226 protein-coding genes, 4 tRNA genes, 2 pseudogenes and 1 riboswitch (2 of these 233 running past the window's edge) are annotated in these 224364 nt (G+C 70.3%); of the genes and pseudogenes, 130 read left to right on the forward strand and 102 right to left on the reverse strand.

Annotated elements, in window-relative coordinates; translation table 11 throughout:
• A protein-coding gene (locus tag T9R20_RS04590; protein ID WP_322411370.1) for an alpha/beta hydrolase crosses the window boundary here: on the reverse strand, window positions 1-412 show its beginning. Its footprint begins 506 nt before the window's first position; the window shows 412 of its 918 coding nt (coding positions 1-412); its start codon is at window positions 410-412; its stop codon lies off the left edge, out of view.
• 95 nt (window positions 413-507) lie between these two features.
• Between T9R20_RS04590 and T9R20_RS04595 the strand changes: the two genes are divergently transcribed.
• Complete coding sequence (locus T9R20_RS04595) at window positions 508-936, forward strand: MarR family winged helix-turn-helix transcriptional regulator (RefSeq protein WP_322411371.1); 429 nt, start codon at window positions 508-510, stop codon at window positions 934-936.
• Here T9R20_RS04595 and T9R20_RS04600 read toward each other — a convergent pair.
• Both T9R20_RS04600 and T9R20_RS04605 read right to left on the reverse strand, forming a co-directional pair.
• Window positions 933-3020, reverse strand: a complete 2088-nt coding sequence (locus T9R20_RS04600) for an NAD(+) synthase (protein ID WP_322411372.1) — start codon at window positions 3018-3020, stop codon at window positions 933-935. The two genes, T9R20_RS04595 and T9R20_RS04600, sit on opposite strands and share 4 nt — an antisense overlap.
• A gap of 42 nt (window positions 3021-3062) precedes the next feature.
• Window positions 3063-3668: a hypothetical protein gene (locus T9R20_RS04605; RefSeq protein ID WP_322411373.1), complete on the reverse strand. Its 606-nt coding sequence runs from the start codon at window positions 3666-3668 to the stop codon at window positions 3063-3065.
• 216 nt (window positions 3669-3884) lie between these two features.
• On the opposite strand from T9R20_RS04605, the gene T9R20_RS04610 reads away from it, so the two are divergent.
• Genes T9R20_RS04610 through T9R20_RS04620 form a run of 3 tightly spaced genes read left to right on the forward strand, consistent with a single transcriptional unit; the run spans window position 3885 to window position 5315 of the window.
• A complete protein-coding gene (locus T9R20_RS04610) occupies window positions 3885-4556 on the forward strand; it encodes a DUF998 domain-containing protein (RefSeq protein ID WP_322411374.1) in 672 nt (223 codons plus the stop codon).
• Window positions 4510-4845, forward strand: a complete 336-nt coding sequence (locus T9R20_RS04615; RefSeq protein ID WP_322411375.1) for a metalloregulator ArsR/SmtB family transcription factor — start codon at window positions 4510-4512, stop codon at window positions 4843-4845. The genes T9R20_RS04610 and T9R20_RS04615 overlap by 47 nt, the downstream gene beginning before the upstream one ends.
• Complete coding sequence (locus tag T9R20_RS04620; protein WP_322411376.1) at window positions 4842-5315, forward strand: SRPBCC domain-containing protein; 474 nt, start codon at window positions 4842-4844, stop codon at window positions 5313-5315. Before T9R20_RS04615 ends, T9R20_RS04620 begins: the two co-directional genes overlap by 4 nt.
• 30 nt (window positions 5316-5345) lie before the next feature.
• Here T9R20_RS04620 and T9R20_RS04625 read toward each other — a convergent pair whose 3' ends face one another.
• From T9R20_RS04625 to T9R20_RS04640, 4 genes are all read right to left on the reverse strand, one after another.
• Complete coding sequence (locus tag T9R20_RS04625; RefSeq protein ID WP_322411377.1) at window positions 5346-5657, reverse strand: hypothetical protein; 312 nt, start codon at window positions 5655-5657, stop codon at window positions 5346-5348.
• Window positions 5658-5662: 5 nt separating this feature from the next.
• A complete protein-coding gene (locus tag T9R20_RS04630; protein WP_322411378.1) occupies window positions 5663-6109 on the reverse strand; it encodes a GNAT family N-acetyltransferase in 447 nt (148 codons plus the stop codon).
• A 75-nt stretch (window positions 6110-6184) separates the two neighbouring features.
• Entirely contained in the window at window positions 6185-6394 is a 210-nt protein-coding gene (locus T9R20_RS04635; RefSeq protein ID WP_322411379.1) for a hypothetical protein, read from the reverse strand.
• 143 nt (window positions 6395-6537) lie between these two features.
• Entirely contained in the window at window positions 6538-6894 is a 357-nt protein-coding gene (locus T9R20_RS04640; RefSeq protein ID WP_322411380.1) for a hypothetical protein, read from the reverse strand.
• Window positions 6895-6973: 79 nt separating this feature from the next.
• Here T9R20_RS04640 and T9R20_RS04645 point away from each other — a divergent pair, with 79 nt between their 5' ends.
• Together T9R20_RS04645 and T9R20_RS04650 are read left to right on the forward strand one after the other, a co-directional pair.
• Entirely contained in the window at window positions 6974-7252 is a 279-nt protein-coding gene (locus T9R20_RS04645; protein WP_322411381.1) for a DUF6412 domain-containing protein, read from the forward strand.
• Window positions 7253-7409: 157 nt separating this feature from the next.
• Window positions 7410-8117 (forward strand): YidC/Oxa1 family membrane protein insertase, encoded by a 708-nt coding sequence (locus tag T9R20_RS04650; RefSeq protein WP_322411382.1) that lies wholly within the window; start codon window positions 7410-7412, stop codon window positions 8115-8117.
• A gap of 67 nt (window positions 8118-8184) precedes the next feature.
• On the opposite strand, the gene T9R20_RS04655 is transcribed toward T9R20_RS04650, so the two are convergent.
• The gene (locus T9R20_RS04655; protein WP_322411383.1) at window positions 8185-8760 is read right to left on the reverse strand and encodes a TetR/AcrR family transcriptional regulator; all 576 of its coding nucleotides are present in this window, start codon (window positions 8758-8760) and stop codon (window positions 8185-8187) included.
• A 91-nt stretch (window positions 8761-8851) separates the two neighbouring features.
• Between T9R20_RS04655 and T9R20_RS04660 the strand changes: the two genes are divergently transcribed.
• The 4 genes from T9R20_RS04660 (at window position 8852) to T9R20_RS04675 (ending at window position 14171) form a co-directional block, all read left to right on the forward strand.
• On the forward strand, window positions 8852-11440 hold the full coding sequence (locus T9R20_RS04660) for an MMPL family transporter (protein ID WP_322411384.1): 2589 nt from the start codon (window positions 8852-8854) through the stop codon (window positions 11438-11440).
• 28 nt (window positions 11441-11468) lie between these two features.
• Complete coding sequence (locus T9R20_RS04665; protein ID WP_322411385.1) at window positions 11469-11963, forward strand: DUF1990 domain-containing protein; 495 nt, start codon at window positions 11469-11471, stop codon at window positions 11961-11963.
• A gap of 92 nt (window positions 11964-12055) precedes the next feature.
• Window positions 12056-13708 (forward strand): serine hydrolase domain-containing protein, encoded by a 1653-nt coding sequence (locus tag T9R20_RS04670; RefSeq protein ID WP_322411386.1) that lies wholly within the window; start codon window positions 12056-12058, stop codon window positions 13706-13708.
• 46 nt (window positions 13709-13754) lie between these two features.
• Window positions 13755-14171 carry a GNAT family N-acetyltransferase gene (locus T9R20_RS04675; RefSeq protein ID WP_322411387.1) on the forward strand — a complete coding sequence of 139 codons (417 nt, stop codon included), beginning with the start codon at window positions 13755-13757 and terminating at the stop codon, window positions 14169-14171.
• A 92-nt stretch (window positions 14172-14263) separates the two neighbouring features.
• Here T9R20_RS04675 and glsA read toward each other — a convergent pair whose 3' ends face one another.
• Window positions 14264-15193 (reverse strand): glutaminase A, encoded by a 930-nt coding sequence (glsA, locus tag T9R20_RS04680; protein WP_322411388.1) that lies wholly within the window; start codon window positions 15191-15193, stop codon window positions 14264-14266.
• A 12-nt stretch (window positions 15194-15205) separates the two neighbouring features.
• Entirely contained in the window at window positions 15206-15859 is a 654-nt protein-coding gene (locus T9R20_RS04685) for a class I SAM-dependent methyltransferase (protein WP_322411389.1), read from the reverse strand.
• A 123-nt stretch (window positions 15860-15982) separates the two neighbouring features.
• Between T9R20_RS04685 and T9R20_RS04690 the strand changes: the two genes are divergently transcribed.
• Both T9R20_RS04690 and T9R20_RS04695 read left to right on the forward strand, forming a co-directional pair.
• Window positions 15983-16255, forward strand: coding sequence for a hypothetical protein (locus T9R20_RS04690; RefSeq protein ID WP_322411390.1), 273 nt, complete (start codon window positions 15983-15985; stop codon window positions 16253-16255).
• Window positions 16256-16360: 105 nt separating this feature from the next.
• A pseudogene (locus tag T9R20_RS04695) lies at window positions 16361-17119 on the forward strand (alpha/beta hydrolase fold domain-containing protein); the annotation flags it as partial.
• Between the two features lie 120 nt (window positions 17120-17239).
• On the opposite strand, the gene T9R20_RS04700 reads toward T9R20_RS04695, so the two are convergent.
• From T9R20_RS04700 to T9R20_RS04710, 3 genes are all read right to left on the reverse strand, one after another.
• Window positions 17240-18508, reverse strand: coding sequence for an RNA polymerase sigma factor (locus T9R20_RS04700; protein WP_322412101.1), 1269 nt, complete (start codon window positions 18506-18508; stop codon window positions 17240-17242).
• A 14-nt stretch (window positions 18509-18522) separates the two neighbouring features.
• Window positions 18523-18873, reverse strand: a complete 351-nt coding sequence (locus T9R20_RS04705) for a YciI family protein (RefSeq protein ID WP_322411391.1) — start codon at window positions 18871-18873, stop codon at window positions 18523-18525.
• Between the two features lie 83 nt (window positions 18874-18956).
• Window positions 18957-19316, reverse strand: coding sequence for a YciI family protein (locus tag T9R20_RS04710; protein WP_322411392.1), 360 nt, complete (start codon window positions 19314-19316; stop codon window positions 18957-18959).
• Window positions 19317-19502: 186 nt separating this feature from the next.
• Between T9R20_RS04710 and T9R20_RS04715 the strand changes: the two genes are divergently transcribed.
• The gene (locus tag T9R20_RS04715) at window positions 19503-20696 is read left to right on the forward strand and encodes a low temperature requirement protein A (RefSeq protein ID WP_322411393.1); all 1194 of its coding nucleotides are present in this window, start codon (window positions 19503-19505) and stop codon (window positions 20694-20696) included.
• Between the two features lie 392 nt (window positions 20697-21088).
• On the opposite strand, the gene T9R20_RS04720 is transcribed toward T9R20_RS04715, so the two are convergent.
• From T9R20_RS04720 to T9R20_RS04730, 3 genes are all read right to left on the reverse strand, one after another.
• The gene (locus tag T9R20_RS04720; RefSeq protein WP_179435555.1) at window positions 21089-21490 is read right to left on the reverse strand and encodes an SRPBCC family protein; all 402 of its coding nucleotides are present in this window, start codon (window positions 21488-21490) and stop codon (window positions 21089-21091) included.
• A 68-nt stretch (window positions 21491-21558) separates the two neighbouring features.
• Window positions 21559-22017 carry a hypothetical protein gene (locus T9R20_RS04725; RefSeq protein WP_322411394.1) on the reverse strand — a complete coding sequence of 153 codons (459 nt, stop codon included), beginning with the start codon at window positions 22015-22017 and terminating at the stop codon, window positions 21559-21561.
• A complete protein-coding gene (locus T9R20_RS04730) occupies window positions 22017-22580 on the reverse strand; it encodes a hypothetical protein (RefSeq protein WP_322411395.1) in 564 nt (187 codons plus the stop codon). Before T9R20_RS04730 ends, T9R20_RS04725 begins: the two co-directional genes overlap by 1 nt.
• A gap of 355 nt (window positions 22581-22935) precedes the next feature.
• Between T9R20_RS04730 and T9R20_RS04735 the strand changes: the two genes are divergently transcribed.
• The gene (locus T9R20_RS04735; protein ID WP_322411396.1) at window positions 22936-26487 is read left to right on the forward strand and encodes a TM0106 family RecB-like putative nuclease; all 3552 of its coding nucleotides are present in this window, start codon (window positions 22936-22938) and stop codon (window positions 26485-26487) included.
• 46 nt (window positions 26488-26533) lie between these two features.
• Window positions 26534-26854, forward strand: coding sequence for a DUF3467 domain-containing protein (locus tag T9R20_RS04740; protein ID WP_289265005.1), 321 nt, complete (start codon window positions 26534-26536; stop codon window positions 26852-26854).
• A gap of 184 nt (window positions 26855-27038) precedes the next feature.
• Here the strand turns inward: T9R20_RS04740 and upp are convergent, their stop codons facing one another.
• Window positions 27039-27671 (reverse strand): uracil phosphoribosyltransferase, encoded by a 633-nt coding sequence (gene upp / locus T9R20_RS04745; RefSeq protein WP_322411397.1) that lies wholly within the window; start codon window positions 27669-27671, stop codon window positions 27039-27041.
• A 78-nt stretch (window positions 27672-27749) separates the two neighbouring features.
• Here upp and T9R20_RS04750 point away from each other — a divergent pair, with 78 nt between their 5' ends.
• Window positions 27750-28181 (forward strand): nucleoside deaminase, encoded by a 432-nt coding sequence (locus T9R20_RS04750; RefSeq protein WP_322412102.1) that lies wholly within the window; start codon window positions 27750-27752, stop codon window positions 28179-28181.
• Between the two features lie 17 nt (window positions 28182-28198).
• On the opposite strand, the gene T9R20_RS04755 is transcribed toward T9R20_RS04750, so the two are convergent.
• Window positions 28199-29125: an LLM class F420-dependent oxidoreductase gene (locus tag T9R20_RS04755; RefSeq protein WP_322411398.1), complete on the reverse strand. Its 927-nt coding sequence runs from the start codon at window positions 29123-29125 to the stop codon at window positions 28199-28201.
• Window positions 29126-29147: 22 nt separating this feature from the next.
• Window positions 29148-30272, reverse strand: coding sequence for an alpha/beta hydrolase (locus T9R20_RS04760; protein ID WP_322411399.1), 1125 nt, complete (start codon window positions 30270-30272; stop codon window positions 29148-29150).
• Between the two features lie 97 nt (window positions 30273-30369).
• Here T9R20_RS04760 and proC point away from each other — a divergent pair, with 97 nt between their 5' ends.
• The gene (gene proC, locus T9R20_RS04765) at window positions 30370-31212 is read left to right on the forward strand and encodes a pyrroline-5-carboxylate reductase (protein ID WP_322411400.1); all 843 of its coding nucleotides are present in this window, start codon (window positions 30370-30372) and stop codon (window positions 31210-31212) included.
• Between the two features lie 27 nt (window positions 31213-31239).
• Here proC and T9R20_RS04770 read toward each other — a convergent pair whose 3' ends face one another.
• The 3 genes from T9R20_RS04770 to T9R20_RS04780 form a co-directional block, all read right to left on the reverse strand.
• Window positions 31240-31617 carry a nuclear transport factor 2 family protein gene (locus tag T9R20_RS04770; protein ID WP_322411401.1) on the reverse strand — a complete coding sequence of 126 codons (378 nt, stop codon included), beginning with the start codon at window positions 31615-31617 and terminating at the stop codon, window positions 31240-31242.
• Window positions 31618-31756: 139 nt separating this feature from the next.
• Entirely contained in the window at window positions 31757-32428 is a 672-nt protein-coding gene (locus T9R20_RS04775; protein ID WP_124294084.1) for a potassium channel family protein, read from the reverse strand.
• Window positions 32421-33857 (reverse strand): TrkH family potassium uptake protein, encoded by a 1437-nt coding sequence (locus tag T9R20_RS04780; RefSeq protein WP_322411402.1) that lies wholly within the window; start codon window positions 33855-33857, stop codon window positions 32421-32423. Before T9R20_RS04780 ends, T9R20_RS04775 begins: the two co-directional genes overlap by 8 nt.
• A gap of 69 nt (window positions 33858-33926) precedes the next feature.
• Here T9R20_RS04780 and T9R20_RS04785 point away from each other — a divergent pair, with 69 nt between their 5' ends.
• The 5 genes from T9R20_RS04785 (at window position 33927) to T9R20_RS04805 (ending at window position 35574) form a co-directional block, all read left to right on the forward strand.
• Entirely contained in the window at window positions 33927-34337 is a 411-nt protein-coding gene (locus T9R20_RS04785) for a metalloregulator ArsR/SmtB family transcription factor (RefSeq protein WP_322411403.1), read from the forward strand.
• Between the two features lie 135 nt (window positions 34338-34472).
• Window positions 34473-34664, forward strand: a complete 192-nt coding sequence (locus T9R20_RS04790) for a helix-turn-helix domain-containing protein (protein WP_124294081.1) — start codon at window positions 34473-34475, stop codon at window positions 34662-34664.
• 83 nt (window positions 34665-34747) lie between these two features.
• On the forward strand, window positions 34748-34846 hold the full coding sequence (locus T9R20_RS04795) for a 30S ribosomal protein bS22 (RefSeq protein WP_003792170.1): 99 nt from the start codon (window positions 34748-34750) through the stop codon (window positions 34844-34846).
• Between the two features lie 76 nt (window positions 34847-34922).
• A complete protein-coding gene (locus tag T9R20_RS04800; protein WP_322411409.1) occupies window positions 34923-35216 on the forward strand; it encodes a rhodanese-like domain-containing protein in 294 nt (97 codons plus the stop codon).
• Window positions 35217-35316: 100 nt separating this feature from the next.
• A complete protein-coding gene (locus tag T9R20_RS04805; protein WP_322411410.1) occupies window positions 35317-35574 on the forward strand; it encodes a glutaredoxin family protein in 258 nt (85 codons plus the stop codon).
• Between the two features lie 3 nt (window positions 35575-35577).
• Here the strand turns inward: T9R20_RS04805 and T9R20_RS04810 are convergent, their stop codons facing one another.
• The 7 genes and pseudogenes from T9R20_RS04810 to aspS all read right to left on the reverse strand — a co-directional run bounded on the left by T9R20_RS04810 (window position 35578) and on the right by aspS (window position 43648).
• Window positions 35578-36762: a mechanosensitive ion channel family protein gene (locus T9R20_RS04810; RefSeq protein WP_322411411.1), complete on the reverse strand. Its 1185-nt coding sequence runs from the start codon at window positions 36760-36762 to the stop codon at window positions 35578-35580.
• Window positions 36763-36880: 118 nt separating this feature from the next.
• Window positions 36881-37999, reverse strand: coding sequence for an ABC transporter ATP-binding protein (locus T9R20_RS04815; protein WP_322411412.1), 1119 nt, complete (start codon window positions 37997-37999; stop codon window positions 36881-36883).
• Window positions 37996-38835 carry an ABC transporter permease gene (locus tag T9R20_RS04820; RefSeq protein WP_322411413.1) on the reverse strand — a complete coding sequence of 280 codons (840 nt, stop codon included), beginning with the start codon at window positions 38833-38835 and terminating at the stop codon, window positions 37996-37998. The genes T9R20_RS04815 and T9R20_RS04820 overlap by 4 nt, the downstream gene beginning before the upstream one ends.
• On the reverse strand, window positions 38832-39746 hold the full coding sequence (locus T9R20_RS04825) for an ABC transporter permease (RefSeq protein WP_416182943.1): 915 nt from the start codon (window positions 39744-39746) through the stop codon (window positions 38832-38834). Before T9R20_RS04825 ends, T9R20_RS04820 begins: the two co-directional genes overlap by 4 nt.
• 38 nt (window positions 39747-39784) lie before the next feature.
• Window positions 39785-40933 (reverse strand): annotated as a pseudogene (locus tag T9R20_RS04830) (ABC transporter substrate-binding protein).
• Between the two features lie 142 nt (window positions 40934-41075).
• Window positions 41076-42191: a ScyD/ScyE family protein gene (locus T9R20_RS04835; RefSeq protein WP_322411414.1), complete on the reverse strand. Its 1116-nt coding sequence runs from the start codon at window positions 42189-42191 to the stop codon at window positions 41076-41078.
• A 116-nt stretch (window positions 42192-42307) separates the two neighbouring features.
• The gene (gene aspS, locus T9R20_RS04840) at window positions 42308-43648 is read right to left on the reverse strand and encodes an aspartate--tRNA(Asn) ligase (RefSeq protein WP_322411415.1); all 1341 of its coding nucleotides are present in this window, start codon (window positions 43646-43648) and stop codon (window positions 42308-42310) included.
• A gap of 121 nt (window positions 43649-43769) precedes the next feature.
• Here aspS and T9R20_RS04845 point away from each other — a divergent pair, with 121 nt between their 5' ends.
• The 6 genes from T9R20_RS04845 (at window position 43770) to ccsB (ending at window position 49613) form a co-directional block, all read left to right on the forward strand.
• Window positions 43770-44441, forward strand: coding sequence for a DedA family protein (locus T9R20_RS04845; protein WP_322411416.1), 672 nt, complete (start codon window positions 43770-43772; stop codon window positions 44439-44441).
• A gap of 49 nt (window positions 44442-44490) precedes the next feature.
• The gene (locus T9R20_RS04850; RefSeq protein ID WP_322411417.1) at window positions 44491-45120 is read left to right on the forward strand and encodes a histidine phosphatase family protein; all 630 of its coding nucleotides are present in this window, start codon (window positions 44491-44493) and stop codon (window positions 45118-45120) included.
• A complete protein-coding gene (locus tag T9R20_RS04855) occupies window positions 45117-45725 on the forward strand; it encodes a TlpA disulfide reductase family protein (protein WP_322411418.1) in 609 nt (202 codons plus the stop codon). The genes T9R20_RS04850 and T9R20_RS04855 overlap by 4 nt, the downstream gene beginning before the upstream one ends.
• Window positions 45722-46603 (forward strand): cytochrome c biogenesis CcdA family protein, encoded by an 882-nt coding sequence (locus tag T9R20_RS04860; protein WP_322411419.1) that lies wholly within the window; start codon window positions 45722-45724, stop codon window positions 46601-46603. Before T9R20_RS04855 ends, T9R20_RS04860 begins: the two co-directional genes overlap by 4 nt.
• The gene (gene resB, locus T9R20_RS04865) at window positions 46584-48308 is read left to right on the forward strand and encodes a cytochrome c biogenesis protein ResB (RefSeq protein WP_416182944.1); all 1725 of its coding nucleotides are present in this window, start codon (window positions 46584-46586) and stop codon (window positions 48306-48308) included. Before T9R20_RS04860 ends, resB begins: the two co-directional genes overlap by 20 nt.
• A gap of 273 nt (window positions 48309-48581) precedes the next feature.
• Window positions 48582-49613, forward strand: a complete 1032-nt coding sequence (gene ccsB / locus T9R20_RS04870) for a c-type cytochrome biogenesis protein CcsB (RefSeq protein WP_322411421.1) — start codon at window positions 48582-48584, stop codon at window positions 49611-49613.
• A 365-nt stretch (window positions 49614-49978) separates the two neighbouring features.
• Here the strand turns inward: ccsB and T9R20_RS04875 are convergent, their stop codons facing one another.
• Entirely contained in the window at window positions 49979-52126 is a 2148-nt protein-coding gene (locus T9R20_RS04875) for a YhgE/Pip family protein (protein WP_322411422.1), read from the reverse strand.
• Window positions 52123-54969 (reverse strand): MMPL family transporter, encoded by a 2847-nt coding sequence (locus T9R20_RS04880; RefSeq protein ID WP_322411423.1) that lies wholly within the window; start codon window positions 54967-54969, stop codon window positions 52123-52125. Before T9R20_RS04880 ends, T9R20_RS04875 begins: the two co-directional genes overlap by 4 nt.
• Before the next feature lie 121 nt (window positions 54970-55090).
• Between T9R20_RS04880 and T9R20_RS04885 the strand changes: the two genes are divergently transcribed.
• The gene (locus tag T9R20_RS04885) at window positions 55091-55726 is read left to right on the forward strand and encodes a helix-turn-helix domain-containing protein (RefSeq protein ID WP_322411424.1); all 636 of its coding nucleotides are present in this window, start codon (window positions 55091-55093) and stop codon (window positions 55724-55726) included.
• Between the two features lie 24 nt (window positions 55727-55750).
• Here the strand turns inward: T9R20_RS04885 and T9R20_RS04890 are convergent, their stop codons facing one another.
• Window positions 55751-56731, reverse strand: a complete 981-nt coding sequence (locus tag T9R20_RS04890) for an o-succinylbenzoate synthase (RefSeq protein ID WP_322411425.1) — start codon at window positions 56729-56731, stop codon at window positions 55751-55753.
• A 79-nt stretch (window positions 56732-56810) separates the two neighbouring features.
• On the opposite strand from T9R20_RS04890, the gene T9R20_RS04895 reads away from it, so the two are divergent.
• The 6 genes from T9R20_RS04895 (at window position 56811) to T9R20_RS04920 (ending at window position 62095) form a co-directional block, all read left to right on the forward strand.
• Window positions 56811-57152, forward strand: coding sequence for a PadR family transcriptional regulator (locus T9R20_RS04895; RefSeq protein WP_322411426.1), 342 nt, complete (start codon window positions 56811-56813; stop codon window positions 57150-57152).
• A 9-nt stretch (window positions 57153-57161) separates the two neighbouring features.
• A complete protein-coding gene (locus T9R20_RS04900) occupies window positions 57162-58136 on the forward strand; it encodes a permease prefix domain 1-containing protein (protein WP_322411427.1) in 975 nt (324 codons plus the stop codon).
• A 65-nt stretch (window positions 58137-58201) separates the two neighbouring features.
• Window positions 58202-58999: an LLM class F420-dependent oxidoreductase gene (locus T9R20_RS04905; RefSeq protein ID WP_322411428.1), complete on the forward strand. Its 798-nt coding sequence runs from the start codon at window positions 58202-58204 to the stop codon at window positions 58997-58999.
• The gene (locus T9R20_RS04910) at window positions 58951-59916 is read left to right on the forward strand and encodes a 1,4-dihydroxy-2-naphthoyl-CoA synthase (protein WP_322411429.1); all 966 of its coding nucleotides are present in this window, start codon (window positions 58951-58953) and stop codon (window positions 59914-59916) included. Before T9R20_RS04905 ends, T9R20_RS04910 begins: the two co-directional genes overlap by 49 nt.
• A 10-nt stretch (window positions 59917-59926) precedes the next feature.
• Window positions 59927-61096: an AMP-binding protein gene (locus tag T9R20_RS04915; protein WP_322411430.1), complete on the forward strand. Its 1170-nt coding sequence runs from the start codon at window positions 59927-59929 to the stop codon at window positions 61094-61096.
• Window positions 61097-61120: 24 nt separating this feature from the next.
• Window positions 61121-62095 (forward strand): 1,4-dihydroxy-2-naphthoate polyprenyltransferase, encoded by a 975-nt coding sequence (locus T9R20_RS04920; protein WP_322411431.1) that lies wholly within the window; start codon window positions 61121-61123, stop codon window positions 62093-62095.
• Here T9R20_RS04920 and T9R20_RS04925 read toward each other — a convergent pair.
• Window positions 62059-62397, reverse strand: a complete 339-nt coding sequence (locus T9R20_RS04925; RefSeq protein WP_322411432.1) for a DUF4229 domain-containing protein — start codon at window positions 62395-62397, stop codon at window positions 62059-62061. The two genes, T9R20_RS04920 and T9R20_RS04925, sit on opposite strands and share 37 nt — an antisense overlap.
• 85 nt (window positions 62398-62482) lie before the next feature.
• Here T9R20_RS04925 and T9R20_RS04930 point away from each other — a divergent pair, with 85 nt between their 5' ends.
• The 4 genes from T9R20_RS04930 to T9R20_RS04945 are packed head-to-tail and all read left to right on the forward strand — an operon-like array spanning window position 62483 to window position 67409.
• The gene (locus T9R20_RS04930; RefSeq protein ID WP_322411433.1) at window positions 62483-62947 is read left to right on the forward strand and encodes a PLD nuclease N-terminal domain-containing protein; all 465 of its coding nucleotides are present in this window, start codon (window positions 62483-62485) and stop codon (window positions 62945-62947) included.
• A gap of 1 nt (window position 62948) precedes the next feature.
• Window positions 62949-64745 (forward strand): 2-succinyl-5-enolpyruvyl-6-hydroxy-3-cyclohexene-1-carboxylic-acid synthase, encoded by a 1797-nt coding sequence (gene menD / locus T9R20_RS04935; protein ID WP_322411434.1) that lies wholly within the window; start codon window positions 62949-62951, stop codon window positions 64743-64745.
• A gap of 46 nt (window positions 64746-64791) precedes the next feature.
• On the forward strand, window positions 64792-65664 hold the full coding sequence (locus T9R20_RS04940) for a polyphosphate kinase 2 family protein (RefSeq protein ID WP_322411435.1): 873 nt from the start codon (window positions 64792-64794) through the stop codon (window positions 65662-65664).
• A 59-nt stretch (window positions 65665-65723) separates the two neighbouring features.
• Entirely contained in the window at window positions 65724-67409 is a 1686-nt protein-coding gene (locus T9R20_RS04945; RefSeq protein WP_322411436.1) for a DUF885 domain-containing protein, read from the forward strand.
• Window positions 67410-67442: 33 nt separating this feature from the next.
• Here the strand turns inward: T9R20_RS04945 and T9R20_RS04950 are convergent, their stop codons facing one another.
• Genes T9R20_RS04950 through T9R20_RS04965 form a run of 4 tightly spaced genes read right to left on the reverse strand, consistent with a single transcriptional unit; the run spans window position 67443 to window position 71380 of the window.
• Window positions 67443-68456, reverse strand: a complete 1014-nt coding sequence (locus T9R20_RS04950) for an LLM class flavin-dependent oxidoreductase (RefSeq protein ID WP_322411437.1) — start codon at window positions 68454-68456, stop codon at window positions 67443-67445.
• Window positions 68453-68812: a TIGR04076 family protein gene (locus tag T9R20_RS04955; protein ID WP_322411438.1), complete on the reverse strand. Its 360-nt coding sequence runs from the start codon at window positions 68810-68812 to the stop codon at window positions 68453-68455. Before T9R20_RS04955 ends, T9R20_RS04950 begins: the two co-directional genes overlap by 4 nt.
• A gap of 31 nt (window positions 68813-68843) precedes the next feature.
• Entirely contained in the window at window positions 68844-70100 is a 1257-nt protein-coding gene (locus tag T9R20_RS04960; protein WP_322411439.1) for an amidohydrolase family protein, read from the reverse strand.
• Window positions 70097-71380 (reverse strand): isochorismate synthase, encoded by a 1284-nt coding sequence (locus T9R20_RS04965; protein WP_322411440.1) that lies wholly within the window; start codon window positions 71378-71380, stop codon window positions 70097-70099. Before T9R20_RS04965 ends, T9R20_RS04960 begins: the two co-directional genes overlap by 4 nt.
• Before the next feature lie 57 nt (window positions 71381-71437).
• On the opposite strand from T9R20_RS04965, the gene T9R20_RS04970 reads away from it, so the two are divergent.
• The 6 genes from T9R20_RS04970 to T9R20_RS04995 all read left to right on the forward strand — a co-directional run bounded on the left by T9R20_RS04970 (window position 71438) and on the right by T9R20_RS04995 (window position 76605).
• Entirely contained in the window at window positions 71438-71986 is a 549-nt protein-coding gene (locus tag T9R20_RS04970) for a DUF402 domain-containing protein (protein ID WP_322411441.1), read from the forward strand.
• 58 nt (window positions 71987-72044) lie between these two features.
• A complete protein-coding gene (locus tag T9R20_RS04975) occupies window positions 72045-72797 on the forward strand; it encodes a demethylmenaquinone methyltransferase (RefSeq protein WP_322411442.1) in 753 nt (250 codons plus the stop codon).
• Between the two features lie 24 nt (window positions 72798-72821).
• Window positions 72822-73877, forward strand: a complete 1056-nt coding sequence (locus tag T9R20_RS04980) for a polyprenyl synthetase family protein (protein WP_322411443.1) — start codon at window positions 72822-72824, stop codon at window positions 73875-73877.
• Window positions 73878-73929: 52 nt separating this feature from the next.
• The gene (locus T9R20_RS04985) at window positions 73930-75303 is read left to right on the forward strand and encodes an FAD-dependent oxidoreductase (RefSeq protein WP_322411444.1); all 1374 of its coding nucleotides are present in this window, start codon (window positions 73930-73932) and stop codon (window positions 75301-75303) included.
• Window positions 75304-75369: 66 nt separating this feature from the next.
• The gene (locus tag T9R20_RS04990; RefSeq protein WP_322411445.1) at window positions 75370-75555 is read left to right on the forward strand and encodes a hypothetical protein; all 186 of its coding nucleotides are present in this window, start codon (window positions 75370-75372) and stop codon (window positions 75553-75555) included.
• Window positions 75556-75588: 33 nt separating this feature from the next.
• Window positions 75589-76605, forward strand: a complete 1017-nt coding sequence (locus T9R20_RS04995; protein WP_322411446.1) for an alpha/beta hydrolase — start codon at window positions 75589-75591, stop codon at window positions 76603-76605.
• Here the strand turns inward: T9R20_RS04995 and T9R20_RS05000 are convergent.
• The 3 genes from T9R20_RS05000 to T9R20_RS05010 are packed head-to-tail and all read right to left on the reverse strand — an operon-like array spanning window position 76599 to window position 78556.
• Window positions 76599-77627, reverse strand: a complete 1029-nt coding sequence (locus tag T9R20_RS05000; RefSeq protein ID WP_322411447.1) for an NADPH:quinone reductase — start codon at window positions 77625-77627, stop codon at window positions 76599-76601. The genes T9R20_RS04995 and T9R20_RS05000 overlap by 7 nt on opposite strands.
• Before the next feature lie 39 nt (window positions 77628-77666).
• Window positions 77667-78041 (reverse strand): hypothetical protein, encoded by a 375-nt coding sequence (locus tag T9R20_RS05005; RefSeq protein ID WP_322412104.1) that lies wholly within the window; start codon window positions 78039-78041, stop codon window positions 77667-77669.
• 26 nt (window positions 78042-78067) lie between these two features.
• Window positions 78068-78556, reverse strand: coding sequence for a YajQ family cyclic di-GMP-binding protein (locus T9R20_RS05010; protein ID WP_124294033.1), 489 nt, complete (start codon window positions 78554-78556; stop codon window positions 78068-78070).
• A 320-nt stretch (window positions 78557-78876) separates the two neighbouring features.
• On the opposite strand from T9R20_RS05010, the gene T9R20_RS05015 reads away from it, so the two are divergent.
• The 4 genes from T9R20_RS05015 (at window position 78877) to T9R20_RS05030 (ending at window position 83607) form a co-directional block, all read left to right on the forward strand.
• Window positions 78877-80130, forward strand: a complete 1254-nt coding sequence (locus T9R20_RS05015; protein WP_322411448.1) for a maltose ABC transporter substrate-binding protein — start codon at window positions 78877-78879, stop codon at window positions 80128-80130.
• Between the two features lie 97 nt (window positions 80131-80227).
• On the forward strand, window positions 80228-81838 hold the full coding sequence (locus T9R20_RS05020) for an ABC transporter permease subunit (protein WP_322411449.1): 1611 nt from the start codon (window positions 80228-80230) through the stop codon (window positions 81836-81838).
• A 1-nt stretch (window position 81839) separates the two neighbouring features.
• A complete protein-coding gene (locus T9R20_RS05025; protein WP_322411450.1) occupies window positions 81840-82808 on the forward strand; it encodes a sugar ABC transporter permease in 969 nt (322 codons plus the stop codon).
• A 4-nt stretch (window positions 82809-82812) separates the two neighbouring features.
• Complete coding sequence (locus T9R20_RS05030) at window positions 82813-83607, forward strand: hypothetical protein (RefSeq protein WP_322411451.1); 795 nt, start codon at window positions 82813-82815, stop codon at window positions 83605-83607.
• Window positions 83608-83613: 6 nt separating this feature from the next.
• Here T9R20_RS05030 and T9R20_RS05035 read toward each other — a convergent pair whose 3' ends face one another.
• Window positions 83614-84459 carry a class I SAM-dependent methyltransferase gene (locus T9R20_RS05035; RefSeq protein ID WP_322411452.1) on the reverse strand — a complete coding sequence of 282 codons (846 nt, stop codon included), beginning with the start codon at window positions 84457-84459 and terminating at the stop codon, window positions 83614-83616.
• A 299-nt stretch (window positions 84460-84758) separates the two neighbouring features.
• Between T9R20_RS05035 and T9R20_RS05040 the strand changes: the two genes are divergently transcribed.
• The 3 genes from T9R20_RS05040 to T9R20_RS05050 all read left to right on the forward strand — a co-directional run bounded on the left by T9R20_RS05040 (window position 84759) and on the right by T9R20_RS05050 (window position 86358).
• The gene (locus T9R20_RS05040) at window positions 84759-85259 is read left to right on the forward strand and encodes an FBP domain-containing protein (RefSeq protein ID WP_322411453.1); all 501 of its coding nucleotides are present in this window, start codon (window positions 84759-84761) and stop codon (window positions 85257-85259) included.
• Entirely contained in the window at window positions 85256-86170 is a 915-nt protein-coding gene (locus T9R20_RS05045) for a carbohydrate kinase family protein (RefSeq protein WP_322411454.1), read from the forward strand. The genes T9R20_RS05040 and T9R20_RS05045 overlap by 4 nt, the downstream gene beginning before the upstream one ends.
• Window positions 86171-86276: 106 nt before the next feature.
• Window positions 86277-86358: transfer RNA gene (locus T9R20_RS05050), tRNA-Tyr, on the forward strand.
• 271 nt (window positions 86359-86629) lie between these two features.
• Here the strand turns inward: T9R20_RS05050 and T9R20_RS05055 are convergent.
• On the reverse strand, window positions 86630-87370 hold the full coding sequence (locus T9R20_RS05055; protein WP_322411455.1) for a hypothetical protein: 741 nt from the start codon (window positions 87368-87370) through the stop codon (window positions 86630-86632).
• 118 nt (window positions 87371-87488) lie between these two features.
• Between T9R20_RS05055 and T9R20_RS05060 the strand changes: the two genes are divergently transcribed.
• Together T9R20_RS05060 and T9R20_RS05065 are read left to right on the forward strand one after the other, a co-directional pair.
• On the forward strand, window positions 87489-88115 hold the full coding sequence (locus T9R20_RS05060) for a hypothetical protein (protein ID WP_322411456.1): 627 nt from the start codon (window positions 87489-87491) through the stop codon (window positions 88113-88115).
• 52 nt (window positions 88116-88167) lie between these two features.
• Window positions 88168-88701, forward strand: coding sequence for a hypothetical protein (locus tag T9R20_RS05065; RefSeq protein WP_322411457.1), 534 nt, complete (start codon window positions 88168-88170; stop codon window positions 88699-88701).
• A gap of 14 nt (window positions 88702-88715) precedes the next feature.
• Here the strand turns inward: T9R20_RS05065 and T9R20_RS05070 are convergent, their stop codons facing one another.
• Together T9R20_RS05070 and T9R20_RS05075 are read right to left on the reverse strand one after the other, a co-directional pair.
• Complete coding sequence (locus T9R20_RS05070) at window positions 88716-89156, reverse strand: hypothetical protein (RefSeq protein WP_322411458.1); 441 nt, start codon at window positions 89154-89156, stop codon at window positions 88716-88718.
• The gene (locus T9R20_RS05075) at window positions 89157-90014 is read right to left on the reverse strand and encodes a hypothetical protein (protein ID WP_322411459.1); all 858 of its coding nucleotides are present in this window, start codon (window positions 90012-90014) and stop codon (window positions 89157-89159) included. It lies immediately after the preceding gene.
• Window positions 90015-90451: 437 nt separating this feature from the next.
• Between T9R20_RS05075 and T9R20_RS05080 the strand changes: the two genes are divergently transcribed.
• A complete protein-coding gene (locus T9R20_RS05080) occupies window positions 90452-91717 on the forward strand; it encodes a hypothetical protein (RefSeq protein ID WP_322411460.1) in 1266 nt (421 codons plus the stop codon).
• Here the strand turns inward: T9R20_RS05080 and T9R20_RS05085 are convergent.
• Window positions 91714-93327 (reverse strand): NAD(P)/FAD-dependent oxidoreductase, encoded by a 1614-nt coding sequence (locus T9R20_RS05085; protein ID WP_322411461.1) that lies wholly within the window; start codon window positions 93325-93327, stop codon window positions 91714-91716. The genes T9R20_RS05080 and T9R20_RS05085 overlap by 4 nt on opposite strands.
• Window positions 93328-93421: 94 nt before the next feature.
• Here T9R20_RS05085 and T9R20_RS05090 point away from each other — a divergent pair, with 94 nt between their 5' ends.
• From T9R20_RS05090 to T9R20_RS05115, 6 genes are all read left to right on the forward strand, one after another.
• Complete coding sequence (locus T9R20_RS05090; RefSeq protein ID WP_322411462.1) at window positions 93422-94231, forward strand: inositol monophosphatase family protein; 810 nt, start codon at window positions 93422-93424, stop codon at window positions 94229-94231.
• A 298-nt stretch (window positions 94232-94529) separates the two neighbouring features.
• Window positions 94530-95843: a peptidoglycan DD-metalloendopeptidase family protein gene (locus T9R20_RS05095; RefSeq protein WP_322411464.1), complete on the forward strand. Its 1314-nt coding sequence runs from the start codon at window positions 94530-94532 to the stop codon at window positions 95841-95843.
• 64 nt (window positions 95844-95907) lie between these two features.
• A tRNA-Thr gene (locus T9R20_RS05100) sits at window positions 95908-95979 on the forward strand.
• A gap of 35 nt (window positions 95980-96014) precedes the next feature.
• Window positions 96015-96091, forward strand: a tRNA-Met gene (locus tag T9R20_RS05105).
• Window positions 96092-96181: 90 nt separating this feature from the next.
• A riboswitch (guanidine-III (ykkC-III) riboswitch) is annotated at window positions 96182-96246 on the forward strand.
• A gap of 13 nt (window positions 96247-96259) precedes the next feature.
• The gene (locus T9R20_RS05110; RefSeq protein ID WP_322411465.1) at window positions 96260-96583 is read left to right on the forward strand and encodes a multidrug efflux SMR transporter; all 324 of its coding nucleotides are present in this window, start codon (window positions 96260-96262) and stop codon (window positions 96581-96583) included.
• 84 nt (window positions 96584-96667) lie between these two features.
• Window positions 96668-98086: an APC family permease gene (locus tag T9R20_RS05115; protein WP_322411466.1), complete on the forward strand. Its 1419-nt coding sequence runs from the start codon at window positions 96668-96670 to the stop codon at window positions 98084-98086.
• On the opposite strand, the gene T9R20_RS05120 is transcribed toward T9R20_RS05115, so the two are convergent.
• Together T9R20_RS05120 and T9R20_RS05125 are read right to left on the reverse strand one after the other, a co-directional pair.
• Window positions 98010-99308, reverse strand: a complete 1299-nt coding sequence (locus T9R20_RS05120) for a hemolysin family protein (RefSeq protein WP_322411467.1) — start codon at window positions 99306-99308, stop codon at window positions 98010-98012. The two genes, T9R20_RS05115 and T9R20_RS05120, sit on opposite strands and share 77 nt — an antisense overlap.
• A gap of 151 nt (window positions 99309-99459) precedes the next feature.
• Window positions 99460-100431, reverse strand: a complete 972-nt coding sequence (locus tag T9R20_RS05125) for an NAD-dependent epimerase/dehydratase family protein (protein WP_322411468.1) — start codon at window positions 100429-100431, stop codon at window positions 99460-99462.
• Between the two features lie 86 nt (window positions 100432-100517).
• Here T9R20_RS05125 and T9R20_RS05130 point away from each other — a divergent pair, with 86 nt between their 5' ends.
• The 6 genes from T9R20_RS05130 to T9R20_RS05155 are packed head-to-tail and all read left to right on the forward strand — an operon-like array spanning window position 100518 to window position 104561.
• A complete protein-coding gene (locus T9R20_RS05130) occupies window positions 100518-100862 on the forward strand; it encodes a TraR/DksA family transcriptional regulator (RefSeq protein WP_322411469.1) in 345 nt (114 codons plus the stop codon).
• A 60-nt stretch (window positions 100863-100922) separates the two neighbouring features.
• Window positions 100923-101723 (forward strand): DUF2510 domain-containing protein, encoded by an 801-nt coding sequence (locus T9R20_RS05135; RefSeq protein ID WP_322411470.1) that lies wholly within the window; start codon window positions 100923-100925, stop codon window positions 101721-101723.
• Window positions 101720-102517 (forward strand): sulfite exporter TauE/SafE family protein, encoded by a 798-nt coding sequence (locus T9R20_RS05140; RefSeq protein WP_322411471.1) that lies wholly within the window; start codon window positions 101720-101722, stop codon window positions 102515-102517. The genes T9R20_RS05135 and T9R20_RS05140 overlap by 4 nt, the downstream gene beginning before the upstream one ends.
• Before the next feature lie 9 nt (window positions 102518-102526).
• Window positions 102527-102976 carry a MaoC family dehydratase N-terminal domain-containing protein gene (locus tag T9R20_RS05145; RefSeq protein WP_322411472.1) on the forward strand — a complete coding sequence of 150 codons (450 nt, stop codon included), beginning with the start codon at window positions 102527-102529 and terminating at the stop codon, window positions 102974-102976.
• Entirely contained in the window at window positions 102973-103428 is a 456-nt protein-coding gene (locus T9R20_RS05150; protein WP_322411473.1) for a MaoC/PaaZ C-terminal domain-containing protein, read from the forward strand. Before T9R20_RS05145 ends, T9R20_RS05150 begins: the two co-directional genes overlap by 4 nt.
• Window positions 103425-104561 (forward strand): UDP-N-acetylmuramate dehydrogenase, encoded by a 1137-nt coding sequence (locus T9R20_RS05155; protein WP_322411474.1) that lies wholly within the window; start codon window positions 103425-103427, stop codon window positions 104559-104561. The genes T9R20_RS05150 and T9R20_RS05155 overlap by 4 nt, the downstream gene beginning before the upstream one ends.
• A 456-nt stretch (window positions 104562-105017) precedes the next feature.
• On the opposite strand, the gene T9R20_RS05160 is transcribed toward T9R20_RS05155, so the two are convergent.
• The 4 genes from T9R20_RS05160 to T9R20_RS05175 form a co-directional block, all read right to left on the reverse strand.
• Complete coding sequence (locus tag T9R20_RS05160) at window positions 105018-106496, reverse strand: NAD(P)/FAD-dependent oxidoreductase (RefSeq protein ID WP_322411475.1); 1479 nt, start codon at window positions 106494-106496, stop codon at window positions 105018-105020.
• Between the two features lie 74 nt (window positions 106497-106570).
• Window positions 106571-108265: a tripartite tricarboxylate transporter permease gene (locus T9R20_RS05165; RefSeq protein ID WP_322411476.1), complete on the reverse strand. Its 1695-nt coding sequence runs from the start codon at window positions 108263-108265 to the stop codon at window positions 106571-106573.
• An 11-nt stretch (window positions 108266-108276) separates the two neighbouring features.
• Complete coding sequence (locus T9R20_RS05170) at window positions 108277-108816, reverse strand: tripartite tricarboxylate transporter TctB family protein (RefSeq protein ID WP_322411477.1); 540 nt, start codon at window positions 108814-108816, stop codon at window positions 108277-108279.
• The gene (locus T9R20_RS05175) at window positions 108813-109835 is read right to left on the reverse strand and encodes a Bug family tripartite tricarboxylate transporter substrate binding protein (RefSeq protein WP_322411478.1); all 1023 of its coding nucleotides are present in this window, start codon (window positions 109833-109835) and stop codon (window positions 108813-108815) included. Before T9R20_RS05175 ends, T9R20_RS05170 begins: the two co-directional genes overlap by 4 nt.
• Before the next feature lie 168 nt (window positions 109836-110003).
• On the opposite strand from T9R20_RS05175, the gene T9R20_RS05180 reads away from it, so the two are divergent.
• Together T9R20_RS05180 and T9R20_RS05185 are read left to right on the forward strand one after the other, a co-directional pair.
• Complete coding sequence (locus T9R20_RS05180; RefSeq protein ID WP_322411479.1) at window positions 110004-111590, forward strand: sensor histidine kinase; 1587 nt, start codon at window positions 110004-110006, stop codon at window positions 111588-111590.
• Window positions 111587-112270 (forward strand): response regulator, encoded by a 684-nt coding sequence (locus tag T9R20_RS05185; RefSeq protein ID WP_322411480.1) that lies wholly within the window; start codon window positions 111587-111589, stop codon window positions 112268-112270. Before T9R20_RS05180 ends, T9R20_RS05185 begins: the two co-directional genes overlap by 4 nt.
• Here T9R20_RS05185 and T9R20_RS05190 read toward each other — a convergent pair whose 3' ends face one another.
• The 3 genes from T9R20_RS05190 to aceA form a co-directional block, all read right to left on the reverse strand.
• Entirely contained in the window at window positions 112271-113473 is a 1203-nt protein-coding gene (locus T9R20_RS05190) for a pyridoxal phosphate-dependent aminotransferase (protein ID WP_322411481.1), read from the reverse strand.
• 144 nt (window positions 113474-113617) lie between these two features.
• Window positions 113618-115276 carry a malate synthase A gene (gene aceB / locus T9R20_RS05195; protein ID WP_322411482.1) on the reverse strand — a complete coding sequence of 553 codons (1659 nt, stop codon included), beginning with the start codon at window positions 115274-115276 and terminating at the stop codon, window positions 113618-113620.
• A gap of 33 nt (window positions 115277-115309) precedes the next feature.
• Window positions 115310-116623, reverse strand: a complete 1314-nt coding sequence (gene aceA, locus T9R20_RS05200) for an isocitrate lyase (RefSeq protein WP_322411483.1) — start codon at window positions 116621-116623, stop codon at window positions 115310-115312.
• Window positions 116624-116769: 146 nt separating this feature from the next.
• Here aceA and T9R20_RS05205 point away from each other — a divergent pair, with 146 nt between their 5' ends.
• Complete coding sequence (locus T9R20_RS05205; protein WP_416182945.1) at window positions 116770-118266, forward strand: helix-turn-helix domain-containing protein; 1497 nt, start codon at window positions 116770-116772, stop codon at window positions 118264-118266.
• Between the two features lie 108 nt (window positions 118267-118374).
• On the opposite strand, the gene T9R20_RS05210 is transcribed toward T9R20_RS05205, so the two are convergent.
• On the reverse strand, window positions 118375-119205 hold the full coding sequence (locus T9R20_RS05210; RefSeq protein ID WP_322411484.1) for a type IV toxin-antitoxin system AbiEi family antitoxin domain-containing protein: 831 nt from the start codon (window positions 119203-119205) through the stop codon (window positions 118375-118377).
• A 242-nt stretch (window positions 119206-119447) separates the two neighbouring features.
• Complete coding sequence (locus T9R20_RS05215) at window positions 119448-121001, reverse strand: PucR family transcriptional regulator (protein ID WP_322411485.1); 1554 nt, start codon at window positions 120999-121001, stop codon at window positions 119448-119450.
• A gap of 118 nt (window positions 121002-121119) precedes the next feature.
• Here T9R20_RS05215 and gabT point away from each other — a divergent pair, with 118 nt between their 5' ends.
• From gabT to T9R20_RS05240, 5 genes are all read left to right on the forward strand, one after another.
• Window positions 121120-122532: a 4-aminobutyrate--2-oxoglutarate transaminase gene (gene gabT, locus T9R20_RS05220; RefSeq protein ID WP_322411486.1), complete on the forward strand. Its 1413-nt coding sequence runs from the start codon at window positions 121120-121122 to the stop codon at window positions 122530-122532.
• 63 nt (window positions 122533-122595) lie between these two features.
• Complete coding sequence (locus tag T9R20_RS05225; protein WP_322411487.1) at window positions 122596-123969, forward strand: NAD(P)/FAD-dependent oxidoreductase; 1374 nt, start codon at window positions 122596-122598, stop codon at window positions 123967-123969.
• A complete protein-coding gene (locus tag T9R20_RS05230) occupies window positions 123966-124913 on the forward strand; it encodes a universal stress protein (protein ID WP_322411488.1) in 948 nt (315 codons plus the stop codon). Before T9R20_RS05225 ends, T9R20_RS05230 begins: the two co-directional genes overlap by 4 nt.
• Window positions 124910-126463 (forward strand): APC family permease, encoded by a 1554-nt coding sequence (locus T9R20_RS05235; RefSeq protein WP_322411489.1) that lies wholly within the window; start codon window positions 124910-124912, stop codon window positions 126461-126463. The genes T9R20_RS05230 and T9R20_RS05235 overlap by 4 nt, the downstream gene beginning before the upstream one ends.
• Window positions 126464-126487: 24 nt before the next feature.
• Window positions 126488-127852 (forward strand): NAD-dependent succinate-semialdehyde dehydrogenase, encoded by a 1365-nt coding sequence (locus tag T9R20_RS05240; protein WP_322411490.1) that lies wholly within the window; start codon window positions 126488-126490, stop codon window positions 127850-127852.
• A gap of 49 nt (window positions 127853-127901) precedes the next feature.
• Here the strand turns inward: T9R20_RS05240 and ald are convergent, their stop codons facing one another.
• Window positions 127902-129020 (reverse strand): alanine dehydrogenase, encoded by a 1119-nt coding sequence (ald, locus tag T9R20_RS05245; protein WP_322411491.1) that lies wholly within the window; start codon window positions 129018-129020, stop codon window positions 127902-127904.
• A 122-nt stretch (window positions 129021-129142) separates the two neighbouring features.
• Between ald and T9R20_RS05250 the strand changes: the two genes are divergently transcribed.
• From T9R20_RS05250 to rplA, 7 genes are all read left to right on the forward strand, one after another.
• A complete protein-coding gene (locus T9R20_RS05250; RefSeq protein ID WP_322411492.1) occupies window positions 129143-129637 on the forward strand; it encodes an Lrp/AsnC family transcriptional regulator in 495 nt (164 codons plus the stop codon).
• A 99-nt stretch (window positions 129638-129736) separates the two neighbouring features.
• Window positions 129737-130174 carry a pyridoxamine 5'-phosphate oxidase family protein gene (locus T9R20_RS05255; RefSeq protein ID WP_322411493.1) on the forward strand — a complete coding sequence of 146 codons (438 nt, stop codon included), beginning with the start codon at window positions 129737-129739 and terminating at the stop codon, window positions 130172-130174.
• Between the two features lie 142 nt (window positions 130175-130316).
• Window positions 130317-130389, forward strand: a tRNA-Trp gene (locus tag T9R20_RS05260).
• 44 nt (window positions 130390-130433) lie between these two features.
• Complete coding sequence (gene secE / locus T9R20_RS05265) at window positions 130434-130700, forward strand: preprotein translocase subunit SecE (RefSeq protein ID WP_322411494.1); 267 nt, start codon at window positions 130434-130436, stop codon at window positions 130698-130700.
• Between the two features lie 89 nt (window positions 130701-130789).
• Window positions 130790-131812, forward strand: a complete 1023-nt coding sequence (nusG, locus tag T9R20_RS05270) for a transcription termination/antitermination protein NusG (RefSeq protein ID WP_322411495.1) — start codon at window positions 130790-130792, stop codon at window positions 131810-131812.
• A 101-nt stretch (window positions 131813-131913) separates the two neighbouring features.
• Entirely contained in the window at window positions 131914-132345 is a 432-nt protein-coding gene (rplK, locus tag T9R20_RS05275) for a 50S ribosomal protein L11 (RefSeq protein ID WP_248242083.1), read from the forward strand.
• Window positions 132346-132359: 14 nt separating this feature from the next.
• On the forward strand, window positions 132360-133052 hold the full coding sequence (rplA, locus tag T9R20_RS05280; protein WP_322411496.1) for a 50S ribosomal protein L1: 693 nt from the start codon (window positions 132360-132362) through the stop codon (window positions 133050-133052).
• A 98-nt stretch (window positions 133053-133150) separates the two neighbouring features.
• Here rplA and T9R20_RS05285 read toward each other — a convergent pair whose 3' ends face one another.
• Window positions 133151-133828, reverse strand: coding sequence for a LysE/ArgO family amino acid transporter (locus T9R20_RS05285; protein ID WP_322411497.1), 678 nt, complete (start codon window positions 133826-133828; stop codon window positions 133151-133153).
• Between the two features lie 71 nt (window positions 133829-133899).
• Here T9R20_RS05285 and T9R20_RS05290 point away from each other — a divergent pair, with 71 nt between their 5' ends.
• Complete coding sequence (locus tag T9R20_RS05290) at window positions 133900-134817, forward strand: LysR family transcriptional regulator ArgP (protein ID WP_322411498.1); 918 nt, start codon at window positions 133900-133902, stop codon at window positions 134815-134817.
• Here the strand turns inward: T9R20_RS05290 and T9R20_RS05295 are convergent.
• The 4 genes from T9R20_RS05295 to T9R20_RS05310 form a co-directional block, all read right to left on the reverse strand.
• A complete protein-coding gene (locus T9R20_RS05295) occupies window positions 134804-135835 on the reverse strand; it encodes an NADP-dependent oxidoreductase (RefSeq protein ID WP_416182946.1) in 1032 nt (343 codons plus the stop codon). The two genes, T9R20_RS05290 and T9R20_RS05295, sit on opposite strands and share 14 nt — an antisense overlap.
• A gap of 129 nt (window positions 135836-135964) precedes the next feature.
• A complete protein-coding gene (locus tag T9R20_RS05300) occupies window positions 135965-137170 on the reverse strand; it encodes an ROK family transcriptional regulator (RefSeq protein ID WP_322412107.1) in 1206 nt (401 codons plus the stop codon).
• Between the two features lie 17 nt (window positions 137171-137187).
• Window positions 137188-138249, reverse strand: a complete 1062-nt coding sequence (locus T9R20_RS05305) for an ABC transporter permease (RefSeq protein WP_416182947.1) — start codon at window positions 138247-138249, stop codon at window positions 137188-137190.
• Window positions 138246-139721 carry a sugar ABC transporter ATP-binding protein gene (locus tag T9R20_RS05310; RefSeq protein WP_322411499.1) on the reverse strand — a complete coding sequence of 492 codons (1476 nt, stop codon included), beginning with the start codon at window positions 139719-139721 and terminating at the stop codon, window positions 138246-138248. The genes T9R20_RS05305 and T9R20_RS05310 overlap by 4 nt, the downstream gene beginning before the upstream one ends.
• A gap of 226 nt (window positions 139722-139947) precedes the next feature.
• On the opposite strand from T9R20_RS05310, the gene T9R20_RS05315 reads away from it, so the two are divergent.
• The 3 genes from T9R20_RS05315 to T9R20_RS05325 all read left to right on the forward strand — a co-directional run bounded on the left by T9R20_RS05315 (window position 139948) and on the right by T9R20_RS05325 (window position 143282).
• Window positions 139948-140997, forward strand: coding sequence for a substrate-binding domain-containing protein (locus tag T9R20_RS05315; RefSeq protein WP_322411500.1), 1050 nt, complete (start codon window positions 139948-139950; stop codon window positions 140995-140997).
• A gap of 85 nt (window positions 140998-141082) precedes the next feature.
• Window positions 141083-142225 (forward strand): Gfo/Idh/MocA family oxidoreductase, encoded by a 1143-nt coding sequence (locus T9R20_RS05320; protein ID WP_322412109.1) that lies wholly within the window; start codon window positions 141083-141085, stop codon window positions 142223-142225.
• Window positions 142226-142280: 55 nt separating this feature from the next.
• A complete protein-coding gene (locus T9R20_RS05325) occupies window positions 142281-143282 on the forward strand; it encodes a sugar phosphate isomerase/epimerase family protein (protein WP_322411501.1) in 1002 nt (333 codons plus the stop codon).
• A gap of 75 nt (window positions 143283-143357) precedes the next feature.
• Here the strand turns inward: T9R20_RS05325 and T9R20_RS05330 are convergent, their stop codons facing one another.
• Together T9R20_RS05330 and T9R20_RS05335 are read right to left on the reverse strand one after the other, a co-directional pair.
• Complete coding sequence (locus tag T9R20_RS05330) at window positions 143358-143816, reverse strand: MarR family winged helix-turn-helix transcriptional regulator (RefSeq protein ID WP_322411502.1); 459 nt, start codon at window positions 143814-143816, stop codon at window positions 143358-143360.
• A 23-nt stretch (window positions 143817-143839) separates the two neighbouring features.
• Window positions 143840-145501, reverse strand: a complete 1662-nt coding sequence (locus T9R20_RS05335) for an MDR family MFS transporter (protein WP_322411503.1) — start codon at window positions 145499-145501, stop codon at window positions 143840-143842.
• Between the two features lie 102 nt (window positions 145502-145603).
• On the opposite strand from T9R20_RS05335, the gene T9R20_RS05340 reads away from it, so the two are divergent.
• Complete coding sequence (locus tag T9R20_RS05340) at window positions 145604-146107, forward strand: 2'-5' RNA ligase family protein (RefSeq protein WP_322411504.1); 504 nt, start codon at window positions 145604-145606, stop codon at window positions 146105-146107.
• A 9-nt stretch (window positions 146108-146116) separates the two neighbouring features.
• Here T9R20_RS05340 and T9R20_RS05345 read toward each other — a convergent pair whose 3' ends face one another.
• Window positions 146117-146773 carry a YqaJ viral recombinase family protein gene (locus T9R20_RS05345; protein ID WP_322411505.1) on the reverse strand — a complete coding sequence of 219 codons (657 nt, stop codon included), beginning with the start codon at window positions 146771-146773 and terminating at the stop codon, window positions 146117-146119.
• Window positions 146774-147135: 362 nt separating this feature from the next.
• Here T9R20_RS05345 and rplJ point away from each other — a divergent pair, with 362 nt between their 5' ends.
• Both rplJ and rplL read left to right on the forward strand, forming a co-directional pair.
• Entirely contained in the window at window positions 147136-147651 is a 516-nt protein-coding gene (rplJ, locus tag T9R20_RS05350) for a 50S ribosomal protein L10 (RefSeq protein ID WP_124293940.1), read from the forward strand.
• Between the two features lie 41 nt (window positions 147652-147692).
• A complete protein-coding gene (rplL, locus tag T9R20_RS05355) occupies window positions 147693-148082 on the forward strand; it encodes a 50S ribosomal protein L7/L12 (protein WP_322411506.1) in 390 nt (129 codons plus the stop codon).
• 234 nt (window positions 148083-148316) lie between these two features.
• Here rplL and T9R20_RS05360 read toward each other — a convergent pair whose 3' ends face one another.
• Window positions 148317-149372, reverse strand: a complete 1056-nt coding sequence (locus T9R20_RS05360) for a LacI family DNA-binding transcriptional regulator (protein ID WP_322411507.1) — start codon at window positions 149370-149372, stop codon at window positions 148317-148319.
• Window positions 149373-149612: 240 nt separating this feature from the next.
• Between T9R20_RS05360 and T9R20_RS05365 the strand changes: the two genes are divergently transcribed.
• From T9R20_RS05365 to T9R20_RS05380, 4 genes are all read left to right on the forward strand, one after another.
• Window positions 149613-150962 (forward strand): ABC transporter substrate-binding protein, encoded by a 1350-nt coding sequence (locus tag T9R20_RS05365; RefSeq protein WP_322411508.1) that lies wholly within the window; start codon window positions 149613-149615, stop codon window positions 150960-150962.
• Window positions 150963-151078: 116 nt separating this feature from the next.
• On the forward strand, window positions 151079-152047 hold the full coding sequence (locus tag T9R20_RS05370) for a sugar ABC transporter permease (RefSeq protein ID WP_322411509.1): 969 nt from the start codon (window positions 151079-151081) through the stop codon (window positions 152045-152047).
• Window positions 152044-153030, forward strand: a complete 987-nt coding sequence (locus T9R20_RS05375) for a carbohydrate ABC transporter permease (RefSeq protein ID WP_322411510.1) — start codon at window positions 152044-152046, stop codon at window positions 153028-153030. The genes T9R20_RS05370 and T9R20_RS05375 overlap by 4 nt, the downstream gene beginning before the upstream one ends.
• A 126-nt stretch (window positions 153031-153156) precedes the next feature.
• Window positions 153157-155670 carry an HAD-IC family P-type ATPase gene (locus tag T9R20_RS05380; RefSeq protein ID WP_322411511.1) on the forward strand — a complete coding sequence of 838 codons (2514 nt, stop codon included), beginning with the start codon at window positions 153157-153159 and terminating at the stop codon, window positions 155668-155670.
• Here the strand turns inward: T9R20_RS05380 and T9R20_RS05385 are convergent.
• The 3 genes from T9R20_RS05385 to T9R20_RS05395 are packed head-to-tail and all read right to left on the reverse strand — an operon-like array spanning window position 155619 to window position 157505.
• Window positions 155619-156056 carry a hypothetical protein gene (locus T9R20_RS05385; protein WP_322411512.1) on the reverse strand — a complete coding sequence of 146 codons (438 nt, stop codon included), beginning with the start codon at window positions 156054-156056 and terminating at the stop codon, window positions 155619-155621. The genes T9R20_RS05380 and T9R20_RS05385 overlap by 52 nt on opposite strands.
• 35 nt (window positions 156057-156091) lie before the next feature.
• On the reverse strand, window positions 156092-156772 hold the full coding sequence (locus T9R20_RS05390) for a DUF305 domain-containing protein (RefSeq protein WP_322411513.1): 681 nt from the start codon (window positions 156770-156772) through the stop codon (window positions 156092-156094).
• A gap of 10 nt (window positions 156773-156782) precedes the next feature.
• Window positions 156783-157505 (reverse strand): DUF3105 domain-containing protein, encoded by a 723-nt coding sequence (locus tag T9R20_RS05395; RefSeq protein ID WP_322411514.1) that lies wholly within the window; start codon window positions 157503-157505, stop codon window positions 156783-156785.
• Between the two features lie 236 nt (window positions 157506-157741).
• Here T9R20_RS05395 and T9R20_RS05400 point away from each other — a divergent pair, with 236 nt between their 5' ends.
• From T9R20_RS05400 to T9R20_RS05425, 6 genes are read left to right on the forward strand one after another with little or no spacing between them, the layout of a single operon-like run.
• Window positions 157742-159082 (forward strand): multidrug effflux MFS transporter, encoded by a 1341-nt coding sequence (locus T9R20_RS05400; protein WP_416182966.1) that lies wholly within the window; start codon window positions 157742-157744, stop codon window positions 159080-159082.
• A gap of 47 nt (window positions 159083-159129) precedes the next feature.
• Window positions 159130-159810 carry a phosphatase PAP2 family protein gene (locus T9R20_RS05405; RefSeq protein ID WP_322411515.1) on the forward strand — a complete coding sequence of 227 codons (681 nt, stop codon included), beginning with the start codon at window positions 159130-159132 and terminating at the stop codon, window positions 159808-159810.
• A 4-nt stretch (window positions 159811-159814) separates the two neighbouring features.
• A complete protein-coding gene (locus T9R20_RS05410; protein ID WP_322411516.1) occupies window positions 159815-161761 on the forward strand; it encodes a helicase HerA-like domain-containing protein in 1947 nt (648 codons plus the stop codon).
• Between the two features lie 47 nt (window positions 161762-161808).
• Window positions 161809-164268, forward strand: coding sequence for an FdhF/YdeP family oxidoreductase (locus T9R20_RS05415; RefSeq protein ID WP_322411517.1), 2460 nt, complete (start codon window positions 161809-161811; stop codon window positions 164266-164268).
• A 9-nt stretch (window positions 164269-164277) separates the two neighbouring features.
• On the forward strand, window positions 164278-164760 hold the full coding sequence (locus T9R20_RS05420) for a MogA/MoaB family molybdenum cofactor biosynthesis protein (RefSeq protein WP_322411518.1): 483 nt from the start codon (window positions 164278-164280) through the stop codon (window positions 164758-164760).
• Window positions 164757-165185, forward strand: coding sequence for a molybdenum cofactor biosynthesis protein MoaE (locus tag T9R20_RS05425; protein WP_322411519.1), 429 nt, complete (start codon window positions 164757-164759; stop codon window positions 165183-165185). Before T9R20_RS05420 ends, T9R20_RS05425 begins: the two co-directional genes overlap by 4 nt.
• 30 nt (window positions 165186-165215) lie before the next feature.
• Here T9R20_RS05425 and T9R20_RS05430 read toward each other — a convergent pair whose 3' ends face one another.
• The 6 genes from T9R20_RS05430 to T9R20_RS05455 are packed head-to-tail and all read right to left on the reverse strand — an operon-like array spanning window position 165216 to window position 169263.
• Window positions 165216-165449: a MoaD/ThiS family protein gene (locus T9R20_RS05430; protein WP_322411520.1), complete on the reverse strand. Its 234-nt coding sequence runs from the start codon at window positions 165447-165449 to the stop codon at window positions 165216-165218.
• The gene (locus tag T9R20_RS05435) at window positions 165450-165752 is read right to left on the reverse strand and encodes a DUF6457 domain-containing protein (protein ID WP_322411521.1); all 303 of its coding nucleotides are present in this window, start codon (window positions 165750-165752) and stop codon (window positions 165450-165452) included.
• Complete coding sequence (gene mobA, locus T9R20_RS05440) at window positions 165745-166413, reverse strand: molybdenum cofactor guanylyltransferase (protein ID WP_322411522.1); 669 nt, start codon at window positions 166411-166413, stop codon at window positions 165745-165747. Before mobA ends, T9R20_RS05435 begins: the two co-directional genes overlap by 8 nt.
• Window positions 166410-166883 (reverse strand): cyclic pyranopterin monophosphate synthase MoaC, encoded by a 474-nt coding sequence (gene moaC, locus T9R20_RS05445; protein ID WP_322411523.1) that lies wholly within the window; start codon window positions 166881-166883, stop codon window positions 166410-166412. Before moaC ends, mobA begins: the two co-directional genes overlap by 4 nt.
• Window positions 166880-168133, reverse strand: a complete 1254-nt coding sequence (gene glp, locus T9R20_RS05450; protein WP_322411524.1) for a gephyrin-like molybdotransferase Glp — start codon at window positions 168131-168133, stop codon at window positions 166880-166882. The genes moaC and glp overlap by 4 nt, the downstream gene beginning before the upstream one ends.
• Window positions 168130-169263, reverse strand: a complete 1134-nt coding sequence (locus tag T9R20_RS05455; RefSeq protein ID WP_322411525.1) for a HesA/MoeB/ThiF family protein — start codon at window positions 169261-169263, stop codon at window positions 168130-168132. Before T9R20_RS05455 ends, glp begins: the two co-directional genes overlap by 4 nt.
• A 68-nt stretch (window positions 169264-169331) precedes the next feature.
• On the opposite strand from T9R20_RS05455, the gene T9R20_RS05460 reads away from it, so the two are divergent.
• From T9R20_RS05460 to T9R20_RS05485, 6 genes are all read left to right on the forward strand, one after another.
• Window positions 169332-169721, forward strand: coding sequence for a TOBE domain-containing protein (locus T9R20_RS05460; protein WP_322411526.1), 390 nt, complete (start codon window positions 169332-169334; stop codon window positions 169719-169721).
• Window positions 169721-170542: a molybdate ABC transporter substrate-binding protein gene (gene modA, locus T9R20_RS05465; protein WP_322411527.1), complete on the forward strand. Its 822-nt coding sequence runs from the start codon at window positions 169721-169723 to the stop codon at window positions 170540-170542. The genes T9R20_RS05460 and modA overlap by 1 nt, the downstream gene beginning before the upstream one ends.
• Window positions 170539-171366, forward strand: a complete 828-nt coding sequence (locus tag T9R20_RS05470) for an ABC transporter permease (protein WP_322411528.1) — start codon at window positions 170539-170541, stop codon at window positions 171364-171366. The genes modA and T9R20_RS05470 overlap by 4 nt, the downstream gene beginning before the upstream one ends.
• Complete coding sequence (locus tag T9R20_RS05475; RefSeq protein WP_322411529.1) at window positions 171363-172439, forward strand: ABC transporter ATP-binding protein; 1077 nt, start codon at window positions 171363-171365, stop codon at window positions 172437-172439. The genes T9R20_RS05470 and T9R20_RS05475 overlap by 4 nt, the downstream gene beginning before the upstream one ends.
• Before the next feature lie 63 nt (window positions 172440-172502).
• On the forward strand, window positions 172503-173102 hold the full coding sequence (locus T9R20_RS05480; protein ID WP_322411530.1) for a GNAT family N-acetyltransferase: 600 nt from the start codon (window positions 172503-172505) through the stop codon (window positions 173100-173102).
• A 35-nt stretch (window positions 173103-173137) separates the two neighbouring features.
• Window positions 173138-174703, forward strand: a complete 1566-nt coding sequence (locus T9R20_RS05485; RefSeq protein ID WP_322411532.1) for an SDR family oxidoreductase — start codon at window positions 173138-173140, stop codon at window positions 174701-174703.
• Window positions 174704-174734: 31 nt separating this feature from the next.
• On the opposite strand, the gene T9R20_RS05490 is transcribed toward T9R20_RS05485, so the two are convergent.
• From T9R20_RS05490 to T9R20_RS05510, 5 genes are all read right to left on the reverse strand, one after another.
• On the reverse strand, window positions 174735-174959 hold the full coding sequence (locus T9R20_RS05490) for a hypothetical protein (protein WP_322411533.1): 225 nt from the start codon (window positions 174957-174959) through the stop codon (window positions 174735-174737).
• A gap of 409 nt (window positions 174960-175368) precedes the next feature.
• Window positions 175369-177081 carry a thiol reductant ABC exporter subunit CydC gene (gene cydC, locus T9R20_RS05495; RefSeq protein ID WP_322411534.1) on the reverse strand — a complete coding sequence of 571 codons (1713 nt, stop codon included), beginning with the start codon at window positions 177079-177081 and terminating at the stop codon, window positions 175369-175371.
• On the reverse strand, window positions 177068-178738 hold the full coding sequence (gene cydD / locus T9R20_RS05500) for a thiol reductant ABC exporter subunit CydD (RefSeq protein WP_322411535.1): 1671 nt from the start codon (window positions 178736-178738) through the stop codon (window positions 177068-177070). Before cydD ends, cydC begins: the two co-directional genes overlap by 14 nt.
• Window positions 178739-178748: 10 nt before the next feature.
• Window positions 178749-179783 (reverse strand): cytochrome d ubiquinol oxidase subunit II, encoded by a 1035-nt coding sequence (gene cydB / locus T9R20_RS05505; RefSeq protein ID WP_322411536.1) that lies wholly within the window; start codon window positions 179781-179783, stop codon window positions 178749-178751.
• Between the two features lie 14 nt (window positions 179784-179797).
• The gene (locus T9R20_RS05510) at window positions 179798-181216 is read right to left on the reverse strand and encodes a cytochrome ubiquinol oxidase subunit I (RefSeq protein WP_322411537.1); all 1419 of its coding nucleotides are present in this window, start codon (window positions 181214-181216) and stop codon (window positions 179798-179800) included.
• Window positions 181217-181351: 135 nt separating this feature from the next.
• Between T9R20_RS05510 and T9R20_RS05515 the strand changes: the two genes are divergently transcribed.
• Entirely contained in the window at window positions 181352-182848 is a 1497-nt protein-coding gene (locus tag T9R20_RS05515; RefSeq protein ID WP_322411538.1) for an L-serine ammonia-lyase, iron-sulfur-dependent, subunit alpha, read from the forward strand.
• Window positions 182849-183197: 349 nt separating this feature from the next.
• Here the strand turns inward: T9R20_RS05515 and T9R20_RS05520 are convergent, their stop codons facing one another.
• The gene (locus T9R20_RS05520) at window positions 183198-184157 is read right to left on the reverse strand and encodes a hypothetical protein (RefSeq protein WP_322411539.1); all 960 of its coding nucleotides are present in this window, start codon (window positions 184155-184157) and stop codon (window positions 183198-183200) included.
• A 151-nt stretch (window positions 184158-184308) separates the two neighbouring features.
• Here T9R20_RS05520 and moaA point away from each other — a divergent pair, with 151 nt between their 5' ends.
• Together moaA and fdhD are read left to right on the forward strand one after the other, a co-directional pair.
• On the forward strand, window positions 184309-185394 hold the full coding sequence (gene moaA, locus T9R20_RS05525; protein ID WP_416182948.1) for a GTP 3',8-cyclase MoaA: 1086 nt from the start codon (window positions 184309-184311) through the stop codon (window positions 185392-185394).
• Window position 185395: 1 nt separating this feature from the next.
• The gene (gene fdhD / locus T9R20_RS05530; protein WP_322411541.1) at window positions 185396-186280 is read left to right on the forward strand and encodes a formate dehydrogenase accessory sulfurtransferase FdhD; all 885 of its coding nucleotides are present in this window, start codon (window positions 185396-185398) and stop codon (window positions 186278-186280) included.
• A gap of 21 nt (window positions 186281-186301) precedes the next feature.
• On the opposite strand, the gene T9R20_RS05535 is transcribed toward fdhD, so the two are convergent.
• Window positions 186302-187183, reverse strand: coding sequence for a manganese catalase family protein (locus T9R20_RS05535; RefSeq protein ID WP_322411542.1), 882 nt, complete (start codon window positions 187181-187183; stop codon window positions 186302-186304).
• A 196-nt stretch (window positions 187184-187379) separates the two neighbouring features.
• Between T9R20_RS05535 and T9R20_RS05540 the strand changes: the two genes are divergently transcribed.
• On the forward strand, window positions 187380-188519 hold the full coding sequence (locus tag T9R20_RS05540; protein ID WP_322411543.1) for a zinc-dependent alcohol dehydrogenase: 1140 nt from the start codon (window positions 187380-187382) through the stop codon (window positions 188517-188519).
• Window positions 188520-188552: 33 nt separating this feature from the next.
• Window positions 188553-189137 (forward strand): hypothetical protein, encoded by a 585-nt coding sequence (locus T9R20_RS05545; RefSeq protein WP_322411544.1) that lies wholly within the window; start codon window positions 188553-188555, stop codon window positions 189135-189137.
• On the opposite strand, the gene T9R20_RS05550 is transcribed toward T9R20_RS05545, so the two are convergent.
• The gene (locus tag T9R20_RS05550; RefSeq protein ID WP_322411545.1) at window positions 189138-190094 is read right to left on the reverse strand and encodes a hypothetical protein; all 957 of its coding nucleotides are present in this window, start codon (window positions 190092-190094) and stop codon (window positions 189138-189140) included. It lies immediately after the preceding gene.
• Window positions 190095-190445: 351 nt separating this feature from the next.
• Window positions 190446-191000, reverse strand: a complete 555-nt coding sequence (locus tag T9R20_RS05555) for a DNA starvation/stationary phase protection protein (RefSeq protein ID WP_322411546.1) — start codon at window positions 190998-191000, stop codon at window positions 190446-190448.
• A gap of 163 nt (window positions 191001-191163) precedes the next feature.
• On the opposite strand from T9R20_RS05555, the gene gnd reads away from it, so the two are divergent.
• The 3 genes from gnd to T9R20_RS05570 are packed head-to-tail and all read left to right on the forward strand — an operon-like array spanning window position 191164 to window position 193680.
• Window positions 191164-192216 (forward strand): phosphogluconate dehydrogenase (NAD(+)-dependent, decarboxylating), encoded by a 1053-nt coding sequence (gene gnd / locus T9R20_RS05560; protein ID WP_322411547.1) that lies wholly within the window; start codon window positions 191164-191166, stop codon window positions 192214-192216.
• 14 nt (window positions 192217-192230) lie between these two features.
• Window positions 192231-193001 carry a hypothetical protein gene (locus T9R20_RS05565; RefSeq protein ID WP_322411548.1) on the forward strand — a complete coding sequence of 257 codons (771 nt, stop codon included), beginning with the start codon at window positions 192231-192233 and terminating at the stop codon, window positions 192999-193001.
• A 1-nt stretch (window position 193002) separates the two neighbouring features.
• Complete coding sequence (locus T9R20_RS05570) at window positions 193003-193680, forward strand: DUF1345 domain-containing protein (RefSeq protein ID WP_322411549.1); 678 nt, start codon at window positions 193003-193005, stop codon at window positions 193678-193680.
• A gap of 9 nt (window positions 193681-193689) precedes the next feature.
• Here the strand turns inward: T9R20_RS05570 and T9R20_RS05575 are convergent, their stop codons facing one another.
• Window positions 193690-194952: an NAD(P)/FAD-dependent oxidoreductase gene (locus T9R20_RS05575; RefSeq protein ID WP_322411550.1), complete on the reverse strand. Its 1263-nt coding sequence runs from the start codon at window positions 194950-194952 to the stop codon at window positions 193690-193692.
• Between the two features lie 91 nt (window positions 194953-195043).
• Here T9R20_RS05575 and T9R20_RS05580 point away from each other — a divergent pair, with 91 nt between their 5' ends.
• Window positions 195044-196483, forward strand: coding sequence for a cryptochrome/photolyase family protein (locus T9R20_RS05580; RefSeq protein WP_322411551.1), 1440 nt, complete (start codon window positions 195044-195046; stop codon window positions 196481-196483).
• Between the two features lie 68 nt (window positions 196484-196551).
• Here T9R20_RS05580 and T9R20_RS05585 read toward each other — a convergent pair whose 3' ends face one another.
• Genes T9R20_RS05585 through T9R20_RS05600 form a run of 4 tightly spaced genes read right to left on the reverse strand, consistent with a single transcriptional unit; the run spans window position 196552 to window position 200698 of the window.
• Complete coding sequence (locus T9R20_RS05585; protein WP_322411552.1) at window positions 196552-197523, reverse strand: alpha/beta hydrolase; 972 nt, start codon at window positions 197521-197523, stop codon at window positions 196552-196554.
• Between the two features lie 3 nt (window positions 197524-197526).
• Complete coding sequence (locus T9R20_RS05590; protein WP_322411553.1) at window positions 197527-198351, reverse strand: carbohydrate ABC transporter permease; 825 nt, start codon at window positions 198349-198351, stop codon at window positions 197527-197529.
• On the reverse strand, window positions 198348-199328 hold the full coding sequence (locus T9R20_RS05595) for a sugar ABC transporter permease (protein WP_322411554.1): 981 nt from the start codon (window positions 199326-199328) through the stop codon (window positions 198348-198350). The genes T9R20_RS05590 and T9R20_RS05595 overlap by 4 nt, the downstream gene beginning before the upstream one ends.
• A gap of 2 nt (window positions 199329-199330) precedes the next feature.
• Window positions 199331-200698: an ABC transporter substrate-binding protein gene (locus tag T9R20_RS05600; protein WP_322411555.1), complete on the reverse strand. Its 1368-nt coding sequence runs from the start codon at window positions 200696-200698 to the stop codon at window positions 199331-199333.
• Between the two features lie 222 nt (window positions 200699-200920).
• On the opposite strand from T9R20_RS05600, the gene T9R20_RS05605 reads away from it, so the two are divergent.
• On the forward strand, window positions 200921-202066 hold the full coding sequence (locus tag T9R20_RS05605; RefSeq protein WP_322411556.1) for a LacI family DNA-binding transcriptional regulator: 1146 nt from the start codon (window positions 200921-200923) through the stop codon (window positions 202064-202066).
• Here the strand turns inward: T9R20_RS05605 and T9R20_RS05610 are convergent.
• Complete coding sequence (locus tag T9R20_RS05610) at window positions 201984-202349, reverse strand: DUF2834 domain-containing protein (protein ID WP_322411557.1); 366 nt, start codon at window positions 202347-202349, stop codon at window positions 201984-201986. The genes T9R20_RS05605 and T9R20_RS05610 overlap by 83 nt on opposite strands.
• A 31-nt stretch (window positions 202350-202380) precedes the next feature.
• On the opposite strand from T9R20_RS05610, the gene T9R20_RS05615 reads away from it, so the two are divergent.
• Window positions 202381-202953: an AAA family ATPase gene (locus T9R20_RS05615; RefSeq protein ID WP_322411558.1), complete on the forward strand. Its 573-nt coding sequence runs from the start codon at window positions 202381-202383 to the stop codon at window positions 202951-202953.
• Between the two features lie 81 nt (window positions 202954-203034).
• Here the strand turns inward: T9R20_RS05615 and T9R20_RS05620 are convergent, their stop codons facing one another.
• Window positions 203035-204405 (reverse strand): HNH endonuclease signature motif containing protein, encoded by a 1371-nt coding sequence (locus T9R20_RS05620; RefSeq protein WP_322411559.1) that lies wholly within the window; start codon window positions 204403-204405, stop codon window positions 203035-203037.
• A gap of 134 nt (window positions 204406-204539) precedes the next feature.
• Between T9R20_RS05620 and T9R20_RS05625 the strand changes: the two genes are divergently transcribed.
• Window positions 204540-205055, forward strand: a complete 516-nt coding sequence (locus T9R20_RS05625; RefSeq protein ID WP_322411560.1) for a GNAT family N-acetyltransferase — start codon at window positions 204540-204542, stop codon at window positions 205053-205055.
• 115 nt (window positions 205056-205170) lie between these two features.
• On the opposite strand, the gene T9R20_RS05630 is transcribed toward T9R20_RS05625, so the two are convergent.
• The 5 genes from T9R20_RS05630 to msrB form a co-directional block, all read right to left on the reverse strand.
• On the reverse strand, window positions 205171-206277 hold the full coding sequence (locus T9R20_RS05630; protein WP_416182967.1) for a fatty acid desaturase family protein: 1107 nt from the start codon (window positions 206275-206277) through the stop codon (window positions 205171-205173).
• A gap of 179 nt (window positions 206278-206456) precedes the next feature.
• Window positions 206457-206660, reverse strand: coding sequence for a cold-shock protein (locus T9R20_RS05635; protein WP_322411561.1), 204 nt, complete (start codon window positions 206658-206660; stop codon window positions 206457-206459).
• A 140-nt stretch (window positions 206661-206800) separates the two neighbouring features.
• Window positions 206801-207040 (reverse strand): DUF2945 domain-containing protein, encoded by a 240-nt coding sequence (locus tag T9R20_RS05640; protein WP_322412112.1) that lies wholly within the window; start codon window positions 207038-207040, stop codon window positions 206801-206803.
• A gap of 67 nt (window positions 207041-207107) precedes the next feature.
• Window positions 207108-207668 carry a peptide-methionine (S)-S-oxide reductase MsrA gene (gene msrA, locus T9R20_RS05645; protein WP_322411562.1) on the reverse strand — a complete coding sequence of 187 codons (561 nt, stop codon included), beginning with the start codon at window positions 207666-207668 and terminating at the stop codon, window positions 207108-207110.
• Window positions 207665-208132 carry a peptide-methionine (R)-S-oxide reductase MsrB gene (msrB, locus tag T9R20_RS05650; protein ID WP_322411563.1) on the reverse strand — a complete coding sequence of 156 codons (468 nt, stop codon included), beginning with the start codon at window positions 208130-208132 and terminating at the stop codon, window positions 207665-207667. The genes msrA and msrB overlap by 4 nt, the downstream gene beginning before the upstream one ends.
• Window positions 208133-208319: 187 nt before the next feature.
• Here msrB and T9R20_RS05655 point away from each other — a divergent pair, with 187 nt between their 5' ends.
• Both T9R20_RS05655 and T9R20_RS05660 read left to right on the forward strand, forming a co-directional pair.
• A complete protein-coding gene (locus T9R20_RS05655) occupies window positions 208320-208814 on the forward strand; it encodes a pyridoxamine 5'-phosphate oxidase family protein (protein WP_322411564.1) in 495 nt (164 codons plus the stop codon).
• Window positions 208811-210022 carry an NAD(P)/FAD-dependent oxidoreductase gene (locus T9R20_RS05660; protein ID WP_322411565.1) on the forward strand — a complete coding sequence of 404 codons (1212 nt, stop codon included), beginning with the start codon at window positions 208811-208813 and terminating at the stop codon, window positions 210020-210022. Before T9R20_RS05655 ends, T9R20_RS05660 begins: the two co-directional genes overlap by 4 nt.
• A gap of 1 nt (window position 210023) precedes the next feature.
• Here the strand turns inward: T9R20_RS05660 and T9R20_RS05665 are convergent, their stop codons facing one another.
• Window positions 210024-210608 (reverse strand): XRE family transcriptional regulator, encoded by a 585-nt coding sequence (locus tag T9R20_RS05665; RefSeq protein ID WP_322411566.1) that lies wholly within the window; start codon window positions 210606-210608, stop codon window positions 210024-210026.
• 94 nt (window positions 210609-210702) lie between these two features.
• Between T9R20_RS05665 and speB the strand changes: the two genes are divergently transcribed.
• Genes speB through T9R20_RS05685 form a run of 4 tightly spaced genes read left to right on the forward strand, consistent with a single transcriptional unit; the run spans window position 210703 to window position 214094 of the window.
• Window positions 210703-211665 carry an agmatinase gene (speB, locus tag T9R20_RS05670; protein ID WP_322411567.1) on the forward strand — a complete coding sequence of 321 codons (963 nt, stop codon included), beginning with the start codon at window positions 210703-210705 and terminating at the stop codon, window positions 211663-211665.
• Window positions 211662-212051 (forward strand): nuclear transport factor 2 family protein, encoded by a 390-nt coding sequence (locus tag T9R20_RS05675; RefSeq protein ID WP_322411568.1) that lies wholly within the window; start codon window positions 211662-211664, stop codon window positions 212049-212051. Before speB ends, T9R20_RS05675 begins: the two co-directional genes overlap by 4 nt.
• Before the next feature lie 31 nt (window positions 212052-212082).
• Window positions 212083-213459, forward strand: coding sequence for a purine-cytosine permease family protein (locus T9R20_RS05680; protein WP_416182949.1), 1377 nt, complete (start codon window positions 212083-212085; stop codon window positions 213457-213459).
• A 5-nt stretch (window positions 213460-213464) separates the two neighbouring features.
• Window positions 213465-214094 carry a cyclase family protein gene (locus T9R20_RS05685; RefSeq protein WP_322411570.1) on the forward strand — a complete coding sequence of 210 codons (630 nt, stop codon included), beginning with the start codon at window positions 213465-213467 and terminating at the stop codon, window positions 214092-214094.
• A 1-nt stretch (window position 214095) separates the two neighbouring features.
• Here T9R20_RS05685 and T9R20_RS05690 read toward each other — a convergent pair whose 3' ends face one another.
• Together T9R20_RS05690 and T9R20_RS05695 are read right to left on the reverse strand one after the other, a co-directional pair.
• Window positions 214096-214497: a glucose-6-phosphate dehydrogenase gene (locus T9R20_RS05690; RefSeq protein ID WP_322411571.1), complete on the reverse strand. Its 402-nt coding sequence runs from the start codon at window positions 214495-214497 to the stop codon at window positions 214096-214098.
• A gap of 22 nt (window positions 214498-214519) precedes the next feature.
• Window positions 214520-214894 carry a hypothetical protein gene (locus T9R20_RS05695; protein WP_322411572.1) on the reverse strand — a complete coding sequence of 125 codons (375 nt, stop codon included), beginning with the start codon at window positions 214892-214894 and terminating at the stop codon, window positions 214520-214522.
• Between the two features lie 55 nt (window positions 214895-214949).
• Between T9R20_RS05695 and T9R20_RS05700 the strand changes: the two genes are divergently transcribed.
• From T9R20_RS05700 to T9R20_RS05725, 6 genes are all read left to right on the forward strand, one after another.
• Window positions 214950-215465: a glycine cleavage system protein R gene (locus T9R20_RS05700; protein WP_322411573.1), complete on the forward strand. Its 516-nt coding sequence runs from the start codon at window positions 214950-214952 to the stop codon at window positions 215463-215465.
• A 58-nt stretch (window positions 215466-215523) separates the two neighbouring features.
• Window positions 215524-216639, forward strand: coding sequence for an NADH:flavin oxidoreductase/NADH oxidase (locus tag T9R20_RS05705; RefSeq protein ID WP_322411574.1), 1116 nt, complete (start codon window positions 215524-215526; stop codon window positions 216637-216639).
• Between the two features lie 127 nt (window positions 216640-216766).
• Entirely contained in the window at window positions 216767-217351 is a 585-nt protein-coding gene (locus tag T9R20_RS05710; protein WP_322411575.1) for a PadR family transcriptional regulator, read from the forward strand.
• Window positions 217352-217389: 38 nt separating this feature from the next.
• Complete coding sequence (locus T9R20_RS05715; RefSeq protein ID WP_322411576.1) at window positions 217390-219102, forward strand: ABC1 kinase family protein; 1713 nt, start codon at window positions 217390-217392, stop codon at window positions 219100-219102.
• Between the two features lie 168 nt (window positions 219103-219270).
• A complete protein-coding gene (locus T9R20_RS05720; RefSeq protein WP_322411577.1) occupies window positions 219271-220083 on the forward strand; it encodes a cation-transporting ATPase in 813 nt (270 codons plus the stop codon).
• A 97-nt stretch (window positions 220084-220180) separates the two neighbouring features.
• Complete coding sequence (locus T9R20_RS05725; protein WP_416182950.1) at window positions 220181-220480, forward strand: hypothetical protein; 300 nt, start codon at window positions 220181-220183, stop codon at window positions 220478-220480.
• Between the two features lie 20 nt (window positions 220481-220500).
• Here T9R20_RS05725 and T9R20_RS05730 read toward each other — a convergent pair whose 3' ends face one another.
• Window positions 220501-221502, reverse strand: coding sequence for a lytic transglycosylase domain-containing protein (locus tag T9R20_RS05730; RefSeq protein ID WP_322411579.1), 1002 nt, complete (start codon window positions 221500-221502; stop codon window positions 220501-220503).
• 200 nt (window positions 221503-221702) lie between these two features.
• On the opposite strand from T9R20_RS05730, the gene T9R20_RS05735 reads away from it, so the two are divergent.
• Complete coding sequence (locus T9R20_RS05735; protein WP_416182951.1) at window positions 221703-222470, forward strand: NUDIX hydrolase; 768 nt, start codon at window positions 221703-221705, stop codon at window positions 222468-222470.
• Here the strand turns inward: T9R20_RS05735 and T9R20_RS05740 are convergent.
• Together T9R20_RS05740 and T9R20_RS05745 are read right to left on the reverse strand one after the other, a co-directional pair.
• Window positions 222442-222972: a hypothetical protein gene (locus tag T9R20_RS05740; RefSeq protein WP_322411580.1), complete on the reverse strand. Its 531-nt coding sequence runs from the start codon at window positions 222970-222972 to the stop codon at window positions 222442-222444. The genes T9R20_RS05735 and T9R20_RS05740 overlap by 29 nt on opposite strands.
• Before the next feature lie 66 nt (window positions 222973-223038).
• Window positions 223039-224364: the 3' portion of a helix-turn-helix transcriptional regulator gene (locus tag T9R20_RS05745; RefSeq protein ID WP_322411581.1), read on the reverse strand. Its footprint extends 1641 nt past the window's final position; the window shows 1326 of its 2967 coding nt (coding positions 1642-2967); its start codon lies off the right edge, out of view — the gene reads right to left on this strand; it ends in the stop codon at window positions 223039-223041.

Raw genomic sequence — 224364 nt, forward strand, 5'->3', positions numbered from 1 at the left:
CGACCACTGTGCCGAGTGCTCTGATGCGATGATCGGTGCGCGCGGTGTAGACGGCGTAGCCGCCGCCCGCGCAGATCCCCAGCGCGCCCAGGCGCGATTCATCGGTCTCGGGGATGCCGGCGAGTGCGTCGATGACGAAGGAGATGTCCTCGCTGCGCTGGTACGGGTCCTCCAGGTCGCGGAGGTCACCGCCGCTCGCACCCTGGTGGGCTGGATCGAAGGTGATCGCGGCGAACCCGCGGGAAGCCAGGCGGGAGGCGTAGTTGGCGCCGATCTGCTCTTTCACGCTGCTGCCGGGCGTGGACAGGACGACGGTCGGAAGGGGAGGTGCGGCATGGGCGATGTCGTCGGGAAGGTGGAGGTCGGCCGCGAGTTCGATCGGACCGCGCGGGATCGTGAGGTGTCTGAGCATCGACGCGTCACCGTTCTCCTAGGATTCGAGGTGCTGCACCCCGAAAGATGGTACAGCTTCAAACTAGTACGAGACTGTACCACCTTGGAGGCGCCGTGGTCACCGATGCAGCGCAGCTGTGGAAGCTGAATCACCGCCTCCTCACCCTCGTGCTGAACGGCTGCAGCGCGCGCTTCGCCGCGCTCGGCATCGAGCCGAAGGAGTTCTTCGTCCTCGCCGAGGTTGCGACCTCGCCCTACCCGGCGGAGTTGGCGACGGTGCTGGCCACTCCGAAGGCGAGCGTCACGGTGTACGTCCGCAACCTCGTCGCCAAGGGGCTGATCACCCGTGAGATCGACGCCGGCGACCTCCGCAGGCATCGCCTCCTCCTCACGCCGGCAGGTGAGGCGACGCGGGATGCGGGGTCGGAGGCGCTCGCCGCGGAGTTCGAGACCCGGCTCGGCGCGCTGAGCGCCGCGCAGCGAGACCAGCTCGAAGCCCTTCTGCAGCTCGTTCTCTCCGCGGATGCCGCTGCGGCACCCTAGCGCGGATCAGTCGCCGGGAACTGCGGCAGGGCTGCGTCGAGCTCGGCGAGCCAGGCGGCCGCGTTGCCGTCGGACGGCGCACGCCAGTCGCCGCGGGGGGAGAGCGAGCCGGCGGGGGAAACCTTGGGTCCGTTCGGAATCGCCGATCGCTTGAACTGCGCGAAGGCGAAGTAGCGCTGCAGGAAGTTCCGCAGCCAGCGCACGATCTCGGGCAATTCGTAGGCGTAGCGGTCGTCGGCGGGGAAGCCGGGGGGCCACGCCCCGGCATCCGGATCCGCCCACGCTCGCTCGGCGAGGAACGCGATCTTCGACGGCCGCAGGCCGTACCGCAGCACGTGGAAGAGCGTGAAGTCGTTCAGGGCGTAGGGCCCGATCTTGCTCTCGGTCGACTGAATCTCGCCGTCCTCACCCGCCGGCACCAGTTCGGGGCTGATCTCGGTGTCGAGCACCGACTGCAGCACCTCGACCGCCCGGTCGGACAGCTCGGTCGACCCGCCCTCTGTCGCCGGCCTGGAGATCACCCAGCGGATGAGGTGCTGGATGAGGGTCTTCGGCACGCCGGCGTTGACGGCGTAGTGGCTCATCTGGTCGCCCACGCCGTAGGTCGCCCACCCCAGCGCCAGCTCGGATAGGTCGGAGGTGCCGATGACGATGCCGCCGTTCTGGTTCGCCAGGCGGAAGAGGAAGTCGGTGCGGATGCCTGCTTGCACGTTCTCGAAGGTCACGTCGTAGACCGGCTCGCCGCCCGAGAACGGGTGATCGATGCCCTTCAGGAGCTCAGTCGCCGCCGGCCGGATGTCGATCGTCTCGATCGAGGCGCCGATCGCCTCGGCGAGCGCGATGGCGTTGGATTTCGTGTGATCGGAGGTCGCGAAGCCCGGCATCGTATAGGCGAGGATGTCGCTGCGCGGGCGTCCCATCCGATCCATCGCCCGTGCCACGACGAGGAGCGCGTGCGTGGAGTCGAGTCCGCCGCTCACGCCGATCACGGGCTTGGGACCGCCGATCGCGCGCAGCCGCTGCTCGAGCCCCGACACCTGGATGTTGAACGCCTCGTAGCAGTCCTGCGCGAGACGCGCCGGGTCGTCGGGCACGAAGGGGAAACGGTCGAGCACGCGCCGGAGGCCGATGTCGCGCGCCGGCGGATCGAGGCGGAAATGCACCGTGCGGAACATCGCGTCGGCGTGCAGGGTGCGGCGATTGTCGTCGAAGGTGCCCTGGCGCATCCGGTCCTGGCGGAGCCGGTCGAGATCGATGTCGGCGACCGCGTGACGGGGCCCGTCCGGGAAGCGCTCGGTCTCAGCGAGGAGGTTGCCGCCCTCGTAGATCATCGTCTGCCCGTCCCAGGACAGGTCGTTGGTCGACTCGCCGAGCCCCGCCGCGGCGTAGACGTATCCCGCGAGGCAGCGCAGCGACTGCGACTGGCAGAGGTCCTTCCGATCCTCGGCGCGCGCGATGGTGATGGGACTCCCCGAGAGATTGAGCAGCAGGGTGGCTCCCGCGAGCGCTGCCGAGGAGGACGGCGGAATCGGAACCCACACGTCTTCGCAGACCTCGGCGTGGATCACGAGGTCGGGCACGTCGAGCGCTTCGAACAGCAGATCGGGTCCGAAGGGGGCCTGGAGCGAGCCGACCTGGATGTCCTCGCCGCGCTGGTCGTCGCCGGGCGCGAACCAGCGTCGTTCGTAGAACTCGCGATAGGTCGGGAGGTACGACTTGGGAGCGACCCCGAGCAGCTCGCCGCGGTGAATGACGACCGCGCAGTTGTAGAGCCGGTTCCGGTGGCGAAGCGGCGCGCCGACGACGAGCACCGGCATGAGATCTTCGGAGGCGACGACGAGTCGCTCGACTGCGGCGACGACGCCGTCGAGCACCGCGTCCTGGAGAACGAGATCGTCGATGGCGTAGCCGGTGAGGCAGAGCTCGGGGAAGACAGCGACGGCGACCGCGTCGGCGTCGAGTTCGTGCGCGGTCGAAAGCACGGCGGAGGCATTGGCCGCCGGATCGGCGATCGCCACGGGGATGGTGCAGGCCGCGACGCGGGCGAAGCCGTGACGGTAGGCGCTCTCGAACGGCAGGCTCATGGCTTCAGTCTGGCAGGCGGGGTCTCCCAACGCCCTGTGCTGTTATTCGCGGGGCGGTGCGGGGCGGTGTGTGCGGGGGTCGATGCGGTACTCCGCGCCCGACGCGAACCCGCTCAGATCGACGGGCACGATGTCGACGCCGCGGTCGGTCACCGTCTTGGCGCGCTCCAGCACCCTCTCCTGGATCCTGTCCGTGTCGAGCTGTTGACCGCCGTCGAGTCGGACGGACTGATGAGATCCCACGACCGTCCCGTCTTCGTCGTACACGGCGAAGTCCTGACTGTCGAGGACCGTGGCCCGGTCTGCCGCCCGCGCGTCGAGATCGTGGATGAGCCCGAACGCCGACACGCTCTGCGGGCCGTCGGCCTGCAGCTGGAAGGTGAGGTGATCGGTGTCGAGCCAGACGAAACTGTCGGTGTCCTTGTTCGGGAGGGGGATGCCGTACGGTCCGGTCGGTGTGTTGATCGTTTCGATGTATGCGTAGGCGTACTGCCGGCGGAAGCTCTGGAATCGCTCACCGTCTTGGAGGGCGTAGGAACTCAGCTGGACATGGGCGAGGATCGAGCGGTGCGCGAAGGAGGCCTCGTGCGTCGCCCAGCCCAAACTCCCCTTCCGCACCATCCATGCGCTGTAGAACGGGTGTGCCATCGAACTCCCCCTTCGGTACGCCGCTTCGCGGCCGATCGGCGGTGAAGGACCGCCCAGAGGAGTGAGCGACGAAGGACCCGCCTGATACGCGGCCAGCATGAGGACATCTCTTGTCGAGGTGACTATGGCGAAATCATTGAACCTTTCGGTTCAGTATGCGACACTGAACAAAAGGGTTCACTTTTGGGGGTTCTTATGGCTCGGTCGACTCGGTGGATGCTCACCGGCGCGGTGATCGCACCGCTCTTCTATGTGGCGCTGTGGGCGGCACAGGCGTTCACGCGTGAAGGGTTCCGGCCCACTTTCCATCCGCTCAGCCTTCTGAGTCTCGGTGACGCGGGGTGGGTGCAGGTTCTGAACTTCGTGATCACCGGCTTGCTCCTGGTCGGGGGCAGCGTCGGCCTGCGGCGAGCGCTGCCCGCAGGTCATCTGGCGCGTGGGGCGAGTGTCCTCGTCGCTCTGATGGGAGTGGGGCTGGTCGTCGCTGGGCTGTTCCCCACCGACGCGGGGGCGGGCTTCCCTGCGGGGGCTCCGGAAGGCGCGCCGTCGATGAGCTGGCACGGGATCGTTCACGAAGTCGGCTTCGTGCTCACGCAGCTCGCCTTCCTGGCTGCCGCCATCGTGCTGGCGGTGTACTTCGCGCGGAGTGAGCGCCGCGGGCTGATGGTGACATCCATCGCAGCGGCTCTGGTCGCCTTGTGTGTCGTCGCGATCGGCGACCCCGAGACGATGGCGATCCGGCTCCTCGTCAGCGCAGCAGTCGAGCTCGCCCTCATCTCTGTCCTGGCTCTCGGGTGCCTCCTCGCCCCGACTCGCGAGGAAGCGGCGTACGATGAACCGCATGGTTCACCAATTGGCTCTCGATCGCACGTTCGCGGCACTCGCTGACGCGAAACGTCGTGACATCCTTCAGCGACTCGGCGACGGCCCCGTGCCGGTGTCGACGCTTGCGGAGTCGGCCGGGATGACGGTGACGGGCATGGCCAAGCACATCCGCGTGCTCGAGGAGGCGGGTCTGGTCGCGACCGAGAAGGTCGGGAGAACGCGGCAGTGTCGGCTGGGAGAGGACCGATTGGAAGACGTCATGGCATGGATCAGCTACTACCAGCGTCTCTGGGAGCGTCGACTCGACGGTCTCGATGCGTACTTCACCCTCCGAAAGGGATCATCGACATGACCGACTCCACAACACCACTGGAGCTCCGCCTCTCCCGGCTGTTGCCTGCCACCCCCGAGGAGGTGTTCGACGCATACACGGACGCGGAGAAGCAGAAGATCTGGTTCGGCATCCTCGATCCTGATCCCGGGATCGTCGAGATCGAGGTCGACCTCCGAGTCGGGGGCACACAGACCACCGTGTGGGGCCCCGACGCCGACACCCTTTTCCGGGAAACCCTGACGTTTCTCGAGATCGACCGTCCTCACCGCCTCGTCACCGAGTCGACCGGCCACAGTCCGGACGGGATGACGATGACCACGCTCATCACGATCACCTTCGAGTCCGAGGGGGACGCCACGAGGATGACCGTCGTGCAGAGCGGCTTCCCCGCCGCAGAGGTTCGCGACTTCTTCGTCGACGAGGTGTGGAACGGGGCGCTCGCGCGAATCACCGCTTATCTGACGCGCCCAATAGCCACCGACGAATGATGAACGGGTGGGCGAAGCCGGGTCTCTTGATCACGCCTGAACCCAGTGACGCACCTTCTCGTCGCGCTCGACGAGGAACCGATCGTCCTCCGGGTAGAACACGGCCACGTCGATGTCCGCGCCGGCGAACCCCTGAATGGCCTCCAGGCTCCTCCAGCGAGACACGGTGACGATCTCGGTGAGGCCGTCGCCGAGGTCGCGGGTGAGTATCCACGCGTCGAGGTTTCCGGGTGTCGCGCGATACTCCGACATGCCGGTGCGTTCGACGTAGGCGACGTACTCGGCGATGCGCTCCGTGCGGACGGCGCCCCGCCACATCCGGACGACGGGTCTTGTCTCCACGAAGGTCACACCTTCCTGGTTCCGACGGTCTCACCGAACAGCTCGCCGGTCTTCTCGAAACCCACGCGCAGATAGAACTGTTCCGGCCCGTCGGGAGCCGGATCCCAGAGCACGGTGATCTGGTCGTAGCCGCGGCGGCGCGCGTCGGCCGCGACGGCCTCGACGGCGAAGCGGCCGACGCCGCGACCCTTCGCCTCGTCGGCGACGTTGAGACGCCAGATTCCGCCGCGGAAGGCCGCGATTTCATTCTCGGGATCCCAATTGGCCATCACGAACCCGACGACGGTGTCGCCGTCCAGGATCACGCGCGGCCACGCCGTCGGGGTGACATACGCCTCGGCGATGGAGTAGACGACGGGCGCGACGAACGCCTTCTCGCCCACCGCCGGCGGGATCCGCACCGCCGCTCCGAGGTTGTCCGCGTCGAGTTCGGCCAATCGAAGAGAGCTCATGCCCGAGGGTAGGGGAGGGTTGCGACACGGCGACATCGGTGACATCAGCGACATCGGTGCGGGCGCGGGGTCCGTTCAGTCGGGACGGGACAGTCCGACGCGGATGGCCTGCCGGATCCGCCAGATCGGGAAGCCGCTGATCTGCTCGATCAGGTCGACGTCGAATCCGTGCACGAAATACGCCTCGCGGACGGCCCGGATGCGGGTGGGGGTGTCGGCGAACGCCAAGGCGAACTCCGTGGCGTAGCGTTCCCACACGCTGATCTCGTACTGCGGTGCGGTCACGTCCGCTCTCACCTCGATTCGGATCAGGTCGCGGAAAGCGAGGGCGACCTGGTCGGATCCTAGGACGGCCGCGTTACAGCCAAGCGACGCGCAGATTCCGTTGTCGGGTCGGGCCGCCGCGGAAACCCTGAACCGCGCCGGCGCTACGGAAGGCCGAGCTCGCGCCTCGCCCTCTGCAGCGCCGCTTCGTAGGCATCCTTCTTCTCTCGGCCCCCTTGCCGCTCGCGGTTGACGAGGTACTCCTGGAAGACCGTTTCGTTCGTCTCGGCCTCCGATCGGCGTTTCAGCGCATCGTCGAGCATCGCGTCGAATTGCTCGGCGCGGCCGAGCGCGGCGACCGCGTCGACGGTCGCCCCGACCGCGCTCCGCGTCTGGGCGCCCGCGGCCAGCGCCCGTGTCGACCTGCGATAGCTGAGCCACGCGACGATGAGCGCACCGACCCCCGTCAGTGCTCCCACGAGCGAGCCGATACTCGAGATCCAGTCGGTCACCGAAGGCATGGCGCAACGATAATCGGCAGGTGGCCCTCGTACACGCTCTGCGCCTGTTAGCGTGAGCGAGTCCGGGAGAGGAGACGCGATGTTCGACGCGGTGACCTCCTTCTTCCAGGTGCTTGTGACGCTGTCGGGCGTGATCGCGCTGAGTCCCTCCGACTCCGCGGCCGTTTGGATTCTCGTCGCCGCTTCGGCTCTGCTCGTCGCCCTGCTGCTGACGACCGCGTCGCTGCCGGCCGGGGGCGCAACGCGCGCCAGCGCGGCACGCGCCATCGACGTCTCCGTCTCGGTGGCGCAGAGCGATCCGGATGCCGCGGGGCACACCCGTTCGCGCGCTCCGGGCGCCGCGGCTCCGGCCGCGTAGCACGCGACGTCCTCCGCCCGCGCTCGCGGGCCGTTCCGTCGTCGATGTCCCTCGCGGCCGTTCCGCGACCCCTCCCCATCGACGAACGGACGACACCGTGGACCTCTTTGCCTTTCCTCCTCTCGCGGCGACCCTCGACGCTGCCTATGCAGTGCTCATGGGACTCGCTGACCTCCTGCACCCCGTCGCCGGCGCGGCATCCGCTGCTCTCGCCGTCGTCGTGCTGACCCTGGCGGTGCGCACGATCCTCATTCCCACCAGCATCGCGCAGGCGCGGGCCGAACAGACGCGCGCCCGGCTGGCCCCGAAGCTGCAGGCGCTCCAGCGGCGCTATAAGAACGACCGGGAGCGGATGTCGCGCGAGACCATGAAGCTCTACGCCGACGAGAAGGCCTCGCCTTTCGCCGGCTGTGCGCCTTTGCTCGTGCAGGCTCCCGTCGTCGGCGTGGTGTACGCGCTCTTCCTGTACCCGGTGATCGCCGGGCACCCGAATGCTCTTCTGACCCAGCAGCTCTTCGGCGTGCCGCTCGGAACGAGCCTCGCAGGATCGATCGTCGGCGGCACGGTCACGGCGCCTGCCGCGCTCGTCTTCGGCGTCGTGCTCGTGCTGATCCTCGCCGTCGCCGAGGTCACGCGCCGGCTCTTCCGACCCGAGGTCACGGCTGCGGAGGGTGTCCCCGGCACCGAGGCGATCATCCGAATGGCTGGGTTCTTGCAGTTCGGAACCGCCGTGGTCGCGCTTTTCGTCCCCCTCGCCGCCGCGCTCTACCTCCTCATCACCGTCGCGTGGACGCTGGTGCAGCGGCTCGTGCTGCGACGGAGGTTCCCGATCGAGCGAAGGGGTCGGGGCCGCGCCTCGCGCTGATGATCGCGCCGATCGTTCACGGCGAGAGTGGCGTATGACGGACTCGGGCGAGCCCGAAAGGCGCGAGTTATTTGGTGCCCGTCACAGCTGCGACGAGGTCGTCGATAGCTGACTGGTCGAGGGGATGTCGACTCATCACCCTGACAAGCACGGCACCGACGATCATGTCCGCGAGAGTATCGATCGGCGTGTCCAGTCGGAGGTTTGGTGCCTCCCCGACGGCGGCAGTCAGGCGCTCGATGAGGGATTCCGTGGGTGCCAGCACCTCACGCAGATGAGAAGCGATCTCGGCGTTCTGGGTGGCGGCGGTGATGATCGACGTCATGACGCCTGCGCGCTGCGGATCTTCGAGCAACCCTGCGAGCCCCTGGAGCCAGGAGTGGAGATCCGCTGTGATCGAGCCAGTGTGAGGAACCACGAGGTGATCGGAAAGAAGGAGACCCTCGACAAGGGCTTCCGCGACGACCGCGCTGCGGGATGACCACCACCGATAGATGGTCTGCTTCGCAACGCCCGCGCGGACGGCGATGCCCTCGATGGTGAGGTGGTCGTATCCGACCTCGTTCACCAGCTCGGAGGTTGCGCGTAGTACCGCCTGCCGCGCCGCCTCGCTGCGTACCGGTCCATTGCGAGGAAGGGGCATCGGAACTCCAACTAGACGAGACGTTGCGTATAGTCTAAGCGGGCCCGGCTTCGAACCGTGCCGCCGCCCCTGCTGAATCGGAGACCGCACCGTGTCTGAGTTCCTGCATCGTCTCGGCAGTGGGGCGGCGCGTCGCCCGTGGCTCGTCATCTTCGTGTGGGTGACGTTGTTGATCGTCGGCGTGAGCGGCTTCGCAGTGGGATTCAAAGGGGTCTCCACCAGCTTCGACATCCCTGGGACTGCAGCCGGGGAGGTCGTCGAGGAACTCCAGGAACGCCTGCCGGAGTTCAGCGGCGGTTCAGGCCTCGTGGTCTACCGAACCGACGACGGCTCGCCGTTCACGGAGGAGCAGCAGGAGGCGATCGCGGCGCTCGCCGACTCGGCGCGGGGCCTGCGGGACGTGTCCGACGTCGTCGATCCGTTCGCGGCCCAGCAGCAATTGGCTGACCAGACGCAGCAGCTCGACGACGGTCGCGCCCAACTCGATGCCGCGCGCGCGCAGACGGAGCAGGGGCAGGCGCAGCTCGATGCGGCACTCGCCGATATCGAGGCGGCACAGACCCAGCTCGACGCCGCCCGCTCCCAGATCGAGTCCGCCCCTTCGCCGGAAGATGCTCGCCAAGCGCAACTGACGCAATTGGACAACCAGCAGTCGCAGCTCGACGCGGCGCGCGCCAAGCTTGATGCCCAGCAGCAGCAGCTCAGTGAGGCAGCGGCTCAGATCGAAGCGAGCACCCGTGAACTGGAATCCGGCGCCGAGTTGCTCTCCTTCGCGGATGGGGTTCGCACGGTCTCGGAGGATGGCTCGATCGCCCTCGTGGCCGTGACCTTCGACCTCCCCCGACTCGAATTGCCCGAGGAGTCGAAGCAGGCGGTGATCGCCCATTTCGAAGATGCGTCGATCGCCCGCGTCGAGGTCGCCTTCTCCTCAGACATCGCGCAGGGGATCCCGGAGATTCTGGGAATCGGAGAGGCGATCGGTGTCGTGATCGCGGCGATCGTTCTGCTCGTCGTGCTCGGGTCCGTTCTCGCAGCATCCTTCCCGCTCGTCACGGCGATCACGGGAGTGGCGATCGCTGTGCTGGGTGCCTTGTCGTTCTCCGGGGTGATCCAGATCGCATCGTTCACTCCGGTCCTTGCGATCATGCTCGGCTTGGCGGTCGGGATCGACTACAGCCTCTTCATCCTCTACCGACACCGCACACAGCTGATCGGGGGCGCGGGGGTGGCGGAATCCATCGCGCTCGCCAATGGGACTGCGGGGAACGCCGTCGTGTTCGCAGGAGCGACCGTCGTGGTGGCGTTGCTGGCACTCAACGTCGTCGGCATCCCCTTCCTGGGCCTCATGGGAACCGTGGGGGCTTTCGCGATCCTGATCGCCGTGCTGATGTCGGTGACGATGACTCCCGCGCTTCTTTCCTTGGCCGGTGTCAGGGTACTGGGCAGGCGTACCCGGGCGAAGATCATCGACCGGGCCGCAGCGCCGGCCCTCACTCGTGCGGATGCCGCTCGCGCCTCGGTTCGGCAGATGTCCACCCTGCGCGCGGTCGTGACATCCTTGTTTGCTATCACGGTTCTTCTGGTCCTGGCGATACCCGCGCTGTCGATGCGTCTCGGTCTTCCTGACGGTGGCTCTGAGGCGTCGGATTCCACGGCGTACCGCGCGTTCACCTGGACACAGGAAGGATTCGGTGAGGGGGTGAACGGACCGCTTCTGGTGACCGCCGACCTCCCCGCGGGTCTGGGCGAGGATGGTGTTCAGGCGGCGCAGCTCGCGGTCGCGCGGGAACTCGCGGCTCAGGACGACGTGGTCGCCGTGGCTCCGATCGGCACCTCGACGGATTCGACCCTCACCGCTTTCCAGGTCGTGCCGGCGGAGGGACCGAACAGCGAAAGCACGGATCGCCTCGTCCGCGACCTGCGTGATCTTCCGCCGGTGAACGGCGCCATCGAGTTGGGTGTGTCGGGACAGACCGCGATCAACATCGACATCTCCGCAGGGTTGGCGCAGGCACTCCCCGGTTACCTCGTCGTGGTGGTGGGTCTGTCTTTCCTCATCATGGTGATGGTCTTCCGCTCACTCCTCGTTCCGCTGCTCGCAACGGGCGGCTTCATCCTCTCGCTCCTGGCCACGTACGGGGCACTCACCGCCGTCTTCCAGTGGGGCTGGCTCGGGTGGCTGTTCGGTGTGACCACGCCCGGACCGGTGCTGAGCTTCCTGCCCGTGATCCTGGTGGGAATCCTTTTCGGGCTGGCGATGGACTACACCCTCTTCCTGACCACGGGGATGCGCGAGGCGTTCGTTCACGGGGCTTCCGCTCGCGTGGCAGTCGCCCGCGGAGTTCGGGCCGGCAGAACGGTCGTCGTCGCCGCAGCGATCATCATGATCTCGGTCTTCGGGGGCTTCGTCTCGTCCGAGTCGATACTGGTGAAGGGCTTCGGCTTCGGTCTGGCCGTGGGTGTCCTTCTCGACGCCTTCCTTGTACGCATGCTCCTCATCCCCGCCGTCATGCACCTGCTGGGGCGTTCCGCCTGGTGGTTACCCCGCTGGCTGGATCGCATCATTCCCGACGTCGACGTCGAGGGTGCGTCCCTCGAGCGGAGACATCCCCGGACTTCGACGTCACATCCCGTCCACGAGGAGGGGCCTGTCGCCGGGGCACCGACGGTCGCGCCCTGACGCGCCGGAGCAGGCCTAGCGTGGAGGCGTGGACCACCTGACCTATGCCGAGGTTGGCGCGACGGCCGGCGAGCTGCCCGCGGGCTACCATCACACCCGCATGCGGCGGGTCGTCGGGCACGGGCGGACCGACTTCGAGCGCGCGGCCGACCTCCTCCTCGCCGGGGAGGTGCAGCGCCGAGCGGGTGCGGACGTCCGGATGTCAGAGACGCCGCTGCGTGAAGGGACACGCGTCGAGATGCGGCTGCGACTCGGCCCGTTCGTCTTCCGGATCCCGTGCCTGGTGGTGTGGGCCGAACGCACGGGCGAAGCCTGCGGGTTCGCCTACGGGACGCTGCCCGGGCACCCCGAGCGCGGCGAGGAGCGATTCGAACTCCACCTCGACCCGTCGGGCGACGTCGTCTTCACGATCGTCGCGTTCTCGCGCCCGGGTCGCTGGTTCACGCGGCTGGGCGGACCGGTGGCGCGCCGGTTCCAGGCGCACATGACGCGTCGCTATCTCGCGGCGCTCGTCAATCGGTGACGCAGTGCCGCCCCGAGCCCCTGGATGACCTGATCGAGGCCGGTCGCCGATTCGCCGTTGTCACGCGAGACGCGATAATCCATGATGAGCGGGTGAACACGACCTCTGACGCCGGCTCGCTGACGCGCCGCACTCTCCTTGCGGGCGGAGGGGTCATCGCCCTCACCGCAGTTCTCGCCTCGTGCTTCCCGGCCGGTCCGTCCCAACCATCGGCGTCGGCCTCGCCGAGCCCCTCGGCCTCGCCCGGTGGAGGCGGTACCGCAGCTCCGGCCGCCGCAGAGCTCACCGACGAGCTGATCGCGACGTTCGACGCCGCGGTCATCCAGGCGTTCGAGGACTTCGGTCTGGTCGGCGCGGCAGTGGCGCTGTTCCAGGGCGACGAGATCGTCTACAACAAGGGTTTCGGTCGGCGCGACCTGTCGACGGGTGAGAGCGTGACCCCGAACACGCGATTCCGCATCGGCTCCAACACGAAGTCCATGACGTCGCTGCTCATCGCGAAGTACGTCGATGACGGGCTCGTGACCTGGGACACGAGAATCGTCGATCTCTGGCCGGACTTCGTCGCCCCGACGCCGGAGTTGACGGAGTCGCTCACTCTTCACCGGCTTCTGGGCATGGGGTCGGGGCTGGCCGAACCCGAGACGATCGAGTTCTTCGCCTCGGGAGGCGGCGTGGACGCTGAGCAGCTCCTGCGCACCATCCCGTACCTGGAAGTCATCTCGACCACCTACGACGACACCTACGCATACAACAACACGCTGGTCGCCGCCGCGCCCTACCTCATCATGCTTGCCGATGGAACCGACCCGTCGGAGCTCGAGGAGCGCTATGCGCGGGACATCGCCGACCTCGTCTTCACGCCCATCGGCATGGATGACGCCGTCTTCGCGTCGGACCCGCGGCCGTACGGCGGCGAGTTCGCCACGGGCTATCAGCGCGATCTGGAGCAGAATGCCGAGCGCTCGCCGTTCGTCAGCATCGGCGGCTACGGGCCGGCAGGCATGGTGATGGCCAGCTCTACCGACATGGCGCGGTATCTCATCACGCAGTCGAAATCCGGGGTGGCTCCGGACGGCACCGTGGTCGCGTCGGCCGAGAACGTCGATCGCACCCATCAGCCCGGCGTCGTCGTCCCTCCTGATGCGCAGAACGCGTTGCCGTCGCTTCTGCTGGCGGACACCGCCAGCACGAACTACGCGTTGGGATGGTTCGATGAGATCTTCAACGACGGTCAGCGCATGCTGTGGCACGCGGGCGGCATCGACGGCTTCGGGTCGCTGATGGGGTTCCTTCCCGAAGAGGGGATCGGTTTCGTCGCGCTGACGAACTATGAACCGAACATCGGCGGCCTGTTCAACTTCTCGGTGCAGTCCTCATTCCTCGACATGCTGTTCGGACTCAACGCCGATCTGCCCGCCACTCTCGCCACCGTCCCTGCCACGCTGCGCGAGAGTCAGAGTGAGGTGGTCGCGTCGACCACCGCCGTCGACGAGGGAGCCACGGAGCCCTTTCTCGGTCTGTACTCCGACGGTTTCGAGCTCGCTCGCGGTGGTGAGGAGTTGGAACTGCGTCACGACATCCGACGCATGCGACTTCGTGCGACCGGTCCGGACGAATTCGTCATCATGAACGGACCGAGCGCGGTGAGCGGAAGAAGCGTCGCACTGTCGACGGATGCCGGTGGCTCGCGTCAGATGACGATCGACGGATTCCCGGCGGTGACGTGGTTGTCGGGAGACTGACCCCGCCGTGACGAAGGACTCCTCTCCCGCCGCGCACAATGGTCGGGTGCAGTACGAAATCGACGACGATCCCTCACGAATACAGCCCGATGCGGTGTGGGAGTGGCTGTCGACGGAGGCGTACTGGGGGCGCCAGCGGTCGCGCGAGGACGTGATGACCCAGATCGCCAACGCCTGGCGGGTCGTCGGGGTGTATCGCGCGGACACGGGGGCGCAGGTCGGCTTCGCGCGCGCGGTGTCGGACGGCGTCACCTTCGCCTACCTCGCGGACGTCTTCGTCATCGACGGTCACCGAGGGGACAGCCTGGGGAAGCGCATCTTGCAGCTGATGATCGAGGACGGCCCGGGACGCGACTTCCGCTGGGTGCTGTTCACGGGTGACGCCCACGGCCTCTACGAGCAGTTCGGATTCAGCGCTCCCGACGCGACCGCGATGGTGCGACCGGCGCGCTCCCCGTCCTGACGGAAGCGCGAGTAGCAGGTCACCCTCGGGGGGCCCGCTCAGACAGCGGATGCCGACGGAGAGCTGGTGATCGAGCGGGATCCACCCGCCTCTCACGTCGCGAAGACGTGCAACCCGAGATCGTCACTGAGGATCTCGCTGGCGATCCGTCCGCGGACGCTCGTTCCCTGTGCATCGAGCGGCGGACTCAGCACCGCGGCCCCCAGCATCCGTGGGGCGGCGAGCACGAGGGCCCCCGAGACGCTCGATTTGGCGGGGACGCCGACGCGTCGCATCCATGTTCCCGATCCGTCGTAGACCCCGCACGTCGCCATCACCGAGATGACGTCGCGCGCGACCGGCGCGGGGATGACGCGCTCGCCCGTCACCGGGTTCACTCCGCCGAAGGCGAGGGTCGCTCCCATCACGGCGAGGGCTTCGACGTCGACCAGCACGGCGCATGCCCGCCCGTAGGCCTCCACGGCGTCGTCGGCGCTGACGTGGAGGGCGTCCTCGGCGCGCATCAGGTGCGCAAGCGCGTGGTTGCGCTCGCCGTGCTCGCGCTCTTCTTCGGCGGTGCGTTCGTCGATCGCCAGCGACCGCCCGGCGAACGCCGAGAGCCCACGGAGGATGCGGTCGGTCCGACCCTCGACGTCGCCGCCGTCGACGAGGGAGGCGGTGAGCAGCGCGCCCGCGTTGACCATCGGGTTGGGCGGACGGCCGGTACCGCTTTCGAGCTTGATGGCGTCGAACGCTTCGCCTGTCGGCTCGATGCCGACCCGGTGCAGCGCCTCGCCGTCAGTGTCGAGGAGGGCCAAAGCGAAGAGGAAGGGCTTCACCGACGACTGCATCGTGAAGGCCATGTCGGAGTCGTCGCTGCCGCTCACGGTCCCGTCTCTCAGAGCGAGAGCGATCGCGCACCGAGCCGGGTCGGCCTCAGCGAGGCTCGGAATGCTGTCGTCGACGGTTCCGTCGGCGTGGGGGAGGAGCCGTCGGCGCAGCGCGTCGAGGTCGTACACGCTCGGGTCTGCGGTGGCGGTCATGGTTCGACCCTGTCACGGTTCGACCTGCGCCAAGACGAAACCCTGAGGGAGCTTCTCCCGGCGGCGAGGTCCCCGGTCGAGGCTGATGTCGATCGAGAATCCCACCGCGCGAAGGGCTCCCGCGACCGTTGACGTGTCGTGCAGGTAGGCGAGAAGGTCGACGTCGTGTCCGTACGCGCGGGGCCGCCTGCGCTCCCCGCTGCCCGACTGAAACCCGAGGAGTACGAGGCCACCCTCCCTGAGCACGCGACGGAACTCCCGGAAGAGATCGGCGAGGTCGGCGGGCGGAGTGTGGATGATCGAATACCAGGCGAGGATGCCGTCGAGGGCGCCGTCGGGGAGCGGGAGAGCCGAGCAGTCCGCCTCGATGAACTGCACGTCCGGGTGGGCGGCCCGGGCATGCTCCAGCATGGCGGGCGACAGGTCGACACCGACTGGGGACACCCGCGGATTCAGCGACCGAAGCAGTCCGATCAGCCTGCCCGTCCCGCAGCCGGCATCCAGAATCGTCACAGACGGCTCGCCATCGGAAAGTCTCTCCACGAAATCGACGATCATGGCCCGATCGATCTGCGGCTCGAAGCGGTCATAGGCGACGAGGCGCGCATAGGAGTCCGCGACCGTCTCATAGAGCAAGCGCGTGCGCGCGGTGAGAGCGGGATCCACCCGACGAATCTATCCAGGCGGGTGATCCCGTGCCGGCAGACGGCACGCCCGGGGTTGTCAACCCCATCGGATGCGGCGCGCGCAAGGTGGACGCTGGGGAGGACCGACAGGAAGGCGCCCATCATGGAGCACGAATCGCACGGCCACGACGCTCTCGCCGCCGAAGACGAGGGCTACGAGGGACCGGACATCGAAGTGCCGCTGGGGGACGACGAGCCTCCCTCCGCGGAGTCGACAGCGAACGCGACACGTTCTGACAGCTCGGAGGGCGACGAGAAGGCCGGCGGGCTGGGGCAGGACGGCACGATCCCGGACGAGCCGGACGGTGTGGCCGCCGGGCACACGGGGGAGCGGTCGAGCTTCGAGCCGGAGGAGGACGAGCAGGCGCAGGCCTGAACGGTGCGGCGGGAGCGCATGTCGTCGGTGCTCACCGCGGTGTGTGATCCTGGCGGGATGCCGCTTGTCTTGCCTGACGCGCTGGTGCCTGTGGTCCTGCGACTGATGCGCGCCAATCGCACCTTCGTGACGGCCGAGGGTGCGAGGAGGCGCATCCGCGAGCGCGAGTTGCGCCCGAAACCGTTCGGGCCGCCGTCACGCCTGCGACCCGGCATCCGCGTCGAGGTGGACCATGTCGACGGCTGGCCGGTGTACACGATCCTGCCGCCGCAGGTGGGTGGGGCCGTCGTCTACGTGCACGGCGGCGGATGGGTCAACGAGATCGCGCCCCAGCACTGGCATCTCGCGGCGGAGATCGCCGCCGAGGCTTCCATGGCGGTCGCGGTTCCGATCTACCCGCTGATTCCGTTCGGCCACGCGCTCGAGGCTCGCGACAAGACTGCCGCGCTCGTCAGCAGGAGTATCGACCGATGGGGCACGACCTTCCTCGCCGGTGACTCGGCGGGCGGGCAGATCGCCCTGTCCACGGCGCTCGCCCTTCGAGACGCCGGGGTGGTGCTTCCCCGCACCATCCTGATCTCTCCTGCCCTGGATCTGACCTGGAGCAACCCCCGCATCCCTGCCGTCCAGCCGACCGATCCCTGGCTTGCGACCCCGGGAGGCAAGGTCCTCGCCGAGCACTGGCGCGGCGACCTCGACCTTCTCGATCCCGCGGTCAGCCCTCTGTTCGGGGACCTGACGGAACTGGGTCCGATCACCGTCTTCACCGGGACGCGCGACGTACTGAATCCGGACGCGCACGTCCTGGCGGAGAAAGCCCGCACGGCAGGCGTGCCGCTCGAGCTCTGCGAGGTCGCCGGGCAGGTGCACGTCTATCCGCTGCTTCCCACGCGTACCGGACGCGACGCGCAGCGGCAGATCGTCGAGCGGCTGCGATCGGCGACCCCGCCTGAGCGGCGGGGTCGAGTGCGAGCTCTCAGCGGGCTACGGCAGCCCGCCCGCGCGATCTATCCGCGCCTCGAGCAGGCGCCGCTCGGCGTCGTTGGCCGTGAGTTCGAGGGCGCTCAGGTCCTCGGCCATCGCCGCATCGCGCTCGCCGAGCTGCCGGAGCATCCGCGCGCGCACGGCGTGCCAGAGGTGGTATCCGCTGAGGGCGTATCCGAGCGCATCCACCGCGTCCAGTGCCGCCTGCGGTCCGTCGACTTCGGCAAGCGCCACCGCACGATTGAGTCGCACGACCGGCGAGTGGTCGTAGGCCAGCAGCATGTCGTACAGCGTCAGCACCTGTGGCCAGTCGGTGCCTTCACCATCGCGGGTGTCGGAATGGCAGGCGGCGATCGCGGCATGCAGCTGCCAGCGCCCCGGGCGGCGGAGCATCGCCGCCGTCTCGAGCACCGACTGCGCCTCGGCGATCAGCCGACGATCCCACCGCGCTCGGTCCTGATCGGCGAGCAGGATGAGTTCACCATCGACGGCGCGCGCGCCTTCTCGCGCTCGATGGAACAGCAGCAGAGCGAGCAAACCCTGTGCCTCGGCCTCGCGCGGCAGCTCGTGTGCCACGACACGCGCGAGCCAGAGCGCGTCGTCCGCGAGATCACGGTCGGCGGCAGCGTCGCCACCGGCGACGAGATGGGCTTCGCTGTACATCACCGATATGACGGTCAGGACGATATCCAGTCGCTCCGCACGCTCCGAGCCCTCGGGAATCCGAAGCGGGATGCCGGTGGCACCGATCTTCCGCTTGGCTCGCACGATGCGCTGCGCCACCGTCGGTTCGGGGGCCAGCGTCGCTCGGGCGATCTGAGCGGTCGTGAGGCCGCAGATCGCCCGGAGTGTGAGAGCGAGCTGCGCGTCCGGCGAGATGGCGGGGTGACAGCAGCCGAACAGCAGCGGCAACCGCTCGTCGGGCTCTCCGATTCTCGCGTCCTCGCGCGGCGCTGTCAGGGTCGGATCGGCGAGCTGGGCGAGCTTTTCGCGGTACCGCTTCTCTCGTCGCAAGCGGTCGAGCGCATTGTGCCGAGCCGCTTGTGTCAGCCATCCACCGGGGTTGGGCGGAACCCCGCGCGCACGCCACTGACGAATGGCTTCCTCGACCGCCTCGGCGACCGACTCCTCTGCCAGATCGAGGTTTCCGAGCCAGTTCGTGAGGGCCGCGACGATGCGCGCGGACTCCTCTCGGATAACTCTCGCCAGCGGCTGATCGGATGCCGCGGCGCGGTGTGACTCCCCCGCCGCGGCATCCTCATCGTTCACGAATTCTGCAGCCCTCAGTAGGTGACGATCGGTCGGATCTCGACCGCGACGCCGGGCAGTTCGAGGAGCGGCCAGGTCTTGACGATGGCGATCGCCGCGTCGAGGTCGGGCACGTCGATCACCTGGAATCCGCCGATGACTTCTCTGGCCTCCGAGAAGGGCCCGTCGGCCACGACCGGCCCGTCGCTGCCGTGTCTGACCGTCGTCGCGGTGGCGACCGGCTGCAGCTGGGCGCCGGACTCGGTCATCACCTCGCCGTGCGTGCCGAACCAGTCATAGGTGCGGCCATACGCCTGCTCGAGGTGCTCGGGCGACGCCGCTGCGTCGAGCTCGGGAGTGGTGGAGAACATGATGACGTATTTCACGGCCGTGTCCTTTCGTCATGGGAACCGTTTCACCCCCACAGCGAACGGGCAAGCCCGAAATCGACACGAGCGGCGAAGAGCGATTAGAACGGGTTGTTCACCGTCGGGTCGACGATCGGGCGGACCTCGACGCCACCGCCGGTGGCGGGGCACAGCTTCGCGATCTCGAGCGCGTGATCGAGGTCGCGTGCGTCGACGACGTAGTAGCCGAGGAGGGCCTCCTTGCTCTGGATGAATGGGCCGTTGGTCATCGCGCTTCCGCCCTTGATGGTGGTCGCCGTCGTCACGGGCGCGAGCGCACCTCCGCCCGTCAGCGTCCCACCGCGCTCGGCGACCTGGCTGGTGAAGGTGTTGTGGGCGTCGACCACCTGGGCCCATCCCTCGGGCGGCATGGTCTCGTAGTAGGTCGGGTCTTCGTAGATGAGGATTGCGAACTGGGACATGGACGTGCCTCCTGCACTGGGTCGCGGACCGGCCGATCCGGCTCCGTCACAGTCACAGCGAACAACGGGCCGCGAAATCGACAAGGGTGCCCGACGCTCTTCTGATCAGCCCCCGGTCAACGAGCCCTCTGACCGGGGGCTGACGTTCGTCGTTGTCGGGTCGAGCCGTGGTGCCAGGATGAGGGCATGGCCTTCGGGATGACGCGCGACGTGGTGCGCCCTACGGATTCCGCCCGCGCGGATCGGGTGACCTACGTCGAGCTCTTCTTCGACCTGGTGTTCGTCTTCGCGTTGACGCAATTGTCTGCCTATCTGTACGAGAACCAGACGCCGCTGGGTGCCTTCGAGGGCCTCATCATGGTGTGCGCGCTGTGGTGGGGATGGGTCTCCACCACCTGGGTGACGAACTGGCTCGATCCGGTGAAGCTCCCCGTCCGCGGGGCGGTGATCGCGCTCGCGTTCGTGGCACTCGTGGTGAGTGTCTCGATCGCGGAGGCGTTCGGCGACCGCGCGTGGGCATTCGCGATCGCGTACGTCGTCCTCCAGGTCGGGCGTACGGGTTTCATCGTGTGGGCGACCGCCCGTCACGACCGACAGGTCGCCCGCGACTTCAGCCTCGTGCTGGCCTGGACGGTCGCCGGGGCGGTGTTGTGGATCGCCGGCGCGCTTCTCCCTCTCTCCTGGCAGCTGCCGTTCTGGTCCGCCGCGCTCGCCCTCGAACTGCTGGGCACCGTTCTCGGGTATCCCGTCCCTGGACGGGGCAAAGTGCTCCTGCGCTCGTGGGATCTCTCCGGCCCGCACATCGCCGAGCGCACGGCCCTGTTCGTGCTCATCGCGATCGGGGAGGGACTGCTGATCACGGGCCTGACGTTCGTGGAGAAGGAATCCTCCGCCTCATCCATCGCGGCGATGGTGACGGCGTTCGTCGCCGCCGCAGCCGCATGGTGGATCTACTTCGATCACGGCGAACGCGTCGGCGCGGAGGCGATCGAAGCGTCGGACGAGCCGGCCCGACTCGCTCGCACCGCCTACACCTGGGTGCATCTTCCGATCATCGCCGGCATCGTGCTGATGAGCGTGGGCGACAAAGAGATGCTGGCACGCCCCGACCAGCGCGGCCTCGCGTCCACGATCGTGATCCTCGGCGCGCCGATCCTGTTCCTCACCGGCACGGTGCTCTTCCGTCGCGTGCTCGAACGACGCTGGTCGCGAGCTCAACTCATCGGGCTGATCGCTCTCGCCGTGCTCGGCGGGGCGACTCTCGCTGTCCCGTTCCTCGACGCACTCACGGCGTCCATCACGGCCGCGGGGATTCTTGTCGGGGTCGCGGCCGGTGAGACCATCGAGCGTGTGAGGCGCGGCCGTCGCGCGGGAGGGTGACGTCGGGGGCGGCAGGCGTCGACCGGCGAGCGAGCAGCTGGGGATACTCGGACAACGTCGAACCCGATGACGCGGCCCCGCATGCGCGCGGCTAGAACGCGTCGAAGCGTTCGCTGCCCTACCTATTGCTGGCAGCTCATCGCCCAAGACGGCGTCGTCAGCCAGGTGGCCCATGACTTCGCAGAGTTGGGACGCCAAGTGACACCTTTGGTCGTCTCGGGTGCAAGCACGATCATGCAGCCGCCCTCGCTGGTGGGAGCCGACAAAGGTAGCGCGGCGCGAGCCCAGGACCCCTGAGTGCTCCGCGCCCGCCGCGGGATCCGCTTGCGCACCTAATCCGTCGTGCATCTCAGACGCAGCTATGGTGTGGGTCCGTCGCCGCTCTGGCTTCGCTATGCAAGCTGATTGCGGAGTTCGCGCAAGGTGGTGAGCAGGTCTTGGCGGGTAGCCTCACGGACGATGAATCCGGGTGCGGGCATGCTGGGGGTGACACGCAAGCTGTAGGTGATGAGTGACTGTCCGTGCGCGGATGGCTGGAGCGACCAGCGCCCGTCATACGCAGCGAGAAGATCGCCGTGAACGAGGCTCCAGGTCAATTCATGAGCTTCCTCGGTGTACTCGACCGTGTAGTGGCTCAGCCACGGGCCGACATGAGCGCCGAAGCGAACTCGAGTGACCGCAGCGGATCCGGTTTCGAGTACCTCGGCAGTGGTGATGGAACTCCGCCAGCGTGGGTAGCCCTCGAAATCGAGCAGGATCGCCCGAACATCCTCGACGGCTCCGGTCATGGTCATCTGGTCAGTCAAAGGTTCGCGCATGTTGTTCCTTCATTGCCCTGCGTTCGATTGGGTGCGGCGGATTGTCATGTGCTCATGGCGGTCAATGTCACGTGGGCGATGTTCGCGGCGACCGTGATGGCCAGGAGGAGCTGAACCATTAAGTGGAAGACCCAGACGACGGCGTGATTGGGCGCCTTGGAGAGGATTGCGGCGCCTCCGTATCCGAGGATCAGGACGACGAACGTCGCTGCTGTGCCGATCGCGTTCGGCGCCGCCATGTTGATGCCGCCGGTGACCGCGGCTGCGATTCCCACCGCTGCGAGAACCGCTAGCGCGGGCAATGCGATTTGTCGTGCGAACGACGAAGTCGTGACTTCGGGAGGATCGGTGAGTAGTGCCGGCGGCGTCGGCTGCGGATGGCCAGAGGCCCTGATCAGCGTACGAAGGAGTGCGGATCCGTGGTGGGCGAGGACGATTCCGCAGAAGCCAAGGCCGCCGACGACCAGGATGTTCCGAAGGAGCACACCGAGGACTTCGGGCATCATTGTGCGGGCACCAAGCTGGCGAGCAGGACGAAGCCGACTCCGACGACGAGCGCTAGCTCCACTCGGTTCAGCCAGGCCAACGGCAGAAGCCGGCGGCGGAACTCGGACTGGCTCAGACCTGCGCTGTGGGCTCGCAGCAGACGAACATAGCCGGGCGCGCTGATCGCCGACCCAGCCACCGCCGTCAGAAGGTAGAGCGCGAAGGGAATCAAAATCGCCGGAGCGAGCGGATTCGCGCCGGTAAGCAAGACGAGCGCTGCGCCGCACCCCACTGCCACGAAACCCAGCGGCACATAGAACCGCGGGATGATCCACAACAGCTGTCGCAGGTACGCAGCTGTCTCGTCCCCCTCGACGTCACGGTCGAGTAGTCGGGCGAGCAAAATCTGCCCGCTCACCGCCCCACCCACCCACAGGACGAGGGAAAGTCCAAGCCCATAGACGAGCCATTGGATGGGCGAAAGCCCGACCAGGAGCCCTGTTGCGGCCGCCGAGAGTACGACGAGAACACCAATGAGCGCAAGCTGCAGCTGCTGCGCGAATGCGCGAGAAGAAGACACGGTTACCTCCGATGAGTTTGAACATTTCATCAAGGAGGTACGGTGCCCATTTCGGGCCCTGCTCTCCACGAGCAGAACCAGCATAGCCGGTCTGCAGCCGCAGTTACTCAGGGGTGCGCGCCCCGCGGACCACTTATTCCTGAAATGTAGACCACCGTGTCGAATGCGGGTCCCCGACCGTTCCCGTCTGCGGCGGATCGTGCACCCCCAGGGTTCCCGTCTGTCGAGCCCGATTGACCCGCCCACCCTGATGCCCGGTGAGCGTCGCCCCTGCGAGTGCCCACAGAGCGACGTCGGTGGCCCCGGTTAGGGTCGTGGGGACGGTCCGAGTGGCGGACCATCGGGAAAGGGAACGTTGCGGTACATCGAGGACGAGGGCCGGATCGTCTGGAGCGCGAGCGACCTGAAAGCGGCCGCCGAATGCGAGTTCGCGTGGCTGCGGGCGATCGATGCGAAGCTCGGTCGGGTCGCTCCTGTCGAAGAGCCGGATGACCCGACGCTCCGTCGCGCGGGCGAGCTCGGTGGCGAGCACGAACGACGTGTCCTTTCCCGCTACCGCGCGCAGTACGGCGACGGCGTCGTCGAGATCCCCGAGACCCGCTCCTCCGACGCCGATGCGCTCGCCGAGGCGGTGAGGCTCACCGACGCGGCGCTGAACTCCGACGCCGACGTGATCTACCAGGCGACCTTCGCCACTCACGACTTCGTCGGTTTCGCCGACTTCCTCGTCCGTGACGAGTTCGGCGCGTGGCTCGTCCAAGACACCAAGCTCGCCCGGCACGCCCGGGTGACCGCACTCATGCAGCTCGCCGCCTATGTCGCCCAGCTCGATCGGCTCGGTATTCCGCGCTCCGACCGCGTCGAACTCCTCCTGGGCGACGGCACCACCAGCAGCCACGAGGTCGACGATCTGCTCCCCGTCTTCCACCTGCGCCGTGAGCGCCTGCAGGCGCTTATCGCCGACCGCCGCCTCGACCTCGGCGCCACGGGCGAGCCCATCGCGTGGGGCGACTCTCGCGGTGACCTGGGCGTCGTCGCCTGCGGACGCTGCGCCACCTGCGACCTCGAGGTCGTGGCATCCGGCGATCTCCTCCTCGTGGCGGGCATGCGGCCGGTGCAGCGCGAGCGCCTGCGTGCGGCAGGAATCGAGACGATCGACGACCTGGCGCGACTCGGAACCACACCCGCCGGGATGAACCCCGACACCATCGCGCTCCTGCGCACCCAGGCGCGCCTGCAGCTGAGTTCGCCGGGCGACGTCCCGCTCTACGACGTCGTACAGCCGCAGGCGCTCGGCGCCCTCCCACGCCCGAGCCAGGGCGACATCTTCTTCGACTTCGAGGGCGACCCCCTCCATACCGAGGGCGAGGGCACCACCTGGGGCATCGACTACCTCTTCGGCTGGGTCGACTTGAACGAGCAGTACTCTGCGCTGTGGGCGCACTCGTTCGCCGAAGAGAAGGAGGCGCTCGAGCGCTTCCTCGACATGGTCGCGCTCCGTCGCAAGGCCCACCCCGACCTGCACATCTACCATTACGCGCCCTACGAGCCCACGCATCTGCTGGCGATGGCGGCGCGCTACGGCACGCGCGAGGCCGACGTCGATCAGCTGCTGCGCGACAGCGTCTTCGTCGACCTCTACCCGATCGTGCGGCGGGCTCTGCGCGTCGGGTCGCGCTCGTACTCCATCAAGAAGCTCGAGCCGCTCTACATGGGTGACGAGGTGCGCACGAGCGACGTGCAGAAGGGCGACGACTCGATCGTCAAGTACGTGCAGGCGCGGGCGCTGCAACAGGACGGACCGGATGCTGCGGCAGAGGCCGCCCGCATTCTCGACGACCTCGCCGACTACAACCGTTACGACTGCGTCTCGACCCTGCGCCTGCGCGACTGGCTCGTCGACCGCGCCCGGGAGGCGCAGCTGCGTCCCACCCCCAACCCCGATCCCGATGAGCACATCTACACCCCCTCCGAGCGAGCCGATCGACTCAACGCGCTCGCTGCACAGCGCGACACCGACTCACCCGAGTCGCGGGCGCTGCGCCTCGGCGCCGCCGCCATCGACTACTACCCGCGTGAGGCCAAGTCGTTCTGGGCCACCCACTTCCTGCGCCTGCGCGAACCGGCATCCGTCTGGGACGAGACCCGGGATGTCGTCATGCTCGACTCCTCACGCTGCCACGTCGTCACCGACTGGTACCAGGAGGAGGGCAAGCGCACGCTGCGACGCCGCATCGAACTGCGGGGCGAGCTCGCGCCAGGAACGCGCATCAGCGAGGGGAGCGAGCCGTTCGCCCTCTATGAGCTGCCGGCGCCCTTCCCCTTCACCGACAAGCCGCGCTGGATCCACGCCGACCACCGCGTGACCGTCATCGAGACCCTCGACGACGGTGCGATCGTGGAAGAGTTCGCCGTCGACGGCGAAACCTGGGCCGAACTGCCGATCGCGCTCACCCCGCCGGCGCCGCCACGCGCGCTGAACCAGCAGACGGCGATCGACGCGTGGGCCGACGCCGTCGTCGCTGCGGTACCGAAACTGCCCTACGACCCCGCCACCGACATCCTGCACCGGCGACCGCCCCGCACCCGCTCCGGTGCGCTCCCGCCGCAGACCGGCGACGACATCGGCGACATCACCGCCGCCCTGCTCGATCTCGATCGCAGCTATCTCGCCGTGCAGGGACCGCCGGGGACGGGCAAGACCTTCGTCGGGTCGCACGTCATCGCACGCCTGGTCGCCGACCACGGCTACAAGGTCGGTGTCGTCGCGCAGTCGCACGCGGTCGTCGAGCACATGCTCGATCGGATCGTCGCGGCGGGGGTCCCGCCGCAGCAGGTGGCCAAGGCGCTGAAGAAGCCGGATGACGCGGATCGCGTGCGCTTCACGCCTATCCCGAAGAACGGGGTCGCGGCCTTCACGGCCGAGCACGCGGCATCAGGATTCGTCGTCGGCGGCACGGCCTGGGATTTCGCACACGAGGGACGCATCCCACGGGGGAGCCTCGATCTTCTCGTGATCGACGAAGCCGGGCAGTTCTCGCTCGCGTCGACGATCGCGGTCTCGCTCGCGTCATCCCGTCTGCTTCTCCTCGGTGACCCGCAACAGCTGCCGCAGGTCAGCCAGGGCACGCACCCCGAGCCGGTCGACACCTCCGCCCTCGGGTGGGTGATGGACGGCGCGGACGTGATCCCGCCGGACCACGGCTTCTTCCTCGCCCGGTCTTGGCGCATGCACCCTGCCGTGGCGCGCGCGGTCTCGGACCTCTCGTACCGCGGCGAGCTCGCCGCTCAGCCGGCGACGGCGATGCGTGCCCTCGAGGGCATCGCGCCGGGGCTTCACCCGCTGCCGCTCCGCCATCGCGGCAACGCCACCCGGTCGCCCGAGGAGGCCGCGCTCGTCGTCGAGCTCGTCCGGGATCTCGTCGGACGCGAATGGACCGGCATCGACATCGACGACACGGGCGGCGCGACGCTGACGCCGGCTCGCCCCCTCACCGCGGCCGACCTCATCGTCGTCACCCCCTACAACGCCCAGCAGGTGCTCGTCGAAGAAGCGCTCGCCGCCGCGGGGTTCGGCGAGGTTCCGGTCGGTACCGTCGACAAGTTCCAGGGGCAGGAGGCCGCGGTTGCGATCGTCTCGCTCGCGGCATCCTCCGGGCGCGACGCCCCTCGGGGACTAGAGTTCCTGCTGCTGCGGAACCGGCTCAACGTCGCCATCTCGCGGGCGATGCACACCGCGTACCTCGTCTACTCCCCGGGTCTGCTGGACGACCTGCCGCGCACCCCCGAGGGCGTCGCGCGTCTCAGCGGTTTCGCCCGCCTCGTCGGGGCCCACGCGTCCGAGGGCGAGTCGAGAGCGCTGCGCCTTGAGCACAACCCCGTTCGGGCGGCGATGGCCGCCCCGTAGACTCGCGACACGTCCCACCATCCCCCCGGCGAGGAGGAACTGCCGCATGTCCGATCAGGTGCCCCGTCAATTCGAGATCGATCTGCCGCCCGACCTGATCGGTGGCAACTACGCCGATTTCGCCAACGTCTGGCACAGTTCGACGGTCTTCGTGATGGACTTCCTCACCCTCGCCCAGCCTCCGCACGACGAGACCGATCCCGAGACCGGCGAGCGTCGCACCATCGTTCCGGCGCGCGTGGTCAGCCGCATCCGCATCCCTCCCGAGCAGGTGTTCGAGCTGGCCAAAGCCCTCACCCAGCAGCTGGAGTTCTGGGAGCAGGAGACCGGTCGGAAGCCGCCGACCGAGCCCGTCATGCCCGACTGAATCGGCGTGTGGGCTAGCCGCTCGAGGGTGCCGATGTCAAGCCCCTAAGATGGCGAATCGTCGACGTCATACCCTTGGATTCGCGCCGCAAGGCGCAGGCGCGGTATCCGTTCGGCGAGGGGCGGATGCCGCGCCACACTCGTCTCAGGCCCCGGAAAACCGCGGAATCCCGCGCAGGGTGGCGTCAGACGGTGCCGTACAGGCGGTCGCCGGCGTCGCCGAGGCCCGGCACGATGTAGCCCTTCTCGTTCAGCCGCTCATCGAGCGCGCCGAGCACGAGCGTGACGTCCTTCTCGCCGACCTGATGCTCGATGGCGGCGACCCCTTCGGGGGCGCCGAGAAGGCAGATCGCGGTGACGTCCTGCGCACCCCTTTTGAAGAGGAACTCGATCGCGGCGCCGAGCGACCCGCCCGTCGCGAGCATCGGGTCGAGCACGAAGCACTGCCGGTCGGAAAGGTCATCGGGAAGGCGCTCGGCGTAGGTGGTGGGCTCGAGCGTCTCTTCATTCCGCACCATGCCGAGAAACCCCACCTCGGCGGTGGGGAGAAGCTTGACCATGCCCTCCAGCATCCCGAGACCCGCACGCAGAATGGGCACCACGATCGGACGCGGCTCGCTGATCTTCACGCCCGTCGTCAGCGACACCGGGGTCTGGATCTCGATCGCATCGACCTTCACCGACCGGGTCGCCTCGTAGGCGAGGAGCGTGACGAGCTCTTCGGTCAGCTGCCGGAAGACCGGTGACGAGGTCGCCTGGTCACGCAGCACCGTGAGCTTGTGGGTGATGAGCGGGTGGTCGGCGACGTGGAGGCGCATGGATCCCAGGGTATCCGCTGGAACGCCGTCGGTCCGTACGCTGGAGGCGTGCAGCCCGACCCCGCCGACGACGCCGCGATGACACGCGCGCTCGCACTCGCCGGCATGGCTGGCGCCGACGGAGAGGTTCCCGTCGGGGCGGTGGTGACGGATGCCGCGGGGAACGTCATCGGCGAGGGACGGAACCTGCGCGAGACCACCGGCGACCCCACCGCGCATGCCGAAGTCGTGGCGCTCCGCGCCGCCGCAGTATCCCTCGGTTCCTGGAATCTCGCCGGATGCACGCTCGTGGTCACCCTTGAGCCGTGCGTGATGTGCGCGGGGGCGGCATTGCAGTCGCACCTGAGCCGCGTCGTGTTCGGCGCCTGGGACGACAAGGCCGGGGCGGCCGGCTCGGTGCACGATGTGCTGCGCGACAGGCGGCTGCCCGTGCGCGCCGAGGTCGTCGGAGGTGTGCGCGCTGAGGAATCCGCGGCGTTGCTGCAGGAGTTCTTCGCCGCGCGGCGCTGAATCGCGGCGGCGGTCTCTCACCGCGGCAGCGCCGGCAGCACCGCCTCACCGACGTAGTCGACGTGCGCGACGTCGTGGTTGTCGAGGAACTGGAAGTACACCCGCTCGATGCCGAACGAGCGCCAGCGGTCGATCCGCTCGCCGATCTCGTCGGGTCCGCCGACGAGGTTGACCCCGTCGCGCACCTCGTCGAGCGTCTTGCCGAGCCGGCCCGCGCGGCGCGCGACCTCGGCATCGTCGGCGCCGGCGATCACCGACATCGCCACCGACAGGCGAACGGTCGCGGGGTCGCGGCCGACCCGCTCGCAGGCGGCGCGGAGGTTGTCGAGGCGCTCGGGAATCTGCACATCGGTGGGGAAGCCGAGGTTGTACTCGCGGGCGAAGCGCGCGACGAGTCCCGGGGTGCGCCGCGCGCCGGCACCCCCGATGATGACGGGAACCGGCCGCTGCACCGGCTTCGGCAGCCCCGGGGCATCCGTCAACCGGTATTTCTCACCGGCGAAGCTGTAGCTCTCGCCGATCGGTGTCTCCCACAGCCCGGTGATGATCTGCAGCTGCTCCTCGAGCAGGTCGAATCGGCGGGCCGGGAACGGGATGCCGTACGCCTCGTGCTCGCGCTCGAACCACCCTGCACCGAGCCCGAGCTCGACCCTGCCGCCCGACATCGCATCGACCTGCGCGACCTGGATCGCGAGGATGCCGGGGTGGCGGAACGTGACGGGGGAGACCAGGGTGCCGAGCCGGATGCGGCTCGTCTCGCGGGCGAGACCGGCAAGGGTGGTCCAGGCGTCGGTCGGACCGGGAAGCCCGTCACCGCGGCCGCTCAGATAGTGGTCGGAGCGGAAGAAGCCGTGGAACCCGTGACGCTCCGCCGCCTGGGCGAACGCGAGCTGATCATCGTAGCCGGCGCCTAGGTGCGGTTCGGTGAAGACGCAGTACTCCATCGCGCGGGCAGGCGGCGGCGGGTCAGTCGGCCGAGCGGATGACGATCGCCTCGGTGGGCGGGGCGTCGGGGCGGTCGCCGGTGTAGCCGATGGTCACCAGCAGGGCGCGACGGAACTCGTCGGGCCGCTCCACGTGCGGGGCGTGCCCGGCGCCCTCGAGTTCCACCTCGGTGACATCCCCACCGTTCGCCTGGTACTTCTTCAGAACGTCTCGCGTCTGCGAGACCATCTCCTGCGCGGGGGCTGCGTCGGCGCCGGGCCACCCGGGCACGATGCCGAGGGCGCCGAGGTGGTTGAAGTCGTAGAACGACCCGTCTGCGACGATCGCATCCACGGTGCCGTGGATCCAGAGGATCGGCGGCTTGTCGTCGAGATCGACGATGCCCGAGACGTCGAAGTACTTCGGGGCCATCGTGTTTAGCACCCCGAGGTGACCGGCGCCGAAGCCCGGCCAGTTCTTGCTGGGCACAGAGTTGCCTGGGTAGTTCCCCTCGGCGGTCGAGGTGGTGAGCATCGACTCGATGAACATGTCCTCGTGGGGCGTCGTGAACCCGGGGGCGACGTACGCGGCGCGGAAGACGTTGCGGGGCGAGGTCTGGGCTGCGTCCCCGGTGTCGTGCGCGATGAGACGCTCGACGAAATCGGGGTTCGCGCCGCCGCCCCCGCAGCCGGCATCGTCGTCGGTGAGACGCGAGCCGTCGCGGCGGGTGCCGCCGAAGCCGTAGGGCGAGACCGGCGCCTGGAGGGTGAGAGTCAGCACCGGGTGGTCGAGGGCGTACTGCATGACGACGCCGCCGCCCATCGACCAGCCGACGAAGTGCGCGGTGGGGATGCCGAGGGCCTGGAGGACGGCGAAGATGTCGTCGCTGAAGTCGCGGACACCGCGGGTGGCGTCGACGGGGGTGTGCTCGCTGCCGCCGAAGCCGCGGAGGTCGATCGCGATCACGCGCAGGTCGCTCGGGAGGTCGAGCATCGTGGGCTGCCAGAACAGCGCCGACGAGACGTTGCCGTGCACCAGCACGACGGTCTTCTGCGGCGCGGTCGCGGGGTCGTCCCCCCGGCGCTCGAGGATGTTGATCGCCACGTCGGTCGTGTCGACGACACGTGAGGTGATGCCGTCGAGGAGCGAATTCGGGGGCGTGATCATCGCAGTCTCCTTCTCGCCCGGGGCGTCGACGCCCCGCCGTTTCGACTATAGCCCGGGGGCCCGAGGCGGCACCGGGATCGGTTCGTAGGATGGCGGCATGACCGACGCCTTCACCCTCCCGTCCATCGCCGTCCTCGGAGCAGGGTCGATGGGGGGAGCCGTCCTCCGGGGCGTCGCCGCCTCGGCGCTCGCGACGGACGGGATCGTCGCGACGAATCGTTCCCGCGCGAAGGCCGACGAACTGGCATCCGTCCCGTCGGTGACGAGCCTCGCCCTCGACGACGAGCCCGACGCGAACGTGCGCGCGGCGTCGAAGGCCGGCATCGTGCTGGTCGGGGTGAAGCCTGCGATGGTGCCCGACCTGCTGCGCGAGATCGGTCCGCACCTGCGCCCCGGCACGATCGTGGTGAGCCTCGCGGCCGGGGTGACGCTGGCGACCTTCGAAGAGATTCTGGGGGCGGATGTCGCGGTGTTCCGCTCCATGCCGAATACGCCCGCGCTCGTCGGGAAGGCCGTCACCGGGCTCGCGGCGGGCAGTCGGGCGAGCGAGGACGACGCCCGTGTCATCCGTCGCCTCTTCGAGACCGTCGGGACGGTGATCGAGTTGCCCGAGCACCAGATCGACGCGCTGTCGACGATCTCGGGATCGGGGCCGGCGTACGTATTCCTCCTCGTCGAGGAGCTCACCAAGGCCGCCGTCGCCAAGGGGTTCGCCGAGGCTGATGCGCGCGTGATGGTCGAGCAGACCTTCGCCGGCGCGACGGCGCTGCTCGCGGCGACCGGGGAAGACCCCGCCGAGTTGCGACGCCGCGTCACGAGCCCCGAGGGCACCACCGAACGGGCCGTGGCCGTGCTGCAGGAGGCGCGCCTCAGCGACGTGTTCGCGCGAGCGACGGACGCCGCGCTCGCGCGGGCGAAGGAGCTCGCCGCCGGCGCGTGAGGCCGTCATGCCTCCCAGCCCGCGGGCTCAGCTGGTCTTCGACCGGTCCATCCACCACTCGACGAACGACCGGGCCCGCCCGTCCTCGGCGAGGTCGATCACCCAGAGGTTGCTGTAGCTGCGGCCGCCGGTGTACGCCGTCTCGGCCTGGACGAACGCACGGTCGCCGTCGATCCCCGCGATCTCCCACGTGAAGGTGAAGGAGTCGGGTTCGTCCTGGCGTCGCAGCCACTCCGCCACGATGGCGTCGTGACCGGTGAACGCCGGCGTCCACGGCTCGAAGCGCAGCTCGGCGTCTTCAGTGAAGAGCGTTCGGATGTCGTCCGGCTCGTTCGAGCGCCACGCGACGAGGTAGCCGTCCATGAACCGGCGCGCCGCGGCGTCTGTCTGCTGTCTGTCCGTCATGCGGGCATTCTCGCCCCACCCGGCGACACCTGCGACCGGGTTGACGGGTCCGGCGTGTGCGTAACTCCTGCAGAACGCGTGCGGAAGCGCCGTGGCAACCGGTTCCACGCCGGTTCTGCAGGAGTTCGGGACGACCCGGTCAGCGGTCGAGCGCCGCAAACCGCTCGATGTCGGAGTTCGTGCCTGAGACGATGATCAGGTCGTGGTTCGTCACGACGGTGTTGGCCTCGGCGTAGCGGAACGGCTTGCCGGGGCTCTTCACACCCACGACGGTGACGTTGTACTTGGTCCGCACGCCCGATTCGTTCAGACCCACACCGCGGATGAATTTCGGCGGATACATCTTGGCCAGCACGAAGTCGTCGTCGAAGCGGATGAAGTCGAGCATCCGGCCGCTGACCAGGTGCGCGACGCGCTCGCCGGCCTCGCGCTCAGGGTAGATGACGTGGTTCGCGCCGACGCGGGCGAGGATCTTGCCGTGCGACTGAGAGACCGCCTTGGCCCAGATCTGCGGGACCTTCAGGTCGACGAGGTTGGCGGTGATGAGGACGGATGCCTCGATGAGCGACCCGACCGCGACGACGGCGACCTGAAAGTCCTGCGCGCCGATCTGCTTCAGGGCGTCGATGTTGCGCGCGTCGGCCTGGACGGTGTGGGTGACCCGGTCCGACCACTTCTGCACGAGCTCCAGGCTCTCGTCGATCGCGAGGACCTCGCGCTCGAGCCGGTCGAGCTCACCGGCACACGCGGCGCCGAAGCGCCCGAGCCCGATGACGAGGACGGGTGCGTCCCCCCTGATGCGATCACCCAACGATCGGCCTTTCCACGGGCAGCGAATAGAGCTGCGAACGGGATGACGCGGCCACGGCCGCGGCGAGAGTCACTGTACCAATGCGGCCCATGAAGATCGTGACCGCTTGGACGTAGACGGCCGAGTCGGGAAGCTCGGCGGTGAGACCGGTGGAGAGGCCGACGGTGCCGAACGCGGAGATGACGTCGAAGAGGACCTCGTCGACGGGCGCCTTGGTGATCTGGGCGATCGTGATCGTCGACAGGGCGACGATCGTCGCGCCCCACGCCACGACCGACAGGGCCACGCGCTGCACGTCGCTCGGGATGCGGCGACCGAAGACCTCCACCGACTGGCGCCCCTTCGCCTCCGACCAGACCGCGAGGGCGAGGACGGCGAGGGTCGTGACTTTGATGCCGCCCGCCGTTGACGCCGAGCCGCCGCCGACGAACATGAGCATCGACCCGACGACGAGCGACGAGCCGTTCAGTTCGCCGATGTCGACGACCGAGAACCCGCCGGAGCGGGTCATAGCCGAGAGGAAGAACGCCTGGAAGGTGGTGTCCCAGGCGTCCATCGAGCCGAAGGTGCCGGGGTTGTCGTACTCGAGGGTGAGGAAGGCCGCGGCTCCGGCGACGAACAGCACCGACGTGGTGATCAGCGTCAGCTTCGTGTGGAGCGACCAGGCCTTGACGTGCCAGACGTTCTTCCACAGGGCGTAGATCACCGGGAAGCCGATGCTGCCGAGGAACACCGCGATCATCAGGATCGTCAGCAGGATGTAGTCGTCGGCGAACGGCTCGAGGCCCCCCACGTTGGGGGTGAACCCGGTGTTGGTGAAGGCCATCGCCGCGTAGAACGGCGCCTCCCACAGGGCCTCGAGAGGGCCGATGCCGGCGAGGACCAGGGCGGGCCACAGCGCGATCGCGACGGCCGCTTCGATTACGAGGGTGGAGAGGGCGACGGTGCGCAAGAGCTGGCCGACCTCGCCGAGCCGCACCGCCTGGCCCTCGTTGACGGGTCCACCGTGGCTGCGGAGCGGGTTGGTGTCGCTCGCGGCGATGAGCTTCGCGCGCAGCCCGAGCCGCTTGGAAATGATGAGGCCGAGGATCGAGGCGAGCGTGAGCACCCCCATTCCGCCGATGTTGACGCCGATGAAGATGATCACCAGCCCGAGGGGGGTGAAGGTCGTGGCGACGTCGACGGTGGCAAGGCCCGTCACGCAGATCGTGGACACCGCCATGAACAGCGCGTCGGCGAGCGGCAGGCGCTCGCCGTAGGTCGCGGCCGGCAGCGACAGCAGCGCCGTGAAGACGAGGATCAGCGACGCGAAGACCAGCACCGCGAAGCGTGCGGGGGACGAGGTGGTGAGGTTGCGCAGCCCGTCCCAGGCGCGCTCGCCGACGGCGAGGAGTCGGCGCCATGCCGCACGTGCCTGGCCCGTCGGCATGCGCCGCCCCTTTCGCCGAGAAAACCTCAGTCATGGTACTCCCACGCTGGGCGGCACTAACCTAAACGCATGGCGGACATCTTCGACGTGATCGCAGACGGGACACGTCGCGACATCCTCAGGCTCCTGCTCGATCGCTCCACCGCCGGTGAGAACGGCACCAGCGTGTCGCAGATCGTCAGCTCCCTCGGTGTCAGCCAGCCGACAGTCTCCAAGCACCTCAAGGTCCTGCGCGAAGCGCACCTGGTGTCGGTGCGGGAGGTCGGCCAGCACCGCTACTACAGCCTTCTCGCGGCGCCGCTGGACGAAGTCGACGATTGGCTCGTACCGTTCCTCGACACCGCCGACCTCGAGGCCGAGGCCGCCGCGCTCGTCTCTCTGCCCGAGCCCGCGGCCCACGCGGCCGAGCTGGTGGGGCGCGCTGCGGCGTCCGCTCAGCACGCCGTCGCGAACGCGCTGAAGAAGCTGCCCGGGCGCTGACCTCGCGGGGATGCGGCCCGCGGGCGCGCACCTCGCAGAACTCACGAGTCACACGGGTTTACACACGTCGCGACGACCCCATAAAGTAGGCCCAGCAGAACTGCAGAAGAGACCCGAGCGCCGGAAGGGGGCACCGTGGCTGATTTGCCGGATGTCCGCTTCCTGACCGTCGCCGAGGTGGCTGAGCTCATGCGGGTGTCGAAGATGACGGTGTACCGCCTCGTGCACGCCGGCGAGCTGCCCGCGGTCCGGTTCGGACGCAGCTATCGGGTGCCCGAATCGGCGGTGACGGAGGCCCTGCAGCGGCCCATCGCCGACGTCGGCTAGACTGACCCGAGGCATTTTCCGCTTTTGCCCGTTCCCGATCGCGCACGCCCGTGCGATCAGACCCCGACATAGTGAGGTTTTCCGTGGGTTCAGTCATCAAGAAGCGCCGCAAGCGCATGGCGAAGAAGAAGCACCGCAAGCTGCTTCGCAAGACTCGCCACCAGCGCCGCAACAAGAAGTAGGCGGCACCGACACCGAGCGCCTGTCCGATGGACGGGCGCTTCGTGTTCGTGGCGCCGTCCGCCGCTCGGAGGAATCATGAAGACGATCACCGTCCAGGAACTGCAGCAGAACCCCGACCTTCCCCTCGTCGACGTCCGCGAGGAGCACGAGTACGCCGAGGGTCGCGTCCCCGGCGCGATCAGCCTGCCGATGTCGACCCTCGGCGAGCGGATCGGCGAGCTGCCCGAGGGGCCGTTCCGCGTGGTCTGCGCTCTCGGTGGGCGTTCGGCGCGCGTGGTCGAGGCGCTCGAGGCGCGCGGCTACGACGCCACCAACGTCGAGGGCGGCACCATGGCGTGGGCCGAGGCCGGGTTCCCGCTCGAGCGCTGACGCCGCCCTGCGGCATCGGACCGCGCCGTTCTCTCCGCCCGCGCCGCCGGCTTCGCCCCGCGCCGCCCCCGCCCCCCGGCACCGCCGTAAAATAGCGCATGTGACCACGCTCACCGTCATCGGCAAGCCCGACTGCCACCTGTGCGACGTCGCCCAGGGCGTCGTCGAGGCCGTGGTCGCCGACTTCCCCGAGGACGAGGTCGTCGTCGAGCATCGCTCGATCGTCGACGACCCGGCCCTGCACGCCGAGTGGTGGGAGAAGATCCCGGTCGTCCTCATCGACGGCCGGCTTCACACGTACTGGCGTGTCTCGGCCGACCGTCTGGGTACGGCGCTGCGCGAAGCCAAGCAGTCCTGACCCTCAGCTCGACCGGGTCTCCTCGCCCTCACCACCCCCGGCGCCGCCGACGACGGGGATGGCCTGGGTGAACGCGCTCGCGCGCTCGACGGCCTCGGCGCTGCCGGTGAACAGCCCGCCGGTGTCGGGACGCGGTTCCTCGGGCTCTGCGATCTCGCCGCTCGCCTCGGTGAGGAGCACCCGCTGGGTGGGGAGCGCGGCAGGCATCGTCCGCTGCATCCAGGTGACCATCGACTCGCGCACCGAGCAGCGCAGGTCGAACAGGGTCGGCGCGTCGACGGCCGAGACGAGGACGCGCACCCGCACGTACCCGGCGACGGCGTCGGTGACCTGCAGCACCGCGGTGCGGCCGTCCCAGAGGTCGGTGTCGGCGAGGATGCGGGTCAGCTGGTCGCGCATCTTCGACGGCGACACCCGCCAGTCCACGTCGAGTTCGACCGCTCCGAGGATGGCACTGCCATCGCGCGTCCAGTTCTCGAACGGCGTCGTGGTGAAGTAGGTGCACGGCAGCACCAGGCGTCGCTCGTCCCAGAGGTCGAGCACCACGTAGCTGAGGGTGATCTCGCCCACGCGTCCCCATTCGCCCTCGACGACGACGACGTCATCGACCCGGAGCGCCTCGCTGAAGACGAGTTGGATGCCCGCGAACATATTCGCCAGCACCGACTGGGCGGCAAGGCCGGCGATCACCGAGGCGATGCCGGCGGAGGCCAGCACGCTCGCGCCGACGGCCCGCACCTCGGGGAAGGTCAGCAGGATCGCTCCGCCGGCGAGCACCACGATGATCGCGATCGCGAGGCGCCGGAGGATCAGCGTCTGGGTGCGGATCCGCCGCGCGACGCGGTTGTCGGGCACGTCGATGCGGTACCGCCCGAGGGCGAGGTCGGAGAGGAAGAGCACCATCGCCCCGACGAGCCATGCCCCGACGACGATCGTGAGGATCGTCATCGCCTGGTTCAGCGCCGGGAGCCACGACGGGTCGGGGAAGGTCACCGCGATCGCGACCCACAGCCCGATCACGAGCACGAACGCGCGGAACGGCCGGCGGGCGCGGGTGATGAGGGATGCGGGCCACTGGCGCTTGCGCACGAACAGGCGCATCGCGCCGGTGACAATCAGGGCGAGCGCGACGGCTCCGACCACGGCGATGGCGATGGCGATCGCGAACTGAAGCCATTCCTGCCACATGGGGGGTCCTCCGTTCGGGGGATCGGCGGAACGACCACCTTAGGCGACCCGCCGATGCGACCCTCTCATCGAGTGACCAGGCTCCGGTGGATCGCGCGCCGTGATCGCCGGCCGCGCGTCAGTCGCGTGCTCGCACGACCACGGGCTCGGGTGCGAGCGCGATGCGCACCCGATCGCCGAACTCGACCCGCTCGGACACCGGATGCTGCACCTGCACGAGCGATCCGTCGGCGGTGTGGACGAGGGTGCGACGGGAGCTGCCGAGGAAGGTGCTCTCCTGTACCACTGCGTCGACACCCGCATCGCCGGCGCCCGCGAGCCGGACGTTCTCGGGACGCAGGAACACCTCGACCTCGCCCGTGACGGGTGCGACCCCCTCGGCGGTGCGACGGGGCAGGGGGATGCCCCACACCTCCACCGTCTCTCCGACGATCGTGCCGGGGACAACGCTCGACACCCCCACGAAGGCCGCGACGTAGGCCGTCGCCGGCCGGAGGTAGAGGTCTTCAGGGGTGCCGATCTGCTCGATGCGACCGGCGTTCATCACCGCGATGCGGTCGGAGACTGCCAGGGCCTCCTCCTGATCGTGGGTGACGAAGACCGTGGTGATGCCCAGGCGCAGCTGGATGCGGCGGATCTCGTCCCGCAGCTGCACTCGAACCTTCGCGTCCAGGGCCGACAGCGGCTCGTCCAGCAGCAGCACCCGCGGCTCGGTGACGAGGGCACGGGCGAGGGCCACGCGCTGCTGCTGGCCGCCCGAGAGCTGATGGGGGAAACGGTCAGCCAGATGCCCGAGCCCCACGAGATCGAGCGCGTCGGCAGCGCGCGCCGCGGCATCCTTCTTCCCCACCCCCCGTCGGCGCAGCCCGAACGCGGTGTTCTCGAGGGCCCGGAGGTGTGGGAAGAGCGAGTACGACTGGAACACCATGCCGATGTCGCGCCTGTTGGTGGGGACGGATGACACGTCGCTGCCGCCGAGCAGGATGCGGCCCTCGGTCGCGCGTTCGAGCCCCGCCAGCACCCGGAGCGCCGTGGTCTTGCCGCATCCCGACGGGCCGAGGAGGGAGACGAACTCCCCGGGTGCGATGTCGAGGTCGACCCCGTGCAGCACCCGGGTGGCGCCGTAGTCCTTCACCACGGTGCGCAGCTCGACGCGGGTGCCGGTGCCGGCTTCGGCGAGAAGGGCGTTGTCGGCGGTGGCCGGGAGGGTGCGAGGGGTGATGTCGGAGGTCGTCACGAGCGGTTCCTTCGAAGCGTGCGGCGGGGGGAGGTGGGGCGGGGAGAGACGGCGGAGCCCACCCGTCCGGCACGCCCGATGACGAGCAGCAGCACGAACGCGAACGCGAGGGCGAGCAGGGTGAAGATGGCCGCGGCGTAGGCATCCTGCCTGTTGATGACGACGAGCCCCGTCTGCAGCACCTGCCGGTTCAGCAGGGACGCGATCGTGAACTCGCCGAGGACGACCGCCACCGAGATGAGGGATGCTGCGAGCAGTCCCTGCCGCAGGTTCGGCGCGATCACGCGGACGAGCACAGTGAACCATCCGGCGCCGAGCGTTCGTGCCGCCTCGGCCAGGGTCTTCACGTCGACGGCGTCGATGGAGGCCTGGATCGAGCGGTACGTGAAAGGCAGGACGAGGATGCCGTACGCGAAGGCGAGGGTCCACGCGCCGGTGCCGAGGGTGCGGCCGATCTGCAGGTAGATCGGGGCGAGCCCCACGACGAGCACGATGGCGGGGATGGTGATGGGGAGGAGGGCGAGGAACTCGAAGCCGCGCCTGAGCTTCGGGAACCTCAGCGCCACGAGCACCATCGTCGGGGTGAAGAGGACCAGCACGATCAGCACCGTCACTCCCGCGAGGAGGAGCGAATTGCCCAGGCCCGTCCAGATCGGCGCGTAGCGCGACGCGTTCGCCGGGTCGAAGACCGACAGCCAGCGCTCGAAGGTGTACGCCCCGCCGGCGGGTGAGGACAGCGTGAACAGGAACGTGGCCACGAAGGGCACGGCGAAGACGAACCCGACGACGACGCCGATGATCCCTCGGACGAGAGGGGAGGGGGCGATGCCTCTCATGCCTGCCACCTCGCCGTCCGCCGCTGGATGAGGGAGTACAGCCACATGACGACGGCGACGACCACGATCATGCCGAACGCGAGGGCGCCCGCGAGGTTCTCGCGGCCGAGCACGGTCTCGCTCGTGAGGGCGGCGCGGATCTGCAGCGGCACGATCTGCGACCCTTGGCTCGCGAGCGCCGCAGCGGTGGCGTAGGACGAGAACGCGTTGGCGAACAGCAGCAGCAGGCTCGCGAGGAAGGACGGGGCGAGTACGGGGAACCCGACGTGGCGCCAGAACTCGCCGCGCGTGCCGCCGAGGGTGAGGTGCGCCTCGAACCACTGCGGCCGGAGAGCGGCGAGAGCGGGCATGAACGTGATGACCATGAGCGGGATCTGGAAGACGAGGTAGGCGGGGATGAGCCCGGGGAGCGCGTAGATCCACGCGCCCCCGGCGAAGATGTCGATGCCGAGGGTGTCGCGGAGGAACCGGGTGACGATCCCCTGCGTGCCGATCGTCGCGATCATCGCGAAGGCGAGCATGACGCCGCCGAACTGGGCCAGCACTCCGGATGCCGCGTCCACCGTCGTGCGGACGATTCCCGTGTCAGGGAGGCCCAGCATCGCGTAGCAGACCGCCGCGCCCACGACCGCGCCGACGACGGCGGTGAGGAGGGAGATCCACGTCGAGTTCACGAACGTGGTGACGATCACGGGGTCGCCGAGGGCGGCGATGTTCGCCAGGGTGAACGCGCCGTCGCCGTCGAAGAGCCCCGACGCGATGGCGAGGACGGTGGGGAGGGCGAGGAAGAGCAGCACGTAGAGGGCGAACGGGGTCAGCCCCAGCCACGACCACTCGCGGACCGTGGCGCTGCGCGGGACGCGGCGCTGCCGCGCCGGAACCTGGGGCTCCGGCGCGGCAGCGCGTGTCACGTCGTCGGGGGCTTCCCCGGCGTGAGCGGGGGCCTGGGTCACTGGACCGCCGCTGCCCACTCCTGGCCGAGCAGCTCGCCGGCCGCCGCGCTCTGCTCCTCCGTCGGCACGACGGTGTCTGCGGGGGCCTCGGGCAGGGCCGCCGCGAGCTCCTCGTCGATCGTTCCGGCCTCGATCATCGCGTCCATGCGCACCGGGCGGGCGCCGCCCTTCAGCCAGAGGTTCTGCACCTCGTCGCTGTAGAGGAACTCCTGCCACAGCCGCGCGGCGGCGGGGTTCGGAGCATCCTTGTTGATCGCCTAGTTGTAGTACCCGGCGTACCCGGTGCCGGGGAAGACGACGACCTCCCAGTCGGGGTTGTCGGCGGCGTGGGCGGCGTTGAGGTAGTCCCAGTCGAACACGACCGGGGTCTCGCCGCTGGCGACGGTCGCCGAGGTGACGTCGAGCTTCAGCAGATTGCCTGCGGCGTTGAGCTCGGAGAAGAAGTCGATGCCGGGCTGGAAGTCATCGAGGTCGCCACCGGTCTGCACGGTCGCAAGGCCCACGGCGGCGAAGGCGGCGCCGGCCTGGGTCGGGTCGCCGTTCAGGGCCACCGAGCCCCGGTAGTCGTCGCCGAGGAGGTCTTCGATGCTCTCGGGGGCGGGGAAGCGCGCCGAGTCGTAGCCGACCGACATGTAGCCGCCGTAGTCGCCGACGAACAGGCCGTCAGGGTGCTTCAGCTCGTCGGGGATGTCGTCCCAGGTCTGCACCTGGTAAGGGGCGAAGTAGTCGGTGCTCTGCAGCGCCACGGTGAGGCCGAGGTCGAACACGTCGGGTGCGGTGTCGAGACCCTGGTTGGTCTCGGCGGCCTGGATCTCTTCGGCGCTGGAGGCGTCGGGGGACTGCTCGTTGACGGTGATCTCGGGGTAACGCTCCGTGAAGAGGTCGATGATCTCGCCGTAGTTCGCCCAGTCGCGGGGGAGGGCGATGACGTTCAGCTGGCCCTCGGCCCGGGCGGCCTCCTCGAGGTCTTCGAGTGTGCCGAAGTCTTCCAGGCTGGTCGCGGTGGCGGCGTCGACGCCGGAGTCGGACGAGGCGTCGCCGGAGCCGGAGGCGGCTCCGCCGCAACCGGCGAGGGTGACCGCGGCGGCGGTGGCCAAGGCCAGGACGGCGAGCGTGCGCGCCGCTGGGCGAGGGGTGCGTGACATGGGGTTGTTCCTCTCGGGTGAGCGCGCCGCGGTGTCGCGCCGAAACGCGCGGTGCGGGGGGACGAGAGGACGCTAGGGCCGCCCGGTTACGGGCGGCCCTAGCGCAGGTGAATCCCCGGTGCCGGGGGAGTGACGGACTGTGTCAGCGGAGCGACACCGCGAGCACCTCGCCGCCTCCGGGCAGGACGGAGCCCGTGCTGACGTAGGCGGTCTTGCCGGAGATCGCCACGCCGTAAGGCGCGAACAGCCCGGACAGCACTGCGGGGTGGCTCTCGCTGCCCGGCACGACCTGACGCAGCGATCCGATCGGCGCCTCGCTCTCGAGGAAGCTGCCGTCGTTGAACTGCACGGCGTAGAGCGTCTGGTTCTGCCAGGCGAGACTCGTGACGTTGCTCAGACCGGTCGCGTACACCGACGGCTCCTGCCCGGGCACGACGCGCCAGATGCGCGACTCACCGACCGGGAACGGGAAACCGAGCAGCTCGGAGACGTAGTACGCCCCGTCGGGACCCTTGACGACGTTCGTCGGCACCGATTCGGCGGGAATCGGGTCGCCGCCTCCCGGCGGCGGACCGAAGGCCGGGGGAAGCACGGCGATCGTGCGATCGGGAAGATTGCCACCGATCTCGATGATCGCGTTCGCGCCGGCGTCCGCCACGACCCAGCGCTTGCTGTTGACGTCGGCGAAACCGTTCGGGTTGGAGTCGATGGCGCCGCCGTCGGGGTTGTTCGCATCCTCGTACGCGGTCACGTCCTCGGTGATTGACAGTGACTGCCCGAGGCGGCCGGTCAGGATCGTGCCGAGTTCGGCGCCGTCGGGGCCGAGGGTCGCGCGGGCGGCACCGTTCGCGCCGAGCCCCATCAGCACCGCGACGTTGTTGCCGCGGACGCTCACAGCCGACGGACCGGAGGCGGCCGAGCCGTCAGGGCCGGCGAGCGAGGCGAGGCCCGTGATGACGCGAGTCTGCGTCCCGCGCTGAATCTGCGTGACGGCGCCCGTGTCTCCGAGGCAGACCGATCCCTCGGGGTCCTCCGGATTGACCAGGCACGGACCGTCGCCGCCGGTTCCCGCCTCGGCGACGTACACCGTGCCGCCGGCACCGATCGAGAGCTGCCTCGGGTTGTCCAGTCCGCTGGCGACGACCGTCGCCTGCGGGGCGGCCGTTGCCGGAGCGCCGGCCGCCGAAACGGCGACGACGGCCGCGGCGGCTGTCAAAAGGGCCAGGGCGGCCCGGGTGCGGAGTCTACGTCGACTCATGTGATCCCCCATCTGATCAGGGGATAAGGAAGAGCCTCCCTATCCCGCGCACAGCATGGCGGGCACCTCGGGAGGCGCGCAAGGGGCCCTGCCCCGCATTTTTCCCGAAACCCGTGCTACGGCGCGAGGCGCGTCGGGCCCCGGAACAGGAACGTCACCTCGCGGATCGACGACTCTCCGAGCAGCAGCATCAGCACGCGCGCGAGGCCCATGCCGAAGCCGCCGTGCGGGGGCACGCCGTACCGGAAGAAGTCGAGGTAGTGCTCGAGGCCCTCGAGCTCGAGGCCCTTCTCCACCGCCTGCTTCTCGAGCACCTCGACGCGGTGCTCGCGCTGCGCGCCCGTGGTGATCTCGGTGCCGCGATACAGCAGGTCGTAGCTCTTGGTGAGCCCCGTCTCCTCGTCGCGCATGTGGTAGAACGGCCGGATCTCGGCGTGGTAGTCGGTGACGAACACGAAGTCGTGGCCGAAAGTCTCCTTCACGTGCGCCGACAGCTGGCGCTCGCCCTCGGGGTCGAGGTCGCCGTCGGCGCGGGGGATCTCGTAGCCGCGGGCGGCGACGATCCCGCGGGCCTCGGCGAGCGGGATGCGGGGGAACGGCACCGCCGGCACCTCGACCTCGATGCCGAACAGGTCGCGGATCTCTTCGCCGTGCTTGTCCTTCACCGCGGCGATGGCGGTGGCCAGGAGCTGCTCCTGCATGGCCGCGACGTCTTCGTGCGAGTCGATCCAGCTGATCTCGGCGTCGATCGAGGTGAACTCGGTGGCATGACGGCTGGTGAAGGACGGGTCGGCGCGGAACGCGTCGGCGATCTCGAACACCTTGCCGAAGCCGGCGGCCTGCGCCATCTGCTTGAAGTGCTGCGGGCTCTGCGCCAGGTAGGCGGTCTGGTCGCCGAAGTACTCGAGCTGGAAGAGCTCGGCGCGGGACTCGGACGGGCTCGCCATGAGCTTGGGGGAGTGGATCTCGATGTAGTCGCGCTCCACCCAGTACGAGCGCATCGCGTGCTCGAGGGTGGTCTGCACCCGGAAGATGAGGTTGTTCCGGCGCTGACGAAGGTCGAGGAAGCGCCAGTCCATGCGCTTGTCCATGCCGCTGTCAGCCGCGATCGGCGTCTCGGGGAGGGCGGCGGCGGCGATCTCGAGCGAGGCGATCTTCACCTCGACCCCGCCGAGCTTCACACGCTCGTCGTGCTTGAGTTCGCCCTGCACGGTCAGGAAGGTGCCGGTCGCGAGCCCGGAGATCGTCTCGGTGAGAGCCAGCGCCGCGGCATCCTGGTCCGACGGCTCCTCCGTGGGCCGCGTGGCGGGATTGACCAGCTGAACCGCCCCGGTCTCATCGCGCAGAATGACGAACTGCACCTTCTTCTGGTCTCGGACGGTCTCGACCCAGCCCGAGACGGTGACCGGCCCGTCGGCGCGACCCTGCAGTTGTTCCACCAGCACGCGTTCACTCACGAGGGTCGAGTCTAGTCCGCGGCGTCCGGCGCCCCTGGGCCGGGGTGGTGGGGGATAACCCGAAACAATTCCGGTGGGTGCCGCACAGGTGCCCGTAACCTGCACCGCCTAGCCTGGGGGGATGGCTTCGGGAAGTGACGGTTCATGGCTGGGCGGGCTCATCGACTGGACCGTGTCCCTGATGGAGGTGATCGGCCCGGTCGGGGCCGGCATCGGCATCGCGCTGGAGAACCTGTTCCCTCCCCTCCCCAGTGAGATCATCCTTCCTCTGGCCGGCCTGACCGCCAGCCGGGGGTCGTTCACGCTCGCCGAGGCGCTCATCTGGACCACGCTCGGATCGATCGTCGGCGCGTTCGTGCTCTACGGGCTCGGCGCGTGGCTCGGGATCGTGCGCCTCCGCCGCATCGCGGAGTGGATGCCGCTGATGAAGGGCGAAGACATCGACAGAACCGTCGCCTGGTTCCACCGCCACGGCGCCAAGGCGGTGTTCTTCGGGCGGATGCTCCCGCTGTTCCGCAGCTTCATCTCCATCCCGGCGGGGATCACGCGGATGCCGCTGTGGCAGTTCGGGCTGCTCACGGCGGCGGGAAGCGCGATCTGGAACACGATCTTCGTTCTCTCGGGCTACTTCCTGGGCGAGGCGTGGCCGGTCGTGGAGCAGTACGCCGAGATCCTGCAGTACATCGTGATCGTCGCCATCGTCGTCGCCGTGGCGTGGTTCCTCGTGGTCCGTATCCGCGCTCTGACCGCCGAGCGTCGTGAGCGCGCCGAGGACTCCCCGAACGGCGGCTGAGAGCCTCGCGCTCAGCGGCCCCTCAGAACCGGGCCCATAGACTGGAGAGGTGCCCGCAGACCGCCTCCATCTCGTGCGTCACGGGGAGGTCGACAACCCCCGTCGCGTGCTCTACGGCCGTCTCCCCGGTTACGGGTTGAGCGCCGATGGGCGACGGATGACGCGTGAGGCGGCCGAATACGTCCGCGAGACCGGGCGCGGGGTGAGCCGCCTGGTGTGCTCGCCGCTGCAGCGCACCCGCGAGTCGGCCGAGCCGTTCACCGAGGCGTTCGGACTCGAGCCCATCGTCGACGAGCGCGTGATCGAGCCGACGAACGTGTTCGAAGGCAAGCGGATGTTCCGGGCTCTGCTGAACCCGTGGAACTGGCGCCATCTGCGCCGCCCCGCCCTGCCGAGCTGGGGCGAGCCGTACAACGAGGTGATCGCGCGGATGAACGCCGCGATGTCCGAAGCCTGGGACGCCGTGGACGGTGGCGACGTGGTGATCGTCTCGCATCAGCTGCCGATCTGGGTCACCCACCTCGCTGTGGCGGGTCTTCCCTCGCGGCACGATCCCCGCGAGCGCCGCTGCGCGCTGTCGAGCGTGACGAGCTTCGAGATGGTGAAGCAGAAGTGGACCGAGGTGGGCTACGTCGAGCCGGCGAGTCTGGCCGGCGCCCGCGACGAGGGCGCGATATGACCTCGCTCGCGCGGCGTGGCCGAGCCGCGGCATCCGCTCTTCTCACTCTCGCATTGGTGGGCGGGCTCGCCGCATGCTCGAACGACCCGCTCGCCGAGCAGTATCGCGAGGGGGCGAACACGGGCTTCATCGCCGGCGACTTCCGGGTCGTCGAGATCCCCGAGGCCGACCGCGGTGAGCCGGTGGCGTTCTCGGGCGTGCTCGACGACGGCTCGACGGTCACCGAAGCCGACTACGCCGGCGAGGTGCTGGTGGTGAACTTCTGGTACGCCGCGTGCGCGCCGTGCCGGGTGGAGGCGCCGTTCCTCGAAGAGGTCAATCAGGAGTACGCCGACGACGGAGTGTCGTTCCTCGGGGTGAACACCTACGACTCGGCGCAGGCGTCGCTGGCGTTCGCCGAGACGTACGGGGTCACCTACCCCAGCGCGCTCGCCGTGGAGGACGGCTCGATCAAGCTCGCCTTCGCCGAGCGGACGCCCCTGAACGCCACGCCGACCACGCTCGTGCTCGACCGCGAGGGCCGGGTCGCCGCGCGCATCATCGGGCAGCTCGAAGACGCCTCGGTGCTCGACACCATCGTGGGCGAGCTGGCGGGGTCGGCGTGAACGTCACCGCGCTGATCGCCGACGGTGCCCTGTGGCTGGCGCTGCCGATCGCGGTCGCCGCAGGGCTGGTGTCGTTCCTCTCGCCGTGCGTGCTGCCGCTCGTGCCGGGGTATCTCGGGTTCATCGGCGGTGCCGTGGCGCCCCGCCCGGTCACCGCGCGTGCTCCCGCGCCGGCCGGCGCGCGGACGATCGGCCCGGACGCGGACGATTCGGCGTCGGGCGTACGCGCCTCGGCCGATTCTCCGCGCGCGGAGACGGGTGCGGCGGCCGGCGCCGAGGATGCCGGGGGCACGCAGGCTGGTCGCGGACGCCTGGTGCTCGGCACCCTGCTCTTCATCGCCGGGTTCACCGTCGTGTTCATGGCGATCAACATCTTCGGCGGCACCCTCGGGCGGTTCTTCCTCGAGTACACCGACGTCATCACGCGGGTGCTCGGCGTCGTGGTCATCCTCCTCGGCCTGGTGTTCATCGGGGTCTTCGGGTTCGCCCAGCGGATCGCGCGCCCGCAGATCCGCAGCAGCCTGGGTCTGGTCGGTGCGCCGCTTCTCGGTCTTGCGCTCGGCATCGGCTGGGCGCCCTGCATCGGCCCCACGCTGAGTGCGATCCTGGCGATGTCGTGGAACTTCGGCGACCCCGTGCGCGCCGGCATGCTCGGGCTGGCATATTCGCTCGGCCTCGGCATCCCGTTCATCCTGCTCGCCCTCGGCTTCGGCTGGGCGGCGCGATCGGTGGCGTTCCTTCGCCGGCACATCCGCACCGTCAACCTCATCGGCGGCGCCCTGCTGGTGATCCTCGGCCTGCTGATGGTCACCGGAGTGTGGACGGCCATCATGGCGCAACTGCAGGGGGTGTTCCTCAGTGTCCCGCTCCCGCTCTGACGCCGGCGCCGGTGCGGGTGCCGGTGTGGCCGCGGATCCGCTGCGGCCCTCGGACCACGCCGACTCCGGATCATCCGCACCCGACCAGCCCGCGCTCGGACTCGTCGGATGGCTGCGCTGGGCGTGGCGTCAGCTGACGTCGATGCGCACGGCGCTCGTGCTGCTGCTGCTCCTCGCGATCGCCGCGGTGCCGGGTTCGATCTTCCCGCAGCGGAGCGCCGACCCCAACGGCGTCACGCAGTGGTTCACGGACAACCCCGACCTGGCGCCGGTGCTCGACAACCTCAGCCTGTTCGACGTCTACATCTCGCCGTGGTTCTCGGCGATCTACATCCTGCTGTTCATCTCGCTGATCGGGTGCGTGATCCCGCGCACGAGGCACCACTGGAAGGCGTTGCGTGCGCGCCCGCCCCGCACACCCGCGCGGCTGGCGCGGCTGGACGACCATCGCGAGCGGGTCGTGCCGGTGCCGCCGGAGGATGCCGCAGATGACGCGCGCCTCGCGATCGACCTCGCACACGATCAGCTGCGCCGAGCCGGCTACCGCGTCGAGCGATACGACGACGGGCTGTCGGTGTCGGCCGAACGGGGGTACCTGCGCGAGACCGGCAATCTGCTCTTCCACGGCGCGCTCGTCGGCGTTCTGCTCGCGGTGGGGATCGGCGGCGGCTTCACCTACACCGGTCAGAGCGTGATCATCGAGGGGCGCACCTGGGTCAACTCGCTGCTGGACTACTCCTCGTTCAACCCCGGCCGCTTCGTTGATGAAGAGCAGCTCGTGCCCTACTCGATGACGCTCGAGGACTTCGAGGTGACCTACCAGCCGGTCGGCTCCAACGGCGCAGGTCAAGCGGGCGACTTCGCCGCCAACCTCACGACGCAGCTCGCGGGAGAGGCGCCGCAGGAGGGTGTGGTGCGCGTCAACGCTCCGCTCGAACTCGCCGGCGACCGCATCTACCTCATGGGGAACGGGTACGCGCCGACCATCACCGTGCGCGATCCCGCGGGCGAGGTGGTCTTCTCCGAGGCGGTGCCCTTCCTGCCGCAGGACACGAACATGACCTCGCTCGGCGTGGTGAAGATCCCCGACGGACTGTCGGAGCAGCTCGGCCTGGTCGGCTTCTTCTACCCCACCGAGGCGCCGCTCGACACCGGGGCGTTCACCTCGGCCTATCCGGCGCTCATCAACCCGGTCGTCTCGCTCGACGTCTACGAGGGCGACCTCGGGATCGACGGCGGCATTCCCCGATCGGTATACGCGCTCGACACCGGTGACATGGAGCGGCTGACCGGCGGCGACACCGGCGTCGACTCGATCCAGCTCGCCCCCGGCGACTCCGCCGACCTCCCCGGTGGACGGGGGACGATCACCTTCGAGGACGAGGCGACCGAGGGCGCGCAGGGATACGACGAGTCGGTGAAGCGCTACGTCTCGCTGTCGGTGCACCGCGACGTCGGCGCGCCCTGGGTCCTGGCGTTCTCGGTGCTCGCCATGGCCGGACTCCTCGCAGGACTTTTCGTGCCCCGGCGCCGGATGTGGGTGCGGGCGACACCGTCGGGCGACCACGGTGGCGGTGAGGGAGCCGTGAAGCTCGAGTACGCCGGACTCGCCCGCGGGGAAGACCCGGGCCTCGCGACCGCGGTGGATCAGCTGGCCGAGCGGCATGGCTCCGCCGTGGACGGCGTGCTCCGCGAGCGCGTCTAGCCCGCGGCTGGGTCCCCGCCCCACCCTGCCCGCGAGGGTGCACCTCGCTCCCCGCGAGGGTGCACTCCGTGCTCGCGAGGGTGCACTCGCTCGGCGACGGGGCTCAGTCCCGCCGACCAACCCCCTTCGGGCGAAGCCGCCGCGCACCGGAGGGTGACTCGTCGCGAGCGCGGATTTCTCCGCGGAGGAGTCCAGGGCGGCGAGGCGGGCGGGATGTCACGACGGCGAACCAACCCCGGCTCGGCGCTGACGCCCGCGCGTAGACTGGGATCCATGCCCGACGCCGCCCTGACGCTCGATTCTGTCTCGGTTCTGCTCGTCTGGACCGCCATCGCGATCTACGCGCTCGCCTTCGTCGCCTACGCGATCGATCTCGCCCGTCGTTCGGCGTCGGCGATCGAGGAGCGGGATGCCGCGAGCGGCGCCGTCCGCGCCGAAGCGCGCGAGCTCGTCGGGGCTGCCGCCGGCGGATCGACAACGTCGGCGCGGGGCGCCGGCCCCGTGGCATCCGGTTCCGATTCGGTGTCGTGGACGCAGGCCGAGGGCGCGAAGAAGCCCCGCCTGGTGTGGGCTCGGCTCGGCACCGTGCTGACGGTGCTGGGGTTCCTCTTCCACCTGGGGGCGACCGTCACGCGCGGCATCGCCGCCGAGCGGGTGCCGTGGTCGAATATGTACGAGTTCGCCCTCACCGGGACGCTCCTCATCATCGCCGTCTACCTCGCCGCGCTTGTGCGGTCGGATCTGCGGTTCCTTGGCTCGCTCATCACCGGGCTCACGGTGCTCCTCCTCGGCGGGGCGACGCTGGCGTTCTACGTCGAGATCGTGCCGCTCATGGATCCGCTCAAGAGCGTCTGGCTGGTCATCCACGTCTTCGTCGCCTCGCTCGCGACAGCGCTGTTCGCGCTGGCGTTCGGGCTGTCGGTGCTGCAGCTCATGCAGTCGCGGCGTGAGGCGAAGGCGAAAGGGCCCGGGTTCCTCCGCACCCTGCCGCGGTCGGAGGCGCTGGAGTCCCTCGCCTACCGATTCACCATCATCGGCTTCATGTTCTGGACGTTCACCCTCATCGCCGGGGCGATCTGGGCCAACGACGCGTGGGGCCGCTACTGGGGCTTCGACACCAAGGAAGTCTGGACCTTTGTCATCTGGGTGCTCTACGCCGGGTACATCCACGCCCGCGCGACGCGCGGCTGGCGCGGCTCGCGGTCGGCGTGGCTGTCGATCATCGGCTTCGCCGCGGTGCTGTTCAACTTCACCATCGTGAACATGTTCTTCAAGGGGCTGCACGCCTACAGCGGCCTGAGCTGACCGCCGCGGCGTCGCGCGCGAGTCGCGCCGCACGCGCGATCCGTCAGAAAGTGCGGTCCGGGGTGGCTCGGGCCAGCATTCTTTGACGGATCGCGCACCAAACGGGGGGTCGGCCGGCCCGAGAGCAGGAGTTCGGGCGGGCGGCGGGTGGGCCGCATGCGCGACCCGTCAGAAAATGCGGTCCGGGGTGGGCCGGGCCGCGTTCTTTGACGGATCGCGGGCAGGACCGAGGAGGCTCGCGTGCGATGCGGGGCGGGTCAGGCCGGCGCGGGCCCGTGTGTCTTGACCGTGCGCGGTGCGGGGAGGGCGGGGGATGTCAGAGGGTTCACGGGTCGGCGAGGGGCGAGGGGCTGATTCGCCCCGGGTCAGGCCGGCGCGGGCGCGGCCTTCAGCGACCGGGCCGACACCGTCCGGCGACGGGTGACCGCCACGACCGTGGCGAGGAGCGCGAGGATGGTCCACACCGCGAGACCGCCGAGCCCCGCACCGAGGCCGTCCGCCGCCGTGAGGGCGGCGAGCATCCCCTGATACGCCGGGGCGGTCGGCAGCAGCGACGCGAGCGAGCTCAGCGCTCCCGGCACGGTCGAGACGACGCCGGTCGCGACGACGAGCACACCCACGAGCGCCGAGATCCACCGGCCTACACCGCCGAACACTGCGACGAGCGCCTGGTTGACCGCGGCGAAGGCGACGCCGGCGACCACGCAGACGGCGGCGTAGACCGTCCACTCGCCCCACGTGTACGAGGCCGCGAGCTGCACGATCCCGGCGATCAGCACACCCTGCACCGCGCCGATGACGGCTACGGGCAGGAATCCGCGCAGCGCCAGCAGGGCCGACGGCGCTCGCGAGGTGAGCGCTCGCCGCGACACCGCCTGCAGCGCCACAAACGTCCCGAGCCCGCCGAACCACAGCGCGAGGGTCGACAGGAGCGGGATCGCCGAGGCGCCGAACAGGTTCTCACCCACACCCTCCGCCGCGACGGGGTCGGCCACCACCGTGGCGAGGTCGGTCGCCTCGGCGTCGGTGTAGGTCGGGATCTCGTCGGTCGCGGTCGCGAGTCCGTCGGCGAGGCTCGTCGTGCCGTCGGCGACCTCGGCTGCGCCGTCGCTGAGCCCTTGCACGCCGTCGGCGAGCGACTGCGCGCCCTCAGCGGCCTGGCCGGCGCCGCTCGCGAGCGCACCCGCGCCGGTGCCGATCTGGGTCGCCCCCGATGCGAGCTGGCCCGCGCCCGTCGCCGACTGGTTCGTCCCGGCCTCGAGCTGATCGAGACCCGACGCGAGCGAGTCGACGCCGTCGGCGGTCTGGCGGAACTGTCCGACGAACTGCGCGGTCGCCTCGGTGTTGAACCGCTCGAGCACCACCGGAACAGTCCCGGCATCGGTCGCCGCCTGCGTCGCCGACCCCTGCGCGATCCCCCCGACCTCAGCCGCCGACGCACCGACGCCGCTCGCCACCGCTCCGCCGTCCACCGCGGCCGCAGCGACGCGCTCGCAGTACTCCGGGCTCGCCCCCGACGCCGCGCAGTCGGCACTCAGACCCGCGAGCGTGCCCGAGAGCGCTCCGGCACTCTGGGCCAGGCCGCCGAGCGTCTGCGCGGCGCCGCCGACCTCGGTGGCCACGGTCACGGTCGACGCGGCCGCGACGTCCGCGAAGCCCGACACCTGCGCCGGCACCAGCCCGTCCCGCTCCAGCTGGTCGGCCCCGCCGCGCAATCCCCCCGAGATCTGCCGCGCACCGTCGGCTGCGCCGCCGATGCCGCCGCCGATCTGGACCAGACCGCTCTGCAGCGCCGAAGCGCCCTGCGACAGACCCGTCGCGCCGGTCGCGAGCTGCGACGCCCCCGACCCGAGCTGCGAGATGCCGCCGGGCAGCTCTGCCGCGCCGTCGGCCGCCTGCGAGGCGCCGTCGGCGAGCTGGCCCGCCCCGTCGGCGAGCTGGTCGGCGCCGGTCGCCGCCTCGCCGAGCTGCTCGCCGAGCGTCGTGAACCCGAGGAAGACGTTCTCGAGGTAGGTCTCCGACAGCTGCTGCCCCACGAGCGAGGCGGCGGTGGTCGTCACCTGCGCGGTGATCGCGTCGTCGACCACGCGGCTGTCGGGCGGCGTCGTCACCTCGATCGTCGCCTGCTCGGGCGTCTCGCCCGGCTGGGTCGAGGTCGCGGCGGCCGAGAAGTTCGACGGGATCGTCACGACCGCGGCGTACGTGCCGTCGGCGAGGCCTTCGGCCGCGTCATCCTCGTTCGAGATCGTCCAGGTGAGGTTGCTCTCGAGGTCATCCGACCCCTCGACGAGCCCGGCGCTCAGCTGGCGGCCGAGTGGAACGGTCTGACCGTCGATCTCGACGGGCTCGTCCTCGTTCACGATGGCGGCGTTCAGCTGATCGAGCCGCTCGGTGGGGTTGTACAGGGCAGCGACGAGGATGCCGCCGACGATCACCGGCAGCAGCAGCACGCCGAGGATCGTCAGCCAGGTCACCGGCTTCGGGCTGCGCGCGCGTTCGAGGGGAAGGGTCATGAGAACACCTCATCGAAGGGGGAGGTCGAAGACGCTGCAACGTCGGAGCGCGAAGAACGGGATGAGCGGGACAGAACGGATGCCGCGGGCGGGCCGCTCACCGACAGCACCGTGGCTCCGGTGCGTCCGGCCTCGGCGAGCGCGCGCTCGGCGAAGGCGGCGTCGCTGGCGGAGACGATGAGGGTGACCTCGCCGCTCTGCCGCAGCACGGCCATCGTCTGGTCGCGCGCCGCCAGCGACTGGGTCTCGATCGAGTCCAGCGCATCGACGACGACCACCCGGCTTCCGCCGTCGAAGGCCTCGCGGAGCTCGCCCGCGGGGTCGTCGTTGTTGTGGAGCAGGGCCACGCCCACGCGCGGGCGCACCCAGGCTGCGCGCTCGGGCAAGAGGTGCCCCTCGACCTTGATGCGGCCGTCGGTCGGCGCGAGCCGCCCGGCGATCGTGAGGAGCAGTCCGCGCGCGGCGCGCGCGTCGTCCGAGGTGACGATCAAAGTAGCTCCCGGCTCGACCCGGAACGACGCGCCGGTGAACACGACGTCGTCGCCGCGCTCGCCCCCGGCGTCGCCGCCGACCCCGACGCCGTCGGCGACGACCGCGGCGGTGGTGTCGCGCTCGGGCCAGTCCTCGAGGGCGATCTCGCGCTCGACGGCCTCACCCTCGATGTCGAAGTGCGGCAGCATCCTGTCGAGGAAGCGGGGGAACCACCACGCGCGCTCGCCGAGGAGGGTCATCACCGCGGGAACGAGGGTCATGCGCACGAGGAACGCGTCGACGGCGATGCCGACCGCGAGCCCGAGGGCGATGGGCTTGATCGACGTGTCGCCCTCGGGGACGAACGCCGCGAACACGGCGAACATGATCACCGCCGCCGCCGTCACGACACGGGCGGACGCGGTGAAGCCCGAGCGCACCGCACCCACCGCGATCGCCCGGAGCTCGTCGCGCGACGGAGTGCGCCCGAGGCGCCGGCGGGCGTGGACGAAGTCCTCGCGCATGCGCGAGACGAGGAAGACCTCGTAGTCCATCGCGAGTCCGAACAGCACACCCATGAGGATGATCGGCATGAAGCTGATGACGGGGCCGGTGCGCGAGACGTGGAGCAGGTCGGCGAACCAGCCCCACTCGAACACCGCAGCCACGGCGCCGAAGCCCGCGGCGACCGAGAGAAGGTAACCGGCGGCGGCCTTCAGCGGCACCCAGATGGAGCGGAAGACGATCATCAGGAGGATGAGGGAGAGCCCGACGACGAAGATGCCGAAGGGGAGCAGCGCCTCGCCGAGTCGGTCGGAGATGTCGATGGCGACGGCGGTGAAGCCGGTCACCTTCAGATCCACCCCGTACTCGTCGAGGAGCCGATCGTGCTGTGCGCGGAGCTCCCGGACGAGGTCGGCGGTGGCGGGATCGTCGGGCGCGGTCTCGGGGACGATCTGGATGATGCCGGTGTCGGCGGTCTCGTTGGGGGTGGCCAGGGCCACCTCCGCGACCCCCGGTACCTGCTCGATCTCGGCCGCGAGGTCGTCCATGAGCCCGAGCGGATCGGTGGAGGTCACGATGGTGCCGGTCATGATGAGGGGCCCGTTGGCCCCCGGCCCGAACTTCTCGGCGACGAGGTCGTACGCCTGACGCGCTTCGCTCTCCTCGCTCTGCATTCCGGCGTTCGGAAGGGCGAGGGTGAGGCTCGCGGCGGGGATCGCCGCCGCCCCGAGCAGGGCGACGACCGCGATGGTGGTGACCAGGGGGCGCCGCGTGACGAGCATCACCCAGCGGTTCGGCCGCTTCGCCCCATCCGCCTTCACCGCCTTCGGCGCGCGCCGCCGCTTCCACCCGACCACTCGCCCCTTGGCGAAGCCGAGGAAGGCGGGGGTGAGGGTGAGGGCGACCACCACGGCGATGGCGACGGCCACGGCGGCGGCGATCCCCATCGTGGTGAGGAACGGGATGCCGGCGAACGAGAGCCCGATCAGGGCGATCAGTACCGTCACCCCGGCGAAGACGACCGCCGACCCGGCCGTGCCGGTGGCCCGCGCCGCCGACTCCTCGGGCTCCATGCCTGCCCGCACCTGGTCCTGATGTCGGGCGACGATGAAGAGGGAGTAGTCGATGCCGACCGCGAGCCCGAGCATCACCGCCAACAGCGGCGTCGTCGACGAGATCGTGGTGAAGACGGTGGCGACGAAGATGAGCGCCACGGCGAGCCCCACGCCGATGATGGCGCTGATCAGGGGGAACCACGCCACCGCGATCGAACGGAACGTGATCATCAGCACGAACAGGGCGATGAGCACCCCGATCGCCTCGATGATCGTCAGCGCCGGGACCGCGGTGGAGAACAGGTCGCCACCGAGAGCTGCCTGCGACCCCGCGGGAAGCGCCTCGGCGAGATCATCGGCGATCGCCTCGGCCGACGAGACGGTCTCATCCGAGATCTCCGTCGCCTGACCCTCGAACTGCATGCGGATGATGGCGGCGGTGCCGTCATCGGAGAGAAGGCCGCTGATGGTGTCGTCGTAGGGGTCGGTGACGGCGATGACGTCGTCGAGATCGGTGAACTCCGCCACCGCGTCGTCGATCGCCGTGCGATACGCCTCGTCGTCGATCTGGTCGCCGTCGGCGGCGACCACCACGAGCTGGGCGCTCGTCCCGCTCACCTGCGGGAAGGTGCGGTTCAGCTCCTCGAGCCCCTCCTGCGCCTCGGTGCCGGGAATCGAGAAGGAGTTGTCGGTGCCCTGCGAGAACAGGGCCGCGCCGCCGCCGGCGAGGACGAGGAGCAGCACCCAGGTGACCAGCACCTTCCACGGGCGGCGGTACGACCAACGTCCGAGTGCGTAGAGCAGTGTGGACACGGCGCCTCCTGGAAACGGGGATCAGATATCGATACAGCGCTGTATCCAATACACAGGTGTATCGTAAAGCGCGCCCCGGGCGCCAGTCTGGGGAGTTCCCGTGAAAGTCGAAGGAGAACCGATGACGACGAGCACCACGCCGGCCCGCCGCCGCGATGCCACCCGTCAGCGACTGCTCGACGCCGCCGCGGAGGTCTTCGCCGAATCGGGTCTGGATGCCGCCTCGGTCGAGGCCGTGTGCGAGCGGGCGGGCTTCACGCGCGGTGCGTTCTACTCCAACTTCGACAGCAAGGAAGAGCTCTTCCTCGAGCTGGCGGCACGCGTGTGGGAGGCGCGCATCGGCGCTGTGGCGGTGCGCGTGGCGGAGCTCGAAGACGGCGGTCACCTCGAGGTGACGACCGACGCGATCCAGGCGGTGGTGCAGCGGGTCTTGGACGGCCCTGCCGAGGACCGGCTGGGCGTGCTGCTCATGAGCGAGATCCGCATGCACGCGCTGCGCAACCCGCGCTTCGCCGAGGGCTTCCTCCGCCAGCAGGACGAGATGCATTCCAGCGTCGCCCGCATCATCGACGACATCGGTCGGTCCACCGGGGTGCGGTTCCGGGTCCCCGCTGCCGACGCGGCACGGCTGTTCATCTCCTCCTGGGAGTCCACGCTCGTCCGCGCAGTGATGGCCGGCCTCGACGACGAGGAGCGCGAGCAGCGCTGTCGCGCCGAGGTCGCGCAGATCGCCCACCTCGTCCTCGCAGGCGACTGACCCCGGCCGGGGCGGGCTGCCGCCTCAGGCGCCCGCGAGGAGGGCGTGACAGCGCGCGAGGCGCTCCACCCACCACTCCCGGCGCTCCGCGCCGACCGCGTACCGCTCGAGGACGGCGGGGTCGGGAACGGGACGTGTGACGGGGAGCGAACCGTCGTGCGCGGCGTACGCCGCGACATCCTCGGTGAAAAGAGCCCCGGTGCCCAGGCCGCAGTCGTAGGGCAGGTCGGGGAGGGATGCCGCGAGCGCCGCGCCCATCGACAGGCCGATCGCCGAGTCCAGCGCGCTCGAGACGACGACGGGGAGGCCCGCCTCGGCGACGATGCGCAGGGCCCGTGACACCCCGCCGAGAGGCTGGACCTTGATCACGAGGAGGTCCGCCGCCCCGGCGCGGGCCACGGCGAGCGGATCCTCGGCCTTGCGCACGCTCTCGTCGGCGGCGACGGGGATGTCCAGTCGCGCGATCCGGCGCCGCAGCTCGGCGAGCTCGTCGATGCTCGCGCAGGGCTGCTCGACGTACTCGAGGTCGGAGTGCTCCATGGCCCGTACGGCATGCTCGGCCTCATCGAGGTTCCAGGCGCCGTTGGCGTCGATGCGGATGCGCCCCTCGGGCCCCATGGCCTCGCGCACCGCCGCCACGCGAGCCACATCGTCCTCGAGGCGCTGGCTGGGCTCGGCCACCTTCACCTTCGCGGTCCGGCAGCCGGGGAAGCGCGCGAGGACGTCGGCGACGGATGCCGCGGGCACGGCGGGCACCGTGGCGTTCACCGGGATGCGCTCGCGGTGCGTCGGGGGAGAGGGCGACCAGCCGTACTCGAGGGCGGCGGCGAGCCACGCGCTGGACTCGCGATCGTCGTACTCGAGGAAGGGCGAGAACTCCGTCCATCCCTCGGGCCCCTCGAACAGGGCGACCTCGCGCGCGTCGATGCCGCGGAAGCGCGTGACCAGCCGGAGAGCGACGACGTGCAGTCGTTCGAGGACCTCGGCGAGCGGAGGGAGCGTCATCTGCCCATTGTGGTCGCTGCGGCGACATCCATCATCGTGTCATTGACGATAGTGTGTGACACACAGTACAGTGTGATTCATGACCGAAACGGAAGCCCTCGACACCCACCTGCAGGAGCTCCGCCGCGGAACCGTCGTCCTGGCGTGCCTGCGGCTCCTGCAGGACCCGGGGTACGGCTACGGCCTGCTCGAGGAGCTGCAGGCGCGCGGCTTCGACGTCGACGCCAACACGCTGTACCCCCTGCTTCGTCGGCTCGAGAAGCAGGGTCACCTCTCGAGCGAGTGGAACACCGACGAGGCGCGGCCTCGCAAGTTCTACCGCACGAGCGCCGAGGGAACCCGGCTCGCCGCCGCCCTCAGCGCCGACTTCGACGCGCTCGCCCGCGCGATCGCCGCCCTTCCCGCCCCTTCCGCCTCCTGAGGACACGCCATGACCACCACCACCCTGACCGACCGGTACATCGACGCCGCCATGCGGACGGTTCCCGAGCCGCAGCGCCTCGATCTTGCTGCCGAGCTCCGTGCATCCATCGCCGACCAGACCGACGCGCGCGTCGCCGCGGGCGAAGACCCGGCCGCCGCCGAACGCGCGGTGCTGACCGCCCTCGGCGACCCCGAGGTGCTCGCCGCCGGATACACGGACCGGCCGCTGCAGCTGATCGGACCCCGCTACTTCCTCGACTGGTGGCGGCTGCTGAAGCTGCTGCTGGCGATCGTGCTCCCGTGCGCCGCCTTCGGCGTCGCCCTCGGACAGACGCTGAGCGGTGCGAGCTTCGGCGAGCTCGTGGGCTCGGTCGTGGTGACGCTCATCCAGGTGACGGTGAACCTGGGGTTCTGGACGGTGCTCGTCTTCGCCATCGTCGAACGCACGGTGCAGCGCCGCACCGACATGGGCCTCGGGGAGTGGTCGCTCGACCGGCTTCCCGAGCCGCGCCCCCGCGGGGCCGGCTTCGGCGACATGGTGGGGCAGCTCGTCTTCCTGGTGCTCGGAGTGGGACTGGTGCTCTGGGACCTCTCGATCGGGTTCGTCCCGACCGAGCGCGGCCTGTCGTTCTTCGACCCCGGGCTCTGGCCGGCGTGGTTCGCCGGGTTCGTCGTCCTCGCCGTGGCCGAGGCCGTGCTGACGATCGTCGTCTACCTCGTCGGGCGGTGGACGCCGGCGCTCGCCGTGGTGAACCTCGTACTGAACGTCGCGTTCGCCGCCGCGGCGGTCTGGCTCCTCACCCAGGGGAGGCTGCTGAACGCGGAGTTCTTCCCGACGATCATCGGCGAGGGCGGCGACGATGTCGCGGGCATCCTGGCGGTGATCATCGGGTTCGGAATCGTCGCGATCGCCGCGTGGGACACCGTCGACGCGTTCCTGAAGGCACGCCAGGGACGCGGCGGCGCGATGCTCGGGCGCTGAGCAGCGCTGACGACCGGGGCGATGTCCGCGATCCCGCGGCACGCGCCGCGTTCTAGGCTGGCGACATGCTTCTCGACACCCCCGTGCGCCTCGGCGTGCAGATCCAGCCCCAGCACGCGACCTACCCCCAGATCCGCGACGCGGTCCAGCGCCTGGAGGAGATGGGCGTGGACATCCTGTTCAACTGGGACCACTTCTTCCCCCTCTTCGGCGACCCCGACGGCCTGCACTTCGAGTCGTGGACGATGCTCGGCGCCTGGGCCGAGCAGACCGAGCGGGTCGAATTCGGTGCGCTGGTGAACTGCAACAGCTACCGCAACGCCGACCTGCAGGCCGATATGGCCCGCACGCTCGACCACATCAGCGGCGGCCGGTTCATCTTCGGCACCGGCTCGGGCTGGTTCGAGCGGGACTACACCGAGTACGGCTACGACTTCGGCACCGCCGGCTCGCGACTGAACGACCTCGCCGAGGGCCTTCAGCGCGTGGTGGACCGGTGGGGCAAGCTCAACCCGGCGCCCACCCGCGACATCCCGATCATGATCGGCGGTAAGGGCGAGCAGAAGACGCTGCGTCTGGTCGCCCGTCACGCCGACATCTGGCACAGTTTCGTCACTCCCGACGAGCTCGGTCACAAGCTCGGCGTCATCGACACCTGGGCCGAGAAGGAGGGGACCGATGTCTCCGACCTCGTCGTCTCGAACGAGCTCCAGCGGCGCGACCAGTCCGACGCCGACGCGCTCTTCGACGCCGGGGTGCGGTTGTTCACGCTCGGGTGGGCGCCCTCCGAGGCCGACTACGACGTGATCGCCGGATGGCTGCGCTGGCGCGACGCGAAGAACGGGACCGGGAGCGCGGTGTGAGCTCCCCGGTCTCGGACCTCTTCGACCCCGCGGAGTGGGTCGCAGCCCCGGGCGCGGAGAGGTACACCGACATCACGGCGCACGTCTCCACCGACGGGCGCGTCGCGCGCATCGCGTTCGATCGGCCCGAGGTGCGCAACGCCTTCCGCCCCCGCACGGTCGACGAGCTGTACGACGCCCTCGACATCGCCCGGCAGGATCCGCGGATCGGCGTCGTGCTGCTCACGGGGAACGGGCCGAGTCCGAAGGACGGCGGCTGGGCGTTCTGCTCCGGCGGCGATCAGCGCATCCGGGGACGCACCGGCTATCAGTACGAGGGGAAGGATGACGCCGGCGAGGCATCCGGCGATCTCGGCGCGGCGCTCGGGCGGCTGCACATCCTCGAGGTGCAGCGCCTCATCCGCTTCATGCCGAAGGTGGTCATCGCGGTGGTCCCCGGATGGGCCGCCGGGGGCGGCCACTCGCTGCACGTGGTGTGCGACCTCACGATCGCCAGCCGCGAGCACGGCCGCTTCAAGCAGACCGATGCCGACGTGGGGTCGTTCGACGCCGGGTACGGCTCGGCGTTCTTCGCCCGCCAGATCGGGCAGAAGTTCGCCCGGGAGGTGTTCTTCCTCGCCGAGGAGTACTCCGCCGAGCGGGCGTACGAGATGGGCGCGGTCAACCGCGTGGTCGATCACGCCGATCTCGAGCGCGAGGCGCTGGCGATGGCGCGGGTGATCCTCACGAAGTCGCCGACGGCGATCCGCATGCTGAAGTTCGCCTTCAACGCCGTCGACGACGGCATCGCCGGCCAGCAGCTGTTCGCCGGCGAGGCCACGCGCCTTGCGTACGGCACCGACGAGGCGGTCGAGGGGCGCGACGCGTTCCTGCAGAAGCGCGACCCCGACTGGTCGCCCTACCCCTGGCACTACTGACGGGTCTCGCGTGAAGCTCCACCCTGTCAGCGGCGACGACCCCCGCGACATCCTGCCGGCGCTCCGGGCCGCGGTGCTCGGGGCGGGTCCTGCCCTCGGGCTCGGCATGACCGATGCCGACGCGAGAGGCGGCGGCGTCGAGGAGGTCCCCGCCGGGACCGCGGCGGTGATCACCACGTCGGGGTCGACCGGTGTCCCCAAGCGCGTCGTGCTCAGCCGGTCGGCTCTGACCGCCAGTGCGCTGGCCACCGCCGCACGCATCGGCGACGGGGCGTGGCTGCTCGCCCTTCCGGCGAGCTACGTCGCCGGTCTCCAGGTGCTCGTCCGGTCGCTCGTCGCCGACCGGCAGCCGGGCCTGCTGTCGGGCCCGTTCCAGCCGCAGGCGTTCGCCTCGGCCGCGCTGATGCTCGTCTCGAGCGAGAACGGCCGGCGGGTGCCGACCTTCACCTCTCTCGTCCCCGCCCAGCTCGTCCGCCTCCTCGATGCCGCAGAGCACGACGACGCGGTGCGCGCAGCCCTCCGCTCCTTCGCGGCGATCCTCATCGGCGGCCAGGCTCTTCCCGCGGCGGTACTCGAGCGCGCCGAGAGCGCGGGCGCGCGGATCGTCCGCACCTACGGGGCCACCGAGACCAGCGGCGGCTGCGTCTACGACGGCGTGCCGCTCGACGGTGTGGGCGTGCGGATCGAGGGCGGCGAGGTGCAGCTGTCGGGGCCGACACTTGCCGAGGGGTATCTCGGCGAACCGGCGCGCACCGACGCATCCTTCGTCATGGCACCGGACGGCACCCGCTGGTACCGCACCGGCGACGCCGGACTCGTCGAAGACGGGGTGCTGCGGGTGCGCGGGCGGCTCGACAACGTCATCGTCTCGGGGGGCATCAACGTCTCGCTCGACCGGGTCGAACGTGTGGTCCGGTCGGTGGCGGGCCTCCACTCCGCCGTCGTCGTCGGAGTGCCGGATGACCGCTGGGGCGAGGCCTCGGTGATCGTCGCCGCCCGCGGCGAGGCGCTCCGCCGGAGCGAAGCGACCCAGCTCGCCGAAGCCCGGGCGGCCGTGGCCGCCGAGATCGGCGCCCACGCCCGCCCCTCCCGTCTGATCCTCGTCGACGAGATCGCCGCCCTCCCCTCGGGGAAGCCCGACCGCGAGGCCATCCGACGGCTCGTCGCGGGGCACCGATAGCGCGCAGCCCTAGGATGTGACCTCGTGGCACGAACCTCCAGCAAGAAGCGCAAGCGTCCGGCATCCCGTCCCCGTCCCAGTGGTAACCCGCAGCGGCAGCCGGTCGCCCCGACCCGTGCACCGAAGAAGGCGACCGCGCGCGACTGGATCGGCGCCGCACGCCTGCGCACGCTGCCGCTGGCGGTGACGCCGGTGCTCATCGGCACGGGCGCCTCGATGCTCGTGCTCGACGGGCTCCGCTGGGTGGTCGCACTGTGCTGCCTGGCCGTGGCGGTCTGCCTCCAGATCGGCGTCAACTTCGCCAACGACTACAGCGACGGGGTCCGGGGCACCGACGACGTCCGGGTCGGCCCCGCGCGGCTGACCGGCGCCCGGAAGGCGAAACCGCGCACGGTGCTGATCGTGGCGCTGGGCTTCTTCGGCATGGCCGCCGTCGCGGGCCTCGCCGTGGTCATCCGCACCCAGCAGTGGTGGCTCCTGCTCGTGGGAGCGGTGTGCCTCGTCGCCGCGTGGTTCTACACCGGCGGCAAGCGCCCCTACGGCTACTACGGGCTGGGCGAGGTCGTCGTCTTCGTCTTCTTCGGCCTGATCGCCACCCTCGGAACCACCTGGGTGCAGGCGCTCGCCCTGCCGCAGGAGGCGTGGTTCGGTGCCGTGGGTGCGGGCCTGTTCGCCTGCGCGGTGCTGCTCGCGAACAACCTCCGCGACATCGATCAGGACCGCGCCGCCGGCAAGCGCACCCTGTCGGTGCTGATCGGGCGGCGCGCGTCGCAGGTGCTCTTCACCGTGCTGATCCTCGGGCCGTTCGTCATCTCCGGCTGGATGGCCCTGTTTTACCCCGTCGCCTGGCTGACCCTCTTCGGGCTTCTCGCGGCGCTGCCGGCGGTGCTGATCGTCTGGACCTACCGACTCCCGAGAGAACTCGTCGTCGCCCTGGCGCTGAGCTCGCTCGCGTCGCTGTCCTACGGGGTGTTCTTGTTCTGGGCGTTCGTCGGCTGATCGACCGGCCGGTCCTCTGCGATCGCGTCGGCCGCGGCATCCTCGTCATCGGCGTCCGCGTCGGTCGCCCCGCGTTCGGCGCGGCCGGTGCGCGGGGGTCGTCCCGCTCCGAGCTGTGAGGTGACCTCGTTCAGGGGGCGGCGCAGGAACAGCAGCGACAGGCTCAACCCGATGAGGGCGGCGAAGATCGCGGCGAGCCAGTAGAGCTGCTGGAAGATCGGGAAGAGCATCATGATCCCGAACGGCACGAGGAACGCCAGCAGCCGCAGCACGGAGTAGACCAGGGCGGAGCGGGCTTTCACCGCTTCAGTTTACGTCGGGCGCGGCCCGACCCTCATCGCCACGACCCCCAGGCCGCGCCCAGCCCAGCGCGCCTAGGATGGGGACATGACGAGGGTGCTCCTCATCGCGGCATTGCTGGCCACGGTGTTCTGGGTCTACAGCATCGTCGACTGCGCCCTGCAGCCGTCGAATCGGCATCGCGGTGTGAGCAAGCCGATCTGGATCCTGATCGTCATCCTCCTCCCCGTCCTCGGCGGTGTGCTGTGGTTCGTGGTGGGCCGCCTCCGCAAGAAGACGATCGCCGCCCGGCGCGCCCCCGATGACGACCCCGAGTTCCTCGGACGGATCGGCTCGATCAGCGATCAGGACGAGCGCATCCGCCGGCTCGAAGAAGAACTCGCGCAACTGGATGCCGAGGCCGACGACCCCCGCTTCGGTCCGTCGGAGCGGGGCGCCGCGCCGGGCACCACGATCGAACCGCCGCCGAGCGGCAGCGACCGCTCCGCCCGCACCGGCGATCGTCCGGCCGACGACGATGACCCGCTCGGCACCCGCGGACCGCTGAGCTGAGGTGACGGGCGACGCCTCCGGGGCACAGGCTCCGTCGACCGATGCCGCCGCGGCGCTGCTCGGCGCGCTCGTGGCCGGAGGCGTCCGCCACCTCGTCCTCAGCCCGGGATCGCGCTCGCAGGCGCTCGCCCTGGTGGCCGCGGAGTTCGAGCGGCAGGGCATCGCGCGCCTTCACGTGCGCATCGACGAACGCGTCGCCGGATTCCTCGCCCTCGGGATCGGGCGCGAGTCGGGCGTGCCGGCTGCCCTTCTCTGCACGTCGGGGACGGCGACGGCCAACTACCTGCCGGCCGTGCTCGAGGCCCATCACGCCGGCGTCCCGCTGCTGCTTCTCACCGCCGACCGCCCGCCCGAGCTGCGCGGCATCGGTGCGAACCAGGCCACGCGCCAGCCTGGGCTCTACACCGGGTTCACCCGGTGGGAGGGCGACCTTCCCGTACCGACCGAGATCGACGAGACCGGCGACGGCGATCAGACCGTCATGCTCCGCCGGACCGCGGGCGAGGCGCTCGCCGCCGCGCGGGGTGAGACCGTCCGACCCGCCGGTCCCGTGCACCTGAATCTGCCGTACCGCGACCCGCTCGCCGGCGCGCTGCCGCGCTGGCTCGCGGCCCCCGTGGGTGCCGAGCCCACCGACGCCGCGCCGCCCGAGTCGTCGGGTGCGCTCTACCAGGGCGGCGGGGGGATCGGCGGGTCGGAGGGATCCGGCGACGGAGCCGAGGCCGACGCCGCGGCCGCAGTCATCCTCGAACACGGCCCTCGCACCGTGGTCGTGGCCGGCGCTGACGCCGGCCCTGGGGCTGAGGCGCTCGCCCACGAGGCCGGATGGCCGCTCATCGCCGAGATCGTCAGCGGTGCGCGTTTTGGGCGCCACCTCGTGCACGGATACCGCCGGCTCCTGGCCGACCCGTCGCTCGGCGGACGCGTCGAACGCGCCGTGGTCTTCGGTCACCCGACCCTCAGCCGCGAGGTCGCAGCGCTGCTCTCGCGCGACGATGTGACAGTGCTCGCCGTCCGCGGGCCCGGAGAACCGCTCAACCTCAACGGCGCCACGACCCAGGTCGACGGCGTCTCCGTCGCTCCGGGCGCGGCCGACCGCGCCTGGCTCGGTGCGTGGATGCGCGCCTCGCACGCGGCATCCGTGGATCTGAGTCCGCCCGCACCCGACCCCGATGCGCTGTCGTCGGCCGTGCCCGACGAGCGCCTGCCCGCGATCGCGGCCGAGCTCGCGGTGCTCCGCGCACCGGTCGACCGCGCCGCGCTCGTCGACGCTGTGTGGCGTGCGACCTGGCCGCACGACCGGCTGATGTTCGGCTCGTCCCGGCTGGTGCGCGTGGCCGACACCGTCCTCGGCGGCAAGAAGGTGCCCGTGCACGCCAACCGCGGGCTCGCCGGCATCGACGGAACGGTCGCCACGGCGATGGGCATCGCCCTGGCGAGTCAGGATGCCGCGGAGCGCGGCGCCGCCGGCGTGACGCGGGTGCTGCTCGGCGACCTGGCGATGCTGCACGATGTCGGCGCGCTGCTCGTGCCTCCCGCCGAACGGGCGCCGCGCATGCAGGTGATCGTCGGCAACGACGGGGGCGGCACCATCTTCGACGACCTCGAGGTCGCCGGTGTCGCCGGCCCCGCGGCCATGGACCGGGTGCTCTACACCCCTCACGAGGTGCGACTCGAGGCGATCGCGAATGCCTACGGCTGGGAGTACCGACGGGTCGCGACACGATCCGAGCTCGATCAGGCGCTCACCTCGGGTGGTGCGGCCCGACTTCTCATCGAGGTGCCGCTCTCTCGCTGAGACCCCGGCTCTTCCCGCATCGGCCGGGGTGGGACATCATGGCGGGATGACGACAGCAGACGCCACCGGCTGGATCGGCGATCCCGCGACCGCCCTCCGGGTGGCGGAGGGATTCGACCTCGCCGCGGTCGACCCGGACGCCACGCCCGCCTACCGCGGATCCAAGGCCGACGGCGTCGCCGATCTCGCCGCCGAGGCGCCGAAGCTCGACGAGCTGCAGGAGCGCCTGTTCGCCGCGAGTCGCAGCGAGGCGACCGACCAGGCGGTGCTCCTCGTGCTTCAGGCAATGGATTCGGCGGGCAAGGGCGGGATCGTCCGGCACGTCGTCGGCTCGGTCGACCCCCAGGGCGTCATGCTCACCGCCTTCAAGAAGCCGACGCCCGAAGAGCTTGCGCACGACTTCCTTTGGCGCATCGAGCGGCGCCTGCCCGAACCGGGGTTCATCGGGGTGTTCGACCGGTCCCACTACGAGGACGTGCTGATCGGGCGCGTCCGCGCCCTGGCCCCGGCCGACGAGATCGAGCGGCGCTACGACGCCATCAACGACTTCGAGGCCCGCGTCGTCGCGAGCGGCACCCGGATCGTGAAGGTGATGCTGCACATCTCGCACGCCGAGCAGGGCGCGCGGCTCATGGAGCGTCTGGACCGCCCCGACAAGCACTGGAAGTACAACCCCGGCGACGTCGACGAGCGCGCGCTCTGGCCCGACTACATGGCGGCCTACCAGACGGTGTTCGAACGCACGTCGACGGCCGTTGCGCCCTGGCATGTGGTTCCGGCCAACCGCAAGTGGTACGCCCGGCTGGCGGTGCAGCGGCTTCTCGTGGATGCGCTCGAGGCCGTGAACCCGCAGTGGCCTCCGGCCACCTTCGACGTCGCGCTCGAGAAGGAGCGGCTGGCCGCCACCATGCCGTCGTAGCCGCGGCTCGCCGTCGGCGCAGCGGCCGCGCCCCGGGAGCGCATCCGTAGGCTGGGTCGGTGAGCGCCCCCACCGACCCGGTCCGTCTGATCGCCGACGACTACGTCGCCCGTCTCGCCGCGCACGAGCCGGATGCGGCTCAGGCGATCGGCTTCACCGACGGCCCGCCGCTTCCCGACCTCTCACCGGAGTGGCTGCAGGAGCGGTACGCCCTGCAGGGCGAGGTGATCGCCCGGCTCGACGCCCTGGACCTCGAGGCCGGCGACCCCTCGCTCCGCGCAGCGCTGCGCGAGCGCATGGAGCGCGAGCGTCTGCTCTTCGACACCGGCTTCACCCCGCGGCTCGTCGCGGGGCTCGCCACCCCGATCCATCACGTGCGCTACGCCGTCGAGGGCCTGACCGTGACGGCGGATGCCGCGGGTGAGGCGCTGCTGCGCCGGATCGAGGCCACCCCCGCCGCGACCCGGCAGTACATCGACAGCCTGCGCTGGGCCCGCGAGAACACCGCGCGATTCACCGGCGGCGGCGTCGCGCCCGTGCGGCAGCTCGACACGCTCGCCGCCCAGGTCGAGCGGTGGGTCGACACCGATTGGTTCGGCACGATCCCGGTCGACGAGAGCGTCGGGGACGCCCCCCGCGCTCGGCTCCGGGCCGCCGCCGACGAGACGGCGGGGGCCCTGCGCGACCTCGTCGCGCTCCTGCGCGACGAACTGCGACCGGCGGCGCCGACGGTCGACGCGGTAGGGGCGGAGGTCTACCCGAGCATGGCCGCCGGAATGCTCGGCGCCTCGATCGACCTCGCCGAGACCTACGCCTGGGGGTGGGCCGAGCTCACCCGGCTGGTCGCGGCGTCGCACGAGCTCGCCACGATCCTCGGGGGCTCCGCCGGCCCGGGCGGGGGTGACGACCCCGTGCGCGCGGCCGCCGCCCTTCTCGACGTCGACCCGCGCTACCGGCTCGACGGCATCCCCGCCATCCGGGCGTGGCTTCGCACCCGCGTCGCCGAGACGACCGCCGCGCTCGCCGACGCCTTCGAGCTGCCGGCCGCCGTCGACCGCGTGGAGTGCGTCGTCTCCGAGGCATCCAGCGGCGTCGTCTACTACACCCCGGCGCCGCCGGATGGATCGGCGCCCAGCCGCATCGTGTGGACGATCCCGAGCGGCATCCCGGTCGCGGCCAGCTGGCAGGAGGTGACGAGCGTCCACCACGAGGGCCTCCCCGGGCATCACCTGCAGTTCGTCGTCACCGCCTCCGATCCGGGCCTGCACCCGTGGCAGCGGCACCTCTGCCACATCCACGGCTACGCCGAGGGATGGGCCCACTACGCCGAGCAGCTCTCCGACGACCTCGGTCTCATCCGCGATCCCGCCGAGCGGCTGGGGCTCCTCCTCGGCCAGATCTGGCGCACCGTGCGCATCGTCGCCGACATCGGCCTCCACACCGGGTGGGCGGTGCCGGACGGCGTCATCGTGCCCACCCAGCCGTGGACGCCCGCGCTCGCGCGCGAGATGCTCGAGCGTTTCGCCCTGGTCGAGCCGGCGCTCGCCGCGTTCGAGGTCGACCGCTACCTGGGGTGGCCCGGCCAGGCGCTGGCGTTCCGCGTCGGCGCGCGTCTGTGGACGCAGGCCCGCGAGGCGCGAGCAGCGCGCGACGGCGGGGCCTTCTCGCTTCGGGAGTTCCATCGCGACGCGCTCGCGCTGGGACCGATGGGCCTCGATCCGCTCCGCGAGCGCCTGCTCGGTTGAGAGGCTGACAGACCGGCGGCCGAACGCGATCGGTCAGTCGGCGAGCTGCGGCAGCACCTCACGGCCGAGGAGCTCGATCCCCTCCGCCGGCACCCGCCCATGGGGGGTGCCGAACTCGATGCGATCGACGCCGGCGTCGATGAGCAGTCGCGCCTGGCGGGCGATGTCGTCGGGAGCGCCGGCGAACGCGAACAGCTCGAGCACGTCGCGCGGGATCAGTCGCCCCGCCGCCTCCTCGTCTCCGTCGGCGAGCCGGGAGCGGATGCCGGGGAGCAGCCCCTCGGGCAGGTCCACCGTCGGGTCGAGGGCGGCGATCACGTCGAGGTACATCGCCACCTCCCGGCGGGCGAGCGCCCGGGCCGCGTCGCCGTCGCGATCGACGACCGTGACCGCACCGAGCACGATGCCGACGTCTCCGTCCCCGCGGCCGGCCTTCCGCAGGCCGGGACGCAGGCGCTCGCGCACGACCTGCACCATCGCGGGGTTCGCCGAGCCGCCGATCTTGATCTCGTCCGCGATCTCGCCCGCAAGCGCCATGCCGCGCGGGCCCCACGACCCGATGAGCATCGGCGCCCGTCCGCGCGTCACGGGGTAGCGCAGCCGAACGCCCGGCTCGAGACGGAACACGCGTCCCTCGTATCCCTCGCCCCTGCCGCTCAGCAGCGACTGGATCACCCCTGCCGCGTCGTGAAGCGCCGTGATCGGCCGCGCGGGCTCCACCCCGATCGCTTCGAGCCACGACCCGCGGGCGAGGCCCAGATACGCCCGGCCCCCCGAGGCGTCGTCCACGAGCGCGAACTGCCCGGCGATCTCGTAGGGATGCAGGGTGAACGGGTTCCAGCACGCGCATCCGAGCCGGATGCGCGTGGTCGTGCCCGCCATCTCGAGCAACGCGGCGATCGGCGGCTGATAGAGCAGATCGGAGAAGACGCTCACCCCGTCGAAGCCGAGGTCCTCGGCCAGGCGCGCGAGGGCGCCGTACTCGCCGAGGCGCTTGTCGGTCTGAAGGCCCAGGCTCACCTCCACCCGGCGGGAGGCGCCGGTCACGTGAGCTCGTCGGTCGGGATGGAGCGGATGCCGGTCCGCTCGATCCGCATGATCAGACGCTCCTCGGGGTCGGGGCAGGCCACGAGGTCATCCCTCTCCAGCCAATCGCCGGCAGGGAGCCGCCGCTGCTTGGCCGGGAGGAGGGGGAGCACCGCCTGGAGGGCGTAGAGGCAGAAGTGACCGCCGTCGGGAAGGCGCAGCCGACTGCTCTCGACGAGATCGATGTGATCGCCCACGGCCATGCCGCACACCGACCGACCCTCGATCCGTTCGACGACGACCCGGAGGTCATACAGGTCCGAGGTGGCGCCGTCGCCACTCTCGGAGGCGGGCTCGGGCGTGTTCACGGTGCTCATCCTGCCCATCCTGTCAGTCGCTCGCCCGTCGTCACGCGAAGGCGCCGCGGGCACGCCCCTGGTCGTCGCGGACGACGACACCGCCCTTCATGACCAGATCGAGGTCGCGGAGGGCGGTGACGTCGGTGGTCGGATCGCCCGGGGTCACGACGAGGTCGGCCCACCTGCCCGGCGTGAGCGTGCCGAGCTCACCGTCGGCGCCCAGCCACCGGGCGGGGGCGGCCGTGGCCGCCCGCACGGCGTCGGGAGCGGCGAGGCCCCCCGCCTGCATGTGCTCGAGCTCGCGCACGACGGCGCTCGTTCCCTCGAAGTCCCAGAACGGCGGCATGTCGCTGCCGAGCAGCACCTCGACGCCGGCGTCGAGGGCGTGGCGGTACGAGGCCATGTGGCGCGGTCCCGCGCCGAGCGAGCGCTGCTGCATCCACGCCGGCACGCCGAGGTCGTCGAAGAACGCGCTGGCCCGTGTGACGACGAGCGTCGGCACGAGCGCCGTGCCGTGCGCGGCCATCAGGCGGGCGACCTCGGGGGTGAGCTCGTAGCCGTGCTCGACGCAGTCCAGGCCCAGCTGCACCGCTTCGGCGATGATCGCCGCAGGCCCCGCGTGGGCCGTGACCTTGCGGCCCCACGCGTGGGCGGTCGAGATGGCCGCTGCCATCTCCTCACGAGTGAGCTGCGGCGTAGTGATCTCCTCGTGCTCGCCGGCGATGCCGCCCGAGATCATGAGCTTGATGAGGTCGGCGCCGGCCTTGACCTGCGACCTGACGCCGCGGGCGAACGCGTCGGCGCCGTCGCACTCGAGGGTGTCGTCGCCGTCGAACCCGTGACCGCCGGTGCAGCACAGCGCACGCCCCGCGGTGTAGATGCGGGGGCCCGGCACGTGACCTGCGGCGATCGCGCGGCGGAGGGCGAAGTCGGCGCCGCCCTTCTCGGCGACGCAGCGCACCGTGGTGACCCCCGACAGCAGGGTCCGGCGCGCGCCGTCGGCCATGTACAGCGAGAGCTCGTGGGGGCTGAGGCCGCTGACCACGTCGCCGCCCGCGCCCGGGAGCGACAGCGAGAAGTGCGTGTGCATGTTGATGAGCCCCGGCATCACGAAGGCGCCGTCGAGGTCGATCACCCGTGCGGCGCCCCTGACCGCGTCATCCGGGGTCGTGATCCGCGCGATCCTGCCCTCTTCGATGACGAGAGCGAGCCCCCCACGGGGTGCGGGGTCGACACCGTCGATGAGGTGCAGACCCACCAGCACGGCGTCGCCGCGGGTCGGGAGCGAGGGGACGGCGCCGCTCATGCCAGCGCGTCCACGATCGGACGGAACTTCACGCGTGTCTCCAAGAGCTCCGCCTCCGGGTCACTGCCGGCGACGATGCCCGCGCCGGCATGGGCGACGACGGGGATGCCGTCGCCGGGGACGTCGAATCCGGCGAGGCCGAACTGCGCGCAGCGCAGTGCGATCGCCCACTCGCCGTTGCCCGACTGGTCGACCCAGCCGACGGGCCCGGCGTAGCGGCCCCGATCGAAGGGCTCGAGGCGACGGATGACGCCGAGTGCCGCCTCGGTGGGAGAGCCGGCGACCGCGGCCGTGGGATGGAGCGCCGCGACGAGGTCGAGCGATGACGCGCCGTCATCCAGGGAGCCCTCGATGTCGGTGGCCAGATGCCAGACGTTGGGGAGCTTCAGGGTGAAGGGCTGTTCGCTCGAGGCCAGGGCACTGGTGTGCGGCCGGAGGGAGGACAGGACGCTGTGGGCGGCGTAGCGGTGCTCGTCGAGATCCTTCGCGCTCGTGGCGAGGGTGAGCGAGGCGGCGTTGTCGGCGTCGGCGTCGGCCCCCCGCGCGCGCGTCCCGGCCAGCACGCGGGCGGTGACCGTGCCGTCGTGCACCGTCACGAGGGTCTCGGGGCTCGCCCCGATGAGCCCGTCGACGGCGAAGGTCCAGCAGTCGGGGTAGTCCGTCGCCAGGGCCCGCACCAGCCGGCGGAGGTCGGCGTCTCGCGGCACCGCGCCGACGAGGTCGCGGGCGAGCACCACCTTCCCCACCTCACCCGCGCCGATCGCCGCGACCGCATCGCGCACCGCCGCCTGATAGCCCTCGTGCGTCATGCGACCCGGACCCACCGCGCCGGGCCAGTACGGCCCGAGACGGCGGGGGAAGGGCTCCACAGCTGCCTCGCCCTCGGTGCGGATGACGGTGATCCATCCCCGCCCACCCCGCCGGCCGACGATCACCCGCGGCACGATCAGCACGCTGGATGCCGCGGAGGCGGCGGTGAAGCTGAAGGCGCCGAAGGCGAGCAGACCCGAGCCGGGGACGCGCACCGCGTCGGTGACCCGGGCCTCGGCCGCCACCTCGCGCCATAAGTCGGCGAGCCGGGTCATCCGCGCGTTGCGGGGGTCGTCACCGGTGGCGCCGCCCCCCGGTTCCTCGAGTCGCAGGGCCTCGCCGAACCCTGCGATGCCCTCGGCGCGACGGATCCAGCACAGCGGCGAGGCGGCGTCGGCGAAGGGGAGAAGCTCCTCGACGGGATCGATCGGAGAGGTCTCGACCACCAATCGGGGAAGGGGGGAGATCACGGCTCCACTCTAGATCCGGGGGCCCGAGGCCGGACGGCGACGCCGTATATTGACGAGGTGACCGACGCCTCGTCATCCGCCTCCCGCCCCGAGATCGGTCAGCGTGTGCGTTTCCGCTGGCGCAAGTGGAACGGCGGGGTGCACTGGGAGCACGACTGCGTCTACCTCGGCAGTGATCGGTGGGGCGATTGGGTGGGCCAGCCGGCCGGGTGGGTCAGCGAGCGGCCCGGGCGCCAGATGGTCACCCGTCAGGCGTGCGTGATGCTCCTGCCTCCGGGCGGGGAGTACGCCTACACCCGCAACGCCGACCCGAACCGCACGCAGATCTACATCGATCTGGCCTGGGATGTGGGCTGGCGGGACGGCGAGCCCGTGGGAGTGGACATGGACCTCGACGTGGTCAAGCACACCGAGCGGGGCATCTACATCGACGACCGCGACGAGTGGGACGAGCACCGGGTCGCCTACGGCTATCCGCTCGACATCGTCGCGCGGCTGGAGGCGCTCGCCGTCGACATCGAGCAGAAGGTGCGCGCGGGCGTCGCCCCCTTCGACGAGGCGACGCCCGCGCACTGGCTCTCGCGGCTGGAGGCGCTGCACCTGTGAGCGCGGCGGGCGCCTGCCCGCCTGCTCCTGCCCGCGCGGCCGCCCGTAGACTCGTCCCGTGACGACCGATGGCGAACCCAACCGCGCCGACCTCGGCAAGGATCCGCGACGCGTCAGCGGCATGTTCGATCAGGTCGCCCGTGGATACGACCGCACCAACACGGTGCTGAGCCTCGGCAACGACCGCATGTGGCGCGCCGCGACGACCCGCGCGGTCTCGCCCCGGCCGGGCGAGCGCATCCTCGACCTCGCCGCCGGCACCGGGGCCTCCAGCGTCTCGCTCGCCAAGAGCGGCGCCGACGTGGTCGCCGCCGACTTCTCGCCCGGGATGATCGCCGAAGGCGAGCGCCGCTACGGCAGGACGGCGCCGGGAGGCGGCATCCGGAATCTGTTCTTCGTGCAGGCGGATGCGACCGAGCTCCCCTTCGCCGACGCCGAGTTCGACGCCGTGACGATGTCGTTCGGGCTTCGCAACGTCAACGAGCCGAAGAAGGCCCTGCGTGAGCTGTGGCGGGTGACCAAGCCGGGCGGACGCGTGGTGATCTGCGAATTCTCGCAGCCGCCGTCGGGCGCCTTCAACCGGCTGTACCGCTTCTACAACGACCGCGTGCTGCCGACGGTGGCCAAAGCGGTGAGCTCGAACGCCGAGGCGTACGACTACCTCAACGAGTCGATCCGCGACTGGCCGGACCAGCAGACCCTGTCGACCTGGATCCGCGAGGCGGGATGGACGGATGTCGCGTACCGCAACCTGTCCATGGGCATCGTGGCGCTGCACCGCGGCCGCAAGCCGCGCGACGACCGTCGCTGACCCGTGCGCCACTAGGCTGGGGCTGTGACTCCCTCCGCTCCCGGCTCGCCGATCACCGGCCAGCTGAGCCTGACCGAGCGGGTGTTCGCGGGTCCTGGGGCCCGCCGTCTCCTCGCGGCGGTCGAGGAGGGTCTCGCGCGCGTCGACGAACACCTCCGCAGCGAACTGAGGGTGACCGACGCGCTCGCGAATGCCACGAGTCGCTACCTCTACAACGCCGGGGGGAAGCGCGTGCGTCCCACCCTCGCGCTCCTCACCTCGCAGCTCGGAGACGGCGTGACCGATGAGGTCGTCGAAGCCGCATCCGCCCTCGAGATGACCCACCTCGGCTCGCTGTACCACGACGACGTGATGGATGTCGCCGACAAGCGTCGCGGGGTGCCCTCCGCCCACGCGGTGTGGGGCAACAACGTCGCGATCCTCACCGGCGACCTGCTGTTCTCGCGGGCCAGCCAGATCATGGCGCGGCTGGGCGAGCGTGCGATCCGCATCCAGGCCGACACGTTCGAGCGACTCGTCCTCGGCCAGATGCACGAGACGGTCGGGGCCACCGAGGACGACGACCCGGTGGAGTTCTACCTCCAGGTGCTCTCGGACAAGACGGGGTCGCTCATCGCCGCCGCCGCGCAGGCCGGGGTGATCTTCTCCGATGCCGACGCCGCCTACGAAGCCCCCATGGTGGTCTTCGGCGAGAAAGCCGGCGTCGCCTTCCAGCTGCTCGACGACGTGATCGACCTCTCGCCCGATCCGGGCGAGACCGGCAAGGTGCCCGGCACCGACCTGCGTGCCGGCGTGCCGACGATGCCGTTCCTGCTGCTCGGTCAGCGCGGCGACGCGGACGCGGTGCGGCTGCGCGAGACGATCGACGCGGGCGTGGAGCGCATCGCCGAGGGCGCCGACCCCGCGATCCTCGACGGTCCTCTGGCCGAACTGCGGGAGCACGAGACCACCGAGGCGACGCGCGAGCTCGCGCACCGGTACTCTCTTGAAGCGATCGATGCGCTGGAGCCGCTGCCCGAGGGGCCGGTGCGCGAAGCGCTGACGCGCTTCGCCCGCGCAGTCGCCGATCGCGCGAGCTGATCGGCGGCATCTTCCGGAACGCCGCGGCGCGGCATCCGTCAGAAAGGACTCCATGACCAAGCTCAGGGTTGCCATCGTCGGCGCAGGACCCGCCGGAATCTACGCCGCCGACATCCTGCTGAAGGCGGAGCGTCGCTTCGACGTCTCCATCGACCTGTTCGAGCAGCTTCCCGCCCCCTACGGGCTGGTGCGCTACGGCGTGGCCCCCGATCACCCGCGGATCAAGGGGATCATCACGGCGCTGCGCGAAGTCCTCGACCGCGGCGACATCCGGATCTTCGGCAATGTCCGCTTCGGCGAGGACATCACGCTCGACGACCTCAAGCAGCACTATCACGCGGTGATCTTCGCGACGGGCGCCGTGCGCGACACCGATCTGCGCATCCCCGGAATCGACGCCGAGGGCTCGTACGGCGCGGCCGACTTCGTCAGCTGGTTCGACGGGCACCCGGATGTGCCGCGGACCTGGCCGCTGGAGGCGGAGTCGGTGGCGGTGATCGGGAACGGCAACGTCGCCCTGGACGTCTCGCGCATGCTCGCCAAGCATCCCGAGGATCTGCTCCCCACCGAGATCCCCGACAACGTCTACGAGGGACTCAAGGCTTCGCCCGTGACCGACGTGCACGTGTTCGGGCGCCGCGGTCCCGCGCAGGTGAAGTTCACCCCGCTCGAGCTGCGCGAGCTGGGCGAGCTGCGTGACGTCGACATGGTCGTGTACGACGAGGACTTCGACTACGACGACGCCTCGAAGGACGCGATCGCCAGCAACAAGCAGGTGATGGTCATCGACCGCGTGCTGCAGTCGTGGCGCAAGCGCCCGAGCGTGAACAACGCCGGAGGCGAGGCGTCGCGTCGCCTCCACCTGCACTTCTGGGCGAAGCCGGTCGAGGTCAAGACCGATGAGAACGGCCGTGTGTCGGCGTTCGTCTACGAGCGCACCCGTCCCGACGGCGAGGGCGGCGTCGTGGGCACCGGCGAGATGCGCGAGGTCGCCGTGCAGGCGATCTACCGTGCGGTGGGCTACTTCGGCTCGCCCCTTCCGGGCGTCCCGTTCGACAAGCGTCACGGGGTCATCCCCAACCACGAGGGTCAGGTGCTGCGCAGGGACTCCAACGAGCGTGTGCCGGGGGTCTACGCGACAGGGTGGATCAAGCGCGGTCCGGTCGGTCTCATCGGCCACACCAAGTCCGACGCGATGGAGACCGTCCGGCACCTTATCAACGACCAGGGCTCCTGGTGGCAGCCGAGCGACCCGTCGGAGGAGGCGATCCCGGCACTGCTGGAATCGCGCGGCGTCGCCTGGACCGACCTCGACGGCTGGCACCGCCTCGACGAGCATGAGGTGGCCCTCGGCGCGCCGCACGGGCGGGCCCGGATCAAGGTGGTGCCGCGCGACGAGATGCTCGCGGTCTCACGCGGGGCGTAGCCGCCCGCGGCGAGGGCTGCGACACGGATAGGCTGGGGAGAGTTCCCCTTCACCAGGAGGTCACTCATGCTGATCGCGCTGTACATGGTCCTGCTCGTCGGCGGGATGTGGATCCTGGGTGCGAGCTTCAACTTCCCCGACTTCGGCGGTGTGCTCTTCGCTGCGGGTGTGCTCATCATCTGCGCCGCGGTGGCGCTGCCGGTGACGCTGAGTCGTCACGAGAACAGGGATTCCAACCCCGGGAACTGGTAGCCCGCGCGGCAGCACCCTCGCGAGACGGATCGCATGTCCGAGGGCTGGGTGCCGGATGTCCTCGGAGCGCCGTTCGAGCAGGTGACCCTTCCGCTCGGCGACGACGACGAGGGTCCGCTCGTCGCCACGCTGGTGCGGCTGCTCCCGGCCCGATCGGTGCGCGAGTTCTTCACGGGCGGACCCCGGCCGTTCGCCGACGTCGACGTGCTGTACGTGCACGGGTGGTCGGATTACTTCTTCCAGACCGGACTCGCCCGGTTCTGGGCTGATCGGGGTGCTCGGTTCTACGCCCTCGATCTGCGGAAGTACGGTCGCAGTCTTCGGCCCGGCCAGACGCCGGGGTACATCACCGATCTGCGGGATTACGACGCCGACATCGCTGCGGCGCTCGCCGTGATGGGAAGACGGGCGGACGGCGCGGCGGCCCGCCGGCTGGTGCTGTTCGGGCATTCGACGGGTGGCCTGACGCTGAGTCTGTGGGCGGGACGCCACCCCGGCGCGGCCGACGCGGTGGTGCTGAACAGCCCCTGGCTGGAGTTCCAGCTGAGTGCGTCGGTGCGGCAGGCCATCACGCCGGTTCTCGACATCCACTCCCGCCGGCGGCCGCTGGATCTGTGGCCGCAGGTGGATGCCGGGTTCTATGCCCGGGCGCAGGCGGCGGCCGCCGACCCGGACGACCCGGTCGTGGTCGACACCGCCTGGCGACCCGAGCGGAGCCTGCCGGTGCACGTGGGCTGGATGCGGGCGATCGTCGCAGGCCATGCGGCGGTGTCGAAGGGCCTCGGGATCGCCGAGCCGGTGTGCGTGCTCCTGTCCGCACGCAGCGTCGCGCCCACGCGCTGGGACGATGAGCTCACGCGCGCCGATTCGGTGCTCGTGGTGGACGACATCGCCCGTGCGGCGCTGAGGCTCGGCTCGTCGGTGACGATCGAGCGGATCGAGGGCGCCTTACACGACGTCTTCCTCTCACGACGCGAGGCCCGTGCCGAGGCGTACGCGCGGCTGGAACGGTGGACGACGGCGATGCTCGGGCGCTGCAATCCTCAGTGACTGTCGCCGGAGACGTCGATCAGCACCTTGCCGATGACGCCGCTCTCCACCGCGTCGTGCGCCGCGGCGGTGTCGTCGAGGCTGAACCAGGTGAGGGGAAGTCCTGCCTGCTCGCCCACGGGAAGAGCGCCGTCCGCGAGAGCCGCGGTGATGTCCTCGGCTGCGGCTCCCAGCGCGCGCTCGCCGACGGTGTACATGAGCAGACCCTGGAACCTGATGTTCTTGGCGAAGGTCGCGACGATCGGGATCACCGCGTCGTCACCGCCGTTGTTCGCGTAGTACACGACGCTCGCATGGTTGGCGGCGACTTCGGTGTCGAGGGCGAAGTTGGCGGCCGGCGACACTTCGACGACGTGTTCGACGCCGGCGGGTGCGATCTCGAGGATGCGGCGTGCGGTGTCCTCAGACTGGTAGTTCACCGTGTGATGGGCGCCCGCCGCGCGGGCGAGCGCGGCCTTCTCGTCACCCGAGACCGTGGCGATCACCGTAGCCCCCGCCCAGCGAGCGAGCTGGATGGCGGCGTGGCCGACGGCGCCGGCGCCGCCGGCCACGAGGACGGTGCGGCCGGCGAGTGCGCCAGGGGAAAGGCGGTCGGGGCCGTCCTCATGAACGGTCAGGGCGCGGTGCGCCGTCATCGCCGGGACACCGAGGCTGGCGGCGACGTCGAAGCCGATGCCCTCGGGGAGGGGCACGGCGCGGTCCGCAGGAACGACGGTGTACTCCTGCGCGGTTCCGGTGGGGCGCTCGTGCTGGGCAAGGTAGATCCACACGCGGTCGCCCACGGCGGGTCGGGTGACCCCGTCGCCGACGGCGTCGACGACGCCCGCACCATCCTGGTTGGGCGTGACCTCACCGAGGGATGACGGGCCGTTCCCCCCTCGGCGAGCCTTCCAGTCGGTCGGGTTCACGCCCGACACGGTGACGCGGACCCGTACCTCACCGGGCCCCGGGTCCGTGACGTCGCGCTCGGCAAGCTGGAGGACGGACGAATCACCGGTTCGGGAGTAGACGATCGATCGCATGTGCTGTGCAACCCATCGTGAACGCCTCGGCATTCCCGGTCAGCGGTTGGCCCACAGCGCCCAGACGACCAGGACGGGTTGCAGGAACAGGCGGACCAGACGTGCCCGATCGGTCCGCATCAGCGGAGCGGAGCGGCCGGTGCGCCACTGGTGCACGTTGCCGGGGAAGACGGCGACGAAGAACGCGGCGACGAGCCACCCCACGCTGCGTTCCCGGGGGATGGTGACGACGGCGCCGGCGAGCAGGAGTTCGGCGACCCCGGAGCCGACCACGATCGCGTCCTTGCTCAGGCCGGTCGTGCGCGTCGCCCAGTCGGGCACGACGATCCGGTATCCGTGTCGCCCCCAGGTGAGATGGGAGATTCCGGCCGCCGCCAGGACTGCGGCGAGGAGCCATCGCCCAGCCGTGCGCAAGAAGTCCACCGAACGGGATCCGGCGACTATCGGTAATTGACGAACTGGAGATCGACGTCGAGGTCGGCCGCCTTGAGAAGGCGCTGCACCTCCTGCAGGTCGTCGCGCGACTTCGACTGCACGCGCAGTTCGTCTCCCTGGATCTGGGACTTCACGGACTTCGGGCCCTCGTCGCGGATGATCTTGCCGATCTTCTTGGCGTTCTCCTGCGAGATGCCTTCCTTCAGGGTCGAGACGATGCGGTATTCCTTGCCGCTCGCCGTCGGCTCTCCCGAGTCGAGGCTCTTCAACGAGATGCCGCGCTTGATCAGCTTGGTCTGGAAGACATCGAGCACCGCCTTCGCGCGCTCCTCGGAGTTGGCCTTGATGAGGATCGCCTCGCCGCTCCACTCGATCGAGGCGTCGGTGCCCTTGAAGTCGTAGCGCTGCTCGACCTCTTTGCGCGCCTGATTGAGGGCGTTGTCGGCTTCCTGCCGATCGATCTTCGAGACGATGTCAAAACTGGAGTCGGCCATGCCGGGAGTCTAGCGAGCCCATCGCCCACCGGTCCCGGAGGGCGTCGGCGCCCTCGCCGCCTGGCTGGGGAATACCCCGGGGGCGACAACATTCTCGGGCTGTAGATGTAAGCGCTTCCAAGGGTGCAGCAGGGCGCGGTGATTGTGGTTCCGGCACAATGACGACCGCGGAACGGTCACGAGATGGTATCGACCAGGCGTCCGGGATTGCGAAGCGGATGCAACTGGCGCAAACTGTAAGCGCTTGCAACACGAGCTGGCGACAAGGGAGCCGCCTCCCGCGGTCTTGTCGCCCTCCCCAAAGAAAGAGGCGAACACCGATGAAGGTGATGAACAAGCGTGCGCTGGGTCTCAGTGCATTCCTGGTCGGCGGGGCCGTTGTGCTCGCCGGCTGCGCAGGCGGCGGCGGTGGCGAGAGCTCCGGTGGCGCCGACAGCGGTGGCGACTCCGGTGCCGCCGAGAACACCCTGACCGTCTGGGTCGACGCCGACCGCGAGCGTGCCCTCCAGGATGTCGCGACCGCCTTCGAAGAGGAGAAGGGCATCGCCGTCGACCTCGTCGTCAAGGAGTACGAGGACATCCAGCAGGACTTCATCACGCAGGTGCCGAGCGGTGAGGGCCCCGACATCACCATCGGTGGCCATGACTGGACCGGTGCCTTCGTGCAGGACGGCGTCGTCGCGCCCGTCGAGCTGGGCGACAAGGCCGCCGAGTTCGAAGAGGTCGCCATCGCCGCAGTCACCTACGACGGCAACACCTACGGCCTGCCCTACGCGATCGAGAACATCGCGCTGGTCCGCAACGCCGACCTCGTCCCCGAGGCGCCCACCAACTTCGACGACATGATCGCCAAGGGCACCGCGGCCGGCACGCAGTACCCGTTCGTCGTGGGTCTGAACCCCCAGAACTCCGACCCGTACCACCTGTACCCGTTCCAGACCTCCTTCGGGAACTCGGTCTTCGCGCAGAACGCGGACGGCTCGTACGACGCCGCCAACCTCACCATCGGTGACGAGGCCGGTCAGCAGTTCGCCACCTGGCTGGGCCAGCAGGGCGCCGCGGGCGTGTTCAACCTCAACCTCGACGGCGACCTGGCCAAGGAGGCCTTCAACGCCGGTCAGGCTCCGTTCTTCCTGACGGGCCCGTGGAACATCGCCGACGCGGTGGACGCGGGCGTCAACGTCGCCGTCGACCCGATCCCGTCGGCCGGTGGGCAGACCGCTCGTCCGTTCGCGGGCGTGCAGACCTTCTTCCTCAGCTCGCAGTCCGAGAACGCCCTCGCCGCGAACGAGTTCCTCGTGAACTACATCGCAACTCCCGAGGTCCAGACCGCGCTGTTCGAGGCCGGTGGCCGCGCCCCGGCGCTGACCGAGTCGTTCGAGGCCGCGCAGTCCGACCCGATCGTCGCCGGCTTCGCGTCTGTCGGTGCGGAGGCCGTGCCGATGCCCAGCATCCCGCAGATGGGTGCCGTCTGGGATGACTGGGGCACCACCGAGGTCGCCATCATCCAGGGCTCCGACCCGGTCTCCAGCTGGACGACCATGTCAGAGAACATCCAGGGCAAGATCGGCTGATCGCCTTCGGCGGGGGTGTCGCTGACGCGACATCCCCGCCGAACCCCTTTCCCCCGACAGATCGACCACGAAGTCGATCGTCCGCCTAGGAGCCTCGATGACGATTCCGACCCTCGACACCGACCGCGCGTCCGACCGACGCGCCGATCCGGCCACCGAGAAGCGCCGCCGCCGCGCCGCCGCCTTCGCCGACGCCGCCTCGGCGGGCTGGAAGGTGTGGCTGTTCAAGATCGTCGCCCTCGGCATCGTCGATGCGATGGCGATCTACGCCATCCTCGTCCTGGCCGTGCAGGAGCAGTGGGTCATCGCCGTCGCCATCGCCGTCGGCGTGGTCATCCTCAACGCGATCTACCTCATCCCCGGGCTCCTCCCGGCGAAGTACCTCGCGCCCGGTCTGGTGTTCCTCTTCATCTTCCAGATCTTCGTGGTGCTCTACACCGTCTACATCGCGTTCACCAACTACGGATCGGGGCACAACTCCACCAAGGAGGACGCGATCACCTCGCTCCTCCAGCAGTCGCAGACGCGGGTGGAGGACTCCGCCACCTACCCGGTGCAGATCGCCACGCGCGACGGAGAGTTCTTCCTCGTCGTCGAAGACCCCGACACCGGCGACCTCAGCGTCGGCGGCACCGAGCAGCCGCTGGAGTCGATCTCCTCGCCCGAGGCGGCCGGCTACGAGGTGCTCGACTTCTCGCAGATCCTCGCCAACCAGGCCGAGATCGGCGCCTTGGCCGTGCCCCTCGACGACGACCTCAACGACGGGTACCTCCGCACGACGGACGGCTCCAACGCCTACCTCTTCCAGTCGAGCCTGGAGTGGGATCCGGTCGCCGACACCATGACCGACACCGAGACCGGCACGGTCTATCGCGACATCGGCACGGGCGCGTTCACCGCGGATGACGGGACCGAGATCCTCCCCGGCTGGCAGGTCTGGGTCGGAGGTGAGAACTTCGTCCGCGCCGTCACCGAGGAATCCATCCGTGGTCCGTTCATCGCGGTGCTCATCTGGACCTTCGTCTTCGCCTTCCTCTCGGTGGCCACCACGTTCGTCCTCGGTCTGTTCCTCGCGGTCGTCTTCAACGATCCGAAGATGAAGAGCCGCAAGTACTACCGCGTCATCCTGATCCTGCCGTACGCGTTCCCGGCGTTCCTGTCCGCGCTGATCTGGGCGGGCATGTTCAACCAGGACTTCGGATTCATCAACCAGGTCCTGCTGGGCGGAGCATCCATACCCTGGCTCCTCGATCCGATCCTGGCCAAGGTCGCGATCCTCATCGTCAACCTCTGGCTCGGGTTCCCCTACATGTTCCTCGTGTGCACCGGGGCGCTGCAGTCGATCCCCGACGACATCCAGGAGGCGGGCCGCGTCGACGGCGCGGGGGTGTGGCAGGTCTTCCGCCACATCAAGTTCCCGCTCCTCCTCGTCTCGGTCGCTCCACTGCTGATCTCGTCGTTCGCGTTCAACTTCAACAACTTCAACATCGTCTACATGCTCACCAACGGCGGGCCCCGATTCGCCGACGCGTCGATCAACGTCGGTGCCACCGACATCCTGATCTCAATGGTCTACAAGGTGGCCTTCGTCGGGGCGAACCGCGACTACGGGCTCGCGAGCGCGTTCTCGATCATCATCTTCATCCTGGTCGCGGTGATCTCCTACGTGAGCTTCCGCCAGACCAAGGTCCTCGAGGAGCTGAACTGAGATGGCCCTGAACTCCAACCCGCTCACCTCGCAGCCCGCGCCGGCACTGGCCGAGGCGCTCGCCGACGATAAGCGGGGTGCCGCTGCCGCGCAGAAGTCCGCCCCCGCGCCCCGACGACCGTTCGGTCGCTGGTTCCGCGAGACAGGCTGGCGCCACATCATCGGCATCGTGATGCTGCTGTTCTGCGCCTTCCCGCTGGCGTACGTGCTCTCGGCATCGCTCAATCCCGGCGGCACGCTGCTCACCGCCAACAGCCTCTTCTCGACGTTCGACCTGGGTGCATACGTCCGGCTGTTCGAGAACCCGTCGCAGCCCTACGGCGCCTGGTTCGTCAACACCCTCGTGATCGGTCTCGCCACCGCCTTCGGCACGGTGCTGCTCGGGGCGCTGGCCGCGTATGCGTTCTCGCGCATGCGCTTCACCGGTCGCCGGTTCGGCCTGCTGACGCTGCTGCTGGTGCAGATGTTCCCGCAGCTGCTGGCGTTCGTGGCGATCTTCCTGCTGATGTCGGCGATCGCCGACATCTTCCCCGCTCTGGGGCTCAACTCTCAGCTCGGGCTGATCATGGTCTACCTCGGCGGCGCGCTCGGCGTGAACACGTACCTCATGTACGGGTTCTTCAACACCGTGCCGGCCTCGATCGACGAGGCGGCCAAGATCGACGGCGCCGGTCATGCGCGCATCTTCTTCACGATCATCCTGCGTCTGGTCGCGCCGATCCTGGCCGTGGTCGGGCTGCTGTCGTTCCTCGCGACGACGAACGACTTCGTCATCGCCTCGGTGGTGCTCTCGGACCCCGACAAGCAGACGCTCGCCGTCGGTCTCTACCAGTTCGTCTCGCAGGAGACCGCGCGCAACTGGAGCGTGTTCGCCGCCGGCGCCGTGCTGGCCGCGGTCATCCCCGTCGCCCTGTTCCTCGCGCTGCAGCGCTTCATCGTCGGCGGCCTCACCGCCGGCAGTGTGAAGTGACCGGATGAGGGCACCCGCCGATTCGACCGGATTCGCCGCGCGCAGCCGCGGCCTCGCCGCCGGAGTCGAGGCGCACGACGGCCTGATCGGTCTCGTGCTCCTCGGGTCGGCGTCGGACGAGGCGGCCCACCGCCGCGACGAGTGGTCGGATCACGACTTCTTCGCCCTGATCGCCGACGGCCGCGGTCCCGAGGTGCGGCCCGATCTGTCGTGGCTGCCCGAGCAGGAGGGTCTCGCCGTCACCGCCCGCGAGGGCGAGATCGGCTTCGTCGCCGTGTACGACGACGGGCACGTGTTCGAGTTCGCCCTCTCTGAGGCCGCGGAACTCGACGGCGCTGTCGCGGGCGAGGCGACGGTGGTCGTCGACGACGATCGGGCCACGACGGCGGGGCTCATCGCGCGCGCCCGCGCGAACGCGATGGCGCGTGACCGGTTCGATCCCGTCAACGACGCCGCGCTGGTCTTCGTCAAGCTGCTACTCGGCACGGGTCGCGCGCGTCGGGGCGAGAGCATCAACGCGGGGCAGTTCGTGCGCGGTGCCGCGGTCATCCATCTCGTCCGCGCGATCCGCGGCCGGTTCGACGGCCGCTCCACCGCGCGCCGCGACATCATCGATCCGCTCCGCCGTTTCGAGCGCGACTTCCCCGAGTGGGGCCCCCGCATCGAAGAGGCGGTTTCCGCGCCCGTGCAGGACGCCGCCCGAGCACTGTACGGCCTCGCCCGCGAGGCGCTCGAGCCGGGGTGGGACGCGTTCCCGACCCGCGCGGCGGACGCGGTGGCGCGCCGGCTCGGCTTCTGAGGTCGCTCAGTCCGCGGCGACGACCCGCCAGCGGAAGGTGTTGTGGAGCAGGTAGTACCCGTCGGGCTGCCGGAACGGCTCCGCCGCCTCCGAGATGACGGGGGAGAGCTCGTCGATGGTCGCCTCGTCCTCGCCGAGCAGCACGGTCGCGGCGAGCTCGCCGACGTCCGCGGCGCGCACGGTCACCTCGACCTGGCCATCCGCGACCGGTCGGAAGCCGGCCGCGCGCAGCGCGAGATCGAGAGCGGACGGATGCGGGGGCGCGCCGGATTCGGTGGTGGCGCGGGTCTGCGGGTCTGCCTCGGACGTGCCGGCATCCCGGACCGCGTCGGGGTCGAGCGCCGCGTCGAGGGCGCGTTCGATGATCGCCACGTCGTTCGGCCCGGTGTCACCCCACTCCGCGATGCCGAGGAGGCCACCCGGGCGCAGGACGCGCGCGCACTCCCGGACGGCGGCGGCGAGGTCGTCCGTCAGGTGCAGCACCGTGACGGCGGTCACCACGTCGAAGGTGTCGTCGGCGAAGGGGAGCGCCGCGACATCCGCTCTTCGCGCCTGGCCGTGCCGCACCGCGAGCGCCACCATCGCCGGTGAGGAGTCGATGCCGATCGCCCGTGCCCCGACAGCGGTGAGCTCGGGCAGGAACTCGCCCGACCCGCAGCCGACGTCGAGCACCCGCGTGCCCGGTGCGACGGCGCAGGCGGTGAGGAGCGCCCGCCTGGCCGGTGCCGACACCTGGCCCCATCTCGCAGCCCAGCCCGCCGCGAGGGCGGACCATTCGTCGTCGGCCTCGGCAGGAGAGTCGTCCCGGGCGTCGGCGCCTCGGTCCGGGCGTTCCCGGGGGTCGTCGTCCATCACGGGGGCCACCCTATCCGTCGCGACCCGGCGGTTTCCGTCGCACCCTCGTCGAAGGGGCCGCGAATCCTGACAGGTCGCGCGGTCCGGCCTCCCGCGAGCTGCCGGTCGCGCACGCGACCCGTCAGAAAGTGCGGTCGAGAAGCGCCGCGGGCCGCGTTTTCTGACGGGTCGCGACGCGGCAGCGCGCGGGGGTACGTCCGCGATCGCGCCGCGCTCCGCGGCGACCGCGACGAGCACGCCGCCCCGCCGGCGGGGAGAGGTTCGTAGACTGTCCCGAGACCAGGCGAGGAGAGTGCATGAGCCCGCTGACCGAGGACGACGTCCGCACGTCGTTCGTGAACGCCCGTCCGGAAGAGCTGCAGGTGATGGCCCTGCCCAACGACTTCGTGCTGACCGACTGGGATCACCTCGACTTCCTCGCATGGCGCGACCCCCGCACCCGGGGGCGCGCGTACGTGATCGCCGAGGTCGACGGCGAACCCGTCGGCGTGCTGCTGCGCGCCGCCGAGGGCAGCTCGTCGGCGCGCTCGGCGATGTGCAATCTCTGCCACACCATGCAACCCGCCGATCAGGTCGCCCTGTTCACCGCCCGGAAGGCCGGCGAAGCCGGTCGCAACGGCGACAGTGTCGGCACCTACATGTGCGCCGACCTGTCGTGCCATGAGAACGTGCGGCTCGCGGCCCCGCTCGCGCCGAGTGAGATCCGTGCGAGCGTCGACCGGCGCATCGACGGTACGCGCCGCCGGACCGAGGCATTCGTCGAGAGCGTCGCCCAGCACGCGCGGAGCCGGTCGTGAGCCGCGCCGTCGTCATCGGCGACGCCCTCATCGACGAGCTGCGCGACGACCACGGCGTCCGCGAGTTCGTCGGCGGCGCCGCCCTGAACGTCGCCGTGGGCCTCGCGCGCCTCGGGGTCCCCGCGACCCTCATCGCCATGGTCGGCGACGACGAGGCCGGTGTCCGCATCCGGTCGTACCTCGCCGACTTCGGCGTGGAGCTCCTGGCCACCCCGTCGCCCCGCGGCTCGTCGCGCGCGGTCAGCACGCGCAGCGGAGGAGGCGAGCCGACCTACGTGTTCAACGATGCCGCCCAGCACCGTGCGGTGCAGTTCGGCGAGGCCGAGCAGGCAGCCCTCGACGCGGCATCCGTCATCGCCATCAGCTGCTTCCCCTTCGACGACGTCGCCCAGACGCTGGCGCTGTCGCAGGCCGTGCACGCCTCGAGTGCGCCGCTCGCGATCGACGTCAACCCGCGCGAGGGGATGATGCACGATCGGGCGGAGTTCGTCCGCGGGTTCGAGCAGCTCGCCGCGGGCGCGGCGCTGGTGAAGATCGGCGAAGACGACAGCGAGCTGCTCTACGGAGAGCCCCTCGACGCCCTGCGCGCGCGCCTGATCGACGCGGGGTCCGCCGCGGTGCTCGCCACCCAGGGGAGCGCCGGTGCCACGATCGAGGCGGGATCGGATGTCGTCACCCGTCCGATCTCGGACCTTCCCGGTCGCATCATCGACACCATGGGGGCGGGCGACGCCGCGTTCGCGACGGTGATCGCATCGATGATCGACGGTGTGCCCGCCGATGCCGAGGCGTGGGGCGAGGCGCTGCAGAGGGCGATGGATGTCGCGGCCGCGACCTGCCGCTTCGAGGGCGCGCTCCTGCGTCTGCCCTCGGCGTTGACCGAGCCCGACCTGGATCGCCTCGGCACCTGAGGGTCTCACCGCGGCATCCGGCCTGGATTTTTTCGACGCCCGCCGGGGGTCTAGACTTGTTTCTCGCGCCTCCGGTCGACTGCACAAGCCGGGCGGGTGCGCACTTGGCGAGTTACCCAAGCGGCCAAAGGGATCTGACTGTAAATCAGCCGGCGTAGCCTTCGGGGGTTCGAATCCCTCACTCGCCACGTCCGCGAAATGTCGCGGCTGGACAGACGAAAGCCCCTACCGGACTACGACCCGGTAGGGGTTTTCTCTCACAGAACGCTCACGAGCGGCCCGGATTCGACGGCTACGACCCCGCCGAATCGCTCACACCGCGCGTGCTCGCGCCATGATCTCGGCGGCATTCGCGATGCCCTCCGCGCCCCTCTCGGGGAAGTACGTTCCGAGATATACATTCAGCGTGTGACCGAGCCACGCAGCACCCGCTGAGGGCGCAACGCCGATCGCATCGAATCACGCGGCGAGGCTGTGACGCAGCGCATGCAGACGGATCGGCGGGAGCCCCGCCTCGGCGCTGAGTCTCCGGAACCGCTCGCTGTATCGCTCCGGGTGTTCCGGGCGTCCAATAGCGTCAACGATGACGTAGCCCGAATCGACCCACGCGCCCCCGGCCCTGAGCCTATCCGCCGCCTGGGCCGCTCGCAGTGACCGAAGTGCGGCGATCGTGCCAGGCTCCACCTGCTCGATGGGGAGCGTTCGATGTCGGGCGGCGCTCTTGGGCTCATCCACCGCGGTCGCCCCGCCCTGGAGCGCGACCCTGCCGCGTTCGACCCTTACAAGCCCGCGGGCCATGTCCACGTCATCCCACATCAGCCCGTGAAGATCGGCCCGTGTCATCCCGGCAAGGCTGAGACGGAACAGGCCCGCCAGAGCGTCAGAGTCCGACACCCCGCGGAACCGGTCCACCTGCGCCCGCGTCCAGTAGTGGGCATCGCCACTCACCTTCGGAGCCTGCCGCGGGGGCTTTGCGAACCGCACGGGGTTGGCTTGGATGGGCTCCAGGACCTCACTTAGCGAGTTGAGCGCGTCGATCAGTCCCCCGATCAGCAGATGCCCACTGAAGCCTTTCAGCCGGTCGAGCGCCGCAAATGCTCGCGCCGCTTCGCCTTTCTGCAGGGGTCGCTTCTGTTCAAAGCGTGTTTGCCCCGTTGGCGTCAGCAGCGAGCCCAGCACCCAGTCGTCTTCCTGCTCCACTCAGACCTCCCAGAGCCCAGACTCCAGCATGCTTGAGACATTGCTCCACTCCGGTACTCCCGAAGGATGGACACCTCGGCAGTTGCCGGACTCAAGATGTTCCGTGCAGGGTGGGCACATGGACTGGTGGATGGCCTTGCTCGTGGCGGGCGTTCCGTCCCTCGTTACCGCCGTTTCTCTAATCGTTCAACAACGAATAAACGCGAACACGGCCGCGGCTGCGGACGAAAGTCGCCGGATCGACGCGGAAGCCGAGCGCCAACACGAGGAACGGATGCTGGAAGCGTCCAATGCGCACGCCCGGCAGCACGCTGAAGCCGACCGCCAGAACGCAGCCCGCGAATCGTGGAGGGCGGACAGGCGTGCCGCTCACACCAAACTCCTCACCCGCTTCGAGGAGATCCAGTCCGCGGCACGCGCTGGCCTGGGGCAGGTCTCCACTGAGATCGACTTAGTCGGCGAGATGTCTGAGTGGGACTCCGACCTTCCCGACCTCCCCCAGGAATTGGTGGCCGACGTTGCGCTTCTCTGTTCAGATAGGTCAGCGGGAGCGGCCCAGCAGGCGAGCGCGAGGGCTGCTGCCCTCGCGATCTCGGTCATGATGCTGGAATTGCTCGGTCCGGATCGAGAACTGGAACAACTCAAAGCGGATCGCGACACGGCGAAGTCCGACTTGGACCGCTTCACGAAGGCGGTCGCTGAGTACCGACAGGCGGCTAAGCAGGACATCGACACCGTGAACTGACCAGCCGTCATCTCGGCGACCGCCGATTCGACCAATGCAGCAGACTTAGTCGGTGCCGACACCCACGCCAAGCCCCCTGCTGGTCAGCGACGCAAGCGAAGCGGCGGTGATCGGACTATGGGGAGTGATTCTCGGTGCAGCCTTGTCCCTGGTCGGAACGGTCCTTATCCCGTGGCTTCGAGACTCCCTCGACCGCAGGCGCGAGGCGCGAGAGAGCCTGGAGCGCGAGCGCCGCGACAGCCTCCTGGCGACCATCTCTGCGCTCCTCGATATGCGACAAGCGCAACCGGGCGATCGCGGCGACGCTCAGGCCCGATTCGGCACGAACCTGAACAATCTCACAGTGCGCCTCACACCCGAGGAACAACCGATCCTCGACGTGCTCATGCTCATGCTGGCCATGGTGCAAGAGCCGCGACGGAACATCAACAACATGGTCGGGGAATCGATGGCGGTTCTCACGCTGTGGGTGCGTGGCGACATCCAGACGAATGACGTGATCTCGGAAGTGGAAATGCGGGCGGGAGTCACATTCGCGCCAGACCGCAAATCGGCGTCGGTGACCAAGCCCGCACCGGCGAACTGACTGGACCCCAACCGTCAGTAGACGCCGATATCGTGCTTGGCTCTCGGCAGTTCTCCGCCACCGCCCTGAAGCCGGAAGCGCAGCACCCGCGTCCGCCGTCGATGCAGGTTCGGTTCCTGGCTCCACGTCAGTCGGAACCGGCCATCCCCCGCCGCGTCAGCCTGGTAGATCAGCGTGATGGAGAGCCGTTCGCCAAACTCTGCGTGCTTCCTGGTCTCGCGAGAGAACGCCGACATCAGGCTGTCGCCCACCTGCTCAAAACGCACATCCCGAGCAACACCCCGCCCGCGGTTCTCGGCGGTCGCGGTGACCCTCACTTCCCCCTCAGTGTCGGGTCCCTTGACCTTCACGCCCGTCACCCACCGCGGCGCGGGTGTCCGGTTGCGCCAGAACGTCGCGGCACTGATCAGCAGGCTCGCGCCCGAGATGATCAGCGCCCACCAACCAACGTCCACTCAGCCGCCCTCGCGTCGGACAATCACGCCAGCGGAGAACCACCCGACCAACGTCGCCGCCAGTTCGACATGGCCGACTGCCTCAGTTTCGCTGTACCCATGCCCCGAATGCCGGTGCTGCTCGGCGAACGCGAGCGTTTCGAGCATTCCGACCAGCACGGCCTGGTGATCGGGGTGGTCATCATCACGACGAGCCAGGACCAAACCCCAGCCTTTCTGGTCTCTCAGCGCGCCGACGATCTTCGAGAGTTGTGGGCGTTTGTCCTTCGGGATCACTATCGGCCCACCCGCAGCCTCCACAGCCTGTATGGCCTCGCGTAGTACTTTGCTCGCATCCGGCTCAAGCGCTCGCATCTCCAGCCATGCTTTCGCGAGGTGCTGACCCGCGGTGGCGTTCGAGTCATCAACAGCCCGCTGCACAGCATCTTCGATGCCTTCCGGCATCCTCCGGCCGATACGAAACACGTCATCCACGACGCTGATCTGAACCGCCGAGGACGACATCTCCATGTGCTGTGCGAGTATCGCCATCCCCTGAGGCATGCGGCCCCAGTTATCTGGTTCGTAGTCCGAGATGAGCAGATCGACGACGCGCAGGATGAACTGGTCACCCCGCGTCATCACGTCGTCTGCCAACTCGCCGGGTCTCGGGTCGGTGAGCCCCAGGCGCACACGCAGTGCGGTTTCAATGCCATGAACGACGTGAGGGTTCACAACCCCGTAGGGAGAACGTTCCGCGAAATACTGTTCTAGCCAGTGGCGGATCGGAGCCTCAAGCGTGACGGGGACAGGTTCACGGATCACCATCAGTTCCGCGTATTCCTCATCGGTCGCGTCCCACGGTCGCCACGGCTGCACATCGGGAGCGTACCTGCGACCAAACCACGGTTTGGGAGAGACACGCGCCCCGCCCCCTTGCAGAAAGAGCGCGTGCGCACTGGGAACCGCCGATAGTGATGAAAACGATGCGCGCGCGAGCGTCGAAGAGGCCAATCTCACAACTCGCTCACGCGCGGCGGTGACACGCAACGGGACTCAGCCAGATTTAGAGATACCGGGGGTGACTCACGCGCGCGCGTAGTAAGGAGAGCGGAATACGCCGGGTGACGGAGCGTGACGCGCCAGAGGGACTGTAAATCAGCCGGCGTAGCCTTCGGGGGTTCCAATCCCTCACTCGCCACCCAGCTCAGGGGCCCGGCTTCGGCCGGGCCCCTGCTGTTTCTCCGGGCGATCGGACCGCCTGACATGCCCGCTCTCGCGTGCCAGGATGGGCATGCGTCGACGAGAGGACCGAGATGACACAGCCCCAGCCGCACGAGACGCCCGCGTCGGCCGCATCGCAGACGACGGATGACGCGGGTCGGTCACCGCTCATCCGCGCCGCCATCTGGGTGGCCATCGGCGCCCTCATCGCCGCAGCGATCGTCTGCGTGGTGTGGGTCCTCATCGGGCCCGAGAACGGCATCGTCGCCCGCGCCTTCCTCACCGTGCTGCTGCTCGCCGGCTTCGCCGGCGCGGCGATCCTCGACGCCAACCTCGCCCCGAACCGCCCGGCGTGGCTGGCGCTGGCGAGCATGGGGGTGTGGATCCTCATCCTGCTGATCGGCGCGGTGATGATATGGATGCCGGAGCGCTTCGCCTACTCGGGATTCGGCCGCTTCGTGTCGTTCCTTCTCATCGTGCTCATCCTGCAGCTGGCGCTGTTGCACATCCGTCTGTTCCTGAAGGCCCTCGCCCGCAACCGCACGACCTTCACCCAGGTCATCGCGATCGTGACGATCGTGCTCGTCATCGTCCTGGCGATCATGCTGGTGATCCCGCTGATGCTCTCGGAGTACGCGCAGCTCGGCGACCTCTACTGGCGGTTCGTCGTCTCGATCACCATCCTCGCCGCCGTGGGGACCGCGCTCCTTCCGCTCATCAATGTGCTCTTCGCGCCGCGCCGGCCGCGCCCGCAGCCCGTCGCCGCGCCCTACGCCGGCTACCCGGGTTACCCCGGAGCAGGCGGGCAGCAGACGGGCGTCATCCCCGCGTGGGCCCCTCACGCTCCGCAGGGTCAGACCTGGCCCGGTCAGGCGCAGGCCGGGTGGCAGGCCCAGCAGCCGCAGACGGGGTGGCAGGAGCAGAGCGCCGGCCCCTCGTTCGCCCCGTCACCCGTGTCCGCGACGCCCGCGCCCGCCACGGCCGAGCCGGCCCCCGTCCCGGCGTCGGCCGCTCCCGCAGCCGCCGACGCTGCGAACACCGAGCCTCCGATCCCGGCACCCGCGGCCGCCGCACCGGCACCCGCGGCCGCCGCACCGGCACCCGCCGAGGCCGAGCTGCTTCCGTGGCCGATGTATGCCGACGGTCGCACTCCGCTCCCGATGCTGCCTGACGGCAGCCCGGACTGGCAGGCGTACCGGAGCGGCAGGCCGTCGCCGGGAGCTCAGTCGTTCGTGCCGATCGTGCCGCCGTCGCCGACGCAGCCGGCCTTCCCGCCTCCGGCGCCCGCGGCGGGGTCGCCGGGCACACCGGGCTACGAGGGCTTCCCGCCCCCGCCGCCGCTTCCGCCGCGGAACTAGCCGAGGAGTTCCCGCGCCGCCATCGCGGCGTTGTGCCCGCCGATTCCGCTCACCGCGCCCCCGCGCCGGGCGCCCGAGCCGCACAGCAGGATCCGTTCGTGGTCGGTGGCCACACCCCACCGTGTCGCGGGGCTGGACAGATCCGCATCGTCGTCCGCCCACGGCCAGGCCAGTCCGCCGTGGAAGATGTCGCCGCCGACCATCCGCAGCGACTGCTCCAGATCGGCGGTCGTGCGCACCTCCACGCAGGGTGAACCGTCGGGGGCGAGGTACAGGCAGTCCTCGATCGCGTCGGCGAGGACGGCGTTCAGCGACGCGAGGGCGGCGGCGAGCACCTCCGCCCTCGCCGCGCCGGCGTCGCGCCCCGCGACGAGGCGGTGCGGCACCTGCAGACCGAAGAGCGTCAGGGTCTGCGCGCCCTCGGCGCGCAGCTGCGGGCCGAGGATCGACGGGTCGGTGAGGGAATGGCAGTAGATCTCCGCCGGCAGAGGGTCGGGAACGCTTCCCGCGGTGGCGACGGCATGGGCGCGGTCGAGCTGCGTCATGGTCTCGTTGATGTGGAAGGTACCCGAGAAGGCCGCCTCGGCCGACACGGTGTCGTCGTGCAGCCGAGGGAGCCGCCGCAGCAGCATGTTGACCTTCACCTGCGCACCCTCGGGCGCGCGCCCCGCGTCATCCGTTCCTGCTCGCGCATCGGGGACGCCTCCGGCCCGCAGCAGATCGGCCAGCACCGCGGGGCCGGCGCCCATTAGCACGAGCCTTCCCCGCAGCGTGTCGCGGAGCCCGTCGGCGCTCTCCACCGTCACCTCGCCGTCGGGATCGACCGCCACGACCTCGGCCCCGGTGCGGATCTCCGCACCCGCGGTTCGCGCGGCGCGAGCGAGCTCGCCACTCACCTGCCCCATCCCGCCGACCGGCACGTCCCAGTCGCCGGTGCCGCCGCCGATGACGTGGTAGAGGAAGCAGCGGTTCTGCGCGAGGCTCAGGTCGTCGGCGGTGGCGAAGGTGCCGATGAGTCCGTCGGTCAGAGCGATCCCGCGGGCCAGATCGCTCCCCAGCGACCGGCGCAGCATCTCGCCGAGCGGACGATCGACGACATCCGTCCAGAGCTCGTCGTCGCCGACGAGCCTGCGGACCTCGGTGCGGTGTCGCAGCGGCTCGGTCATCGTGGGGAAGACCTGGCGGGCGAGGGGGAGGAGCCTGTCGCCGTAGACCCCGAAGCGGGCCGCTTCGCCGGGGTCGCCGGTCGCCCGCGCGAAGCTCCGCGCGGTGGCGTCGGCGTCCCCCCGGTCGACGAGGATGCCCCGCGAGGGATCGGCCGGAGACGGCGTGTAGGAGGAGTACCGCCGCCGGCGCAGCTCGATCCGCAGCTGCAGATCGTCGATGATCGTGCGGGGGAGCAGGCTCACCAGGTACGAGTACCGCGACAGACGCGCCGCGACACCCGACCAGGGCTCCTCCGACACCGCGGCGCCGCCGACGTGGCCGAGACGCTCGAGGACGACCACGCGATGACCCGCACCCGCCAGGTAGGCGGCGGCGACGAGGGCGTTGTGACCGCCGCCGACGATCACGACGTCGTGGGTGGCGGCATCCCGGGGGAGAGGCATGGCTCCACGGTACGGGCGACGGTGGGGATCCGCATCGGTCGCGGACGTCTGCACCGATCTCTGCGCGCCGGAGTCGCGCGATAACGTGAGGGTCATGACGCTCGCCGCGCAGCTGCACGACCTGGCCGTCGACATCGCTCGCGAGGCGGGGGAGCTCGCCCGACGCCGCCGCACCGAGGGCGTCGCGATCGCCGCGACCAAGTCGGCGCTCGCCGACATCGTCACCGACGCGGATCGCGAGGTGGAGGAGATGATCCGCCTCCGGCTCGGCGAGGAACGACCCGGCGACGGCTTCCTCGGCGAGGAGTCCGGCGCCGCGCCGGTGTCGCATGGCGGGGACTCCGACGTCACCTGGGTCATCGATCCGATCGACGGCACCGTGAACTACGCCTACGGCATCCCGTCCTACGCCGTGAGCGTCGCCGCCGTGGCGGGGGGCAGCGATCCCGAGCACTGGGAGGCCCTCGCCGGCGCCGTGTTCAACCCCGCGAGCGGCGAGCTCTTCCACGCCACCCGCGACGGGGGCGCGTGGCTGCACGATGTCCGCCTGACCGTCACAGCCGAACCCGCCGCGGCCGGCGCGCTGCTGGCCACCGGCTTCGGGTACGACCCGGCCACCCACGCCTCCGACCTCGCACGGGTGGGTCGTGCGATGACGATCGCCCGCGACATCCGTCGTATCGGCGCCGCATCGCTCGATCTCGCGTTCGTCGCCGCGGGGCGGCTCGACGGCTACTTCGAGCGCGGCCTGCAGCCGTGGGACTTCGCGGCGGGGGCACTGCTGGTGACCGAGGCCGGCGGGCGATTCAGCCGGGTGGAGATGCCGGATGCCGCCGCACGGCCCCTGGCGGTCGCCGCCGGTCCCGGCGTCTTCGAGCGGCTGCTCTCGCTTACCACAGAATGAGTCGCGGCGCGGGTGCTTGCGTCTCGGTGTCGCACATGGCATTCCCAGACGTCGGCGGGTAGGGTTTATCCGATCGTTACCTTTGGCATCCGACCGGAGGTATCCCCCAACGACCGCCTGCCGAGCACCCCCATGCCCGGCAACGACTCGGAAGTACGCCCCCGTTTTGCCCCACGATTCATCCTCGACTCTCCGCCCGCGCACCCGCCGGTCGAGTCGGGTCTCCCCCGCGGACGCCCAGATCCCGGCCGAGACGACGACAGCTCCTTCCTTCGAGCAACCCGCCGCGCCACCGGTGATGAGCCGTCGGGCGCTGCGCGCCCGTGCTGCTGCTCAGCCGTTCCTGGTGAACCCGGACTTCTCGGCCGGAGCCGCGCCGGTGGCCCGCTCCGCTTCGACGACCCGAGACGCAGCGGATGCCGCGTCGCCCGCCTCGTCGGTGACGGCGACGCCTGCCGAATCCGCCCCCGTGGCGCAGGCGAGCGTGACCGAGGTGCCGGAGGCCTCCGCCGCGGAGTCGTCGACGGATGCCGACGCGGCCGACCCGGAGCATCCCGAGACTGTCGCCACATCGACGGCGGGAACCGGGGTGATCTTCCTCGACGCGCCGACGACGACCGGACCGTTCCGGCTCCTCGAGCCGCCGATGGGGCACTCGGTCGCCGACGAGGATCCGGCGGCGAATGAGTCCGACGCCCCGCACACCGCACCGCGGACGGACGACGAGTTCGAGGCCGCGGCACGGCTGTTCTGCTTCACCGGTGAGACCCCGGTGCAGAACGTCACCGCAGAAGAGAGCTTCGAAGGCGGCGATCCCGCACCCGCGACCCCCGACATCGCCGCGCACGTCGCGGCCGCCCGCCGGCGTCGGCCGGGACGGGGAGCCGCCTTCCGCCGCGCCGCCACCGCGTCCTTCTCCGTCAGTGTCATGGGGATCGTCGGACTCCTCGCCGTGGCCACCACCACTCCCGCCGAGGCCGTGGCTGCCGCCACCGGCACCGAACCGGCCGCGGTCTCGACGATGGCGCCGGGGACGACCGACCTCTCGGTCGACCCCGACGAGATCCAGGCCTATGTCGCCCCCGCCACCACCGAGAACGCGCAGATCGCCCGCGGCGAGAGCTACGAGACGGTGACGATGGCCGATCTCGCGGCGGCGTCGGGGATCACGAACTTCTCGAACTTCTACGTGAACGACCCCACCGCCGCCATCCAGTGGCCCTTCGCCGTCGGCGTGTCGATCAGCTACGGGTTCGGCATGCGCTCGGGCAAGATGCACGAGGGCCTGGACTTCGTGCCCGGTGCCGGAGCGCCGATCCAGGCCATCGCGGACGGCACCGTCCGCATCGCGAGCGAGTCGGGCGGCGCGTACGGCGTGCACGTCATCATCGACCACGTCATCGACGGTCAGCTGATCTCGAGCCACTACGCGCACATGGAGTACGACTCCCTGCAGGTCGTCCCCGGCCAGCAGGTCACCGTCGGCACCGTGCTGGGCCGCACCGGCAACACCGGGCGATCGTTCGGCGCCCACACGCACTTCGAGCTGCTCATGAACGGCACCACCCCGATCGACCCGCTGCCGTGGCTGCGGGAGCACGCGGGAGGGTGATCCCCGATTCAGCGGGGAGCCTTCGCTCTGGTATTCTCGTGGAGTTGCCCGCGCAGGGCAGCACGCCCCGATAGCTCAGTGGCAGAGCACTTCCATGGTAAGGAAGGGGTCGTCAGTTCAATCCTGACTCGGGGCTCGCAGCATCCGGCATCCTGACTGCCGGAGCATCGCGGCAGGGTAGCTCAGTTGGTGAGAGCGCACGACTCATAATCGTGAGGTCGCGGGTTCAAGCCCCGCTCCTGCTACCAGTGAAACCCCCGGACATCCCGGGGTTTTCGTGTTCCGGGCCACCGCCTGACCCTGCCCAGGCACTGATCAGGGCGGGACGGTAGCGTGGAGAGCGGATCCCGACCGGATCCCCGGACGAGGGTTCAGTACCCGGTGAGCGACAAGACTGGCCATGGAGGCGAGTTCTTGTGTCGTGGGTCCTTCTCATCATCTCCGGAGTCCTCGAAGCCGTATGGGCCACCGCCCTCGGCAAGAGCGAGGGCTTCACCAAGCTCTGGCCGAGCGTCGTGTTCGGCGTCGCCCTCGTGGCGAGCATGGGCGGGCTCGCCTGGGCGATGCGCGAAATCCCGACGGGCACCGCCTACGCCGTCTGGGTCGGCATCGGCGCGTCCCTCACGGTCATCTGGGCGATGATCACGGGCGATGAGGGTTTCTCGTGGGTCCGGATGCTGCTGATCGTGGGCCTTGTGGGATGCATCGTCGGTCTGAAGCTCGTCAGCGACGCCGAATAGTCCGGAGGTCGCGCGATTTTACGGCAGTCCGGGTCACATTGGGAGAGGTTGCACGCTCACGCCGCTGACCGCTGAAGTGGCCAGATGGCTCACGACGTCGACGCGGCACCTGTCGAGGAGAAGCACGGACTCAAGCGCGTGGTGGGGGTGTGGCTCCTCTTCGCGTTCATCGTGGGAGACACGCTCGGCGCCGGCATCTACACCCTGGTGGGCACGATGGCCCTGGATGTCGGCGGCGTCATCTGGCTGCCGCTGCTCATCGCGCTCGTCGTCGCCCTGCTGACCGCCGGCACCTACGCCGAGCTCATCACCAAGTACCCGCATGCCGGTGGGGCCGCGCGCTACGTCGAGCGGGCGTTCGGGATCCCCTTCGTGTCGTTCCTCGTCGGGTTCTTGATGATGGCGTCGGGGATCACAACCGCCGCAGCGCTCGCCAACGCCTTCGCGGGCGACTACCTCGCCTCCCTCGTCGACCTCCCCGCAGCGCCGATGGCCGTCGCGTTCATCCTCGTGCTGACGCTGATCAATCTCCGCGGTGTGCGCGAGTCCCTCGGTGCGAATATGGTCGCGGCGATGATCGAGGTCTCGGGCCTCGTGCTGATCATCGTCATCGCCGCCATCGTCTTCGGAAGCGGCGGGGGTGACCCGAGCCGCCTGGTCGAGTTCGCGCCCGACGTCCCGCCGCTCCAGGGGGCGTTCGCGGCGACGATCATCGCGTTCTTCTCGTTCCTCGGGTTCGAGGCCGCGGCGAACATGGCCGAGGAGGTGAAGAACCCCTCGCGCGCCTACCCCCGGGCGCTGTTCGGCGCCATCCTCACCGCGGCCGTGGTCTATCTGCTCATCGCGATCGGCGCGGTGATCGTCGTGCCGCCGGCGGATCTCGCCGAATCGACCGGCCCCCTCCTCGAGGTGGTGACGGCGAGCGGACTCCCGGTCCCGGGCTGGCTGTTCAGCATCATCGCCCTGATCGCCATCGCCAACGGCGCGCTGCTGTTCATGGTCATGGCCAGCCGGGTGGGTTACGGGCTGGGAGAGGCGGGGCTGCTTCCGCGGGCGTTCCGGAGGGTGCTCCCGAACCGTCGCACGCCGTGGGTGTCGATCGTCGTCGTGGCGGCGGTCACGATCCTTCTGACGCTCCTCGGTGACGTGGCGACGCTCGCAGAGACGACCGTTCTGCTGCTGCTGCTGGTGTTCCTCTCCGCCAACGTCAGCGTCCTGGTCCTGAAGAAAGACCGAGTGGACCACCCCCACTTCTCCGTTCCCCGGATCGTCCCGATCCTGGCGATCATCGCCAGTGTCGTGCTCCTCACCCAGCAGACCGGCCCCGTGTGGCTCGGGACGCTGGTCTACCTCGCGGTGGGTGCGGTGCTCTTCGTCGTCGCCAGGGCGCGGCGCAAGCACGAGATCCGCACCGAGCGGATCGACGTCATTCCGCCGTCGACGGAACCGGCTCCTTCGGGATCACCAGAAGCTCCGAGATCCGACGGCGATCGAGACCGGTGACCTTGAGGGTGGCACCGTCGACCTCGACGGCGTCGCCGACGACGGCGAGGCGTCCCAGCCGCTCCAGCATGAACCCGGCGATGGTGTCGGATGAGCCGCGGGGGAGGGTGAGGCCGGTGGCCTCCTCGAAGTCCTGCAGGTTCAGCCGGCCGTCGACGGTGCCGCCGTTCTCGGACAGGTCGCCGGTCGCGGCGTCGGTGTCGTACTCGTCGAAGATCTCGCCGACGACCTCCTCGACGAGGTCCTCGAGGGTGACGATCCCGTCGGTGCCGCCGTACTCGTCGACGACGACCGCAATCTGGTCGCCGCCGGCCCGCATGCCGGTGAGGGTCGGGAGCACCCGTGCGGTCGACGGGAGGTAGGGGATGGGGCGCACGAGCGGACCGATCGGCTGGCGCGGATCGACGGCGGCGGCCTCGAAGAGGTCGCGCACGTGGACGAAGCCGGTGATGTCGTCGATGGACTGGTCGACGACGGGGTAGCGCGAGTAGGGCAGCTCGCGCACGCGAGCGGCGGCCGCACCCACCTCGTCGGCGTGGTCGAGCGCGACGACCTCGGGCCGGGGGCGCATGACCTCGCTGATCTGGCGACCGCGCAGCGACAGCACGTCGTCGAGGATGCGCCGCTCGTCCTCGGGCAGACCCTGGTGGCTCGAGACGATGTCGCGCAGCTCCTCCTCGCTGAGCTCGTCGCCGGTCTTGTGCGGGTCACCGCCGAGAAGGCGCACGACGGCGTTCGTCGACACCGACAGCAGCCAGATCACCGGTCGCATCAGCACGGCGAAGCCGTTCAGCACCGGCGCGACGCCGTAGGCGAACTGCGCGTTGCGCTGGATCGCCAGGCGCTTGGGCACGAGCTCGCCCAGCACGAGCGAGAGGTACGCGATCATCAGCGTCAGGACCACGGTGGCGATCGTGAGCGAGAGGCCCTCGTCGAGTCCGAGGGAGACGAACAGCGGAGCGACGCTCGGGGCGATCGACGACGCGCCGTACGCCGCCGAGGCGAACCCGGCCACCGTCACACCGATCTGCACGGCCGACAGGAACGTGTTGGGGTTGCGGGCCAGGTCGGCGACCTTCTGGCCGCGCTTGCCGCGGGCGGCGAGGGCATTGACCTGGCTGTCGCGGAGGGTGACGAGCGCCATCTCGGTGGCGGCGAAGACACCGCCGATGAGGACGAAGACCACCACGAGGGCGATGTTGAGAAGGAGGTCGCCGTTCATCGGTTCACCTCCCCTCGCGGGGACGCGCCCGGGGTCACCCGGGCGCCGGGACTATGACAGTCGGATCCGTCCGCAGTTTTCGGCATGGGGGACACGCTACCGGTCGTCGCTTCGAAATCGCCGTGTGCCGGTCGCGGCCCGCGACGCCGTGTCAGACGAGCAGCGGCCCCGCGACATCCATCCTGTTGTTCTCGATCAACCACCGGACCGACTCCAGGATCGCGTCGTCGGGTTCGTAGCGGGGACGGTAGCCGAGCACCGACCGGGCCTTGTCGATGCTGAGACAGTGGTTGCGGTGCAGGTGCCCCCAGCTCGCGTTCGCGTACCTCTCCGGCGTCTCGGCGCGGAACTGCTCCCAGGTGACGCACTCGAGCGACGCGGGTTTTCCGAACCAGGATGCCGCGGCCGCCGCGTACCCGCGCACGGTCAGCGCCGAGGGGGCGACGGCGTGGAAGTCCTCGCCGGCGGCCGCGTCGCGGTGCGCGAGCGCGAGCTCGAAGACCTGGGCGACGTCATCGGCGTGGACGTGGTGCATCAGCGCGCCGTCGCTTCCCGGTACCCGGAGGGTGCGGCCCGCCGACAGATCGGACCAGACGCGGGGGTCGCCGTTACCGAGCGGCCCGACCGGCATCCAGCCCGGACCGACGATGTGACCGGGGTCGACGGTGGTGGTCACGAGCCCGCCCGCGGCGGTCTCGGCAGCGAGCAGCTCGGCGATCTCGGCCTTGAGGATGCCGTACTCGTCGAACGGCGGGCTGCCCTCGCCCTCGCGGATCGGGACGCGGTCGCTCGGACCGTAGCGCCAGAGCGTCCCGCAGTGCACGAGGTGCCCCACCCGTCCGCGCAGGGCCTCGACGAGCGCGCGCGCCGAGTCGGGGGTGAAGGCGAGGAGATCGACCACGGCGTCGGGATCGTGGGCGAGGATGAGCTCGCCGAACGTGCCGTCGCGGTCGGCGGCCTCTCGGTCGGCGACGATCTGGTGCACCTCTTGCCACTCGGGTGCCGCGACGTACGGCGGTCGCGTCCCGCGGCTCAGGGAGACGACCTCGTGTCCGGCGCGGACGAGCCGGGGGACGAGGAAGGTGCCGATGTGGCCGGTTCCGCCGATGACGACGACGCGCACGATCTCCGCCTCTCCGCGACGGCGGGCGCCGGCGCACCACCCGAGCCTAGGGCGCCGATGTCGGAGCCCGTCGGTAGCGTTCTCTCATGGACACCCCGGCCGACACCTTGCGCGCGGCGCGGGATTCCGCGCGCCGGCGCCTCGCCGACGTCGAGGCGCAGCTCGCCCAGCTCCGGGATGCGCGGGGGGCCGAGTCGGCCGACGACGAGCACGATCCCGAGGGTGGGACGCTCTCGGCGGAGTGGTCGCGCATCGAGGGGGTCCGCGTCGGTGTGGTGGCCGAGCTCGATGGCATCGACGCCGCCCTCGACCGTGTCTCGGCGGGCACGTTCGGCATCTGCGAGGTGTGCGGGAACGCCATCCCGGCGGGCCGGCTCAAGGTGCGTCCGACGGCGACGCGGTGCGTTCGGTGCGCGGAACGTCGGCAGTAGGCTGAGGGCGGCGGCCACCCCGGTCCCTCGCACGGCCGGGATTCGATGAAACGAGCGAGCATGACCACGAACCCTCCCGGCTGGTACGACTACGGCCCCGGCACCCGGCGGTGGTGGGATGGTGCGAAGTGGACCGAGCACGTGCAGTCGACCGAGGGTGGGACGGATGCCGCGCCGGCGGCCGGCTCCGATCAGGGTGAGGTCGCTCCGAGCGACCCCGCGGCGATCGCCGCGAACGATCCCGCGCCGCTTCCGCAGGACGGCGGGGGATACGCCACCGCCGGGCCGCCCCCCTCCGCGCCCGGCTTCGCGGGTGCGCCCGGATACGCCCCCGCGGGCGGCGCCTTCACCGCCGCGACCGACCCGAAGAAGTCGAAGCTCTGGATCCTGTGGGTGGTGCTCGGCGTGGTGCTGCTCGGCATCGTCATCGCCGCGGCGGTGCTGATCCCGATCCTCATCGGCGTCTTCTCCGCGGCCGGGGGTGTCGACGAGGCCGACCAGCAGGACGCCGTGCGTGCCGTGGAGCTCTACGACGAGGCGTGGCGCGAGGGCGACTGCGACAAGTACCTCGAGGCGACATCCGAGGGCTTCCGCGAAGCCAGCGGACTCCCCGATTGCGCCGCCTTCGACGAGCAGGCCGCCGGGTTCGCGGCGTCCGTGCAGAACTACCAGACCGAGGTCGTCGGCATCACCGTCGAGGAGTCCACGGTCTTCGTCGACACCGCTGAGACCTACGAGAGCTTCTTCACCGCGGAGGGCGAGCCCGTGGAGACTCCGGTGCCGATCGAGGAGAGCTGGCAGTACACCGTCATCGAGATCGACGGCGCCTGGGTCATCGACAACGCGTACTACGACGAATGAGCGACGCCCCCACCGCGCGCGGCGCGCGCTTCGTCGTCACGTGCCTCGGCGTGGGCTTCATCGCCGGCCTGATGTCCGGGCTCTTCGGGGTCGGCGGGGGCACCGTCGTGGTGCCGCTCCTCGTCCTCATCCTCGGGTACGGCCAGCGGCTCGCCGCGGGGACGTCGCTGGCCGCCATCGTGCCGACCGCCACGGTCGGGGTGATCGCCTACGCGGTCAACGACTCGGTGGCGTGGATCCCGGCGCTGATCCTCGCGGCCGGCGCGGTCGTCGGCGCCCAGATCGGCACCTGGCTCCTTCCGAGAACACCCGTCACGGTGTTGCGCTGGGGCTTCGTCGGGTTCCTCGTCATCGTGATCGTCTCGCTGTTCCTGGTGATCCCGTCGCGGGACGCGGGGCTCCCGCTCACCGTCGTGACCGTCCTCGGCCTCGTCGCGCTCGGTGTCGTCACCGGCATCCTCGCGGGTCTGCTCGGTGTCGGGGGCGGGGTGATCGTGGTGCCGGTGCTGCTGCTGCTCTTCGGCACGAGCGACCTCCTCGCGAAGGGCACGTCGCTGCTGATGATGATCCCGACGGCGATCTCGGGCACGATCGGCAACCTCGTCCGCAAGAACGTCGACCTCCCCGCGGCGGCGCTGGTCGGAGTCGCGGCGTGCGTCACCGCTCCCGTCGGCACGTTGCTCGCCACCCTCGTCGACCCGCAGGTGGGCAACATCCTCTTCGCGGGGTTCCTCGTCATCATCGCGGTGCAGATGGCCGTCCGCGCCGTTCGGGGGCGCAAGGCGCCTCGGTAGGATGATCCGGTGCCAGTGAACCCCGATCTCGTCGGTCGCGTATTCCCCCCGACGCCGCCCTACCTGGTGGGGCGCGAGAAGGTGCGCGAGTTCGCGCGGGCGGTCTTCTCCGATGACCCGCAGCACCTCGACCCCGAGGCGGCGCGCTCCCTCGGCTACGCCGACGTGGTCGCTCCGCCGACCTTCCCGATCGTGCTGCAGGATGTCACGCTCCAGCAGCTGCTCGCCGAACCCGACAGCGGCATCGAGCTTTCGCGGGTGCTCCACGCCGAGCAGCGCTTCCGCTACTCGCGACCGATCGTCGCCGGTGACGAGCTGACTGCGCAGCTGAGCGTGACCGGCATCCGCACCCTCGGCGGCAACGCGATGGTCACGAGCGAAGCCGAGATGGTCGACGCCGCCGGTGCCCACGTCGTGACCGCGACATCCGTCCTCCTCGTCGGGGAGGGCGACGCGTGAGCCCGGTCACCGCCCGCACCGCCGCCGTCGGCGACATCGTCGCCGAGCGCACCGTTCACCTCACGCGGGAATCACTGGTGCGCTACGCCGGCGCGTCGGGAGACTTCAACCCGATCCACTACCGCGACGAGGTCGCGGCCGAGGTCGGGCTTCCCGGGGTGCTCGCGCACGGCATGCTGACCATGGGTCTCGCCGTCGAGACCGTCGTCCCGTGGCTCGGCGACGCCGGCCGCATCCTCGATTACGGCGTGAGATTCACCCGCCCGGTCGTCGTTGACGCGACCGACGGCGCCGACCTTCACATCGTCGCCCGCGTCGGTCAGGTGACCGATGACGCCGTGCGCATCGACCTCACGGTGACCGCGGCCGACACCGCGGTTCTCGGCAAGGCCCAGGTCCGGGTGCGCCCCGCGGGCGCCGACGGCGTGCCTGTGGACGACGCGGCTCGATGACCGAGGTTCCCCCCGTCGCGCTGTCGACCCTGACGACCCTTCGCGCGGGCGGGGTTCCCGAGCGCATGATCGAGGCGCGCACCGCCGACGAACTCGTCGCGGCACTCCGCGAGGTGTGGGCGACGGGCGACCCCTGGTTCGTCCTCGGCGGAGGGTCGAACCTGCTCGTCGGCGACGAGCCGTTCCCCGGCACGGTCGTGCGGATCCTGACGCGCGGCATCGAGACCCTGCCCGCCGCGCGCGAGGGGTTCGTCCGCCTGCGCGTACAGGCCGGGCACGACTGGGACGCGTTTGTCGGCGACACCGTCGAGCGGGGGCTCGCGGGGGTGGAGGCGATGTCGGGGATCCCCGGCACGGTGGGCGCCGCGCCCGTGCAGAACATCGGCGCGTACGGGCAGGAGATCGTCCAGACTCTCGTCGAGGTCGAGCTCATCGACGAAGCGACCGGCGAGGTGTCGACCGTGCCGGCTGCGGAGCTCGGGCTCGGCTTCCGCACGTCCGTGCTGAAGCACCACCACGGTTCGGTTCCCGAGCGCCGCGCGGTGATCCTCTCGGTCACGGTGGAGCTCGCGGTGATCGGCGATGCGCCCCGCCGGATCCACGGCGATCAGTTGCGGACGGCGCTGGGGCTCCAGCCGGGCGACGCGGTGACTCTGACGTTCGTGCGCGAGCAGGTGCGGCAGATCCGGCGGCGGAAGGGGATGGTGCTCGATGACGCCGACCCCGACACGTGGAGCGCGGGATCCTTCTTCCAGAACGCCGTCGTGTCGGCATCCTTCGCCCGCACCTTGCCGGCGGAATGCCCGCGCTGGCCGGTCGAGCCCGACTTCGATCCGGTCGTGGTCGTGCCTCTCGCCGGCTTCGACGGAAGTGTGCCGCGCCTGTCGACCGCCGAGTCCGACGTGAAGGTCAGCGCCGGGTGGCTCATCGAGCAGTCGGGTATTCGCAAGGGGTTCAAGCTTCCGCGTTCGCGCGCCGCGGTGTCGACCAAGCACGCGCTTGCCCTGACCAATCGCGGCGGGGCCACGGCGGACGAGATCGCCGAGCTGGCGCGATTCATCCAGGGTCGCGTGCACGCCGAGTTCGGACTCCTCCTCCAGCCCGAGCCGGTGCTCGTCGGCGTCGACCTCTGACCCGGGAGGCGCCGGCCTCGCGGCGGTTTCAGCGTCGGTCGCGCGCTCGCCGTCATGCCCGCCCGCCGGCTCACCCGCGTCGCGCGGTCCTTCGCCGTTCGTTCGTCGCAGATGTACGCGCAGGGGGGCTCCAGACGTACATCTGCGACGAACGAACGGTGTCGGGGCGGGGTGAAAGGGGCGGCGCGGGGCGAGCCGCCCAATCGTGCACCCTCGCCGCGTGATCGTGCACCCTCGCGGTGTGATCGTGCACCCTCGCGGTGTGACGGGATCCATCCCCATTCGCCGCCCGCGGTCTTTTCGCCGTTCGTTCGTCGGAGATGTACGCGCAGGGGGCTCCAGACGTACACCTGCGACGAACGAACGGGGGGTGGGGGGGGTGGGGGGTGGCGGGGGTGAAGGTGATCGGTGGGGGGCGAGAGGCGGTGGATGCTGCGGCGCGGCGCGCCGCGAAGATCACGCGCGAAGGAGCTGCCGGGCGGCCAGCCCGATGATCGCGCTGTAGGTGGGGTAGGCGAACTTCACGCCAGCCAGGGTTGCGACGTCGATGCCCGCCGCCATGGCGGTCGTCACCGACTGGATCACCTCGACGGCGTTCTCGCCGACGGCATGAGCGCCGAGGATCAGCTCGCGTCGGTTGTCGGTGATGAGCTTGAGGAAGCCCACGGCGCGGTCGTCGATGACGGCCCGCTCGAGATCGGCGTAGTTCGCCACAGCCACGATGCAGCGCGCGTCGCGCTGCCGGGCCTGCTCCTCGGTGAGCCCGACCCCGGCGTAGTCGGGATCGGTGAACCCGCCCGCGGGGAGGAGGTGATGCGGGGTGCGGCGATTGACGCCGAGCACTGCGTTCTCGGCAGCCGCTTCGCCCTCGAACTGCGCGGCCTGCACGAGCATGTCGCGTCCGATCGCGTCACCCACGGCGAGGATGTGCGACACCTCCGAGCGGAAGTACGCGTCGACCGGGATCGAGGAACGCTCGATCCGGACGCCCGCGTGCTCGAGCCCGAGATCTTCGACGTCGGCGGGCCAGCCGGTGGCCATCACCACCGCGTCGAAACGATCCTCGGCGGGTCCGTCCTGCTCGCGCCACCGCAGCACGATCCCCGTGCCGTCCTTCTGCAGGGCATCGACGCCCGCGATCCCGGTGCGCACCGTCATCCCGTGGCCCTCGAACGAGGCGGCGATCGCGGCGGAGACGTCGGCGTCGGAGGCCATGAGCACGCGCGGTGCCACGTCGAGGAGACTCACCGTGGAGCCGAACGACTCGAACACGGTCGCCAGCTGCGCGCCGGTGTTGCCCGCGCCGATGATCGCGACGCGGGGCGGGAGGCTCGGGAGTTCGAGGACGTGTTCGGGCACGGTCGCGAGCTCCGCGCCCGGAAGGGGGAGGCGTCGGGAGTGCCCCCCGACCGCCACGATCACCGAGGCCGCGCGGATCCGCCGGCCGGAATCCAGACGCAGGGTGTGCGCATCGGCGAAGCGCGCCCGCCCCTCCTGCACGAGGTCGATCCCCGCCGCGCCGAACCTCTCGGCCTCGTTCTTCACCGCCCGCACCCGGTCGACCCGCTCGTGGACGCGGGCGACGGTGGCGGGCCAGTCCAGGGCCTCGGGATGGGTCACCACGCCGTAGTCCCGGGCCGCACCCACCTCGCGCATCAGCCGAGCGGTCTTGGCGAGGACGCGGGTGGGCACGCAGCCGGTGTTCACACAGGTGCCGCCGAGGCGGTCGGATGCCTCGAGAACGACCACCTTCGCACCGAGCTCCGCGGCGCGAAGGGCTGCCGCCGTCCCGGCGGGGCCTGCTCCGATGACGGCGAGATCGTACGCGTCGGTGTCGCTGGGCACGGTGTCGCTGGGCACGGTGTCGCCGGGCACGGTATCGCTGGGCTCGGTCTCACTGGGCGCGCGGGGGCTGGTGTCGCGGGGGCTGGTCACGCAGTCAGTGTCGCACCCGATGACCGACGGCGGGCGCGTCGGCGGTCATCGGGTGCGACGGGGGCCGCAGGGGATCAGCCCGGGCGGTCCCCCCTGCCGCCCGGCCCGTCCGCGGCACCCGGATCCCCGGAACGCGCCGCGGCCGCTGCCCGCGCCGCCTGCTCGGCCCGGATCGTCTCCGTCTTCACGTCCGTGGGTCGCTCGCCCTCGTCCCACATCCGGTCGATCGCCGTCGCCGGCGAGGTCGTCGCCGCCAGAGACGCCTCCATGGCCCGCTCGAATCGGCTCTGACGCCGCTTCAGCCACAGCCCGACCGTGACGAGCACGATCAGCACCGCGTAGCAGGTGGCGGCGAAGGGGTGGAGCACCAGATCGACCATGTTCCCCTGGCTCAGCTGCAGCGCCTTGCGCAGCTGCTGCTCGCCCATGGGCCCGAGGATGAGCCCGACGATCAGCGGCGCGATCGGATACCCGAAGCGGCGCATGACGTACCCGAGCGCTCCGACGACGAGGAGGATCAGGATGTCGAGGGTCGAGAAGCTCACCGCGTAGGCCCCGAGGGTCGCGAAGGCGATGATGCCGGCGTAAAGGTAGGGGCGCGGGATCTGCAGCAGCTTCACCCACACGCCTACCAGCGGCAGGTTCAGCACGATCAGCAGGAGGTTGCCGATGTACAGGCTCGCGATCAGCGCCCACACGAGGTCGCCCTGGTTCTGGAACAGCAGCGGGCCGGGCTGGATGCCGTAGGACTGGAACGCGGTGAGGATGATCGCCGCGGTTGCCGTCGTCGGCAGCCCGAGGGTGAGCAGCGGCACCAGGACGCCCGCGGCGGCGGCGTTGTTCGCCGATTCGGGACCGGCCACCCCTTCGATCGCCCCGCGGCCGAACTGCTTCTTGTTCTTGGAGAGCTTCTTTTCCGCCGCATACGACAGGAAGGTCGCGACGTCCGCCCCGCCGGCGGGGATCGTGCCGATCGGGAACCCGATCACGGTGCCGCGAAGCCAGGGCTTCCACGACCGCCGCCAGTCTTCGCGCGACATGCTCGTGCGCCAGCTGCCCGAGACCGGGATGATCGGGATCGGGCCGTGCCGGAGGCGCGCGGCGACGTAGAACGCCTCGCCGACGGCGAAGAGTCCGACCGCGACGAGCACCACGCTGATGCCGTCGGACAGGGCCAGCATCCCCATCGTGTACCGGGCCTGGCCGGTCGTCGTCTCGGTACCGATCAGTCCCACGAACAGTCCGATGCCGAGCGAGGCCAGGCCGCGCGACACCGACGAGCCGAGGAGCGCCCCCACGGTGATGAAGGCCACGACGATGAGCGCGACGAAATCGGCGGGGGTCAGGGTGACGGCGAAGTCGGCGATGAGGGGGGCGAACAGAGTCAGCAGGGCTGTGGCGATCGTCCCCGCGACGAACGAGCCGATCGCCGCGGTGGCGAGGGCCGCAGCGCCGCGGCCGAGCTTGGCCATCTTGTTGCCCTCGATCGCGGTGATCACCGACGCCGATTCACCCGGGGTGTTCAACAGGATGCTGGTGGTGGATCCTCCGTACATGCCGCCGTAGTAGATTCCGGCGAACATCACGATCGCCGCGGTCGGCGGCAACGACAGGGTGAGCGGCAGCAGCAGGGCCACCGTCATGGCCGGGCCGATGCCGGGAAGGACGCCCACGGCCGTGCCGATCAGCACGCCCAGGAAGGCGAAGAGCAGGTACTCGGGCTGGAACGCCGTGGCGAACCCCTCGAGCAGGGAAGCGATGTTGTCCATGTCGATTCACCTCATCCGAACAGGGGACCGGGGCCGTACCACCAGTCGAAGGCGAGGCCTCGTGGGAGGAAGAGTCCGAGCACCTCGCCGAAGAGCAGCTGGGTGGCGATGCCGAGGATCAGCCCGATCACGAACCCGAGCCACGGGCGCTTCGCGCCCAGCGACCACGCGGCGCCACCGAAGAGGACGGCGGCCGACAGCCACCAGCCGAGGGGCTCGAGCAGGAAGATGACCGCCACGAGGAGCGCGGCCAGGCGCGCCATGGTCCACCAGTCGGTCGTGGCGTTCGGGTCGATGTCCTCGCCCTCCTCCTTCGCCCCGAGGCGACCTCGCACGACGTCGACGACCAGGGCGATGCCGGCCCCCAGGAGGATCACCGACACGAGGTAGGGGAAGACCCGCGGGCCGACCTGTGCGCCGGCGGGGGTGCGGATGAGGAAAGCGCCGACGAAGGCGTACACCCCGAGGGCGAGGATGCCGGCGGCGAAGATCAGCTCGCCGATGCGTTCTCCGCCCCAGCGACCCGATCCCCCCGCCTCGGCGGAGGTCATTGGATCAGTCCGATGTTCTGCAGGGTCCCCTGCACGTCGGCGATGTTCTCCGACAGGAACGCGTCGAACTCGTCGCCGGTGAGGAAGGCGTCGGTCCAGCCGTTGGTCTCCAGCACCGATTCCCAGGTGCCGGACTCATTCATCTGGCCGATGAGGTCGACCAGGCCCGCCTTCTCGTCTTCGGTGATGTCGCCGGGGGCGAGGAGGCCCCGCCAGTTGGTGTAGACGACGTCGAAGCCCTCGTCGACCATGGTCGGGGCATCCGGGAGCAGCGCGGCCGGCTCCTCGCTCGACACGGCGAGCGCACGCAGGTCGCCCGATTCGACGTACTGCGCGAACTCGCCCACGCCGGAGATCCCCGCCGAGGCGTTGTCGCCGAGGAGGAGCGAGACGGCCTCGCCGCCGCCGGCGTTGGGGATGTAGTTGAGCTTCTCGGTGATCTCCGCGCCATCCAGCCCCGCGTTCTCGAGCAGCAGCCCCGCGAGGATGTGGTCGGCCCCGCCGGCCGAGCCGCCGGTGATCGTCACCGACTGGCCGTTGTCGACGACGTCGTCGATGAGATCCTGCAGCGTCTGGTACTCCGACGAGGCGGGTACGACCACGACGAGCGGCTCTTCGGTGAGGCGGGCGATGGGGGTGGTGTCTTCCATCCGCGTCTCGGCGGCGTTGGTCTCCACGGCGCCGACCATCACCAGCCCCGTCACCATGAGGGTGTTCGGGTCGCGTTCGTTCGCGAGACCCGCGAGGCCGACGGTGCCGCCGGCGCCGCCGACGTTGGACACCGAGGCGGTGCTGACCAGACCGTCTTCGGTGAGGGTCGACGAGACTGCGCGGCCGGTCTGGTCCCAGCCGCCGCCGGGGTCGGCGGGAACGATGATCTGCACGGCGTCGGGGAGGGTCGCGGCGTCCGGCGATGCGTCATCGCTTCCCCCGCCCGCACCCGGCCCCTGCGGATTGCAGGCGGTCAGAGCCAGGATCGCGATGCCCGCCATCCCGGCGGTGAGAACGGTTCTGCGCATGTGAGGTCACTCTCCTTCGAGCTCCGGAGGCATCGGTACCTCCGGGGTGGAACCGACCGTAGGCATCCCCTCCGCGGCTGTCGCGCTTGTGGAACTAACGCGCACTTCGGCAAGTATTGGTCGCGCCCGACATCCGGCATCTCCCCGCCCCGGGGGCACAATGGGGGAGTGGTCCGAGCGATGTCGCTGAGACGGCAGCTGTTGCTGCTGCAAGCGTTCATCGTGTGCCTGGTGACGGTCGCGACCGGTGCGGTGGCCATCGCGGTGCAGGAGCGGATCATCCGCGATCAGACGCGGGAGCGCATGGTCGGCGTCGCGCTGTCCATCGCCCGCCTCCCCGACATCCGCGATGCGCTCGTCGCGGAGGATCCGAGCGAGCGCATCCAGCCGATCGCCGAGGTGATCCGCGAGTCGTCCGAACTCGCATACGTCGTCGTCACCGACGCGAAAGGCATCCGCCTCTCGCATCCCGATCCCGAACGCATCGGGGAGATGGTCTCGACCGATCCGTCGATCCCGCTGTCGGGAGAGATGTTCGTCGGGACGCAGACGGGCACCCTCGGCGAGTCCTGGCGGGTGAAGGTGCCGATCTACGCCTCGACCGGGGCGGACGAGGGCGGTGAGGTGATCGGGTCGGTCTCGGTCGGCATCCTGGAGTCCTCCCTCGCGCAGGACCTCCAGGCCTGGGTGCCCTGGCTCCTGGGTGCGGTCGCGGGGTCCGCCATCGTCGGGGTCCTCGGGGCGGCGTGGGTCACCGGCATCGTTCGACGCCGGATCTTCGCGCTTGAACCCGGAGAGATCGCCGAACTGGTGCGGGAGCGCGAGACGATGCTCCACCGGTTGAGCGAAGGGGTCATCACCGTCGACTCGGCCGGCGTCATCACGATGGCCAACGACGCCGCCGTCCGCCTGATCGGGGCGGGGGAGCTCGCCGGCCGGCGCGCGGTCGATGTGCTCGAGGACGCGGTGTTCGATGTCCTCGAGCGGGGTGAGCCCGAAGGGCGCGTGGTGCTCGCGGGAGAGCGCGCCCTCATCGCGCGGGCCACGGGTATGCGCGACGACGGCGGGGTCGTCGTCGGCGGAACGCTCTTCCTCCGCGACCACACCGCGCTCCACGAGGCGCTGCGCGAGATGGACGGCGCCCAGTCGCTGACCGACGGGCTGCGCGCCCAGGCGCACGAGTTCTCCAACTCGCTCCACGTGGTGGCGGGACTTCTCGAACTCGGGCGGATCGACGAGGCTCGCGGGTTCATCGAGCGGATCCGGCCCGGCGGCTCCGTGCCGCTCTCCGAGGACGGATCGGCCCTCTCGGGCGAGGTGGCCGCGCTCCTCGCGGTGAAGGTGGTGCAGGCGCGCGAGCGCGGCGTCGCCGTCGACGTGCGCGCGCAGCGCGACATCCCGCAGGGGATGGTGGGCGATGCGGTCACCATTCTCGGGAACCTGGTCGACAACGCCCTAGATGCCAGCGCAATGGGCGACCGCGTCGTGATCGAGGTCGCCGCCTCCGTCGACGGCGGCCTGCAGTTCACGGTCGAGGACTCCGGGCCCGGCGTTCCGCCGGCTCTGCGGGACGACGTCTTCCTCGAGGGGGTCAGCACCAAGGATGCGGGGGCGCGCCGTCGAGGGATCGGTCTCGCGCTCGTGCGCCGCATCGCGATGCGCCGCGGCGGCGAAGCACGCATCGACCGCTCGCCGCTGGGCGGGGCGCGGTTCACCGTCGTCCTTCCGCTCCGCACGCCGGCGGTGAGGACGTGAGCCTGCGGACCGTCGTCGTCGACGACGCGCCCTCGGTGGCGGCGCTTCACGGCATGTTCGTCACCGCGCATCCGGCGTGCGCCCTCGTCGGGAGCGCTGCGTCCGGCCCCGACGCGGTCGCCCTCATCCGGGCGGAGGCCCCCGACCTGGTTCTGCTCGATGTCCACCTCCCCGGGTTCTCGGGGATCGACGTGCTGCGCGACATCCGTGCCGATGCGGGGCTCGCGCAGCCGGATGTCATCGCGGTGACGGCGGCGCGCGACGTCGACACGATCCGAGACGCCCGGATGATGGGGGTTCGGCACTATCTGGTGAAGCCGTTCAGCGCGCACGAGCTGCACCAGCGCATCGACGACGTCCTGCGGGAGCGCGCAGGCACGGCGTCGGTCACCGCTCCGCTGGACCAGCGCGCCGTCGACGCCCTCATGCAGCCGGCGGGGCGCCGCACGCTTCCCAAGGGCCTCACCGACGAGACCCTGCAGACGGTCGCCCGCGCGCTGGAGGAGGCGGGCGAAGCATCGGCGTCGCAGATCGCCGACCGGGTGGGCCTGTCGCGGGTCAGCTGCCGGCGCTACCTCGAGCACCTCGCCGACGGCGGCAGTGCGACGCGCGCACTGGACTACGCCACGGCCGGGCGACCCGGCACGCGGTACCGGTTCGTCTCGGTCGCGCGCCGCTGATCAGGCGCCGAAGAGGCGCTGCAGGCGCTGCACGCCCTCGAGGAGTGCGTCGTCGCCGAGCGCGTACGACAGGCGGAGGTACCCGCTCGGGCCGAACGCCTCGCCGGGAACCACGGCCACCTCAGCCTTCTCGAGGATGAGGTCTGCGAGCTCCAGCGTCGTGGTCGGAGTGACCCCCGCCCACTCGCGGCCGAGGAGGCCCTGCACGTCGGGGTAGACGTAGAACGCGCCGAGCGGGTTCGGCACCGTGACGCCCGGGATCTTCGCCAGCTCGGTGACGATTACGCGGCGACGCCGGTTGAAGGCGTTCCGCATCTTCTCCGCCTCGATCTGCGGCCCGGTCAGTGCGGCCAGCGCAGCGCGCTGCGCGACGTTGTTGACATTGCTCGACAGATGCGACTGGAGGTTCGCGGCGAGCTTGATCGCGTCGGCCGGGCCGACCATCCAGCCCACCCGCCAGCCGGTCATCGCGTACGTCTTGGCGACGCCGTTGACCAGGATGGTCTGCCCCGCGACATCCGGAACCGCCTCGACGATCGAGGTGGCGCGTGCGCCGTCGTAGACGAGGTTCTGGTAGATCTCGTCGGAGATCACCCAGATGCCGTGCTCGAGCGCCCACTCGCCGATCGCCCGGGTCTCATCCGCGGAGTAGACCGCACCGGTGGGGTTGGAGGGTGAGACGAAGACGAGCACCGTGGTCCGTTCGGTGCGTGCGGCCTCGAGCTGCTCGACGGTGACCTTGTACTCCTGGTCGGCGCCGGCGAAGACCTCGACGGGCACGCCGTCGGCCAGCCGGATCGCCTCGGGGTACGTGGTCCAGTACGGGGCGGGGAGAAGCACTTCGTCGCCCGGATTCACCACCGCCTGGAAGGCCTGGTACACCGCCTGCTTGCCGCCGTTCGTGACGATGATCTGCGACGGCGCGACATCCCATCCGGAGTCGCGGAGAGTCTTCGAGGCGATCGCCTCGCGCAGCACCGGCAGGCCCGCTGCGGGGGTGTAGCGGTAGTTCGCCGGGTCGGCCAGGGCTTGGGCGGCGGCGTCGACGATGAAGGACGGAGTGGCGAAGTCCGGCTCCCCCGCGGCGTAGGAGATCACCGGGCGCCCGGCCGCCTGCAACGCCTTGGCCTTCGCATCGACCTTGAGCGTGGCCGATTCGGCGATCGCGGACAGTTTGCGGGAGAGAGGAGCGCGGGAGGTCACGGTAGAAGCGTAGCGGCGTGCCGCATCGGCCACCCGGCCGGGCGCGGTTCCGCCGTGAAACCGACCTCACCCGTCGAGACCGCACGCGGGGGCGTGGGTCTCGACGGGCGAGTGCGGTCTCGACGGTCCGGCGGGCAGGCCGGCTCAGGCGAGGTAGCGCGTGTAGGCCGGGACGGTGAGGAAGGCCGGGAACTCCGGCCGCAGCGCCACCTCACGGAAGAGGTCTGCGGCGTCGTCGAACCGGTCGCCGTCGCTGCGGGGCACGTCGCCCAGAACCTGCCGGATGAGGCCTTCGACGTATTCGGCCGTGATGGGTGTGCCGTCGGAGAGGGTGCGGTCCTGGTGGATCCACTGCCAGATCTGCGAGCGGCTGATCTCGGCGGTCGCGGCGTCTTCCATCAGGTTGTCGATGGCGACCGCGCCCACGCCCCGCAGCCATGCCTCGAGGTAGCGGATCGCCACCGACACGTTCGCGTGCACCCCCGCCGCCGTGATCGGCAGCCCGATGTGCACGTCGATCAGCTGCGAAGCCGTCACCACGACGTCGTCACGCTGACGATCGACCTGGTTCGGCTTGTCGCCGAGTACGGCGTCGAACTCCGCCCGCGCGACCGGGATGAGGTCGGGGTGGGCCACCCACGTGCCGTCGAACCCGTCCGCGGCCTCGCGCTTCTTGTCGGCGGCCACCTTCTCGAACGCCCGCGCGGTCACCTCGGGGTCGCGACGATTCGGGATGAAGGCGCTCATCCCGCCGATCGCGAAGGCTCCGCGCCGATGGCAGGTCTTGACCAGCAGTTCGGTGTAGGCCCGCATGAACGGCACCGTCATCGTCACCTCGCTGCGATCGGGCAGCACGAACCGGGCGCCGCGGCCTCGGTAGTTCTTGATGATCGAGAAGATGTAGTCCCACCGCCCGGCGTTCAGTCCCGCGCAGTGGTCGCGCAGGGCGTAGAGGATCTCCTCCATCTCGAATGCCGCGGGGAGCGTCTCGATGAGGACGGTGGCGCGGATCGTCCCGTGCGTAATGCCCAGCTCCCGCTCGGTGAACGTGAAGACGTCGTCCCAGAGGCGTGCCTCCTCGGCGCTCTCGAGCTTGGCCAGGTAGAAGTAGGGGCCGCGGCCGGCGTCGATGAGAGCCTGCGCGTTGTGGAACACGTAGAGCCCGTAATCGACGAGCGACCCCGATGCGGAGAGCGTCCGACCGCTGCGGTCGGTGAACTCCAGGTGCGCCTCGGGCAAGTGCCAGCCCCGCGGGCGCATCACGATCGTCGGGGTCTGCTCCGCCGTCACCCGATAGCTCTTGCCCTCAGGGCTGGTGAACGACAGCTGTCCGCGGATGGCGTCGTGGAGCGAGAGCTGGCCCTCGATGACGTTGCGCCACGTCGGCGAGGTGGCATCCTCCTGGTCGGCGAGCCACACCTTCGCGCCCGAGTTCAGCGCGTTGATCGTCATCTTGGGGTCGGTCGGGCCGGTGATCTCCACTCGGCGGTCCTCGAGGCCCGGGCCGGCCCCTGCCACTCGCCAGTGCGGGTCGTCGCGGATGTGGGCGGTGTCGTGCCGGAAGTGCGGGTCGCGCCCGTTGCCGATCTCGAACCGGTGGCGCATCCTCTCGGCGAGGCGATCGTGGCGGCGCCCGCCGAAGCGGTCATGCAGCGCGGCGACGAACGCGAGGGCCTCGGGCGTGAGGATCTCGTCGTAGCGAGGGCCCATGTCGCCGGTGACGCGGAGCGTCGGCCGGTGCGTGCGGATCGGGCCGGTGATCGGCCGCGTCGCGGGGGGCGGTGGGGCGGTGGTGAGAGTCATGATCGGGTCCTTCTGGTTCGAGAGAGCGTGGGGTCAGTGGAACTGCTGCGCCTCGGTGGATCCCACCAGGGCGAGGGTGGCGCTGTCGGGGTTGAGCGCCGTGGACACGCGGTCGAAATAGCCGGTTCCGGCTTCGCGCTGATGACGGGTGGCGGTGTACCCTGCCGCCTCGGCGGCGAACTCCGCCTCCTGCAGCTCGACGTAGGCGCTCATCGCGCGGTCGGCGTAGCCGCGGGCGAGGTCGAACATCGAGTAGTTCAGGGCGTGGAAGCCGGCGAGGGTGATGAACTGGAACTTGTAGCCGAGCTCCGCCAGCTCCTGTTGGAAGGTCGCGATCTGCCGATCGTCGAGATGGCGCTTCCAGTTGAAGCTCGGTGAGCAGTTGTAGGCCAGGAGCTTCCCCGGGAACTCCGCGTGCACGGCCGCGGCGAACTCACGGGCGAGCTCGATGTCGGGCTCACCGGTCTCGACCCACAGCAGATCCGCGTAGGGGGCGAAGGCGAGGCCCCGCGCGATCACCGAGTCCAGGCCCGGACGCACCCGGTAGAAGCCCTCGGCCGTACGCTCCCCGGTGAGGAACGGACGGTCTCGCTCGTCGACGTCGCTGGTGAGGAGGTCGGCGGCCAGGGCGTCGGTGCGGGCGATCATGACCGTCGGCACCCCCGCGACATCCGCCGCCAGCCGCGCCGCGTTGAGGGTGCGGATGTGCTGCTGGATCGGCACGAGCACCTTGCCGCCGAGGTGGCCGCACTTCTTCTCGCTGGCCAGCTGGTCTTCCCAGTGGATGCCGGCGGCGCCGGACTGGATGAGCGACTGCGCGAGCTCGTACGCGTTCAGCGGACCGCCGAAGCCCGCCTCGGCGTCGGCGACGATCGGAGCCAGCCAATCGCGGGTGGAGTCGCCCTCGGCGTGCTCGATCTGGTCCTGGCGGAGGAGCGCGTTGTTGATCCGTCGCACCACCGCCGGTACCGAGTTGGCGGGGTACAGGCTCTGGTCGGGGTAGGTCTGCCCGGCGAGGTTGCCGTCGGCGGCGACCTGCCAGCCGGAGAGGTAGATGGCCTTGAGGCCGGCGCGCACCTGCTGCACGGCCTGACCCCCGGTGTACGCGCCGAGAGCGCGGATGTACTCCTCGGTGTGGAGCAGGTTCCACAGGCTCTCGGCTCCGCGGTGGGCGAGGGTGCTCTCCTCGCGGACCGATCCGCGCAGCGTGACGACGTCGTCGGCGGTGTAGGTGCGGTGGACCCCGTCCCAGCGGGGATCGGTGTCCCAGACCTCCTGGAGCTCCGCGGCGGTCTGCGTCTGGTCGCCGGCGCGGAGCGGCGGGCGGCTGGCGGCGGTGGCGGTCATGGTGCTCTCCTTCATCGGATGTCTCGTGCCGACCGGGTCGACGCGAGAAGGTCGTGCACTCACTCTCCGTGAAGTTCGCAGACTAGACCCACCAGTTCGGGTGTGAACTTTCACGGAAGTTCTGCTCTCGTGACAGAATGACGGTCATGACGCTCGCTTCCGACCGCGAAGAAACCGTCGACCCCGACTCAGGCATCGAGGACGACGCGCTCGATCCGCTCATGATCGGCCGTCGCATCCGCGCCGTCCGCACGCAGCGCGGGATGACGCTGGAGGCCCTCGCCGAGGCCGTCGGACGAGCCCCCAGCCAGCTGTCGATGATCGAGAACGGTCGCCGCGAGGCGCGACTCTCGCTCCTCCAGGCGATTGCGCGCGCGCTCGGCACCACGCTCGACGTCCTCCTCTCCACCGATCCGCTCGATGAGCGGGCGACGCTCGAGATCGCCCTGGAGCGCGCCATGCGCGGGCAGACCTTCCAGGCTCTCAGCATCCCCCCGTTCCGCGTCGGCAAGACGATCCCGACCGAGGTGCTCTCGGCCCTCCTCTCGCTGCAGGGAGAGATCGAGCGCCTCCGCGACGAGCGCTCCGCCACGCCCGAGGAGGCGCGTCGGGCGAACGTGGCGCTCCGGCGCCTCATGCGCACGCAGGACAACTACTTCCCCGAGCTCGAGGCCGAGGCCCGGAGGGTACTCGACGCGGTGGATCACCCGGGCGGTCCGCTGACCCAGCGCGCAGCGTCCGACATCGCCGCCCACCTCGGCTTCACGCTGCACTACGTCGCCGATCTGCCGCAGACGACCCGGAGCGTCGCCGACATGAAGAACGGCCGCCTCTACCTCTCCAGTCGGGTGCCTGCGAAGGGCGACCCCCGCACTGCGGTGCTGCAGGCGCTGTCCAGTCGGATCCTCGGTCATCGAGAACCCACGAGCTACGCCGAGTTCCTCCGGCAGCGCGTGGAGACGAACTATCTCACCGGGGCGCTGCTGGTGCCCGAGGCCCACGTGGTGCCCTACCTGCTGGAGGCGAAGAAGGACCGGGCGATCTCGATCGAAGACCTGCGCGACGCCTATTCGGTGACCTACGAGACGGCCGCGCACCGGTTCACCAACCTGGCGACGGTGCACCTCGGTATCCCGGTGCACTTCCTCAAGGTGCACGAGTCGGGGACCATCACGAAGGCCTACGAGAACGACGACGTCAATTTCCCCACCGACCGGCTCGGCTCGATCGAGGGGCAGATGTGCTGCCGGCGGTGGACCTCGCGGGTGGTGTTCGACATCGCCGACAAGTTCAACCCGTACTACCAGTACACCGACACCGGCAACGGCACCTACTGGTGCACGGCGCGGGTCGAGCCCTCCAGCGAGGGCGCGCACTCGGTGTCGGTGGGGGTCCGCTTCGACGACACGAGGTGGTTCCATGGCCGCGACACGTCGAACCGCGGGGTCTCACGACACTCCGTGGAGGTGTGCTGCCGCCGCGCGCCGGCGGAGCTCGAATCGGCGTGGCGTGAGCACTCGTGGCCGAACGTCCGGACGCCCCGGACCCTGCTCGCGACCCTGCCGACCGGCTCGTTCCCGGGGGTCGACACGACCGAGGTCTACGAGTTCCTCCAGGCCCACGCTCCCGCATCCGGTTCCTGATCCGCGACTTCTGCGGGCTCGACGGCGGGCCGAAGGGATGACACGCCGGTCGGCACGCCGACGCGTCGGCGTGTCGCGACGCATCCCCGCGGTTGTGCACGGGTGCGGTCATCTGCCCGCGAGGTGGCGGCCCGCGACGACCTGCGCGAGGATCGCCCGCTCGACGACGTCCCAGTCGTGCACCACCATGGCGTAATCGAATCGCAGGGTGATGTACCCCCACATCGCTGCGTGCGCGTCGCGCATCCGATCCTTGTGCCGACTCGCCGGATCGTCGTGCCCCGCCCGCCCATCCACTTCAATGATGAGACGGTCTCCGATAAGGAGGTCGACGCGACCCACCGAGACGATGGTCACCTGCGCCCGAATGTGCAGGCCGAGGTGTCGCAATCGCCACCGCACGAGAGATTCGAGCCCACTGTCGGCTTCGCCCCGGGCGAAGTCGATCGCCTCGCCGGCTTCGATGGTGCAAGCCGTGCGGAGCCACGCGATTCCCGGACGCGAGATGCGCTTCAGGTGGATCGCGGATTCCAGCGCCACGAAGAAGGCCTCGACGCCGCAGCAAGTCAGGATCTGGCGGAGGACGCGGGGCACGGAGGGCATGCCGAAGGAGTCGGATGCCGCGCCGTCGTCCCAGTGCTCCACGCAGCGGCAGGCGTCGTGGACCAAGGTGTGGCCGTGTCCACCAAGCCAGACGTGCGGTGTGCCGCTGTCGGCGAGCACCCACAGTCCGAGATGGCGAGCGGCCGTGACGCAGGCCATCCGCCCCCCATGGGATGCCGCGGTCCGGGCATCGACGCAGGCTCCGGGTCGTGCGTAGACGCCGCGGCGGAGGCGTTCGACCTCACCGCGATCGAGGGCTCGTGCGATGTCTCGCCGGGTGAGCCCGACGCGCGCGAGTGCGCTCGCGCTGATCACGGGTTCGGGGTCGGTGCACATGTCGACATCCTGGGCGGGCGGCCTGCGACCGGCCGGGGCCGAAGCCGGATATGTGGAGGGATCGGCATCGGCTCCGCGTGTGGAGGAGAGGATGCCGTGTCGTGGTCAGCCGGTGCCCGCACACATCGGCGGGTCTGGGGGCTGACACGCCGACCAGGACGGGCCCAGCACGGCGTGTCGCCGGCCAGGCCCGCAGTTGCGCACAGGTGGGAGGGGGAGAGCAGGGGGAGGGGGTGGGAGGGTCAGGAGGATGCCGCGAAGGCGGCCCACAGCTCCGCCCGCACCGCGAACGACGACAGGTCGCGCTCGAGCACTCGCTCGGCCAGCGCCAGCCGAGTGCGCACGGTGTGGCGGTGCACCCCGAGGGCGCGTGCGCACGCCTCGTGCGAGCAGTCCTGCTCGAGCCAGGTCCGAAGCGTCGGCACCAGCGCCGTGGCGTGCGAGGCGTCGTGGGCCGCGAGCGGTGCGAGCTCGGCGTCAGCGACCGCGCGGGCCTCGCCCGAGAGCGCGGCGAGCGCGGCGATCACGCCTGACCGCGCGACGTCGGCGAAGTGGGTCACGGGCCCCCCGTCGCGCTCCGCCGCGCGGTCCCGCGCGATCCGCGCCTGCTCGACCGCGGTGGCGAAGCCGTCGTACCCGGTGGGGTCGGACACGCCGAGCCGGGCGTCGAACCGCTCGACGAGCTCGTCGAGCACGTCGGGCGCGGAGGCCGGCACGACGACCGCGAGTCCGTCGCCGCTCCGGCCGAAGAACACCGCGCCCCTGCGCTCCTCGGCGCGCAGCTCGAGGAACTCGGTGACACTGTCGATGCGCGCGGTCGCGGCATCCGTCATCGCCACCACCACCGGCGCGGCCGGCAGCGATCCCCACAGGTCGCGGGAGATCCGCCGCGCGAGGGCGGGATCGCCCGAGAGGAGCGATTGCACGAGCCCGGCGCGAAGCGTGCCACGGGCGCGGGCCAGCCCCTGCTGCTGCTCGAGGGCGAGGCCCGCCATCGCGATGACCGCGGTCACGACCCCTCGTCCCTCCTGGTCGAGGTCGCCGGCGGCGATGGCGATGACCCCGCGCAGGTGGCCGCCGCGGCCCAGCGTCTGCAGGGTGAAGGGCAGGGTGCCCAGGCGCAGCGACGACCCGGCACGGGCGCCGCGTCGCAGCACGGCGCCGATCTCGCCGTGGAGCGCCTCGGCGGTCGGCTCGTCCAGGCCCCGGGCCGGGTGCTCACGCGAGAGCTCGCCGGCGGCGTCGTAGAGTCCGACCCACGTGCCCAGCTGCTTGGCGAGCTCGGCCACCGTCGCACCGAGTCCGTCGGGGCGCAGGGCCGCCAGCGAGATGGCCCGCTGCGCCGCCAGCGCCCACGATCGCCGGGCGTAGCCGACGGCGGCGATGGCCTCGGCGTTCGCGCGGGCGACGGCGATGAAGGGCGTGCGGTAGGGCACTTCGAACAGCGGCATCCGGTGGTGACGACAGGCCTGGATGAGCGCGGGCGGGACGCCGTCGCGCACCACCTCGGTGCCGAACCCGACCCCCACCACCCCGCGCTCCGACAGACGCCTGACGTAGGCGTCGACGATGGACGGCTCGTCCTCGGCGTCGAGGAACTGCGTCCCCGTGGTCAGCAGCACGAGGCCCTCGGACAGGAACGGCGTCGGATCGAGCAGGTCGGTGCTGTGGACCCACCGCACGGGGCGCGACAGGGCGTCGTCGGGAGCGGTGTCCTCGTCTCGGAGGTGCAGGTCGGCGCGAGAGAGGAGGGAGCGAAGAGTGGGAGGCGCAGCCGCCTCGGCCGACGTCGTCATCGTGTCTCCTCGCGGGGCGGTCCGGACGCCCGCCCACTGTACGGATGGTACAACCCTCGAGCCAGAATGTACGGCGGGGCCGGTGCGCTCGCGGCATCCCGAACCCTACGCTCCCGGCATGACCGCTGCCACCCTCACCGCGCCCCCGCTCGGCGGACCGACCCTTCCGCAGGAGCGCCGACTCGTCACCGCCATCCCGGGTCCCCGGTCGCAGGAGCTGCTCGCCCGGAAGGCCGCAGCCGTCAGCGCCGGCGTCGGCCACACCGTGCCGGTCGAGGCCATCGCTGCCGGCGGTGGCGTCGTCGTCGACGCCGACGGCAACTCGTTCATCGACCTCGGGTCGGGGATCGCCGTCACCACGGTCGGCAACGCCCACCCCCGCATCGTCGAGGCCGTGCAGGCCCAGGTGGCGCAGTTCACCCACACCTGCTTCATGATCTCGCCCTACGAGTCCTACGTCGCCGTCGCCGAGGCGCTGAACCGCGTGACCCCGGGCGACCACGCCAAGAAGAGCGCGCTGTTCAACTCGGGCGCCGAGGCGGTGGAGAACGCCGTCAAGATCGCCCGCAAGTACACCGGCAAGCCGGCCGTCGTCGCCTTCGACCACGGCTACCACGGGCGCACGAACCTCACGATGGCGCTCACCGCCAAGGCCATGCCGTACAAGAGCGGGTTCGGGCCCTTCGCCTCGGAGATCTACCGGGCGCCGCTGTCGTACCCGTTCCGCGACGGACTGAGCGGACCGGATGCCGCGGCGCGGGCCATCTCGGTCATCGAGAAGCAGGTCGGGGCGGACAACCTCGCCGCCGTCATCATCGAGCCCATCCAGGGCGAGGGCGGCTTCATCGTGCCGGCCGACGGTTTCCTTCCGGCGCTGGTGGAATGGTGCCGCGCCAACGGCGTGGTCTTCATCGCCGACGAGGTGCAGACCGGCTTCGCCCGCACCGGCGCGATGTTCGCCAGCGACGTGTTCGGCATCGTGCCCGACCTCATCACCACGGCCAAGGGGATGGCGGGGGGCCTGCCCCTCGCGGCGGTCACCGGCCGTGCCGAGATCATGGACGCCTCCCACCTCGGGGGGCTCGGCGGCACCTACGGCGGCAACCCCATCGCGTGCGCGGCGGCGCTCGCCGCGATCGAGGCCTTCGAGACCGAGGGGCTCATCGAGCGGGCCCGCGAGATCGGCGGCATCCTCACCGAGCGCCTCCGCACGATCCAGGCGGCCGACCCCCGGCTCGGCGAGGTGCGCGGCCGGGGCGCGATGGTCGCGGTCGAGTTCGTCGATCCCGCCACCGGCGCCCCCGACGCCGCCCTCACCGCTGCGGTCGCGAAGGCCTGCATCGCCGAGGGCGTGATCGTCCTCACCTGCGGCACGTACGGCAACGTCATCCGGTTCCTGCCGCCGCTGGCGATCGGCGACGCGCTCCTGAACGAGGGGCTCGACGTGCTGGCGTCGGTCCTGGACGAGTCGCGCACCGACAGCGAGCCGGTGCTCGCCGGTGACGACGCGCCCACCCCGACGGCGGACTGACCCCGGAAAGACCCGGTGCAGCGGGGCCGGACGGCCTGCTCGAACCCGATGCGAAGGAGCACCATGACAGATCCCACCACCGACGTGCTCACGCGCGACGTCGTCATCGTCGGCGCGGGCGCAGCGGGCCTCACCGCCGCCAACGAGCTGCGCAAGGCCGGTCTCTCGGTCGCGGTCCTCGAGGCCCGTGACCGGGTCGGCGGGCGGCTCCACACCGACGTCATCGACGGCGCCATGCTGGAAGTGGGCGGCCAATGGGTCTCTCCCGACCAGGAGGCGCTCATCGAGACGCTCGAGGATCTCGGGCTGGAGACGTACTCCCGCTACCGCGAGGGCGACTCGGTGTACATCAATGCCGACGGCGAGCTCACCCGCTTCACCGGCGAGATCTTCCCCGTGCCCGAGGCGACCGAGAAGGTCATCGTCGAGCTGATCGAGCGACTCGACCGGATGGTCGCCGAGATCGATCCCGACCGCCCGTGGGAGCACCCCGACGCCGAGGAGCTCGATCGCATCTCGTTCGAGCGGTGGCTGGCCGACCAGACCGACGACGTCGAGGCCCGCGACAACATCGCCCTCTTCATCGCCGGGGCGATGCTGACCAAACCTCCCCACGCGTTCTCCACGCTCCAGGCGCTGCTGATGGCGGCCTCGGCAGGGAGCTTCTCGCACCTGGTGGACGCCGACTTCATCCTCGACAAGCGCGTCGTCGGCGGCCTGCAGCAGGTGCCGCTCCTGCTCGCCGAGCGCCTCGGGGCCGATGTCTTCCTCGATCAGCCGGTGCGGCGGATCGAGTGGACGGGCGGGGGAGTGACCGTGGCGTCGGATCGCATGACGGTGCGCGCCCGCTTCGTCATCCTCGCCCTGGCTCCGGTGCTCTACCCGCGCATCTCCTTCTCGCCGCCGCTGCCGCGACTGCAGCACCAGATGCACCAGCACATCTCGATGGGATTCGTCATCAAGGTCCACGCGGTCTACGACCGCCCGTTCTGGCGCGAGCAGGGCCTGTCGGCCACGGCATTCAGTCCCTACGAGCTCTGCCACGAGGCCTACGACAACACAAACCACGGCGACGAGCGCGGCACCCTCGTCGGATTCGTCTCCGACCGCCTCGCCGACGACGTCTTCTGCCTCTCGGCCGAGGAGCGCAAAGGACGCATCCTCGAGTCGCTCTCGCACTACTACGGTCCCGACGCGAAGAACCCGGTGGTGTACTACGAGAGCGACTGGGGCACCGAGGAATGGACGCGCGGCGCGTACGCCGCGAGCTTCGACCTCGGCGGGCTGGCCCGCTACGGCGCGGATCAGCGCGAACCGGTGGGCCCGATCCACTTCGCCTGCAGCGACATGGCGGGGCTCGGCTACCAGCACGTCGACGGCGCCATCCGGATGGGACGACTGGTCGCCACCCGCATCGTCGAGGAGGCCCGGGGATGACCGGTGCTCCCGGCGATAGCCCGGGGATGGGACCGATGCTCGTCGGATACACCGCGACGGATGCCGGGGACGACGCCGCGACGCTCGGTGCACGGCTCGCGGCGGCAGCCGGGACGGATCTCGAGCTCGCCGTCGTGCTGCCCTCCGACGACCGCAGCGTCATCACACCGCCCGACGCCGGCTACGACCAGTACCTCCGCCAGCAGGCCGAGACCTGGCTCGGCCGGGCCGAGGAGCGGGTACGCGAGGCTTTTCACGGGCACTCCCGCCGGGCCGGGGAAGCGCACCGCCAGGTCCGCTACGACGAGTCGTTCGCCGCCGGTCTCGTGGCCGCGGGCCACGAGACCGGCGCGTCGCACATCGTCGTGGGTGCGGGAGGCGGCGGCCTCCGCGGTCGGCACCGGCTGGGCTCGGTGGCCAGCGAACTGCTCCACTCCTCCGACCTCCCCGTCGTGCTCGCCCCGGAGGGGGCGCGACGCACCGACCCGGGGTCGGGCATCTCACGCATCACCGCCGCGGTCGGCACCCGTCCTGGCGCCGAGGCGCTGCTCGAGCACGCCGTCGCGCTCGCCGCGGCGACCGGCGCGGAACTCCGTCTGCTGTCGCTCGTCACGGTCGACCTCCCGCCGAGTGTCGACACCGGCGTCATCCGCCTGGCCGGAGCCGCACACGCCGAGGAGGTGCTCGAGGCCGCTCGCCACGCCCTCCCGCAGGGCATCGACGCCGAGGCGATCGTCGGCACCGGCGACTCGATCGAGGATGCCGTCTCGCACATCGGCTGGGAGCCTGGCGAGATCGCCCTCGTCGGATCGAGCCGGCTCGCCCAGCCCCGCCGCCTTTTCCTGGGCTCGACCGCAGCGAAGATGCTGCACGAGCTGCCCGTCCCCATGATCGTGGTGCCGCGCTCGCACGCCCGGCAGCCGCAGGAAGGAGAGCGGCGATGAGCACACCCGAAAGCTCCGCGCCCCTCGCACCCGCCACCGGCGACGACGCCGGCGGGCTGTCCCGCAAGGGACTGAGCGCCGGAGCCGTCGGGCTCGTCGGCGCCGTCGTCATCGGCATCTCGTGCATCGCGCCGGCCTACACCCTCACCGCAGCCCTCGGACCCACGGTGTCGTCGGTCGGCGTGCAGGTGCCCGCGATCATCCTGGTCGGTTTCATCCCGATGCTCCTGGTCGCCTTCGGCTACCGGGAGCTGAATCGACGGATGCCGGACTCCGGCACCTCGTTCACCTGGGCCTCCCGGGCGTTCGGGCCGTGGATCGGCTGGATGGCGGGGTGGGGCCTGGTCGCCGCGACGATCATCGTGCTGTCGAACCTCGCCGGCATCGCGGTGGATTTCCTCTTCCTGCTCATCGCCCAGATCGCGGGCACCCCCGAGATCGCCGAGCTCGCCGCCATCCCGTGGCTGAACGTCCTGGTGTGCCTGGCGTTCGTGGCCGGCGCGACGTTCGTGTCGTACCGCGACATGCAGACCACGCAGAGACTGCAGTACGTCCTCGTCGGCTTCCAGGTCGTCGTGCTGGTGCTCTTCGCGGGTGCGGCGATCATCGCGGCGATGTCGGGCAACGCCTGGGATGCCACCGCCTTCGACCTGTCGTGGTTCAACCCCTTCGCGATCGGATCCTTCAGTGCCTTCGCCGCGGGCGTGTCGCTGTCGATCTTCATCTTCTGGGGGTGGGACGTGACCCTCACGATGAACGAGGAGACGAAAGACCCCGACCGCACCCCCGGCCGCGCCGCGACGATCACGGTGGTGACCATCGTGGTGCTCTACCTCCTCCTCGCGATCGCCCTGCTGATGTACGCGGGCACCGGAGAGGGCGAGTACGGCCTGGGAAACCCCGACATCCAGGACAACGTCTTCTTCGCCCTCGCGGGCCCCATCCTGGGGCCGCTGGCCTTCCTGGTGTCGCTCGCCGTCCTCACGAGCTCGGCGGCCTCGCTGCAGTCGACGTTCGTCTCACCCGCGCGCACCCTCCTCGCGATGGGGCACTACGGCGCCCTGCCGCCCGCGTTCGCCCGGGTCAGCCCGCGGTTCTTCACGCCCGGCTACGCCACGCTCGTCTCCGCGGTGGTGGCGGCGGGGTTCTACGCGATCATGCGGTTCGTCAGCGAGAACGTGCTCTGGGACACCATCACCACCCTCGGCATGATGATCTGCTTCTACTACGGCATCACGGCCTTCGCGTGCGTGTGGTACTTCCGGAAGCAGTGGTTCGACTCGGTCCGCAACGTCTTCTTCACCCTGATCTTCCCGCTCGTGGGCGGCGTGATCCTCGCGGTGATCTTCGTGACGACCCTGGTCGATTCGATGGACCCGGACTACGGAAGCGGGTCGTCGGTCTTCGGGCTCGGCCTGGTCTTCGTGCTCGGTGTCACGATCATCCTCGTCGGGGTGGTCATCATGGTGTGGCAGGCCGTGCGGCGTCCCGCCTTCTTCCGCGGCGAGACCCTGTCCCTCGACGCACCTGCCAGCGCCCGCCGACGCTGACCTGTACGAAACGAACGGAGAATCATGACCGACTACGCCGTCATCAACCCCGCGACGGGCCAGACCCTCGCCACCTATCCGACGATCACCGACGACGAACTCGCCGCGGCGATCGACCGGGCCGACATCGCCTACCGGTCATGGCGCCACCTGCCGGTCTCAGAGCGCGCCGCGCTCATCCGCCGGGTCGCCGACCTCCACCGGGAGCGGCGTGACGAGCTGGCGGCGATCATCGTGCGGGAGATGGGCAAGCCGCTGGTCGCGGCGCTCGGCGAGGTGGACTTCGCCGCCGACATCACCGAGTACTACGCCAACGTCGCCGAGCGGGTCACCGCCGATCAGCCGCTCGAGATCGAGGGGGAGGGCACGGCCGTCATCCGTCGCACGCCGCTCGGCGTGCTCCTGGGCATCATGCCGTGGAACTTCCCGTACTACCAGGTCGCCCGCTTCGCTGCGCCGAACCTGATCCTCGGCAACACGATCCTGCTCAAGCATGCGCCGCAATGCCCGGAATCAGCCGCGGCCCTCGAGGCGATCTACCGCGACGCGGGGCTCCCGGTCGGCGCGTACACGAACATCTACGCCACCAACGACCAGGCCGCGGCCGTCATCGCCGATCCGCGCGTCCAGGGCGTGTCGGTCACCGGCTCCGAGCGTGCCGGCGCGGCCGTGGCCGAGATCGCCGGGCGTCACCTGAAGAAGGTCGCCCTCGAGCTCGGCGGGTCGGATCCGTTCATCCTGCTGTCCACGGATGACCTCGACGCGACCGTTCAGGCGGCCGTCGATGCGCGGCTGGACAACAACGGTCAGTCCTGCAACGCGGCCAAGCGGTTCATCGTCCTCGACGAGCTGTACGAGCCGTTCCTCGAGAAGTTCGCCGCGGCGATGGGCGGGGCCAAGGTGGGCGATCCGCTGGCCGAAGACACCGTGCTCGGTCCGCTCTCGTCCGAGACCGCGGCCGAGAGACTGCAGAAGCAGATCGACGACGCCGTCGCCCAGGGTGCCCGACTGGTGACGGGAGGAGCGCGCGACGGTGCGTTCTTCCCGGGCACGGTGCTCACCGACGTCACGCCCGATATGGATGTCTACGGGGAGGAGCTCTTCGGCCCAGCCGGCGTGGTCTACCGGGTGAAGGACGAGGCCGAGGCCATCCGCGTCGCCAACGACACCGGCTTCGGGCTGGGGTCGTACGTGTTCACCACCGACCCCGAGCAGGCCCAGCGCGTGGCCGACAAGATCGATGCCGGCATGGTCTACGTCAACGTGGTGCTCGCCGATTCGCCGGAGCTCCCGTTCGGCGGAGTCAAGCGCTCGGGCACCGGGCGCGAGCTGGGCCTTCTGGGCGCCGACGAGTTCGTGAACAAGAAGCTCATCCGCGTCGCCAGCTGAGTGCGTCGGGGCGGTGCGGCATCGTGCCGCCCCGCCCCGACTCGTCGTCTCAGGCCGCGAGCACCACGTCGGCCGTGGCGACGTCGAGCTGCAGCGCGCGTCCGACGTCGGCATTGGTGAGCATGCCGTCGTGCGTGCTGAGACCCGCCGTCAACGCCGGATCGGCGCGCAGCGCCTCTCGCCATCCCTGGTCGGCCAGCCGCAGCACGTACGGGGCGGTCGCATTGGTGAGCGCGCGCGTTGACGTCTCGGGGACGGCACCGGGCATGTTGGCGACGCAGTAGTACAGACTCTCGTGCACGGCGAAGGTCGGCTCGTCGTGGGTCGTGGGACGCGAGCCCTCGAAGCACCCGCCCTGGTCGATGGCGATGTCCACCAGCACCGACCCGGGCTTCATCGCCGCGACCATGTCGTCGGTGACGAGCTTGGGTGCGGCGGCCCCCGGGATCAGCACCGACCCGATGACGAGATCGGCGTCGACGAGCTGGTCGGCGATCTCGAGCGGCGAAGAGTGCCGAGTCTGGATGAGACCGCCGAACTCCGATTCCAGGGCGCGGAGACGCGGGAGCGAGATGTCGATCACCGTGACGTCGGCCCCGAAGCCCACGGCGTTGCGAGCCGCGTTCTCACCGGCCACCCCGCCGCCGATCACGACGACCTTGCCCTTACGGGTGCCGGCGATTCCGCCGAGGAGCGTACCGCGTCCCCCTGCCGGGCGCATGAGGTGGGTCGCGCCGACCTGGATCGACAGCCGTCCGGCCACCTCGCTCATGGGGGTGAGCAGGGGGAGCGAGCGATCGGGGAGCTGCACGGTCTCGTAGGCGATCGAGGTGACGCCGCTGGACAGGAGCGCGTCGGTGCACGCGCGGGACGCGGCGAGATGAAGGAACGTGAAGAGCACCTGGCCCCGTCTCATCCGGCCGTACTCGGCGGCGATGGGCTCCTTCACCTTGAGGATGAGCTCTCCCTGCCCCCAGACCTCGTCCGCCGTCGGCGCGATCCGCGCTCCCGCGGCGGCGAAGTCGGCGTCCGAGATGCGCGACCCCTCTCCGGCGCCGGCTTCGACGACGACCTCGTGACCGCGGCGACGCAGCTGGTCGACGATCGCAGGCGTCACTGCCACACGGTCTTCGTTGTTCTTTATCTCCGCTGGAATACCGACGAGCATCACAGCTCCTTTCGCCTATGGTGAATAGTGTTGAAGAAAAGTCGTCGGATCGGCAGTGCTTCAGCAGAAAGTTCGGCGAGTGATGTCATTCGACGAGGTCTCGACGAAGAAGGAGGTCCGGGATGACACTCGAGCCGAAGGATCCACAGCCCGTGCCGCTGGACGATCTCGATCGGCGGATCCTGGACGAGGTCACCGCCGACGGGCGGATCACGAACGCCGCGCTCGCCGAACGGGTGGGTGTCGCCCCGTCCACCGCGCACACCCGCCTGCGCGGCCTAGTCGATCGCGGCGTCATCTCGTCGTTCACGGCGAGCGTCGCCCAGGCCAAGCTCGGCGTGGCCCTCCAGGCGCTCGTCGGGGTGACGCTCCGGCCCGGCGCGCGCCAGGCGAGCATCACCGACTTCGCCGAACGCACCCGCTCGCTGCCCGAAGTGGTGCAGGTGTTCTTCCTCGGCGGCGCCGACGACTTCATCGTCCACGTCGCCGTGACCGACTCCTCGGCGCTGCGGCGATTCGTCGTCGAGCAGATCTCCGGTCATGATCGCGTGGCTTCGACCCGGACGAACATCATCTTCGACTACCACCGCAACGCCGTCGTCGACTCGTTCCGCTGATCCCGCGCGCCGAACTCCCTCCCCGGTCCGCCCGTCACCGCCTGAGCCCTCGCCCCGCCGGTCTGTCGCGGATTCAGGGCCCGCGGCACAATGGTGTCCATGCACGACAGCGACGACGCGGTGATCGCCCTCGATGACGACCAGTGCTGGGACAGGCTGCGACGACACGAGCTCGGGCGTCTGGTCACCCACGTCGGCGACGTGCTCGACATCTTCCCCGTGAACTACGTCGTCGACGACGCCACGATCCTCTTCCGAACCGCGCCGGGCAGCAAACTGGTCGAGCTGACGGTGAACGACGAGGTCCTCTTCGAAGTCGACGACCACACCGCAGACGACGCCTGGAGCGTCGTCGTTCGCGGACGCGCCCAGCGACTGGACACCTCCGCCGAGGTGGAGCGCGCCGACGGCCTCGGGCTCTCGCCCTGGATCCCGACGCTGAAGTACGTCTACGTCCGCGTCGTCGCACACGCCGTGTCGGGGCGTGCCTTCCCGCGCGACCCGGAACCGGAGCGGTACGGCGTCGCGGCCTCCTGAGGGATTCGCGGGGCCCGCGGGCATGACGTAGACTGGGGCATGCAGTTGAAGTCTGCATTCTTTCGCCGTGCCCGCCGGTCGGGACGACCTTCCTTCAGGCAGGGGTGGATGGGTGCAGGCATCCCGGGGTCTTCCGACCCTTAGGGCGGTAGCTCAATTGGCAGAGCAGCGGTCTCCAAAACCGCAGGTTGCAGGTTCGATTCCTGTCCGCCCTGCGCGTCAGCGTCTGCTGGCACGAGGAAACAATCAGGTGGGTGGCATGCTCCAGGACGAGCCGAAGAACGAGGTGGTCGCGCGCAGCGACGCACCCCGAGAGAAGAAGCCCAACTTCTTCGCGCGCATCGTCCTGTTCATCCGACAGGTCTTCGCCGAACTCCGCAAGGTCGTCACGCCGACGCGGCAGGAACTGGTGAAGTTCACCGCCGTGGTGCTCGGTTTCGTCCTGGTGATGATGGCGATCGTCTACGGCCTGGACGTGCTGTTCGTCTGGATCGCGCAGTACGTCTTCGGGGTTCCGGGCGCCTGAGCCGACATCGCGCCCACCGGGTCGCTCCGGTGGCGGCGCGCGACGCGTCGAGCCGGAACCCCCGGCCACGACAGAGGAAGAGAACACAAGTGTCTGAAAGATATGTCGACGACGCCGACTGGGCGCCCGCGGCGGAGCAGTCCTCCGAGGAGGACGAGGCCCAGGAGGGCAACATCCTCGAGTTCGAGGAGCGCGCGAACACCCCCGCGGAGCACAGCGCCCTCCACATCGTCGATGACGAGGACGACACCCAGGACGACATCGAAGAGCTCGACGACGTAGAGATCCAGGATCCGGAGGCAGACGCCATCGTGAACGACGCCCTGAACATCGACGAGACCGCCGAGGCCGAGGCCGCCGCCGAGGTGCTCAACGACTCCGTCGCCGAGGAGATCGCCGAGCTCGAAGCCGAGGCGGCGGACGAGGTCACCCCGTACGACGGTCCGGATGTCAACGGCGAGGACGACCGCGACGATGTCGCCGACGACGAAGAGCTCGACCCGTTCGAGGCCTTCCGCGCCGAGCTTCGGTCGCTTCCGGGCAAGTGGTACGTCATCCACTCGTACGCCGGATTCGAGCGCAAGGTGAAGGCGAACATCGAGCAGCGCAAGTCCACGCTCGAGGTCGAGGACGAGATCTATCAGGTCGAGGTCCCGATGGAAGACGTCGTCGAGATCAAGAACGGCCAGCGCAAGATGGTGACCCGCGTGCGGATCCCCGGCTACGTGCTGGTGCGCATGGACCTCAACGAGGACACCTGGTCGGTCGTGCGTCACACCCCGGGCGTCACCGGGTTCGTCGGCAACGCCCACAACCCCACCCCCCTCCGCTTCGAAGAGGCCTTCACCATGCTCAAGAGCCTGGTCGAGGTCAAGGAGGTCGCCCCCGCGAAGGGTGCCGCCAAGGGTGCCCCCGCCGCCGCGCGCAGCATCCCCGCCGAGGTCGACTTCGAGGTCGGCGAGACGATCACGATCAAGGAGGGCTCGTTCGCGGGTCTTCCCGGCACGATCAGCGAGATCAAGCCCGAGAGCGGCAAGCTCACGGTCCTCGTCTCGCTGTTCGAGCGCGAGACCCCGGTCGAACTCAGCTTCGACCAGGTCACCAAGCTGTAGAGACTTCCCGGCCGCAGGCCGGGGGAACCGCGGTCCGGAAACGCCGGACGTGCGGGAGAAGCGGATGCCGCGGCATCCGGTTCGAGGAAAGGAAAACGAACATGGCACCGAAGAAGAAGGTGACCGGCCTGATCAAGCTCCAGATCAACGCCGGCGCCGCCAACCCTGCACCGCCGATCGGGCCCGCGCTCGGTCAGCACGGTGTGAACATCATGGAGTTCTGCAAGGCGTACAACGCCGCGACCGAGTCGCAGCGCGGCAACGTCATCCCCGTCGAGATCACCGTCTACGAGGACCGCAGCTTCACCTTCATCCTGAAGACCCCGCCGGCCGCTGAGCTGATCAAGAAGGCTGCGGGCGTGCAGAAGGGTTCGCAGACGCCGCACACGGCCAAGGTGGGCAAGCTCACCAAGGACCAGGTGCGTCAGATCGCCGAGACGAAGATGCCCGACCTGAACGCGAACGACATCGAGGCCGCCTCGCTGATCATCGCCGGCACCGCCCGTTCCATGGGCATCACGGTCGAGGACTGAGGGGGAGGAAAACCATGGCAACCAAGTCCAAGGCCTACCAGGCCGCGGCCGCGAAGATCGCGGCCGACACGTTCTACTCGCCCACTGAGGCCGTCGCCCTCGCGAAGGAGACGGGCTCTGCGAAGTTCGACTCGACCGTCGAGGTCGCGCTGAAGCTCTCGGTCGACCCGCGCAAGGCGGACCAGATGGTGCGCGGCACCGTCATCCTGCCGCACGGCACCGGTAAGACCGCCCGCGTCATCGTCTTCGCCACCGGCCCGGCGGCCGAGGCCGCCATCGCGGCCGGTGCGGACGAGGTCGGCGGCGCCGAGCTCATCGAGAAGGTCGCGGGTGGCTACACCGCCTTCGACGCCGCCGTCGCCACGCCCGAGCTCATGGGCCAGGTCGGTCGCCTGGGTAAGGTGCTGGGCCCCCGCGGCCTCATGCCGAACCCCAAGACCGGCACGGTGACCCCGAACCCCGCCAAGGCGGTCGAGGACATCAAGGGTGGAAAGATCGAGTTCCGCGTCGACAAGCACGCCAACGTGCACTTCGTGGTCGGCAAGGCCTCGTTCAGCGCCGAGCAGCTGGACGAGAACCTCAAGGTCGCCCTCGAGGAGATCATCCGTCTGAAGCCCTCGAGCTCGAAGGGCCGCTACATCCAGAAGGGCGCCGTGTCGACCACGTTCGGCCCGGGCATCCCCCTGGACGTCAACTCGCTGGCCTGAGCGCCATCGCACACGGAGGGCTCCGCCGATCGGCGGGGCCTTCCGTCGTTCCCGGGTGGCGCGTTCCCGGGCGATGCCCCCGGGGCCGCGTCGGCTCATCAGGGAAGAACGAGGCTCACGCCGAGGGCGACCATGACGACGGCGATCGCCGCATCGAGGATCCGCCACGATCGAGGGCTCGACAGCCACCGCCCGAGATAGCGCGCGCCGGTCGCGAGGCCGAAGAACCAGACCACGCTGGCCGTCACCGCCCCGGCGGCGAAGAACCAGCGCGCATCGCCGTGCGTGTTCGCGACCGAGCCGAGGAGGAACACCGTGTCGAGGTAGACGTGCGGGTTCAACCAGGTCAGGGCCAGGGCGGTGAGGATGACCGGGATGAGGCGTGTGCGCGTCGCCGTCGTCCCGGCGCCGGTGCCTCGGACGCCGGTGTCAGCGCCGCCCGGCGTGCCACCGCCGCCTGCCCTGTCGTCACGCACCGCGAGCGTCTCGCCGCTCGGGCGCCAGGCGCGACGGGCTGCGAGCACCCCGTAGCCGATGAGGAACGCCGCACCCGCCCAGCGGATCGCCACCACCAGCCACGGCACGGCCTGCAACACCAGGCCGATCCCCGACACGCCGACGAGGATGAGCACCGCGTCCGACAGGGCGCACAGCGCTGCGACGACGAGGACGTGCTCTCGGCGAAGGCCCTGCCGGAGGACGAAGAGATTCTGGGCACCGATGGCGATGATGAGGGAGAAACCGAGGCCGAGACCGGCGAGGAGGGCGACGAACACCCTTGCACGCTACGGGCGTCGCCGCGATAGCACCAGTTCAGATTCCTACAGAACCATTAGCATCACTTCATATGCGCATCCCCTTCGATCTCGCCGAAACGCTCGCCGCCGTGGTGGACGAAGGGACGCTGGACGCCGCGGCCCGTCGGCTCCGGGTCACGCCCAGCGCTGTCAGCCAGCGGATCAAGAGTCTCGAGTCACTCCTCGGCCAGGTCCTCCTCGTTCGCTCGCGGCCGGTGCGTGCGACCGCGGCCGGGACCGCGGTCGTCCGTCTCGCCCGCCAGCTGGCGCTCCTTGAGCACGACGCGGTCGCGGGCCTCGTGGGCGACCCTGAGGCCGGCACACGGGCGACGGTGCCGCTCGCAGTCAACGCCGATTCGCTGACCACCTGGTTCCTCGCGCCGCTCGCGAGGCTCGCCGCGCGGCATCCGGTCGTCTTCGACCTCCACCGCGATGATCAGGACTTCACCGCCGGTCTTCTGGAATCCGGCACGGTGATGGGGGCGGTCAGCTCTCGCGAAGAACCGGTGGCCGGGTGCCGCGCCACGCCCCTCGGTCTCATGCGGTACGAGGCCGTGGCGACGCCGGCGTTCTTCGAGCGCTGGTTCGCGGGCGGAGTGACCCCGGACGCGCTGTCGGTCGCACCGGTGCTCGATTTCGACCGCCGGGATGATCTCCAGAGGCGGTGGTGCGAAGTGCGCGGGGTGATGGCGGCCGCGGGGCCGCCGCGTCACTACATCCCGTCCTCTCACGACTTCGCTGCGGCGACCCGCCTGGGTCTGGGATGGGCGCTGCTTCCCACCGCGCAGTCGGCGCCGGGAATCGCGGCCGGAGAACTCGTCCCGCTCGGGGGGCCGCCCCTGGACGTGCCGCTCACCTGGCAGCAGTGGAACCTCCGGTCGCCTCTCCTCGACGCCGTCGCCGACGAGATCGTCGCCGAGGGACGGCGGGTCCTCGTCGCGTCCGGCGGCCCGGTCAGTCGTCGCTGACGCGCAGCACGATCTTCCCGCGGGTGTGGCCCTTCTCCAGTTCGGTGTGGGCAGCGGCGGCGTCGGCGAGGTCGAACACCCGATCGATGTAGACCTGCACCGCACCGGAGTCCAGAAGGCGGGCGATCGTTGCCAGGGCGCCGCCGTCGGGGATCACCTTGTACGAGGTCGCCCGCACACCCGCTTCGTCGGCGGCCTGGGCGTAGTCGGGCCACGAACCGGTGGGCACCAGGACGTAGAGCCCGCCGGGTCGGAGCACCTGCAGCGATCGGCTCGCTGTGCGGTCGTGCGCGTTGCCGACGAGGTCGATGACGACGTCCATGCCGCCGACGACCTCCTCGAAGCGCGTCGAGGTGTAATCCACGACCACCGCGGCGCCGAGCTCGCGCAACCAGGCGGCGTTTCGCCCGGATGCGGTGACGGTGACGTGGGCGCCGAAGTACGCAGCGAACTGCACGGCGAGGTGTCCCACCCCACCGCTGCCGGCGTGGATGAGCATGCGCTGCCCCTCGTGGGCATGCGCCGTCTCCACGACAAGACCCCAGGCCGTGAGCGCTGCCAGGGGAACGCCGGCCGCCTCGACGTGCGACAGCGAGGCCGGCTTGCGGGTCACCGACTGGGAAGGGACCACGACGTACTCCGCGTAGGTGCCGCCGGTTCGCGGAAACGGGGCCATGCCGAACACGTCCGTTCCCGGCGTCAGCGGATGCGCTTCGAAGGGGGAGGAGACGACCACCCCGCTGAAGTCGAAGCCCGGGACGATGGGTGCGTCGCCGAGGGCGGCCGAGACACCCTTGCCTGCGCGTGTCTTCGCGTCGATCGGATTGACGCCTGCCGCGACCACGCGCACGAGCAGTTCGCTGAGCACCGGACGGGGGGTCGGGGCCTCGCCCCACTGCAGCACCTCGGGACCGCCGGCGCCGGTGAGCGTCACGGCGCGCATCGTCTCCGGCGGAGTGTCCGGCGGGGTCGCGGGAGCCTGCGGGGGAGAGGGGGATCGCAGCGGCCGGAATCGCATCGGTCGCTCCTTTCTCGCGCCACCCCTCGTCGGGGACGGAGGCACATGGGTCGGTGAGACTCAGTGAACCCGGCGATTGTCTCGCCCGTGTTACGCCGGTGCTAAAGAACGGCGTCACCGGGTCTCGGCTCAGCGCACCTCGAACTGACGGACGAGGGAGGCGGGGGACAGGGCGTGCTCGACGGCCAGCATGCTCGCGCCGAGGACCGCCGCGCGCTCGGCGGTGACGGACTGCGCGATGGTCAGATGCTCGGTCGCCAGGGGCATTGACCGCGTGTAAACGACCTCGCGGACGCCGGCGAGCAGGTGTTCGCCGACCCGCGCCATCGATCCGCCGATGGCGATGACGGAGGGATTGATCAGGCTCACGCACGTGGTGAGCACCTCGCCGATGTCGCGGCCCGCCTGACGGACGGTCTGCACCGCCTCGACGTTGCCCTTCTTCACCAGCGCCACGACGTCGCTGCCGTCGCGGGCGTCGATCCCCTGCGAGCGCAGGGTGCGGGCCATCGCCGGCCCCGAGGCCAGTGCCTCCAGGCAGCCCCGATTGCCGCAGTGGCAGGCGATGTCCGCGCCGCCCGGCACGCGGACATGGCCGATGTCGCCCGCGACGCCCTGTGCGCCGCGCTGGAGCGCACCGCCCGAGACGAGGCCGGCGCCGATGCCGGTGGCCACCTTGACGAAGATGAGGTGGTCGACGCTCGGCCACGCCGCCGAGCGCTCGCCGAGGGCCATGATGTTCACGTCGTTGTCGACCAGCACCGGCGTCTCGAGGTGCCGACCGATCCAGGCGGGGATGTCGAAGCCATCCCACCCGGGCATGATCGGCGGATTGGCGGGCCTGCCGCTGTCGTGCTCGACCGGGCCGGGAACGCCCATGCCGATCGCGGCGAGCTCGCCGCGATCGCGTCCCGCCTCCTGCAGGAGGAGCTCCGCGGCCTCGACGACCCAGGAGAGCACCGGTTCGGGCCCGAGCGAGATGGCGATCTCTTCGCTGCTTTCGGCGAGGGTGTTCCCGGTGAGATCCGTCAGCGCCACGCGGGCGTGCGAGGCCCCGAGGTCGGCGGCGAGGACGACACGTGCCTTCGGATTCAGAGCGAACTGCGAGGGCGGGCGGCCGCCCGTGGACAGGGCGTCTCCGACCGGGGTCACCAGGCCGAGGCGTACGAGCGCGTCTACCCGCGCCGCAACGGTCGATCGGGCCAGACCCGTCGTCTTCGCGAGGTCCGCGCGGGTGCGGGGGACGCCGTCGCGCAGGAGCTGGAACACCTCGCCGACACCGGTCGAGACGGAAGAGTCGCGGGTCTCTCTGGGCACGTTCCCAGTGTCGCGCATCCCGGCGCGCACGGCGGTCACGTCGCGCGGCCGGAGGGGCGGGCGAACCGCTGCTGGAGAAGGACGGCCACGACGATGATGACGCCCTTGACCACCGCCTGGACGGAGGAGTTGAGGTTGTTCTGGACGAACACGTTGGTGAGCGTGGCGAAGATGAGTACACCGAAGACGGTGCCGGTGATGGTTCCTCGACCACCGATGAGGAGCGTCCCGCCCACGACCACTGCGGCGATTGCGTCCAGCTCGAGCAGTGTGCCGTGCGTGGACGTTCCCGCTGTCGTTCGGCCGAGGTACATCAGGGCTCCGATGCCGGCGGTGAAGCCCGAGATGACGTACAGCCACACCGTGTGGCGGCGGACATTGATACCTGCGAGGCGGGCAGCCTCCCGGTTGCCGCCGATGGCGATCGTCCGCCTTCCGAAGGTGGTGCGGTTCAGAAGCACCCAACCCAGTCCGGCCACGACGGCGAAGATCCAGATGAGCATGTCGACGCCGAGGATGTCGGTGTTCATGAAGGTGACGAAACCGCGCTCCTCGACGACGAGCGTGCGACGCTCGGCGAGGATCTCGGCGAGGCCGCGCGCGGCGACGAGCATCGCGAGCGTCGCCATGAACGCCGCGACCTTGCCGTAGGCGATGACGATCCCGTTTATCAGTCCCGCACCCGCTCCTACCGCGAGCGCCATGATGATCATGACGACCCAGTGCAGTTGGTCTGCGAGGTCCTGGATCGCCGCGAGCGTCGCAACGACCGACGCGAGCCCCACAACCGACCCGACGGACAGGTCGATTCCGCCCGAGATGATGACGAAGGTCATGCCGATACTGACCACCCCGATGATCGAGGCCTGGCGGAGGATCGTCAGCATGTTGTCGAGACTGGTGAAGGTGTCGGGGGCTGTGACGGCCCCGACGACGACCAGGAGGAGGAGCGCCAGGACGAGCCCGAGGTTGCGTCCGACCGAACCCGACAGGAGTCGTCGCCATGCGGGCGGCGGAGTCTCGGTCGCACCGGTCGCCGGTGCCGGGGACGGACCGCCGGCGCCCGGCCGGTCGGTCACGGTTCGCTGCTCGCTCACGCGGCTTGTCCTTTCATGACGAGATCGAGCACGCCGTGCTCGTCGATCTCGGAGGCGGGAAGGGTGGTCAGGACGCGCCCGTCGGCCACGACCAGCACGGTGTCGGCGAGCCCCAGGACCTCTTCGATCTCGCTGGAGACGATGACGATCGCGTTGCCGGCCGCGGCGAGCCGCCGGATGAGTCCGTAGATCTCCGATCGCGCCCCGACGTCGACACCGCGGGTCGGCTCGTCCAGGAGCAGCACCCGCGTTCCGTGCACCAGCCACCGGGCGAGGAGGATCTTCTGCTGGTTGCCGCCGGAGAGGGTTGCGGCCGGACGATCCGGATCAGCCGGTCGCAGTTCGAGCGCGGCGATCTGCTCCTTTGCGACGGACTTCTCCCGACGGAAGTCGAGGAACCCGGCGCGCGCGAAGCGACGCATGCTCGAGAGCGTCACGTTCATCGCGATCGACTCATCCAGCACGAGCCCCTGGCTCTTCCGCTCCTCGGGGGAGAGGCCCACCCCGGCGGACACCGCGGCTGTGACCGACCCTCGACGAAGCGTCGTCTCGCCGACGCGCACCGTTCCCGCGGCGGGGCGGCGTGCGCCGTATATCGTCTCAAGGATCTCCGAACGGCCCGAGCCGACCAGCCCGGCGAGCCCGACGATCTCGCCGGCGCGGACATCGAAGGAGACGTCCTCGAACACACCGGCGAGCGCGAGGTCGCGCACCTGCAGCATGACGGGTGCATCGGAGGCGATCGGTGCCGCCGGCGGGAAGACATTCTCGACATCGCGTCCGGTCATCAACCGGATCAGCTCCGCGGTGGGGGTCTCGGCAACGGAGAGCCCGGTGGCCATCGTGCGTCCGTCCTTGAGGACCGTCAGCCGATCGCCGATCTGCCGGATCTCCTCCAGCCGGTGGGTGATGTAGACCACGGCGATGCCGGCAGCGGTGAGCTCGCGGACGACACCGAAGAGGTTCCGCACCTCTTCGGTGTCGAGGACGGCCGAGGGCTCATCCATGATGATGAGCTTGATGTCGTGCGACAGCGCGCGGGCCATCGAGACGATCTGCTTGTTGGCGGCGCTCAATTCGCCGACCTCGGTATGCGGTGACAGCCGGGAGTGGCCGAGGCGGGCGAGCAGCTCGCGCGTCTTCTCGGCGGCCGTCGACCGCCGGGTGAAACCGCCGCGCGCGATCTCGTGCCCCAGGAAGATGTTCTCGGCGATCGTCAGGCCGTCCACCACGTCGAGTTCCTGGTACATCGTGGCGATGCCCAGTTCGATCGCTGCCTCGGGCGTGGAGATCTCGACCTCTTCGCCGCGCCAGACGATCGTGCCGTCATCAGGGCGGTGCACACCGGCGAGGGTCTTGATGAGGGTGGATTTCCCCGCGCCGTTCTGCCCGAGGATGCAGTGCACCTCGCCGGCCGTGACCTGGAGGTCTACGCCGCGAAGGGCCCGAACCCCGGAAAAGCTCTTGGTCACCCCACGTACGTCGAGTAACGCCGAGCCATGGTCGTCTTTGATCACGGGGCGAACCTAACACGGCCAGAAAGTTAGCGATATCCCCACTTTTGCCGGACTCGCGAACAAAAGATGGACAAACGTCGTCGCACTGACGTACAGTCCCACCGTCAGCGCGGACTCCTCGGAATGCTCGGGGTGCGGGGATCCGCCGGCATCTCTGCATCACATTTCAAGGAGGAAAAGAATGCGCACACTCGCGAGGGGGCGGGGGCGGTTCGTGATCGCCGGAACCGCGATCCTGGCGTCCATCGGACTGCTGGCCGGATGTACCGGCACGGGAGCCGAGGAAGAGGACGTCGTCGACCAGGGAACCAGCGTGGAGGAGAACGCCGAGAGCGGCGACACCGTCGTCATCGGATTCTCGGGACCGGCAGCCGACCACGGCTGGCTCGGTGCCATCAACTCCGGCGCTCAGGCGGCCGCCGAGAGCTTCGACGACGTCGAGCTCCGCGTGGCGGAGGGGACGAACGACGCCAACGCGCAGATCGCCGCCGTCGAAACGTTCATCAACGACGGCGTGGACGCCATCGTGCTGTTGCCGACCGACGGCGCGGCGCTCACCGAGGTCGCGATCGAGGCCATGCAGGCCGGCATCCCCGTCATCAACGTGGACCGGGAGTTCTCCAGCCCGTTCGCCGCGCGCACCACGATCCTCGGCGACAATTACGGCATGGGCGTCAGCGCGGGCACCTACATCTGCGAGCAGGTCGGAGACAACCCCGACGCGGTCGTGGCCGAGATCGCGGGCATCGACTCGCTGCCGCTCACGCAGGACCGTTCGCAGGGCTTCGAAGACGCCCTTTCCGACTGCGGTCTGGAGGTCTCGGCGCGGGTCGCCGCGGACTTCACCGTCGCCGGCGGAGAGGCCGCAGCCTCGCAGCTCCTGGCTGCGAACCCGCAGATCGACGCCATCTGGAACCACGACGACGACCAGGGCATCGGCGTCCTCGCCGCCATCGAGTCGTCGGGCCGCGACGAGTTCATCATGATGGGCGGCGCCGGCTCGCGGAACGCCATGGAAGCCATCCAGGCGGATGACTCGGTCCTCAAGGCCACGGTGATCTACCCGTCCACCCAGGCGGCCGACGGCATCGCCCTGGCTCGCCTGATCGCTCAGCAGAAGACCGTGGGCGACCTCGTCACGCCGAGCGTGCCGAACCGCGTCGTCCTGGACGCACCGGTGGTCACGAAGGACAACGTCGAGGAGTTCATCGACCTGTCGTTCGAGTCCTGACCGAACCACCACGGGGCGCCCGAGACCGCTCGGGCGCCCCACTCAACGGAAGGAGAGCCGCGTGGGAGCACCGCTTCGCGTCGCCATGATCGGGCACGGCTTCATGGGAGCCGCGCATTCACAGGGATGGCGGGTGGCTCCGCGGTTCTTCGATCTCCCGCTCGATCCGGCGATGCAGGTCGTCGTCGGGCGCGACCCCGGGCGCACGGCTGAGGCGGCGGCGACGTGGGGATGGCTCGAAGCCGCGACCGACTGGCGCGAGGTGATCCGCCGCGACGACATCGACCTGATCGACATCGTCACCCCCGGCGACACCCACGCCGAGATCGCGATCGCCGCGCTCCGCGCCGGGAAGCACGTGCTCTGTGAGAAGCCGCTCGCCAACACGGTCGCCGAGGCCGAGGCCATGGCGGCCGCCGCGGAGGACGCGGCGCGCGCGGGGGTGCGGTCGATGGTCGGCTTCACCTACCGGCGGGTGCCGGCGACGACCTTCGCGCGCCGGCTCGTGGCCGAGGGGCGTATCGGTGAGGTCCGTCAGGTGCGCGCGGAATACCTGCAGGACTGGCTCGCCGACGAAAACGCGCCCCTCACCTGGCGCCTGAACAAAGACATCGCCGGCTCGGGGTCGCTCGGCGACATCGGGGCGCACGCGGTGGATCTCACCGAGTTCATCACCGGGCAGACCGTGGATCGCGTCTCGGGCATCCTCGAGACGCTCGTCGCCGAGCGGCCGGTCATGGCCGAGGGCGTCGGACTGTCGGGGACCGCGGGCGCCGAGCGTGGCGCCGTCACCGTCGACGACCTGGCGCTGTTCACCGGCCGGCTCTCCGGCGGTGCGCTGGCGTCGTTCGAGGCCACGCGATTCCGCACCGGACGCAAGAACGCGCTGCGCATCGAGATCTCGGGGTCGCGCGGTGCGCTCGCCTTCGACCTCGAGCGCATGAACGAGCTGGAGTTCTACGACGCCACGCTCCCCGAATCCGAGCAGGGCTTCCGGCGGATCTTCGTCACCGAGCCCTCGCACCCCTACGCCGATCGCTGGTGGCCCACCGGGCACATGCTCGGGTACGAGCACGGTTTCAGTCACCAGGTGGTCGACCTCGTCACCGCGATCGCCGAGCGCACCGACCCGGCACCGTCCTTCGCGGACGGACTCCACGTCCAGCGGGTGCTCGACGCCGTCGAGCGGTCGTCCGCAGCCGACGGCGCCTGGCAGACGACGCGCTGAACATCCCCACCCCCGGGGGCGCGCGTCTCCCGGATCATCCAGAGAGGACGACAGCATGGCACGACCGATCACTCTTTTCACCGGCCAGTGGGCGGATCTTCCGTTCGAGGAGGTGGCGCGTCTGGCGGGCGAGTGGGGGTACGACGGTCTGGAGATCGCGTGCTGGGGCGATCATCTGGATGTGGCGCGGTGGGATGACGCGGAGTACGTGCAGTCGCGGAAGGACATCCTGGAGCGCAACGGGTTGAAGGTGTGGGCGATCTCGAATCACCTCACCGGTCAGGCAGTGTGCGATGACCCGATCGACCAGCGGCACCGTGACATCCTGTCCGACCGTGTCTGGGGCGACGGTGACCCCGAGGGGGTGCGTCACCGGGCCGCGGAGGACCTCAAGGACACTGCGCGGATGGCGGCAGCGCTCGGCGTCACCACCGTGAACGGCTTCAGCGGATCATCCATCTGGAAGTACGTGGCGATGTTCCCGCCTGCATCGGAGGCGATGGTCGACGCCGGGTACACCGACTTCGCCGACCGGTGGCATCCGATCCTCGACGTCTTCGAGGAGGTCGGGGTCCGCTTCGCCCTGGAGGTGCACCCGTCCGAGATCGCCTACGACTACTGGACGGCCAAGCGGACGCTCGAGGCCATCGGACATCGGAAGAGCTTCGGATTCAACTTCGACCCGTCGCACTTCGTGTGGCAGCAGCTGGACAGCGTCGCGTTCGTGCTCGACTTCGCCGACCACATCTTCCACGTGCACTGCAAGGAGTCGGTGACCAACCTGGACGGCCGCAACGGCGTGCACGGGTCGCACCTCTCGTGGGACAACCCGCGGCGGGGCTGGACGTTCGTCTCCACCGGGCACGGCGCCGTGCCGTGGGAGCCGATCTTCCGCGCCCTGAATGCGATCGGCTACGACGGGCCGACGAGCGTGGAGTGGGAGGACGCCGGCATGGACCGTCTCGTCGGCGCTCCCGAGGCCCTGGAGTTCGTGCGGAGACTCGCCCGGATCACTCCGCCCCACCAGCTCTTCGACGCCGCCTTCAGCTCGAAGTAGCGCGCTCCGGAGCCCGCGCAAGGGGGGGGAGCGCGGGCTCCCGTCCCCGGCGCCGTCCCTCGGGCCGGATGCTGCTCAGGGTCGCTCGCGCGCCGTGAGTGCGTGCAGCAGGCGGGTGAGGGTCTGGATGTCGTCGATCGACCACTCCTCGAGGGCGTGCAGGAGGGTGCTCTCCTGCGGCGCCCGGGCCTCGGCCAGCCGCTCCAGTCCGAACGGCGTGGGAAAGAGGATGCTGGAGCGGCGATCGGTGGGGTCGGGTTCGCGTCCGATGAGCCCCAGCTCCTCAAGCTCGCGCACGGTGCGACTGATCTGGCCCTTGTCGGCGACGAGCATCTCGGAGACCTCCGACTGCGTCACGCGTTCGCGGCGGACGATGGTGGTGAACACCTTGTAGGCGGCGGGGAGCATCCCGGGGCTCACCCGCTCGGCGTTCTCGCTGACGATCCGTCGCACCTGATGGATCAGGCCGCCGAATTCCGCCTCGAGCGCCCGCACGGCCTCCGTGCGGGCGTCGGGGTCGGGTGCGGCGCTCATCGCCTTCGAGACTAACGTCGTCCTCACCGCCGGCGCGCGGCCCGGAGGGCAGGGGTCCGACCGGTGGCGGGAAGGGCGTCCATCCCCGTGCTGGTGGACACGGTGGCGAGGTCGGCTTCGCCGGCGTGGATGCGCTCGGTCGTCGTCATCCGATTCAGTGGTGTGTTCGGGAGGAACACGATCGCGATCAGACTGAGGATCGCCACCGGCACGGCGATGAGGAACGAGTGCGCGATCGCCTGGGCGTAGACATCCTCGAAGATCACCCGGAGCGCTTCGGGGAGGACGGCGACCTGCGGGATCGTGCCCGACTGCAGCTCCTGCGCGAGAGTCGCGCCCTGGGCACCGAGGTCCGACAGCGCCGTGGCGATGTCGCCCTGACGTTCGCCGGTGAGGGTGGTCGCCTGGCTGGCGAGGGCCGCGCCCATGACCGAGACCCCGATCGTGCCGCCGAGGCTGCGGAAGAAGGTGACACCCGAGCTCGCCACTCCCATCTCCCGCGGATCGGCGGTGTTCTGCACGACCAGCACGAGATTCTGCATGGTCATGCCGACACCTGCGCCGAGGAAGAACATGTACACCGACACCAGGACGAACGGGGTGTCGTAGTGGATCGTCGAGAGCAGGGCGGTGCCGGCGGTGAGCAGCACGCCGCCGACGATCAGGTAGGGCTTCCAGTGGCCGTAGCGCGAGATGAGCGCACCGATGACGACGGAGGCGAGGAGGAGCCCTGCGATCATCGGGATCGTCATGACACCGGCTTCCGTGGGCGTGGCGCCGCGGGCCATCTGCATGTACTGGCTGAGGAAGACCGTCGTGCCGAACATCGAGATCCCTGTGGCGATGGAGGCGACGACGGCGAGCGAGAACGTGGCGCTGCGGAAGAGGCGGAGGGGGATCAGCGGCTCGGGAGTGCGCAGCTCGACGACGATGAACAGCAGGGTCGCCAGAGCCGACCCGCCCACCATGAGGGCCGTCGGCAGGCTCCACCAGTCGAACGAGGTGCCGGCGTTCGTCACCCACACCAGCAGCAGCGACACCGCGGCGCTCAGCAGGACGATCCCCACGTAGTCGATCCGCACCGCGCGACGCGGCCGCTCGGGCAGGTGCAGCGTGCGCTGCTGGATGACGAGGGCGGCGACGGCCACCGGGAGGGCGACGAAGAAGTTCCACCGCCAGCCGAACGCGTCGGTGATGACGCCGCCGAGAAGCGGTCCGCCGATCGTGGCCACCGCCATCACGGCACCGAACAGTCCCATGTAGCGGCCGCGCTCGCGCGGGCTGATGATGTCGGCCATGATCACCTGGCTGAGGGCCGCCAGCCCGCCGGCCCCGACGCCCTGCAGCGCGCGGAAGGCGATGAGGGTCTCGGGGTTCTGCGAGAAGCCGGCCGCTGCTGTGGCGAGGACGAAGATCACGATCGCGATCTGGATCAGGAGCTTGCGGTTGAACAGATCGGCGAGCTTCCCCCAGATCGGGGTCGAGATCGCGGTGGTCAGCAGGGTTGCGGTCACCACCCACGTGTAGGCGGCCTGATCGCCGTCGAGGTCGTGCACGATCACCGGCAACGAGGTCGAGACCACCGTGGAGGCGAGCATCGACACGAACATGCCGAGGAGGAGCCCGACGAGGGCTTTCACCACCCCTGGGCGGTGCGCGGGCGGGGCGTCTGCAGTCGTGGCCATCTGTTCTCCCGAAAGTTGAGCTGAATCAACGATACGCCGAATGTTGACACACGTCAACGAACGGGGCGTGCTGTCTGCGGCCGCGAGCGGGAAGATGGGGGAGTGATCAGTGTCGAGGTGCTCCCCGACGCCGCGACCGAGGCGCTCGCCCTGGCGGCATGGCGACGTCTGGTCGACGCCGGTCTGCCGAGCGCCGGCAGGCACACCGGTGAGAGCAACCGGCCGCACATCACCGTGGCCGTCCGCGAGTCACCCCGCCTCGACGGGCTCGCTGCTCTCGCCGATCGCCTCCCTCTCCCGCTTCGGCTGGGGGGCGTGCTGCTGTTCCCGCGCTCAGGCCAGGCGGTCGTCAGCTGGCAGGTGGTCCTCACGGCCCCCCTGGCGGAGTTCCATCGCCGTGTCACCGGCGCCGTCGGCCCGGCGGAGGAGCGCTACACCCACACCGAGCCCGACGGCTGGAGTCCGCACCTCACGATGGCTCGCCGGGTGCCGCTGGCCGATCTCGGCGCGGCCGTGGCGGCGATCGACCTCGCTCCTCACGCCGGCGAGGTCACGGGCCTGCGCATCTGGGATGCGACCACCCGCACGGTCACGACGCTGCGCTGATCGGCACGGTCAGTCGGCGAGGGCGAGCGCGCGATAGGGCTGCGCGGGAGGGCCGGCGGGCCGGGTCATCCGCTCTGATCGCGACAGCTGGGTGCGCCGGTAGAGCTCGTCGATGAGGGATGTCGCCAGGCGCACCAGGCGACCGATCTCGACCTCGTCGCGATCGACCCAGGCGCACCGGGGTTCGTCGCCCACCGGGACGAAGCCGTCGTGCTCCTCCCAGACGACGAGCGTGCGCTCTGCCCCCAGGACGTGCTGCTGCCACCACACCTGCCGGAGGTAGGTGCGGGGGATGCTCCGCCACGCCTTCTTCGTCGTCTTGATCTCGGCGAGGACGACGCGGCCGGAGGGGTCGACGGCGATGCCGTCGGGGGTGGCGAGATGACGCTTCTCGACCTCGGCGTGGAAGAGGGCGCTCGAGGGACGGATCCCATGGGTGGCGGCGACCCAGGCGGCGATCTCGGGCTCGCGGACGCGCCCGTGAGCGGTGTACGCATTGCCGGAGAAGTTCGAACCCATGAGTTTGGCGTCGGCGGCGCGGGGGATGACGCGCTCGGAGGTGAGTGCTGCGACATCGGTCGCCGTGATCCCGCGGGAGCGGGCGCGCACCCATGCGACCCGGTCGCGGGAATCCGCGACGATGCGGGCGGCGAGTTCGGGGGTCACGGGTTCGAGGGTAACCCGGGGCGGCGACGCGTCCGGCGTGTCTCGCTCGGCGCGTCGCCCTCCCGCCTTCGCCCGCATCCCGGTCCGCGAGGGTAGGAGGAGGGCGGTGGGGAGGGCGGATTTGGTGGGGGAGGGTGGGCGGCGTAGACTGAGCGGAGCCGAAGACCGCTGGTCATCGAGGTGCGCGAGCACCGAGACCGAAGCACTGCATCGCAGGGGCCCGCGCAGGTGACACGATCGAAACCCTTTCCAGGATGACGCTCCGTGCGCTTGCGCCGGAGCGTTTTGTTTTGCCGTGACGACCGGATGTCGAGGCCGACGCACCGCTACCGTGGTGCGTCTCACAGATACAAGGAGTGGCCATGGCGCAGAAGGAAGCATCGGTCGCCGAGCTCACGAAGCAATTCGAGGACTCGACTGCCGTCTTGCTCACCGAGTACCGCGGCCTGACGGTTGCCGAGCTCAAGGAGCTTCGCAACACCATCCGTCAGGATGCGGAATACGCCGTGGTGAAGAACACGCTGACCAAGATCGCCGCGGGCAACGCGGGGGTCACGGGGCTGGACGAGGGACTGAAGGGTCCGTCGGCCATCGCGTTCGTGCACGGTGACCCGGTCGCCGTCGCGAAGGGTCTGCGTGCCTTCGCCAAGGCACACCCCCTCCTGGTGGTCAAGGGCGGATTCTTCGACGGAAACCCCCTCACCGCGGAGGAGGTCAACAAGCTCGCCGATCTCGAGAGCCGTGAAGTCCTGCTGGCGAAGCTCGCCGGTGCGATGAAGGCCTCGCTGACCAAGGCGGCCTACGTCTTCAACGCTCTGCCGTCGAAGGCCGTTCGCACGGTCGACGCGCTGCGTGAGAAGCAGGAGTCCGCGGCCTGACACGGGCCCGGCAGATAAACCACCCAACAAGGAGATACATCATGGCAAAGCTCAGCACTGAGGAGCTGCTCGACGCGTTCAAGGAGCTCACGCTCATCGAGCTGTCCGAGTTCGTCAAGGCCTTCGAGGAGACCTTCGACGTCACCGCCGCCGCCCCCGTCGCGGTCGCCGCTGCCGGCGCCCCCGCCGGTGGTGCCCCCGCCGAAGAGGAAGAGGTCAAGGACTCCTTCGACGTCATCCTCGAGTCGGTCGGCGACAAGAAGATCCAGGTCATCAAGGTCGTCCGCGAGCTCACCTCGCTCGGCCTGGGCGAGGCGAAGGCCGTCGTCGACGGTGCTCCCAAGCCCGTCCTCGAGGGCGCCAACAAGGAGGCCGCCGACAAGGCCAAGGCCGCTCTCGAAGAGGCCGGCGCCACCGTCACCCTGAAGTGAGTCGAGACGTGTCAATGCGCGCATAGCGCGCGTTGACACGTCTGCGACTCAGGTTGAGTAGCCGCCGAAGGCGGCGTATCGAAACCTCTCGTGGCGCAGACCGCCACCACGAACGGCCCGGGTTACACCTCGTAACCCGGGCCGTTCGCTGTTCCCCTGACCTCGACCCGTCGAAAAGTGCGGCTGGACGCCCCCGCGCGCCGCGTTTCCTCACGGATCGCGAGGGGGAGACCCCTACAGCCGCCCCAGCGACGCGTCCGCGACCGCCGCCGACCGCCGGGGATTGACCGGTCCGGTGGAGTTGCGCACGACCAAACGCGCCTGGGCCCGGATGACGGTGGGCGGCCGCTCGGGATCGGCGAGGTGGTCCAGCAGCGTCCGCACGGCCGCCGCGCCCTGTTCGCGCGGAGCCTGCCGAAGGGTGGTGAGGGCGAACATCTCGGCGTACTCGTGGTCGTCGATGCCCACCACGCTGAGGTCGTTCGGCACCTGGATGCCGAGCCGGCGCGCGGCGATGATGGCGCCGATGGCGACCTCGTCGCAGACCCCGACGATGGCGGTCGGCCGATCCCGCGACCCCAGCACGTCGACCGCGGCGGCGTAGCCGGACGGCAGGCTCAGGCTCGACACGACGTGCTGGGCGAGGTCGCCCATTCCGGCATCCGCCATCGCTCCCCGGTACCCCTCCCGGCGCGCGCGCTCCACATCGGAGCCGGCCACCTTCGGCCCGTCGGGCGCACCTCCGCCGAGGAACAGGATGCGGCGGTGGCCGAGTGCGATGAGATGGTCGGTCGCCCGCCGAGCGGCGTGATCGTCGTCGAGGGCGATCACGCTCAGGCCCTCCGCGCCGCCGACGATGCTGACGACGGGTGTGCCGATCCGTCGCAGCCGCGCGAGCTCGGCGTCCTCGGGCTCGAGTCCGACGGCGATCAGTCCGTCGAACTGCTTGCGCGAGAGGAACTCCTCGAAGATGCGACGACGTCCCGGCGTGCCCGGCTGCGCGTCGTAGAGGGTGAGGTTCAGGCCCTCCTCCAGAAGGCTGTCCTGGATGCCCTCGAGCACCTCGGCGAAGAACCAGCGGTTCACGCAGGGCATCACGACCCCGACGTTGCGGGTGCGCCCGGTGACCAGGCTCACGGCGCTCGTCGATGCGACGTATCCGAGCTCGGCGGCCGCGCGCTGCACGCGTTCGCGCGTCGCGGCAGAGACGTACCCCGCTCCCGTCAGGGCGCGGCTCGCCGTCGATTTCGACACTCCGGCGAGGCGTGCGACGTCGGCGATCCCCATCATCGGACGAACCCTCCTTCGGGCTCACGCGGCGGTGTGGTGACACCGGAATCTGGAACCGTTTCCAGGTCATCATGCAACGGCGATCCCCCGCGCGCCACCAGTGTCCGCATCGGTTATCGAGTCGTGATCAATTCGCGTTGTGAAGCTAAGGCCGCATCCCGTACGGTGATCCTGGAATCGGTTCCCGACCCGACGCCTGCGGGTCGCAGGACGGTGGGAACTGCTCGATGAGGAGGCAAAATGAGATTTGGAAAAGCGGGTCGCGTCGTCACAGCCGTCGCGGCCCTCGGTGTTTCCGCCCTGGCGCTGTCGGCGTGTACCGGCGACATCGCGGCCAACGAGGACGTCGACTGCACGGAGTACGAGGAGTACGGCACCTTCGACGGTGCCGAGGTGACCATCGGCGGCACCATCCTCGACCTCGAGGCGGACCGCCTGGTGGAGTCCTGGAGCGACTTCGCCCAGTGCACGGGCATCAACATCGAATACCAGGGCTCGAGCGAGTTCGAGGCGCAGATCGCCGTTCTCGCCGAGGGCGGCAACGCGCCCGACATCGGCATCGTCCCGCAGCCGGGTCTGCTCGCGCGTCTGGCCGAGGGCGGATGGCTGATCCCGGCGTCGGCCGAGGTCGAGGCCAACGTCGACGAGTGGTGGTCCGAGGACTGGAAGCAGTACGGCACCTACGACGGCACCTTCTACGCGGCCCCCCTGATGGCCAGCATCAAGGGCTACGTCTGGTACTCGCCGACGCAGTTCGAGGAGAACGGCTGGGAGATCCCCCAGACCCTCGACGAGCTCACGGCACTGACCGAGGAGATCGCCGCCTCGGGTGAGAAGCCCTGGTGCGTCGGCCTCGAGTCCGGCGACGCCACCGGGTGGCCGGCCACCGACTGGATCGAGGACTGGGTGCTGCGCCTGCACGGCCCCGAGGTCTACGACCAGTGGGTGACCCACGAGATCCCGTTCAACGACCCGCGCATCGTCGAGGCCTTCGACGCCGTGGGCGAGTACATCAAGAACGATGACTACGTCAACGGCGGCATCGGCGATGTGTCGACCCTCGTCACCGAGGCCTTCCAGACCGCGGGTCTGCCCATCCTCGACGGCGAGTGCTCGCTGCACCACCAGGCCTCGTTCTACGAGACCTTCTGGAACGCAGAGGGCGGCGACGATGTCGTCGTGGCCTCCGACGGCGACGTCTTCGGCTTCCTCACCCCGCCGGCCACGGCCGGTGACCCGCTGTCGGTGACCGGTGGTGGCGAGTTCCCCGTCGCCTTCCGTGACGCCGAAGAGGTCGAGACGGTGCGCGCGTTCCTCTCCAGCGACACCTGGGCGAACAACCGCGTCAGCCTCGGCGGCGTGATCAGCGCCAACACCGGTGTGGACCCCGAGAACGCGTCGAGCGAGCTGCTGGTGCAGTCGATCGAGATCCTGCAGGATCCTGAGACCACGTTCCGCTTCGACGGTTCGGACCTCATGCCCGGCGCGGTCGGCGCCGACTCCTTCTGGCGCGGCGTGGTGGCGTGGGTCACCGGGCAGAGCACCCAGGAGACGGTCGACGCGATCGAGTCCAGCTGGCCCTCCAGCTGATCGGATGATCCGGGTCGGGGGTGGGGCGCAGGTCGCCCCGCCCCCGACCACTCCGAGGGCTGGATGACGCCCACCGCGTCATCCGCACTTCAACGACGAAGAAAGGATCGTGATCGATGACCACCGCCGATCTTCTGGGGAAGATCCTCCAGGTCGTGATGGGGCTGGCCGTATTCGCCGCCATCGTGGGCCTGCTGGTCTTCTTCATCGACCGGGCTCCGAAGAAGGGCCGCGACTACTGGCAGCTCGTCGGCTTCCTCGCCCCCGCCATCATCCTTCTGGCCATCGGCCTGATCTGGCCGGCGATCCGCACCACGGGGCTGGCCTTCCTCGACAACAGCGGCAATTTCAGCTGGGACAACTTCATCTGGATGTTCACCCAGCCCGCCGCCATCCGGACGCTCATCAACACCGTCATCTGGGTGCTGTTCGTCCCGACGCTCGCCACCGCCCTGGGCCTGGCCTACGCGGTGTTCATCGACAAGTCCCGCGGTGAGCGCTATTACAAGGCGCTGGTGTTCATGCCGATGGCCATCTCGTTCGTCGGCGCCGGCATCATCTGGCGCTTCGTCTACGAGTACCGCGCCGGTGAGCGCGAGCAGATCGGCCTGCTCAACGCGATCGTGACGGGTCTCGGCGGCGAACCGGTGCAGTGGCTCCAGACCGATCCGCTGAACACCTTCCTGCTCATCGTGGTGATGATCTGGATCCAGACCGGTTTCGCCATGGTCGTGCTCAGCGCAGCGATCAAGGGAATTCCGACCGAGCAGATCGAAGCGGCGCAGCTGGACGGCACGAACGCCTGGCAGCGGTTCATGAACGTCACCGTCCCGGGGATCCGGGGATCGCTCGTCGTGGTTCTCACGACCATCTCGATCGCGACGCTGAAAGTGTTCGACATCGTGCGGACGATGACCGCCGGTAACTTCAACACCTCGGTCGTCGCCAACGAAATGTACACCCAGGCGTTCCGGGCCAGCGAAGTCGGACGAGGGTCGGCGCTCGCCGTCATCCTCTTCCTGCTCGTGCTGCCCATCGTCATCTACAACGTCAACATACTTCGCAAGCAGAGGGAGATCCGATGAGCAGCGTCGCCCCCGTCGATCTTCCCACCGGTGAGGGAAGGGACGATTCGAGTTTCGAAGAGGCAGCCCGCGACACCAAGTCGGGCCGGATCAAGCGGCGCCTGACCTCGCCGTGGGCGACGGCCGCGGCGATCGCGATCGCGATCGTCTGGACGATCCCCACCTTCGGTCTGTTCATCTCCTCCTTCCGGCCTGCCGAGCTGATCCAGACCACCGGCTGGTGGACGATCTTCCAGAACCCCGGCTTCACGCTCGACAACTACCGGGACGTTCTCTTCTCGCCGTCGCAGTCGGCACCGCAGCTGGGGGCGTACTTCGTCAACTCGCTCGCCATCGCCATCCCCGCGACGGTGTTCCCCCTGGTGATCGCCTGCATGGCGGCCTACGCCTTCGCCTGGATCAAGTTCCGCGGTGCGAACGTGCTGTTCATCCTGGTGTTCGCGCTGCAGATCGTGCCGCTGCAGATGGCCCTCGTGCCGCTGCTGCAGTTCTTCTCCTCGTGGCTCCGGCCGCTGCAGGTGGGATTGCACAACGTCATCCCGATCATCCCGGAGCAGAACTACCTGCCGGTGTGGATCGCGCACACGATCTTCGCCCTTCCGCTGGCGATCTTCCTGCTGCACAACTTCATCCACGAGATCCCCGGCGACGTCATCGAGGCGGCGCGCGTGGACGGCGCGTCGCACAGCCAGATCTTCTTCCGGATCGTGCTGCCGCTGGCGATCCCCGCCATCGCGTCCTTCGCGATCTTCCAGTTCCTGTGGGTGTGGAACGACCTGCTGGTCGCCCTCATCTTCTCCGGCGGCACGCAGGACGTCGCGCCGTTGACCCAGCGACTCGCGGAGCTGGTCGGTTCGCGAGGGCAGGACTGGCAACGTCTGACGGCGGGCGCGTTCGTCTCGCTGGTGGTGCCACTGATCGTGTTCTTCTCGTTGCAGAGATTCTTCGTCAGAGGACTCTTGGCGGGGTCGACGAAGGGGTAGACCGAGGTACCGGAGGGTGTTGGCGCGGCGTCCGATGGCGTGCGTCGCGTCAACCAGTCCGGACCTGTGCGGCCGGACGACGGGTCGTCCCCTGGTGCGCAGCGGTGTGAGCGCTACTGTCTGAGCATGGCCGAGCACGAGATCGACGCCCCCGACACCGATGGCGCGACCGACCTGACGATCGAGATCGATCCGGATGCGGGGCTGCGCGCGGCCGATGTCGCCGAGCGTGTCGCCGACGGCCGCACAAACGCCTTCACGGCCGACACCAGCCGAAGCGTCTGGAACATCGTCCGGGCCAATGTCTTCACGCTGTTCAACGGCATCGTCTTCGGATGCTTCTTCGTCCTGTTCGTGCTCGGCAGGTGGCAGGACGCGCTGTTCGGATTCGCCGCGTTCGCGAACTCGATCATCGGATGCGTGCAGGAGTTCCGGGCCAAGGCGGCGCTGGACAAGCTGGCGCTGCTGAACGCTCCGCGGGCCCGCATCCGCCGAGACGGCGCGGAAGGTGAGATCGCGCCGGGCGAGGTGGTGCTCGACGACATCCTGGTCCTCCGCGCCGGCGATCAGGTTCCCGCCGACGGCGTGGTGCGCCGGGCGCGGGGCCTGCAGCTGGACGAATCGATGCTCACCGGCGAGGCCGACCCGGTCGACAAGCGCGAGGGCGCCGAGGTGCTCTCGGGCTCCGTCGTGGTCGCCGGCGAAGGCGAGGCCCAGGTGACCCGCGTCGGCGCCGACTCGTACGCCAACAGGTTCGCCGGCGAGGCCAAGCGCTTCTCGCTCGTCGCGTCGGAGCTGCGGACCTCCATCAACCGCGTGCTGCGGTGGATGAGCTGGCTCATCGGACCCCTCGGGCTCCTGGTGCTCAACGCCCAGATGATGGTCGCCGGCGGCTGGGCCGAGGCCTGGGAATCGGGCGGGTGGGTGCAGGCCATCGTCAACACGATCGCCGCCCTGACCGCCATGATCCCGCTCGGCCTGGTGCTGATGACCTCGATCGCGTTCGCGGTGGGGGCCGCTCGTCTCGCGAGCCGCCAGGTGCTCGTCAACGAGCTGCCCGCGGTGGAGGGTCTGGCGCGCGTCGATGTGATCTGCCTGGACAAGACCGGCACCCTGACCGTCGGCGACATCGCCTTCGATGCCCTCCACGGTCTCGACGAGGCGGCGACCGCGTCGATCGACGTCGCCGCCGTGCTCGCCTGGTACGGTGCGGCCCCCGACGCCAATGCCACCGCGCGGTGCCTGCGGGAGCCCTTCCCGGTGGAGCAGCCCAGCGTTCCCGCCGCCACCATCCCGTTCTCGTCCGCACGCAAGTGGAGCGCCGTGTCGTTCGCGCACGGCCCGGCGGGGACGTGGATCCTCGGCGCGCCCGAGATGGTCTTCGGCGACCAGGCGACCGACACCGCCACACCGCTGGGGGAGAGGGTCGTCTCGCTCGCGGCCACCGGACGCCGCACTCTGGTCCTCGCGCACTCCTCCGCCGCGCTGACGGAGGAGGATGTCGCCGCGGAGCGCCTTCCCGCGGGGGTCGCGCCGGCGGCGGTACTGACCTTCCGCGAGACGGTGCGCCCCGACGCCGCGCAGACGCTGGCGTACTTCGCCCGTCAGGGCGTCGGGGTGCGCATCATCTCGGGCGACAATCCCCGAACCGTCGCGGCGATCGCCCGCGACCTGGGCGTGGAGGCGCCGGAGGGGTACGACGCCCGGCGGCTTCCCGACGACGACGCCGCCCTCGCGGAGGTGCTCGAGGAGCACACCGTCTTCGGGCGCGTCACGCCCGAGCAGAAGAAGCGGATGGTCGTGGCCCTGCAGAGCCGTGGACACACCGTGGCGATGACCGGTGACGGAGTGAACGACGCCCTCGCGATCAAGACCGCCGACATCGGCATCGCGATGAACTCGGGCTCGGCGGCGACGAAGGCCGTCGCGAGGCTGGTGCTCCTCGACGGCAAGTTCTCCCACCTCCCCGACGTCGTCGCCGAGGGGCGTCAGGTCATCGCCAACATCGAGCGGGTCTCGATGCTCTTCCTCACCAAGACCGCGTACGCGACCGGCCTCGCGCTGCTGTTCGGCCTGCTGGTGCTGGAGTTCCCGTTCCTGCCGCGCCAGCTCTCGATCACCGACGGGCTGACCATCGGCATCCCGGCGTTCTTCCTGGCGCTGCTGCCGAACACCCAGCGCTACATCCCCGGGTTCCTCCGACGCTCCCTGAGCTTCGCGATCCCGGCGGGTCTCATCATCGCGATCTCGCTGACGGCCTATTCCCTGGCGGCGGCGTCACGGGGGGTCGAGGAGGCGCAGCTGCGCACCGGCTCGACGATCATCCTCGCCGTCGTCGGCATCTGGGTGCTGACCGTCCTGTCGCGGCCGGTCACCCGTGTGAAGGTGCTCGTGATCGGTGCGATGTTCATCGCGCTGCTCGCGATCTTCACACTGCCGATCGCGACCGACTTCTTCCAGCTGGTCGATCCGGGCCGCGACGCCGCGTGGCTCCTCACCGGCGTCATCATCGTCACGATCGGAGCGATCGAGATCGTCCGCTTCGCCCACCGGCGGGTCGTGGCGCGCGATCTCGCCCGTGCGTCGGGTCAGGCGGCGGTCCCGGCACCGACCGGCCGCGCGGACCGCGCCGTGAAGTAGCGCGAGGCGGGCGGCACCCAGACGAGGACGACGGCGACCACCTGCACGAGCACCTGCACGGTCGCCGGCACATCCCAGTCGTCGGTCGAGAAGATGGTGACCAGCTGCAGCACGACGAGCAGAGAGACGTAGCCGGTCAGCAGCGCGCGCGCGAGGCGGCTGCCGCGGGCGAGCGCCGAGGCCAGGGCGACCATGAGCAGACCGAACAGCACGATGCCCGCGCCCAGGAGAGACACGATCAGCACGTCGTCGGCGGGCACGTCGTACCTGCTCAGGAGCACGAGGATGCCGAGGGCGACATCGGCGAAGGCAACGATGTAGACCACCACCACCACGATGGTCAGCACGACGCCGCGGCGAACCGTGTCACTCGGGGGCGCGCTCACGCGTTCACCCTACTGGCGAACCCTGCCACGGGGCATCATCCGGTGCAGCCGAGGCGCTCCTGCATGCTGGTCATGCGGTCGATCTCGGCCTCCTGGGTCTCGATGATCGATTGCGCGACGGCGAGCACCCGCGGCTCGGAGCCGAGCTCGATCACCGCTTCCGACATCGGGATCGCCCCCTGGTGGTGGCGGATCATGAGGCCGAGGAAGTCGCAGTCGGCCGCGGTGCCGGTCGCCGCGCGCAGCGCGTCGAGTTCTGCGGCGGATGCCATGCCCATCTCCGCCTCGAGCTCCGCGGCCGTCGGGGCCTCGGCGTCGGAGCCCCCGTGCCCACCGTGGGCGTGGTCGGTTCCCCCCATCCAGCCCATCAGCGGGCCGCCCGACTGCGGCAGGCCCCAGCTGACGAGCCAGCCGTACATCTCACCGCGCTGGCCGGACTGCCCGGTGGCGATGTCGTAGGCGAGCGTGCGCACCTCGTCGTCCTCGGTCTTGCGATAGATCTCCATGGCCATCTCGATGGCCTGGGCGTGATGCACCTGCATGTCCCGCGCGAAGCCCGCTTCGGCCGACGTCGTCGCCGGCGCGGCGACGGCGCTGGCGGCGCCGAACATCGAGAAGCGTCCGATCGCGAACGCGAGAGCCCCGATGCCGAGCGCGACGAGGGCGATCAGCGCCCAGCGGGGGAGCCCGCGGCCCGCGGTGGTGGGGTCGGTCATCGGCTCCCGATCACTGGCGTCCCGGACCGTCGATGGCGCCGCTGCAGGCGGCGTTCGGCTCGGGCGCGTTCTGGCTGCGCCAGTACTCCTCGAAGAACTCCGTGATGCGCTCGTCGGAGGCCGAGTCCACCTTCAGCTGGGCGTTCCAGGCGCTGACGGCGATGGGGGTGTCCATCCCCTCGTAGGGCGAGAGGATCGCGTAGCTGGAGGGCAGGTAGCTCTCGAGGGTGTCGATGTCTTCGGCGGTCACCTGTGCGGGATCGTAGGTCACCCACACCGCGCCGTGCTCCATCGAGTGCACGGCGTTCTCGTTGGTCTGCGGCTCGGTGTAGACCCCGCAGTTGAGCCAGACGGCGTTGTGCGGACCACCGGCCGGCGGTGTCTGCTCGTAGTCGACGACGCCGTCGACGTGGTCGGTCTGCAGTTCGAAGGTCTCGACGCCCTCGATCTCAGCGCCCGTGCTGTCGAGCGCGCCGTAGGTCGGGGGAGGAGCGGGGGCGAAGACGATGGATGCCACGATGGCGGCGATGACGGCGATTGCGGCCGTCGAGCCTACCGCCCACCAGACGATCTTGCCCCGGCGACGCTTGGCGAGCTGGCGCTGGTACTCCGCGAGCTTCTCCTGCTTCTTCTGCTCGCGCTGCTGCTTGACGGTCTGGGTGATCTCGGCCTGGGTGGCCGGATTTCCGCTGGCGCGCTTGCCGGACGGACGGGAGGACGAAGGCGGGGTCATGGTGTGGGCTCTCGGGTCTGGCGCGGCGAGCGCGTCGAGGCAGGAGGACGGCTCCATCCTATGCGGGCGAATGGGCGCGAGCCCTGGGAGCCGGCTCGTAAAGGGCCGCGCATCCGCTAGACTTCAGGGGTCTTCGAATCGATTCGACGCGCGTCCGGCCTCGACGCCTCGACGTGCTCCGCCGGTCGCCGCCCCGCCTGACGGCACCACGCCACGCCACGAAACCGAGAGTGACTGTGCTCGATACCGCTTCCCAGCCGACCATTCCGGCCTCCCCCGCCCCGCACGGTCGCGCCGGCACCGGCGCGATCCGCACCCTCGGGGCCAATCCCGCCACGGCTCCGGTCATGCTGCACCCTGGCGACGCGATCCCCGCCCGCAAGCGACTGCTCTACATCATCCTGCTCGGAGCGCTCACCGCACTCGGTCCTTTCACGATCGACCTCTACCTGCCGGCCTTCCCGGTGCTCGAGGACGACTTCCAGACGACCGCCGCGGCGATCCAGCTGACCCTGACCGGCACGATGATCGGCTTCGGCGTCGGCCAGCTGATCGTCGGGCCCCTCAGCGACAAGGTCGGTCGCCGGGTGCCGCTCATCGCCGTCACCGCGCTCCACGTGGTCGCGAGCGTCGCCGCGGCGCTGGCTCCCACGCTCGTGCTCCTGAGCGTCTCGCGGGTGTTCATGGGCATCGGCGCGGCGGCCGGTGGGGTGGTCGCGATGGCGATCGTCCGCGACCTGTTCGGGGGCAAGCGCCTGGTGGTCATGCTGAGCCGGCTCGCCCTGGTCACCGGTGTCGCACCGGTCGTCGCGCCGCTCATCGGCGCGGGGCTGCTGGCCGTCATGCCGTGGCGCGGCCTGTTCATCGTGCTCGGGGTCTACGGCGCGGTGCTGCTGGTGTGCGCGATCCTGCTCGTTCCCGAGACACTGCCGCCGGCTCGGCGCGGCGGCAAGGGCGGCGCGACGATCCTGCAGCGGTATAAGAGCGTGCTCAGCGACCGTGTGTTCCTCGGTGTGCTCGTCATCGGAGGCATGACCTTCAGCGGCCTGTTCTCCTACCTGTCGGCGTCCTCGTTCCTCTTCCAGGAGGGGTACGGCTTCGACGCGCAGCAGTACGGACTCCTCTTCGCCGTCAACTCCCTCGGGCTCGTGATCGGCGTCCAGACCGCCTCCCGACTCGCGGCACGCTTCGGGCCGCAGTGGGTGCTGGCGGGCTCGACGGCGACGCTCGTGGTGGCATCGAGCACGATCATCCTGCTCGACCAGCTCGGCCTCGGACTCTGGGGCACGGTCGTGCCGCTGTTCTTCTTCATGACCGCCTGCGGGTTCACCTTCCCCTGCATCCAGGTGCTCGCACTCGACCGTCACGGCAAAGCCGCCGGCACCGCGGCATCCCTCCTCGGCGCCGTCAACTTCGGCGTCGCCGGCCTCATCTCCCCGGTGGTCGGGTGGATCTCGCAGGACACCGGGATCACCGGCACCTCGATGGCCATCGTCATGGTCGGTTGCGCGGTCGTCGCCGTCCTGGCGCTCTGGCTGATCGTCCGGCCCCGGTCCGTGGCACAGCTGACGCCCTGAGGGCAAGCCCCGCGGCCCGGCGTGACCGGCCCCGGCAGAATGGGCCGATGGACACCGCGACGTCGCCCGTGCCGGATCGACGCGCCTGGCTGGTGCCCCTCGTCGCGGGCCTCGTCCTCGTCGCCCTCGCCGTCGGGCTGGGAGCATGGATCTTCGCCCGCGGCAACGATCCGTTCGACGTCGACGCGGAGTGGAACATCCTCCTCGCCGGCTGGTCGTCGCCGATCGTCACGGGCTTCTCGCAGTTCATGAACGTCGTCGGAGCCGGATGGTTCTCGATCGCCGTCGTCCCGCTCGTCGGGGCGCTCCTGCTGATCCTGTTCCGAAGGCCCTGGGGGGCGCTGTTCCTCGTCGTGTCGCTGGCCGCCTCGGCCGCGAGCGTGCAGGTGATGAAGCAGACCTTCGGGCGGGCGCGACCGGAGGACATCGTCGTCATCAGCGACTACGGATCGTTCCCCTCGGGGCACGCCGGCAACGCGGCGACGGTCGCAGCGATTGCGATCGTGCTGTTCCCGCGCCTGTGGGTGGGGATCGTCGGCGCGGTGTGGGTGCTGCTCATGGCGTTCAGTCGCACCTACCTGCACGCTCATTGGCTCAGCGACACCCTCGGCGGCGCGCTCATCGGGTCGGGCGTCACGCTGCTGCTGGCGGCCGCCTTCGCCGTCCCGCTCGCGAAGGAGAGGCAGCGGCGGACGGATGCCGCGGCGAGGCCCGCCTCGCTAGGGTGAACCCATGACCGAGACGGAGTCGTCCGATCCGGATGCGGTGGCCGCCGCCGAGCTCGCGCGGCTGCGCGCCGAGGCCGAGGCCGCCGAGGCGGAGCTGAAGGCGGCACGGGCGCGCGCCGCGCTCGCCGCCGCCGAGGAGGCGGCCGCCCGCGCCGGCCGCAGCGCGCCCGCACCGGAGTCGCCGCCCGCCCCCGCCGCCGCACCAGAGTCGGCGCCCGCCCCCGCCGCCGCACCAGAGTCGGCGCCCGCTCCCGCCGCACCGGCGCCGCCCGCCGCGCCTGCGGTCGCGTCCCCACCCGTCGCCCCCGCGGTCCCCGCGGGGCCACTCAGCGCGGACGATGTCGCCGCCGTCGTCCGCGGCTACACCTTCGAGGGGCCGGGTCTGCACCTGGGCGCCCTGGTGAACGGCGAGGCGGTCCCGGCGGCGCAGGTGCGCATCCCATTCGGCATGCTGAACCGCCACGGCCTCGTCGCCGGTGCGACCGGCACCGGCAAGACGCGCACCCTGCAGCTGCTGGCTGAGCAGATCGCCGAGGGCGGGGTGCCGGTCTTCGCCGCCGACATCAAGGGCGATCTCTCGGGCGTGGCCACTCCGGGCGAGCCCAGCGAGAAGCTGCTCGCCCGCACGCGCGGCATCGGGCAGGACTGGGAGCCCGCGGCATCCGCCACCGAGTACTTCTCCCTCGGAGGGATCGGCACCGGAGTGCCCATCCGTGCGACGGTGTCGGCCTTCGGGCCGCTTCTGCTGAGCAAGGTGCTGGGGCTGAATCAGACCCAGGAATCCAGTCTCGGTCTGGTCTTCCACTACGCCGACGCCAACGGTCTCGCGCTGGTCGACCTCTCCGACCTCCGGGCGGTGCTGACGTATCTCACGAGCGCCGAGGGCAAGGCGGAGCTGAAGCAGCTCGGCGGACTCTCGGCGTCGACGGCGGGGGTGATTCTCCGCGAGCTCATCACGTTCGCCGACGGCGGCGCCGATGTCTTCTTCGGCGAGCCCGAGTTCGACGTCCGCGACATCCTGCGCACCGCTCCCGATGGGCGGGGCATCGTCAACCTGCTCGAGATCCCGGGCGTCGCCGACAAGCCCGAGCTCTTCTCGACCTTCCTGATGTACCTCCTGGCGGAGCTGTTCGAGATCCTGCCCGAGGTCGGCGACCTCGACAGGCCCAAGCTGGTGTTCTTCTTCGACGAGGCGCATCTGCTCTTCCGCGACGCCTCGAAGGATTTCGTCGCTGCCATCGTGCAGACCGTGCGCCTCATCCGGTCCAAGGGCGTCGGGGTGTTCTTCGTCACCCAGACGCCCAAGGACGTTCCCTCCGACGTGCTCGCGCAACTCGGCTCCCGTGTGCAGCACGCGCTCCGGGCGTTCACCCCCGAGGATGCCGCGGCGCTGCGGGCGACGGTCCGCACGTACCCCACCTCGGGGTACGACCTCGAGCGCGTCCTCCAGGAACTGGGGACGGGCGAGGCGATCGTGACGGTGATGAGCGAGAAGGGCGCGCCGACGCCGGTCGCGTGGACGAGGCTGCGAGCGCCGGTGGGGTCGATGAGCTCGTCCGCGGCGGAACGGGTCGAGGCGACGGTGGCCGGGTCGCCGCTCCTTACCGCCTATGCCGAGGCCGTCGACCGCGAATCGGCGCGGGAGATCCTCACGGCGCGGATGAACGCCGCCGCCGAGGCCGCGGCAGCTGTCGATGCCGCCGCGGAGCAGGCCAGGGTCGACGCCGAGCTGGCGAAGCAGCGCGCCGCCGTCGACAGGGCGCAGGCGGATGCCGAGAAGAAGGCGCAGAAGGAGTACGAACGCCTGCTGAAGCAGAGCGCGGGATCGCGCTCCACCCGCACCGCCCGGCGTGCCGACCCGTCGCCGATCGACCGGGTGCTGGGCTCGAAGACGACGCAGAGCATCCTCCGCGAAGTGATCCGCGGCGTCTTCGGCACCGCGCGCCGCTGAGTGGGAACCCCCGGTCCCGCTCGCGGGGGCGAGGGTAGCCTGTGGAGATGGCGACGAAGCCCCCCACCTCCGACATCGATGAGAACGACCTGACCGTCGGCGACCGCAAGAAGGTCGCCGTCGGTGTGCCGGCAGTGCTCCACGCCCTCCAGATGTCCTACGAGCAAATGGGGGCTGTCCGCAGTGCGCAGACTCTGCTGCGGGTGAACCAGAAGGACGGCTTCGACTGCCCGGGGTGCGCGTGGCCCGAGGAGGACAAGCGACACGTCGCGGAGTTCTGCGAGAACGGCGCCAAGGCCGTCGCCGAGGAGGCGACCCTGCGTCGCGTCGGACCGGACTTCTTCGCGCGACACAGCGTGGCCGAGCTGCGGGAGCGCGACGATTACTGGCTCGGCCAGCAGGGCCGGCTCACCCACCCCGTGATCCTCGACGAGGGTGCGACCCACTACCGGGAGGTGTCGTGGGATGACGCGCTCCGCCTCGTCGCCGACGAGCTCCGGGCGCTCGACGATCCCGACGAGGCGGTGTTCTACACCTCCGGGCGCACATCGAACGAGGCGGCCTTCCTCTACCAGCTCCTCGTCCGGGGGCTCGGGACGAACAACCTCCCCGACTGCTCGAACATGTGCCACGAGTCCTCCGGGTCGGCGCTGACCCAGACGCTCGGGATCGGCAAGGGCACGGTCTCGATCACCGATATCCACGAAGCGGACCTGCTGATCGTGGCAGGGCAGAACCCCGGAACGAACCACCCTCGGATGCTCAGCGCGCTGGAGAAGGCCAAGGCGCGGGGAGCGACCATCATCGCGGTCAATCCGCTCCCCGAGGCCGGCCTCATCCGGTTCGAGAACCCGCAGACGCCCAAGGGCATGATCCTCGGCGGCACGCGGATCGCCGACCAGTTCGTGCAGATCCGCCTCGGCGGCGACCAGGCGCTGTTCCAGGCGATCGGCAAGCACCTCCTCGAGGTCGAGGACCGGGACGGCGGGGTGCTCGACCACGCGTTCATCGACTCCTGCACCTCGGGCTTCGAGGAGTACCGGGCAGCGATCGCCGCCGTGCCGTGGGAGGAGCTGGTGGTGGCGACCGGGATCGCCGAGGACCGCCTCCGCCACGTGGCGGAGACCGTTCGCACCTCGACGGCGACGATCGTCTGCTGGGCGATGGGCCTCACGCAGCACAAGCACTCCGTGCCGACGCTGCGGGACGTGGTCAACGTCCTTCTCCTGCAGGGGAACATCGGGCGCCCGGGCGCGGGGGTCTGCCCCGTCCGCGGACATTCCAATGTGCAGGGTGACCGCACGATGGGCATCTACGAGAAGCCCTCGACGGCGTTCCTCGACGCGCTCGACGACGAGTTCGGCTTCGCCGCGCCACGTGAGTACGGCTACGACACCGTCGAGGCCATCCGCGCCATGCGCGACGGGCGTGTCCGGGTCTTCTTCGCCATGGGCGGCAATTTCGCGCGCGCGACTCCGGACACGGCGGTCACCGAGGCGGCGCTGTCGACCACCGATCTGACCGTGCAGGTCTCCACCAAGCTGAACCGCTCGCACCTGGTGACCGGGCGGCGCGCGATCATCCTTCCCACCCTCGGTCGCACGGACCGCGACCGACGCGGCGGGGGAGAGCAGCGGGTGACCGTGGAGGACTCGATGAGCGCCGTCCACGCGTCACGCGGTCGGCTCGCACCGCCCAGCGACGACTTGCTCAGCGAGGTCGCGATCATCGCGCGGCTCTGCCGGCTGCTCTTCGACGACCGCGACGGCGAGGACGTCGATCCGCGTCCGACCGCGCCGCCGCTTCGCGCCCAGCCCGCGGCGGAGGAGGTCGACCGCCGGCAGGTCGAGCGCGACACCGTGGAGGCGGAGGGCGCCGACCCCGTCGGAGTGGACCGTGCGCGCAACGTCCCGCAGGCGGACTGGACGGCGCTGGAGAACGACTACTCCCTCATCCGCGCGCACATCGCCCGCGTCGTGCCCGGCTTCGAAGACTTCGAAGAGCGGATCGCGAAGGGACGCACCTTCATCCTGCCCAACGGACCCCGCGACGCCCGGACCTTCGCCACCGCGACGGGCCGAGCGATGTTCACCGCGAACCGGCTGGAGTACCCCGAGATCCCCGCCGGCAGGCTGCTGCTGCAGACCCTGCGGTCGCACGATCAGTACAACACCACGATCTACGGCAAGGACGATCGCTATCGCGGCATCCACGGGGGCCGGCGCGTCGTGCTCGTCAACGAGCACGACCTCGGCGCCCAGGGGCTGAGCGACGGGGATCTGGTCGACCTCGTGTCGGAGTGGACGCAGACCACCGGCGCCGTCGAGGAGCGCCGCGCGGAGCGCTTCCGGGTCGTGGCCTACCCCACCCCCCGCGGCAACGCCGCCGCCTACTACCCCGAGACGAATGTGCTCGTGCCGTTGGACTCGGTCGCCGACGTCAGCGGCACCCCCACGTCGAAGTCGGTCGTGGTCCGGCTCGAACCGTCCGCCGCCGCTCCCGCCTAGGCTGAGGGCGTGCACACCGCCGCCGTCATCACTGTGTCCGACCGCTCCGCCGCCGGCACCCGTGCCGACGAGAGCGGACCGATCGCGGTCGCCGCGCTCCGCGAGGCGGGGTTCGACTGCGCCGAGGCGGTCGTCGTGGCAGACGGCGCCGACAGCGTCGAACGCGCGCTCACTGCCCAGGTGATCGCCGGGGTGAAGCTCGTGATCACCACGGGCGGTACCGGCGTGGGCCCGCGCGACGCCACGCCAGAGGGGACCGGTCGGGTCCTCACCCGTGAGATTCCCGGGCTCGCCGAGGAACTGCGTCGCCGCGGCGCCGTCGAGAAGCCCGCCAGCATGCTCACGCGGGGTCTGGCCGGAGTCGTCGACCCCCACGGGGTGCTCGTGGTCAACCTTCCCGGCTCGCCGCGCGCGGTGACCTCGGGAATGCCGGTCGTGCTCTCCGTCGCCCGCCACGTGCTCGATCAGCTCGCGGGCGAGGACCACCGATGACCGTGGCGGCGCTCGCGCGCATCAGCTCAGACCCCCTCGATCTCGCCGCGCACCTGCACGCCGTCGACGATCCGGCCGCCGGGGCGGTCACCACGTTCATCGGGCGGGTGCGCGACCATGATCCGGATGCCGCGGCGGCGGTGACGGCGCTGGAGTACACCGCCCACCCCGATGCCGAGACGGTTCTCGCCGCGCTCGCCGAGCAGGTCATCGGCGACACCGGCGCACTCGTCGCGGTCAGCCACCGGGTGGGCAGTCTCGCCGTCGGTGACGCGGCGGTGATCATCGCGGTGGCCGCGGCGCACCGGGGCACCGCGTTCGACGTGTGCCGTCAGCTCATCGAACGCATCAAGACCGAGCTCCCCGTCTGGAAGCGGCAGATCGAGGTCGACGGCACCGCGACCTGGCTCGGCCTCGGCGGCTGACCCTCCTCCGCGTCGCCTCCCGGCGACAGCTCACCCGCCCGCGAAGGGCGGCAGGACGTCGATCACGGTGTCGGCGCCGAGCGGCTCGTCGTCGTCGACCCGGCTGCCGCCCACCAGTACTGCGCAGCGGGGGAGGAGCGCCGCCATCCCGGGACGCTCCGTCGCCAGGGCGGCGCGCAGAGCGCCGAGGGTCGGCTCGTCCCTCGTCTCCTCGGTCGTCCCGGCCAGCTCCTCGGCGGCGGCGAAGTACCTCACCCGCGCCATTCAGGCTCCCGTCACCGGGTCGGGTGCGCCCTCGTCGTACCGGGCGACCAGATCGACGACGGCGGCGAGGGCGGCGCGGACGTCCTCGGGGCCTGCGCCGGCGCGACCGGCGACGAGACCCGCGACGAAGGCGCCGAGGGGCGCCCCGGGGCGCGCGACGCCGCCGGCGACCTCCCGCGCGAGATCGAGAACGCCGGTGACCGGCACCTGATCGGCCTCGAGGTCGAAATGGGAGCGCATCAGCTCCGCCCAGCGGTCCAGCGCCTCCGGCGGCAGCGTGCGCGGTGTCGGTGTGTCACTCACGGTTCCCGTCCTCCCCGGCGCGGCGCGCCGCCTCAAGATCCTCCCACGTGTCCACATCAAAAGAGAGGGCCGCGGCGCTATCGAAAGAGAGGGCCGCGGCGCCCACAGAAGAGAGGGCCGCGGCGCGCGGGTCACCGACCACCGTGACGGCCAGGTCGGCCACGAGCTCCCGGACGGCCGCGTCACGGCCGGCCCGGGGCATCCGCTCGATCTGCCGTCCGAGCGTCCGGGTTCGGTACAGCCCGACGAGGAACTGCGGTCTGCTGTGGGGATCGCCCAGGCATACGGCGTCGGCTTCGTCCGGGACGAGAGCGGCTGCGTCGGTGAGGAGCGGCACAGCGGATCCCGCGTGGGGGAGATCGCAGGCGAGCACGAGCGTCCACGCCGGAAGGGAGTCGGCGGCGGCCGTCGCCGCCGCGAAGCCCGCGACGATCGCCGACACCGGCCCGCCGAACGGGGGGTCCTCGCGGGTCCACCGCACGGCGCCGCGCGAGGGCAGCTCGGCGCCGACGGCGACGATCGGGTCGGCACCCGCATCGGTCGCCGCCCCGACGGCGATGTCGAGCAGTGTCCGGCCGCCGACGGTCTGCAACGGCTTGACCGCCCCGCCCAGCCGCCGTGCGCGGCCGCCGGCGAGCAGGAGGGCCGCGAGATCGATCATTCGCCCGGACGCCGCCACGCGCCCGAGCGTCCGCCCTCCTTCGCCACGATGCGGACGGCCTCGATAGACGTGGACTTGTCCATGCCCTTGACCATGTCGACGACCGCGAGGGCGGCCACCGCCACCGCGGTGAGGGCCTCCATCTCCACCCCGGTGCGGTCGGCCGTGCGGACGGTCCCCTCGACGGCCACTCCGTCGTCCTCGACGACGAGATCGACCGTGGCCCCGTGCACGCCGATGACGTGGGCGAGAGGCAGGAGGGTGGGGGTGAGCTTGGCCGCCTGGATCCCGGCGATCCGCGCCACCGCCAGGACGTCGCCCTTCGGGACGGACCCGTCTCGCAGCGCGGCGACCACGGCGGGCGCGCAGCGGACGAACCCGCGGGCCGTGGCGGCGCGGACGGTCGGGGTCTTCTCGGTGACATCGACCATGCGGGCCCGCCCGGCGGCGTCGAGGTGCGTGAAGCTCATGCCCTCAGCATGACATCCACACCGTCGCCCGGCTCCACCCGGTCCACCTCCGCCGGCACGACGGCGAAGGCCTCGGCCTGCGCGAGCCCGCCGGCCAGGTGAGAGCCCGAGCCGCCGGCGGTGGCGGGGACCACGCGCCAGGCCCCGGGGTCGCGGCGATCGAGCGCGGCGGGCAGGTACTGGCGCCGGCCAGGGGGCGTCGTCCACCCCGCGCCGGCGGCGAGCCGCAGCATCGGACGATGAAGCTCCGCGCGCCCCGCCATGAGCAGGAGGGCGGGACGGACGAAGACCTCGAACGACACCGCGGCACTCACCGGGTTTCCCGGCAGCCCGAACAGCAGCGTCCCGTCGTCGAGACTGCCGAACCCCTGGGGCTTGCCGGGCTGCATCGCCACGGAGGCGAAGGCCATCTCGCCCGTGGGGCCGAGGGTGGCCTTGACCACCTCGTACGCCCCCGCGCTCACCCCGCCCGAGAAGACCACGGCATCCGCTCCCCTCGACCGTGCCTCGGCGAGAGCGGGGCGGAGACCGTCATCGTCGTCGGCGACGGTGGTACGGAGCACCAGTTCTCCGCCCGCGTCGGCGACGAGGCCGGCGAGGAGGAGGCTGTTGGACTCGGGGATCTGACCGCGGGCGAGTGCGGCGCCGGCGGCGACGAGCTCGGAACCGGTGGAGATCACCGCCACCCGCGGCCGGCGACGGACCCGGACGACGTCGACGCCCGCGGCCGCGGCAGCGCCGACCTGGAAGGCGCCGAGGGCGGCGCCGGCGGGGACGACCTCGACCCCGGGCGCGAGATCGCTCCCCTTGCGCCGAAGGTGCACGCCGCGGGCCCGCGGGGCACGGAGCACCCGGATCTCGCCGAGCGAGTCGGCGAGTCCTTCTGCGGTGTCCTCGAAGGGCACCACGGTGTCGGCCGCGGTCGGCATCGCCGATCCGGTCATGATGCGGGCCGCCTCACCGGGCCCGAGCGGGGGATCCAGCGGGCTCCCGGCGGGCAGGTCGGCCACGACGCGCAGCGCGACGGGCGACGATGCGGTGGCACGGGCGACGTCGTCGAAGCGCACGGCGAAGCCGTCCATCGCGGAGTTGTCGAACACCGGGATCGGCACCCGCGCGCGCACCGATTCGGCGAGGGTCAGACCGAGGGCGGCCTCCACCGGCAGCGCGACGACGTCGCACCCGCGGACGGCGTCGAGGACGGCATCGAGGTGCTCCTCGACCGACCGGAGCGCGCGGGCGCCGTTCACGCGCGCGCCTCCGCGCGTGCCTCGGCGTGTGCCGCCGCGCGTGGCTCTGTGACCGCGAGCCACGCGCTGTACCCGCCGGCGAGCACCGCGGCGTCGACGCCGCGGGCACGCAGCGCCTCGGCGGCGCGGCGCGCGCGACCGCCCGCCTGGCAGACGACGACGACGGAACCGGCGAGTGCGCCGGGATCGGCGAGCACCTCGGCGAGCGGGCGGAGGATCGACCCCGGGATGACGCCGCGATCGGTCTCCCACGGTTCGCGGACATCGAGCAGCGCCGCGCCGTCCTCGAGCCTGGCGCCGAGCTGCGCGGGCGCGATCTCGGGGACGCCGCTCACCGGGACGGTCGCCGCGGGAGCGGACCGGCGCGCGGCGGCCAGGGGCACTTCGCGCACTGCGCCGGCCCAGGCGTCGATGACGAGGATGCGACCGAGCAGCGGCTCGCCGACGCCGGCGATGAGCTTGACGGCCTCGGTCGCCAGGAGCCCGCCGACCTGCAGGCAGAGCGGCCCCAGCACCCCCGCCTCGGCGCAGGACGGCGCGTCGTGAGCCGACCCGGTTGGGTAGAGGTCGTCGAGGACGACCTGGGGGGCACCCTCGGGCGGGGTGGCCCAGAAGACCGTGACCTGGGCTGCGGCGCCCTGGAGCGCGCCCCACACCAGCGGGATCCCGAGTGTCTCGGTCGCGTCGGCGACGGCCTCGCGGGTGACGAAGCTGTCGCTGCCGTCCACGACCAGATCGGCGCCGCGCAGCAGTTCGGCGGCGGTGTCGGCGGTCAGTCGCTCCCGGCGGGCGCGCACCTCGGTCGTGGGGGAGAGGTCCCGCGCGATGCGCTCGGCGCTGTCGGTCTTGGGTCTGCCGAGGTCGTCGATGCGGTGCAGGACCTGGCGCTGGAGATTGGACAGCTCCACCACGTCGTCGTCGATGACCGTCAGGGTGCCCACCCCCGCGGCGGCGAGCGCCAGGATCACCGGCGAGCCGAGGCCGCCCGCCCCGATCACCGCGACGTGGGCGGCGGCGAGGCGGCGCTGCCCGAACTCTCCGAGCCCGGGTAGCACGGCGTGGCGGAGCGTCCGCTCCTGCTCGGCCGCGTCGAGCGACGGCGCCGGGTCGACAAGGGGTGGCAACGGCATGGCTTCAGGCTATCCCCGCCGTCACCACCACGGCCGGGATCCGCCTTTGCGGAGATATGATGCATGTTATGCCGAGTTTTCGGATCTCCGACGCCGCTGCCCTCCTCGGGGTCAGCGATGACACCGTCCGCCGCTGGATCGACCAGGGCACCCTCGAGACCACGGGTGCGGCGCCCGCGGAGATCTCCGGTGAGGCTCTCGCCGCACAGGCCCTCGCGATGGCGAAGCAGACGGGTGACCCCACCGGGGTCGCATCCAGTGCCCGCAATCGCTTCGTCGGCCTGGTCACCCGCGTCCAGCGTGACGGGGTGATGGCGCAGGTCGACATCCAGTCGGGCCCCCACCGCGTGGTCTCGCTGATGTCGTCCGAAGCGCTCACCGACCTCGGGCTCGAGGTCGGGTCGCTCGCGGTGGCGTCGGTGAAGGCCACGACGGTGACGGTCGAGGTGCCGCGCTGATGGGTGCTCCCCGATCGCATCCGCCCGAGCCGGGCCGGCCGGTCTCTCGCGTCACCGCTCTCGTGCTGGCGGCATCCCTCGCCCTCATCACCGGCTGCGCCGGAACCTCCGCATCGACGGGATCGCCCTCGGATGCGTCGGGCGAGGCGCTCACGGGCAGCCTCACCGTGTACGCGGCCGCCTCGCTGCAGGGGGCCTTCGACGAGCTCCTGACGGTCTTCGCCGAGGAGAATCCGGAGGTCACGGTGCGGCCGCTCGTCACCGACGGCTCGTCGGCGCTGGCGACCCAGATCATCGAGGGGGCGCCGGCCGATGTGTTCGCCAGCGCCGACGAGCGCACCATGCAGCAGACCGTCGACGCCGGGGCCACGTCGGAGCCGGTGCTCTTCGCGGCGAACACCCTCGTGCTCATCACGCCGGCGGCGAACCCGGCCGGCATCGAACGGCTCGCCGATCTCACCGACGCGACCGTGGTGCTGTGCGAGCCCGACGTGCCGTGCGGCGCCGCCTCGGCGTCGCTGCTCGAGCGCGCGGGCGTCGCGGTCACCCCGGCGAGTCTGGAGCAGAACGTCACCGCGGTGCTGACGAAGGTCGCGGCGGGCGAGGCGGATGCGGGCCTGGTCTATGCCACAGACGCCCTCGGCCGCGACGACGTCGAGGTGATCGTGCCCGAGGGCGCCGTCGACGTCGTCAACCTCTACCCGATCGCCGCGACCACCGCGGCCGCGTCCGACGACGTCGCCCGTGCCTTCATCGCCCTCGTCACCGGACCCGAGGGTCAGCGCGTCCTCGCCGACGCGGGATTCGCGCCCCCACCGTGACCCCCGGCCGGCGCTCCCTCCGGATCGCGGCCCCGTCCCCCGGGGTGCCGCCGATCCTCGCTGTCCCGGCCGTTCTCGGCCTCGCCCTGCTCGTCGTGCCGCTGGCGGCGCTGGTCTCACGGGCGGAGTGGTCGACGCTCTGGACGGACGTGACCTCGCCCCCGGCGCTGTCGGCTCTCGTGCTCTCGCTGCAGACCGGCGTCGCGGCCACGGTCCTGTGCATCGTCCTGGGCATCCCGCTCGCCCTCGTCATCGCCCGCGCCTCGGCGCGCACCGCCGCCGTGCTGCGCGCGGTCGTCACCGTGCCGCTGGTCCTCCCGCCGATGGTGGGGGGAGTGGCGCTGCTGTTCCTCTTCGGGCGCAACGGCTGGCTGGGCCCGGTTCTGGATGCCGCCGGCATCCGACTGCCCTTCACCACCGCCGCCGTCGTCCTGGCGCAAGCCTTCGTCGCGCTGCCCTTCCTCGTCCTCGCGCTGGAAGGGTCGCTGCGCGCGATCGGAAGCCGGTTCGAAGAGGCGGCGGGCTCGCTCGGCGCCGGTCGCTGGACGATCCTCGCCCGGATCACCCTGCCGCTGGCAGCACCGGGCCTGGTCGCCGGTGTCATCCTCTGCTTCGCCCGTGCCGTGGGAGAGTTCGGCGCGACGGCGCTGTTCGCCGGGAACGCGCCCGGGGTGACCCAGACCATGCCGCTGGCGATCTACAGCGCGTTCAACGGCGCGGGCGTGACGCAGGGCACCGGGGTGGCGCTCTCGCTCCTGCTCCTGGCTACCGCGCTCCTCGTCCTCCTCCTCGTGCGGGCGTGGCGACCGGGGAGCCTGCGGTGACCGCCGGGCGGCTCGAGATCGACATCGTCGACCAGGCGCGCGGCGACATCCGGCTGTCGGTGTCGTTCGTCGCCGAGCCGGGCGAGGTCGTGGGCATCATGGGCCCGAGCGGGGCGGGGAAGTCCACGCTCCTCGGGGTGATCGCCGGCACCGTGCGCCTGGAGTCGGGGAGCATCCTCCGCGACGGGCAGGTGCTGTCGGCGCCCGGGCGTCTCGTCTCCGCCGCCGCTCGAGGGGTGGTCCTGCTCGGTCAGGATCCGCGGCTCTTCCCGCATCTCTCCGCTGTCGAGAACATCGCGTTCGGGCCGCGAGCGCAGCGGGTTCCGCGTGCGAAAGCCCGTTCCGACGCGGCATCCTGGCTCGCCAGGGTGGGTCTTGCGGGGTTCGGCGACCGTCTGCCGGCCGAGCTCTCGGGGGGCCAGCAGCAGCGGGTCGCCCTCGCGCGAGCCCTCGCGACCGACCCCGCGGTGCTGCTGCTGGACGAGCCATTCACCTCGCTCGATCCCGTCACCGCCGACGACCTGCGCGCGGTGCTGCACGATCAGCTCGCCGCCACGGGTGTCACCGCCGTCGTCGTCACTCACGACGCCTTGGATGCCGCGGTCCTGGCAGACACGCTGATCGTCCTCGAGGCGGGACGTGTCAGTCAGCGCGGCGCCACCCGGGAGGTTCTCGCCACTCCGGCAACGGGGTTCGTCGCGCGGATCGCGGGTCTGAACCGCGTCGAGGGTGTCGCGCGGAACGGGGCGTGGGAGCGATCCGGTCGCCGGGTGGTCCCCGCCGACGCCGCTTCCCGCGACGTGCTGGCCGCGTCGACGGGGCGACCGGTGCGGGCGGTGTTCCGTCCGTCCGCCGCGGCGATCTCCCCTCGTCAGGGTGGGGCCGGGGCGGCCGAGGCGAACGGGTGGCCGGCACGGATCGTGCGGCACGAGGCGACGCCGGCGGGCGTCCGCCTGCACACCGACGAACCCCCGCTCTTCGTCGACGCCGACCTGTCCGACGCCGCGCGATTTCCCGTCGGTGCGGAGGTCACCGTCTCGATCGATGCCGCAGCGGTGCGCGTGACCCTATGACCCTGGAAACCTGTGACCCCGTGCCGGGTGAGGACGGTGGACCGGGCGGCGTAGACTCCCCGCGTGCCGCGCCTTCGCCCGTTCCGATCCGGTGACGAACCCGCGCTCGCCGAGATCTGCCTGCGCACCGCCGACGAGGGTGCTGACGCGACGGGCATGCTGGGCGACGATGCCCTCTGGGCGGAGCTGTTCGTGCTGCCCTACGTCGCGCGCCATCCCGATCTGGCGTGGGTCGTCGAGACCGACGACGGACACGTCGCGGGCTACGTCGTCGGGACCGACGACACCGCGGCGTTCGAGGAGTGGTTCGCGCGTGACTGGTGGCCGCGGTCCGCGTCGCGCGAGCCCCGTCCGGCGGAGTCGGTCGGACGCCACGCCGAGCTGCTGCGATACGCGGCCTCGCGCGGCACGGGCCCGCACCGGTACGCCGAGGAGTATCCCGCGCACCTCCACATCGACCTCCTTCCCGAGGTGCAGGGGCAGGGGTGGGGACGCCGGCTCGTCGGATCCCTCGTCGCCCGGCTGCGGGAGCGCGGCACCCCGGGGCTTCACCTCGTCGCCTCGGCCGGCAACACCGGGGCGGTGGCGTTCTACCGACGCCTGGGCTTCGATCCGCTGGCGTCCGAGCCGGGCGAGCAGGCCTTCGGGATGCGTCTGGACTGACCTCCACCCCCTCCGGCGGGGGTAGCCTCGCTGGCATGGACGACCTCTCCGCTCCGACCGGTCGCGAAGCGGCGCTCGTCGCCGTCCCCCGCGCTGACGGCACCGCCCCGCGGGCGCTCGTCCTCGGCGCGACGGGCTACATCGGCGGACGGCTGGTGCCGCGTCTGCTCAATGCGGGCTACCGCGTGAGGGTCCTCGCGCGCGACGCTCGCCGGGTGGCGGCGTTCGCCTGGGGAGACCGGGTCGAGATCGTGTCGGGGGATGCCGCCGACGCGGCCGTGATGGCCGACGCGGCCGCCGACGTCGACGTCCTGTACTACCTCGTGCATTCGATGTCGGCCGGTCGCGGGTTCGAGAGCGCCGACCGGGAGGCCGCGGAGACCGTGGCTCGTGCCGCCGCCGAGGCGGGCGTCCCGCGTCTGGTGTACCTCGGCGGCCTCCACCCCGACGGCGTGCCGCTCTCGGCGCATCTGCGCTCCCGGGTGGAGGTCGGCGAGGTGTTCCTCGACAGCGGCGTGCCCACCCTCGTCCTCCAGGCGGGCGTCGTGATCGGCTCGGGCTCGGCCTCGTTCGAGATGGTCCGCCATCTCACCGACGTGCTTCCGTACATGCCGGCACCGCGGTGGGTGCGCAACCGCATCCAGCCGATCGCGGTGCGCGACGTGCTGCACTACCTCCTCGGCGCGGCGCGGGTCGCCCCCGACGTCAACCGGGCCGTCGACATCGGGGGCCCGGACGTGCTGCGGTACGGCCAGATGATGAACGGCTACGCGCTCGAGGCCGGGCTTCCGCAGCGGGCCATCGCCGCGCTGCCGGTGCTCACCCCCCGGCTCGCCTCGCACTGGGTGAACCTCGTCACCCCCATCCCACGCTCGATCGCGCGCCCGCTGGTGGAGTCGCTCCAGAACGAGTGCGTCATGAAGAACCGCGACGTGGACGCCCTCATCCCGCGCCCCGAAGGCGGGTTGATGCCCTACCGGGAGGCGGTCGCCCGTGCACTCGGACGCGTGGCGGAGGATGCCATCGAGACGAGCTGGCAGGACGCCGAAGTGCTCGGCGTTCCGAGCGACCCGCTGCCGAGCGACCCGAACTGGGCGGGAAAGGCGGTCTTCGTCGACGAGCGATCCGCTCACACCACCGCCCCCGCGGAGGCGCTGTGGCAGGTCATCGAGGGGATCGGCGGCGAGAACGGGTGGTATTCCTCACCGGTGCTCTGGGCGATCCGCGGGTGGATGGACCGCGTCGTCGGGGGAATCGGGCTCGCCCGCGGACGGCGCAGCCGCGCGCGCCTGGTCGTGGGCGACGCTCTGGACTTCTGGCGGGTCGAGGCCATCGAACCGGGGAGCTTCCTGCGCCTGCGCGCCGAGATGAAGGTGCCGGGGCTGGCCTGGCTCGAGCTGCGGGCGCGGCCCGAGGCCGAGGGCTCGCGCTACGAGCAGCGCGCCGTCTTCTTCCCGCACGGGCTGTCGGGCCGGCTCTACTGGTTCGCGGTGCTGCCCTTCCACGGCTTCATCTTCGCGGGCATGGCCAATCGCATCGCCGCGGCTGCCGAGACCGTCGTCGGCAGCAGCGCCCGACCGACGGTGACCTCGCCCGCCTGACCGGTCGCGGACGGACGGCGCCGGACGCCCGTCAGATGCAGAGGGGTTCGCCCAGGTCCACCCGGGTGCCGTCGATGGTGAGGCGCCCCTCGGCGCACAGCAGGGTGTCGGGCGTGGGGCGGACGACGAGCGTCGTGTAGGCGCCCTGCACGTCGTGCTCGGTCGCCTCCTGGCGGTCGGGTCCGTCGGGGGCGGTCTCGGGGTAGATCGCGATCGTGACGGTGTTCCCCTCGCCGAGCCCGTCGTAGCGGGTCACGCGCCCCCAGCCCGCCTGGCAGTTGTCCGACCACACGATCTCGAGGAGAGAGTGTCCTCGGCGGGGCTCTCGTCGTCGTCTGCAGCCATCTATCCCTCTGTCATCCTCTCCCAGTGCCCCGCACCTCTGACGTGTATATCGCATCCGTATGGTGCCGTCGATTCGTGGCGAAGCCCCGCGCAGACGGGGCGGTGAGGGTCCGGACTGGATCGGATCGGACGTTTCCGGTCGCCGGAACGTGCGGAGCAATGCTTCACTGGCCAGGCGCGGTGCCGCGGCCGGGGGAGCCGAAGGCCACGTTGCGCGTCGCCCTCCGCGGCCGACCCGATCGGCCGTACGGCGGTGACGTGCCGGGCGGGCGCGCGGTGCGGGGGAGCCGTGTCGCGCGCCCGGCGGAACACCTGCCCGGCTATCGGGGCGTCGTGACCGCGTTCGGGACGACGGTGCTGGCCTTGACGACGGTGCCGGCGTCGAGGCGCACGACGCGATCGACCTCGCTTCGGGGGACGTCGGCGTGCGAGATGAGGATCACCGCCTGCTCGGGCCCGACGGCCGCCAGGAGGTCGCGGAGCAGCACGTCGGCCGCCGCCGCGTCGACGCCGGCGGTCGGCTCGTCGAGGATGAGGACGGGGAAGCCGCGCAGGAGCGCCCTCGCCAGCGAGAGACGCTGCGCCTGGCCGCCGGAGACCCAGGCGCCTCGCTCGCCCACCCGGGCGTCCAGTCCGCCGCGTCGGCGCACCCACTCGGCCAGCCCCACCCGCTCGAGCGTCCGCTCAAGCTGCGCATCGCTGGCCGTCGGACGGGCGAAGAGCAGGTTCTGGCGGATGTCATCGTCGAAGAGCATCGGATGCTGCTCGACGAGACCGACCGTCCGGCGGACGTCGTCGGCCGAAAGCGCGGTGACCGGAACGCCACCGATGGTGTAGTCGCCGTCGGCGTCGAGGAAGCGCACGAGCACGTGCGCCAGCGTCGTCTTGCCGGCGCCGCTCGCCCCCGAGACCAGCACCCGCTCGCCCGGGGCGACGTCGAGGTCGACGCCGGAGAGCGCCGGGGATGCCGCGCCCGGCCACCGCGCCGACACACCCCTCAGCGAGAGGCCGGCACCCAGGAGCGGACCCGTCCCGGTGGGAAGGACGGTGTCGGATCCGAGCTCAGCCGGGATCGTGTGGGGAACCGCCTCGGCCACGCGGGTGGCCGCCGCGTGCACACGGCGCCACGCGGCCGCCGCCAGCGGCACCACCGTGAAGACCTCGAAGACCGCCATCGGAACGAGGACGACGACCGCCAGACCCGGCCCCGTCAGCGTCGCCACGGCGGGGGCGCTCACGAGTACGGCGGCGACCGAGGCGAGGCCCGCCGCGACCGACACCACGGCGGTGGTGGCCGCCTGGGCACCCGCGCGTCGGACGATGGCGCGACGGAGGGCACGGTCGGCGACGTCGATGCGGGTGCGGCTGGCCTCGGTCGCGCCGAAGGCGTGGAGGACATCGAGAGCCGAGAGATGATCCATCAGCGCCTCGGTGACCCGGGCGCGAAGCGGAGCGACGGCGCGCTCCGCCCGCGCTCCCGCCACCCAGCCCCACCCGGCGGCGGTGACGGCGGCGAGTGCGAGACAGACGAGGAGGGTGAGGGCGGCGGGCCACCACACCAGCCCGACCAGGACGACCGACAGCACCGCGACCAGCGCGGAGGACGCCAGCGGCTGGATGACCCGGAGCGGAAGGTCCTGCAGTTCGTCGACGTCGTCGACGAGTGCACCGAGCACCGAGCCGCTCCGGGTGCGGCTGAGTCCGTCGGGCGCCAGGGGCACGAGCCGGCGGACGAGGCCGGTGCGGGTGCGGACGAGCTGGCCGAGGGCGGCGTCGTGCCCGAACACGCGCTCGAGGTAGCGGGCGGTGGCACGGGAGAGGGCGAAGAAGCGCACGCCGACGACGGCCAGGGAGAGGTACAGCACCGCGGGCTGCTCGGCGGCGCGCACGATGAGCCACGCGCTGACGGCCAGGAGAGCCACGGCCGACGCCTCCGCAGCGAGCCCGGTCAGGATCGTCGGCACCAGTCGCCGGGCCGGCGGCAGTGCGCTGCGCAGGATGTCCCGCACGGTCGAGGCATCACGCTGCGACATGGAGGGCCTCCGCACCGTTCATCGTCACGACACGGTCGGCGATGCTGCGCGCGCTGGCGCGATGGGAGATGAGCAGCACCGCGGCGCCCTCGTCGGCGAGCGAGCGGATCGAGCGCCACAGCCGCTCCTCGGTCTCGGGGTCGAGGGCGGCGCTCGGCTCGTCGAGGGCGAGAAGGCGGGCTCCGGGGCCCTCAGGGTCGCGGAGCAGGCGGTAGATCGCCCGCGCCACGGCGACCCGCTGGCCCTGACCCCCCGACAGGCCCGCTCCGCGCACACCGAGCACGGTGCCTGGAGACACGCCGTCGGCGCAGGCGAGGCGGAGCGCCTGCCGGACCAGCGCGTCATCGGAGGCGGGGTCGCCGAGGGCGACGTTCTCCGCCACGCTCCCCTGGAGGAGCCCGGCGTCCTGGCCCCCCCACGCCAGCCAGTCCGCGGGAGTGAGCTCCCCGACATCCCGCCCCCGCCAGGTCGCGGTGCCGTCGGCTTCGGCCACCCGGCGCAGGGCCGCGAACACACTGCTCTTCCCCGCGCCGCTCGGACCGGCGAGGAGCGTGACGGTGCCCGGCTCCACGTCGAGGTCGACCGCCTCCAGATGCGCGTCGCCCCGCCGCACCCGGAGGTTCCGCAGGACGAGTCCGCGCCCCGGACGCGACTCCGCGGCATCCGGTCCGACCGCCTCGTCACCCGCCGCCGCCCGGTCTGCGGCGGCGTCGAGGACGTCGAACACCTCCTCTGTCGCCGCGACGCCCTCGGCCGCCGCGTGGAACTGCACGCCCACCTGCCGCAGCGGCAGGTACGCCTCGGGGGCGAGCAGGAGGACGAACAGGCCGATCGCGAGGGGCAGTGCCCCATCGAGGAGCCGGAACCCGATCGAGACGGCGACGATCGCGACGGCGATGCTGGCGAGGAACTCCAGGGCGAAGCCCGACAGGAACGACACCCGCAGCACGGTCATGGTCTCGCGGCGGTACCGACCGGTCGTCTCGCCGATCGCGTCGACGGCGCGCTCGTGGCGCTGATAGAGCCTCAGGGTGCCGAGGCCGCGCACCGTGTCGGCGAAGCGCGCGGCCAGTCGGCCGAGCGTCTCCCACTGCCGCCTCTGCACGCTGCGGGTCGCCAGACCGATCAGCACCATGAAGAGGGGGATGAGGGGGAGTGTCAGCGCGACGGTCAGCGCCGAGATCCAGTCCTGCCACCACATCACCGCGATGAGGATCGGTGTCGCCACGGCGGTGAGCACCAGCTGAGGCAGGTAGCGTCCGAAGTACGCCTCCATCGCCTCTAGGCCGCGGCCGGCGGTCACCGCCAGTCGGACGGTGTTCCGCTCGGCGAGCCACGCGGGTCCGAGCCGGTCGACGGCGGTGAGGACGGCCGTCCGCAGCTCCGACTGCGCACGGGCGGCCGCACGGGTCGCCGCGGCCTCCCGAGCCCACGCGAGCGCGGCACGCACGGCGACCACCACGACGAGGGCGGCGAGGACGGAGGCGAGCTCGGCCGCCGGCATCCCCTCGATCGCACCGACGATCGCCTGCGTGAGCAGCCAGGCGAAACCTACCACGACCAGGGTCTGAGCGAGGCCGATGACGACCAGGAGCGCGAAGAACGGGCGGGATGCTGCGGCGTAGCGCAGCAGCCGAGGGTCGACGGGACGGGCCATGACCGGGCCCTCAGTGGGCGGCCGCGGCGCCCGCGGTCTCGATGTGCCGCCGGGTGACGCGCGTGCGGAAGACCCAGTACGTCCAGCCCTGATACGCCAGGACCAGAGGCAGGAAGATCAGTGCCGCCCACGACATGATCGTGAGGGTGTAGTCGGTGCTCGAGGCGTTCTGGATCGTCAGGGTGAACGCGGGGTCGGTCGCCGAGGGCATCACGTTCGGGAAGAGCGAGAACCACAGGGTCCCCACGGCTCCGGCGACCGCACCCACACCGAAGGCGAAGGCGCGCCCCTCGCGGTCGCGGGCGTTGGCGATGATGCCGCCGAGGACGCAGACGGCGGCCGCCGCCGCGGCGATGAGGGCCGCGGGGAAGGCGGGCGCGCCCCCGGTCCAGGCATCGGCGAGGGTCCAGGCCAGGAAGACCCCGGCCACCCCGAGGGTCAGCACTCCGGCGCGGACGGCGAGGCGGCGGGCGCCGGCGTGCACCGGTCCATCGGTCTTCAGTGCGACGAAGGTGACCCCGTGGGTGAAGAAGAGCAGCAGGGTCGTCGCTCCGCCGAGGAGCGCGTAGGGGTTCAGCAGGTCGAGCAGGGTTCCGGTGAACTCGAAGTCCTGGTCGATCGGCACGCCGCGGACGATGTTCGCCACCGCGACACCCCAGAGGAATGCCGGGACCGCCGAGCCGACGACGATCATGAGGTCGAAGTGCCGCTTCCACCGGAGGTCGTCGCGCTGGTGGCGGTACTCGAACGACACCCCGCGCAGGATGAGGGCCAGGAGGATCAGCAGCAGCGGCAGGTAGAAGCCGCTGAACAGGGTCGCGTACCACTCGGGGAAGGCGGCGAACAGGCACGCGCCGGCGACGATCACCCAGGTCTCGTTGAGGTCCCACACCGGTCCGATGGTGTTGATGATCTGGCGACGCGAGGTCTCGTCGCGGCCGAGGAACGGCAGCGACATCCCGACGCCGAAATCGAAACCGTCCAGGACGAAGTAGCCGAGGAAGAGGAACCCGACGATCCAGAACCACAGGGAGGGGAGATCCATGATGCGCCTTTCGCCTAGTAGACCGTCGTCCGCGTCGCCCGTTCGGCGTGCTCGTCGTCAGCGCCGGGCGTGCCCGCGTCTGGCCCGTTCTGGGCGGCGCGGAGGATGAGGCCGAACTCCACGACGGCGAGGGTGGCGTAGATGAGCGTGAAGGCGATGAGGGAGATCAGCACCGTCCAGCCCGGGACGTTCGGCGAGACGCCGTCCTCGGTGAGCATGAGCCCGAACACGATCCACGGCTGGCGGCCCATCTCGGTGAACACCCATCCGACGAGGCTGCCGAGGAGGGGGAGGGGCGCCGACCAGATCGCGACCTTCCACATCCACGTCGACACCGGCCCGGTGGCCTTCTTGCGGGTGACCCACAGTCCCGCGACGGCGATGAGGGCTGCGAGGCCGCCGAGGGCCATCATCCAACGGAACGACCAGTACGTCACCCACACGATCGGGCGGTAGTCGACGCCGGCGCCGAACTGCTCGGTGTACAGCGCCTGCAGGTCGTTCAGGCCCTCGACGCATCCGTCGAGACTGTGGGTGGACAGCAGCGACAGCAGGTACGGGACGCGCAGCGACCAGATCTCCTCCGTGCCGTCGGGGGTGCCGATGGAGAAGAGCGAGAACGAGGCGTCGGCGCCGCAGGCTGAGTCCCACATCGCCTCGGCGGCGGCCATCTTCATCGGCTGGGTCGCCACCATGACCAGGCTCAGCTGGTCGCCGCTGACGGCCACACCGACGAACGAGGCGATGACGAACCACAGACCGAAGCGCAGCGACGACCGCATCGTGTCGAGGTGCTGCCCCCGCGAGAGGTGCCACGCCGAGACCGCGACGACGACCGTGCCGGCGAACATCCACGCGGCGAAGATCGTGTGCGGGAAGGCGGCGAGGACGACGGGGTTGGTCAGCACGGCTCCGATGTCGATCAGCTCGGCGCGGCCGCCGTCGGTGGCGAGCTGGTAGCCGACGGGGTTCTGCATGAAGGCGTTGGCGGCGAGGATGAAGTACGCCGACAGGGTCGATCCGAGAACGACCATCCAGATCGAGGCGAGGTGCAGCAGACGCGGCAGTCGGTCCCAGCCGAAGATCCACAGGCCGACGAAGGTCGCTTCGAAGAAGAAGGCCATCAGGCCCTCGAAGGCGAGCGGGGCGCCGAAGACGTCGCCGACGAAGCGGGAGTAGGCCGACCAGTTCATTCCGAACTGGAACTCCTGCACGATCCCTGTCACGACGCCCATCGCGAAGTTGATGAGGAAGATCTTCCCGAATAGGCGGGTCAGGTGCAGCCACTTCACGTTCCCGGTGCGGTGCCAGACCGTCTGGAAGATCGCCACCACGAGCACGAGCCCGAGGGTGAGCGGCACGAAGAGGTAGTGGTAAAGGGTGGTGAGCCCGAATTGCCACCGCGCCAGCAGCAGCGGGTCGAGGAGGTCCACGTCAGCTCTCCGATCTGCGATCACGGCCTTCGAGACCGAGCGTACGCTGTGGTCTGACCACACACCGGAGGGGTGTCTCGACGTCGAGCGGATGTGTCTCGACGTCGAGCGAGAGGCGCGGCGTACGGTAGACGGGTGAACGCCTACATCTCGGCGTTCGAGCTGTTCTCCATCGGTGTAGGACCCTCGAGCTCCCACACGGTCGGCCCCATGCGGGCAGCCGCGGACTTCGCTCGACGGCTGCGCGACGGCGGAACGCTCGATCGCGTCATCCGCATCTCCTGCACGCTGTTCGGCTCGCTCGGGGCCACCGGGCTCGGTCACGGGACACCCGACGCCGTGGTCGCGGGGTTGCGGGGCTTCGATCCCGAGACGGTGGATCCGGATGCCGTGCGGGCGGCGTGGGCGCAGTGGCCCGCCGGTGCGCTGCTCGAGGTGGCGGGGACGCACCCGATCGCGTTCTCGAAGGACGACGTCGTCTTCGCTCCGCGGACGCGGCTGCCGGGGCATCCCAATGCCCTCACGCTCGAGGCGTGGGATGCACAGGGGGCATCGGTGCTCTCCGAGACCTACCTCTCGGTCGGGGGCGGGTTCATCCGCCGGGAAGGGGCCGACGAGGAGGTCGCGGCGGTGGCGTTCCCCCTCGCGTACGCGAGCGCGGCGGAACTCATCGCGCTCTGCGACGAGCACGGCATCACGATCGCCGAGCTCGCGCGGCGCAACGAGGAGGCGCTGCGCTCGCCGGACGAGATCGCCGCGGGACTGGATGCCATCTGGGACGCCATGGCGGGGAGCGTGGCGGCGGGACTTCACACCGAAGGCGTCCTTCCCGGGATGCTGCGGGTCACGCGCCGCGCGGCGCTGATCCGGGTGCAGCTCGAGGAGGCCGAATCATCGGGGCACCGGGAGCTCCCCGGGGAGTGGCTCGGCGCGTTCGCGCTCGCCGTGAACGAGGAGAACGCCGCCGGCGGCCGGGTCGTCACCGCGCCGACCAACGGTGCCGCAGGGATCCTCCCGGCCGTGGCGATGTACTGGTGGCGCTTCCTGTCGGACTCGGGGCTCGGCGTGGGGAACGCCGTCACGCCGTGGGGAGAGCTCGTGGGAAGTGCGCTGCTCGGGTTCGGGTCGGGTCGTCCCGCGGGCGGGCCGGGCGAGGGCGATGACCCGGTCTTCGTCGCCGAGGCCAACAGGCGGCGCGGGATCCGCCGCTTCCTCCTCACCGCGACGGCGCTCGGGTCGCTGTTCAAGGCCAACGCGTCGATCTCGGGGGCCGAGGGCGGATGCCAGGCCGAGGTCGGATCTGCGTGCGCGATGGCCGCGGGAGGGCTGACGGCGGTGATGGGCGGCACGACACGGCAGATCGAGAACGCCGCCGAGATCGCCATGGAGCATCACCTGGGCCTCACCTGCGACCCGGTGGGCGGGCTCGTGCAGATCCCGTGCATCGAGCGGAACGCGATCGCGGCGTCGACCGCGGTGACGGCGGCCCGGCTGGCGCTCCGCGGCGACGGCTCGCACTTCGTCTCGCTCGACGCCGTGGTCGAGACGATGCGTCAGACGGGCATCGACATGTCGCACAAGTACAAGGAGACGAGCGAGGGCGGCCTCGCGGTCAACGTCATCGAGTGCTGAGCGCGCGGCGCTGCGGCGCTGGCGCGCGCCGCGCGCCGCAGGTGGCCCAATTCGGCCCCCTCGATCCCGGTGGCCCAAGTGGGCCACCTGTGGGTGCAAAAGCAACCCATCCGGTCACCTCGATCGGCCGGCTGCAGACGACGCAGGAAGGAGGTGGCACGCGTTGTCGCTTCCGACGGTCGATGAACGACGAACTCTGCCACCTCAGCCGGAACCGCCGCATCGGTGTGGCGGAAGTTGTCGTGGCGCGAGCCCCCGAACCACCACATGCGCCACCTCGATGTCGACCGGCAGTTCGGAGTGGCGTGAATGATCGTCAGCAGCGCCGCTCGGAGACAAAACCTGTCACCTAGCGGCCGGGTCGCCACCCGTGTCGAACCAGCGCATCCCGTACCATCGCGACCCCGCGCCGGGAGGCGCGGATGTGCGGCGAGGTGAGGCGCACGACATCCCACCCGAGGGCTGCGTAGGCGTTGTACTTCTCGATGTCGCGGATCCACTGTCGACGGTCCGTCCGGTGATGATCGCCCTCGATCTCCACGAGCGTGCGGTAGTCGCGATACGCGACCTCGGTGATCCCGATGAGCCGACCCTGCGGATCGCGGATCTCGACGTCGAGCTCCGGCTCCGGCAGCCCTTCCGCCGCCGCGTCGAGCCGGTACTCCGTCTCCAACGGTGAGGCGCTCCCCACCCTCACCAGCTCGACGGCCGCGCGAAGCCGTGAGATGCCGGGCCGCTGGCCGGCGGCGATCACGCGGCGCAGCTGCTCCGGCGTCGCCTGTCGCAACTCCGGAGCCGGAGCCCCGTGGGCCGTGCGAGGCACCCTCACGAACCAGTCACCGAGGACGAGTTCCCGCACCGACATCTCGCTACCCAGCATCGCCCAGCTCGAGGCGGGGGATGCCACGGGCAGGCCGGAATGCTCCATCACCGAGACCAGGTGCGCGGACACCTTCACGCCGACGACACCACGCCTGCGGGGCGCGCGGGCGGGGGATCGGACGCCGACAGTGATGTCGTCGCCGTGCTGGATAGGTGCGTCGAAGAGCACGGCGGCGGTGCGTCCGGCGAAAAAGCGATCTCGTCCCAGAAGAGGGACGAACCCTCGGACGGCTCTGAGCACCCGGTGACGCTCGACACTCCTAGGATCGGTGTCCGTCGCGACGTCGTCGTCGCGCATCATCCGGACCCCGTGGAATACCGGCTCCAGCCGTTTCGTGCGAAGTCTTCCGCGCGTCATGCCCGCCGAGAGGGCGTCGCCGCAGGTGAAGGCGTCGCCGAGTTCGTGGGTCAATCCCCATGCATCCATGCCACGACCGTGCCCGACGCCCGGGTTCGCCGAGAGCCGGCGGAGGCGACCGGTGGACAACACCCGGCACTCCATCCCTGGGGAGGAAGCGACACCCGACCTGTGCGGGACTACGCTCGAAGGATGACGACGCGGCGAGGGGGCGGCTGAGATGGTGGCCATCCCGGTGACCATCTCACCCGCGCGGTCGCGCCCGGACACGAGCCCCGATGCACACCCCGCCGCCGGCACGGTCGGCGATCCGCTCGTCGACACCCACGGCCGCGTGCACCGAGACCTCCGCATCTCGCTCACCGACCGCTGCTCCCTCCGCTGCACCTACTGCATGCCCGAGCAGGGCAACGAGTGGCTCGCGCGCACCAGCATCCTGACCCTCGACGAGATCGAGCGCGTCGCCCGCATCGCCGCCGCCGACGGCATCTCGACTTTCCGTCTCACCGGAGGCGAGCCGCTGCTGCGCCGCGACCTCCCCGAGGTCGTCGCGCGTCTCGCGGCCCTGCGCGGGCGGGACGGCGCTCCCGTGCAGATCGCGATGACCACGAACGGCATCGGACTGGGTGCCGCGCTCCCGGCCCTCATCGACGCCGGGCTCTCGCGCGTCAACATCTCCCTCGACACTCTTCGCCGCGACCGCTTCCGCGACCTGACCCGTCGCGACCGGCTCGCCGACGTCCTCGACGGCATCGACGCCGCGGCCGCCTCGGCGCTTCGTCCCCTCAAGATCAACGCCGTCGCCATGCGCGGCGTCAACGACGACGAACTGGTCGACCTGGTCGAGTTCGCCCTCGCCCGCGATGCGCAGCTGCGCTTCATCGAGCAGATGCCCCTCGACGCCGGCCACACCTGGGACCGCCAGCGCATGGTCACGCGCGACGAGATCCTCGCCACGCTCGCCACGCGCTGGGACCTCACTCCGGTCCCCGGTCGCGGTGGCGCGCCCGCAGAGCGCTTCCTCCTCGACGGCGGACCGGTGTCGGTGGGGATCATCGCCTCGGTGACCGCCCCGTTCTGCGGCGCCTGCGACCGGCTTCGCCTCACCGCCGACGGGCAGCTGCGCAACTGCCTGTTCTCCACGACGGAGTACGACCTGCTCCCGGTCCTGCGAGAGCCCGCGGCCAGTGATGACGCGATCGACCGGATGCTCCGCTCTTGCGTCCACGGCAAGCTCCCGGGTCACGCCATCAACGATCCGTCGTTCCTCCAGCCCGCGCGCGGCATGAACGCGATCGGCGGCTGAGGTGGGACGCATCACTGCGCGCCGACCGGTCACTCGCGTCACCATCGGCGGGGGAGAGGGAGGAGCGGATGCCGCGCGGCGGCGACCGGACGCCCTCGCCGTCGAGGAGCCCCTCGAGATCCGGGTGCGCGGCACGTCGCTGGCGGTCACCATGCGAACTCCCGGGCACGACGTCGAGCTCGCCGCGGGGTTCCTGTTGTCGGAGGGGGTGATCTCGCGCGGCGATCACTTCCGTTCGGCCATCCATTGCGGCGGGCCCGGCACAGCGGGGCCGCTCGGCGACGCGGGCTCTGCCGCCGACGGCAACACCTACAACGTGCTCGACGTCGCGCTCTCTCCCGATGTCCCTCCGCTGGATCCCGATCTGGCCCGGAACTTCTACACGACGAGCAGTTGCGGTCTGTGCGGAAAGGCGTCGATCGACGCGGTCCATACGGTGTCGACGTACGACGTCACCCTCGACGAGGCGACGGTGCCGGCGGCGACCCTGGCGGGTTTCCCCGATGAGCTCCGGCGGCAGCAGGATGCGTTCGACAAGACCGGCGGGCTCCACGCGGCCGCGCTCTTCGACGCCGCCACCGGTGACGCACTGGTTGTCCGAGAGGACGTCGGTCGGCACAACGCGGTGGACAAGGCAGTGGGGTGGGCGGTGCTGAACGACCGCCTTCCGCTCGCGGGCACCGTACTCCAGGTATCGGGCCGAGCGAGCTTCGAGCTCGTGCAGAAGGCCGTGATGGCGGGCATCCCGATCCTCGCGGCCGTCTCTGCCCCCTCGTCGCTCGCGGTCGAACTCGCGGAGGCGTCCGGCCTCACTCTCGTCGGATTCCTGCGGGGCGCGTCGATGAACATCTACACGCGCCCCGACAGGATCCTCCTCGACGACTGAGTGATACCAAGGGCAGCGGCGTCACTTGTGGCTGAGCTTGTCCTTCACCACTCCGGTCGCCTTGTCGACGATGTTGGGCTTGGGGTCCGTGCCGAACAGCCGCGGGTCGGGCTGGGTGGGAGGGGGCATCGGGGCTGAGGTGGTCGGTCCTTCGTGGTACGAGAACTCGCCCTTCCCGTCCGGTGTGGGGCCCGAAGCCCACGAACCTTCGGCAGCGGCTGCACCGTCGGAGAAGTTGAGGTACTGGTAGCTGACCTCTCGGTGCTCCTGCGACAACGGGAAGTTCATGGGGACGGGAAGGTCTTCGGTTCCCTCCTCGCGAAGCTCGGCAGCGGCGCGCAGCCACTGGTTCTGATGCATCGTGTCGCGAGCGAGGAGGAACGACAGCATCTTGCGCACACCGTGGTCGTCGGTCATGTTGTAGAGCCGGGCGACCTGCAGGCGGCCCTGCATCTCCGCGTTCGCGTTGGCGGTGAAGTCGGCGAGGAGGTTGCCGCTGGCGGTGACGTAAGAGCCCTGCCAGGGGTTGCCGTTGCTGTCGACGGGCCTGACGCCGGCCCCGGCGACGATGGCGTGCTGCACGTCCATCCCGCCGAGAACCGCCCCGAGGACGGGGTCCGATGCGGCGGCAGCCTCGGACTGCTCGACCGGGGCCTTCTCCAGGAGCTGGGCGATCATGATCGCGAGCATCTCGACGTGTCCGAACTCCTCCGCGCCGATCCCGTAGAGCAGGTCACGGTACTTTCCGGGAAGATGGCTGTTCCATGCCTGGAAGCCGTACTGCATCGCGACGGTGATCTCGCCGTACTGCCCTCCGAGCACCTCCTGAAGCCTTCGGGCATAGATCGCGTCGGGCTTGTCGGGCGTGGCGTCGAACTGCAGTTCCTGACGGTGAAAGAACATCTGGGGGCCCCTTTTCGGTCGTGTCCGAGCGACGCTAGGCGTCGCCTCGAGCCGCCGTCGTCGGGGTTGACAGACGACGGGAGGACTGCGACCCTCGTGCGCCCGCGATGCTAACGGGTTCCGCTGCATTGGCAACCCCCGTGTGGTGAGAGCGGGGCCTCGGGCAGGGTGAGAGATCGACCCGCGAGGAGACGCAATGAAAGCCATGACCTACCGCGGCCCGTACAAGATGCGGGTCGAGGAGAAGCAGGAGCCCCGGATCGAGCATCCCCAGGATGCGATCGTGAAGGTCGAGCTCGCCGCGATCTGCGGCTCGGATCTCCACCTCTACCACGGGATGATGCCCGACACCCGGATCGGTCACACCTTCGGTCATGAATTCATCGGCACCGTCCACGAGGTCGGCTCGGGCGTGGAGAAGCTGCAGGTGGGCGATCGCGTCATGGTTCCGTTCAACATCTACTGCGGCTCGTGCTTCTTCTGCGCGCGGGGGCTGTTCTCGAACTGCCACAACGTCAATCCCAACGCCACCGCGGTCGGCGGCATCTACGGCTACTCGCACACCACCGGCGGGTACGACGGAGGTCAGGCCGAGTTCGTGCGCGTTCCCTTCGCCGACGTCGGTCCGTGGGTCATTCCGTCCGACATTCACGACGAAGACGCGCTCCTGCTCACCGACGCCTACTCCACGGGCTATTTCGGAGCTCAGCTCGCGGACATCGTCGAAGGGGACACCGCCGTGGTGTTCGGCGCCGGCCCCGTGGGGCTCGCGGCTGCGCACTCAGCCTGGCTGATGGGCGCCGGCAGGGTGGTGGTGGTCGATCACCTCGACTACCGGCTCGACAAGGCCCGCTCCTACGCGCACGCCGAGACGGTCAATTTCGGGCAGGTCAATGACATCGTCCGGACCCTGAAGAAGATGACAGGCGGTCTCGGCGCGGACGTCGCGATCGATGCGGTCGGCGCCGAAGCCGACGGTCACGTTCTGCAGCACGTCACCTCGGCCAAGCTCAAGATGCAGGGCGGGTCGCCCGTGGCCCTCAACTGGGCGATCGATGGGGTGCGCAAGGGCGGAACGGTGTCGGTGGTCGGCGCATACGGACCGCTGTTCAGCGCGGTGAAGTTCGGGGATGCGATGAACAAGGGACTGACTCTTCGGATGAACCAGACCCCGGTCACGCGTCAGTGGCCTCGGCTGATCGAACACATCCGAGCCGGGTTCGTCTCTCCCCGTGATCTCGTCACCCATCGGTTCCCGCTGGAGGACATCGCCGAGGCGTATCACGTGTTCTCCGCGAAGCTCGACGGCTGCATCAAGACCGTCGTGAACGTCTGACCTCGCCCCGCCCACGCCCCAGGAGGAGAAGCAATGCCTTACACCGCCGCCAAGCCCGGTACCCAGCCGACGCCTGAGGAACTCCGTGGACGGATCCCCGGCTGGGGAGCCGACCTCGATCCCGCCGACCGGCCCGCCTTTCCCCGCGAAGTGCCCGGCATCGACACCGGCGCCCGGTGGGAGCTGCCCGATCCGCAACCCGTCGACGGGTACCGCGAGCGCTCCGTGGAGCACGAGCGGCTCACCCCTGTCTTCGGCACGGCGCAGCCGCTGCACGGACTGTCCGGATCGATACGCCGGTTCGCGTACGAGCGCTACAGCGAAGGTCAGACCGCGCACTGGCTCCTGCTCGTCGTGGGCGACCGTGTGGACGCCATCACGGCGCACCTTCGTTCCTTCGCCACGCTCCGGCCCGACGAGCCGATCACCCAATCGGGCATCCTTGGGGAGCGCGGTCGGCACCCCGTCGCATCCCGCCTCCGCCCCGGACGATCCGACGCCAAGCACACCTGGCTCGACCCGATCCTCGTCGTCGGTCCGTGGGTGCTCGCCGGTGTTCTGGCGGTCCGCCTGGGGCGGGCCGGGGTGCGCGCGGCGAACCGATCCGCCGCGGGGTGATCAGAGGAACGGGTAGGCCTCGTACACGGTGTCGGCGGGCAGCGGGGTGAAGAAGACCGCTTCGAAACGGGCGCTGCCGCCGTCGGCGGGGAGGCGCTCGACGTAGGTCGAGGTGCCGCCGATGATGGCTCCCCCCGGATCCCGGGCGACGACGGTGACCCCCACGAACTCCTGATCCACCGGGAACCGACCGGTGAGGGTCCCGGAGACCTCGGTGACATAGTCGTCGCCGGTCGCGGTCACCTCGCCGACCGAGAGCGTCCCCGCGCCGTTCGAGGGCTCGGCAACCGCGTCGGCGGGATCGGGACCGATGACCTCGAGAGCGGCGATGTCGTTCGGCCCGACCTCGTAGAACGACCCCGAGACGGCCACCTGACCGGGAAGCATCGTGATGTAGTCGGCCGAGCTGTCGAGGATCGTGCCGGAGGCGTCGATCGCCTCCGTGGTGATCTCGCCGAACTCGAACACCGCGTCGGGGTTGGGGTTGTCGAGGATCACGACGTACCACCACACCTCGGGATCGAGGGTGTCCTGGCCGAAGGCGGTCTCGACGACCTCGACCGGCTCGGCCGAGGCGACCCGGTCGCCGCCACCGGGCCCGAACGGATCGGTCACTCCGTCCTCGATCGTCTCGATGGTGGAGATCGTCGTGAAGACCGTTGCGACGATGGTCACCACGATCGCGGTGATCCCGCCCATCACCGAGACGATGATCGCGGCGATGCTGAGTCCGGCACCGCCCTGCGATTTCACCGCGAGCGCGATGATCGCCATCACCAACGCCGCGAACAGGATCGGCGCCGAAAGCCACCCGAAGAACGGGATGAAGGCGACAAGGAGACCCAGGATCGAGGCGACCAGCGCGATGATCGCGAGGATCTTGGGTCGCGAGTCCGGGCCGCCGGGCGGGGCGGAGGGCCCGGGGTAGGCGATGCCGGTCTGCGCATAGGGCGGCATCGGTGCACCGGGGTACGCGGGAGGCGCGGGGTACGCGCCCCCGGGGGGCGGGGCGTGATCGACCGGCACAGCAGAGGGGCCGGCCGGAGGCGCGAAATGACCGGCCGGGGCCGCGTAGTGACCGACCGGAGGGGCGTATCTCCCTGTCGGCTGCTGCCCGTCTTCTGAAGCCGGGTTCTGATCGGACATCGCTTCCCCTCCACACACCGGATGAGTGCCGTCGTGCTGCATTGCGCCGCCGCCGCTACACAGTAGCGAGGACCGCGGACAAGGCCCAAACCTCCCCCGGTGGGCCCCGAGACACGACGAGAGCGGATGCCGCCCCCACGGCATCCGCTCTCGTTTTCGCTGTCAGCGCCGGGGCGTGCGGTTCTCCGCGCTCACCATCCACGACAGCTGTTCCACGCGCTCGAGCACTCCATGGAGGATGTCGGCGCTCGTGGGGTCTTCGTCGTCGACGGCGTCGTGCACCTCGCGGACGGTGCCGGCGACGGCGTCGAGACGTTCGGTCATCAGGTCGATCACCTCGGTCGTGGCGATCTCGCCCTGCGGGAACTCGGGCAGGGTGGTGGTCTCGGCGACGGTGTCGCTGCGACCGTCGGGGAGCGAGTGCAGCGCGCGCATCCGCTCGGCGATGTCGTCGGCGAACTCCCGGGCAGCGTCGATGATCTCATCGAGCTGAAGGTGGGTGTCGCGGAAGTTCGTGCCCACGACGTTCCAGTGGGCCTCCTTGCCCTGGAGGGAGAGCTCGATCAGATCGACCAGAACGCGCTGCAGGCTGTTGCTGAGCGTCTCAGACGCCTGGAAGCCCTTCTCGGCGTTCTGCTCGTCGGTGAGTTCGGCGCCGCGCGACGGCCGCCGCTTGTTGCGGGTGGCGGAAGAGGCTTTGTCGGTCGTGGTGGCCACGGAACGCTCCTATCGGTCGGGGTGATGTCGACGATAGGCGAGCGGGGAAATCGTCGGGAGAGCTTGCACCCTGTCGGCTGCAGTGATAGCCGCCGGTCGGACGGCCTCCCTAGACTGCGAACGTGAGCCGGACCGTCCGGTGCGCGAAGCGGAGCGAGGACACATGCAACTGGCGATGGTGGGACTAGGGCGGATGGGCGCGAACATCGTGCGGCGGCTGATGCGCGACGGTCACGACTGCGTCGTCTACGACGTCAATCAGGACGCCGTGGCCACCCTGGCCGCCGAGGGCGCGACGGGGACGGCGACCCTGGCCGACCTCGCGCGCGAACTCCAGACGCCGCGCGTGGTGTGGCTGATGATCCCCGCCGGGCTCACCGGCGGTGTCGTCGACCAGCTCGCCGATGTGCTCGAGCCCGGCGACATCATCATCGACGGCGGCAACTCCAACTACCGCGACGACGTCCGTCGTGCCGCGGCGCTGAAGCCGAAGGGCATCCACTACGTCGACGTCGGCACGAGCGGCGGGGTGTTCGGTCTCGACCGCGGGTACTGCCTCATGGTCGGCGGTCCCGACGAGGCCTTCGCCCGCATCGAGCCGATCCTCGCCACGATCGCCCCCGGTCGTGGCGAGATCGAGCGGACCCCGGGTCGCGAGGGCGACTTCTCTCCCGAAGAGCTCGGCTACCTCCACTGCGGCCCGTCCGGTGCCGGGCACTTCGTGAAGATGGTGCACAACGGGATCGAGTACGGCATCATGGCGGCCCTCGCCGAGGGCCTGAACATCCTGGAGCATGCCGACGCCGGCATACACCAGGCGGAGCACTCCGCCGAAGTCGCTCCGCTGGAGGAGCCGGAGTTCTACCAGTTCACCATCGACACCCCGAAGGTCGCCGAGCTCTGGCGCCGCGGTTCGGTCATCTCGTCATGGCTGCTCGACCTGACCGCCGCCGCGCTGCAGGAGAATCCGACGCTCGAGGGCCTCGCCGGGCGGGTCTCGGATTCGGGCGAGGGGCGCTGGACGGTCAAGGCGGCCGTTGACACCGGAGTGCCCGCACCGGTCCTCGCCGCGTCGCTCTTCGAGCGCTTCGCCTCGCGCGGCGAGGACCACTTCGCCAACCAGGTGCTCTCGGCCATGCGACTGCAGTTCGGCGGTCATCAGGAGCTTCCCGCGGGCGACGTCCTCGAGGCGGGGGGCCGCAAGGCCGACACCTGATCGGGGCGGACACGATGGCCTACCTTCCCATCTCCACCCCCGGCGAGGTCGGGGGACCCGACGGCCACTCGTACGGTGCGCTGGTGCTCATGACGGATGCCGCCGATCCGGCCGCCCTGCAGAGGGTGCTCCGCGTCATCCGTTTCACGGGGTGGCTCGCGCCCGCCCGGTCGGGGACGCAGGTCGTGATCGGCGACCCGGGGGCCGGGGTGGTGGCGGCGCAGCGGCGCGGGATCATCGAGGTCGGTGCCGTGGTCGCAGAGCAGCTGGACTGCGGGGTGCTCGCCGTACGGGTGCGGCGCGATCGCCAGCTCGGGCTGGTCGCCTGGCAGGGCGGGCGCGAGATCGGACGCTACGACAGCGACCCTTCGGCCGAGCCCGGCGCTGACGACGACATCGCCGCCGATCCGGTGGGCGTGGCCGCCGCGCCGGAGTTCGCCGCCCTCGCGGGCGTGCCCGAAGAGAGCGAGACGCTGACCGAGATCCTCGACGAGGAGCTCGAGCGCGACAGTGTCTCGGAGTCCGAGCGGCTGCGCGGGGTTCTACGACTGCTTTCGCTCCCCGACTGGATCGTCGCAGCGGCCTCCCTTCCGCGGGACATCCCCACCGGTCCCCGCGCCGCGGATCTGGTCCGGCTTCGGGTGGGTACGCCGGGGGCGCAGGGGATCTGGCGCGATCTCGCCGTCAGACGGCTCCGCCGGCGGTGGACGCCCCCCGCTGTCATCGCCGATCCGCCCCGGGAGAGTGGTCAGGGCATGGAGGGGATCGAACCGTGGATGTTCTGAGATGAGCAGTGGGGTCGCCCGGGGGAGGAGACGCACGGCCGTATGGGGCCTCGTCCTCAGCTCGGTGCTGCAGGCGACGCTCGTCTTCCTCGGGATCGGCTTCGTGCTCGCCGTCGAAAACCTCTCCTCGGCGGTGATCCTCTTCGCCTGGTGCTGCGTGGGCACGGCCTATGCGGCGGGGATCTGGGTGCTGCTGTGGCTCGCGGGGCGGCGGGCCGAAAGCGACGCCCCGCCGCTGCTGATGGAGCTCGGCATCGTGCCGCGCACGATCTCGCTGACGGCGACGATCTTCACCAGCGCGGTCGGCGTCGCGGCCACCGTCCAGCACATCTTCCTGGAGCCCGACGACGCGATCACTCCGGTGCTCAACGTCATCGGGATCTGGGCGATGCTCCTGGCCTGGATCCTGCTCCACTGGGGGTACGCGCAGCTCTATCTGCAGCTGTACTACCGCGAGGACGACCGCCCGCTGCGCTTCCCCGGGACCTCGACCCCCGGCATCCTGGAGTTCGCCTACTTCTCGTACACCGTCGCGGTGAGTTTCGCCGCGTCGGATGTCGAGGTGCACGATCGGCGGATGCGCTGGCGCGTGATGACCCACTCCGTCATCGGCTACTTCGTCAACGGCCTGATCATCGTCACCGCTCTGAGCGCCATCGCCGAGGCCGGCGGACGCTGAGCGCGAGGCTCAGGCCGACAGCAGGGTCCGCGCCACCCGTGCGCCCGAGACGAGGGCGCCCTGGATCGAGGCGGTGTCACGATGGTCGCCGGCGATCAAGATGCGCTCGGCGATCCAGGGTGCGCTGCGCGCGCGGAGCGGCGCCGGCTGTGCGGGGAGAGCATGGTGCACGTCGTCGCGGCGGAGGAGCCGCCATCGCACGGCATCCTTCCCCCACAGGTCGACGAGCTGACGGCGCACCTGGTCTTCCTGGGCGCCGGGGGCGTCCCCGTCGAGCAGGCAGGTCGCCTGCACCAGGTGGTGGCCTGGCGGGGCGTACGAGGGTGCGGTGCGCGAGAGGACTGCGGTGTTCACGATCGGGCCTCGGCGGCGCCCGTCGACGGCCAGCAGGGCGTCGAACGCCGGCTCCTGCTCGGCGTCGAACCACCAGGTCTGCAGCCCTTTCGTCGCCGGCGTGGGCAGGTCAATGAGGGCCCCGACCGCCTCGGGCCCCACGGCGACGATCACGTGCCGTGCCCGCACGGTGTCCGCGTGTTCGATCGCCGCCTCGCAGGCATCCTCTCCGCGTCCGAGGGCCGTCACGCGGTGTGAGAGTCGGATGTCGGCACCCGCCTGCCGGGCACGGGCGGCCAGCTGGCGGGGGAGCGCCGCGATCCCCGCGGCGGGCAGCCCCGGCCGCCCGACGGCGAACATGCGCACGAGCAGCCGGGCGAACGCCTCGGAGGTGGCCCCGCCGGTGGCGTCGGCGATGACCCCGGCGAGGAAGGGCTCGAGCACCTCGGTCCGCAGCGGCCCGGTGAGCCCCACCCGATCCCAGCCTGCGGCGAGAGAGCGGTCGGGGCCCCGGATGACCCGCTTCGGATCGCGCAACACCGGGAGCATCCATCGCACGAGCGCCCACGCATCGGCGGGCCGGACGAGCCCGCTGGCCAGCGAGGGGAGGATGAGATCGGGATGACGCAGGGGATGCCCGAGGCGCACCGATCGCGTCTCGCGCCGCACCCGCACGCCGACGGGAAAGGCCGCGACCTCGAGGGCCTCGAGGTCGACGGCGCGGGAGAGCGCGGGATACGCCGGGTTCAGCACGTGGAAGCCCCGGTCGAGGCGGAAGCCGTCGACGACGTCGGTGCGCTCGCGGCCGCCGACGTCGTCGCCCGCCTCGAGCACGACGACGTCCCTGCCCGCCCGGGCGAGGATTCCCGCAGCCCGGAGGCCCGCCAGACCAGCCCCGATCACCACGACGTCGTGCACGGCGGGGCCGGAGCGGGGCATGTGCCGAGCCTACGACGACCGGCGCTTCCCTGGACGACCGCCGCTTCCCCGAACGACCCCCGCCCCCTCCGGGCGATGGAAGGATGACGGCATGAAGGCCGCCCTGATCCTCGCCACCCAGCTCTTCGAGGATCACCCGGCCCTGAGCGACCCCGACATCGACATCCTGTTCTTCGTCGAGGCCGAGTCGGCGCTCACCCGTCGGCCGTTCCATGCGCACAAGCTCGTGCTGATCCTCTCCGGGCTCCGCCACGCCGCCGCGCGCGCCGCGGACGCCGGTCACCGGGTCGCTCACCGCCGGGTCGGCGAGGAATGGAGCTTCGCGGCGGGTGTCAGGCGCCTGATCCGCGAACACGGCATCGAGGGACTGGCGTGGATGAGCGCGACCGATCGCGGCGTGGACGAGCGCCTCCGCCGCATCTGCGACGACGAGGGCATCGCGACCCGCCGGTATCCCGACGCCCTGTTCCTCACGCCGGCGGACGATCTCGACGGATGGTTCGACGGGCACCCGAGGGCGAAGATGGAGGACTTCTACCGGTGGCAGCGCACGCGCACCAGCGTCCTCATGGACGGCGAGAAACCCGCGGGCGGCGCCTGGAACTTCGACGCCGACAACCGTCATCCCCTCCCCAAGGGCGGGATCCCGATCCCGGCCCTCCCCGAGGTGCAGCATGACGAGATCACACGAGAGGTCATCGCCCTCGTCGCCGACCGCTTCGGCGACCATCCGGGCGACGCGGCCGACTTCTGGCTTCCCGTCACCGCCCCCGAGGCGCGGGAGTGGCTGACCACGTTCGTCGCCGAGCGGCTGGAGTTGTTCGGCCGCTACGAGGATGCGATGGCCGTCGACGAGGCGTTCCTCTTCCACGCGGTCATCAGCCCGTTCCTCAACGTCGGACTCCTCCGCGTCGCTGAGGTCGTCGACGCCGCGGTCTCGCGCCGCGATGATGTGCCGATCGCCTCGCTGGAGGGATTCGTGCGCCAGGTGATCGGCTGGCGGGAGTACATGCGCGGGTCCTACCGCGCCCACCCGGCCCTCATCGACGCCAATCACTTCGACCTCAGCCGCCCTCTGGAGGACTGGTGGTACACCGGCACCGGCGTGCCCGACGATCTGCCGCGGCCGGTGCGGGTGGTACTCGACCGGGTCCACCGGTACGGCTACGCCCACCACATCGAGCGGCTGATGGTGCTCGGCAACTGGTTCCTGTTGCAGGGCTATCACCCCCGGGCGGTGTTCGACTGGTACTCCGCGCTGTTCGTCGACGCCTACGAGTGGGTGATGGTGCCCAACGTGCAGGGGATGAGCCAGTACGCCGACGGCGGGGGAGTGGCCACCAAGCCCTACGTCTCGGGTGGGGCGTACCTGCAGAAGATGGGATCGTGGTGGGGGAGCGACCGCGAGGCCCGCGACTCGGCCCTCACCAGCGCGTACTGGGCCTTCCTCGAGCGGCACGAGGCGAAGCTCGCCGGCAATCCGCGACTGAACATGCCGCTCGCGCAGATGCGCCGGCGACGGGGCGACTGAGACGATCCGCCGCGGATGCCGGGGTTGCCGTACCCCCACCGGCCGGGGGACGACCGGTGGGGGCAGGTTCAGATGCCCGCGAGGGTGCGTCGACCGTGCACCAGCACGCGAGCGAGCCATCGAGCGCGAGCGAGGGCGGCGTCGCGGCTGAGAAGCGCCTCGGGCACGAGGGCGTCGAAACCGTGCGCCCCGCCGGGCCAGACGTGCAGTTCGGCGGCCCCGCCGCTCTGCCAGATCCGGTCAGCGTAGGCCACGCACTCGTCGCGGAACGTCTCGGCCGACCCGACGTCGATGAACGCGGGCGGCAGTCGGGACAGGTCGTGGGCGCGCGCCGGCGCGGCGTAGATCGGCACCTCGGTGCGATCGGAGCCGAGGTAGGCGCTCCAGGCCGTCTCGTTCGCGTCACGATCCCAGGCGCCGCGGCCGGCCATCTGCACGCCGGACGTCGTCTGGTTGCGGTCGTCGAGCATCGGGCAGACGAGCAGCTGAGCAAAGATCTCGGGCCCCCCGCGGTCGCGGGCGAGCAGCGCCGTCGCCGCGGCGAGGCCGCCGCCCGCGCTGATCCCCGCCAGGATGATGCGGTGGGGATCCACGTCGAGCACGGGGGCATGGGCGGCGACCCACGTCAGCGCGGCGTAGACGTCTTCGACGGCGGCGGGATAGCGGTGCTCGGGCGCGAGCCGGTAGTCGACCGAGGCGATGGCGCACCCGGCCTCGTCGGCGAGAGCGGCCAGCGACGCGAGGCCGTCGTACGGTCCCCCGACGACGAGTCCGCCACCGTGGGCGAACAGCAGCACGGGTACGGGCCCGGTGCGATCTGCCGGCAGGAGCAGGACGACGCCGAGCTCGTCCCCCTCCGGACCGTGGATCGTGTGCGCCGAGTGCTGCAGTCGACCGTTCCGCGTGATCTCCGCCATCGAGGGCGTGACGGTCCGGGTGCGCAGGGCCCCGATCTCGTCGGAGCGGAGTATCGTGACGACGTCGGGGTTCGTGGCGAGGGCGTGCGCCACGTCGGGATCGAAAGGCGGGATCGGCGGCATCGATCAGCCTTTCAGAGAGCCCTGAAGGAGGGCGGAGACGAAGTGGCGCTGGAAGATCAGGAAGATCAGCAGCGTCGGGGTGAGGATCAGCAGCGACCCGGCGCACAGGAGCGGGATGTCGGTCCCCCACTGCCCCTGGAAGGCGCCGAGGGCGCCGGCCATGGTCCGGTTGGCCGGATCGTCGACGAGCACGATGGCCAGGAGGAACTGGTTCCAGGTCCACAGGAACAGCAGGATCGCCAGCGACGACAGCGCCGGAGCCGACAGCGGCACGTGGATCCGCCAGAAGAGCTGCCACGTCGTCGCCCCGTCCACGCGGGCGGCCTCGGAGAGGTCGTGGGGCATGTTGACGAAGTGCGCGCGCATCCACATGATCGCGAACGGCATGAACAGGCCGATGAGGGGCAGGATGATCGCCCACCGGGTGTTCAGCAGTCCGATGTCGCGCATCTGGTAGTAGAGCGGCACGACGATGCCCTCGAACGGCAGGGTCAGGCCGAGGATGAACACGATGAAGACCGCGTTCCCGCCTCGGGGTCGCAGGTGGCCGAGGGCGAACCCCGCGAGCGTGGCGATCAGCACCGCGATCGGGACGACGCCGAGCTCGATGAGGGCGCTCGACCACAGCAGTTCGAGCATGTTGGCCGACTGGAAGGCGGTCAGGAAGTTGTCCCACCGGGGGGTTTCGGGCCAGCTGATGCCGGCGGGATAGGTTCCGGGCGGATGCAGCGCCGTGACGAACAGGCTCACGAACGGGATGATCGTGATCGCCATGAGCAGGAACAGCAGTGCGCGCCCGAGGATCTTGTCGCGGAGCGGGGTGATCATGCGTCCCTCCCGCGGATGATGCGCTGGAGCGGCAGCACCACGAGGAGCACGAGCAGCATCAGCACGACCGCGAGAGCGGAGGCGGTGCCGACGTCGCGCTGGAAGAAGGCGAGGTAGTAGATCTGCAGACCCGGGACGAGCGTGCTGTTGCCCGGACCGCCCTGAGTGGAGATGTAGATGATGTCGAAGCTCGCCAGCGCCGAGATGACGGTCACGGTGATGGCGACCGCGAGTTCCTGGCGGACGCTCGGCAGCGTGATGGAGAAGAACTCCCGGATGGGCCCGGCGCCGTCGATCCGCGCCGCCTCGTAGAGGGCGGGGTCGATCTTGGTCATGCCCGCCAGCAGAAGGACGGTGCACAGCCCCAGCTGCACCCACGCGCCGATGAGGCCGACGGCCGGGAGAGCGGTGTTGAAGTCGCCGAGCCAGGCGCGCGTCAGCCCGCCGAGCCCGACGGCGCTCAGCAGCTGGTTGACGAACCCGCTCGAGGACAGCTGCCAGCTCCACATGATGCCCGCGGCCACGAGGGGGATGACCTGGGGGAGGAACAGCACCGTTCGCGAGACCGTCGCCAGCCGGCTCGTCGCGATCCCCCGGATGATGTTGGCGGCGAAGAGGCCGAGGATCACCGGGATGATGCTGAAGTAGATGATCAGCTCGAAGGAGTTGAGGATGGCGCCGAGCAGCGTCGGGTTGCCGAAGACCTCACCGTAGTTCGCCAGCCCCGCCCAGGACGCGGTCGTGAAGCCGTCCCAGTCGTAGAGCGAGTACTGCGCGGTCAGTGCGATCGGGCGGAGCACGAACGCGATGTAGAACGCCGCGGCCGGCAGGACGAGCAGGTAGATCCGGAGGTCGCGGATCACGCGGCGGCGCCGACGGCGCCGCGTGAGCGCGGGGTCGTCCGGGAGGGACGGCGGGAGGGGAGGGGTCGCGGCGGCGGACGTGTCCGCCGCCGCGACCTGGGAGCGTGAGCTCATGCCTACTGACCGACCTCGGCTTCGTAGTCGGTCTGGACGGCACTGAGCAGACCCGCCGCATCCTGCTCACCGGCGACGAGTCGCTGCACGTTGGGCGTCCAGCTCTGCGCGTAGATCGCGCCGGTGGCGTTGGCGATGAAGTCCATCGCCCCGTCGGCATCGTTGATCGTCGTGCCGGCGGCGAGGGTCTCCGCGGTCACCGAGCCCTCGGCGACCTCGGGCATGAACGCGTCGGCCGGGCCCATCGGGTGGGATCCGCCGACCTCGACGGTGATCGTGCGAGCGGTCTCGTCGGTGGCGACCCAGTTCAGGAAGAACGCCGCGCAGTCGGGGTTCTCGGCGTTGGCGGAGATGCCGTAGGTGAGGGGCGCGGACATGGCTCCGATGTTGCCGCCCTCTTCCAGGGGAGGCATGACGAAGAAGCCCGCATTGTCGGGCATCTGGGTGTCGAGGTTGCCCGACTCCCAGTCGCCGCTGAAGATGAAGACGCTCTCGCCGCCGATGAAGCGGCTCATCATCTGCGAGTAGTCCATCGAGTTGACGTCGTCGGCGAAGAAGCCGTCCTCGACCCAGCCCTGCAGGTGCTCGGCTGCTGCGAGGTTGTCGGGGGTGTCGATCGTGGCCCCCTCCTTCTGGAAGATCCAGTCGTTGATCGGTGCGGTTTCGCCGTACGAGGCCATCAGCAGCTGGAGCGGGAACAGCAGACCGCCGGTCGCGCCGCCGTTGAACTGGGCGATCGGGGTGAGACCGGCGTCGCGGGCTGCGGCGAGATAGCCGTCGAACTCCTCGAGGGTCGCGGGCGGCTCGGTCATCCCGATCTGCTCCGCGAGCTCCTTGTTATAGAACACCCCGGTCATCGAGAAGTTCAGCCCCATCGCATAAAGCGGTCCGTCGCCGCGGCGACCCTGGTCGTCGACGCGCAACTGCTCGAGCTGCGAGGCGGGCCAGTCGGTCCAGCCGAACGCCTCGGCATAAGGGTCGAGATCGAGCAGCAGGCCGCTCGAGGCCAGTTCCGACATCTGAGGCAGGCGCATCAGGTCGGGGGGCGAGTCCTGCAGCACGCGGGGGGCGTTCTGCGTGATGACGGCGAACTGGTCTTCGCGGATGTCGAAGGTGACGTTCGGGTACTGATTGGTGAATTCGTCGGCCAGCTCCTTCGGGAGAGGGAAGCCGGTCTCGATGTACATGTCCAGGACGACGTCCTCCTCGCCGCAGGTGGGTGCGCCGTCCAGGGTCGGGGCGGCCGACCCTCCGTCGTCGGCGGCGCCGCCGCCACCGGGAGGGGCGCACGCGACGAGGGCCAGGGCGGTGGCCGCCAGCAGGCCGGTGGCGAGATAGAGGCGTGACCGGTTGCCGTGTGATTGAGACACCAGTGTCTCCCTTCCTTGGGATTACGAAGGCTTCGATCGGGTGGGCGAGGAACGCAGGGGGACTGCGAGTACGCTCAGCTAACTCGATTGAGCACGATGCTAAATCGTGTTAGCAAGGATCATCATGACCAGCTGGCGGGTATCTGTCAACTGCGACGCGTCGAACTCTCGGGGTGTTGTTACCCACCCGTTAGGATCGGCCTGGAACGAAGGACGATTGACGTGACCCGACGCCGTGTGACCCTCGCCGACGTGGCCCGCGCCGCCGGTGTGTCGCGAACGACGGCATCGCTGGTGCTCTCCGATCGTGGAACGGAACTGCGCATCTCGGAGGCGTCGCAGCAGCGGGTGCGGCAGGTGGCTTCGGAATTGGGCTACCGTCCCAACATCCTCTCGGCCGACCTTCGCCGCGGATCCAGCCGCACCATCGGGTTCATCTCCGACACGATCGCGACCTCCCAACTGGCCGGCGACATGATCAAGGGCGCGCTCGACCACGCCCACCGAGAGGGTTATCTGCTCTTCATCGGTGAGACCGAGGGGGACCTGGCCGAGGAAGAGCGGCTGGTCCAGACGATGCTGGATCGTCAGGTGGACGCCGTCGTCATCGCGTCGATGTTCACCCGGGAGCGCCCGATCCCCGCAGGGGTGCGCGATCGATCCGTCGTGCTGCTCAACGCGCTGCCCGATGAGGCGGGTGCGGTGACCGCCATCATCCCGGACGAGTACGACGCCGGTCGGCGCGCCGCGGAGCTGCTGCTGGCAGCCGGTCACACGCGCATCCACCTTCTCGGAGCCGGCCCCGACCGCGACCAGGTGGCTCCCCAGACCGTCGCCGGACGGGAGCGGCTCGCAGGCATCCTCGATGCTCTCACCGATGCGGGCATCGAGCCGGCGAGCGGGCGGATGTGCAAGGTGTGGCTGCCCGAGGACGGATGGAAGGCGACGGCCGACCTCATCGCATCCGGAGCTCGGGGCGAGGCGATCATCACCTTCAACGACCGGCTCGCCTTCGGGGCCTACCAAGCGCTGCAGGAGGTCGGGCTGCGCGTGCCCGACGACTTCTCGCTCGTGTCCTTCGACGACCATCAGCTCGCCGGATGGCTGCATCCCGGTCTCACGACCTTCGCGATCCCGCACTACGAACTCGGGCGCCGTGCCATCCAGTACCTTCTGAAGGGCGATGACGACGACGCCGTGGCCGCCGTCGAGCGCATCGAGATGCCGCTGCGCGCGCGGGGGTCCGTGGCGCCGGTCGGCGGTGCTGCAGGGGTCGACCGCGGCGTCACTCCAGGGGAGCGGATGCGCCCGCCGCGCGTCGGGCGGCCAGTCTCCGCTCGCGCATCGCGAGGAACAGCGGAAACGTGAACGCGATCGCGGTGATGCCCGACAGCAGGATGTAGAGCCACCACCGCTTCATCCCCAGCCGTCGCCCCTCGACGACGATCACGACGCAGGCGGCGATCGCGACGACCAGGAGGTCGACGGTGATGGACGATACCGCAGGGCCGCTGCTGACGAGGTCGCCGAGGAAGTCCCGCATCTGAACGACAGCCCAGACGTTCAAGACGAAGGTGGCGACGAGTCCCGCGAGAGCCAGGACGAGGAACGCGATGGCGAGCGGGGGCCAGGGGTCGCGGGCGCGGGTCATGGGTCGAAGGCTAGCGCCGTATCATCGTGCGGTGCTCGACTTCGACGATCCGCTGCCCCGGCGCCCGCGCCGGGTCGCGATCGCGGGGGTCTCCGGAGCGGGCAAGACGACCCTCGCCGCGCGCATCGCGGAGATCATCGAAGCGCCGCACACCGAGATCGACGGGCTCTTCCATGGGGCGGGATGGACCGAGCGACCGGAGTTCCTCGACGATGTGAAGCGGTTGGTGGCGGGGGAGTCGTGGGTCACCGAGTGGCAGTACGCACCGGCTCGTCCGCTCATCACCGCTCGGGCCGAGCTCCTGATCTGGCTCGATCTGCCCTACTGGAGCTGCGTGCTCCCTCGCGTCGTGCGGCGCACCCTTCGTCGGCGGCTGCGCCGCGAGGAGCTGTGGAACGGGAACATCGAGCCTGCGCTCCACACCTTCTTCACCGACCGCGAGCACATCGTGCGCTGGTCCCTCAGCACCCGACGGAAGTACGACGAGCGGATACCTCACCTGGCAGAGCAGGACGTATCGCCGACCGTCGTTCGTCTGCACTCTCAGAGCGAGGTCGAACGGTGGCTGGCCGGACCGCTGCGCACCAGCGCCGGGGTTCCCTGACCCGGCGCCCCAGCGCCCGGGTTGCCCGATCCGGCGCCCCCCTCCGCGTCTGCGGGGCTCCGCTGACACGCCGGGACCGCCTCAGAAGGGGGCGACGGCGAGTCCTCCGTCGTCGGTGGGGACGAATGCGACGCGTGAGGGTGGATGGCTGTCGTAGTTCTTCCCGCCGGGACTGGTGAACGTCAGTACCCCGCCGGGGAGTTGCTCGACATGCCAGTTCGTGGCGTGTTTGAGCGTGTGGTGCCTGGCGCATTCGTTGCAGAGGTTGTCGTTGGAGGTCGGCCCGCCCAAGGCGAAGTCTCTCGAGTGGTCCTTGTCGCAGACTCTCGCGGGTCTGCGGCATCCGGGTGTTCGGCAGGTGACGTCTCGGGCGTTGAGGAACCTCGTCTGCGACGGATGGGGCACGTATCGGTCGACCGCGGTCACGACGCCGGTGATGGGGTCGGTCATCACCCGATCCCAGACCCTCGCCGTCCCCGCCATACGCCTCGCCGTCTCCGGGTCGACCGGGGTGACCCCGTTCAACTCGGCCCCGGAGTCCGTCACCCCGGTGAGGGTGGTGATCGGGATGGTGATCTGCACCTCCGCGATGATCGCCCCCAACCCGCCCTTTGCCCCGTCGGTGGGGTCGATCACCGGGGACGCGGCGAGGAGCATGTCCAGGGCCAGGTCGGCGCGGATCTCATCCAGCGACCGGTCATCGAACCACAGCTCATCACCGTCGGTGGACTCGTTGGTGTCGACGCCGCTCGCTTCGGCTTCGGCCTGCTTGGCGGCGTGCTCGCGTCGCTTGGCGCGATCGACGTCCTTGATGGTGGTGCCCTGCCCGGTGAGCCGGTGGTACACCCCGTGGATGTACACGTTGCTGCCCAGGATGGTGAGGGTCGACATTGCGTCGTCGAGATCGGTGACCCACACACGCCTCTCCTTCACCGCCTTGTCGTGTCGTTCCTGCAACGGCCTCGGATCCAACACCGCGGCGCGCTGGAGGGCGTACTTCTTCGTCCGCGGCACCGTCTGCCGCTCCGCCTCCACCAGCACGATCCGCTCGAACACCGCCCGGCCCACGGGGTCCTCGATCACCCGGCCGGCGTCCTGGATCACCTGCGCATGCGCCCTGGTCACCCGCCCCTCGACCAGCGCCGCCATCGTCTGGGGGAACAACTCGATCAGTTCGTGCGCGTCATGCATCTGGGTCTGCATCGACCGGTCGTTCACCCTGACCGCCATCCCCAGCTCGAGCGCCATGGACCGCAGCGGGATGTCCCGCTCCCTCGACGACACCGACCCGATTCGAGACCGCTGCTCCAGCGTCAACGCATACGCATCCGCGAGCAGCCGAGTCTCCTTCGCCTCCAACACCGCCCGACGCCGACGCAACCGCGCCAGCTCATCCGCGAACACCCCGGCACGCTTGTCCTCCGCCCGCCGCCGCTTCTCGTCCGCGTCCACTGAAAACCCCGTCCCGATGACCTACCCACATCATCGCAGAGGGTTCCGACATCGGGCGCGGCATATGACCTGCACGAGTAGAACAAAGCTTCCAACGCGCGACCGCCCCCGTTCGGACACAGTACGCTCATCCGGTGACCTCGCACACGCTTCCTGACGGCGCCGTTCTGCGCCGCGCGCAGCCGGGAGATGAGCCCGGCATCCTCGACGCAATCACGGCTCTGGCCGTCTACGAGCGCGAACCCGACGCGGTGGAGAACACCGTCGAGGCCCTCACGGAGTCGCTGTTCGGGCCGGAGCCCCGGGTGTTCGCGCACGTCGTCGAGCGCGATGGAGCGATCTTCGGCATCGCGATCTGGTTCGTCACCTACTCGACCTGGACCGGCACGCACGGTCTCTGGCTCGAAGACCTCTATGTGCACGACGTCGCCCGCGGCCGCGGCTACGGTCGCGCGCTGATGAAAGCACTGGCCGCCGAGTGCGTCGCGCGCGGGTTCGCACGGTTCGAATGGACCGTCCTCGACTGGAACGAGCCGTCTATCCGGTTCTACCGGGCGATCGGCGCGGTGCCGATGGATGAGTGGACCACCCAGCGCCTCAGCGGCGACGCCCTGCGGGCCCTCGCGGAGACCCCGCCGGGACGGGCGTAGCCGCGGGGATCAGGGTCGACACGCCGACGTTCCGAGAGGACCATCGGCGTGTCGCGCGCGAGACCCGCTGCTGCGAACGTCGCGCGCACCCTGCCTCGCGCCGCGCGCCGCACGCTCAGACGCGTCGGTAGGTGCCCGACATCGGGCAATCGAACGGATCGCGGGCTGCGAGGCCGACGCGGTTCAGATACGCGATAACGATGCCGTAGGAGCGCCACATCGTGGTCTCGGTGTACGGTACGCCGAGCGTCCGGCAGTGGTCGCGGACGATGTCGCGCGCCTTCGCCAGGTGCGGGCGGGGCATGTTGGGGAACAGGTGATGCTCGACCTGATAGTTCAGACCGCCCATGAGCACCGTCGCCCACCATCCGCCGCTGACGTTGCGCGAGGTGCGCACCTGCTTGGAGAAGAAGTCGAGCTTGGCGTCCTTGGCGATGACGGGCATGCCCTTGTGGTTCGGCGCGAACGAGGCGCCCATGTACACGCCGAAGACGGCCAGCTGGACGCCGAGGAAGGCGAAGGCCATCCCGAGCGGCAGGAAGAGGAAGACCGGCACGAGCACGACGCCGAAACGGAGGAGCAGCAGCGCGAGCTCGGTGAAGCGACCCTTGACCGGCTGCCTGCTGAGAAGGTGGCGGAACGCGATGGCGTGGAGGTTCAGACCCTCGAGTGTCAGGAGCGGGAAGAACAGGTACCCCTGACGGCGGGTGATCATCCGGCGCAGGCCGCGGGCGGTCGCCGCATCCTCATCGATGAACGAGATCGTGTCGATCTCGATGTCGGGATCCTTGCCGACGCGGTTAGGGTTGGCGTGGTGCCGGGTGTGCTTGCTCGCCCACCATGAGAAGCTCATGCCGACCACGCCGTTGCCGAGGATGAGCGCGAGCCGATCGTTCGCCGGCCCCGAGCTCAGGATCTGGCGGTGCGCCGCCTCGTGCGCGAGGAAGGCCACCTGCGTGAACAGCAGACCGAGAGCCGCCGCGATCAGGAGCTGGAACCAGCTGTCGCCGAGCAGGACGAAGCCCGCGATGCACGCGGCGAACCCGAGGGCGATGGCGCCGCCGACGAGGGCGTAGAACCAGCGCGCGCGGGCGAGGAGGCCGGTCTCCCTGACGATCTGTGCCACGTCGGTGTAGGCGCGGGCCATGGGCGGGAACTCCGCCGTGCCGGCGTAGGTCTGGCGGACGGGGCCGAGCCGCGGCTCGATGACGGGTGCAGAGATGGGGCTACCTCGGATTCGATCGTGACCGCTGTGGCCTGGAGAGCCAAAGGCGGATGCCGATCGCTGGCTTCAGCGTACGGGGGTTCGTATCCGTGGCGCGGTATACAGGGGAGTTCCCAGAAAGCCGTCAGCCGACGGTGGGACCTTTCGGTCGCCACCGCCGGCTGACGGGAGAAGATTCAGATTGCGCGGATGTTCGCAGCCTGCATGCCCTTGGGGCCACGCTCAGCGTCGAATTCCACCTTCTGCGCCTCGTGGAGCTCCTTGAAGCCCTCGCCGCTGATCGCGCTGAAGTGCGCGAAGAGATCAGCCGAGCCGTCGTCGGGTGCGATGAACCCGTAGCCCTTCTCGGAGTTGAACCATTTCACGGTGCCAGTGGCCATCGTGTCTTTCCTTTTTCTTTTCGGGCCGCGAAGGCGACCGGGTGTGCCGCTCCCACATGTGCGGAGCGGACGGATGCAGCGCGGCCCCGGTGCAGACCCGCGAAATCCCCCTAACCGTAGCACGGGGACGGGTGCGCGGATCAGGAGAGTTTCCGCAGCGCGGAGCCCTTGTGTGCGGCTTTGTCGCCGCTCTTCTCGGATTCGACGATGTACGACGGCTCATCGTCGCTCGCGGTGAACTGCTGGCCGGCGAACTGGAAATCGCTGGTGCGGCGTTCGACGACCTTGCCCTGGGTGCGTCCCTGCGACGTGTTCCAGCTGACGCGATCGCCCTTCTTGAGGTCTTTGGTCACGACATCCTCCTTCTCCTTGAGCAGCATGGTCGCGCCCCCACGGCCGGGCATGAAGCCCTTGACCGTGGGGGCGAAACCTGAGAAGGGAAGCGGATCAGACCGTCGCCTGCTCCTCGGCGCGGCGCGGCAGCACCCATCCCCGGCGGGGGAAGTGGCACGTGTAGCCGTTGGGGATGCGCAGCAGATAGTCCTGGTGCTCCGGCTCGGCCTCCCAGAAGGGGCCGGCCGGCTCGATGGTGGTGACGGCCTTGCCCGGCCACAGGCCCGACGCATCGACGTCGGCGATCGTGTCGCGGGCGACGCGCTCCTGCTCGGGGGTCAGGGGGAAGATCGCCGAGCGATAGCTGGTGCCGATGTCGTTGCCCTGACGGTTCAGGGTCGACGGATCGTGGATCTGGAAGAAGAACGCAAGGATGTCGCGGTAGGTCGTCTGCGCGGGGTCGAAGACGATCTCGACCGCCTCGGCGTGGCCGGGGTGGTTGCGGTAGGTGGCGTGCTCGTTCACGCCGCCGGTGTAGCCGACGCGGGTCTGCAGGACGCCGGGCTGCCGGCGGATCAGATCCTCCATGCCCCAGAAGCAGCCGCCCGCGAGGACGGCGGTCTCGCTGCCGGGCAGGCGGGTGACGGCTCCGGTATCAGTGGCTCCACTGGTCATGACGCGTTCTCCTTCTCGGTGTTCTCGAACAGTCTGCGGTATGCGCCGTACCCCTGGGCCTCCAGCTCGGAGGCGGGGACGAAGCGCAGCGCAGCGGAATTCATGCAGTAGCGCATGCCACCGGCATCCCGGGGTCCGTCTCGGAAGACGTGACCGAGGTGACTGTCGGCGATCACCGAGCGCACCTCGGTGCGCGGGATGATCATCTTCCAGTCGGTCTTGGTCGCCACGGCGTCGGGCTGGATGGGGCGGGTGAAGCTCGGCCAGCCCGTTCCGCTGTCGAACTTGTCGGCGGAGGAGAACAGCGGCTCTCCCGACACCACATCGACGTAGATGCCCGGCTCGTGGTTGTCCCAGTAGGCGTTCCGGAACGGCGGCTCGGTGCCGTCCCGCTGGGTGACCTGATACTGCAGGTCGGTGAGGCCCTCGAGGGCCTCGGGGGTCTTTCGGTAGTCGTTGGACACGATTCCTCCTCACGCGGCTGGCTGCCGCGTCACAGAGGAGAACCGCGTGCGCGCCCGATTTGGTCCCGCGAAGCTGAGAGCCGCCTGCGAATCCGGCGATGGCAGGATGCCCGGAACTTGTCAACCGGGGAGCGTGCGCCCCGGTTGCGGGATGGAATGGGCGCAGACCTCGACGAAAGGGACGGCGATGAACGAGACGGCCACCGAAGACACCGACGCGCAGGACAAGCTCCGCGAGCTGCTGAAGAAGTTCCGCTTCGCCATGGTGACCACGCGCGCGACGGACGGCTCGCTCCAGGCGCATCCGCTGACCGTGCAGGAGGCGGAGTACGACGGCGACCTGTGGTTCGTGATCGCGCGTCACGCGTCCGCGGTGCAGCAGATCCAGGCGGACTCCCGCGTCGGAGTGTCGTTCAGCTCGAACGACGCCTGGCTGTCGCTGTCCGGTCGTGCCGAGGTGGTGAGCGACGACGCGAAGCTGCGCGAACTCTGGAACGCCGGCATCGAGGCCTGGTTCCCGAACGGCCCCGAGGATCCCGAGATCGTCCTCCTCCGCTTCGACGCGGAGGGAGGGGAGTACTGGGACAGCCCCGGTGGCCGGGTCGCCACCCTCCTGGCGTTCGTGAAGCACAAGGTGACCGGCGAGCGCCTCGAGGGTGAGAACGAGAAGTTCGACCTGTGACCCCGGTCCCGCAGGCGACCCGCCGACACCGTGTCGTGGTGATCGGCGGCGGCAACGGCGGACTCTCGGTGGCCGGCCGGCTCGCCCGGCGCGGAGTGACCGACATCGCCGTCGTCGAGCCGCGGAGCGAGCACGTCTACAAGCCGCTCCTCTCTCACGTCGCCGGCGGCACTGCTCGCCTGCACGAGACCACACGTCCTCAGGGGGAGGTGACCCCGCGCGGAGTCACCTGGATCCAGGATGCCGCGAGCGACATCGATCCTGAGCACTCGACCGTGACCCTCACCGGCGGCGACGTCGTCGGATTCGATCACCTGATCGTGAGCGCCGGCGTCCAGCACGACTGGAAGGACGTCCCGGGCTTGTACGCGGCCCTCACCACGCCGGAGGTCGTGTCGAACTACGAGCCGGAGCTGGCGCAGAAGGCCAGCGTGGCCCTGCGCGATCTGCGCCGGGGCACAGCGGTCTTCGTCCAGCCGCCGGAGCCTGCCTCGTGCGCCGGTGCGGGGCAGAAGCCGATGTACCAGGCATGCGACTACTGGCGCGCCACCGGTGTGCTCGACAACATCCGCGTCATCCTCGTCCTCCCCACCCCGACGATGTTCGGAATCCCCGAGATCGACACCGAGCTCGAGCGCGTCGTCTCGCGTTACGGCATCGAGGTGCGCTATTCGACCGAGCTGGCCGTCGTCGACGGCGAGGCGCGCCGGGTCACCCTGCAGTCGCACGGCGCGAGGGAGGACGTCGAATACGACGTGCTCTGCGTGGAGCCCTCGCAGTCGGCGCCCGACTGGCTGAAGGCGACGCCGCTATCGGCGGATTCAGACCCCGGCGGGTTCGTCGCCGTCGACGCCGGCACGCTCCGGCATCCGCGGTGGCCGAACGTCTGGAGCCTGGGGGATGCCGCAGACACGACGAACTCCAAATCCGGTGGCGCCCTTCGCGAGCAGAGCTATGTCCTGGCGAAGAACCTCGCCGCGGTCATCGCCGGACGTCGGCCGACGGCGCGCTACGACGGCTACTCGGTCTGTCCGTTCACCGTCTCGCGCTCGACGGTGGTCTTCGTCGAGTTCGACGATCGCGGGGCGTTGCAGCCGACGATCCCGTTCTGGCGGTCGATGTACCGCGAGAACCGACTGTCGTGGATCTTCGACCGACGCATCCTGCCATGGCTGTACTGGCACGCCATCCTGCCGGGCCGGCTCTGACTCAGGCCGAGCCGCTCCAGGGCGCGGGGACGATCACCCAGAGGACGACGGCGGGTGAGGCTCCCTCCACGTTCCAGGTGTGGGGCTCGCGGCCCGGAAAGGTCAGCGCGTCTCCAGGCGAGAGCGCGATCGTCCGATCGGCGAAGCGCACGGACATCCGGCCCGAGACGACGTGCACCACCTCGACGTCGCAGTTGATCGTGTAGAGCTCCCGCCCTCCGTGGGCGTCGGCGGCCAGCTCGGAGCGCAGCAGCTGCACCCGCTGCTCGGAGCGTGGCGAGAGCAGGCGGTCGTCGACGTGGACGCCGCCCAGGTTGACGCGGGGAGCCTCGTCCCAGGTCACGCGCTGCACCTCGGGCTCGGCGAACAGCGTCCCCATCGGGAGCGAGAGAACCTGGCACAGCTGCACCAGCGTCGACACGCTCGGCGAGGTCTCGTCGCGTTCGACGCGACTGAGGAAGCCCTTCGACAGACCGGTGGTCGTCGCCACCTGGGCGAGCGACATCCCCTGCGCTGTCCGCGCCCCGCGCAGCTTGGCCCCGATCGGAGCCACCCTGTCTGCGGCCGCCGGATGGATCGCCCGCATCGGTCCTCCTCTCGGCGTCGCTCTTGACGCGCAGCGCCGACCCGCGTAGCGTGCAGCGCACTAGTTGCGCCCAGAGTACCAAAGGTTTACCAATATGCAACCCGCCGATCCTTCGCCGCGAGGTCCCGTGGACGCGAGCGTCGTCCCGCGCTTCGCCGGAATCGCCACCTTCGCTCGTCTGCCGATGCTCGACGACGTGGAACGCGCCGACATCGCGGTCGTCGGGGTGCCTTTCGACAGCGGGGTCAGCTACCGGCCGGGTGCGCGCTTCGGGCCGGCGCACGTGCGCGAGGCCTCGCGGCTGCTGCGTCCCTACAACCCGGCGCAGGACGTCTTCCCCTTCGGCGCCCAGCAGGTCGCCGACGCCGGGGACATCGCCGCCAACCCGTTCGACATCGACGCCGCCGTGGCGGAGATCGCGGCGGCGGCGCGCACGCTCGGCGAGAGGGCGTCGCGGCTGGTCGCGATCGGCGGCGACCACACCATCGCCCTCCCGCTGCTGCGCGCGGTGACCGAGCGCCATGGCCCGGTCGCGGTCATCCATTTCGACGCGCACCTGGACACCTGGGACACCTACTTCGGCGCGCCGACCACCCATGGAACCCCCTTTCGGCGGGCGTCCGAGGAGGGGCTGATCGACCTCACCGCCAGCATGCACATCGGCATCCGTGGTCCGCTGTACGACAAGAGCGACCTCAGCGACGACGAACGGCTCGGTTTCGCCATCGTGACCGCCGACGAGATCGAACGCGATGGCGTCACCCGCGCGATCGAGCGGATCCGGGCCCGGGTCGGAGGCGCGCCGCTCTACCTCTCGATCGACATCGACGTCCTCGACCCGGCTCACGCTCCCGGTACCGGCACCCCCGAGGCCGGCGGACTCACCAGCCGCGAGCTCTTGACGATCATCCGGGGCCTTCGCGACCTGCCGATCGTGGGTGCCGACGTCGTCGAGGTCGCGCCGGCCTACGATCACGCGCAGATCACCGCGGTCGCGGCCAGCCACACCGTCTACGAACTGCTCAGCGCCATGGCACCGAAGGGACCCGAGGCATGAGGACCCCCACGCGCGACGAGGTGGTGCAGGCGGCTGACGAGATCATCGCGGCATTCGCGGCGACCGACGGTGCGCGCTACTTCTCGCGGTTCGCGCCCTCGGCGACGTTCCTCTTCCACACCGAGCCGAGACGACTGGGCGACCGCGCCACCTACGAGCGGCTGTGGGACGGCTGGATCCGCGAGGGATGGCGCGTGGTCTCGTGCACCTCGTCCGAGCCGCTCGTGCAGCTCCACCCCGGTGTCGCGATCTTCACCCACACCGTCGACACCACGGTGCAGACCGTCGAGGGCGAGGAGTCGTACCGCGAACGCGAGACCATCGTCTTCGCCGTCGATGACGCGGGCCTCCTCGCCGTCCACGAACACCTCTCACCCCTCGGCTGAAACCCACCCCTCTCTCTTCTCTAGGAGCCCGATGATGTCGCTCTACTCCCGTCTCGATCGTCGTCTGCAGTCCCAATCCGACGACGCCGGTCCCGTCCGCGGGGACTACTCGGTGGGCCGGATCCTGATGATCTGGCTCGCCGCGAACCTCGTGGTGACGACCCTCCTCACCGGCACGCTGTTCGTCCCCGAGGTCGGCTACGGCACGGTCGTCGCGCTGATCGTCGGGGGCACGGTCCTCGGCGCGGCGGTGCTCGTGACCGTGGGTGCGATCGGAACCCGGACCGGGCTTCCGACGATGGCGCTCACCCGCGGTCCGTTCGGCACGCGCGGCAGCCTCCTCCCGGTGGCGGCCAACGTCGTGATCCTCATGGGGTGGAGCTGGGTCCAGGCGATGCTGGCCGGTCTCGCCCTGAACTACATCGTGGCGGCCGTCACGGGCTTCTCCAGTCCGGTGCTGTTCGCCGTCGTCTGCCAGAGCATCGTCGTCGTCCTGGCGATCTTCGGGCACGCCGGGGTCGCGCGGGTCGAGCCGTGGTTCGCCGCGGTCATCCTGGCCATCGCGGTCTACATCTTCGCCGTCTCGTTCGCGTCCTTCAGCCCCGCGGAGTTCGCCGCCATCCCCGCTCCCGACGCGCCGTTCTACACGCCCGGTCTCGTCTTCGACGTGGTGCTCGCCACCGCCATCTCGTGGACGGTCCTCTCCGCAGACTTCAACCGGTTCGCCCGGTCGACCCGCTCGGGCGTCATCGGCTCGGGCGTGGGCTACACGCTGTCGACGGTGATCGCCATGACGCTCGGCGCGACGGCGATCGGGTACGTGGTCCTCAGCGGCGGCGAGGCGATCCCGTTCGACCCCGCGACCGTGGTGGAGCCCTTCGGCGCCCTGTTCGCGGTGGCGATCTTCCTCTCCGTCATGGCGACGAACACCATGGTGGTCTACGGCATGGTGACCACCGTGGTCAACGCGGTGCCGGGGTCGCGCGTGCGATTCCTGCCGACTGCGCTCGTCGTAGGTGTCCTCTCGATCATCGGAGCGACGTTCTTCGGGCTCCTGGATCAGTTCACGACGTTCCTCGTGACGATCAGTGCGCTGTTCGCTCCGGTGTTCGCGATCATGATCGTCGACTATTACCTCATCAAGCGGGGGGAGTACGACGACGACATCCTCCGGCCCACCGGCGGCCGGTACTGGTACACGGGCGGCGTCAACGTCGTCGCCGTGATCGCCTGGGCGGTCGGCGCGACCCTCGCCTATGTGTGGGCCTACGTCTGGCCGCTGCCGTTCGGAGCCACGGTGCCCGCCTTCGTCGTCACCTTTCTGCTCTACCTCCTCGTCTCCCTGCCCACCCGTCGCACGGGGAGGTTCGCCGCCGAACGCCACCTCGTCGCCAGCCGATCGGATTGAGCCCGGTGATCCACGATCTCAGCCATGTCGTCCACGACGGGATGCCGGTGTATCCGGGTGATCCCGAGGTGCGCATCGGCGCCGGTCTGACGATCGCGTCCGACGGCGTCGAGGTCGCCCGGATCTCGATGGGGACGCATACGGGAACGCACGTCGACGCCCCGTCGCACACCGTCGCGGGCGGGCGGACGATGGCGTCCGTGAGCCTCGACGAGCTCGTGGGGGAGGCGATCGTGCTCCGGGTCCGGGCAGGCGACGGCGAAACGTACGGCTGGAGCGACCTCGATCCAGGAGGCGCGCTGCCCGACATCCTTCCGCCGATCGTCCTCATCAGCACGGGGTGGGATGCCCTGTTCGCCGATGATCGGCGGCGACTGCGGCACCCGGCGCTCGACCCCGCCGCGGCGCAGATGCTGGTGGACCGCGGGGTGCACGTCCTCGCCGTCGACACCCTGAGCCCCGACCCGACAGGAGGAGCGGCCTTCCCCGTCCACGACATCGTCCTCGGCGCCGATCACCTCATCGTCGAGAACCTCCGCGGGGCCGCGGCGCTGCCCGATCGGGTGCGGGTGGGATTCTTCCCCCTGAAGGTCTCGGGTGACGGTGCGCCGGTGCGCGCCGTCGCCTTCACCTGAGTCAGGCGATCCGCTCGCCGCACATCCCGCAGATCCCGGTCGCCGACACCTCGATGAAGCAGTCGGGGCACACGGGGCGCGGCTTGTCGTCCACGACGCGGCGCTGCGGTGCGGCCCGCTCGCGCGGAGCGCGCTCGGCGCGCGCCTTCCGTGCCGGTGACGGCGCGGTCGGGGGAGGCGGCGCGACGGCCGGCACGTGGCCGGCGCAGTAGAACCGCACGAACCCGGAGTGATGATTCGGATGCCGGTGCTTGACGGCGAACAGGGCGGTGCGTTCCCACGGCGCGACATCGGCTGCGCACCCGGCGCAGCGGGCCGGATCGCCCGGGGCGACGTCAGCGGCGGGGACCGGGGTCTCGAAGGGAAGCGCGTCGCGCCAGTCCGCAGAGGATGCGACTCTCATTTCGGTGGGCCTCCCCGAGGTGTCACCGGCTGTCGGATTCCATCGTAGGCGCTGCGGCTGGATCGGCGTCCTCGGGGAAGGCGGCCGTCAGTGACCATCGGGTGACGCGTCGGAGGACACCGCGTAACGCGAGAGCCTCCCGCCGGGCGACGACCACGCCGTCGACCGCGTGGACGTCGATGGCGAGCGGCGGCGGCTCCCCGAACTTCGGGATCTCGATCTCGATCCAGACGCCCTCGCCAAGCGGGATCCGGGGCCGCGCGGTGCCACCGCCGATCACGGTGCTCTCCGTCGCGCGGGCGATGATCGCGAGGGCGGCGATCTTGTCCACGGCGTCGGCGGCGACGAGGGTGGCCACGGCCGCCCCGGGGTGCGGTGCGTCGGACGAGGATGCCATGGGCCCAGTCAACCAGCCCCGGGCGGCGAGGGGTCCGGAGTCGTACGCTGAGTCCATGCCCACCCTCGTGCTCACCCTCGTCGGAACCGACCGTGCCGGTCTCGTGGCCGCGGTGGCCGAGGTGATCGACGCCCACGGCGGCAACTGGGAGCACAGCGAGCTGGCCGAACTCGCCGGTGCGTTCGCCGGGGTGGTGCAGGTATCGGCGCCCGAGGGCGGAGTCGACGACCTCCGCGCGGCACTGGCCGCGCTGCCGGGTCTCGTCACCGTGAGCGTTCCCGCCCAGGGAGGCGGGGCCGCGCGCGACACGACGTCGCGGCCGCTGTCCTTCACCGTGCTCGGCAACGACCACCCCGGCATCGTCCACGAGATCTCCGCCGCCCTCGGCTCCCACGGGGTGAGCATCGACCGGATGACGACCCAGACCCGCGACGCGGCCATGGCCGGGGGGCGCCTGTTCGAGGCGACGGTGTCCGCCGTGGTGCCGCCGACGGTCGAGGTCGCCGACGTCATCGCCGACCTCGAACGGATCGCCGCCGAGCTCCAGGTCGAGGTCGCGGCACGCGACTGACTCCGCCGCGGGAATTCCCCGCCGCGCCCGCCGTGTTGCGATCCTTGGAGGTACCCCCGTGACATCCCCCCTTTTCCACCCGCTCGCTGTTCGAGGCATCACCCTCGCCAACCGGATCGTGATGGCGCCGATGTGCCAGTACTCGGCCGACCCCGATGGTCCCGACGTCGGCGCACCGAACGACTGGCACATCCAGCACTACGGATCGCGCGCGCTCGGCCGGCCCGGACTCATCATCGTCGAGGCCACCGGCGTCAGCGCCGAGGGGCGCATCTCGGCCTACGACCTGGGCATCTGGAACGACACCCAGGTGGCCGCCCACCGCCGACTCACCCGGTTCTTCCGCGACAACGGCGTGGCCGCCGGCATCCAGCTCGCCCACGCAGGCCGGAAGGCGAGCTCACCGCGGCCCTTCGAGGGCCCGTTCGGTAGCAGCGAGCCGCCCGCCGACTGGCAGCCCGTCGCCCCCAGCGCCGTCGCGTTCGCGCCCGGCAAGCAGGTGCCGCTGGCCCTGGATCGTGCGGGGATCGACGAGGTCGTCTCGCAGTTCGCCGATGCCGCACGGCGGGCCCGCGAGGCCGGCTACGAGGTCATCGAGATCCACGCGGCGCACGGCTACCTGCTGCACGAGTTCCTCTCGCCCGAGTCGAACACCCGCACCGACGAGTACGGCGGATCGTTCGAGAACCGGGTGCGCCTCCTCGAGCGGGTGGTGGATGCCGTCCGGCGGACGGCCGGCGAGGCCACGCCGATCTTCGTGAGGATCTCGGCGACCGACTGGGTGGAGCCGGCGGGCTGGACCGCCGACGACAGCGTGGCGCTGGCCGCGAGGCTTCGCGAGCGCGGCGTGGACGTCGTGCACGTCTCGACCGGCGGCAACGTCGCCGACGCCCGTATCCCGGTCGGGCCGGGCTACCAGGTGCCGTTCTCGCGCCGCATCCGGCAGGAGGCCGGCGTGCTCACCGCTGCCGTCGGACTCATCCGCGACCCCGACCAGGCCGAAGAGATCCTGGATGCCGGCGACGCCGACCTGATCGCCCTGGCCCGGGAGTTCCTCCTCGATCCGCTCTGGCCGGTCACGGCGGCACGACAGCTGGGGGAGGAGTGGTCCCTCGCGCCGCAGTACGAGCGGGCGGAGATCCTCGCCCGCCGCGATGAGCGGACGAAGGTCTGAGCCCGGCGGGTCGCCGGCGCCGCAGCATCCCTGCGAATTCGCTCCGTACCGCCCGCTGGCGATGCATAACGACATATCGTTGAGTATCGCTCGACGTCGCGACCGCGGCGGAGCGAAGGAGGTCATCATGAGCAACTCATTCTTCGGCGATGCATTCTCGGGTCGCGGCGGGTCCGCGTCGGGATGGCCGATGTCGAACATCGCGGAGGCCATGGACCAGCTGCGCTCCGCCTTCGAGAAGGGTGTCGGAAGCGGTTCCGCTCCGCGGATGAACCGCGGAGACGTGCGCACTGCCGTTCTCACCCTTCTGCTGGAGCGGCCGATGCACGGCTACCAGATCATCCAGCTCATCGAGGAGCGCAGCGGCGGGAGCTGGAAGCCCAGCGCCGGGTCGGTCTACCCCACCCTCCAGCTCCTCGCCGACGAGGGCCTCATCGAGGCTCAGGAGGCGGACGGTCGCAAGACCTACAGCCTGACCGAGGCGGGGATCGCCGAGGCGGAGGCCGCCGCCGAGCGCGGGGCGCCGTGGGAGTCCAGCTCGTCGGCGCGTCGCGAGTCGCCGCGGATGACAGCCCTTCCCAAGGCCGGTCTCGATCTGGCGCAGGCTGCCGCACAGGTCGCCCGCACCGGCTCGTCGGCGCAGGTGGACGAGGCTGTGGCCGTCCTCGAGGATGCTCGCCGTAGGCTCTACTCCATCCTCGCCCAGAGCTGATCTCGACGCCGCACGTGCGTCGGCGTCCAGGAGAATCGATGACCGACGCCCCATGGATGCGCGCCCGCTACCGCCGCATCACCCGCTTCGCGCTGCGCGTCATGCTGCAGACGTGGTGGTGGGAGCTGTTCCTTCCGAGGTTCGGACTGACTGCTCTCGTGGCGCGCGGACGCGCGCGTCGGATGCGACGCATCGCCCAGAGATTCCATGTGCTGGCTGTGGATCTCGGCGGGCTCATGATCAAGGTGGGGCAGTTCCTCTCGTCGCGCCTGGACATCCTCCCGCCCGAGATCACGAAGGAGCTGGAGGGGCTGCAGGACGAGGTGCCCCCGGTCGCGTTCGATCGCATCCGCGCGCTCGCCGAGAGCGAGCTCGGCGTCCCCCTCGAGCGCGCCTTCGCTTTCGTCGACCCGGATCCGGTCGCCGCGGCGTCCCTCGGGCAGGCGCATCGCGCCCGGCTGTCACCGGACGACGCGGCTCTCGCCGGCTTCGCCGACGTCGTGGTGAAGGTCCAGCGCCCCGGCATCGACCAGATCGTCGACGTCGACCTTCGGGCCCTCCGCAAGGTCGGGGTGTGGCTGAGCAGGGTGTCGCTGGTGTCCAAGCGCGTGGACATGCCCGAGCTGGTGGAGGAGTTCGCCGAGACCTCGCTGCAGGAGATCGACTACCTGCAGGAGGGCGCGAACGGCGAGCGGTTCGCGCGCGACTTCGCCGATGATCCGCGGGTGACAACCCCCGAGGTGGTGTGGGAGCGGTCGACTCGCCGGGTGCTGACGCTGCAGGACGTCACGGCGATCAAGATCAACGACCGTGATGCGCTCGTCGCCGCCGGGCTCGACCCCAGCGAGGTCGCGCTCGCATTCGCCTCGGTGATGTTCCAGCAGCTCTTCGGGAACGGCTACTTCCACGCCGACCCGCACCCCGGGAACATCTTCGTCACCCCCTCGCATGCGGAGCCCCGCAGCGGGGATGAGGAGGGGGCGGCACCCGGCTGGACCCTCACCTTCATCGACTTCGGGATGATGGGCCAGGTCCCCGACTCGCTCAGGGCGGGCCTTCGGCGCCTCGTGATCGCCGTGGCCGCACGCGACGGTGTCGGGCTCGTCGACAGCATCCGCGAGGTGGGGGTGCTTCTGCCTTCGGCCGACACCGCGGAGCTCGAGCGGGCGATGACGCAGCTGTTCGCCCGGTTCGGCGGCATGGGATTCGCCGAGCTGGCCGAGGTCGATCCCCGTGAGTTCCGCGACTTCGCGATCGAGTTCGGCGATCTCGTGCGCGCCCTCCCCTTCCAGCTGCCCGAGAATTTCCTCCTGGTGATCCGGGCGATGTCCCTGACCTCGGGGGTCTCGAGCGCCCTGGATCCGGCGTTCAACATCTGGGAGGCCGTAGAGCCGTATGCCGCCACGCTGCTGCGCGAGGAGCGCGGCAACGTCCTCCAGGCCGTCACCCGCCAGGCCGTCGACACCGCGGGGCTCATCACACGCCTTCCCCGCCGCATCGACAAGCTCGCCACCCGCATGGAAGAGGGGCGTCTGGCCGTCGACGCGCCCCGGGTCGACCGGCGGCTGGCGCGGCTCGAACGCCTCGGTCGCCGCATCCTCTCCGCCGTCCTGTTCGGCGCCCTCCTCATCGGGGGCATCCTCCTGCGTCCCGACGACCCGGTCTTCGGGACCATCCTGCTCCTCGCCGCCGTGCCGCCGCTTCTCCATGCGCTCCTGGCGGGCGTACTGGGGTCCCGCGGGCCGGTGTGATGAAGGCGCGATGGTTTCAAGCGAATCCATAGGTCGGCGTCGGTAGCGTGGTGCGCGCAAGGGGAGTACTCCCGATCGCGGTGGACCCGTCAGTACGAACGCCAGGTGGCGTTCCGGCCCACCGGCCCGTGAGGGTGGAGGAGACCTTGACGTTCAGAAGGGATCGTCATGAGCAAGCTCTCCAAACTCATCGGCATGGCAGCCAAGGCCCTGGACAGCCAGGGCGGCAGCACCCAGGGGGCGTCGTCCTCGTCGTCGGACTGGCGCGGCATCGTCCGCAGCGCCGCCGGTGCCCTGACCGGTGACGGCCGGCCCGCCGCCGGGACGGCACCTGCGACCCCGTCCGCGTCGCCGGCGCCGCGGAGCCGACCGTCGACCATGCCCCCGGTCGCCGGCTCGCCGTCCCGGCCGAGCGAGGCCGACCGCGCGGCGATCGCCCGCTACGACTACCTCATGCAGACGGCCGATCCGCACCAGGTCGAGCAGATCCATCGCGAGGCGTTCGCACGGCTGACCCCCCAGCAGCGGCAGCAGATCGAGTCGCGCATGCGGACCGAGTTCCCGCCGTCCGAGCGCCCGCGGTCGGCGGCCCCCGAGGATCTCGCCCGCGCGGCGGGACGCGCGGAGGCCCTGCGTCCGGGCCGCATGCGGGGGCTCCTCGGCCGCGTCGGCGGCGGTGCGGCGATGGTCGGGGCCGGCGGTCTCGCCGTCGGCGTCCTCGGGGCCGTGGCAGGGGCCGCGGTCGTCAGCTCGGTGGCCGCCCCGCTCCTCGAGCAGGCCGCCGGATTCGGCGTCGACTTCGATGCCCTCGCCGACGGCGTCGATCTCACCGGCCTCGCCGACGGCGTCGACGCCTCGAGCTTCGCCGAGAGCGCGGAGGGGATCGTCGGGGGCACCGGCGACGTCGTGTCGGGGTTCGGCGATCAGGTCTCGAGTTTCGGCGACCAGTTCGGCTCGCTCGGCGACCTGTTCGGGCGCTGAGTCACGCCATCCGGTCGCGGCCGGGTCATCCGTGATCTGCGGCAGACCGTGACGCGGATCGACCCCGTGGGCGTCCGGGTCTGAGACCATGGAGGTCGTGCACGTGGTATCGCTGGTGGTGAACCTCCCCATCGCGAAACCGGACGCGCTCGCCGTCATCGCCCTGGTGTCGGACGGTGAGGTGCTCGACGCCGGATCCGCCGACCCGCGGGTGTGGGTGAGCCCTCGGTCGTGGGCGATGGTGGATCTGCCGCGTTTCGCCGAGCCGCCGCCGTTCGCCGTCGACGTCTGCTCGCACGAACCGGCGGCAGCGCGCGAGGACGCCCGACGGCTCGCCGTCGCCCTCGAACGCGTCGGCTGGCGGATCGAACCCTTCGGTGATCCGCCAGCCGAGTGACGTGCGATGCCGCCTCGAGGTCAGTACCAGCCGACCGACTGCGAGTGGCTCCATGCGCCGCAGGGGGTGCCGTAGCGGCCCGAGATGTAGCCGAGGCCCCACGAGATCTGCGTCGCAGCGTTGGTCTGCCAGTCGGCGCCGGCCGAGGCCATCTTGCTGCCGGGGAGGGCCTGAGGGATGCCGAACGCGCCGCTCGAGCGGTTGTAGGCCTGGTAGTTCCAGCCCGACTCCTTGTTCCACAGCGACACCAGGCACGAGAACTGGTCGTCGCCCCAGCCATAGTTCCCGAGCATCGCGCGGGCGGTCGCCTGCGCACCCGCGGGGCTGTTGTCGCCGCCGGTGCTGCCGCCGGTCGGGATGAATCCGCCACCGCTGCTGCTGCCGGCCGAGGTGCTCTCCGCCAGGGCTGCGGCCTCCGCGGCTGCCGCGGCGGCCGCGGCTTCGGCCTCGAGGCGCGCCTTCTCGGCGGCCTCTTCCTCAGCCTTCTTCGCCAGAGCGCCGTCGAGGCTGCCGCGCAGCTGGCTGACCCGCTGATCGACCGCGGCCACGGCCTCGGTGACGTCGTCGGCGATGTCGGGGAGGAACGCGGCGGGAAGGATGTCGGCGGACTCGAGTCGATCGAGGGCCGCCTCGAGCTCCGCGGTGTCGACCGTGGGATCGGCGTCGCCGATGTCGAGGGCGGCGGCCTGGATGTCGGCCTCGATCGTCTCAGCGGCCGCGAGGGCCTGGCCGGCCGCGTCGGTCGCCGTGGCGTCGATACCGGCCGTCTCGCCCTCGGCGGCTCCGTCCGCTTCGCCCGAGACGAGCGGCGAGGCCTGGGAGGTCGAGTAGGAGGCGAGGGTGACCGGCCCGAAGGCGGTGGTCGTCGAGGCGGCCGCGGTCGGGGCGGTCGCGGTGATGCCGATCGCTGCGAGGACCGAGAAGCTCAGGCCGGCGACGACGAGGGCGGGCCGGCGACGAGAGCGCCGGTCAGCGGCGCGACGGGCGCGGCGGGCGGAGGTGGTCGTCGTGGTGGAGCGCATGAAGTACCGGTTTCGTGTCGGGGGATGCGTCTTCGGGTGACGCGGCACGCGCCCGGGCGGGGCACAAGTCCCCGAGTCTGGTGCCTGAGTCTGGACGCTTCCCGTGCGTTACCTGAACGTGATCTTCCGCGCCCCGGTTCGGAAAAGTCCTGATCGCGGGACCGCGGGGCGGATGTCGGGGTGCCGCGTACGCTGTCAGGGTGACTCCAGCTCCGGCGGCGGACGCCGCGCGACAGGCTCTTCGCGACCTCGTCCGCGCCGCTGCGGTCGACCCACGACGCGGCCTGGGCGACCGGGTGGCGGGGCTTCCCGGGGTCGCGGACGCACGCGACGCGGCCGTGCTGATCCTCTTCGGAATCCTCGACGCCGAGCCGAGCGCCGCGGGTGACAGCGCCGTGGCCGACGAGGTCGACACCGTCTCGCGCGACCTGGACGTCCTGCTCCTCGCCCGGGCGCTCACCCTCCGCTCGCATCCGGGGCAGATCGCCTTCCCCGGCGGACGCGTGGACGATGACGACGACGGGCCCGTCGGCGCGGCCCTGCGCGAAGCGCAGGAGGAGACCGGTCTCGACCCCGACGGAGTCGAGGTCCTCGGCACGCTCGGACAGATTCCGCTGGAGTACTCCCGGCATCTCGTCACGCCCGTCATCGGATGGTGGCGCCGCCCGTCCCCGGTGCGGGTGGTCGACGAGGCCGAGTCGGCGCACGTCTTCCGGGCGCCGGTCGCCGACCTTCTCGACCCGGCCAACCGCGGGGTGACCGTCATCCGTCGCGAGGGCCGCGAGTGGCGCGGGCCGGGCTTCCTCGTCCGGGATGGCGCGCGCGAGCACCTGGTCTGGGGCTTCACGGGAATGCTGCTGGACGGCGTGTTCGACAGCCTCGGCTGGACGCGTCCCTGGGATGCCTCGCGAGAGCTCCCCCTGCTGCTGCCCGAGGAGGCTAGCCGCCCATCTCCGGCAGCGGGGTGATGACCGCGAGCGACCCGGCTTCCTGGCAGGCCGCCGTGGCCGCGTTGATGGCGTCGATGTAGCCCTGGTTCGAGCCCGACGGGTCGGCGGCGGCCTGCACCTGGACCTCGTAGATGAAGGGCGTGATCTCGGTGTCGTAGGTCGGCATGTACACCCAGGCGTCCTGCAGGGCCTGGAGGCGCGAGACGTACTCGACCTCGTCGATCCGCCTGGTCTGGTACTCGAAGTTGGTGCGGATCGCCACGCCGCTGAGCGCGCTGATCTGCCCGCATTCCCACGCGAGCACCGGGTCCGGGCCCGTCGGCGTCGGGGCGATCGGCGCCGTGGGTGTGGGCGTCGGTGTCTGACCGTCCGCCGCGATGCGTTCGACGATCCCGCACCCCGACAGGGCGCCGGTGATGGCGAGGCTCGCCCCTGCGACAGCCAGAACCCGCATGATGCGGCTCGGCACCCGGCCCGTGTCGCGGTCGCCCGCCGTCGCCCATCCGTGAAGCGCTCCCATGCGGCATCCCCCTCTTCCCGCCGCCAGCCTACGAGCACTGACAGCGTTGGCGGGAGTGCGCCCGGATCACACCGTGTGAGGGGAGCCCGAGCGCCGGCCGAATCGGGCAGCGGCCTCCGCGCGATTCGCCGCCCCCACCTTCGCGAGGATCGCAGAGACGTGCACCGACGCCGTCTTGGGACTGATGTAGAGGCGTGCACCGATCTGCGCATTGGTCAGACCTTCGGCGACGAGTTCGAGCACCTGACGCTCGCGGGGCGTGAGACCCGTCAAACCTCCGTCGTCCGACGTTTCCACGGCGCGACCGGTGGGTCGGCGAAGGCCCGCGCGATCGGCCAGATGATCCGCCCAGCGTGCGATCCTCGCGACCCCGAGCCGCGGGGCGTCGGCGGAGATGGCTGCGAGGTGCGTCGCCGCGGTATCGCGGTCGCCGGCATCGATGAGCGCTGCGGCGAGGCTCAGTCGGGCGATCTGATGGTGTCGCACCGGGATGACGCCGATCTGCGTCTTCTCGACGACCTCGTTCCACCGTCGCACCCGTTCCTCGGCATCGCGGTGGTCGGCGTCGGCGAGCGTGGCGTCGATGACGTCGATGATCACCGGTGTCACGCCCGTGCGCGGCCACTCGCGCATCGCGCCGTCGATCGCACGGCGAAGCGAGGAGACGTCGATGGATGCGTCGCCGCCGACGTCTGCAGGCGACAGTGCGCGCACCATCATGGCTGCCGCGACCGTCGCGTATCGCCGCGCCCCCGCGGCGTGCCCTTCGCCGATGACGTGCCGGATGCTGTCGATCCGCTGCACCCAGGGATCTCGGCTCTTCTCGTCGAGTGTCGTCCGCAGCCCGGACGAGGACAGCAGGACCGCGTCGACCGCCTCCACCTCCCACCAGTCGTGCTTCCCAGGAACGGCTCGACGGACCTCGTCGATCATGGCGCGCTCGGCGGCCAGCAGGGCTTCACGCTCCGTGAGCTGATCGTTCCAGGAGTAGTGGGTCGCGAGGAGGCGGATGACGGAGGCGCGCGAGGGTCTGTCCAAGAGTCGTCGTGCGCGCTGGGCGTACCGCTTCGCCTCGTCCGGTCGTCCGCCGCAGAACTGGGCGTGGGCGATCTGCATGGCGATCGATCCCCCCGCGCCGCGTTCGATCCCGCCGCGGACGGCGTCGGCGAAGAGACGCTCTCCGACGAGCGCCGCCTCGTCATAACGCCCCAGCCGGGCCAGCAGGTCGATGTATGCGGCGCCCACGTATGCCCGCACCGCGGGATTGACCCGGAGCCCGATCGCCCGCTCGAGCGGCGTCAGCGCCGCGACCTCGTCGCCGTCGCTGTCGGAGTGCAGCCAGGACTCGTTCACCAGGGCGACGGCCAGGGCGGCGTCATCCCCGGCGCCCTC

This window comes from Microbacterium invictum, from assembly GCF_034421375.1.
Classification (GTDB): domain Bacteria; phylum Actinomycetota; class Actinomycetes; order Actinomycetales; family Microbacteriaceae; genus Microbacterium; species Microbacterium invictum_A.

Bases quoted from the DNA above. Each gene is read 5' to 3' on its own strand.
- T9R20_RS04960 (WP_322411439.1), bottom strand. From the start codon at position 70,100: ATGAGCGGCGCCGTCCCCTCGCTCCCGACCCGCGGCGACGCCGTGCTG.
- T9R20_RS05590 (WP_322411553.1), bottom strand. From the start codon at position 198,351: ATGATCACCCCGCTCCGCGACAAGATCCTCGGGCGCGCACTGCTGTTC.
- T9R20_RS05225 (WP_322411487.1), top strand. From the start codon at position 122,596: ATGACAGATCCCACCACCGACGTGCTCACGCGCGACGTCGTCATCGTC.
- T9R20_RS05720 (WP_322411577.1), top strand. From the start codon at position 219,271: ATGAGCAAGCTCTCCAAACTCATCGGCATGGCAGCCAAGGCCCTGGAC.
- T9R20_RS04885 (WP_322411424.1), top strand. From the start codon at position 55,091: ATGACGACGAGCACCACGCCGGCCCGCCGCCGCGATGCCACCCGTCAG.
- T9R20_RS05085 (WP_322411461.1), bottom strand. From the start codon at position 93,327: ATGCCTCTCCCCCGGGATGCCGCCACCCACGACGTCGTGATCGTCGGC.
- T9R20_RS04760 (WP_322411399.1), bottom strand. From the start codon at position 30,272: ATGATCACGCCCCCGAATTCGCTCCTCGACGGCATCACCTCACGTGTC.
- T9R20_RS05120 (WP_322411467.1), bottom strand. From the start codon at position 99,308: ATGAACGGCGACCTCCTTCTCAACATCGCCCTCGTGGTGGTCTTCGTC.
- T9R20_RS05030 (WP_322411451.1), top strand. From the start codon at position 82,813: ATGAGGGCACCCGCCGATTCGACCGGATTCGCCGCGCGCAGCCGCGGC.
- T9R20_RS05390 (WP_322411513.1), bottom strand. From the start codon at position 156,772: ATGACCGACCCCACCACCGCGGGCCGCGGGCTCCCCCGCTGGGCGCTG.
- T9R20_RS05680 (WP_416182949.1), top strand. From the start codon at position 212,083: ATGATGTCGCTCTACTCCCGTCTCGATCGTCGTCTGCAGTCCCAATCC.
- rplA (WP_322411496.1), top strand. From the start codon at position 132,360: ATGGCAACCAAGTCCAAGGCCTACCAGGCCGCGGCCGCGAAGATCGCG.
- T9R20_RS05320 (WP_322412109.1), top strand. From the start codon at position 141,083: ATGATCGGGCACGGCTTCATGGGAGCCGCGCATTCACAGGGATGGCGG.
- T9R20_RS04900 (WP_322411427.1), top strand. From the start codon at position 57,162: ATGACCACCACCACCCTGACCGACCGGTACATCGACGCCGCCATGCGG.
- T9R20_RS05695 (WP_322411572.1), bottom strand. From the start codon at position 214,894: ATGGCATCCTCGTCCGACGCACCGCACCCCGGGGCGGCCGTGGCCACC.
- T9R20_RS04890 (WP_322411425.1), bottom strand. From the start codon at position 56,731: ATGACGCTCCCTCCGCTCGCCGAGGTCCTCGAACGACTGCACGTCGTC.
- aceA (WP_322411483.1), bottom strand. From the start codon at position 116,623: ATGACCGCCACCGCCGCCAGCCGCCCGCCGCTCCGCGCCGGCGACCAG.
- rplJ (WP_124293940.1), top strand. From the start codon at position 147,136: ATGGCGCAGAAGGAAGCATCGGTCGCCGAGCTCACGAAGCAATTCGAG.
- T9R20_RS05675 (WP_322411568.1), top strand. From the start codon at position 211,662: ATGAGGACCCCCACGCGCGACGAGGTGGTGCAGGCGGCTGACGAGATC.
- T9R20_RS04990 (WP_322411445.1), top strand. From the start codon at position 75,370: ATGCTGATCGCGCTGTACATGGTCCTGCTCGTCGGCGGGATGTGGATC.
- T9R20_RS04655 (WP_322411383.1), bottom strand. From the start codon at position 8,760: ATGCCCCTTCCTCGCAATGGACCGGTACGCAGCGAGGCGGCGCGGCAG.
- T9R20_RS04905 (WP_322411428.1), top strand. From the start codon at position 58,202: ATGCTTCTCGACACCCCCGTGCGCCTCGGCGTGCAGATCCAGCCCCAG.
- T9R20_RS05565 (WP_322411548.1), top strand. From the start codon at position 192,231: ATGGCCTACCTTCCCATCTCCACCCCCGGCGAGGTCGGGGGACCCGAC.
- rplK (WP_248242083.1), top strand. From the start codon at position 131,914: ATGGCACCGAAGAAGAAGGTGACCGGCCTGATCAAGCTCCAGATCAAC.
- T9R20_RS05535 (WP_322411542.1), bottom strand. From the start codon at position 187,183: ATGTTCTTTCACCGTCAGGAACTGCAGTTCGACGCCACGCCCGACAAG.
- mobA (WP_322411522.1), bottom strand. From the start codon at position 166,413: ATGATCGATCTCGCGGCCCTCCTGCTCGCCGGCGGCCGCGCACGGCGG.
- T9R20_RS04600 (WP_322411372.1), bottom strand. From the start codon at position 3,020: ATGAGCCTGCCGTTCGAGAGCGCCTACCGTCACGGCTTCGCCCGCGTC.
- T9R20_RS05130 (WP_322411469.1), top strand. From the start codon at position 100,518: ATGGACACCCCGGCCGACACCTTGCGCGCGGCGCGGGATTCCGCGCGC.
- moaC (WP_322411523.1), bottom strand. From the start codon at position 166,883: ATGAGCTTCACGCACCTCGACGCCGCCGGGCGGGCCCGCATGGTCGAT.
- T9R20_RS05215 (WP_322411485.1), bottom strand. From the start codon at position 121,001: ATGACGACGTCGGCCGAGGCGGCTGCGCCTCCCACTCTTCGCTCCCTC.
- T9R20_RS05700 (WP_322411573.1), top strand. From the start codon at position 214,950: ATGCCCACCCTCGTGCTCACCCTCGTCGGAACCGACCGTGCCGGTCTC.
- T9R20_RS05690 (WP_322411571.1), bottom strand. From the start codon at position 214,497: ATGAGAGTCGCATCCTCTGCGGACTGGCGCGACGCGCTTCCCTTCGAG.
- secE (WP_322411494.1), top strand. From the start codon at position 130,434: ATGCTCCAGGACGAGCCGAAGAACGAGGTGGTCGCGCGCAGCGACGCA.
- T9R20_RS05175 (WP_322411478.1), bottom strand. From the start codon at position 109,835: ATGCGCAGAACCGTTCTCACCGCCGGGATGGCGGGCATCGCGATCCTG.
- aceB (WP_322411482.1), bottom strand. From the start codon at position 115,276: ATGACTCTCACCACCGCCCCACCGCCCCCCGCGACGCGGCCGATCACC.
- T9R20_RS05550 (WP_322411545.1), bottom strand. From the start codon at position 190,094: ATGCCGCCCTATGCGCAGACCGGCATCGCCTACCCCGGGCCCTCCGCC.
- T9R20_RS05665 (WP_322411566.1), bottom strand. From the start codon at position 210,608: ATGCGGGCGATCCATCCGGCGGCCGCAGACAGGGTGGCTCCGATCGGG.
- T9R20_RS05060 (WP_322411456.1), top strand. From the start codon at position 87,489: ATGGACTGGTGGATGGCCTTGCTCGTGGCGGGCGTTCCGTCCCTCGTT.
- T9R20_RS05545 (WP_322411544.1), top strand. From the start codon at position 188,553: ATGCCTTACACCGCCGCCAAGCCCGGTACCCAGCCGACGCCTGAGGAA.
- T9R20_RS05170 (WP_322411477.1), bottom strand. From the start codon at position 108,816: ATGACCTCCGCCGAGGCGGGGGGATCGGGTCGCTGGGGCGGAGAACGC.
- T9R20_RS04940 (WP_322411435.1), top strand. From the start codon at position 64,792: ATGACGACAGCAGACGCCACCGGCTGGATCGGCGATCCCGCGACCGCC.
- T9R20_RS05710 (WP_322411575.1), top strand. From the start codon at position 216,767: ATGAGCAACTCATTCTTCGGCGATGCATTCTCGGGTCGCGGCGGGTCC.
- T9R20_RS05165 (WP_322411476.1), bottom strand. From the start codon at position 108,265: ATGGACAACATCGCTTCCCTGCTCGAGGGGTTCGCCACGGCGTTCCAG.
- T9R20_RS04630 (WP_322411378.1), bottom strand. From the start codon at position 6,109: ATGAGCTCTCTTCGATTGGCCGAACTCGACGCGGACAACCTCGGAGCG.
- T9R20_RS05040 (WP_322411453.1), top strand. From the start codon at position 84,759: ATGAGCCCGCTGACCGAGGACGACGTCCGCACGTCGTTCGTGAACGCC.
- T9R20_RS04755 (WP_322411398.1), bottom strand. From the start codon at position 29,125: ATGGAGTACTGCGTCTTCACCGAACCGCACCTAGGCGCCGGCTACGAT.
- gabT (WP_322411486.1), top strand. From the start codon at position 121,120: ATGACCGCTGCCACCCTCACCGCGCCCCCGCTCGGCGGACCGACCCTT.
- T9R20_RS05330 (WP_322411502.1), bottom strand. From the start codon at position 143,816: ATGAGCGCCGCACCCGACCCCGACGCCCGCACGGAGGCCGTGCGGGCG.
- T9R20_RS05380 (WP_322411511.1), top strand. From the start codon at position 153,157: ATGGCCGAGCACGAGATCGACGCCCCCGACACCGATGGCGCGACCGAC.
- T9R20_RS04645 (WP_322411381.1), top strand. From the start codon at position 6,974: ATGTTCGACGCGGTGACCTCCTTCTTCCAGGTGCTTGTGACGCTGTCG.
- ccsB (WP_322411421.1), top strand. From the start codon at position 48,582: ATGCCCGACGCCGCCCTGACGCTCGATTCTGTCTCGGTTCTGCTCGTC.
- T9R20_RS05610 (WP_322411557.1), bottom strand. From the start codon at position 202,349: ATGACCCGCGCCCGCGACCCCTGGCCCCCGCTCGCCATCGCGTTCCTC.
- T9R20_RS04845 (WP_322411416.1), top strand. From the start codon at position 43,770: ATGGCTTCGGGAAGTGACGGTTCATGGCTGGGCGGGCTCATCGACTGG.
- T9R20_RS04720 (WP_179435555.1), bottom strand. From the start codon at position 21,490: ATGACCATGACCGGAGCCGTCGAGGATGTTCGGGCGATCCTGCTCGAT.
- T9R20_RS04800 (WP_322411409.1), top strand. From the start codon at position 34,923: ATGAAGACGATCACCGTCCAGGAACTGCAGCAGAACCCCGACCTTCCC.
- T9R20_RS05730 (WP_322411579.1), bottom strand. From the start codon at position 221,502: ATGCGCTCCACCACGACGACCACCTCCGCCCGCCGCGCCCGTCGCGCC.
- T9R20_RS04725 (WP_322411394.1), bottom strand. From the start codon at position 22,017: ATGCCCGAAGTCCTCGGTGTGCTCCTTCGGAACATCCTGGTCGTCGGC.
- upp (WP_322411397.1), bottom strand. From the start codon at position 27,671: ATGCGCCTCCACGTCGCCGACCACCCGCTCATCACCCACAAGCTCACG.
- T9R20_RS05095 (WP_322411464.1), top strand. From the start codon at position 94,530: ATGAGCCGTCGGGCGCTGCGCGCCCGTGCTGCTGCTCAGCCGTTCCTG.
- T9R20_RS05405 (WP_322411515.1), top strand. From the start codon at position 159,130: ATGGACACCGCGACGTCGCCCGTGCCGGATCGACGCGCCTGGCTGGTG.
- T9R20_RS05300 (WP_322412107.1), bottom strand. From the start codon at position 137,170: ATGCGCGACACTGGGAACGTGCCCAGAGAGACCCGCGACTCTTCCGTC.
- ald (WP_322411491.1), bottom strand. From the start codon at position 129,020: ATGCTCGTCGGTATTCCAGCGGAGATAAAGAACAACGAAGACCGTGTG.
- T9R20_RS05000 (WP_322411447.1), bottom strand. From the start codon at position 77,627: ATGCGATCGATCGTCTACTCCCGAACCGGTGATTCGTCCGTCCTCCAG.
- T9R20_RS05155 (WP_322411474.1), top strand. From the start codon at position 103,425: ATGACCGAGGTTCCCCCCGTCGCGCTGTCGACCCTGACGACCCTTCGC.
- T9R20_RS05575 (WP_322411550.1), bottom strand. From the start codon at position 194,952: ATGCCCCGCTCCGGCCCCGCCGTGCACGACGTCGTGGTGATCGGGGCT.
- T9R20_RS05395 (WP_322411514.1), bottom strand. From the start codon at position 157,505: ATGACCCCGCCTTCGTCCTCCCGTCCGTCCGGCAAGCGCGCCAGCGGA.
- T9R20_RS05025 (WP_322411450.1), top strand. From the start codon at position 81,840: ATGGCCCTGAACTCCAACCCGCTCACCTCGCAGCCCGCGCCGGCACTG.
- T9R20_RS04835 (WP_322411414.1), bottom strand. From the start codon at position 42,191: ATGAGTCGACGTAGACTCCGCACCCGGGCCGCCCTGGCCCTTTTGACA.
- T9R20_RS04930 (WP_322411433.1), top strand. From the start codon at position 62,483: ATGACGAGGGTGCTCCTCATCGCGGCATTGCTGGCCACGGTGTTCTGG.
- T9R20_RS04875 (WP_322411422.1), bottom strand. From the start codon at position 52,126: ATGACCCTTCCCCTCGAACGCGCGCGCAGCCCGAAGCCGGTGACCTGG.
- T9R20_RS05740 (WP_322411580.1), bottom strand. From the start codon at position 222,972: ATGGGAGCGCTTCACGGATGGGCGACGGCGGGCGACCGCGACACGGGC.
- T9R20_RS04610 (WP_322411374.1), top strand. From the start codon at position 3,885: ATGCTCACCGGCGCGGTGATCGCACCGCTCTTCTATGTGGCGCTGTGG.
- glsA (WP_322411388.1), bottom strand. From the start codon at position 15,193: ATGACCGCCACCGCAGACCCGAGCGTGTACGACCTCGACGCGCTGCGC.
- T9R20_RS04820 (WP_322411413.1), bottom strand. From the start codon at position 38,835: ATGAGAGGCATCGCCCCCTCCCCTCTCGTCCGAGGGATCATCGGCGTC.
- T9R20_RS05140 (WP_322411471.1), top strand. From the start codon at position 101,720: ATGAGCGACGCCCCCACCGCGCGCGGCGCGCGCTTCGTCGTCACGTGC.
- speB (WP_322411567.1), top strand. From the start codon at position 210,703: ATGCAACCCGCCGATCCTTCGCCGCGAGGTCCCGTGGACGCGAGCGTC.
- T9R20_RS04750 (WP_322412102.1), top strand. From the start codon at position 27,750: ATGACACGCGCGCTCGCACTCGCCGGCATGGCTGGCGCCGACGGAGAG.
- T9R20_RS05485 (WP_322411532.1), top strand. From the start codon at position 173,138: ATGGACGACCTCTCCGCTCCGACCGGTCGCGAAGCGGCGCTCGTCGCC.
- T9R20_RS05425 (WP_322411519.1), top strand. From the start codon at position 164,757: ATGACCGTGGCGGCGCTCGCGCGCATCAGCTCAGACCCCCTCGATCTC.
- T9R20_RS05410 (WP_322411516.1), top strand. From the start codon at position 159,815: ATGACCGAGACGGAGTCGTCCGATCCGGATGCGGTGGCCGCCGCCGAG.
- T9R20_RS05520 (WP_322411539.1), bottom strand. From the start codon at position 184,157: ATGGATGCATGGGGATTGACCCACGAACTCGGCGACGCCTTCACCTGC.
- T9R20_RS05080 (WP_322411460.1), top strand. From the start codon at position 90,452: ATGACACAGCCCCAGCCGCACGAGACGCCCGCGTCGGCCGCATCGCAG.
- T9R20_RS04895 (WP_322411426.1), top strand. From the start codon at position 56,811: ATGACCGAAACGGAAGCCCTCGACACCCACCTGCAGGAGCTCCGCCGC.
- T9R20_RS05370 (WP_322411509.1), top strand. From the start codon at position 151,079: ATGACCACCGCCGATCTTCTGGGGAAGATCCTCCAGGTCGTGATGGGG.
- T9R20_RS05325 (WP_322411501.1), top strand. From the start codon at position 142,281: ATGGCACGACCGATCACTCTTTTCACCGGCCAGTGGGCGGATCTTCCG.
- T9R20_RS05235 (WP_322411489.1), top strand. From the start codon at position 124,910: ATGAGCACACCCGAAAGCTCCGCGCCCCTCGCACCCGCCACCGGCGAC.
- gnd (WP_322411547.1), top strand. From the start codon at position 191,164: ATGCAACTGGCGATGGTGGGACTAGGGCGGATGGGCGCGAACATCGTG.
- T9R20_RS05430 (WP_322411520.1), bottom strand. From the start codon at position 165,449: ATGGCGCGGGTGAGGTACTTCGCCGCCGCCGAGGAGCTGGCCGGGACG.
- T9R20_RS05375 (WP_322411510.1), top strand. From the start codon at position 152,044: ATGAGCAGCGTCGCCCCCGTCGATCTTCCCACCGGTGAGGGAAGGGAC.
- T9R20_RS05715 (WP_322411576.1), top strand. From the start codon at position 217,390: ATGACCGACGCCCCATGGATGCGCGCCCGCTACCGCCGCATCACCCGC.
- T9R20_RS05540 (WP_322411543.1), top strand. From the start codon at position 187,380: ATGAAAGCCATGACCTACCGCGGCCCGTACAAGATGCGGGTCGAGGAG.
- T9R20_RS05455 (WP_322411525.1), bottom strand. From the start codon at position 169,263: ATGCCGTTGCCACCCCTTGTCGACCCGGCGCCGTCGCTCGACGCGGCC.
- T9R20_RS04715 (WP_322411393.1), top strand. From the start codon at position 19,503: ATGGCCTTCGGGATGACGCGCGACGTGGTGCGCCCTACGGATTCCGCC.
- rplL (WP_322411506.1), top strand. From the start codon at position 147,693: ATGGCAAAGCTCAGCACTGAGGAGCTGCTCGACGCGTTCAAGGAGCTC.
- T9R20_RS05595 (WP_322411554.1), bottom strand. From the start codon at position 199,328: ATGAGCTCACGCTCCCAGGTCGCGGCGGCGGACACGTCCGCCGCCGCG.
- T9R20_RS05335 (WP_322411503.1), bottom strand. From the start codon at position 145,501: ATGGCCACGACTGCAGACGCCCCGCCCGCGCACCGCCCAGGGGTGGTG.
- T9R20_RS04780 (WP_322411402.1), bottom strand. From the start codon at position 33,857: ATGCCGACGGGCCAGGCACGTGCGGCATGGCGCCGACTCCTCGCCGTC.
- T9R20_RS05360 (WP_322411507.1), bottom strand. From the start codon at position 149,372: ATGATGGGGATCGCCGACGTCGCACGCCTCGCCGGAGTGTCGAAATCG.
- T9R20_RS05115 (WP_322411466.1), top strand. From the start codon at position 96,668: ATGGCTCACGACGTCGACGCGGCACCTGTCGAGGAGAAGCACGGACTC.
- msrA (WP_322411562.1), bottom strand. From the start codon at position 207,668: ATGACCAGTGGAGCCACTGATACCGGAGCCGTCACCCGCCTGCCCGGC.
- cydB (WP_322411536.1), bottom strand. From the start codon at position 179,783: ATGGATCTCCCCTCCCTGTGGTTCTGGATCGTCGGGTTCCTCTTCCTC.
- cydD (WP_322411535.1), bottom strand. From the start codon at position 178,738: ATGGCCCGTCCCGTCGACCCTCGGCTGCTGCGCTACGCCGCAGCATCC.
- T9R20_RS04640 (WP_322411380.1), bottom strand. From the start codon at position 6,894: ATGCCTTCGGTGACCGACTGGATCTCGAGTATCGGCTCGCTCGTGGGA.
- T9R20_RS04770 (WP_322411401.1), bottom strand. From the start codon at position 31,617: ATGACGGACAGACAGCAGACAGACGCCGCGGCGCGCCGGTTCATGGAC.
- T9R20_RS05655 (WP_322411564.1), top strand. From the start codon at position 208,320: ATGAACGAGACGGCCACCGAAGACACCGACGCGCAGGACAAGCTCCGC.
- T9R20_RS05135 (WP_322411470.1), top strand. From the start codon at position 100,923: ATGACCACGAACCCTCCCGGCTGGTACGACTACGGCCCCGGCACCCGG.
- T9R20_RS04605 (WP_322411373.1), bottom strand. From the start codon at position 3,668: ATGGCACACCCGTTCTACAGCGCATGGATGGTGCGGAAGGGGAGTTTG.
- T9R20_RS05585 (WP_322411552.1), bottom strand. From the start codon at position 197,523: ATGCCGCCGATCCCGCCTTTCGATCCCGACGTGGCGCACGCCCTCGCC.
- T9R20_RS04710 (WP_322411392.1), bottom strand. From the start codon at position 19,316: ATGTCCCAGTTCGCAATCCTCATCTACGAAGACCCGACCTACTACGAG.
- T9R20_RS05580 (WP_322411551.1), top strand. From the start codon at position 195,044: ATGAAGGCCGCCCTGATCCTCGCCACCCAGCTCTTCGAGGATCACCCG.
- T9R20_RS05290 (WP_322411498.1), top strand. From the start codon at position 133,900: ATGCGCATCCCCTTCGATCTCGCCGAAACGCTCGCCGCCGTGGTGGAC.
- T9R20_RS05295 (WP_416182946.1), bottom strand. From the start codon at position 135,835: ATGCGATTCCGGCCGCTGCGATCCCCCTCTCCCCCGCAGGCTCCCGCG.
- T9R20_RS05315 (WP_322411500.1), top strand. From the start codon at position 139,948: ATGCGCACACTCGCGAGGGGGCGGGGGCGGTTCGTGATCGCCGGAACC.
- T9R20_RS04855 (WP_322411418.1), top strand. From the start codon at position 45,117: ATGACCTCGCTCGCGCGGCGTGGCCGAGCCGCGGCATCCGCTCTTCTC.
- modA (WP_322411527.1), top strand. From the start codon at position 169,721: ATGGGTGCTCCCCGATCGCATCCGCCCGAGCCGGGCCGGCCGGTCTCT.
- T9R20_RS05255 (WP_322411493.1), top strand. From the start codon at position 129,737: ATGCACGACAGCGACGACGCGGTGATCGCCCTCGATGACGACCAGTGC.
- T9R20_RS04955 (WP_322411438.1), bottom strand. From the start codon at position 68,812: ATGAGCACCGTGAACACGCCCGAGCCCGCCTCCGAGAGTGGCGACGGC.
- T9R20_RS05010 (WP_124294033.1), bottom strand. From the start codon at position 78,556: ATGGCCGACTCCAGTTTTGACATCGTCTCGAAGATCGATCGGCAGGAA.
- T9R20_RS04740 (WP_289265005.1), top strand. From the start codon at position 26,534: ATGTCCGATCAGGTGCCCCGTCAATTCGAGATCGATCTGCCGCCCGAC.
- T9R20_RS05415 (WP_322411517.1), top strand. From the start codon at position 161,809: ATGGCGACGAAGCCCCCCACCTCCGACATCGATGAGAACGACCTGACC.
- T9R20_RS04810 (WP_322411411.1), bottom strand. From the start codon at position 36,762: ATGTGGCAGGAATGGCTTCAGTTCGCGATCGCCATCGCCATCGCCGTG.
- T9R20_RS04995 (WP_322411446.1), top strand. From the start codon at position 75,589: ATGTCCGAGGGCTGGGTGCCGGATGTCCTCGGAGCGCCGTTCGAGCAG.
- T9R20_RS05240 (WP_322411490.1), top strand. From the start codon at position 126,488: ATGACCGACTACGCCGTCATCAACCCCGCGACGGGCCAGACCCTCGCC.
- T9R20_RS04620 (WP_322411376.1), top strand. From the start codon at position 4,842: ATGACCGACTCCACAACACCACTGGAGCTCCGCCTCTCCCGGCTGTTG.
- T9R20_RS05635 (WP_322411561.1), bottom strand. From the start codon at position 206,660: ATGGCCACTGGCACCGTGAAATGGTTCAACTCCGAGAAGGGCTACGGG.
- T9R20_RS05640 (WP_322412112.1), bottom strand. From the start codon at position 207,040: ATGCTGCTCAAGGAGAAGGAGGATGTCGTGACCAAAGACCTCAAGAAG.
- T9R20_RS05020 (WP_322411449.1), top strand. From the start codon at position 80,228: ATGACGATTCCGACCCTCGACACCGACCGCGCGTCCGACCGACGCGCC.
- T9R20_RS04650 (WP_322411382.1), top strand. From the start codon at position 7,410: ATGGGACTCGCTGACCTCCTGCACCCCGTCGCCGGCGCGGCATCCGCT.
- T9R20_RS04690 (WP_322411390.1), top strand. From the start codon at position 15,983: ATGGAGCACGAATCGCACGGCCACGACGCTCTCGCCGCCGAAGACGAG.
- cydC (WP_322411534.1), bottom strand. From the start codon at position 177,081: ATGTCGCAGCGTGATGCCTCGACCGTGCGGGACATCCTGCGCAGCGCA.
- T9R20_RS05250 (WP_322411492.1), top strand. From the start codon at position 129,143: ATGACACTCGAGCCGAAGGATCCACAGCCCGTGCCGCTGGACGATCTC.
- T9R20_RS05460 (WP_322411526.1), top strand. From the start codon at position 169,332: ATGCCGAGTTTTCGGATCTCCGACGCCGCTGCCCTCCTCGGGGTCAGC.
- T9R20_RS04615 (WP_322411375.1), top strand. From the start codon at position 4,510: ATGGTTCACCAATTGGCTCTCGATCGCACGTTCGCGGCACTCGCTGAC.
- T9R20_RS05365 (WP_322411508.1), top strand. From the start codon at position 149,613: ATGAGATTTGGAAAAGCGGGTCGCGTCGTCACAGCCGTCGCGGCCCTC.
- T9R20_RS05015 (WP_322411448.1), top strand. From the start codon at position 78,877: ATGAAGGTGATGAACAAGCGTGCGCTGGGTCTCAGTGCATTCCTGGTC.
- T9R20_RS04910 (WP_322411429.1), top strand. From the start codon at position 58,951: ATGGCTGCGCTGGCGCGACGCGAAGAACGGGACCGGGAGCGCGGTGTG.
- moaA (WP_416182948.1), top strand. From the start codon at position 184,309: ATGGTGGCCATCCCGGTGACCATCTCACCCGCGCGGTCGCGCCCGGAC.
- T9R20_RS05570 (WP_322411549.1), top strand. From the start codon at position 193,003: ATGAGCAGTGGGGTCGCCCGGGGGAGGAGACGCACGGCCGTATGGGGC.
- proC (WP_322411400.1), top strand. From the start codon at position 30,370: ATGACCGACGCCTTCACCCTCCCGTCCATCGCCGTCCTCGGAGCAGGG.
- T9R20_RS05090 (WP_322411462.1), top strand. From the start codon at position 93,422: ATGACGCTCGCCGCGCAGCTGCACGACCTGGCCGTCGACATCGCTCGC.
- T9R20_RS05205 (WP_416182945.1), top strand. From the start codon at position 116,770: ATGACGCTCGCTTCCGACCGCGAAGAAACCGTCGACCCCGACTCAGGC.
- T9R20_RS05230 (WP_322411488.1), top strand. From the start codon at position 123,966: ATGACCGGTGCTCCCGGCGATAGCCCGGGGATGGGACCGATGCTCGTC.
- T9R20_RS04985 (WP_322411444.1), top strand. From the start codon at position 73,930: ATGACCAAGCTCAGGGTTGCCATCGTCGGCGCAGGACCCGCCGGAATC.
- T9R20_RS04785 (WP_322411403.1), top strand. From the start codon at position 33,927: ATGGCGGACATCTTCGACGTGATCGCAGACGGGACACGTCGCGACATC.
- T9R20_RS05210 (WP_322411484.1), bottom strand. From the start codon at position 119,205: ATGTGCACCGACCCCGAACCCGTGATCAGCGCGAGCGCACTCGCGCGC.
- T9R20_RS05035 (WP_322411452.1), bottom strand. From the start codon at position 84,459: ATGGACGACGACCCCCGGGAACGCCCGGACCGAGGCGCCGACGCCCGG.